This window comes from Sphingobacterium psychroaquaticum (genome assembly GCF_900177625.1).
GTDB classification, from domain to species: domain Bacteria; phylum Bacteroidota; class Bacteroidia; order Sphingobacteriales; family Sphingobacteriaceae; genus Sphingobacterium; species Sphingobacterium psychroaquaticum.
The window spans coordinates 173,015-385,300 of sequence record NZ_FXAU01000005.1; the positions used below are offsets into that span (position 1 = coordinate 173,015).

Sequence of the window (212,286 nt, forward strand, 5' to 3'; positions counted from 1 at the left end):
GCTGGTAGTAATAAAGGGCCTTCGAATGAAGATTATCTGGCGGAAGTGAAAACACGAATCGATACGTTTTTGATCCATAACCCCGACGTTCCTGAGGCGCATATTCCGGTAGAAATGGTGACTGCGAGCGGTAGTGGTCTCGATCCGGATATATCACCTCAAGGGGCTGCAGCACAGGTATCGCGAGTGGCGAAAGCGCGTGGTTTAGATGTGGAGCACGTACAGGCGCTGGTGAAAAAGCATACGCAGAAACCGTTATGGGGATTGTTCGGCCCCGAAAAAATCAATGTTTTGGAACTAAATATTGCATTGGACAAAGAAAGCAAGAACTAAGTGGTAACGTTTGCTGACCTGGCTGGCGCGAGCCTTTGGCTCGTGTCCTTGGCAGGTTCGTCGGCATGACGTTTTGATACGCTGTCTTCAATGGATATTTTCGTCAACACTTGCTGGCTCTGCTAACCTTGCTGGCGCGAGCCTTTGGCTCGTACCTTTGACAACTTCCATGAAATTTCATTTCAATCACATCATCAAACATTTTTATGAAAAATACAACAATTTTGACCGGGCTTATGCTCGGTGGAATAGGCAGCCTTTTTGCGCAAGAAAATACAACGACCAAAGCGTTGAACTTTAGTGGTTATGCGGAAGCATACTACCTCTACGACTTTAATAATCCGATCGGAAATACGCGCCCGAATTTTATATATAGTCACAATCGGAATAATGAAGTGAATGTGAACCTGGCCTTTTTTAAAGCAGCTTATGGTACGACCAACACGCGGGCCAACCTGGCACTCGCTACAGGAACCTATATGAATGCGAATTATTCGGCTGAACCAGGTGTCGCAAAGAACATCTACGAAGCTAATGTCGGCATCAAGATCTCCAAAAAGCATGATCTCTGGATCGATGCGGGCGTCTTTTCATCTCACTTAGGGTTTGAAAGTGCTGTTGGGAAAGACAACTGGACGCTGACACGAAGTTTGTTTGCGGAGAATTCTCCTTATTTCGAAACAGGGGCAAAAGTTTCGTACACCTCTCCTTCTGGGCGATGGTTCCTTAGCGGATTGGTGCTTAACGGTTGGCAACGCATTCAGCGTGTTGAGGGCAATAGCCTTCCGGCATTTGGCCATCAGGTAACGTTTAAACCGACCGATAAATTAACCTTGAATAGTGGTTCCTTTATCGGAAGTGATAAGGCCGATAGCGTTCGACAGATGCGGTATTTTCATAATTTTTATGCTATTTATCAAGCAAGTCGTCAGTTTGGCATTACGGTAGGATTTGATATCGGTGCGGAACAAAAAGCAAAAGGAAGTAGTCGTTATAACACGTGGTATACGCCGGTGTTGATTGCGCGATATTCGCCCACGGATAAGGTCGCGATTGCGGCTAGAGGAGAGTATTATAACGATAAAAATGGCGTGATTATCGCGACGGAAACAGCTTATGGATTCCGTACATTTGGGTATTCGATGAATGTGGATTATGCGATTTTGCCCAATGTGGTATGGCGTACCGAGCTACGGAATTTTAGCAGTAAGGGGGCGTTGTTTGGTGATCGAAAGGGAGAACTGGAGAAAAGTAGTCCGATGGCGGTAACGGCTTTGGCGGTTAGTTTTTAAACGACGATTGTAGGAATGGAGCCACACAACAAAAGAATCAACAAGAAGGATAATATATGGAAGCAGAAGATAGAAAAAGTGCGGAACACTTTTTGGATTTAATCCGACGCTCCAAACGGGGGCGCTTCAAGCTCTACATCGGGATGAGTGCCGGGGTCGGTAAAACGTACCGGATGCTTCAGGAGGGACACGATCTGCTGGCTAGTGGCGTAGATGTGCGGATCGGGTATATTGAAACGCACTTTCGAAAAGATACACATGCCCTGCTCGAAGGGCTCCCGTTGATCCCACGGCGAACGCTGTTCTACAAAGGGAAGGAGCTTGAGGAGATGGACGTACAAGCGATCCTGAACATTCGACCGGAGATCGTAATTGTGGATGAGCTGGCGCATACTAATATTGAAGGGAGCAAAAACGAGAAACGTTGGCAGGATGTCATGGATATTCTGGATGCGGGCATCAACGTGATCAGCGCAGTCAATATACAACATATCGAAAGCCTGAACGAAGCGGTGAAAGCGGTTACTGGGATTGAAGTGCAGGAACGGATACCAGACAGTGTGGTTGATAGCGCGGATGAAGTTGTGAACATTGACCTGACGGCAGAAGAGCTTATTGCGCGATTGAAGGCGGGTAAAATATATGATGCGACAAAAATAGAACAAGCGCTTCAGAACTTTTTTAAGAACGAATACATTTTACAATTACGGGAAATGGCGCTTAAGGAGGTTGCGGCGCAGGTGCAAAGAAAGGTGGAGGCGGAGGTTGTCCCGGAGCGGAAAAGTCGTCCGGAGCGCTTCTTGGCTTGCATCAGTTCCAATGAAGTAAAAGCAAAAAATGTGATCCGTAAAACAGCAAGGCTCGCCAGTTACTACAACAGCAGTTGGTATGTTTTATATGTGCAGGTACCGCGTGAGCGTGCCGACAGAATCGCGTTGGATAAACAACGGTATTTAATAAATAACTTTAAGCTCGCAACAGAGCTTGGTGCGGAGATTATAAAGGTCGAGGGGCGCAGTGTGGCCTCAGAAATTATGGCGCAATGTGCGCTGCGACGAATTACGACGGTGTGTATAGGAAAGCCTCGGTTAACTTTCGGTAGGGTGCTCTTGGCAACGGATGCCTTTCGGAAGCTACTTCGACAGCTTTCTAAGGCGGATATTGATTTGGTGATATTGTCCTAAGCGGGACATGAAAAACGGTAGAATCATGAAAATAAAAGCAAAATTAAACGTTGGCGTTGGCCTCCTTTTTTTGATGATATTTCTTCTCGCAGCACTTGGCGGTTGGTATATCAATGTGTTAAAAAAAGATACCGGAAACATCTTAACAGCAAATTATAACACGTTGTTATATGCTAAAAATATGTTGCGTGCACTCGAGGAATTGCCTCAAGACCCAAGTGCTTTGGGGCGCTTGTCTATCAACTTGGATAAGCAACGAGAGAATGTGACGGAGCAAGGTGAACAGATGACCACAAATGCCATTGTGTCGCATTATGAGGCTTTACAGAAGGAACCCGGTAATAGCACGATAATATCAGCCATTCGTATGGATTTAACGCAGCTGATGGAGCAGAATATGCACGCGATATCCTTGAAAAGTAAGGTTGCCGAGCAGACAGCGGAACAAGCGGTTATTGTAATCTCGATTGCAGGAACCCTATGTTTTGTTATTGCGTTTACTTTATTGATTAATCTCCCATCCAATATTGCGGATCCGATTCGTAAGCTAACCGAAAGTATTCGTCAGATTGCAGGTCAAAACTACCGCGAGCGGGTGCATTTTGCGGGAACGAGTGAGTTTGCGGAGTTGGCTCAGTCCTTTAATACGATGGCCGAGAAATTAGAGGAATATTCGGAGAGCAAATTGGATAAAATACTGAAAGCGAAGCAACGTATTGAGGCGCTTATAGATAATATGCATGATCCTGTTATTGGGGTTGATGAAAATAGACAGATTATTTTCGTCAATGAGGAGATGTTAAAAGTTACGGCGCTGGATAAGAAGAACCTCTTGGATTTGCCGGTTGATCAGGTCGCACAGCAGAACGATTTGATACGGGATATATTTAAAAATACGGTAACCGCATCAAGTGAACGTGAGGATAAATTACCGATAAAAATCTTTGCTGATGGACGTGAAAGTTATTTTGAGAAGGACGTGATCCCGATTAATGTCACGCCCACAGGTGAACTGCAAGATCAGTTTATTGGCCAAGTGGTTATCCTTAAAAATATTACACCATTTAAGGAGCTGGATCTGGCTAAAACAAATTTTATCGGAACAATCTCGCATGAGTTTAAGACGCCGATTGCGTCGATTCAGATGGGGGTTCAATTGTTGGAAAATGAACGGGTTGGTTTATTAAATCCAGAGCAGAGAAATCTAGTCGGTGGTGTTAAAGAAGATCTAGAACGGCTCTTGAATATTACGGGAGAGCTCTTGAATATGACACAGGTTGAAAGCGGATCGATCCAGATTAATTTGCATCCTGCCGAGGTGGAGCCAATGATCGAGTATGCAGTTAAGGCGAATAGGTCGGCGGCGGAGCAAAAAGGAATTGGTTTTAAGATTGATGTTGATCCGCAAGTACAGACAGTGTTTGCAGATAACGAAAAAACGGCTTGGGTGCTGACTAATTTTCTGTCGAATGCGGTGCGGTATTCGCATGAACATTCAATGGTTCATATACAGGTTGAAGCAGCGGATCAGCGCGTTCGTTTTTCGGTAAAAGACAGCGGACAAGGGGTTGAACCAAAATATCTTGATCGCATTTTTGAACGTTATTTTCGCGTGCCGGGAGCTAAAAAAGGAGGAACCGGATTGGGGCTCAGTATCAGTAAGGAATTTATTGAAGCCCAAGGAGGAGAGATTGGTGTGACCAGTGAGTATGGCGCAGGAAGTTCATTCTATTTTTATTTGAGGAAGGGAGACTAAGTGTTTCGTGCTTTTGTTGTGTTTACCAAACTGTACTTTTGCGATTATTACCGCTTGGAGCGTGAGACGCAGGTAATGCCGAGGACAATCATCCTCGGCATTGGGTATAAGTTATAAGATGCAGATTTTAACCCGCCATTAGTGGATCCGTAATGCTCGGCAGTCCGTTTTCTAGGCGGCCGGCAAAGCGGCGCTTAAATGCGGTGTCTTTTGTGTTTACGATCGTGATATCGTACCAACGCTGCTGTTGTTTTGTCGCAATTCGAAGCTGTCTTTCTTTTTTTGCGCCCACCTCTACCCTATTCTCTGTGTGCGAGCGATAGCCATCCTTAATTTCCAGCGCGATAGATTTTGTTGAAGGGTTGCGCAGGATCAATATGAGCTCCTCCTTTTTCGGATCGTACTGCATATCTACCGAAAGTCCATTATCGCCTTTGCCCCCTTGGAACTCGCGGTAAAACCCATTCGGGCCATGCAAAGCTAAATGGTACAAGCCATTTTCAAAATCATCAACATGCCAGTCGTAGCTTACCGTATCACCAGGAGAGCAGGCAAAAGACCAGTTGGAGCGTTCGCTCCTATGGTTATAGGCGTACACATTGAACGCTGCACCGAGTGCTGCCTTACCAAAGAGTTGCTGACTACTTTCCATGCGGAGCGTCAGTGTATTTCCATGTAAACGATCTTGTGTATAAAGCTCATACTTCAAGGCATTAGATGGCTTCGTCCCCGGTTCTTGATGCGGAGAACTACTAACCCTTCCTCCTGCTATCACCTGGTTTATCTCTGCAGGACTAAGTTTCTTGAATCCATCGGGTACCGGTTTCTCCCTCGCTTTGTTAATCTGGGCAACCTGCGTATTTCGGTCTAAAAACGCCGGCATGACTTGTTCCTCCTTTTGGAAGGGTCTGAACACCGATGTTAAATCCCCTGTAATTGCACGGCGCCAGCTGCTAATGTTCTCTTCCGTTATGCGTTTACCATATTTTTTGGAAAGAAAATGCTCCATAAATTGAATGGTGGAGGTAATGTCACAAACCTCCGAGTTAACCCAGCCTCCTTTGCTCCATGGCGACGCTATGATGAGTGGCACGCGGTAGCCCAAGCCAACAGGCCCTTCCGTTGCATAAGCTTCTTCAATGCCGTAGTCCAGCTCCTGCTGTTTGGTGACATATTCGCTGCTGTAATCTAAACTAGCGGAAGTTATTCCCGTGCTAGTATCGCCTGGTTTTGGAGCTACAAATGGTGGTACGTGATCAAAATAACCGTCGTTTTCATCGTAGTTGAGGATAAAGATAGTCTTCTTCCAAACCTCGGGATTTTCGGTTAAAATATTCAATACCTCGGATACATACCAAGCACCATACATCGGTGCACTTGGATGATCGGAGAAGTGTTGCGGAGCAACAAGCCAGGATACCGTCGGAAGTTGTCCGTTGCGAACATCCGATCGAAACTGGTGGAGAATATCTCCCTTTGGCACTGTAATCTCGATTCCATCAACCGCAACATTTTCTGTTTCGTGGTAATGCGGATCGTTTTCATTGGTTTGGAAAGCACGTTCATGCAATGCTTTACTTACCGCATCCAGTTGCGCAAACTGCTTGGCATTAAATTTATTGTATTCTGTCTCATAGCTTTCAAGCTGCTGTTGTTTTTGTTGCAGCTTTTGCTGTAGTTTTTGGTCATGCTTGCCCGCGAGCTCCTTCGTTAGAGCGGCGATCTCTTCCGGCAGTTCTTTAATCCGCCTTTCATAGTGGTCAATATGGCTCTTCTTGTAGCGGATTTGGTATTGCTCGAACCATTCCAGATTGTTGTCGGTGAAGTTTCCAAGCAAGCTTTCTGGTGGACCTTCGAGATCATTTTTGATGCTCACTTCATTTTGATATACTTTCCAGCTGATATCTGCTTCCTCTAAGCGCTCAGGGAACGTTTTCCAATGACGCATCCGGTTAAAATACGTGTCTGAGTTGCGTACAAGCGGCTTCGCCCCTTTCTCTGGCACGCAAGTACCTGTCCAAAAGAAGTGACGATTCGTCGTGGTTCCCGTAATAGACGAACAGAAATGCTGATCACAGATTGTAAAAGCATCTGCAAAAGCATAATAAAATGGAATATCTTCTCGTGTATAGTAACCCAGCGTCAAAGGAAGGTCCCGGTAATTCTTATTGCCGGATCGTTTCCATTCAAGCCAGTTGTTGAACTTCCCTTTATTCCAAGCACCAATTTGGTTTTCCCAGGAATGTGGCAAGTCCTGCATCCAGGCTGCCCGGGAGTTCTTGATGTCCAAACGAAATGGCATGTAAGTGTCTCCATTTTTGTACGACTGTAACCATACTGGACGACGATCTGGAGAAACAACGGTGCGACTATCGTGAAATCCGCGTACTCCTTTAAGGCTTCCAAAGCTATGGTCGAATGAACGATTTTCTTGCATTAACAATACAATATGTTCGGCGTCCATATAGGTGGATCCAAGTGCGGGGTTTATGGCTAAGGCGGCTTGGATAGACTGTGGCAAGCTGTTAAACAGTCCAAAAGTACCGGCAAGCATTCCTGCTTTTTTTAAAAAATCTCTTCTACTTTCCATCATTAAAAATAGGTTGTGGTTGAACCCTACTAATATCTGTTATTTTTATTTTATTTACCAGAGGAGCGCCAACGGATTTCCATTAAACTAGTATATTATTACAATTACAAAGGCTGCACCCACTTTTGTGGGGCAGCCTTGTTTCACATATGGAGGAGGAAATGTGTCTATTAAAAAGCGTAACGAACCCCAAGCTGTACTTGAAACGGATTTCCAGAGAAACCAGCCACTCCAGCACTATTTACTTGGTAGTTGTATTCTTGTTTGGCTGCATCAAATCCCGTCACCCGGTAAAGTGATTGGTTTCCTAATGATTTGTTTACGCCACGTTCTTTGTTCAGCATGTTGGCGAAGTTGAAGATATCAGCGGAAACCTCAATAGAGTGCGTTCTGTAGAAACGAACTTTCTTCGCTACGCGCAAGTCAATGGTACCAAAGAAATCATTGACACCGCCATTACGTTTTGCCACTTGTCCGGCCGAAGAGGAAACAAAGTCCTTCATACTTTGGCTGGCATCAGGGTTATCTAAGATCGCTTGTAAACCTTTGCGAAGATGTTCTGGCGTGTTCGTGTTGTTGTAATCAAAGATGTAAGCCAGGTCGTTGCTTGAAGTAACAAAGTCGCCGTTGGTATTACCCCCCGATAAAATGCTGTAGCGCGTACCGCCAAGACCTGTGTATCGGAAGCCAATTTGTACTCCATAAAATGTAGGAAGATTACCGTACACAACGACTTTGTGTCTAAACTGATTATCAGAATAAGTAATTGTACTCAAGTTACGTGGGTCATCAACAACGGGCTGTGATAAGGTCGCTGTGTTGGCCACATTACCATTGAATGACGTGTTATCTTTTGTATCGTTCCACGTGTAGCTTACCGTGATCGCCCCATCTTTAAAGTAGTTGTAGGTACCGTCAAGAACTACTGCAAACTGGTTGATTTTACCCATGCTGGTCAATTCCATAACACGTCCCAATTTGTTTGAAATACGCCCCGCTTTCCAATCGGGTTGTCCATTGTCTACCGGAATGCTGTTTGCCGGAACAAATACACCTCTGTTTCCTTCATTTGCTAAGCGGAAGAAAGGATCGTTCACCATGTTGCGGTCTACATATGTATAGTTATTTCGGGCTAACGTCATAAAGCCTGTAACCCCAACTTTTAACTTATCGGTCAGTAACTTGGAGTATGAGATATTTGCTTTGTAGACCGTTGGCACTTTTGCGTCCTTACCCGTGTAGTTTATCATCGGAAGTTGATGTTGAGCTAAGGATGGTATGCTATTGACATCGTTCCGGTATGCGTTGAAATCAGGTGTTGGCACATCTGCTCCACGCACGTCCACTGTTGCAAAGTTGGACCCATCGAAGGTAAGGTTATTGATAATCATGTAGTTGTTGATGTCTGAAGCAAACACCCCTGCACCGAAGCGAAGATAGTCGGTTTGATTTTCATTAATATCCCAACTAAATTGTAAACGCGGTTGCAGGATAAAAGACTTGATCTTATTATCTGTACGAATGCCGAGCTCATCAAAAACCAGTTTATTGAAATTTGCTGTCGGATATGCGGCATAGTCCGCACGTAAACCCGCTGTCATTTCTAGTCCGTCAGCAAGGTTGGTTTTCATTTGACCATAAAGGCCGAAATTCATAATTGTTCCACGTACAGCGACATCATCCTTCAGTGGAACTTCACGATAATATCGGTACGGTTTTAAATTCTCAAAATTCTGCAGAGCCGTTGTGGAAGGGATTGCCGGATCTTTACTTGTTGTACTTGTGAAGTGGAAACGACCATTAACTTCTGATCCGTATATCGAAGTGGAACGTGTTGCCATCACGTCTACACCAAATGTATACTTTGCCAGATCTGTGTCGTAATATAAGTTGTTCGTAAATTGAAAGACATGATTCTTAAAGCTCTCTTGTGCGAAACGGTGTCCCCCAAGTTGTATTGCTGTAGAAAGGTCTTTACCGTCAATTTTAGAAACAATATTCTCTACAATTGCACGTGGAATATAGCTATTGCCAATCTGATCGTTTTGCGTACTGTTTTGGTAAACATAAAGGTGCTGTAGTTTCATTTCGTTGGTAATCCGCGGCGATATTGACGTGCGTAGGGTCGCTAACAGACTGTTGTCAAAGTTTTTGTCGTTACCGTAAGACTCTAAGATATTGATGCTGGTGTTGTCGCCTAGGCCTAACGGATTGTAATCGTACGTCATATTGTTACGGATGGTCAATAAGTTTTTCTCATTGATCTGCCAATCCAAACGAAGGAATCCGGCATCTGATGTTCTTTTCTTGTCAATAGAGCCTGTTTGCGATTGAGCCGATACGCCATATTTGCGCCGAGCAATATCCAGGTACTCGTCTAATGTAGACTGATTAATACGGTATAACACCTCATCTGCTGGAGACTGGATATTCGCAATCAATAAAGACCGGTTATCTTGTTGTCTGTCCCATACCGCAAAGAAGTGAAGTTTATCTTTGATAATCGGACCGCCTAACGAGAAACCATACTGGTATGTGGAGTAGTTCCCGACACGTTTGTTGCCGCGAATATCATATTTACTGGTTAACCAATCGGCTCGACCGAAACCGAATACCGATCCTGTTACCGTATTTGTTCCTGCTTTTGTTGCCGCACTGATGGTACCACCTCCACTGCGACCAAAAGTAACATCATATTGATTGGTTACGACCTTGAACTCACGTACCGCTTCCATAGAAACAGAATACGGCGCGCCACTGCGGCTGGTTGTAGAGCCCGCTGAGGTCGGGTTTTTTGCATTCATACCGTCGATTGTAAAGTTCGTAGACGAACCTAGCTGTCCGGAGATACTACCTCCGCGTGCCAAAGGTGAAAGGTCGGTCAAGGAGGTGAAGTTACGACCATTGACAGGCAACGAGCTTATATCCTTTGAAGAGAAAGCCGTAGCCGCTCCAAAATAATCTTTACTATTCTTGAGGCCGGAAGCTTTTACCTCAATGGCGTCAAGCGATACTGTTTTAGAAAGTATTTGGATGTTTACACGAGCAACATCCCCTTGGTTAATAAAGACATTGGTTATTTGGCCTTCACCATCAGCGATATGGTTGGCCGTTACGGTATACGGTCCACCCAAGGGCAGCTGTTTGAAATCATAATTTCCTCGATCGTTGGTTACGGTCGTTGTGGTGAATCCGGTAGATTCATTTTTGATCCGTACGGTGACACCACTAACCGTGGCATTTTTTTCATTTGAAATCGTTCCCGAAATTGATGCTTGTGTACCTTGCCCGGCGGCTGAAAGGTGCAACAGGAAGCTCAATACGGTAAAAAGTAAATAAGTTAAACTGTTTTTTCGTAGTAGTAAAATCATGCTTATTTGTTTTCGATTTAGTGTATTACAAATCTATTTCAGCTATGTTAACTGTGGACAAAGTTCATTTTAACCCTGTGTTATATTTTTATGAAGGACGATCATGTTTACTCGTTGTGCGTTTGGAGATTGAGTGTAGTAAGATCGGATTGGTATTGTAAGCAAAAGGTTATAATTGGGGCGTACTTGATATAGTGTATTTTATGTATTTTTGTTTTAGAACGAATTAACCGCGAGAGTATTAAGCGTATCCTTTGTGGTTTAACCTATTACAATATTTATGATCAAAAATCTGATTTGGGCTTTGGCTCTCTCGTGGCCTGCTGCGCTGCTACATGCGCAGACCACTACGCCATCTTTCCTATCCTATCCTACGTTGAGCCCGGATGGAAGTACAATGGTATTTGCATATAACGGTGATCTTTGGCGTGTTCCTACCGATGGAGGGCTGGCGTTACGACTGACAGCAATGACGGGCAATGAACTCGCCCCACGTATCTCTCCTGATGGCAAGTGGTTGGCTTTTTCTGCCGATCAAAACGGGAATATGGATGTTTATCTTATGCCGTTAGAAGGCGGAGATATCAAGCAATTGACGTTCCATGAGGCAGGTGATGTGGTTGATAGCTGGAGCTGGGATAGTAAGTCCATTTATTTCACGTCCAGTCGTTATAATAATTTCAGCAGTTATCAGGTCAATATCGAAGGAGGCACGGCAACGCGTGTTTTTGGACATTATTTCAATACGATCCATAATGTGGTGGAAACCCCGCAAGGCGAGTTGTTGTTCAACGATTCGTGGGAGAGTTATTCGGCCGCAAATCGGAAACGTTACAAAGGCGCTTTTAATCCGGATATCTTCTCCTACAATCCTAAGAACAAGAGTTTTAAGCAGCTTACTGATTACGCAGGGAAAGATTTTTGGGGTAGCGTTGATCGTAAGGGAACCATCTATTTTGCTTCTGATGAAGGAAATGATGAATTTAATCTCTATACCTTCGTTAACGGGAAAAAGACCGAATTAACGAATTTCCCTACGTCCATTAAGCGACCGAATGTATCTGCAAATGGAAATAAAGTCGCCTTCGAAAAAGACTATCAACTGTTTGTGTATGATGTTGCGTCAAAAAAGACGGTAAAACCGCAGGTGACATTGAGCCGAAATGTAGTACTCGATAAGAAACAGGAGTTTGATGTCAAGGATAATATTTCCAATATGGACGTCTCGCCTGATGGAAAGAAGTTAGCATTTGTTTCTCGCGGGGAGCTCTTTGTGAGTGATGTAGAGGGGAAATTTGTACGCCAGATGCCCAGTTTAGGGGAGCGTATTATGGAAGTCAAGTGGTTAAAGGATAATCGTACATTGCTTATCAATCAAACATTTGAGGGGTATTTAAACTGGTATACGATTGCCGCTGACGGAACAGGTGCTGCGAAGCAACTTACATCAGATAAGCGTAATAACCGAGATATTGCATTCAACAAAGATCGTAGTCAGGCCGTTTATTTGAGTGGACGTGATGAGGTCCGCATTATGGATCTTAAAGATTTACAGAGTAAGACGGTGGTGAAGGATGAGATATGGGCTTTCCAGAACTCGACACCATCTTTCTCTCCTGATGATGCGTATGTTCTCTTTACAGCGTATCGCAACTTCGAGCAAGATATCTTTGTACATGAACTAAAGACAAACAAAACAATTAACCTTACGAATACCGGCGTTTCTGAAACGAGTCCGGCTTGGTCTCCAGATGGGAAGTACATTTATTTTGCGAGCAATCGTATTAAGCCTTCCTATCCCATGGGCATGCAGAATGCAAGTATCTATCGTATGGCATTAGATAATTTCGATGAAGAGTACCGTACGAGTAAGTTTGATGAGCTATTCAAAGAAGCGCCAAAGATGACTCCAGACTCCGTTAAAAAGGGAGCGGATGTTGCGAAAAAAGAACCTGTAAGTGCAGGGAGCACTACAAAAGGTAAAACCGTGGTAACCATCAATACGCAAGGATTGCTAGATCGCATCACGCAGGTAAGTCCTGGTTTTGGAACACAATATAACCCCGAGTTGCTTAAGAAAGGCGATAAAGATTATGTGTTCTACTATTCTAACCACAGCGAAGGGAAAGGCGCGGTTTATCGCACCATTATGGAGCCTTTTACGCCAAACAAAACAGAGAAAGTGATTGATGGTGGGTGGGGTGGCCTACTGGAAGTGGGAGGAAAATATTTTGTGTTGAGCCGTGGTTCGGTGCAGAAATACAACCTAGAGGCGAATAAATTAGATAAGATTGAGATTTCGCAGAAATTTCAACGGAATCTAGAGCAAGAGTTTAACCAGATGTTCTACGAAACATGGGCGGGAATAGAAGAGAATTTCTATGATGGTACATTTCATGGTGTTGATTGGCAGGCCATGAAAAAGCGGTATGCGTCGTATCTTCCTCATATCAGTAACCGTATGGATCTACGTGTGTTGCTCAATGATATGTTGGGCGAGTTGAACGCTTCGCATTTAGGATTTAATTCATCAGGTCCAGAAGAGCGTAAGGATTTCAGAACAGCCAGCAATGAAGTGGGCTTGGAGTTTCGTACGGATCAACCGTTTACGGTAGCGCGCATTATTGCGAACAGTCCGGCTAGTCGCGTGGGAGTGGATATACAACCTGGGGATGAATTGGTTGCCGTAAATGGTGTGGAGGTTGATAAAACGCGCGATCGGGATGCTTACTTTATGCAGCCGTCGTTATTGCAGGAGATGACGTTGCGGTTAAAGCGTAACGGTAAGGACATGAATATCAATATCCGTCCCCAAACATCGGGCGCACAAAAGGAACAGCTGTACAATGAGTGGATTAAAGGAAATCGTAAAAAAGTTGACGAATGGGGTAAAAATCGTATAGCATATTCGCACATGAAGAATATGGGGGGCGATCAGCTGAACCAGTTCTTGCTGGATATGGCCGAGCAGGAAAATAATAAAGAGGGTATTATTCTCGATTTACGTTTTAATACAGGTGGAAATGTACATGATGAGGTATTACGTTTCTTAGCACAACGACCTTATTTGCAATGGCAATATCGCGGCGGGAAGAAGTCGCCTCAGAGTAATTTCGCGCCCGGAGCGAAGCCAATTGTGCTCTTAATCAATGAACAATCATTGAGCGATGCGGAGATGACTGCTGCGGGATTTAAAGCTTTGAAGCTTGGGAAAATTATTGGAACCGAGACATACAGATGGATTATCTTTACTTCGGCCAAAGGCTTGGTGGATGGTTCGATGTATCGGGTACCGGCTTGGGGATGTTACACATTGGACGGTCAAGATTTAGAGCTGACAGGTGTTGCACCAGATATCTACGTTAAAAATACCGTAGAAGACCGGGTGAACGATAAAGATCCGCAGTTAGAACGAGCTGTACAGGAAATTTTGAAAGATTTGAAATAGAGGAAACGGGGCCACGATAAATGGCCCCGTTTTTTTATCGGCCCATCCAACCGCCATCGACGGTTAAGATCGTGCCGTGTACGTAATCCGATGCAGAAGAAGCAAGGAATACGGCGGGCCCTTTAAAGTCTTGTGGTTCGCCCCAGCGACCGGCCGGAATACGACCTAAGATCGAAGCTGAGCGTTCCGGATCGTCGCGTAGCGCTTCGGTATTGTCGGTTGCAATGTAGCCAGGAGCGATCGCATTTACATTCACTCCTTTGCTGGCCCATTCGTTAGCAAATGCTTTTGTTAAGGAACCGATCGCCCCCTTGGAAGCGGCATACCCAGGAACGTTTATTCCCCCTTGGAAGGTTAACAGCGATGCGGTGAATACGATCTTTCCCGATCCACGTGAAATCATCTCCTTCCCTAGCTCTCTGGTAAGGATAAATTGAGCATTTTGGTTTATTTCGATTATCTCGTCCCAGTAGCTGTCCGGATGCTCGGCTGCCGGAGCACGTAGGATATTGCCCGCATTGTTAAAGAGGATATCTATTGTAGGGTGATCTTTTTTTACCTGTTCAATAAAACCGTAGAGCGCTGATCGATTAGAAAAATCACATTGGTAAGGGTAAAAGTTTCGACCTTGGGCGTTAACAGCTTGCTCAACTTTGGAGCCGGACGATTCCAGACTTGCTGACACACCGATAACATCCGCACCCGCCTCGGCCAAAGCTTCCGCAATAGCAAGGCCAATACCTCGCTTACAGCCTGTTACTAAGGCGATTTTACCGGTTAAATCAAAGGAAGATAAGATTGACATTATTTGTTGTATTTAATAGTTAAAGGATGGTGTAGATGTTCTGCTTTTGTCAGGAGATACATATGCCATTGCTCGTCAGAAGTAATAGCACCAGCTTTATTGAATGCCGCGCCCATGTAGTACTCCAGCGGCTGATTGTTTTGCTGTGTTATTTTAAACAGGAATTGTGTCGGACTTTGGATTAATGCAGCTCGATCATCAGGCAAAATTAAGCCTGTTCCCGTTATATTGCCATTCTGAGCGGGTTCCCAGTAGCTGAAAACTCCGTCGTCAGAAGCCCATTGAAAATCAGGCCTTTCCTCCTTTCGTTTGGCTATACCCACGACCAATGGGGTACGTTCGGCATTGGTATTTTTTACCGAGAGTGATACTTTGCTTAGTTGGCTTCCGGCGTCCAAGGAAATCGTCTTTTCCAATACGATAGTCTCGCCGGCAATAGCTTGCGGTTCGAAAATCAATTTGAATGTGGAACGTAGCGGGCCATTGTCTAGTATTTCAAAATGGCGATAATGTTTGGTGTAGTGTACTTTGTCACCAAAATATAAGGCCACATCTCCCACCCCCAATGTTTGCCCTACGCTATAATAATCAAGTCCTTTTCCATGGTCTGCATGGTAGTCGCCTGTCGCATACCATTCGTTGATAATGAGGTCGCTGGTGCGTTTTGCCCAGAAGTCAAAACCTTGTGCATCTTCAGATGTTCCTTCCAGCGCTTTTCCGTAGGCACGAAAAGCCACAACATTATTCTCCCAGGCAAAGTCATCTTTTCTTTCCGGAACGTAGCGCGCATATGTTTTTTGTATAGCGACAGGTGCTTTTTCTTGCACAACAACAAGCTCTAGCTTTCCCTTTCCCGCGATAGAAGCTTCGATCAAGACATTTTGAACATGCTGTTTTCCTAGTCTTTCAAACTGGATGGGTAACACCTCTCCGCTCTTTTTATTCTTAATTACAAAAACGGTGTCTTTCAGTCCAAACTGTTGTTTTAATGTTTGGAAAGGAATAGTTACCAGTTCCTGTCGATCGGCTGCACTTGGGTTTGAGATGGTAATTGTTTTCTTCTGTTGTGCATGCAGCGACATCGCAACGGCTAACGTGACTGCTGTTATCCCTAATTTTCGCATGAGCATTAACGCAATTCGGTGATAGGCGATTTATCCATATCATCATAGTCGAGGTTCTCTCCTGCCATGCCCCAAATAAAGGTATAGTTGCTTGTACCTGCGCCCGCATGTATTGACCAAGGGGGAGAGATTACAGCCTGTTCATTCTGCATCCAAATGTGTCGGGTTTCGTCGGTCGGCCCCATAAAGTGAGAAACAGATTGACCCTCAGGGACCTCAAAATAGAAGTAAACCTCCATACGGCGGTCGTGTGTATGCGCTGGCATGGTGTTCCATACCGATCCTGGCTTCAGCTCGGTCATCCCCATTTGTAACTGACAGGTGTCGATCACTTTATTCAACAACATCTGATTGATCGTGCGATGGTTAGCCGTTTCTAAAGCTCCCAGTTCAATTTTATTAGCTTCATCTTTGGTTACTCGTTTGGTTGGATAGCTGTGATGAGCCGGAGTAGAGTTTAAATAAAATTTTGCAGGATTGTTTTTATCATTGCTTGAAAAGTAAACCTCCTGTGCTCCCTTTCCAATGTATAGTGCTTCTTTATGGCCAATTTCATAACTTGTTCCATCAACATCAACTAAACCAGCACCTCCGACATTGATAATGCCTAATTCACGACGAGAAAGGAAGAAAGGCTCCTTTAGAAGTGGTTCGATGGTTTCTAGCTTTATTGGTCCTGATACAGGCATGGCACCGCCTGCCATATATCGATCGTAGTGTGAATAAACAAAATGAATTTTATCGGCGGTGAAGATCTTTTCTATCAGGAAGTTTTTGCGTAGTCCTTGTGTATCTAAAGTTTTGGCTTCGTTGGGGCCAATGGCATATCTGCTTTCAAAAATTGTCGTACTCATAAACGTAAAAAAAATAAGGTTGGTTTATGTCTAAGGTACTGTTTAAAATGCGCTTATGATAATGGAATCTACGAAAACGTTATCAGAGAAACAAAGTATTCTCCTCAGGCGACACCCTGGGTTGTTAAGGAACGCGAGAGGCTTTGTGCGGGGAACATGTGATGATTTCCGTCCAGTGCTGTCTCTACAGATTAAAGATTACTCGGGCGACAAGCATACGTCCACGCAGGTCGTAACTGTTTTGATTTTGTTGATTGGCCGATATACTGTAGGTGTTAAACGTCTTGATATTAGCTAGATTACTCATGTTCAATTCAAAATCTGTTTTCCATTTTACATGACGGTAACGGGCAAAAGCATCGATAAAAAAGTAATTTATATCCTGTTGACCTGGTTGTTTGCTATAGAGATGTCTACCACTGACGCGGACATAGGTGCGTTTAATGGTATAGAATGGAAGTCCAATATTCTGCGATGCGCTGAAGACGTTGTTATTTAAGGTCGAGTTATCTTTTTGTTTGGATGTGGACCAGGACAAGGAGCTTTGGTAAGACAATTTGAGATCTTTCCAAAGCTTTATCTCCGCATCCGGTTGTACAGAAAAACTTGTGTTCTGAAATGGTAGTAATGTGCCATTAAAGAGCTGATTGAAATCGCTATAAGACCAAGATGCTCGTAGTTTTACGGTGCTGGCAAGGGCAAAGATATACTTGTCGAATCCGGCACTGACCTGAAAACTGTTCACTTTGTTTTTAATGGGTACAAGGATCGTTTGCGATATATCGTTTGAAATGACTTGTGAGAATAAGGCGTTACGTATGGTCTGCGAATAGTTGATCCCTCCATGGGCATAAAGCAGCTTTAAGGTACGACTCAGCCTATAATTCAGGCCGGCACTATGTGATGAGCTTTCATTGATAGAGGCGTTGTTTTGGGATATATTTCGATAGCTGCGGATAATTGTTCCACGATAAATATCTTGGATGTTACCAAAGGTATTACTATAGTTGTAAGTAAAATCCATTTCGTCCTCCATTCCTATGCGTTGCTTCAGTCGAAATGAAGGATTGAATAAAAGATCATTTTCTTTATTGTTCAGAGCATAACCCGCATCTTTAAATGTGGTTTGCTGCAAGGCTACTGGCAGCATCAAGGATGCTTCTACTCGGTTGATTTTCCAACTGTACTCACCCGTGATGTTATAGAGAATGCGGCGCCAATGTAGATCATTAACTGTAGAATCAATCTGTGGTACAACAAGTGTTCCGTTCTCGATATTGAGTGCAATATCGGAGGATAAGCGTTGATCTTCCAAGCTTATACCGACGCCGTAATATTGGTTTATTTTCCCTTTAGGAATACGGTATCCTGTTGTTAAACGGGTAAATAGGTTGGGAACATTAACATGTTGTCTTGTTTCTTCATACGGTTGACCTTGGTTTAAAAGGGATGCATACACGCCGGGACGGATCATCAAATCTTGTGGCTTTTCCCCGTAATTGAAGATCCAGTTAAATTGGATAACATCCCCATTTTTTAGTTGAGGGACATATTCCAACTTGTTACTGATGCCTGAAATACGATGGTTACGATTTACAGAAATAGGATTGTTGTTGCTTTCGATAGTCGCTTGTCCATTCTCTTTTTCATACTCAAAGGAAAGGGCATTGCTGATAAACTTGGTGTCCATGTTTTTAGATGCCGTTAACCGGATCGCTGCCAGCCACTCTTTTATTTCGCTACGCTGCTGCTCAATAAATGAAATGGTTTCGTCCTGCGTAAAGTAGTCTGTTCGTCCACTAAAACTTTGGCTGTTTTTATCAAAAAGAGCCTGTACGTTGGATTTAAGTTGCCATTTGTTCGCTAGATTAAACAGGTTATTCGTGTTGATAGCCGCGGTGTTGTTCATAAAGTAATAGGGCTTGGCAATGGGTGGAGCGCCGACTGTTCCGAGGGATAATAGGTTATTTATGGGCGACGTACCTAGCCGACTCAAGGTGTTCTCTCTATTGTATCCGACCAAATCACCCGTTAAATCTTTACCGGTGTTATTCCCATTCAACACATTCAACATTTTGTACTTCTTGTTAAACAGAATGTTGTTGAGTTCACTATCATATTGTTCGGGTAGCCCCGCCCCTATTTTTGCTTCACCTGTCATCTTTAGCTTAGCATCTTCTTTTATGACTAGGTTGATTGCGACTTGATCGCTAAATCGCTTGTTTTTCAACACTTTTAGATGTTCGTGGTTGTTCAATACCTGGATGTCCTGGACCATTTTGTGTGGTATGGTCCGTGTTCCAATGTTGTAACGGTCATCTAAGAGATCGTCGCCATCGATGTAAAAATTAGAAATAGCTTTACCTTGGTATTTGATCTGTCCCGATTCTGTGACTTCCATCCCAGGCATGCGTTTTAGAACATCGCCAATACTGCGGTCTTCTTCCTGTGCGAAACTTCCTACATTATAAGCGAGTGTATCCCCGAGTCGGCGTACTTGCGGTCTGCTTTTAACATGGATATCATCTAATACAATTTTCTTCTGTTTCAGTTCAATGAAAAGTCCGGTGAGCTTGCTGGTCAATACTTCCTTATGTTTGTTGTAACCGAGGTGGTTAATTTCAAGAAAGCAGCTTTCTAGACTTTTATCGGTTGTAATAGAGAAATTTCCCTCCTTATCTGTTGCTTTGAAAGCAATGATTTTTTGATCATTGTTTTTCACCATGACGCTGGCAGAGGCGATTGGTTTTTGGGTCGACTGATCCACCAATCGACCTACTATTTGTTTGTTCTGTGCCAGCGCGTACAACTGGATCAACATAAAAAAAGAAAAGAGGGAAGCGCGCATCATGCTTATGGAGTTAATTCAATAGGATTGTTTGTGTCGCGGGAAGGTTTGTAGCTCTCTGCATTTTGAACGGAAAATGATTTTATTCTACTCATATCGAGTGCTCCCTTTGCGGCAGGACCATTTGATTTAGATCCTGTTGCGATGACTGTTGTTCCGCCGGTTCCGCTAATATTTATACTTCCTCCCGAACGAGCGGCTTTCGATTGCATATAGGCTTGTGGGTTTGCCTTGAATGCTTCCAGGAGTTTAAGCGCTTCTTTTTTCGTTGATTTCACTGCATTTGGAGCTATTTGAATCGCCGTTTCACCATCCTCGATCTTGTCAAACCCTGCGTAACTAAAGGTTACATCCCCTTTTGCGTCAGATGCCTCTAGAATCAATCCCGGAAGACCTTGTAACTTCCATGGTCCGCTGGAAAAAGGAAGTTCGGTTGTAAACCAAGCGGTATATTGCCTTCCCTTGAAGGAGGTCGTAGCTTTCTGACAGCTGTAACCACCAATCTCTTTGGTTTCATCGGAAACGGACCAGTCTTGCTCCGGAAATGTACTGGCGATCACCAGCTGGTCCCCGGCAACAGTCATTACTTCTTGCATGTCTTTTTTTGTCTTGTCGATGAGGTAGAACTCACCGATAGCCGTTACATCACGCGAAATTTTAACGTTCCCATCGAAGGCAGGGTCATCCATCTGCTTTTTTAAGCTTTCCTGCGCCCGATTGGTAGAATTGCTGGTATAGTAACTACTGTTTGCCCCAAGATACGTAACGACCTCATCGCGCAAAAATTTATCACGCTGTGTACTATCATTGATATGTTTAAAGATGTAGTGGACCTTTGCCACAGCTTTTTCGGCCTCTTGTGCTCTTGTGTTTGCGCTTATAGCCAAGGCGATAAGCGATACATATAATACTCTTTTCATGGTAATTAGATTTTTCTATGATTTAATCAAAGATATACGAAAAAATCGTAATTCAAAATAATTTACGTCATGAAGCTAGATTTTGTGATGATTTCCCTGCTATTTTTTATTCTTTTCCTCGATCCATAGCGACATGTATTTCAGGCTATTATGAGCTTGGGTATTTAAGATCTGTCCCATAAAATTTTTTTGACGATGGGTTGAGATTTTTGACTGTAATGTTGTTATAGTTTGGAGAAAGTCCCTGGTGTGCTGTGTCTTGCTAAATAGACGGTTGTGGATCGTCTGTCCACGTTTTTGCGCTGCATTCCAAGCCTGCGGATCGCTATAAAGATGTTTAGCGTAGGCAACAAATTCGTCTGTGGCATCCGTGATAAAGCCGTTCCATTGGTCATCAAGCGTCATATCTTCTGCCCCAACCCTGCTGGTTATGCTTGGGGTCCCACTTTGCATGGCATCGATGAATTTTCCCTTTATGCCCGCACCAAATGGAATTGGAGCAAGCAACACCCGATATTTCGCCATCGTTTCTTGCGCATCTTCTGCCCTATCCATAATAAAGAAGTTTTCCTTAGGCTGATGCAGCTGATAGACTTTTTCGGAAGCATATGCTCCATAGATATGCAATGCCACTCCGGGCAGTTCTTTTCGTAATATAGGCCAAATCGTTGTTTTCAGGTATTGGATCGTACGCCAGTTCGGTTCATGGATAAAATTACCAATAAACATGAAGTCTTTTCGGGTCTCGTATGAATTCCAGCGACCTAGATGCATTTCCTCTAGCGTTTCTTCCAAAAAAGGTAAATAATACAGAATTGACCCATCAATATTGAATGTATCGGTCAAGATCCGAATTTCTTCTTGTGAAATTATTAGCGACAGGTCTGTCCTCAAAATAGATGCAATCTCCCGTTTGGCAGTATCATTGTAGTAGTCTGGGGCCTCTCCTGTTTTCCATGCTTCTTGCCGGGCTTTTCGTAAGAAATGAAGATCTTCCGTGTCTAATATAGTGAGGGCCTTCGGACATTGTTCGCGTATGCGCCAACCGTATTGTTCCTCCACCATAAATCGATCAAAGATGACAATATCGGGATTCTCCGCTTTGAACTGTGCGTCAACTTTGCTGTCGTTCAGCGCAATAGGTAGTTCGCGTACCGCAAGTGTTTCCAAGGGAAAGCTGTAGTCCGATTTACTGGCTGCGCAGGCGAAAACAACAGATGCTCCGGAGTCTAAAAACGTTTGGATCAGTTGTCGAATTCGAGACCCTGCGGCGGAAGATTGCGGTTCGGGCCATACCAAACCAATGAAAAGCACTTTTTGCATGTCTCAAAAATAGGAATTATCTTTACCTATAATGTATCAAAAATAATACTATTGATCTTGATGCCGTTTTCAAGGTAATACCTATATTTACTTTGCTAAATGGTATTAGTATCTATTTAGCCTTTGCAATTTAAACCTTAGAAGAGATAGATTTTTTATGATGACCAATTACCAAATCAAAGAAAGTCCAGAAGTTTATGACGCTATTGTGGTGGGATCAGGTGCTGGGGGTGGTATGGCTGGCTATATTCTGGCACATGCAGGCTTAAAAGTATTGATGCTGGAGGCTGGGCCGTTTTTCGATCCCGCAAAAGATGCCTTGCAGCTACGTATGCCCTGGGAATCTCCACGACGAGGTGCCTCTACAACACGTCCTTTTGGAGATTTTGATGCGGCTTTTGGTGGTTGGCAGCTGGAAGGGGAGCCGTATACGACAGTGAAGGGGACTGAATTTGAATGGTTTCGCGCTCGTATGTTGGGCGGACGTACAAACCATTGGGGACGGATATCGCTACGGATGGGGCCAGATGATTTTAAACCGACCGATGGGGAAACGGAAGCATGGCCGATAACGTATGATGAGGTGAAGCCTTTTTATGATCGTGTGGATCGTATGATTGGAATTTATGGTACGGTTGAGGGGATTCGTAATGAGCCGGATGGAATTTTTATGAAGCCGCCTAAGCCGAGGCTTAATGAATTGTATATCGCAAAAGGCGCGCGTAAAGCAGGAGTGCCTGTCATCCCAGGCCGGGGATCTGTATTAACAGAAGCTTCGCCAGAGATTAAGGGGCGAGGAGTCTGTTTTTACTGTGGACAGTGCGGGCGAGCATGTAAAGTGTATGGTGATTTCTCATCTTCTTCCTGTTTGGTTATTCCAGCAATGAAAACCGGAAACCTAAAAGTTATCGACAATGCGATGGTACGTGAAGTCTTGACTAATGAGGAGGGAATTGCTATTGGTGTTTCCTATGTGAGCACGACAGATATGCAAGAATATGCGGTGAAAGGAAAAACAGTTATTCTTGGTGCTAGTGCGTGTGAGAGTGCGCGTATTATGCTGAATTCGAAGTCGAAAGCGCATCCGGGCGGCGTTGGGAATAGTAGTGGGTTAGTGGGGAAATATTTGCATGACTCAACGGGAGCGAGCTTATCGGGTTTTTTACCGCAGCTCTTGGATCGTAAACGTTATAATGAGGATGGGGTAGGATCGGTACATATTTATTCGCCTTGGTGGGAAGACAATAAAAAGGTCGGGTTCCCAAGAGGCTATCACATTGAATATGGCGGTGGTATGCGGATGCCTTCTTATGGTTTTACAAATTGGATACCATCGGTTAACGATAAAGTTAAAGGGCCAGATGGGCAGGCGCGTGATAAAGGAGGGTACGGCGCATCATTAAAGCAAGATTATCGTCGTTTCTATGGTGCAAATGTTGGGATGGCAGGTCGTGGTACGGCTTTGGCAAGGAAGGACAATTATTGTGAAATAGATCCGAATAAGGTAGATAAATTTGGTATTCCCGTATTGCGTTTCCACTACAAATGGGCGAATGAAGAAATTGCACAAGCGAAGCATATGCAAGAGACTTTTCAATCGATCATGCATGAGATGGGAGCGATCATTACCTCTACGATTCCTGGAGCGGATACATTATACGGACTAGAAGCACCCGGAAAAATCATCCATGAGGGTGGGACAACTCGGATGGGCAATGATCCGAAATCGTCGGTACTCAATAAGTGGGGGCAGGCACACGATTGTAAGAATTTGTATGTGGTGGATGCCGGACCTTTTGTGCAACAAGGAGATAAAAACTTGACATGGACCATTTTGGCGCTTTCTATGCGTACGGCAGAGTATATTTTGGAAGAAAAGAAAAAGTTGAACGGCTAAATATTATTTAGATATGAACAGAAGAGATTCCCTTAAAGCATTGGGATTAATGGCTGCTGGATCTGGTATACTGGCCAGTTCATGCCAAACAGGAGATACGAACAAAGAGGGGGCGAAGGCTGTCTCAGATAAGCTGCCTGGTGTTCAGGACTTTGAACATGAACGGAACCTGGCGCTTGCGGAAGAGAAATTTTTCGATGCCCATGAAATGGCGACTATAACGGTATTGGCGGATATTATAATTCCGAAAGATGAAACCTCGGGCAGTGCTTCGGATGCGGGCGTACCAGCCTTTATTGAGTTTATGGTGAAGGACTTGCCCGACAATAAGCTTCCAATGCGTGGGGGGTTGAAATGGTTGGATATACAAATGCAAAAAAGACACGGCAAGTCTTTTGTCGACTGTCAGGCAGAGCAACAATTGGCGCTCGTGGATGAGATTGCATATCCCGATAAAGCGAAACCGGAAATGCAGCAAGGTGTAGCATTCTTTTCGCTGATGCGGAATTTTACGGCATCTGGTTTTTTTACCAGTGAGATAGGCGTGAAGGATATTGGTTATGCTGGTAATAAACCGGGGGTATGGAACGGTGTACCGGAGGATGTGCTGAAGGCACATGGCTTTGAGGTCGGGCCTTTCTTTGGATAGCTTTTTAGTCGTTCATAGTTCGTAGTCTGTAGATCGTAGTTTAGTAGTTGGTAGATTGTAGTTCATGGTCTGTAGTTCATAGTTTCTACGAACTAACCACTATGAACAACCAACTACGAACTAACCACTACGAACTAAAAAACCACTATCTTTGTGGCTCAGAAAGGAAATGATATGTTAGGATTAAAACTATTGACGGACCCTCGCTGGGCGAATATTGCGGAAGCCAATTTGGACGAAATTTTAACGGACCATGCGTGGTGTGAGCAGAAGGCCGCTTCGAACGCTATTATGTTAATTACGCAAAATCCGGAATACGAAGATTTAGTGCATGAGCTGACAGCGATCGCGATCGAGGAGATGGAGCATTTTAAGATGGTTATCGAGATTATTAAGGAACGCGGTTATACCTTAGGGCGTGAGCGTAAAGATGATTATGTGGGGCAGTTGATGAAGTTTTTGCGTAAGGATGGTTCCCGTAATATGGCTTTTGTTGATCGCCTGTTATTTGCGGCGATGATTGAAGCACGCAGCTGTGAGCGCTTCCGGGTCTTAACACAAAATATCAAAGATAAGGATCTTGCTAAATTTTATTACGACCTCATGGTTTCGGAAGCAAACCATTATACAACTTTTTTGAATTTTGCGCGTAAATACAGCACAGACGTGGATGTCGATAAACGATGGAAGGAGTGGTTGGATTTTGAGGGTGAGTTGATCCAAAGTTACGGAACAAAGGAATATATCCACGGATAAGCGACACTTCTTAACCTACATCAATGCGAGCAAACATACAGGGGGCTATCTTTGTATTATAAAAGGAGAACAAAAACAATGATAGAATTAGGTATTGGTATGTTTGGCGACCTACAGGTCGACTCAGCAACAGGAAAAATTCAGCCGGCAGCACAACGCATGCGGGAGATAATCGAGGAAGTTAAATTGATGGATCAGGTTGGTTTAGATTTCTTTGGTATGGGTGAACACCACCGGGAAGACTATGCGGTGGCATCTCCCGAGATTATCCTTGCGGCGGCAGCGACAGTAACTAAAAACATTAAATTGGGAAGTGCGGTTTCTGTTATTAGCTCGGCGGATCCAGTCAAATTATTTCAGGATTTTGCATCCGTTGACATTATATCGAATGGTCGCGCCGAAATTATGGCTGGTAGAGGTTCGTTTATCGAGTCCTTTCCACTATATGGCTATGATCTTAAAGATTATGCCGACCTGTTCGACGAAAAACTCGAGCTTTTATTGCGCCTAAACAAGCAAGATACGATTACATGGTCAGGTCGGTTCCGTAAACCATTGATTAATCAGCAGATCTACCCGAGACCGGTAAACAATAGTATGCCAATTTGGGTTGCAGTGGGAGGAACAACTTCTTCTGTCATCCGTGCGGGACGCTTAGGTTTGCCAGTAATGTTTGCGATAATTGGTGGTGCACCGGAAAACTTCAAACCCTTATTTGAGGTATATGAACAAGCGTGGGTTGATAATGGGCACGATATGAAAGATTTCCAGGTTGGGGTGCATATGCATTCTTTCTTTGGCGATAACAGCAAAGCAATTGCGGATAAATACTACCCGTTTTATGCCTCACAGATGAATCGGATCGGAGCTTCTCGCGGATGGCCTCCATATCAACGGTCTCAATATGATTTCGGACGTTCGATACATGGACATTTAATTGTTGGTGACGTAAACGAGTCGATTGATAAAATATTACATGTTATTGAGATGTTCGGATTAACCCGTTTTTCTGCTCATATGGATGTGGGAAGCCCGGATCATGCGGATATGATGCGTGCGATTGAATTGTACGGAACGCAGATTGCACCAAAAGTTCGTGAAGCCCTGAAAAAGGCAGAATAGGAATATGATATTGAGTTAATATTTTTTGCCGTATCTTTGCACCGTGGTAGAGCAGAACAAATTAATCGATATAAGAAGTCTTTCCTTGGCACAACTCAAGGACAAGCTCGTGGAAATGGGCGAACAAGGATTTCGCGCAAAGCAAATTTACGAATGGCTTTGGGCGAAATCTTGCACTGACTTTGATGAAATGAGTAATTTAAGTAAGCCACTCCGTGAAAACTTAAAAGCACATTTTACTATACATGCTGTAAAAGTTCGAAACGCACAGATCAGTGCCGATAAGACGATTAAGAACAGTTTTACCCTGTATGATGGCAATGTGATTGAAGGGGTATTGATTCCTGCTCCTGAGCGCATGACCGCTTGTGTCAGCTCGCAGGTGGGCTGTAGTTTGACGTGTAAATTCTGTGCGACAGGTTACATGGATCGTAAGCGTAACCTCAATGCCGATGAGATTTATGATCAGGTCGTTTTAATTGCAAAGCAGGCGGAAGAGCATTATCAACAACCCTTGACGAATATCGTGTATATGGGAATGGGGGAGCCTTTATTGAATTATAGCGGAATGATGAAGTCTGTAGAGCGTATTACATCACCTGATGGTTTGAATATGGCTGCTAAGCGTATTACCGTATCTACGGCAGGGATTGCAAAAATGATCAAAAAGCTTGGCGATGATGAGGTTCGTTTTAATTTGGCGCTCTCGTTACATGCGGCCAACGATAAAAAGCGGAATGAGATCATGCCGATCAATGAGCAAAACTCCTTGAAAGCATTGGCAGAGGCGCTGAAATACTTTTATGCCAAAACAAAAAATCCGGTAACCTTTGAATATATTGTCTTCCATAATTTTAATGACGAATTGGAAGATGCCAAAGAATTGGCGCGTTTTTGTAAGCATGTACCATGCAAAGTAAACATCATTGAATATAACCCGATTTCTCTAGCTGATTTTGTCAATGCAGAAGCGGATAAAATAGAGCAATTTGCTACCTACTTGCGGTCGCAAGGTGTGGTCACCAATGTTCGACGAAGCCGCGGTAAAGATATTGATGCTGCTTGCGGTCAACTTGCTATTAAAGAAAAAGAATCTGAAACCGCATAAGGGGCTGATATACATCTGTTTGATTTTTTAATGCGCTGTAATATGTGTATCTTGTAGAGATCCACATATTATAGACCCCCATGCCAATTACAAACTACTGGAAAAGCTTTCTAGCTATTCTATTTCCTCCACTGTGTATTGCTTGTGAAGATGTGTTGCTTTATCAGGAACGCTTACTCTGCATTACTTGTCTTTTTCATCTCCCTGTAAATGATCATTATTTGTTTCAGGAAAATGAAATAACACGTCGCCTATTGGGTAAGATGGAGTTACACAGCGGCATGGCATATTTTTCATTTGCAAAATCATCCTTTGTTCAGGAGATTGTTCATAAAATGAAATACCGGGGCGACAGGATATCGGTCTTCATTTTGGACAGCTGATAGGTAAGCAACTGCAGCAATCAACGTCCTTGCCTCCGGTGGATCTTATTGTCCCGATTCCTTTACATCGAAAAAAAATGAAAGCCAGAGGCTACAATCAGTCAGATGCACTGGCAGATGGAATTGCCAAGGTATTGTCCGTGGATGTTGATAAACTCCTTTTAGAGCGTGTGCGAAATAGTCCTAGCCAAACGAAGATGAAACGGATTGATCGGGATGAGAACGTCGAGGGGGCATTTATTTGTCGGTCGACAAATAAACTAACAGGAAAGCACATTCTGTTAGTGGATGATGTCGTTACAACAGGAGCGACGATTGCCGCAGCAGCACAAGCGATTCAGGATGTCGCTGATTGTAAGCTTTCTGTAGCAGTCTTGGCACAGGCATAACCGCCTATTTTCGTTTGCCGCTCGTTGCCGAAGGACAACCACAGTCCTTTTTGAATACGGCGCAAGATTGTAACGTGAGTACGGTTAGGGCGAGGAAAGCGATCCAATAACGTAGATGTTTTGTTCTCATATTATTTGTAAGAAACACGTGTGCGATAAAGTAATAAATAACTGAATAAAGCCATGCCTATACCAACAAAATCAGCGAAAATATCCCACCAATCTGCCATCCGATCTACCGAATAATAGAATTGAATTCCTTCCGTTAAAAAGGCAAAAAAAGCCGCTACAAAGAAAACAACCAAAGCAGATACAATTTTGTTTGCCCGTCTTTTAGAGTTGGCACTTGTTGCCTTTAATAAGAGCGTGGTGAAGACAAAGAAAAAGCCGCAATGAGCAAGTTTATCAAAACCTTCAAAGTAATTTGTGTTTGGTAAATCGTTCGAAGGCATAGACATCAAGGCCAACATAATTATGGACCATATGATTGCCCAAGCGTAACTATAGATAAAGCGAAGCATTGCTTATAAAAGTCGGATAAATTATGCAGACTTCAAAGGAAAGAGGGTTGAAATTTACTTTATAGGAAAATTTGCAACGGTTCGTTATTCTTTTGATTAAAATTATTCGCCTGTAAATCAGCGTGTTGCGACATTGTTTTGTATTTTTATAGTACTATGTATTGCATAGTACAATATAAAGCCTATATCTTTGTATTGTTATGATAGCTGAAAACACACAAACCCAGATGAGGAAGGGGATACTAGAGTACTGTATCCTTTCTATAATTTCCCGAGGGGAAATCTATGCCTCAGATATTATCAGCGAGCTGAAAAAGGCACAGCTCCTGGTGGTGGAGGGTACGTTATATCCTTTGTTGACACGGTTAAAAAATAATGGTTTGCTGAGTTATAATTGGCAAGAGTCCAGTTCGGGGCCACCACGAAAATATTACCAGATCACCAATGAGGGACGCGACGTTCTCCAGAAACTAGATGTCACATGGAAAGAATTGGTATTTGCCGTTCAAATCTCTTTGCAAGGACGGATTTAACTTGATAACTAACAAATTATAAAAATACGGTCATGAATAAGACAATCATAATAAACATTAACAGTATCGTTTTCCATATAGAGGAAGATGCGTATGAGACATTGCGCGCCTATATGATCGATATTAAGAAGCATTTTGGAAATACGACTGAAAGCAAGGAAATCTTAGAAGATATTGAAAACCGCATTGCTGAAATGTTCAATGAACGCATCCAGTCGGGACGTAAGGAAGTCATTAACTTAGAAGATGTACAACAAGTCATCTTACAAATGGGTCAGGTGAGCGATTTTGAGGATCGCGGAGAGGCGGCGGATGATTTTCAGTATGAGCGTTCAAGAGATGAAAACCCATCGGACCATTTTGGGAAAAAGCTGATGCGTGACCCGGATGATAAGATCATGGGCGGTGTATGTAGCGGTTTAGCACACTATTTCGGTATGGAGCCTCGTTGGGTACGTATTTTATTGGTGTTATTTGTGCTAATTGGGGGATCAGGTTTTCTGATATATGTTATTCTGTGGATCGTGATGCCAGAGGCTGAAACGAGAGCCGATAAGATGGCTATGCGCGGTAAGGAGCCTAATTTACAGAATTTCAAAGAGTCCTTTGATGAGGAAGTAAAAAGCTTCTCAGACAATTTTGCTGGAGCAGGAGAACAGATTAGTCGTGGTGCCCGTTCGGCCGGCAGTGCGATGGGAGGCTGTCTAGGTTTTATCGGTAAAATGATTGCTTGGTTGTTGCTGATAAACACAGCGCTAAGTGTGCTCGGCTTGTTTATATTCTATGTATTCAATTTAATGAACTTGTTTGGCTTGGAGAACCCGATGTTCTTCCCTCCATTACGGGTATTGGCGGTCGACGATGCGCTTATTGCCATTACATTAGGTTTCTTAGCTATTGTTATTCCCTTATTTGCGTTTGCTTTGTTACTTATTCGTATTCTTTTCAAAACAGAGAAACTCAATAATTACCTTTCGCTTTCTTTATTTGCGGCATGGGTTGTATCCATTGTCGGTGTCATCTACTACTGTGTTTATGCTTCTCAGGATTTTAGAGAAAAAAGCACGATCAGCATTCAGAAAAGTATTTCGGAGCAGGATGTGTATCATTTTACAGAGAAAGATGTTCGTGTTTTGGATGCGAATGAGAAAGATTCGATCCGATCAAAATTTAATATACAAATGGACGGGGAGGACTTACGAAACTTCTTGAATGGCAATATCGATATTTCGTTTGAGAGCATAGATTCGTTAAGCAAGCCTTATATTCAATATAACTATTCGGCCAAAGGAAAGTCCTACCAGTTGGCCTCGGAAAGAGCTCGTAACATTGTGTATGAGGCTATTCAGGAAAAAGGAACGGTTCTATTTCCGAGTCACTTTTTGCTGAAGAAAAATGCGCTAGATCGTGATCAATATGTTCGTGTGGTCGTCTTTCTACCGGTAGGAGCAAAAGTTGCGATACACAAAGAGATGGAGTGGAAGTTAAGAGGAATATCGTATGGAGATTGCCTGATTAATTACGCCGATCCGGATCACCAAAAATTAACAGACTGGAAGATGACGAAGGCGGGTCTGGTATGCCTGGAGCTTCCTAAGGAGGAAGATGACAAACGTGAAGAAGTCGAAGAGGAAGCAAAAGAATCTGCTGAGGTTATCACGAAGAAAGATTCGGTCATTAAAATTGATGGTGGAAATGTAACCATCGAGGTAAAGGACAACAATGTAAAAATCAATAAGAAATCAACATAGTCTGTCGTGTACAGTTATAGTAAATAAAAAAATGGAGCATAATGCTCCATTTTTTTATTTATATAGACGCAACCATTCGTACGAATCTCTCGTCCCTAGTATAGCTATCGGTAAAATGCGTGAAAATGGTTTCACCGACTATATTTCGGGTTTCACCGAAAAAACAGAAATACTGGTCTAAAGATCGTTTTACGAGACCTTATACACCTGTATTTTTGTATTGTTCCTTCTAGGAATAACTTACAATAAACAAAACAACTAAACAAGAAACTACTAAACAAAGCTTAACAAGAAACTATGAACAAAGTCTACATTTATATCGTATTGACCCTGAGTACACTTATCCAGTCGTTGGCCGCTTTCGCCCAACAGGCAGAAGTAAAAGGGAAGGTACTCGCGGAGGATACGAAACCGCAAGCAAGCGTTTCTGTGTATTTGATGACACCCAAAACAAATGCAATAATTAAAACATCGGTTACCGATGATAAAGGTCAATATATTTTCACAAATGTTCCGAATGGAGAGTTTGTTGTACAAGCATCCTCGGTCGGTTTTGAGGCGGCTCGCTCAAACAATTTACAACTTAATAATGCTCCCGTATTGGTGAGTGACCTGGTGCTCAAGGTGTCCTCCAACACGATTGGCGCCGTTACTGTGGAAGGAAAAGTTCCTCTTGTACAGCAACGGGATGGTAAATTGGTTCTGAATGTTGAAAATTCAACGTTAGCTGCCGGAAATACAGCGTTAGATATTATTCAGCGTGCACCCGGTGTAAGTGTCGATAAAGATAACAATCTACAGTTGATGGGGCAGGCGGGAGTAAATGTAACGATCGATGGACGCCAGACTTATATGAGTAGTGAACAGCTTGCTACGTACTTGAAATCGATGGATGGCGGACAGATTAAAAGTGTAGAAGTAAGTACCACTCGGAGTGCTAAAGAGGATGCTGAAGGTGCGGTGGGAACAATTAATATTGTCCTTAAAAAGAATCGTCTGGAGGGATTTAACGGAACATTTTTGGCAAGTGGCGGGTACGGGAAATATGAACGAGCAAACAGCTCTCTCAGCCTAAATTACAAAAAGAATAATACGACATTGTTTGGCTCATATGGATTTACACATAATAAGCGAGGCATCGATTTAATGGTGGACAGGGCAATGGTGGATGCAGGTAAGCAGCGTGTTTTTCATCAAGAAGCAAACTTGATTGAAAAAACGAATTCACATAACTATAAGTTTGGAATTGAGCAACGGACGTCTCCACGCAACACCATGTTATTACAGTTTTCAGGAGATAACTATGCGGAAAACCCCGAAAATAACAGTGTGACAAATATGGGTTCTAGCCTAACGTCAATTGATTCGATCTTATATTCGGAATCCAGAAGTAAGACGCCTGTCAATCGTTATTCTGCAAATTTTAACAACGAGTTTAAAGTGGATACGATAGGCGGAAAGCTGGTGTTGGATCTTGACTGGAGTATGTTCCGTAATGATGCGCGGGTAGACTATACATACAATACCTATTTCCCCGACGGAAGTCTTGTTCGTCCAACGGAGCTGGAACGTAGTTATATGCCGGTAGACATCGATATTTATGTTGCTAAGTTAGACTTTCTGAAAACTATCGGTAAAGGAAAGTTGGAACTTGGAGCGAAGTATAGTAATGTAAAATCGGACAACAATTTAGGTTTTGAGCATTTTGTGAATGGACAATGGCAGGAGTTTGAGGGCCGTCCGAACCATTTCATCTATACGGAGCAAATCGCGGCGGCATACGCTGATTATAGCCGCGTGTATGGAAAGATGAGCATTAAGGCTGGATTACGTGGAGAGTATACATTTTCTGATGGAAATTCAATAACGATGAACAATCATGTGAAACGGGATTATTTAGATCTTTTTCCATCTGCAAATATTGGCTATACGGTTAATGAGAACAATATTCTTTCATTGGGATATGCACGGAAGGTGGCGCGTCCAAATTACCGGAACTTAAATCCTTTTGAATACTATATAGATAAGTTTACTTCACAACGAGGAAATCCGTATCTTAAACCCCAATATACAGATGGCTTTACATTGAACTACACGGTGAGGAAAATGTATAACATCACGCTTGGTGCTGATATTACTAACGACGCGATGGTTGAAAGTATGGGACAGAACACAGAAACAGGGCAGGCTTGGATCACAAAAGATAACTTAGGGAAATCGTGGACCAGCTACCTGAATGTTAATGTACCAGTACGCATCGGCAAAATTTGGACCATGAATAATAACCTAACAGGAATATATATGCACTTTAAAGGACCAATTGTAGGGTCGTATGTGGATGACGGTTCATTCTTCTTCCAAGGTAGAAGTATGAATAACTTTAGAATGTCAAAAGCGTTATCGGCGGAGCTTTCGGTGAACTACAACAGTGCCTTTTTGTATAATGTATACCAGATTGGGGCGCGTTGGGGAACGGATGTGGGAATAAATTATAACTTTAAAGACCAGCGAAGTTCATTGAAGCTAGCAGGTACTGATATTTTTAAAACGCAGAAAAATAATATTACAACGAATTTTGCGGAGTTCGATTCGAAGATTCGCCAATACAATGACAACCGTACAGTGCGCTTAACATACACCTATAAGTTTGGAAATCTTAAGCAACAGCTGAAAAGAAATAATACAGACTCGGATGAGAAAAACCGGGCGCAATAAAAATCTTTGTTTCAATGTTTAGTTTATAGTGGAAAGCCGTAGGCAGCCATGCCTGCGGTCTTTCTCTAAAGGAGTACTACGTTGCTAGACGTACGTACTCCTTTTTTATATATTACCTTTTGAAATTGAAATAATTCTTTGCGTTGGAGTAGCAAATATCCTGTATTATTTTTCCGATCCATTCCAGGTCATGAGGAAGTTCTCCATTGACGATATCTTCCGCAAAGAGATTACACAGCAAACGCCGGAAATATTCGTGTCTAGGGAAAGAAAGGAAGCTTCGGGAGTCTGTTAACATACCGACCAGGCGACTGAGGAGCCCCATGTTGGAAAGCGTGTTAATTTGTTTCGTCATCCCATCTTTTTGATCCAGAAACCACCACGCGGATCCAAACTGAACCTTGCCGGCGACGGAGCCGTCATTGAAGTTTCCAATCATAGCTGCAATTAGCTCATTATCCGCTGGGTTGAGGTTGTATATAATGGTTTTTGCGAGTTTGTTTGTGCTATCCAGTTTGTTCAAGAATTTTGACAGCGCTTGAGCTTGGGTAAAATCACCGATAGAGTCCCATCCCGTGTCGGGTCCTAAGAGCGATAACATACGCGTATTGTTATTGCGTAAGGCACCGAGGTGATACTGTTGTACCCAACCTTTTTCATGATCCCATTCTGCAAAGTATATCAACAAAGCGGATTTGAATTTGAGGCGTTCCGATAGCGCCAGAGGTTGGTTGTTTCTTATTTTGCCAAATATAGCCGTAATTTCTGCCTCGGTGTAGTCTTCCGCATAGATATGTTCTAAGCCATGGTCCGAAACCGAACAGCCATGCGCCGCAAAGTAATCATGTCTCGATTTTAAAGCTGATAGGAAATCGTTTAAGGTCGTGATCGATTGATTGGTAATTTGCTCTAATTTATTGATGTAGGCATTAAAAGTCTCTAAATTATCACAAGCCATAGCCTTGTCCGGGCGGAAAGCAGGGAGCATGATAAAGGTATCATTTTCTTTTGCAAATGCTTGATGATGTTCTAGGCTGTCCAAGGGGTCATCTGTTGTGCAGATAGCTTCGACATTCATTTTTCGAAGCAAACTGCGGACACTATAATCTTGCGTTTGCAGCAGCTCTGAACATTGATTATAGATCTTTTCAGCAGACTTAGGTGTCAGTAGCTCATGTATGTTAAAATAGCGCTGGAGCTCCAAGTGTGTCCAATGATAAAGCGGATTACGCATGGTATAGGGAACCGTTTCTGCCCATTTTTGAAATTTCTCTAAGTCACTCGCATGCCCCGTGACGTAGCGCTCATCCACCCCATTGGTGCGCATCGCTCTCCACTTATAGTGATCACCGTATAGCCAAATTTGTGTGAGGTTTTCGAAGTTTATATCGTGTGCAACCTGCTCCGGAATTAAATGGTTGTGATAATCAATGATCGGTTGCTCTTTTGCATAATTATGGTATAGCTCCTGTGCAGGTTTACTATGTAACAAAAAATTCTCGTCTAAAAATGGTTTCATTTATTTCTTTAAAGGGGTTTAAATTTAAAGTAGCGAATGCGGTCTTCTATGTTACAATGGTACTACGATTTTGTCACATATGGAACCTTAAAATACGCAAACGTTATCGTTTCGTGAAAGCTTCTATATCATAAGTTACCTAATTAATCGTTTTCGAACGAGAATCTGTCTTCGGATTAAAATTGCATTTCAAGGCAATATTATTTAAGTTTATCCATACGAAGTAAAAATAGTAAGGTATGAAAAAAATATTCATGTTACTTGCCATGTGCAGCCTGGTTGGCAGCAGCTTTGGGCAGAAGAAGCTTGTTGAGCTGTGGGAGACAAAAGATTTGCCGACTCCGGAGTCTGTTTTGTTCTCTGCAAAGAACAAGGTGCTGTATGTGTCGCTTATTGATGGAGGCGGAGCGGATAAAGATGGCCAAGGTGGTATCGCGATCCTTAACATGGATGGCTCTGTAAAAAATAAGAATTGGATTACAGGGATGGATGCACCAAAGGGATTGGCTATTCATAAGGACTTGCTTTATGTCGCGGATATCAATTCCGTTTCTATTATCGATATTATTACCGGTAATGAAGTCGATCGTGTTGCAGTACCTGGGTCGGTATTCTTGAATGATGTTGCGGTAGATGACAATGGTGTTGTTTATGTATCGGATACACGAGAGAGTAAGATATACGAATTAAGGGATCATAAACCTACTGTTTTTATGGAAAACACGACAAGTGTCAACGGCTTGAAGTTTATAAACGGATATCTATATGCTTTGGTCGGACCGGAGTTATGGAAAATAGATCGGAATAAGAAGTCTACAGTAGTTGCAAAAGGATTTGAGCTTGATGGCGATGGTGTAGAGCCTGTTGGTAATGGTGATTTTTTAGTTACCTGTTGGGGCGGACTCGTATACTATGTGAAAGCAAATGGAGAGATCCAACAGCTGTTGGATGTGCGTGGGACGATGAATACCGCTGACTTAGGGTTTCATCCCGAAACGAATACCGTTTATATCCCAACGTTTAATAATGATAGCGTAAAGGCATATAAGCTTCAGTAAGCTGGTGAGGCGGTTCGTCGCTGTAGCACGAAAATATAAGAGATAAGCATTGTTTATATAAAATAAACAATGCTTATTTTTGTTTAAAATAATCAACATGGACATTCACGCGCTTTACAAGTTGTATCAGGAAAATCCTGTTATCTCGACTGACACCCGTACGATCCCGGAAGGCTCTATCTTTTTTGCGCTTCGCGGAGAAAAATTTAATGCCAACACTTTTGCCGCACAGGCATTAGCAACGGGAGCAAGTTATGTCGTCGTTGATGAAGCGAATTATGTTGTGGATGATCGTTGCATTTTAGTAGATGATGTGTTGTCGACGTTGCAGCAGCTTGCGAACTTTCATCGGCAGCAGCTGACGATTCCAGTGATTGGTGTAACGGGAACAAACGGTAAAACCACAACAAAGGAGTTGTTGTATGCTGTCCTATCGCAAAAATTTAAGACCTATGCGACAAAGGGCAATCTCAACAACCATATTGGTGTTCCTTTGACGCTTTTGGCGATTCAGGACGATGTGGAGGTTGCTATTATAGAAATGGGGGCTAATCATCTTGGTGAGATTGGCTTTCTATGTAGTATTGCCGAACCGACCTGCGGTTTGATTACCAATGTTGGCAAAGCACATCTCGAGGGGTTTGGTTCATTTGAAGGAGTGAAAAAGACCAAAGGCGAATTGTACGATTTCTTGAAAAGGACAGATGGCCTTTTATTCTTGCAAGGGGATAATGAGCACCTGACAGAAATGGAGAAACAGCGCGGCATAAACCACGTCGTACGCTATGGTTTTTCTTCTGCCAATGATATTATTGGGAAACTTGAAACGGCTAATCCACTGCTGACAATTTCCTGGAGAACACATAAAGAAGGCGAAGCTGCTCTGTCCATTGTAAAGACAAACCTTACGGGGTCTTACAATACAGAGAATATATTAGCAGCTGTTGCGGTAGGGTTGCATTTTGGTTTAACAAAAGAAGAGGTAAATGTGGGGCTGGAATCGTATACCCCAACCAATAATAGGTCGCAAATTACTAAAACGGCAAACAATGTGGTGATTGCGGATTATTACAATGCCAATGCGAGCAGTATGGCTGCGGCTTTAGATAATATTGCGGTAATCGAGGCATCCAAAAAAGCGATTATTCTTGGCGATATGTTTGAGATGGGGGAAGAGTCCTTTGTCGAACACCAGAAGGTAATTGCCAAAGCACAGTCTATTGGGGTAGATCGGTTGATTTTTGTGGGCAAGGCCTTTTATGAGCAACGAGAGGTTGCCGATGAATTTTACCAAACAACAGAAGAGGCAATAGAGGCTATATTAAGGAATCCTGTCTCGGGGTGTACCATTTTGCTCAAAGCATCTCGTGGAATGGCTTTTGAAAAGCTAATGGAAGTATTATAACAGAAGAGCCGGTTTTAAACCGGCTCTTCTGTTATTTAGTCTAATGAAAGTTCTTTTTCTTTATTGATAAGGTTCGCGACACTTGTATCGTTAAGAATTTGCAGCATGGCATTTCGAACCTCGATAAAGGTATCGCGGATTCCGCAAGCATGCTCTTCTGTACACTCTTCGCACGAACGATAAAAGTTTAAGCTTACACAAGGTAGAAGAGCAATGGGGCCATCTATTAAACGCATTACTTGCGAGAGATAGATATCCTCCGGTGCTTTATTGAGGCTATAGCCACCACCAGCACCTTTCTTAGAATACAACATCCCTGCATTTCGCATTTCTAAGAGAATCTGCTCTAGGAATTTTTTTGGAATACGTTCCTCTTCTGCAATCTTGACAATTTGCATGGGTTCTTTTCCATAATTACGTCCCAGCACCATCAACGCTTTAATTGCGTACTTCGTTTTCTTAGAAAGCATAAATTACCTTTAACTGTATATTCACCAACGACAAAGATACGGAATTTCCTTAGCTATTAAAACTATTGTCCAAGGACCTCTACGATCGGTTTACCGATAGATCCATTTGGTTCCATGACATGCAATAAGGACGCAATCGTCGGTGCAATATCAACAATGTGTACCTCTTTATTGCTGACGCCTTTCTTCACGCCCCAGCCCATAAAGATTAATGGAATGTGTGAGTCGTAGGCCGACCATACGCCGTGCGTAGTACCTGTTCCACGTGGCGTTCCGGAATACCATTGTGGCTCCGGAATGATTTGGATCGCACCACTGTTTTTGCGGTTGTAACCATTGATGATTTTCTCCCGAATTGGTGCCGGAATAAACATGTTTTGGTTTCCTTCCATATCGACTACATAGGCTATGCCTTCTTCTTTGTTAAGCTTCGTGATGATGCTTTGTTTTACCTTATCAAGATCAAGCTGTAGAGAATCGATCAACTGGTAGTTCAAGTGAACCTGATAGTTCATCAGGCTGCGCACAATTTTGTCGGATCCGAATTTTTTTGCAAGATCATTGTTCAAGTCGCGCTGAATCTGTCTGGTAAAGAGGTAGCCACCATTTCCTTTTTGATCGGTATAATACATCGGGTTATACGATGCGGCGTGATCTGCTGTTAAGAAAAAGGTATAGTTTCCTTTTCCGACGGTTTCGTCCAAGTACGTAATAAAGTTGGCAATATCGCGATCTAGACGAAGATACGTATCCTCGATTTCAACAGCAGATAAAGAATACCGATGGCCTACGTAGTCGGTCGCCGATAAGCTAACACAAAGGAAATCTGTGCTGTTCGTAGGGTTGTGACCTAGTTTTTCATTTTGTATCGCTGATTTGGCAAAATCTAACGTTAGGGTATTTCCCTGTGGCGTTGTTTTGATCAACTCATACCCGGCATCCTTCATGAGTTCAGACGTCTTTCTTGGAAAAGTAGGGCTCGCTTCGCCGGGCCATTTTCCTTCGTAAGGGTTGTTGTCTGCGATACTATTGGTGTAGGTTTCGATTGGATAGAGGGTGTTCCAGTCTTGTTTTAGGTATTTTTCAGCGAGTTTTTGTTTATTAAAGCCCTTGACCCAGTTTGGTAGGTCTTTCATGTAAAAGGTGCTGGAAATCCAATCACCTGATTTACTCTCAAACCAGTAGGCCGCATCCGCAAAATGACCCGCAGGCAAAATGCCTCCTCTATCCTTAATGGATATACCTATAACTTTCGACTGGAAATTGGTTGCAAGCTTTAGTTGGTCCGTGATCGTGGAGGTCAGCAAGTTGCGCGGCGATTGCTTGCCTTCTTTTTCTGTTGTGCCGACACCTTGAACATTATCATCTTGTGTACAATACATCGCTTCGCCGGTCGACTGAATGATCCAGTCATTGGCCGCAACGCCATGAATCGAAGGAACAGAACCTGTATATACAGAGCTATGCCCAATGGCCGTGTATGTTGGAATATAGTTGATAATGGTGTTCTCGCACGAAAAGCCATCGTTCAGTAAACGCTTAAAACCATCGTTGCCATAACGATCGGCAAAGCGGTATAAATAATCCCATCGCATTTGGTCTACCATGAGGCCAACGACGAGTTTCGGTCTGGCAGGTTGTTGAGCTGACGCTTGAAAGGCAAGCGCTAAGCTACATACACCTGTTATAAATGATTTCCACATATTATCTCTTGGTTTAAGAATGAGCTGATAAATGTAGGTGATTTTTTAAAAACTTCCCTGTATAAGATTCGTTACAGAGGGTAAGATCCTCTGGTGTTCCGGCAAATACCAGCTTGCCACCATGGTTTCCACCTTCCGGACCGATATCGATCACCCAGTCAGCCGTTTTTATCATTTCCATATTATGCTCAATAACAAGAATACTATTCCCTAATGCAATTAAGGCGTCGAAAGCTTTGATCAGCTTTTGAATATCATGAAAGTGCAGTCCCGTTGTCGGTTCGTCGAAGATAAATAAGGTTCGTTTGCTGTTGTTTCCTTTAATTAAGAAAGAGGCCAATTTAATACGTTGCGCTTCACCGCCGGAGAGCGTGCTAGACGGTTGCCCTAGCTTTACGTAACCCAGACCTACATCTTGGAGCGGTTGAATCTTTCCTAATATTTTCGGTTGATCGGCAAAGAAAACAATGGCTTCATCAACACTTAGCTCTAAAATATCGGATACAGATTTCTCCTTGTATGTAACATCAAGCACATGCTGTTTAAAGCGTTTTCCGCCACAAGCCTCACAAGGAAGCACAATATCAGCCATAAACTGCATTTCTATTTTCACTTCTCCATCACCCTGGCAAACATCGCAGCGTCCACCTTCCACATTAAAAGAGAAAGCAGCAGGTTTGAGTCCACCAGCTTTAGCCGCAGGAAGTGCTGCATAGACCGCTCGGATCTCATCCCATCCCTTGACATATGTTACAGGATTAGACCGCGAAGAGCGTCCAATCGGATTCTGATCGATCATCTCAATTTGTTGGATATGATCAATAGCGCCCTCAATTCCATCAAATAAACCCGTTTGTTCGCCCGAATAGTTTCCTATAGCCTTTTGTAGTGCAGGATAGAGAATGCGTTTAACGAGTGATGTTTTACCCGAACCCGAAACACCGGTTACAACGGTAAAGACATTTAAAGGAAAAGAAGCGTCAATACCTTGGAGATTGTTTTCGCGGGCACCTTTCACGGTAATGCTCTCTGTCCAACGACGACGGCTCGCCGGAGTGGGAATGCTTTTCGCACCACTCAAGTATTGTCCGGTTAAACTTGTTTTGCTTTGTATTATTTCGTTATAGTTACCCGCAAATACCAGCTGACCACCATGAATACCAGCCTCGGGGCCAATATCGATAATATAGTCGGCAGCCTCCATCATTTCTTGCTCATGCTCAACCACAACGACGGTATTACCAACATCCCGTAGTGATTTCAATACACCGATTAAGCGTTGTGTGTCGCGCGGGTGAAGACCAATGCTTGGTTCGTCAAGCACATAGATAGAGCCTACCAAGGAGCTTCCCAGCGATGTGGCTAGATTAATACGTTGCGACTCTCCGCCAGAAAGGGTATTGCTTAACCGGTTTAATGTCAGATAGCTTAAACCAACATCACATAAGAATTGCAATCTGTTCTCAATCTCTGCCAACAAACGTTTTGCAATAATCTTTTCGTTTTTGTCGAGGTCAAGACTTGTGAAAAAGGTAAGTGCTTCATCGAGCGGAAGCAATACAATATCGGTGATCGATTTTTCTCTTATCTTGACGTAAGTCGCATCTTTTCGTAGGCGTGAGCCCTTACACTCGGGACAATCTGTCTTACCGCGATATCTGGATAGCATCACACGGTACTGTATTTTATAGGTCTGCTGTTCTAGCTCTTCAAAAAACTGGTTCAGCCCCGTGAAATATTTATTACCTGTCCAAAGCAGTTCTTGTTGTGCTGCGGTCAGGTCACCATAAGCACGGTGAACCGGAAAGTCGAATTTTATCGCCGTCCGTGTTAATTTATCCAACCATTCGCCCATCTTCTCTCCGCGCCATGGGGCAATAGCACCATCGTACACAGATTTACTCTTATCAGGAATAACAAGGTCCGGATCGATACCAATAACCTTACCATAACCTTCACACTTTTTACAAGCGCCATACGGGTTGTTAAAGCTGAAAAAATTAGGGGATGGTTCTTCAAAAGTTAAGCCGTCTAATTCAAACTTATCTGAATAGTGTCTCAATTCACCATTTGTCTCGACAAAACACTCTCCTTTTCCTTCGAAAAGTGCGGTTTGCAGCGAGTCTGCTAAACGGCTGTATGTCTCCTCTTCGCTATCCAACACGATACGGTCGACCACAATTTGTATGTCGCCCGGTTGGAAGGTGTTGTTTTTGATGCCTTTGTCCTCAATAATGTTTTCGATCTTTTGGATGCTATCCATATACTTGATCCGCACGAAACCTTTCTGCAACTGGAGGGAAAGCTCTTCCTTCAGTTTTCGGTCATTATAGGGATGCAATGGCGCGAAGATCGTTGCTGTCGTATCGTTCGGTAGCGTCATCATCTCTCCAACAATGGAGGACACCGAGTCCTTGGTTACTTCGCGGCCCGATATCGGGGAGATTGTTTTGCCGATCCGCGCAAAAAGCAGCTTTAGATAGTCATAGATCTCTGTTGATGTACCGACTGTAGAGCGGGGATTCGATGTGATTACTTTTTGCTCGATGGCAATGGCGGGAGCAATACCTTTGATATAGTCTACTTCAGGCTTGTTCATCCGTCCCATAAACTGGCGCGCATAAGAAGATAAGCTTTCTACATATCGCCTCTGCCCTTCGGCATAAAGGGTGTCAAAAGCTAACGATGATTTTCCTGAACCGGACATTCCCGTGATTACGACAAGCTTGTTCTTTGGAATATCAACATCAATGTTTTTCAGGTTGTTGACACGTGCACCTTTGATTTCGATGTATGATTTGGAGTTTTCTGTTGACTTTTTCGACATAACTTACAAAGGTAAGCATTTCTCGCGGGTAGTTCATGGTGGTAGTTGATAGTCTTTACTGGATAGTTCGTCGTTTTAGAATTTTAGTTGGTCGGGGATTCTTAGCGTTATGGAGTTAGGGTGTTCCCGCCTTTGTAGTCTTAGTCGTGGTATGCGCGGCTCTCTCGCTGGAGATAAGATGCTGTAAATTTCTTTTTGCTGTCACAACATATGTTTTTGTGCATGTTTTAAAAATAAATCGGTAAAAATGAGGTGCATTATTTAGATTTTGTCTAAATAGAATTATATTTGTAGCCAATCTTCGTTGAAAATGAATAGAATATTAGTGGTCATTGCGATCGGTACAGGGTTGTACTTGCCTTTTTCGGCTGCGGCAAAAGGACGTTCTTTAGAATATATTACCGTACAACAACAAGAGCAGCAAAAAGTATCGGGTAAGGTTATACACCAGGGGAAGCCTGTTCGTGGTGCAACCGTTCGATTAAAAGAATTAGAACTCTTTGCGATGACGGATGCTGAAGGAACTTTTGTGTTTCCTAATGTGCCTGTAGGAAATTATACTTTACAGGTACAATATACGGGCATGAAACCGATCGAGGTGAAGGCAATAACGGGTGCTAAGCCGGTAGAAATTGCGCTAATCGAAAATTCTATTGCCCTCGAAGATATCCAGGTTGTGGGGCAGGTATCCAACGTAAAAGGGGCTACTTCAACTTATATCTCACGACAGGCTATTGAACACCTTCAGGCGACCAACCTCGGGGAGCTTTTGCAACTGTTGCCTGGGCAAAAAATTGGGAATCCATCTTTTTCGGGTGTCAATAAACCGCTGATCCGTCAGATGGGGGATGTCAATGGCGACAATGTTGCTGCAATGGGAACTGCGGTCATTATTAATGGTGCTCAACTGTCCAATAATGCCGATCTCCAGGCGGCAAATACCGCTCGAGGGGGTGTGCTCTCTAACTTTTCCAATTCAACGGGGATGGGAACAGATCTACGTCAACTCTCGGCGGATAATGTGGAGTCAGTAGAGGTGATCCGAGGAATTCCTTCGGTTGAATACGGTGACCTTACATCGGGAATATTGGATGTGAAGACTAAAGCTGCTGTGGAACCCTTGCAAGCAAAATTCAGATTGAATCCGACCATGCGCCAGGCTTGGTTGGGTCAGGGCTTTAGTACCGGAAAGAACGGAGGTGCTTTGTTCGTGGATGTGGACTATACGCATGCGTCTGACAAGCAAATCCAAACTTCAGAATCTTATCAGCGAATAAACACATCCTTGCAATATACCCATACTGTAGGCCGGAATAAAAATCTATATACGAATACGAATCTGAGCTTTGGGGGGTATTTTGATAACAGCCGAATTGATCAGGATTTAATTATACAACAAGAGCTAAAGCGGGCGGAGAATTATGATTTACGCTTTTCGACGAACGGTCGGTGGAATATTGATAAACGTTTTGCGCGAAACATAAACTATGTGCTTTCTGCACAATATGGAATACAGCATGGATTCCAGCAGGGGATGACGAACGGACAGATTTCTGCCGTTTCCAGTGCGCTGGAGAATGGAACCAATGAAGTTCCCTATTTGCCATCTAATTATTTGGCCAAACTGTGGATCGATGGTAAGCCGCTTAATGTGCAGGCTAAAGTTTCGGATAATTTTTATTTCTCAACGGGCGCTGTGCGTCACGGGATTGTTGTCGGTGGACAGTATAGTTTGGATAAGAATTTCGGCGTTGGTAAGACTTTTGATCCGATGGCTCCTCCAGCAGCGCTGGGTAATATCGCGACAAGGCCACGTTCTTTTAATGATATTCCAGCGATGCAGCAGTTGTCTTTTTACTTGGAAGATAAGGTGTCTGCCAATTTATTCAACAGAGAATTGAGTATTGTGGCCGGACTTCGTTATGATAATATTCAGCCTTTTGCCGATAATAGTAAATATGCTTTTTCACCACGGATCAATGCTTCGTATACCTTGATTGATGGTTTAAATATTCGTGGGGGCTACGGACATAGTGCGAAAGCTCCAGGACTGATTTACTTGTATCCTGAAAATGCTTATGCCGATATTTTTAGCTTAAACTACTACAAAGAAAACCCGGCAGAGAGTCTCGCTTTGATGACTACACGTGTGTTTTCTACCGAAAATAGGGACCTCCAAATTGCAAAATCTAAGAAAGCGGAAGTCGGGTTGGACTACCGATTCTTGAAGAACAAACGGGTCTATTTAACGTATTACAACGAGCATACGAAGAACGGTTATAGCATGTTCGATCAATACAATTTTGCAACCGTGCCTATGTATACGGTATTATCACAAGAGGCGGGTAAGAAACCGGAACTGAGCCCTGTAGTCAAAGACTCTTTGTATGTAACGGATTACAAGCGCCCGGGCAATAATGTTAACATTACGAACAGAGGTTTTGAGTTTGATGTAGATTTTGGTCGTGTGGAAGCTATTCGTACCTCATTTACGGTGAATGGCGCCTACATGTATACCAAACGTATGGATAATACGCCTTTAGTGTATGCACGTCGTGTCGCAGGTGAAGCGTATAACAGACTTGGTGTCTTCGAAAATCGAGGTAAGGAGTATGAACAGTTTGTAAGTACAATCCGTGCCATCCATCATATCCCTGAGTTACGTTTGATTGTGAGTTTGACGGCACAGACAGTATGGATGGATAAAAATAGATACTTGAATTACACGAGCCGTCCCTATGCAGTTATCCCAATGGTAGAGGGTGGTGCTGGTAATATTGTTGAATTGACACCCGCTGAGATTGCTGCCATTCCAGAAACATCAGGTATTTATCTCAGCATTGCGGATAACTATTACAAAGAAGAGTCCTGGAAACCGCTGTGGCTATTTAATATGAAGTTGACGAAAGAGTTCGGCAAAAACTATGGTTTTTCATTTTATGTGAATAATATCACCAACAGTCGGCCATTGAGAAACAGTACACGTTATCCGGATCAATATGAGAAGAGAAATATTCCGATCTTTTTTGGTAGCGAGTTAACCTTTAAGTTTTAATCAGACGATACACTGCCGAATGGCAAGTAGAAAAATAAGAAATAGATGAAAAAGATATGTTTTATACTTCTGGGACTGTCGCAGCTGATGCTGGCCAGTTGTAGAAAGGAATTTGAAGTGGTGGATAGCGTGCCGGTTGTTTTTCAATTGGTTTTTCCGGAGAGTTTTAAGGAAGGCGCTGTGCCGGAAAAGGTAAATATTCAACTTAAGAATAATGTGACCGGCGAAGTGCGCCAGTTGGTTTCTGATGTGGAGGGTAAGTTGGCGTTGAATCTGATTCCGGGAACCTATTCTCTTGCCGCGTCTCGTAGCTATACGGCGGCGGAATCAGAAGAACTGATTGGACACGCACAAGAATCTTTTGTGAATGCGAGCATAGCCCCACTATTGGTGGAAACAAGTACGCGGGCGGTCAGTGTACCCTTGAAAGTGAGCCAAGCCGGTAGTTTGGTTATACGGGAGTACTATTATAGTGGTGTACCGAGTGTTTATTTCTATGATTTGTTTTTGGAGATATACAACAACTCGAACGAAACGGTTTACCTTGATAGTATGTATATGGGGAATACGAAGGCAGGAAGCACGTCTGCTCATGGTTTTCTGTCCAAGACAGACTCGGTTTATTTGGCACAAGTATGGATGATTCCGGGTTCAGGCAAAGACCACGCTTTAGCACCAGGAGAGTCGTTTATTATATCGATGAATGCGATCAATCACAGGGACGATCCAAAAGGGAATCCGAACTCACCGGTTAATTTAGGGAAAGGTATTTCCAATTTTGAGACCTATTGGCCGTACACGAATCGAGATACCGATAACCCGGATGTACCAAATCTGTTTCACGCATACGCAAGTACTACAGCTGGGTTTGATTGGTTGCCAGGTTCTAATGGTGGAGGAATTGTGATTTTCGAGGGTAAGGATTTTGCAAAATGGCCAGTTGCCCGGGAGCCGAACGCTACAGGTAACACACAATATAAGTCTGTTCCTGTGGGAGTCATTATTGATGGGGTCGACTGTGTGCCAAATGCTAACGTTGCTGCCGATAAGAAGCGTCTACCTATTTCGGTAGATGCCGGGATGACGACTACGGGAGCGATCTATAGTGGAAAATCAGTACGCCGGAAAGTAAAGCAGGTGATTGGCGGACAGACGATCTTCCAAGATACCAATAACTCGTCTCTGGATTTTGAAATTAACAATACCCCTTCACCACGTAAATGGAATTAACAGCAATGAACAGAAGAATAGTATTAGGCTTGCTCTTAACTGGGGTAACAGGGGCCGCTATGGCGCAAGAGGGAAAGCAGGTGTTGGATAAGATGGTGCTCCAAGAAGTAAGTATAGATAGCCGTAATTCGGCTTTACTACAGACGGTGCGCACTTCGAATATTGGTGAATCAACGGTGAGTTATATGGTCGAGGATGGTGATTTCAAGCATCCTTTATTGGCGGCACAAAGTCATTACTTCGACTTCAGCTCTAAACGGTACCAGGAATTTAAAGGCTGGAAGTTGTATGGTCGATTTGACCTGCGTACAGGTATAGAAAAGGATGTGCCACATACCAGTCAGTTGGATCCTTTACGATTGAATCCGTATATCTTGATGGATTCTCTGCAGGGTGATTGGAATAAACAACGTTATGGACTAGAGGTAAAAGTCGCATCTCCGTTTTTTAAAGATCGTGTTGCCGTGGGGTTGGGCTTGAAATATGCGGTAAATACAGGTGCAAGACAACGTGACCCACGTCCAGAAAATACACAAAATGATCTGGAATTGATCCCTTCTGTTGCCTACAAGATTAACGATCGAAATATCCTTGGGCTTTTTGGTAGTTATAATTATTTGGGTGAAGATGTGAAAATCACCAATGTAAATTATAATGTTGCTCACAACTTATATAAGCTGTTAGGGCTCGGAGAGTATGAAGGAAGTTCACCGATCTTTTTGTCGAGTGCAGACATTATTCGTCGTTACGCGGGGAATCGTTTTGGTGGAGGATTAAATTACAGTTACGCAAACGGAGGGTTTCGTAGTCATCTAGAAGGCTTTTTTCAGCAGCATACCGAAAAAGCAACGGACGGATCGACTTATCCTAAAAATGCAGGGGAACATCGGTATAAGAGATATGGCTTCCAAGCGGATTTAAGCCAAACGACAACATCCGGAATTCATCAACTGCGTGCAGAATGGATTCAGACCGATATAGAAAATGAAGAGTTTCATCAATATCAGGATCCGATTACACGAAACTATGTGACCTTGTTCTCGGCAGTACTGAATACCAATTTGGTAACCCAGGCAGCATTACGGTATCAGTTTGGCCGGTTAAAAGGGGATAAGCTGTCGTGGAAAGCGGGAGCAAAAGCACAATATCATGGATGGGACAACCGGTATGCCAGCAACCGAAGTCAGCAAACTGTAGACCGGATGCAGTATGAGGTCGATTTTGATAAATATTTCACCTCAGCGGATCAGTCCGGCCTTGTGTTGCATGCTGGCGTGGGCTATTCAGATGCTTTTAAAACGATTTTCAACTATGAAGAGAAAGCCTATTCGACAAATTTTATAGCGAAGGAAATTCTTTATCCTACGAATGCCTTTATGTCAACTGATTTTTGGCAGATCAATGCTGCGGTCCAATATGTGTTTAAGCCGACGGCTAAATCGGGAACCCAGTTTTATATTAAAGCTAGCGGTGGATATTTAAAACCGACCGAAGGGAATGCGTATTTTGCAAAAAGTATGTCACGAATGAACGGACAGCTCGCAATTGGCATTTTTTCCTTTTAACTTTGTCGCAGCTGAAAAGCTACGCTACTTAGATAACATGTACTCATGAGAAACAAAAAAATGTGGTCACTGGCCTTCGCAATTTTCGCTTTTGGCAAAGTGACCGTACAAGCGCAGGAGATTCAGAAGCCTGGTATTAAATCGGCGACGAGTTTTGCTATTGTAATTGATAAAGGAACGTATCAATATGCAAAGGCGGAGGTGGATGCCTATAAAAAGGCGGTTGAAAAAGAAGGGTTAGGGACGTATATTTTGGTGGAGCAATGGCGTTCCCCGGATCAGGTTAAGGCGGAGTTGTCTAAGTTGTATACACAAAAAGAGGCAAAACTCGAAGGTGCTGTGTTTATTGGAGAAATTCCAATCCCTATGATTCGTGATGCGCAGTTTTTAACTTCGGCATTCAAGATGAACCAAAAGATTCGTTGGGACAAGTCGTCTGTGCCATCTGACCGTTTTTATGATGACTTTGACCTTAATTTTGATTTCATCCGTCAGGATACGGCAAAAGGAAGGGAACAATATTTTTACTACAGCTTGAATGCTGCTTCGCAACAGTTTATCGAGATGGATATCTATTCCGCTCGTATCAAACCACCTGTTTTGGCGGGAGAGGACCCGAAAGTAAAAATCAAAGATTACCTGCATAAGGTGGTACGTCTTCGTGGTGAGGATAATCCGTTAACGGATATGATTGCCTCCACGGGACATGGCTATAACTCGAATGCTATTAATGCTGTTTCTGGGGAAGCACTGGCTTTGAAATCTCAGTTTCCAGACTTATTTAAGCCGGGAAACTCCATGAAGTTTTTAAACTACAGGAATTCAGAGTTTATGAAGTTCAATTTGTTGACGGAGTTGAAACGCCCAGGAATTGACTTTGCCTATATGACGGGACATGGGACGCCTACATTACAGTTGTTGAATGGTTATCCAGATGTATCGTCGCCCCAACCGTCAATGCAAAACGTTGCACGTTATTTACGCTCTAAAATGCGGTCGGCTAAGGAAGATGGACGGGACTTAGAGAAGGTTAAGTCTGATTTTCAAGCGTCATTAGGCGTCAATGATAAATGGTTTGAAGCGGCATTTTCGGAAGCTTCTATTGCCAGCGATTCGATCTATAATGATAATATGGATATGCAGATCCATGATATAAAAGATGGTGGAATCCAGGCGCGTTTGGTGTATCTAAATTCCTGTTTGACGGGCTCTTTTCAACTGGAGAATTATATCGCCGGTTATTATCCTTTCTCCACAAATGAGAATATTGTTGCCGTGGCTAATTCGGTCGGGGTGTTGCAAGATTTGTGGCCAGCGGAATTGATGGGGATTTTGCAGCATGGCGCACGCGTTGGGCATTGGGTAAAGCAGATTGCTTATTTGGAGACACATATCTTAGGTGATCCGACCTTCGCATTCAGTTCAACACGTAAGGCGGCATTGAATGAAGCGCTTGCTACTAAAACGAATGATGCAGGTTATTGGAAGACCTTATTAAAGACGAATGATGCCGATTTACAAGCGTTATCTTTGGTGTACTTAAGTCGTTTGTTACCGAAGGACGAGGCTTCGAATCTGCTAAAAACCTATTACTTTGACTCTTCTTATGAGACCGTGCGGATGGAAGCTTTTCAGCTTTTACGTAATTTTGAGGACAAGAATTATTTTGAAGTTTTGCATGCAGCAAAAGGAGATTCATACGAGTATATCCGTCGTCGGGTCGCGTACGATTTAGCTGATTTTGGAGGAGACGATTTTGTGAAAGATCAAATTTCTTTCTATGTTTCTGATCCGCATTCAGAACGCGTAAGCTATCGTACTCGTTGGAATTTACAGTTCTTGAATCCGGCGTTGGCACACGATGCGGTAAATGAATTGATTCGTAATAATAAAGCCTTGGTACACGGTGATACGGTGGCCAATAAATTGGATCAGGATATAGATTACCACGCGAAGAAGACGGCAGCGGCTTTAGCTATTATCACGGATGTAACTAAATTGGACAAGGACCGTTTGAGTGAAATCAATTCCTTGCGTTTATATAGAAATCATGCAATGATTCCTGCCTTGACCGCAATCGCTATTAATGAAGCCGATTCGGAAGAGGTACGTAAAACAGCATTGGAGGTCATGGGGTGGTTTAGCATTTCTGTACGAAGACCAGAGATTATCGCTGCTTGCGATACGATCTTGAGTCGTGCAAACGATATAGAAGCTGTTAAGAAAGAAGCGCTGAAGACAAAGAAGCGTGTTTCTTCTAAAAAGCATTCCTAATAAAAAAGCCGAATCGTTAAGATTCGGCTTTTTTATTTTAATGACCGCCGTGATTATGCTCCAATGGAGGGGTAATCATGATGTGTGCTTTATATCCTCCTTCATCCATTAACCAAGGCATACCGATGTTGTTATGCTTGCTGGATAAGCCAATATCTTCCGCTTTAGCGAAAGGCATGTAGATTACATAACGACGTTTCGCATCTTTTATCTCACCGGTCTCTGTATTGACATTCGATGCTTCTCCCCAATAACCATATAGAATTGTTGGTGTTTGTGGGATTTTTAACTTACCAGCTTTAAACTCTTGTTCCCGGATTTCATCCCGTTGTTTGCGTTTACCCTCTGCTATCAGTTGACGCCCTCTTTCCATAAACTCATCCATAGATTGTGGGTAGGCATAGGAATAATAGGTTGCCATTTTATAGTCGGGAGCAAGGCAAACCATTTTGCTGTTGTTCGTCGGTTCTTGCAAGACAACAAACTTGCCATTTTCGTCGTAGCCGTATACTTTGGCCCCAGGGCGTAAATCTTCAGGAGCAGCCTGTAAGGCTAGTTTGATCTGTACATCTTTTGGTAGAGGCTTACGCTCTACTTTTTGTGCGGAAACAGTGGAAAACGAAATTACTGTTAGCGCTATTGCGATAATTTTTTTCATGGTCTCTATTTTAATGCAAAAATACGGAATAGTAGGTGGAAGAATAGGACAGAAGAGTCATAAATTCAACTTTTTAAATAAAAAACTAGATGTTGTCTCTTTTACTCCGCATCCGAAGAAGGTGTCTCCTCCTCCAGCTTTGCAAGGAGCTTCTCTACTTCTTCTTCGGAGGCTGTGAGTTTTGCTTTACAAACGGTGATTAGCTCCGACGCCCGGCGTATTTTTTCGCCTAATGCATCAACATTAATATCTCCGTTTTCAATATCTGAAACAATCTGTTGCAGCTCTGTGAATGCGTCGTTATAGGTTATTTTAGCGCTCATCTTGTCTATTTATATTGTTTTACGTTTTAGATTGGGTCGTACTGTGAATTGTACCATGGAGCAATTCGGTTTCTATTGTCGCGCCATCGGGCACTTCGTTGACATCGGTTATGGCTTTCCCAGCGACGCGGGTGATACTAAATCCACGGCGTAAGATTTGTTTTGGGCTAGCCAGATTAACCAGCCGACTGGCATTTTCAATTTCTGCATAATGCTCCTTGAGGAGTTGACGGCTGAAGAGTTGTAGGTGACTTTGTATATTATCTATTTTGTTGCGTTGGGTCATGAAAATTGATTTTCCGGACCACGATATTTGTTGACTGAAGTGCTGCAGCTGCGCTTCCTGTTGGGTAAATATAGCCTGGCAGGCGCGCACCATGCGTCGTTGTGCTTCATCCACAGGAATAGCAAAATTATGAAATTTTTGAATCAGAAAGTCGGCCAGCTCACTGGGGGTGATCGCATTTTTGTAGGCGACCATTTCGCTTACTGTTTCGTTGGTGGAATGACCAATTCCGGTTAAAACCGGGATTGGAAAAATAGCAATAGCACGTGCCAGCAGGTAATTGTTGTACGAGGAAAGACCAACCTCGCCACCTCCGCCCCTAATAATGGCGACAGCATCGAATGCTTCGGTTTGCTCTGCTATCACGGCGAGCTGCTTGATGATGGAAGGAACAGACTTGTCGCCCTGCAGTAGAGCCGGGAATAAGGTGCTTTCAAACCGATAGCCCCAGGGATTAGCCTGTATAATCTTAAAAAAATCGGATAAACCTTTACTGGTTTCTACCGAGACAATGGCGAGTCGCTTTGGTACTGTCGGAAAGGGCAGCTTTTTATTGGCATCATAGATTCCTTCTTCCTGTAGCCTTCGGATGCTTTCTATTTTCTCTTTTTCGAGTTCTCCCAATACAAAGGTCGGGTCAATATCTACAATCTTAAGGCTTAAACCATAAAGGGGATCATAAGAAATGCCAGCCTGAAAGAGTATTGTAATACCCTCGCGCAAGGGTTCGTTCAGGAGCTTTAAAAATTGTTGATTGATGCGTTGATAATCTGCTTTCCATAAAACGGAACGAATCTCGGCAACAACCTTACCCTCTTTCTTTTCAACAAGTTCCGGATAGCAATGGCCCGAGTGCGTATAATGATTGAGCTTGTTCATTTCCGCTTTAATCCAATATAGACTCTGATAGCGATCGGCAAGCGTTTTTTGAATGCTGCGCGTTACTTCCAGCAGGGAAAATATTGTTCTATCTTGTATTTGCTCCGGCATACGTCAAACTTAATGAAATTTCTCCGCTCTACCGTTAGTTTTCTGCTTTTACAGCGTGTCATTACACAAGGTACGTCGTTATACTGAAGAGTGGTTACACTGGCTTGTCGTGACACTGGTGCGAGCCTGCCTACCGCAGGTAGGCCTGTGGCTCGTATCCCGCTATGTCGGCTCGTATTCATTGATACCAGTCAGCACCCTCCTTTGGCCTCCAATCCATAGAAAATCTAGGTCGATGAAAATTAGATCAACCATGCGTTTTGTTGCATTATATCAGATTCTTTACGATAAAAAACAACCTCTTTGATCTGTAACACATTGGATTTGCGTATTACTTTACCTAAGTTTACAGAAGCAAACTGTCACAAATTATGAAATTCAATTCGATATGCCTTCAAGCAGTGCTTTTAAGTAGTGTGATCACCGGTAACTCGTTGTATGCGCAACAGAAATCTATACCTACCAATCACACGGTTTTAGTGAGTAATCAAAATAGCCTGCTTCCTTTCAAGCGGTTAGATAACCTTCGGATAGCGGTAGTAACCCCATTCCCAGCACGCTATCAATCCCTTATTGAGACACTGCAACAATATGCAGAGGTGGCTAGTTTTGATTTTAATGGGTATGATGAACACACAAAATACTACAACACGATTATAGTAGCCGGTAGTTCGGATGAGTTGCGCAATGACCTTTTGCTTATGGCGCAGCAATCGGCGGTAAACAAAAAGAACGTCATTTTACTTCGCTTTGCCGATAAGTCGACGGGTAATATGCTTGCTAAAACAGATCATAATCCACGCGTAACCGAAATGTGGTCGGGAGCACCAACAACAGCCAACCAACGGGAGGCGGCGATGTCAATTTTCGGGGGAGCGGCAATTACGGAAGGTAAGAATCGCACGAGTCAAACACGGATAGGTTATGCTGATGCTTCCCAGCGTGGTCTTCAGATTGATAAGATGACCGCAAAGATTGATGCAATTGCTGCGGAGGCGATGGCAAAGAAAGCTACGCCAGGGATGGTCGTGATGGCTGTGAAAGATGGAGAGGTCATTTTTAACAAAGCATATGGTTCACATACTTATGCGCAAACAACGCCAACGAAAACAACTGATATTTTTGATTTGGCGTCGGTGAGTAAGATTGTGGGAACAACTCCTGTTATCATGCATTTGCAAGAAGAGAAAGTCATTGACCTAGACAAGACGATGGGGGATTATCTATGGCAAGCAAAAAACACCAACAAAAAAGACATTCCACTGCGAACGGTGTTACTGCATGAGGCTGGATTTACCCCCTATATTCCTTTCTATAAAAGTTTGAAGGCTGGGGATATCCAATCGACTGAAGATGCGCAGCACCAAGTAAAAGTCGCCGACAATGCATACCTGGTCAATAACTATTATCGGGATGTAATGTGGCCAGAGATGCTTAATTCCCCGGTTAAGCCCGCTGGAAATTATGTCTACAGTGATATCAGCATGTATGTAATGAAGGAGGTTGCAGAGCATGAAACAGCCACCCCTATGGATGAATATATTCAAGAGTTTTTGTATCGACCAATTGGCATGAAGACTGCGGGGTATAACCCGAGAAAACGTTTCGATAAAGAACAGATCGTGCCGACGGAGTATGATAGTACTTTTCGTAAAGGATTGTTGGAAGGTTATGTACACGATCAAGGGGCTGCTATGGCAGGTGGGGTTGCAGGACATGCTGGATTATTTGCTACGGCGAACGATTTGGCAATCTATGGACAATTGCTATTGAACCGAGGTACATACGGTGGCGTTCGGTATTTCAAGCCTGAAACTGTCGATCTTTTTACATCGAAACAGTCGAAGACAAGTCGTCGGGGGCTAGGTTTTGATCGCGCGGATGCTGACGTAACGAAGGAATATCCATCAAAGCTGGCAAATAGTAGTGTGTATGGTCATACCGGTTATACGGGTACCTGTTTATGGGTTGACCCTAAAAATCAATTGGTTTATATCTTTTTATCGAATAGAGTACACCCGGAGGTATCGACCCGGTTGTTAGAATTAAATGTACGTAGCCGTATTCAAGATGCTATTTATGAAACAATCAATGAGAGCAAACGGTAAAGGAGTCTTATTATTAGCTGCGCTGGCCTTTTGTGGGGGCTATGGGCATGGACAGACCAACATGGATTTCCACAAAAGCTTGATTGTGGTCGATGGGCATAACGATGTGATTTATGAATCGATCCTCCCGGGGCGCGATATTGGGAAACGCATGAAAGTTGGACATACGGACTTGCCACGTTTACGCGAAGGAGGCGTTGATGTACAGGTGTTTGCGGTGTGGTCCGATGATAAAAAATTTCCAAAAGGAAAGGCTTTCAAGCATGCAAATGCGCAGATCGATGCACTGGAAAAGATGGTTAAGCAAAATGAAGGAGAGATCGCGATCGCGAAGTCAGCAGATGATGTCCAGCAGATTTTGAAGACTGGTAAAATCGTGGCGCTTATTGGGGTGGAAGGCGGCAATATGATTGAGAGCTCATTAGAAAACCTAGAGACATTGTATCGCCGTGGTGCACGTTATTTAACCTTGACCTGGAATTATAACTTGCCGTGGGCTACGGCCGCAGCGATTGAAGTAAAAACGAAATCGGATCAGGGAAAAGGATTGACGGAGCACGGTAAAGAAATTATTCGGAAGATGAATGAATTGGGGATGATGGTCGATCTTTCTCACGGTGGGGAGCGAACTTTTTATGATGTGTTGGCGGTAACGTCCAAACCTATTTTGGTGTCACACAGTAATGCGTATGCGCTGATGCCGCACTATCGTAACTTAAAAGATGCGCAGCTGGAGGCCTTAAAGAAAAATGGTGGGGTTGTGGGGGTTAATTTCTACTCTGGTTTCCTGGATCCGGGATTCAATGCTAGGGTTGAAAAGCTATATCGTCAGCATTTCGGGGCGAAAGGAAATTACAAACTATCTGGTACACGGCAATATGAGAAACTGCCAGCGAGCATAAAACAGCAGGCAGATGCGCCGCTAGAAAAGCTACTGGAACATATAGACTATTTAGTTCAGAAGGTTGGGATAGATCATGTGGCTGTTGGCTCCGATTATGACGGCATCGAATCCGCTCCACAGCAGCTGAATGATGTTTCTAAATTTCCTGTATTAACGGATGCTCTGTTGAAGCGAGGATACAGTAAAGAAGATGTTGCCAAGATTATGGGACTTAATTTTCTACGTATACTGCGCGAAAACGAAGTCCATTAATCTAATCTTCCCAACGTCTTTTGGGCACACATGTAATATCTTGGGTCTTGCGGAGGACCAATGGGCGCTGATCATAGCGGCTTTCCAACACGAGGGAATCCTTGCTGTGATAGGCTACGCGATAGCGCGGAAGATACGTTCCGGTCTTGTAGCAACCTGAAGCTTTATATTTCCCATTTGGTTTAGTGTAAATCCCTTCACCAATTAAACTATCACCGCGCATTACATAAACCCCTTTGGCATATTCTGTCCAATTCCCATCCTTGTAACAACTGTCGGGGATACGTTGGGTTTTGGCATGAACTTTCATCACGGTATACATGGAGTCACAAGTGAATTTAAATTCATGAAGCGTATAGTCCATCATCTGCGCTTGGTGTGGGATACTGTCTTGTACCCATACGCCCTGTAAGAAGTCGGCACCCTCGGTCTGCATTTCCGAGTGGCGAACACAGGCAGACGTAGTAAAAAGCATGCCTAGCAACAGTGCTAAGCATGCCTTTTGAAAGATATTTTTCTTTGATAAATTGATCACTTATTTATTTTAAGCTTCCTACCATTTCTTCTGGTTTCACCCATTCATCAAATTGTTCAGCTGTGACATAGCCCAATGCTATAGCTGTTTCTTTTAATGTCGAATTATTTTTGTGTGCCGTTTGTGCTATTTCTGCTGCTTTGTAATAACCAATTTTAGTGTTAAGCGCAGTAACGAGCATCAAGGAGTTGTCAACCAGCTCTTTAATGCGTTGGTAGTTTGGCTCAATCCCGATCGCACAGTGCTCCTCAAAAGAGACACAAGCATCCCCGATCAAACGGGCCGACTGTAAGAAGTTTGCTGCCATTACTGGTTTGAAAACATTCAGCTCATAATGACCTTGTGTGCCACCAATGGTGATAGCAACATCATTTCCCATTACCTGCGCAGCAACCATTGTTAAAGCTTCGCACTGTGTTGGGTTTACTTTTCCTGGCATGATCGATGAGCCCGGTTCATTTTCAGGAATTAAAATTTCGCCAATTCCAGAACGAGGGCCAGAGGCCATCATGCGGATATCGTTTGAAATTTTATTTAAAGCTACCGCAAGTTGTTTTAATGCACCATGTGTTTCTACGATAGCGTCATGCGCTGCTAATGCTTCAAATTTATTTTCTGCCGTCACGAACGGAAGACCTGTGAATTCGGCAATATATTTGGCCACGACAACATCATATCCCTTTGGGGTATTCAATCCCGTACCTACTGCTGTACCTCCCAATGCCACTTCGGATAAGTGGGACAAGGTGTTTTTAACAGCCCTAATTCCATGATTTAATTGTGCAACGTAACCAGAAAGCTCTTGACCTAATGTCAGTGGAGTTGCATCCATAAGGTGGGTACGACCAATCTTAACGACTTGCATAAATTCCTCTGATTTACGCTTGAGCGTATCGCGTAGTTTTTCTACACCAGGGATGGTTACTTCAACCACCGCTTTATAGGCCGCGATGTGCATCCCTGTAGGGAATGTATCATTGGATGATTGCGATTTGTTGACATCATCGTTTGCTTTCAATACAGGCTCACCTTCGCCAATTTTGCCTCCAGCAAGAACTTGAGCACGGTTGGCTACAACTTCGTTCACATTCATGTTAGACTGTGTCCCGGAGCCTGTTTGCCAAATAACCAATGGGAATTGATCGTCCAACTTACCCGCTAGAATCTCATCGCATACTGCTGCAATAGCGTCGCGCTTTTCAATCGGTAAAACACCAAGCTCATGATTTGCGTAAGCTGCTGCTTTTTTCAAATAAGCAAAACCTTCAATAATTTCTTTTGGCATGGACGCCGCAGGGCCAATCTTAAAGTTGTTGCGTGAACGTTCTGTCTGTGCTCCCCAGTATTTATCTGCAGGCACTTGAACTTCGCCCATCGTGTCTTTTTCTATTCTGAATGACATAATTAAACGTTTTAATGTGGAAACAAAGTTAGTGAAAATATAGAAAAGCAAGGACTATTTTACGGCCTTTCCGCTTATCCGCCTAAACGTTTGTTGATTCGTTCTTGAATATGGTGATAAAGCTGTTTGGGTTTTAAGGTGCGCCACGGAAAGGTGTCCAATTCCCCTCCAAAATGAATGTAATAGTCAACGCCAATGGTTTTGAATTCCTGGATTACATGGTCTCTGAAATTGAGGGCCACAATCCAGCCATCTTCAATATCTTCATACCACTCTTCGTAGTAAGAGTCGTCAGAACCATGAAAATTTAGCACGTTTTCACCGATCAACAGGAATTTCTGAATACCTTCACCGATAAGGACGTCTATAATTTCTCTTTTAAGAACCATGATGTCGTTGTAAATTGCATCATTCCATTCCCCAATAAGTTCAATGATGGAAAAGCCTTTATCATAGTCAACATAGAGAATTTTCAGGTATAAAGTGGTGGATCCAAATTCGTCCCATTGCGGGTGCAGCAGGTAGTTATAGACCTTTTTATCGAATTCAAATTCGCTATATACCGTCCCGTAAAATGGGGAGCGCTCATCGTCGGCGGCGATGTAGTCGTCGCGCCAATTATAGTATGGTTCTAGATCGTGCACCTGTTCTTCTTTGTTTGTTGATCAAACATAATTAAACTTGCTTACCTGTGCAAAAAAATCAGTTTTGATGGATATTTTTTTGTTTTTCACGGATGTAAATGCCGTGCTGGATAAAATTTTACGTAAAAATTATATAGCAATGACACTATTATAGTCTTTGGACTACATTTTGCTACTTATGGTGTTAATTAACCCCATATTATTTGAAAAAACAATAGTAATTTTGCACCGAAAGATTGACCATGCAGAAAGGTACCAAACGTAGTTTATTTGTCGCAGCGACTTATGCTGCCGTATTGCTTTTGGGTATTCTTTTAGGACAGAATTATGTGGACGAAGAAGGAAGTAAGCCCGGGAGCAGTTTGGTGCCTATTGGCCTTTCGGATAATACCTGGAAAATCCAGCAACTCATCGATCTGATATCCAATTCATATGTCGACAGTGTCAACGTTGATTCCGTGCAGAACGGTGCCATTAACCATATCATATCACATTTAGATCCTTATTCCAGCTACCTGGTGCCTAACGAAGCACAGCGGCAGACCGAAATTTTAGATGGTACTTTCGAGGGGATTGGTATGGAGTATTTTAATTTAAAGGATACGCTGTTGGTCGTTTCGTTGATCAATAATGGTCCAGCGGATAAAGCGGGCTTTCGGGTTGGGGATCGTTTGTTGCGGGTGAATAACCGGACGGTGGCGGGGGTTAGTGTGTCGCAGGAAGAGATGGAGAAGCTAATTCGTGGGAAGCGTGGAACGGCGGTTAATGTGTTTGTGCAACGAAATGGTGTTGAACTGCCGAATGCAATCAAGGTTATTCGAAATCAGGTCACCGTTAGTTCATTGGATGTGGTGTATATGATTGAACCTACGGTGGGTTATATCAAGGTTCGCCGCTTTGGCATGAATACCGGTGAAGAATTTCAGGCTGCTATTGTTGCTTTAAAAAAGCAGGGGGCTAAACGATTAATCTTAGATCTACGCGATAATGGTGGTGGATATTTTCATATTGCGATTAAGATGGCGAGTGAGTTTTTTAAAGACCGTCGTTTGATCGTATATACAGAGGGGGCACATGAATTGCGTCAAGATTATTTCTCGGATGAGAGTGGGGGCTTTGCGGATGGCAGCCTGGCTGTATTAATAAATGAAGAAACGGCTTCCGCGAGTGAGATTGTGACGGGAGCGATACAGGATTGGGATCGCGGTGTTGTGATTGGCCGACGTTCGTATGGGAAAGGGATTGTGCAAGAGCAGTATGATTTTTCGGACGGTTCGACAGTAAACTTGAGTATAGCGCGGTACTTTACTCCCTTAGGGCGTAGTATACAGAAAAAGTATACCCCGAACTGGTCCAATATGATGGACTTTAATACGATGTATAAAGGCTTATGGGCGCTTGATACCTTGTATAATCATGGACAAACTTATACGACGAAAGCAGGGAAAGCGGTCTATAGTGGTGGTGGTATCCTCCCGGATATTCAGATGCCTCGAGATTCTAATATTAACGAGTCGCCGTATCAAGATCTGGTTCGGTACGGCTTTATTGATCAGTTTGTATATGGTCGATTCACAAAAAAGTTGCCGGCCTATTCCATTGAAAACTTCCTGTCGGGATATAACTTGCCAGACAATGAATATCATGCTTTTATTGATTTTGTTCGTAAGGCTGGCATCGCTATTTCCGATAAAAAGAAGAATGAATTAAGAAATACGATCGAAAGTGATATTGAGGCTTTGGTTGGACGTTATTACTTTGGTCGAGAGGCTTATTTCAAAGTAAAGAATAGAAGAGATCTTTTTGTGAAGCAGGCTTTACAACATTTTAGCGCGCTACCCTAGCGGCTTGTAAGCAAGATATCAGCATATACCGGATAGTGATCGGATAGTTTTTTCTTAATAATCTTATAATTATTTACCTGGAATTGTTTACTGCATAAAATGTAATCGATTTGGAAAAACGGTAACATCTCATAGTGTGTAACACCCCATCCCTGTCCTTTTTCTTGAAACGTATTCCGTAGGTTTTTACGGATATGGTTGACACTATATGACATTGGCGTATCGTTGAAATCGCCCATAACGATGATAGGATGCTGTGTAGAATCGATATGGTTTTTCAAGGCGGTAGCCTGTTGACTACGTTTCGCAAATGCATACTTTAGCTTACGTCCTAAACGACGGGAAGCGCCCTCATTTTGTTCCGAGTTGGCGGATAGATTCTGAATAAACTCTTTGTCCTCATTTTGTAAAGCGAAGGAGCGAAGGTGAACATTGTATACCCGTATGGTATCCTCGGCCTTGACAATATCGGCAAAGATAATGCGGTTAATACCGTACTCGTTGTGTGCAATAATCCCTGAATTTACAATGGGAAACTTCGAGTATATTATTTGACCATAACCTTCGGAGTTACTCTTCATCGCAGGTTCAAAATAAAAGCTTCTGAAGCCGATCTGATCATTAATTTTGTCACTCAATTTTTTGGAGCCCTTTATTTTCGTGAAAAATTCCTGAAAACAGAGGACATCGGGATTGGTTTCTTTAATAATCTCCAGCACTTCTTTTTTGATATCACTGCCCGGGGTCTCTTTAACATCCTTGAATAAATGTGCGTTGAAAGTCATGACCCGCATGGCATCCTGATCCTTTTTCGGCTCTTGTTCTATTTTGCTACGGAAGCCGACATGCTGGGTCAAAAGGTTCCATCCCAACAAGATAGGTATCAACGTAAATAATGCATATTTAGGGCGACGTAAAAACCAATAGGCAACAAAGCCAAGGTTAAGGAGCAAGATAGGAAGGTAGCCTAAGCCAAAGAAAGCAATTGGCCATATCGTTTCGGGGTTGATAAATGCGGCCGAATAGCTTAGTAATAGCAGTATAACTGCAATAATATTGCAGATAAAGACTGTTTTACTGAAAAAACCAAGATTCTTTTTGAAGAAAGTTTTTTTTGCCATTTGCTACGACTCGCTCTTACTTGCTTTAAATAGTACTTCTTTTTCGTGTGAAGTTAAGCTTTCGTAGCCTCCTATCGAAATTTTATCTAATATTTCATCGATCTCCACTTGATTGGGCATATCGGAGGGGTGACGATTGCCCCGTGCAGTATTGGTTTGTTTATTGTGATGTACCACACGTAGTTTGCTACGCTTTTGTTTACGTTGGAATAGTTGACTGAAGTCACGACCTGCTTGAAGCTGGTTGAGATACAGGGCGCCCCACGCGGCAGTCACTAAAACAGCAATGGCTCCCGCTTTGTTGACCAAAGCGTAGAATATTATGGATAATGCGATATAGAAAAAGGCGATATACCGAAGCTGCACATTTCCGAAAAGAAAGAGGCGTACCTCCATCTTGGGTACGAGCATGGTCGTTGCGGCAACAAGGGCTACGATCCCGAAGGTTGAGGTATGGAACGATTGCTGTACGCTACGCTGTAAGGCCGGGATACCTCCGAGCAATAGGAATGTAACGGCTCCAACCATAATGGCCGAAAAATATAGATAGAGCATTTGCCGTTTATTCAGAAAAACGAGAAACGTATTACCGATCCAAAATAGCCAAAGGCAGTCAAACAGGAGTTGAAAGATACCCGTGTATAAAAACGGGAAGGTCAGTAATGACCAGGGTTGTGTCAGGAACTTGTCAAAGGATAATGGAAGGCTTAGGAAGCTTACACTGTAGTCGTAGTATGGTGTTTGAGTGAGTCCAACTTCGCGGAGTAAGTCAAAAATATGAATCAGCACAAAGAGTAAGACCTGGATGGTAATAATAACAGGTATAGGGGATGCTCCCTTATATGTATTTTGCCAAAAAGTCTTTAAACTACTTTGTTTCATATGTTAGATTCCTCTCCTTATGCCCCATATTTTTATCAAGATATAACCAAATAAAGCGCCGCCTACATGTGCTAAATGGGCAATAGAACCGCCAGCATCTGCAAAACCTAAATATATCTCTATGAGTATCAATATAGGTATAAAAATCTTTGCTTTGATAGGGACAGGTATAAAAAAGAGATAAAGTGACATGTTTGGGAATAAGTATGCAAAAGCAAGCAGTAGACCATAGATCGCTCCCGATGCGCCCACTAATGGGGTTCCATAGATGGACGTTAATGTGGAGAAATCTGCTTCGGATACTTTAAGGTTGGACGACACCTGATTGTTCAACATATCAAAGTGTAAAAATTGTGCTGCCCGTACGGTTCCCGCAATATTGTATACCTCATAGGCTTGAACGCCATATTGTAGCACCAAGGCGCCAATTCCACAGATAAAATAGAAATTCAAAAATCTTTTCGACCCCAGTACCTGCTCAATGATAGAGCCGAACATAACCAACGAGAACATATTGAAGAAAATATGCCCCATGCTACCGTGCATAAACATGTAGGTAATGACTTGCCAAATATGAAAGAAAGGGGAGTCTGGATAGAAAACACCAAAAAGCCGTACCGAAAGCGGGAAAATAGCAGATCCTATAAAAAAGAGGACATTAATGATCAACAAATTCTTGACGACCGGAGTCATATTTGAAAAGAGATTATTCATATATCGTTCGTATCATTAGTTTTTGCCGAATCTCTCCATGAGTTCCTGCAGTGTTATGGTTATTATTACAGGTTTTCCATGTAGCGATACATTCGGAGACTCTGTCGCAAAAAGCTTATCGATAAGCTCTGCCATCTCCTGGTTATCTAAGGACTGTCCTGCTTTGATTGATGCATTTTTTGCCAAGCTGCGTGCGAGATTCTCTCGTTTGCTTAGTTTCAACGCATCTTTATTGTTCTTAAAATCTTCTAACAGCTGTTCTAGTATTTTTGTTTCATTAACATTGCTTCCCAAGTCCGCCGGAATCCCGTCTACAATATAAGTTGTTTTTCCGAAAGGGCGCAATTGAAAGCCTAAGGACTGGAGCTCTGGAAGAATATCATCCATAAGGGTAAAGTCTGCTGCATTGAGTTCAATGGTTTGTGGAAACAAGCTTTGTTGACTAATACCTTTATTGTTCTCGAGTTGTTCTTTGTAGTGCTCAAAAAGGATACGCTCGTGTCCAGCCTGCTGATCAATAAGCATTAAACCGGAATGTATCTGAGAAACTATAAAACGGTTATGAAGTTGAAAAAATTGTTTCGGAGCTTCGCTACTGCTTGTGGTTGCTGTCGATTTATCTTCTTCACTTTCTATTGGGAGCAATGGCAGTTGCTCGGCATCGTCACGCTCGGTAATTTTATATAAGGTATCCCAGTTTTGGGGTATCCCGGCTTTCTTTTCAAAGCCTTCCGCATAAGCGGTAGATCGTGCCGAAGCATTGGACTTGATATCCTCAAAAGGATTGAAATCTGGGTTGAACGTGATGGTTGGCGCCTGTATCTCGTCCAGCGGCTTCGTCGATATAAAACTACTGAAGCTGGTATCTTGATCAAAGTCCAGGGTTGGCGTGATATTATAGCGACCTAAAGATCGTTTGATGGCAGAACGTATAATGGCATAGATGGCCTTATCGTCCTCGTACTTAATTTCCGTTTTCGTAGGGTGTACGTTGATATCAATCTTTGCGGGGTCGATATCGATGAACAGGACATAAAGCGGAAATGTTTCAGCCGGAAGAATTTCTTCGTAGGCATTCATCACGGCGTGATTTAAGTACGGATCTTTGACAAAGCGCTTGTTTACGAAGAAAAATTGCTCTCCGCGTGTCTTTTTTGCGAACTCTGGCTTTCCTATAAACCCATTGATCGTAATGATGGATGTATCCTCTTCTACGGGGACAAGTCGTTGGTTATAGGTGTTTCCAAAGAGGTGTACAATGCGTTGTTTCAATGTCTCTGCCGGCAGGTGAAACAGCTCGTTCCCATCACTGTGCAGACTAAAAAAGATTGCTGGATTTGCTAATGCAATGCGTTGAAATTCATCAATAATATGACGGAGCTCGACAGAGTTGCTTTTTAGGAAATTGCGTCGCGCAGGGATGTTGTAGAATAAATTTTTTACTGATATGCTGGTACCTGCCGGTAGTGCTTCTGGGCGTTGATCGATAATCTTAGAACCCTCGATTTCAATGATGGTCCCGAGCTCATCTTCTACACGTCTCGTTTTTAGCTCTACTTGCGCAATGGCGGCGATAGAGGCCATAGCTTCGCCACGGAAGCCCATGGTGCGGATTGCAAATAGATCTTCGGCCTTACGGATTTTTGAGGTCGCATGCCGCTCAAAACAAAGTCGTGCATCGGTGATGCTCATACCACAACCATTATCGATGATTTGGATCAACGTCTTTCCGGCATCTTTTACAATAAGTTTTATTTTGTCTGCTCCAGCATCGATTGCATTTTCTACAAGTTCTTTAACGGCTGAGGCTGGGCGTTGCACCACTTCCCCTGCGGCAATTTGATTGGCTACCGAATCTGGCAATAACTGAATGATATCCGACATACAAGAACAAAGTTACGAAAATGATTGCATCTCTAATTTTAAAAACCGTGCGGTTTCATTTTTCTTTTCCTTGATTAGATCTTCAGGAACGCCGGCAAACATTAACTGACCACCATTTCTACCTCCTTCTGGTCCCATGTCGATAACCCAGTCGGCAGTTTTTACCACATCCAAGTTATGCTCAATAATCAGTACGGTGTTGCCGCGGTCTACTAATCGGTTGATTACCCCAAGCAAGACATTGACATCTTCAAAGTGCAGTCCTGTAGTTGGTTCATCCAAGATATAGAAGGTGTTTCCGGTATCTTTCTTGGAAAGCTCTGTCGCAAGTTTAACCCGTTGTGCCTCTCCACCAGACAAGGTTGTAGATGATTGCCCTAAGGTCAGGTATCCCAGGCCTACATCTTGCAAGGTTTTTATCTTGCGGTAGATGGAAGGGATATTTTCAAAGAATGGTACCGCCTCATCGATACTCATGTCGAGCACGTCCGAGATAGATTTTCCACGGTAGCGCACTTCCAATGTTTCGCGGTTATAACGCTTGCCCTGGCATGTTTCGCATGGAACTTGCACATCGGGCAAGAAGTTCATCTCGATAATCTTTAGTCCGGCTCCCTGACAAGTTTCACAGCGTCCCCCTTTTACGTTAAAAGAGAACCGCCCTGGTTTGTATCCTCTGATTTTTGCTTCAGGGAGTTGTACAAAAAGGGTACGAATATCGGAAAAGACTCCCGTATAAGTCGATGGGTTAGAGCGTGGTGTGCGGCCAATCGGACTTTGGTCTATTTCGATGACTTTGTCAATATGTTCTAATCCTTCAATGCTTTTATATGGCATTGGCGTTGCTTTCGCGCGGAAAAAGTGCTTGTTTAAAATAGGGTATAATGTGCCTGTGATCAAACTCGATTTACCAGATCCCGATACCCCCGTTACTAAGGTTAAGGTACCTAGCGGAAAGTCCACATTGACATTCTTGAGGTTGTTACCTGTCGCACCTTGGAGGGAGAGCTTCAGCCCACTTCCTTTTCGGCGTGTGGTAGGAATGGCGACTTCTTTTGAACCATTGAGATAGCTCGTCGTTAATGTATTGGCCGCTAAAATTTCTTTTGGTGTGCCTTGTGCCACGACTTCCCCGCCGTTTACACCTGCAGCAGGTCCCATATCGATTACATAATCGGCATGTAGGATCATGTCCTTGTCGTGTTCGACAACCAGAACAGAGTTGCCGATATCGCGTAGGTTCTTCAATGAATTAATTAACCGTTCGTTGTCCCGCTGGTGTAGACCGATACTCGGCTCATCTAAAATGTAGAGTACATTTACCAGTTGTGATCCGATCTGTGTGGCTAAGCGGATACGCTGTGCTTCACCTCCAGATAATGTCTTAGAGGAGCGGTCCAGGCTGAGGTAGCTCAAGCCTACATCCAAAAGGAAGCCAATGCGTGCTCTAATTTCTTTTAAGATTTCCGCGGCGATGGTATTCTGTCGATCATTAAGTCTTGTTTCGATATTTTCGAACCAAGCGCTCAACGTCGTCATATCCATGCTGGCAAGTTCAGAAATGTTTTTGTTGTCGACTTTAAAGTGCAGGGATTCTTCCTTAAGTCGGGCGCCTTGGCAAGAAGGGCACATCACCTTTGTCCGGAAATCATCCAGTACCGGGGCGTCGTCTGATCCGCGACCATTGAGTTCTTCCAGCAGCTTGAAAATACCGGAAAAAACAACATTGTACTCGCGAGAACCATAGCTCCCATACGAAACGGTTAGGGATATATCTTCTTCGCCTCCAAATAACAATAAGTCGATGTGTTCATCACTTAATGTGCTCGCTGGTGCTGTAAGAGAGATGTCAAATTTCTTGGCGACAGCTTTTACGACTTGAAACGTCCATGATTCACGGGCTGGTCCCAAAGGTAATATTGCACCTTTCTGAATGCTTAGCTTCTTGTCCGGAATTACACTGTCTTTATCAATTTCAAAAATATAGCCCAGTCCGTCGCATTTCGCACACGCGCCGTAGGGTGAATTAAATGAAAAGGTGTTAGGTTGAGGCTCATCGTAAGAGATGCCGGACTCCGGATCCATTAAATAACGGCTAAAGAAGTGCTCTCTGCCCTCTTTGTTGGCAATTTTGATAATGCCTTTGGCACTCTTCATGGCCTGCATGACCGAGGTGTATAATCTTTTGCTATCGCCCTCCGTTGCATAAAGACGATCGATAACAATTTCTATGTCGTGGATCTTATAACGATCTACTTGCATCTTTGGTGCGATATCTAAAATCTCGCCATCCACGCGTACTTTTGAGTAGCCTTGTTTACGAATTTGCTCAAATAGCTCCCGGTAATGTCCTTTCCGCCCTTTCACGGCTGGTGCAAGAATATAGATCGGTTCGTCTTTAAACTCCGTTAGGATTTTCTCGACAATTTGTTCTTCCGACATGCGCTGCATCAGCTTGCCGGTTGCGTAGGAATATGCTTCGCTGGCGCGGGCATAAAGAAGACGCAGAAAATCGTAGATCTCTGTAATCGTGCCTACAGTCGATCGCGGGTTTTTGTTTGTTGTTTTCTGTTCGATAGAGATCACGGGACTCAGTCCAGAGATTTTATCGACATCAGGGCGCTCCATACCGCCCAAGAATTGTCGGCTATAGGCCGAAAAGGTTTCCATATAGCGACGCTGTCCTTCGGCATAGATGGTGTCAAAGGCTAATGACGACTTCCCACTACCGCTCAATCCGGTGATGACTACCAGTTCATTTCTTGGAAAGGTAACATCGATGTTTTTTAGGTTGTGTACGCGGGCACCAAATACCTCAATTTCATTTTGTTCGCCTAAATCTATGTGGTCTTCTTGTTTGGAGGCACTCATTTGTTTCTTGATTTTGTTTCTTTTTTGCAAATAAAACGCGCTTGAACCGTAGCTACGGCCACTTAAGTTTGACCGTGAGAACGGAAATCACTATAGCGTTGAGCAGACCTTATTGTCGTTCGGCTACGGTGTCAACCTACTGAATACGAGGTTTTCATCGTTCGGTTTTTTGCAAGATACAAAGGTACAGTTTTTTGAGCGTAGTGCAGCGGTTACGGAAGGAGGAAATAGCCATTTTTGATTTTTAGATGATGCTTAACGTTTTATTATTGTTAATTTGTAAGTTGATTCTGTAATATACACATATACCTTGAAAAAATTAGATTTAAGTAAGCAAGAGAAAGAGGTTGTCGAAACAGCGTTGTCCTATTGGCAGGAGGCGGATCGCCTGTCATCTGAAAAAGTGGAGGAGTTACGCGGCACAATCGATGAGAAAAGCTTTGAGTGGAAAGTATTGGCACGTTATGCCTTCTGGATAGCTTTAGTATCCTTGATTTTCGCTGTTTTTTCACTCTTTGCCGATAATACGCTCGTTCGTTTTATCGAAGGATTCTACGAGACACCCAATATTGTTTTCTGCTTGTTTTTTGGGGTCGTGGCGGTTGTGTTCTACTTCTTAGGCTTTAGGAATAAGAGCAAGTATCCGGAGAAAACCTTTTCCAACGAAACCCTGATGTTGGCAGGCGCTTTTTCTACAGCAGCGTGTATAGGCTTCTTAGGCCAGATTTTGGACCGTGGAACGAGTAATTATACATTGTGTTTCTTGCTGTCAATAGTCATTTATGCGGTGCTTTCTGTGAAGTTGGATTCGAAATTAATCTGGGTTTTTACGTTGGTTGCCTTGGGGATTTGGTTTGCTACTGAGACGGCCTATCGCAGTAATTGGGGCTTTAAATTCTGGGGGATGAATTATCCCTTGCGTTTTACGATATTCGGGTTCCTGTTGACTGCTTTTGCCGTATGGGGACAACCTCGCATCAATGCCTTGCGACCATTTCAGTCTACAAGCTATGTGATTGGACTTTTATATACCATGATTGCGCTGTGGTGCTTGTCGATCTTTGGGAATTATTCCAGTTTTGATGACTGGTCGCAAGTGCGTCAATATCACATTCTTTACTGGGGCATTTTAGCGGTGGTACTTTCTTTGGCGTTGGCCTTATACGGAATGAAGACCAAGGATAACGCTTCCCGTGATATTGGTTTTGTGTTCTTTATATTAAACTTGTATACCCGATTTGTGGAATACCTCTGGGATAATATTAACCGGACCATCTTCTTCTTGGTGTTGGCTGTTTCTTTTTGGTTTGTGGGAAGATGGGCCGAGAAAATATGGCGTAAAGACGATGCTAGTTGATCTTAATGCTATAGGTGATGTCAACGCCTCCCGCAGCAAGCATGTCGTGAACAGAGCAGTATTTTTTTACCGCTAATTCTGCTGCTTTCTGTGCTTTTTCAACATCAATATCTCCTTTTAGAGAGAACGAGATGTGAATCTTTGTGAAGATATTTGGTATTTCTTCGCGACGATCTCCGGCGACCTCTACGTGTATGTCTTGTACGTCCTGGCGTTGTTTTTTCAGGATCGTGCTGAGATCGAAGACACTGCAGGAACCAAGTGCCATCAGGACCAGTTCCATCGGGCGAACACCTTTTCCTTCACCACCAATGGCTTCTGAACCGTCAATATTTACTTTCACTGTCGACGATTCACTCGACGCTTCAAAGTGAACCGCATTATTTTTTCTCGCTAATTGAACTTTCATTATAAACAAATTTAATTATCAAATTTAACCAAAAGAAAGGACTTTGTCTAGCGGCTTTGCTGCATATATAACAAAACCCTGTTGCTATGCTTCTGCTAGCGACAGGGTTTTGTCTTGTTGGGTATCTTATACGGTGCTAATTTTCTTATGGGAATTTTACACCCCTGTATTGCGTCGCATCAATTTTTGTAATGCTGCTGTTGTATGTTGCATTAATGGCATCGATAAACAAGTTTGCGATTAATGCGTTGCCCATTGGCGTCAGGTGAATGCCATCTAAGGAGAACGCATTACCGGTAATGAAATTTGCGTTGACGCTGAGTCCGTTATAAACAATGCCTGGGCTCTTAACGCGGTTCAGGTATGCATGTGCATCAGCGATAGCAAGCCCTTTTCTTTCGGCAGCCTTCTTGATGATATCGTTAAATTCCGTTGTCCGTTGTTTGATGACCGCTATTTCATCCGTGTCGAGCACATATTTGCTTTCAACAGGGTTCGAAGGGTGGAGGCCGTATGGAGCAGGGTTGCCCGGCGATGGTTTACCCAAAAGTCCGGCGGACGAGAATGGAAGGACAAACATATCGTTGTCCGTTGCTGGGCGCATGCCTTTCGACGATGTGATGTAGATGTCCTTTAATTCCGAGCCTGCGGCCGCGCTGGCAGCAGCAAGAAGCGCTTTACGGGTGACGGTTGTAAAATAAGGTACCGCGGTTACATCCGGAATCGTTGCCACAATACCCTTTTGTTGTTTAAGCGTTAATGCATCGATAAAGCTATTATATAGCTGGTTGAAAGTCGCCGTTGATGTTAAGACCGTTGTTCCATCACCAGGTACGGTAACAGCACCATTTGTCGCATAACCCAGGATGTCGTTATTCCCTAGCCAAAAGCTAAAGAAAGTGTGGTCCTTTGTTGTTGCAAAGTCGAAGTAGCGATAGGTTCCTGGTGTATTATCCGCCAGCAAGCGTTCAAAGAATGGATTGCCTTGAACTGTTCCAATACCCGGAGCAAAAGCCATGTCTAAGCGCATGCCTGGTACGCCAAGGTTATTTATCTCCTCGGTATATTTGGTGTATAAGGGTTTTCCCGCTGGGTTGGCTCCTCGAATAGCAAGCTCTGTGGTTACATTTTCCATGACTGGCTGCCCGTTAACGAGGTCTTTGAGACGCAAATAGCCTGATCCGTTGCGCTGTGCTTCTGTGAAAAAAGGAGACTTAAAGTCGCTACCGCCCGTATGCTTCAGTTGGGCGGCAATTAAGTTGGGATAAGCCACTTGCTGTCCTTCTAGGTAAAGTCCGCCATCGGCAAAACCTGCCGTTAAGGAGTTTCCAATAGAAATATATTTAGAGAAGTTAGCTTCTCCAGCACTTGGTTTTACGGCATCTAGCTCCGGCTTGCATGAAAACAGAAAGGCGGTAGAGGCTGCGGCAAGCAGTAAAAACTTGTTGTAGTTGAATATCTTCTTCATCGTGATTACCATTTATAAGTTAACGAAATACCTGGGGCGTGGATGTTTGTCACATATGTTCCAGAAAGATTGGTAACAGCACTGGTGACAGAACGTTTCAATAAGTGTTGAAAAACATAGGCGCCCGTCAGCGACCACTTGTCATTCACCTCGTAGGTAAATCCGGCCGAAGCCATCACCCGGTTGTTGTCTGGGGTTTCTGGAGAAACATAATTCGCCTGAACAGGAGTAAACACATAACCTGCTCCGGCGCGAAGAGCTAGTTTATCCGTTGTTTTATAATTTACGCCCACTTTACCGGAGAATGCATTTTCGTATTTTTTAGGTTGTTCGGTGTCTTGTAAGACCGCCGTATTGTCCTTATAATCGAATACCAGCTCCTTGTAGATATCGTACCCTAAGAAAGTTCCGTCGGCAGCAATATCTACACGTTCACTAACCGGGAAGCTCACTCCAATATTAAAGGAGGCTGGCAAAGGCAGTTCCGCACTGAATGTAGTGTTTGGGAAAGAGGCAGCCAAGGCGGGAGGTACCGTGAATTCCGCATCGCCGTCTTTCAGTTTGGTGTTAATTTTTGAACGGTAGCTCAAGGATATGGCTATCGTGTTTTCTAAATGATAGTGCACGCCTACGTTATAGCCCATTCCTGTTCCTACGCCAGAGAGCTCTGCTTTTCCTGAAGCAGCGTCTGCGGAAGCTAAAGGAATAGAGCGTCCAAGATCGACAAGGCCAATATTATAGATGAAGCCACCACCGATACCGAAGTTTTCTGTTAATTTGAAACTGATGGTTGGTTGTATGTAGATGGCGCGCATCTGCAAATAATTTAGTTCATATTTGCCGGGCCATTGATCCCCCCAGTCTACGGATCCCCCAAATGGGGTGTATATACCTAAGCCGGCTTTCCACCACGTGTCTTTAGGGCCAAATGTGGCAAACACAGAAAAAGGTGGAGTAATCTTAAATTTGGTGTGGTGTACATCCATACTGTTTGCCTCCCGGAAGGCCGAACGGTACATAATACCACTAACACCTGCCGAAATTGCATTGTGATCCATCTTTGACAGGGCTCCAGGACTGTAAAAAATTGAAGATTCGTCAATGAAGAGAGCTGATCCAGCGCCAGACATACCGACAGCTTTCAAGCTTTGCGTGTTTACTTGTGACCCCTGTGCAAACAGTAGTGTTGGGCTGGCAAGTAATAATCCGAGTAGTAATCTTTTCATACGTTTATAATCTTTCTGTTCAATAGTCGTAAAGCTTGTTCTTGCTGTACGCTTCTTTCTTTGGTTACTGATGTTGTCCACCTTTGGCGGGTGGATGTCCCTCTTTAAATATATTATGCTAACATAGCTTTTTTTTATTTCATAAACAAATTTTAACCGCAGTTAAATAGTAACAAATTTTAGGCCATGGATTTTTAAGAAGATCTTCGTATCTTAACAGCATATATTCATTTAACATTCTAAACAAATGGCTAAAATTTCATTTAAAGGAAATAGTATAAATACACAGGGTGATTTACCTCAGGTTGGGTCGAAAGCACCAGATTTTAAGCTTACTGCGGGAGATCTTTCGGAGAAAACATTGTCAGATTTTGCCGGAAAGAAAGTGATTTTAAATATTTTTCCAAGTATAGATACCGGTACATGTGCGGCCTCAGTACGTACATTCAATGTGGAGGCTGCGGGGTTGTCAAACACTGTGGTGCTTTGTATCTCTAAGGATTTACCTTTTGCACAAGGTCGCTTCTGCGCGGCAGAGGGTATTGATAATGTTATTACACTTTCTGAATATAAGGATTCAAACTTTTCAGATGCATATCAGCTGAAGATCGTAGACGGGCCATTGGCCGGTTTGTTGAGCCGTTCGGTGGTGGTCATTGATGAAAATGGCGTGGTAACGTATACAGAACAGGTCGCGGAGACGACCGAAGAACCAAATTACAAACAAGCGCTAGCGGCATTGTAATTGGTAAGATATTCTAAATAAAAAAGGGGTTGCGTTTTGCGCAACCCCTTTTTTATTTAGAAGCTTCTAATGCCTGGAGTATGTCTCCAATAATGTCTTCTTGGTCTTCAATACCAACGGAGAGACGTATTGTACCCGGTGTGATGCCCAGTGACAAACGTTCTTCTTCACTTAGTTTAGAGTGCGTTGTTGACCCTGGGTGTGTTGCGATTGAGCGTGCATCCCCTAGGTTGGATGTGTAAAGAATCATCTCTAGAGCATCCAAGAAGCTGTAGGCGCGTTCTTTTCCACCTTTTACTTCAAATGTTACAATTCCGCCACCAGCTTTCATTTGTTTTCTTGCCAATTCATATTGTGGGTGAGAAGGCAAGAATGGGTAGTTTACTTTGGTGATTTCGGTGTGCTGTTCTAAGGCTTCTGCCAGCGCTAGTGCATTGGAGCAATGTTTATCCATGCGGAGTCCCAGTGTATCCAAGCTCTTGGATATGGTCCAAGCATTGAATGCGGACATTGCAGGACCGGTATGACGGATAAAGAACATCAGCTCATTAATAAGCTGTTGCTTTCCTACAGCGACACCTCCCAAAACACGCCCTTGACCATCCATATATTTTGTTGCGGAATGAATCGATAGGTCGAACCCATAGCGTAACGGCTTTTGTAGGTATGGCGTCGCAAAGCAGTTGTCAATGATGAAAATAATCTGTGGGTATTTTTTCTTCAGCTCGCCCAGGAAACTTAAATCAGCTAGCTCTAGCCCCGGGTTGGATGGTGACTCGAGGAAAAGAATCTTTGTATTGGGTTGTATTGCTTTTTCCCAGGCCTGATTATCCACGGCATCGACGTAGGTCGTTGTTACTCCCCAACGCGGCAATAATTGGGTAAACAACTGGTGGGTTGATCCAAAAATTGCTTTTGCAGAAACGATATGATCGCCGCTTCGTACAAATCCAGCAAAGGAAGCAAAAATAGCCGCCATGCCCGATGCGAAAGCTAGACCTGCTTCGGCTTCTTCTAGGATGCAAACTTTGTTGATAAATTCCGTTGTATTCGGGTTTGCATAACGAGAATAAACCATGCCTTCTTCTTCATCGGCAAAAATGGCACGCCCTTGTTCTGCGCTATCAAAAATAAAGCTGGAAGTAAGGTATAGTGGAACCGAATGCTCTCGTGTAGCAGAGCGAGGAGCCTGTTCTCTAATGATTTTAGATTGATCTTTCTTCATGATGAACAAATTTAATTTTTTTTGGTCTACTACTTTAGTATATTTTCTTTTTTTTCTTCCACTATTCTCGAGATGCTCCTTTTAGGTATCGGAATAGAGCGATATTTCATTAGGTTTTTCCTAAATTCGCATTATGGCAAAGAAGAATGTAAATATCTTGGTCGTTAATGACGATGGTATTACGGCTCCAGGAATCAAGGTTCTGTTGGAGGAGATGAAAAAGTTGGGAAATGTCGTTGTTGTTGCGCCCGATAGTCCACAATCTGGGATGGGGCATGCAATTACCATTGGACGACCACTGCGCCTGGATAAGATAGATCTTTATGAAGGTGTGGAGATGTATAAGTGTTCGGGAACACCCGTGGACTGTGTGAAGCTAGCGATTCATAAAATATATAAAGGTAAGAAGCCTGACATCTGTGTTTCTGGAATTAATCATGGACTAAATTACTCCATTAATGTGCTTTATTCGGGCACAATGTCGGCGGCTGTCGAAGGGGCGATTGAAGGAATCCCTTCGATTGGATTTTCGTTGGATGATTTCTCCCATCAGGCCGATTTTTCCTTCTGTCGCCCATACGTGTTAGGGATTACGGAACAAGTACTGAAAAATGGACTGCCGAAAAACACCCTGCTTAATGTAAACTTCCCACGAGGAGAGGAAATTAAAGGAATTAAAATCTGTCGTCAAGCGAATGGCAGTTGGGTGGAGGAGTTTGAGGAGCGTACGGATCCACATAATAGAGATTACTTCTGGATGACGGGTAAGTTTGAGCTCAACGACCGAGGGGAGGAGACCGATGTATTTGCCTTGCATAATGGTTATGCTGCGGTTGTGCCGACCCAGTTTGATATGACGGCTCACCATGCTATTCCGGAAATAAATTCATGGAGCTTTGATATAAAGGATGAAAAATAATTTTTGGCTCGGCCTGTTGATCGGAAGTGTCTTTCCGGGGATTGCTTATTTATTAACACAATATAGTACGGTGGCGACCTCGCTTTTTGAGGGTAAGGAAATCGGATTCTATGTACTAGCTGTCGCTATTAATCTGTTTTTGGTGCGGCTGTTTTATCGACGTGACACGCAGCAGGATAAGGTTGCAAAAGGGATTGTTTTCGTGACTTTTATCGCCCTAATCCTTTTCCTATATACACATAAAATTATAGCCTAATGCGTGTTCGGCTTATTTGTTAGATAATGACTATGAAAACAATTACCTTGGGGTTCTCCCCATGTCCAAATGATACGTTTATTTTTGATGCGTTGATACATGGTAAGATCGATACAGGGGGATTAACCTTTGCGGTGGAGTATCATGATGTGGAAACGTTGAATCACCAAGCTTTTGCTGGCGCTTTGGATGTAACAAAGCTAAGCTATCATGCTTTTGCCTATGCTGCGGATACCTATGAACTACTTGATGCAGGGAGTGCTTTAGGATTTGGGGTAGGACCTTTGTTGATCGCAAAAGACGTGGCTTTGGTTGAGCAGCTGCAACAGGTCTTGGATGACACGACGGGGAGCAGTCTGGATCAAAGTAAAATTCGGGTCGGTATCCCTGGAAAGTTTACGACGGCCAATTTCTTGTTGGGTCTTGCTTTTCCACAATTAGTAAACAAAGTTGAGTTGGTGTTTTCGGATATTGAAGAAGCTTTGCTTGATGGGCGGATTGATGTAGGTTTAATAATTCACGAGAATAGGTTTACTTATCAAGATAAGGGGTTACTAAAGGTGGTTGATCTGGGGGATTACTGGGAGCGTACGACCGGTTTTCCGATTCCTTTGGGTGGGATTGTAGTGAAGCGGAGCCTGGATGCTGATCTGAAGTTAAAAATCAATACATTGGTGCGGCAAAGTGTGCAGTTTGCTTTTGAAAACCCGAAGTCGGGTCTTGCCTATATCAAACAGCATGCGCAAGCGATGGAGGAAGAAGTGATGTATAAACATATTGAGCTGTATGTGAATCGTTTTTCGGAAGATTTGGGCGAAGAAGGGAGAGCTGCGATCCAATATATGTTTGATGAAGCACAACAGTTAAATATTGTTCCGGAGTCACGTCAAAAATTGTTTTTGACAAACCGGGAGGAAAGCGAAAAAAAAACAGTGTAAAAGCCTGTTAGTTATCACATGTAATAATTAAATTTGCCCGATTAGTGCCAAAATGTCTGCCAAATGCAATTGGAGTCATTATTGCACAGCGGAAAACGGAGAATTAAAAAAATATTATGTTAAAATTTTTAAGTAAATTATTTGGCAGTAAGTCTGAGCGAGATATTAAATCAATCCAACCTATTGTAAACAAGATTAAGGACGAGTACGAAAAGCTGTCGGCGTTGTCGAATGATGAGCTTAGGGGAAAGACATTAGATTTTAAGGAACGGATCAAAAATTACCTTGCTGATATCGATAGTGAGGTAGCGGAATTAAAAACGGAAGCCGACAAGGACGATGTTGATATGGGCAAGAAGACCGAGCTCTATGAGAAGGTCGATAAGCTTGCAAAAGACCGAGATAAGAAGTTAGAGGAAATATTAGCGGATATTCTTCCGGAAGCATTTGCTGTCGTGAAAGAAACCTCACGCCGTTTAACGGAGAATGCACAACTTGAAGTAACAGCAACGGATTTTGACCGCGAGTTAGCGGCTCGTAAGCCGAATGTGGTTGTTCAAGGCGATAAGGCTATTTGGAAAAACACATGGACAGCCGCAGGTACGGAGGTGACATGGAACATGGTGCATTACGATGTGCAGTTGATCGGTGGTATCGTATTACATCAAGGTAAGATTTCCGAGATGTCGACGGGTGAGGGTAAAACACTCGTAGGTACCTTGCCTACCTATTTGAACGCATTGAGCGGACAAGGTGTACACATTGTAACAGTGAATGACTACTTGGCACGTCGTGACTCCGAGTGGAATGGTCCTTTATTTGAGTTCCATGGCTTAAGTGTTGATTGTATCGATAAACACCAACCGAATTCACCACAGCGTAGAAAAGCGTATTTGTCGGATATCGTATACGGAACCAACAATGAGTTTGGTTTTGACTACTTACGTGACAATATGACGCAAACGCCGGATGCGATGGTGCAACGTAAGCTTCATTTTGCGATGATCGATGAGGTCGATTCGGTATTAATTGATGATGCTCGTACACCATTGATTATCTCCGGCCCAATTCCTCGTGGTGATGAACATGAGTTCTATCAGTTGAAACCACGGATCGAACGTTTGGTAAATGCGCAGAAAGCATATATCAACACGGTCTTCAATGAAGCGAAGAAAGCAATTGCTGCGGGTGATGCAGATGTTGAACGTGGTGGTATGGCTTTGTTGAGAGCCTTCCGCGGTTTACCAAAAAATAAGGCTTTAATTAAGTTCTTATCAGAAGGAAACCATAGACAAATCTTACAGAAAGTAGAAAACTACTATATGCAAGAGCAAAACCGTAATATGCCGAAGGTGGATGCGGAATTGTTCTTCGTTATCGATGAGAAAAATAATCAGGTTGAATTAACCGAGAAGGGTATTGAGTTGATTACGGCTTCAGGTGAGGATCCTTCATTCTTCATCCTTCCAGATGTTGGTTCTGAGATTGCTGATATTGAAAGAGCTGATATTTCTTTAGAAGAGAAAGCACAACGTAAAGAAGAGTTATTACGTGACTATTCGATTAAGTCGGAGCGTATCCACTCGATCAACCAATTGTTAAAGGCATATACCTTATTTGAGATTGATGATCAGTATATCGTTGATGAAGGTAAAGTAAAAATCGTAGATGAGCAGACAGGTCGTATTATGGACGGTCGTCGTTATTCCGATGGTTTGCACCAAGCGATTGAGGCTAAAGAAAACGTGAAAGTCGAAGATGCGACACAGACGTATGCGACGATTACATTACAGAATTATTTCCGGATGTACCATAAGTTGTCAGGGATGACGGGTACCGCTTCAACGGAAGCGGGTGAGTTGTGGGAAATCTACAAATTGGATGTGGTTGAAATACCTACTAATCGTCCAATCCAGCGTGATGACCGTCAGGACTTTATTTACCGTACGGCGCGTGAGAAATACAATGCGGTAGCGCAAGAAATTCAGCAGCTTACGGAGCAAGGTCGCCCTGTATTGGTGGGTACTACTTCCGTAGAGATTTCGGAGTTGTTAAGTCGTATGTTGAAGTTGCGCGGTATTAAACACAATGTGTTAAATGCGAAGCTTCACCAAAAAGAGGCAGATATCGTTGCAGAAGCAGGCCGTCCAGGCCAGGTAACGATTGCGACCAACATGGCAGGTCGTGGTACGGATATTAAGCTTACCGAAGAGGTGAAAAATGCTGGTGGTTTAGCGATCATTGGTACAGAGCGTCACGAGTCTCGTCGCGTTGACCGTCAGTTACGTGGTCGTGCGGGTCGTCAAGGAGATCCGGGTTCGTCTCAGTTCTTCGTTTCCTTAGAGGATAACTTGATGCGCTTATTTGCATCAGAACGTATCTCTAATATCATGGTGAAGATGGGTGTTGAGGAAGGCGAAGTGATGCAGCATAGTATGTTGACTAAATCTATTGAGCGTGCACAACGTAAAGTAGAGGAGAATAACTTTGGTATCCGTAAGCGTCTATTGGAGTACGATGATGTGATGAACTCGCAACGTACGGTAATCTATACAAAACGTAAAAATGCCCTTTTTGGAGAACGTTTGGACGTTGATTTGAACAATACAATTTTTGATGTTGTTGAGGATGTTGTTGCTGAAGCAAAAGAAGGCGGAACATACGAAGATTTTCAAATTGAGATTATCCGTTTGTTTGCTGTAAATCCGGAGATTTCTGCGGAGCAATTTGCACAAGGTAATGTGGAAGGATTAACGGATACATTATTCCAACAGATTATTACACACTACCACAACAAAGCAACGCATATTGCGAACCAAACACTTCCTGTATTAACAAATGTACTGGCGGAGCGTGGAGCGATGATTGAAAATGTGGTTGTTCCATTTACAGATGGAATTCGTGGCATACAAGTTGCGACGAATTTGCAAAAAGCAGTTGAAACCGAAGGTAAAGAAGTCTTCAAATCTTTTGAAAAAGGCGTGGTTCTTGCTTTGATTGATGAGGCTTGGAAAGAGCATTTGCGTGAAATGGATGACTTGAAGCAGTCGGTTCAAAATGCGGTTTATGAGCAGAAAGATCCGATTATCATTTATAAAATGGAAGCGTACAACTTGTTTAAATCCATGTTGGCAACCATGAATAAAGATATCGTGAGTTTCTTGTTTAAAGGTGATATTCCAGGACAACAAGAATCGGAAAATGTACAGGCGGCACGCCCGGCTCCGGCACCATCTGCACAAATAAAAGCAACGAAACAAGAACTTTCTTCGCCAACGGGTGTTTCTGAAGAAGATAGAGACACAAGAGAACAACAAGTTACGCAGCCTGTTAAGAAAGAACAGACCGTAGGTCGTAATGACGAATGTCCTTGTGGATCAGGTCTTAAGTATAAGAACTGCCACGGAAAGAATAGTTAAGAAAATAGTAAATAAAGATGTTAAGAAAAGGGTTGGTATTATTTTTTGTTTGTGTAGGCGTGTCGCATTTTGCTAAAGCACAGACAGGACTAGTAGAGGTAAATAAGGATTCGTTGATCACTTTACTTCAGGCATTTAGAGCAGATAATAATATCAACCCTACAAATACCAAGACCGTTGTTAAGCTGGGTGCAGCAAAGGAGGCTCCTGTGGAGAAGAAGGTTGCCCGTCGCGTCAAAGTACGTGGATTTAGGGTTCAGATTTTTTCGGGGGGTAACCGAAACGATGCTTCGGCTGTACAGTCTCGATTTCAAAGTGTCTACAGTGATGTAGGCAGTTATATGACGTACGATGAACCTAATTATCGGGTGAAGGTGGGCGACTTTAGAAATCGTGCTGAAGCGACCAAGTTTATGCGTGAGTTGCGTGGTCAGTATAACAATGTATTTGTCTTCACTGAAGATATCTGGGTTTATGTCTACGAGTAACCTATCCTAAAGCCTATGTCCACAATAAAGGATCAAGTCCAGCAACTGGCGGCCCGTTTTTTTGATCAAACGGTAGCAGAACGTCGTCACCTGCACCAAAATCCCGAGCTTTCTTTTGAAGAGTACAACACGTCGGCTTTTGTCGCGGAACAGTTGACAGCTTTGGGCATTCCTTTTGAGGTAATGGCCGGCACAGGAATCGTTGGACTTATTCGGGGAGATAAGAGTTCGGAACAAGTTATTGCGCTCCGTGCAGATATGGATGCGTTACCTATTCAGGAAGTGGAAGGACGTGTTTATGGGTCGAATAAAGAGGGGGTTATGCATGCTTGTGGGCATGATGTTCATACCGCATCCTTACTCGGTGTAGCCCGTATCTTGCATGCTTTGCGCGCCTCATTCGGCGGCACAATAAAACTGATTTTTCAACCGGGAGAAGAACGTCTTCCAGGCGGGGCTTCTCTTCTGATTAAAGAGGGGGTTTTGGAAAACCCGAGTCCGCAAGGAATAATCGGGCAGCATGTGATGCCTTTTATTGAAACGGGAAAAGTGGGATTCCGAGCCGGAAAGTATATGGCTTCATGCGATGAACTCTTTATGACCGTTAAGGGAAAAGGAGGGCATGGCGCACACCCACATCAGAATATTGATCCAATTGCCATCACGGCACAGATAATTACGGCATTGCAGCAAGTTGTTAGTCGGAATGCCGACCCACGTACCCCAACGGTACTTTCTTGGGGAAAGATTGTGGGCAATGGAGCAACAAATATTATTCCGGATGAAGTGTACTTGGAAGGAACATTCCGAACATTCGATGAAGCTTGGCGGGCTGATGCTCACCAGAAGATGGTCAAAATGGCGACCAGCATCGCAGAAGGAATGGGTGCGGTTTGTGATTTTGAAGTACGCAAGGGATATCCTTACCTCATCAATGAAGAGGTGATAACGAACGCGTCGCGAGCATATGCGGTGGAGTATTTAGGGAAAGAGAATGTTTTAGACTTAGATATTTGGCCTGCGGCGGAGGATTTCTCGTACTATTCACAAGAGATTGATGCTTGTTTTTATCGCTTAGGAACCGGGAATAAGGCGTTGGGTATCGAGTCGGCGGTACATACACCGACATTTGATATCGATGAACGCGCATTAGAAATAAGTATCGGCCTTATGGCTTATATCGCCCTACGCCAACTGGGTGAATAGAATATGAAAGAAGTATGTCGTCACATCACATTGTTCGAGAAAACCAGGAGCCGGCTTTATTGGTGGCTTCCTTATCGGCGCTAGATCGTGAATATCTCGGTCAGCTCCTAGAATGGAGCCCTACTATTTTTGCAGATGACTATACCATAGATTTCTTACAAGCGGATGGAATTAAGGTCGATTTTATCGTTTCTAACCGTGTTTTGTCAAACCTTGACCTTCAAGAACAAACACAGGTTATTCCGCTCTTACATGATTTTATTACGGATGGTTTAAATTATCTGAACCAGAAGCAGTATAAAGCTGTTAATATCTTGTGCGATACAATTCCCGCTGCGATAACCGATTTTTGTAACGATATTAATATTGTTCTTTTTATGTCTGGTCGGCGGTATGTGTTGGTGCAGGAACAATATGAGAAATGGAAACGTGCGGGTGATTTGATTTTTGTACACGAAAATCAATTAAAGTCACTGGTGGGAATTCGCAAAGAAGCGGAAGATACTTTTGTGGTGGAGCAAGACGGATTTATTTATTTGGGGTTTAATACACCTGATTTTGTTTTGATAGGAGAAGATATCTAATGGAGATAGTGACGGCTACGGCAGAGCATTGGACGACGATTGCACAGATTGCGACGCTAAGTTGGCAGACGGGATATGCTGGTATTCTTTCGGATCAGCAGATTGATTTTATGTTGAATAAAGCATATTTCGAGCAGGATTTTGAAGGTGCTACGGCTTTGGGAAATACTTTCTTCCTTATCAAAGACGAAGAAAAGGAGGCGGGTTTTATCACGTTGTTATCCCAGGAAGATAGGCTTCGCATTGAAAAGCTCTACCTCTTGCCTAGCGTGCAGGGAAAAGGATTGGGAAAAGCTTTAATAGACTTTGCTGCAGAGCACGCGTTAAATAATGGGATTGACGTTTTAGAGCTGAATGTAAATCGCGGAAATAAGCATGCTTATGCTTTCTATATAAAGCAGGGTTTTGTGGTGACAGAAACGGTAGATATTCCTTATTTCGATTACGTGCTGGATGATTATGTGATGCAGAAAAGACTGCGTAAATAATTAAGAAAAAGAAAAGAACACATGGGAAAAACGAAAATATATGATACGGCGGTAAAACCAGAAGTTGCTGTTTTGGTGTCTGTTATTACACCTGACGTAACGGAGGCTAAAGCGCATGAGTATCTGGAGGAGCTAGCCTTTTTGGTGGAGACTGCCGGAGGTATCGTTAATGGAATCTATACACAAAAATTGCAATATCCCGATAAAGCAACCTTCGTGGGAAGCGGGAAGTTGGAAGAGATTAAAGCCTATATCAAGGCTGAAAATATTGATATGGTTGTCTTTGACGATGAACTATCGCCTTCGCAGCTTCGTAATATAGAGAAGGAGTTTCAGGTAAAGGTTTTGGATCGTTCGAACTTGATCTTGGATATCTTTGCGAAACATGCAAAGACTGCTCAAGCGAAAACACAAGTGGAGCTTGCGCAACTTCAATATTTATTGCCGCGCTTAACACGGATGTGGACCCACTTGGAGCGTCAGCGTGGTGGTATTGGTATGCGTGGTCCCGGAGAGAGCCAGATCGAGTCGGATAGACGGATGATCTTAAACAAGATTTCCTTGCTGAAAGAACGTTTAAAAGCAATTGATAAGCAGAATGAGACACAACGGAAGAGCCGCGGCGAGCTTATTCGTGTGGCTTTAGTGGGATATACGAATGTGGGGAAATCCACCATTATGAATATGATCTCCAAGTCGGATGTACTTATTGAGAACAAACTGTTCGCTACACTTGATACCACGGTGCGAAAGGTGGTTATTGATAACCTTCCCTTCCTTTTATCTGATACCGTAGGTTTTATCCGGAAGTTACCTCACCATTTAGTGGAGTGCTTTAAGTCTACGTTGGATGAGGTACGTGAAGCAGATGTATTGATCCATGTGGTTGATATCTCACACCCGAATTTTGAGGATCATATTATTGCGGTGAATGAAACACTAAAAGATCTTGACGCACTGGATAAACCGGTGATTACGGTGTTTAATAAAATTGATGCCTATAAGCCCCCGGTAGAAGAAAATGATGAAGGAGAAGAGGTTAAGGTAACCTTGGATGATTTTAAAAACTCTTGGATGGCGAAGAATGCGGATCCAGCGATTTTTATTTCGGCAACGGATAGGCTGAATGTAGAAGAATTTAAAGAGAAACTATATGAAATTATCGTGAAGATGCACAACGAACGTTATCCATATAACAATCTATTGTACTAATAGAACGATCTTTCATTAGGATATCTTATCCCAGGAAATCCCCGGCGTGCGCTGCATCAAGAATTGTCTTAAGAGGCTGTTTTTGTCGAGCGCGAGTTGGGGGTCTTCTTTAAATAGGGTGATAACACTATTTCGTGCTGTTGTTAAAATGGCTTGGTCGGATGCGAGGTTTGCAATCTTCATATCAAGGACACCAGACTGTTGCGTGCCGGAGATATCCCCTGGGCCACGCAGCTGCAAGTCGACTTCTGCAATTTCAAAGCCATCGCTGGTCCGCACCATTGTTTCTAAGCGGGTGCGACCTTCCTTGCTCAGCTTATTACTAGACATCAGAATACAGTACGATTGTTCGGCTCCCCGACCGACACGTCCCCGAAGCTGGTGCAGCTGTGATAAGCCAAAACGTTCCGCATTTTCAATAATCATAACGGAGGCATTTGGGACGTTGACCCCAACCTCAATAACAGTGGTCGCCACCATAATTTGTGTCTCACCTTTGATGAAGCGTTGCATTTCAAAATCTTTCTCTTTGACCGACATTTTACCATGTACGATGCTAATTCGGTAGTTTGGTAGCGGGAATTCACGCTGTAGGTTTTCTAAGCCTGCTTCGAGATAAAGGAGGTCCATTTTTTCACTTTCTTTGATGAGCGGATATACGACGTATATCTGCCTGCCTTTGGCGATCTCGTCGCGCATAAATCCAAAAGCTCGAAGGCGTTGGTTTTCAAAAAAGTGAACTGTTTTTATTGGTTTACGGCCCGCAGGAAGCTCGTCGATTACCGAAATATCAAGGTCGCCGTACATGGTCATCGCCAGTGTGCGAGGGATGGGGGTGGCGGTCATGACCAGCATATGTGGAGGGATGACATTCTTACGCCAAAGTTTAGCGCGTTGTTCTACCCCAAAACGATGTTGCTCATCGATGACAACAAAACCAATGTTCTTGAATTTCACTTTGTCTTCGATTAATGCATGGGTACCGATAAGAATATCAAGCGTACCCTCTTCTAGTTCCTGATGGATAATACGGCGCTCTTTTGCGCCCGTGGATCCGGTCAGGAGTTTGACCCGGGCAATATCCTCGCCCAGTAGTTCACTAATGCCGGCAAAATGTTGTTGTGCCAATATCTCCGTTGGTGCCATCATGCAGGCTTGGTAGCCATTATCGATTGCGAGGAGCATGGCCATTAAGGCAACCACCGTTTTTCCAGACCCCACATCACCTTGAACCAGCCGGTTCATCTGTGCCCCCGTATTGGTGTCTAGTCGGATTTCTTTAATAACCCTTTTTTGTGCGTTGGTGAGCGGGAACGGTAGGCGCTCGTTGAAAAAAAGGTTGAATTTGTTGCCTACTTTGTCAAAACGATGCCCTTTATACTTGCTGGTATTTAATTGTTTGTTGTGCAGTAAGCGCAGCTGTATGAAAAATAGTTCTTCAAATTTTAAGCGTTGTATAGCCGCGTTGAGTTCATGTACATCCTGTGGGAAATGAATGGATAACATCGCTTTTTGGTAGCTTACAAGCTTATGTTGTGCTATGATATACAGGGGTAATGTTTCTTGTAACTGTTGGTATACGGCTTCCAGTGCGGTCTGTTGGAGGCGTTGTATTCCCTTACTTTCCAAACTAAATTTCTTCAATTTTTCTGTTGAAGAATAGACGGGTTGCATCGTTTGGTTGCCAATCTTTTTCTCTTGTGCCTGAAAGAGTTCCATTTCAGGGTGAGTGATCGAAAGTTGCCCATTAAAGACAGTAGGCTTACCATATGCAATATATGCAGCTCCTTCTTTCAAGCTCTTTTTCAACCAAGAAGCACCTTGGAACCAAACTAACTCCATACTGCCGGTATCATCTTTGAACTGCGCTACTAGGCGTTTGCCTCGTCTTTCACCAACCTCTTGGATATGCGTCAAACGGCCAATGACCTGTGCACCGACCATGTCGGCATGGAGATCTTTGATTTTATGAAACTTAGTGCGATCAATATACCGGAACGGATAGTATTGCAGGAGGTCTCCAATAGTGAAAATTTGCAACTCTTTTTTGAGTACATCGGCCTTTTGTGGGCCTACCCCTTTGAGGTATTCGATTGGAGTTATTGTCGTGAGATTAGCCATTCCTAAGAACGGCTAATCTACGAAAATTTGCCTAAAATTTATAGTTTTGCCATCTCTATAACCGGCTTGCCATCGACGCATTGTATCGATTTTATACTGCTTGCACAGGGAGGGATACCGGCACAGCCCACCTTCTCCAGTGTCATTTTTTGCTCCATAATACGGTTGTAAAGGTCTATTTTTTGTATAAACTCAACGGTTTTGATGGTCTTATGTATTGCTATTGCCTCTATGCAGCAGCCTGTTCGGATACCGTATACACTCCAGTCGTTCGCATTGGTGCAGGTCACGTCGTTATAGAACGCTTTAATCTCCGCAAGTCGTGTCGATAACTCCGAACGAGCTTCCTCCAGGGTGAGGTTCTGTGCAAAGATCAATGTTGGTTTGCCATTCTGGCACTGCTTTCTTACCGGAGGGTTCGGTGGTGCGAAAATATCATTTAGAATCCCTTCTCGACCGGCCGCCTTTCCAGCTTGTGTTTGAAGATATTCATACTCCTGCATTAATTTGCCATATTGTCCTTTGATCGAAGGGTGCAATAAAAGATAGTTATGACCGATTTGAACGGTTTCAAAATCATTTATTTCTGTACAATGAACGGACTGTGTCAATGCAACAATTTCCTTATATTTCTCGGAAGCAAGTTTAGACCAATGTTCGTACGATTTCTCTTCTTTGCTGCAACCGAGCAAAAAAAGAAAAAGGAGGTAAGGTAAAATTCTTTTCATTTTTAACATTTAGGGGTTTACGTAATTAGTTTTTAGTTACCTATCCCTAAACGAAAGAGATTTCTTTTTCGCTACAGCAGGAAATTTATTGTTCCTTTTTGGAGAAGAGTCTCTGTAGTACGTTTCCATTAAAGAGCATAATCGCAATTAGCAAAAGCGCATAGGCTATATATTTTCGCGGGTCGATCTCCTCTTTAAAGTAAAAAATGGCGATGAGAAATGCGATTATAGGGTTGATATACAATAGAATCCCAGTCGTACTAGAGGATATCTTGATGAGCGCGTACATACTTAGGAAGAGGGGGATAATGGTAAAAACCACCGCTATAATAACGATTACAACCCAGAAAAGTACGCTCTGCGGGATTTCATGTCCCTGAAACAGTAATATGGGTATAATAAACAAACTACAAAGCAGCAGCTGTACTGCTAGGAGGTTCAGTTTGTCAAATCCTTGGATTACACGCTGGATAATTAAATAAAATGTGTAAAGTGCGGCAATTGCGACGGACCAGAGGACCTGGGTCACTGACCCTGTTGCCAACAGGCATACACTGATAAATGCGATTGTTAAAGCGACCCATTTTTGCTTGGTAAGCTCTTCTTTTAAGATAAAGTAGGCCGCAAACGTAGTAATCAAAGGGCAGAGCATATAAGCAAAAGCTGCCGATTGGATACTGATATTATTGATTGCATAGATATAGGTAAACCAGTTTCCAAAAATAAAGATCGCCGCCATAAAGGTCAGTACCATAATCTTCTTGCGCTCCTTGGGAGGCATACTCCGCAGGCGTGCGATATCTTGACGTAACACGGGTCTTCGGAATAAGAAGATAAATGCCCATAGAATCACCAATGCCGATAAAATTCGGTAGTTCAGAATGTCATCAGCCGGCCAACCTTTGATGAGGCGAACAGGAATAGACATGAAGCCCCAGATCAAAGGCGCTAAAAAAGCCGCTAGAAAATAACTTCTGCGGCTTTCGGTTATCTCTTTTTTATTATCCACAGCTTAGTCTTTCCAAGCAATTACTGAAATTTCTACATTTACATTCTTCGGTAAAGTCTTGACTGCGACGCACTCGCGTGCGGGTTGGTTTGCCGTGAAATACTGTGCATATACTTCGTTTATAGCGGCAAAGTCACCCATATCGCTAATAAAGATGGTTGCTTTTACCACATCATTAAAGCTATAACCGGCATTGTCAAGAATGGCCTGTACATTTTTTAGGACTTGATGCGTCTCATCGACAACACCAGTTGTAATTAACTCCATGGTTTCTGGGATCAAAGGTATTTGCCCCGATACATATAGTGTATTTCCTGCTTTAATAGATTGGTTGTAAGGACCGATCGCTGCAGGAGCTTTGTCCGTATTTAATATTTGCTTCTGTGACATATGTTTTATTTCGAAAAGAATACTTTGTAAATAATAGCCAACAAAAAGATGGTAATCGCCATGATATTCATGATGCGCATGGCTTTTCGGTTGAACTGTGATGATTTAGAAAGTTCCGGTTTCTCTTCCTGTGGCTTCATAAAGCTAATGTACGATGCTTAATCCGTATTATCAATACTTACTATCTAATCAGGCTTCGATTTCTAAGCGCGTCAACTCCTCATAATTTACATCCAGCTTTTTGATTAAACGACGATACAGAATCTTGTAATAATATTTTACGATACGTACCATGAGTAGGTAAACCAATGTACTTGCAATGGTGAAAGTCACACTATAGAATAGAATTTCTCCCCAACCGTGCCGTTCTTCGATATAACTGTAAATCTTCTCTACGCAGACAATAAACATCGAAAAAAGAATACAGTATATATTAAATTTGATATACTTGTTTACTTGTTCCCTCGTGTTAAGAATGGTCTGGAGTAGACTTTTTGTATTCTTTGTGTTTTTGATTGTCTTATAATTTCTGAAAAAGAGGAAGATAAAATAACCTACAATAACGTAGAACACTACGGTATAGATGTTATTTATGAGGTGTAAAAGAGGCTTTTCGTTTATTTCTTCTATATTGATTAAGAAACCCAATGCGATTCCAACAAAGAGCTCAATGACACTGATAATGAAGATCCATTTCACCAACGATGAGGAGCTCTTATGAAGCATAGTACGTAATGATTCTTTATCGACTTTTGGAAAATTCTCATCCGTATTCCAGTGTTGTTTTAATAAATCTAACCCATCCATTCTGCTGTTCCTTTCTTATTTAGTATGTTTTTCAGTTTTGTTTTGATACGGTTCATCTTAACCCGGGCGTTGACTTCCGAAATTCCTAATGTTTCGGCAATTTCCACGTAATCTTTGTCCTCTAGATACATATATACCAACGCTTTTTCGATATCGGTGAGTTGCCGCACCGCAGTATAGAGAAAACGGAGTTGTTCTTCTTGCTGTGTGTCATAATCTTCGCATCGGATATTTAAGATATGGTTGTCCCATGGAACCATTTCAATCTTTCGTTTTTTGGTGCGAAATAAAGAGATTGCCGTGTTTAATGCAACACGGTAAGCCCAAGTGGAGAATTTCGCATCTCCCTTGAAGCTCGGATAGGCACGCCATAATTGAATCACCATCTCCTGAAATAGATCGTTGTGAGAATCCATATCCGCGGTGTATAGCTTACATATCTTATGTAGGATATTTTGATGCTGCTCGAGGAGTGTTACAAATTCTATTTCTAGTTCTTTGTTCATATAGGTTATAAGTCGAAGATAGGCATAAGATGTTACACTTTTTGTGCATGTTTTTACTAACTTCGTTCGATGGCTAAGTCTAAATCTTCTTTTTTTTGTCAACATTGCGGATACGAATCACCGAAATGGTTGGGGCAATGCCCTTCTTGTAAACAATGGAACGCTTTCGTGGAGGAAGTGGTGGAGAAAGGGAGCTCTAAGGTTCCCGAATGGCGAAGTAGCACGACGCAGGTTGCCGGGAAGAAGGCGAATAGGGCAGCTATCATCAATGAGATTGTTTATCAGGATGAGCAAAGGTTAGCGACGCCAGATCGCGAGTTTAATCGTGTGTTAGGCGGAGGAATCGTTCCGGGGTCATTGGTGCTGATCGGTGGTGAGCCTGGTATTGGAAAGTCGACCCTGATGTTGCAATTGGCACTTGGTATCCCTAAAGTAAAAACCTTATATATTTCCGGAGAGGAAAGTGAGCAGCAGATTAAGATGCGTGCCGAACGGTTATCACAACAGTCAACAGCCAATTGTTATATTCTGACGGAGACGTCTACACAAAATATTTTTAAGCAGATAGAGGTTGTTCAGCCTGATATTGTTGTCATTGATTCCATTCAGACCTTACATTCCTCGCAGATAGAGTCTGCGCCAGGGTCTGTTTCTCAGGTGCGAGAGTGTACTGCCGAGCTATTACGCTTTGCGAAAGAAACGAGTACACCTGTCTTTATTGTGGGACATATCACGAAGGATGGTTCGATTGCCGGACCGAAAGTTTTGGAGCATATGGTCGATACGGTTTTACAATTTGAAGGCGACCGTCATCATGTATATCGGATTTTAAGGGCGGTTAAAAACAGATTTGGTTCCTCTTCGGAGTTGGGTATTTATGAGATGCAGGGAGCCGGTTTGCGTGAGGTATCCAATCCATCGGAAATTATGCTGTCGCAGCGCGAAGAACCCGTTAGTGGGGTTGCTATTGCAGCGATGCTGGAAGGGGCACGCCCTCTCCTGATTGAGGTGCAGGCATTGGTTAGTACTTCCGCTTTTGGAAATGCACAACGTACATCGACCGGTTTTGATACCAAACGGCTGAGCATGTTGCTGGCGGTGTTGGAAAAACGATTTGGTTTTCGTTTGAGTGCACAGGATGTGTTTTTGAATATCGCAGGCGGACTTCGAGTCGAAGATCCGGCGATTGACTTGGCGGTTGTTGCGGCGATCATTTCCTCTCAACAAGATATTCCATTGCCGCCACAAGTTACCTTTGCGGGAGAGGTGGGCCTTTCCGGTGAAATTCGTGCTGTGAATCGTATCGAACAGCGAATTGCGGAGGCGGAGAAGCTTGGGTTCGATGGAATCTTTATTTCCAAATATAACACCAAAGGGCTCGACGCGAAAAAGTTTAATATTGCTATCCGTCCGATGGCAAAGTTAGAAGATCTGTTTAGCGCCTTGTTTGGGTGATGAGAGTTAGAGAGGTAGGGAGAGTAAAGTTTTGAAGAAGTTAGCGGACGAAAATCTTCGTGAAAAACAAAAGTAGAGACACAAACCCCGAAGGGCTCAGCGTAGCTAAGTTTTGTGTCTCCCCTTATTTACGGCAACAGCTCGCGTAATTTTTTCTTGAGATCTTCACCGTGTAAATTGCGGGCAATAATAACGCCTTGACGGTCGACCAATATATTCTGTGGAATAGCGCGAACGCCGTACAAGGTTCCTGCCGCATTCCCCCAACCCTGTAGGTCAGATACATGCTTCCAGGTCAGCTTATCATCTTGAATCCCTTTGATCCAGTCTTCTAATTTACGGTCAAAAGAAACGCCTAAAATCTCAAAGCCTTTATCTTTAAATTCCGCGTATGTGGCTACGAGGTTTGGGTTCTCTGCACGACATGGCGGGCACCAAGAAGCCCAAAAATCAACCAAGACATATTTCCCTTTTAGGTCCGTTAATGAAAAAGGTTCACCCTCCGGGGTAAGTTGTGTAATGGCAGGCGCTTTCTTTCCAACCGAAGCGCCTTCTAAGCGTTTCAGGTAGTAGTCGAATAACTGCCCATCTTTAGATTTGCGAACCGACTTGTCGAGCGTATTGAACAAGTCTCTCATTTCTTTATAATCCGGATAGTAACCACCTACCTTTTGGATGATTTTTAAGGTTTCGGCATCCTTTGGATTTGCTTTTACCTGTGCTATTAGTTCTTCCTTACTAATGGTTTGAGCAAAGAGGAAAAATGGAAGCGCTAAAAGGGCCGTTAGTATTATTTTTTTCATGATGTTTTCTTCGTGGGTATTTGTAATGTTTTAAAAATTTAATGCCTGTTTAAAAGATACGCTATATGGAGGTTCTCTTTATACATTTTGATCGTTGAACGCAGCTCATTCCTTTTGTATGTGTTGCGCCTTTCGAATGACCATCGGCGGATAATCAAATATAAAGATTAGAAAGGAAAGTTGTGTAGTCTATTGTTTTGGTAGATTATTTTTTTTGAATTATGACAAAAACATTTCAATATTCCACGTCGTTATATACTCAATAAAGGCTTTGATCCTCTGTGTAATAGACGTTCACAACCGATTGCAATGTTAAATATGCATTTTTTTGCATGATTTCGCATGATTTTTTCGGTTTACACTAGTTTTATTTTTAAATTTGTTACTCACGTTGTAAACATTATTAATATTTCTTACTAAATGGCAAGATTAAATTTACTAGAGGAGACACGTTTTGAGCGCGTACCGGTTAAGGTATATCCAAATCAAAACGTTGCCTCGGTTGATGTTGCTAATCGCATAGCTACCATCATTAAAGAAAAACAGGCAAAGGGTGAGACTGCAGTATTGGGATTGGCGACAGGAGCTACCCCGGTTAAAGTCTACAAGGAACTCGTGCGCCAGCACAAAGAAGAGGGACTAAGCTTTAAAAATGTTGTAACGTTCAACTTGGATGAATATTTTCCAATGAAGCCGGATGCTGATCAGAGCTACGTGACTTTCATGAAGAAAAATTTGTTCGACCATATCGATATTCCGAAAGAGAACATTAATATCCCTGATGGTACTTTGGCGGAGAGCGAAATTGCTGCTTTCTGTGAAGCGTACGAACAGAAAATTTCTAGTCTTGGTGGATTGGATATTCAGCTTTTAGGTATTGGTCGTACCGGGCACATCGGTTTTAACGAGCCAGGTTCAGCGCCAAATTCGGGAACGCGTTTGGTTATCTTAGATGACTTGACTCGTCGCGATGCTTCTCGTGATTTTGGAGGGAAAGAAAATGTACCGACAAAAGCGATTACGATGGGGGTAGGTACAATCTTCAAAGCGAAAGAGATTATCCTAATGGCATGGAATGAGAAGAAGGCTGATATCGTTAAAAAAGCGGTTGAAGGCGAAATTTCTTCGGAGATTCCTGCAACTTTCTTGCAGCTGTCTGATCATGTCGAATTTATTTTAGATGAGGATGCTGCTTCACAATTGACACGTTTTTATTTACCATGGTTAGCCCATGAGGTGACATGGACCGATACGTTGATTAAGAAAGCTGTTGTTTGGTTGTCTTTGAAATTGAATAAAGCGATTTTGAAATTGACAGATGACGATTACAATAACAACGGCATGGCGCAATTGGTTACTGAAAAAGGACCTGCGTATAATATCAATATTAAAATCTTTAATGAGCTGCAACGTACGATCACAGGATGGCCAGGTGGTAAGCCTGGGGTAGATGATACCAACCGCCCAGAAAGAGCGGAACCTGCGAAGAAAAATGTATTGTTGTTCTCGCCGCATCCGGATGACGATGTTATCTCTATGGGAGGTACGTTCATTCGTTTAGCTGATCAAGGGCATAATGTTCATGTGGCGTATCAAACATCAGGAAATACGGCAGTATGGGATGATGATGTATTACGTTACTTAGAATTTGTGCAAGATTTCGCTGTAGCTATTGATGATGATCAAGGGGTAACCAAGAAAATCTATGATGATGCACGTGCTTTCTTTGAGACGAAACAACCAAACCAAGTAGATCCTGAAATTATCCGTACGATCAAGGCTTTGATTCGTAAAGGAGAGGCTATTGCCGGGGCACGTTTCACAGGTTTGCCAGATGAAAATATCCACTTCCAAGATCTTCCTTTTTACGACCGAGGTAAATTTTCTAAAGAAGTTTCCTACGAAGATGATATCCAGCAAACGATCGAACTTTTACGTAAAGTAAAACCACATCAAGTATTTGCTGCCGGAGATTTCGCTGATCCACATGGAACGCACAAAGTATGTTTCGATATTCTTTTTGAAGCACTAAAGCGTTTGTCAAAAACAGATGAATGGACGAAAGACTGTTGGTTATGGTTATACCGCGGTGCATGGCATGAATATCCAATCCACGAGATTGAGATGGCTATCCCACTTTCGCCACAAGAGGTTAAGCGCAAGCGTTTAGCGATTTTCAAACACCAGTCGCAAAAAGATGTTCCTGTTTTCCCTGGAGATGATCCACGTGAATTCTGGGTGCGTGCTGAAGATCGTACAAGTGAAACGGCTGACCTGTACCACAGATTAGGCCTTGCAGACTACGAAGCAATCGAAGCTTTTGTACGTTGGAAATTTGATGCGTAATAAGTTCGCTTATGATAAAAAAGAAGGGTGCCAATTGGTACCCTTCTTTTTTATTATAAAATCTGTATTTGTTGAATAATAGTCTCAAACTCTGCCAACACATTGATGCCCTGGTGGAGAAGAAATGTATATTTCAACGAATTTGGGATAAAACCAAAATGCTTTTTAAATGCCGTGGTAAAATGTGTAGAATGTTTGTAACCCGTCATACGCGCGACATCGGAAACACGATACTGTCCTGTCAGGATTAACTCTTTGGCATATTCCATCTTCTTTTCCGTAATGTAGGTCATTACAGTCTTTCCTAGATATTCTTTAAAGTATTTCTTTAGATATTGCACATTCGTGCCCACAAGCTTTGCCAGTTCGGGTATGCTATAACTCTGGGAGAGATCCTCTTCGATGATTTGTTTTGCCAACATGATTTTGTCATAATGGCTTTTTAAAGCAATGATCTGATGATTTTCGTTTTCGACGGCCAAAGCCTCTGCTTGGCGCAATATAATTTCTAACAAGACGACTTCCTGTCGTAACTGATATAGATGATCTTGTTCTAAAGGGAGGCAAAGTTGGTCAAACAAAAGACGTAAACGATGATCACTTTTGGTGATATATCCATCTATAAACCTGGTTTTTTCTTGTTGATATTTTTCGTGAAAGATCGGGAGATTATCCGGTGAGAAGCGAATGATAATATAACTGTTCCCTTCATCTACACTGTTGAGATCGATGGATTCTCCGGCATTTATATAATGAATGGTATTACAGCCTCTTTCTAGAAGGTGATCTTGCTGATCTATTGAATAGGTGACCTCATTGGACTCTTCTCCTAAAATGATGTTCAGATAATGTGCTTCCTCCGCTAAATAACTCATATTATTCACGCCACGAACAATACGGTGTTGAAAACTGTAATTAGCAGAAGTAAAACGGGTATCTAAAAGCATTTTTATTTAGACTTATTCTAATTTTACAAACTTAGGTATTTTTCTAGATATTTCCATCAAATGCCAGGAGATAGCGCGAGGTTAGAATGAAATGCTTGGCCAATTATTATATTCCCAGAGGGATTATTTCCGAATCTTAAGTATATTTTTCTCGTCACGTCATCTTCTTGTTTAGATTAATTCTAATTTTGCCAACAATAGTTATTTAGACTATTTCTAAATATTTATTAATCTCAAAACACTTAAATATATATGAAGTTTGTACTGTACCGTATTTTTCTCTCCATTAGTTTTATATGTATAATAGGGCTTTCTTTTGGACAACAGCATATCGTTGTTAAAGGAAAAGTGATAGATCAAGAAACGGGCGTTCCATTGGAAGGGGCGTCTATTACGATCGTTGAAAACCCACGCTCAGGCTCCGCTGTTACTGGAAGTCAAGGTGGATTTTTGATGAAAGGCCATGTGGGTCAAACCATGCGTGTGAGTATGGTCGGGTACCATGCGAGTAGCCTTGCTTTAAGTCTCGATAATAAGGATCTACTTATTAAATTGGAACGCAATATTAATGCGCTTTCAGAGATTGTTGTTACGGGAGCCTTGGGAATTCGTCGTTCATCACGTGAGATGGGTACCTCAGCTCAGGCGGTTGACAACGAGGCGTTAAATCTGGGAAAGGTTGTAAATCCATTATTGGCGCTGTCAAGTAAAGTGGCAGGATTACGGATCAACGCGACAGATTTGACGACAGGTAAGACAGATCCCGGAATACAAATCAGGATGCGCGGCACGCGTTCTTTAAATAGAGGTAAGAACGATCCAATTTATGTAGTTGATGGGGTTCCATTGCCTGATATTACCCGCATTAATCCGAATGATATTGCGGAGATTACGGTCTTAAAAGGTGCGAACGCAGCAGCTCTATATGGCTCGGAGGGGGTGAATGGCGCAATTATGGTGACCACTAAAGGAGGTCGTTCTGACGCGGGAGAAGTTAATTTCTCGAATAGTACCACTTTTGCGAATGTCTATTTGTTGCCACCTGCTCAAACGCTGTATGGTCAAGGACAAAACGGAAAGTATAGCCCCGTGGCCAATGAATCTTGGGGAGATCTATTTGATGGTTCGGAACGCGACTTTGGATTGCCGATCAATGGTGTACAGCCGAGAAAGGTATATGCTGCGCCGAGTAAAGACAATCGGTTAGGTTTTTTCGATACCGGAATTACGATGCAAAATGACTTGTCATTCTCGGGCGGCGATGCGAAGAGTACTTATTTTATGTCGCTACAGGATGTGCGCATTAAAGGCGTTATTCCAGGGGATAAATCGAGCCGCACGGGAGCTCGTTTCAATGGTTCACGTAGCTTTAATAAGTTAACCACATCGTACAATGTAAACTATGTATTCTTTAAGAATAACACCACAAGTGATGGCCCTTGGTTGTCTGTATATACACAACCTGCTAACATCGATTATAAAGAAGCCCGTAATTGGGAAGACCCGACTTCACCAAACCACCCGTTGAACTGGTATACACCAACGGCACAGACACGGAATCCGATCTTTATGGCGGATAATAATAGAAATACATACGATCAGCATACGTTAAATTCGAAGGTAGAGTTTACGTATGATTTCGCCGATTGGTTTTCGGCGACAAATAGAACGGGTTATTACCTGCAAACACAGGATGGCCGTGTTACCAACAAGAAGCTTGTTTCCAATATTTCTACACGAAATATCAATGGAACTGTCAATGATACGGGCGGGACATTTAATCGATTGAACAATGACTTAATTTTGAACTTTCGTAAGGAGTTCGGAGATTTCTCGACCAAACTATTATTGGGGTATAATATCCGCATGGATAACCGCAAAGACATTGGTATCGGCGCAAATAACCTCCTGCTAGAGGATATCTTTAATCCCGGGTCCCGGACGGGTGAATTAAGCGGTACTGCTAAAATTACAAAATATCGTTCTATGTCGGGCTATGGTGAATTTACAGTGGGATATCGCAATTATTTGTTTTTGACTTTGGTAGGACGTAGCGATAAGGTTTCCACACTAGATCCACAGAACAACACCTATTTTACACCCGGCGTAAGCACGTCTTTCGTATTTACCGACGCGATTGCATCCTTGAAAGACTCAAATATTCTTAACTATGGGCGTATTTATGCATCCTATAACCGCACCGGGAATGTGACGCTAGATCCATATAGTCTAAACTTGACGTATAGCCAGACGAATGGCTTTCCGTATGGTGGATTATTTGGATTTCTACCAAACCTAACGGAAGCCAATCGACTGTTGAAACCTGAATTTGTCACTTCTTATGAAGTTGGGACACAATTAAGCTTCTTAAATAGTCGCTTAAATGCTGACATTGCTTATGCTTATTCTGATTCTGATGGACAGATTTTTACGGCTGGTATGTCGCGCGCTACGGGATACAATGCGACGCTTGTTAATGCCGGTCGTCTGGTAAATCAAACATTAGAAGTGATGCTGAACGGTACGGCTATTCGTAAACCGGACGTGGAGTTGAGTTTTGGGGTGAATTTTACCTATACCCATACACAGGCGAAAGACCTTTACGCGGGTGATAGTTTCCAGATTTTCCGCCAGGCATATGCGATTAAAGGAGAGCCTTACCCAACGTTGCAGATGAGCGACTTTTTGCGTCACAATGGACAAATTGTGCTGGACAAAAATGGTAATGTCCTGTTGGATGAGAAAGAACAATTACTGGGTACTATGGTGCCTCCTTATATGTTTGGTTTTAACACCAATTTCCGATATAAAGCTTTTAGCATTGGACTACAAATAGACTCGCGTCTGGGAAGCTGGATGTACTCTGAGGTGGTACCACGGATGTATGCGGCTGGAACGCATCCGGAGACGGTGAAATATGGCCGTGAACCATTTATTCTGCCGAACTCCATGGTGAAGTTAGACGATGGTTCTATCGTTGAAAATACAAGTGTCTACTCGAAGGGCGATAAAGACTGGTGGACAAAATATAGTAATGTTCAGACAATTACAGCGGCGAAAGCTGACTTTTTGAAATTACGTGAGCTTTACGTTGGATATACATTACCCGCAAAATTCTTAGCGAAGCAAAATTTCCTAAAGAAAGCAAGTGTTGGGGTGGTGGCGAATAACCTATTTATCATTCGACATTCGTCGAACGAGATTGGGGATCCGGAAGCACTTTATAACCAAACGGATGGCTATGCCAGCTTTAGACAGATTCCAACGTCACGATCTATCGGTTTTAATATTAACATGACTTTTTAAAGATTACGGAAATGATAAAAACACTATATAAGATAAGTTTATTGGCCTTGTTAGCGTGCACTACCGTGTCGTGTGATGATTTCTTTGATGTTAACGTTGACCCGAACTCACCGGTTGAAGAAACGTTAGAATTAAATGCGAAATTGCCTGCAGCGTTGGTTGTTTCGGCCAATTATGAGGCGACTATGTTGAATCAGATTGGTGGTCTGTGGGGAGGTTATTGGGGGACATCAAACGAAGGGATTAATGCTTTTTCTATACTGAAGATGTACAATGGTCCAGGTATCCGGGATACGCGGGATGGTATCCAATTATGGGAGTCCAACTACAACAATCTGCTTTACTACAATAAGATTTTAGATCAAGCGGTTGCTGAAGATGCACGCTTCTATATCGGTATTGCCAAGATTATGATGGCGTACCATTATTTTACATTGGTTGACTTTTATAATAATGTTCCTTTTGATGATGCGTTGCATGGTTCTGTGGTTCTGCACCCCAAATATGAGCCTGGTAAGGTCGTTTATGAGAAATCGATTAACCTAATCAATGAAGGAATTGAGGCGATTAAAGTTGCTTCATTGTTGCCAACCAATGATGATGTGCTATTTAAAGGGGATAAGGTGAAGTGGACACGCTTTGCCAACACATTGAAACTTCGGGCTTTGCTCGCTCAATCTGAGGTGCCCGGTCAAGCAGCGTATATCGCGCAGGAAATCAGTAAAATAAAAGCGGAGGGTTCTGGTTTTATTACAGAGGATGCGGTAGTGAATCCGGGTTACTTAAACACCGCGGCGAAGATGAATCCGTTTTATGAAACATATTATAGAAATAATGCGGGTGTTGCGGTGGCAAATCATACGAATATTCGTCCTACACAGCATTTAATTGCAAAATATAAAGAGTACAATGACCCGCGTTTGGCGCAAAATTTTGTGGAAGTAAAGGGTGATTTCAAAGGAGTGTTATTCGGAGAAAATACGATTAGCGATGCGTATGCAGCTGTCAATACCTCTGCTTTTAAAGGCCCGACAGAAAACGGAAATAAACCTGCTGGGTTTGTGAAAGCATTTAATCAGGCAACAGTTATTATTTCCTTAGCGGAAGCGCATTTTATGCTTGCGGAGGCTGCTGCCCGTGGTTGGGTGGATGGAACCGCAGAAACGCATTATAAAAATGCAATCCAGGCCTCATTTAACTATTTGTTCAATGTCACTAATTATGATATCTCTGCTTATATCGGGCAGGACAAAGTGAAGCTTGAGGTAGCACCGAATAAGATTGAACGTATTGTTACGCAAAAGTGGTTGGCATTAACAGGTATTAATAATATCCGTGCTTGGCATGACTTCAGACGATTGGGATATCCGTATTTCCCAAATTCGGCAACAGCAACGAGCCCGGATATTTATCCACTGCGCTTTATGTATCCGGAAACAGAAATGAATACCAACAGTGCGAATGTGCAGAAGGAAGGGGATAACGGCGTGTTGACGGCTCGTGTTTGGTGGGATGTGAAGTAGAAAAAGAGAATAAAAAATGAGCTGTAGGGTGTTAAGCTTTACAGCTCATTTATGGTATAAAACGAATTAACTATCTTTGATTTAAACTAAATAACAATTGCATGGCACAAAGCGGAACGTGGCCGAAGGTTCGGAAATTTTTTAACGATATCCATTTATGGGGCGGCCTTATATCAGGCCTTGTTGTTTTTGTAGTCTGTTTAACCGGTACCATTTATGTGTACAATACTGAAATTCGAGAAGCGTCATTGTCTTCTTATTATAAAGTAGCAGATAAAGGCGACCGCTTACCGGCAGACGTGCTGCTTGAAAAAACAGAACCCCATATAAAAGGTAAAGTTGTAGGAATAAAGATTCCCGCTGCTGCAGATGCTACGGTTGCGGTTCTTTTCAATAAGCCGGAGAAAGATAAAGGAGGGAAACCTGATGGAGCGAAAGATAAGGGAGAAGGGGTGAAAGAAGGAAATACATTGATGAAACGCGATGTGGTTCCCGTTGAAAAAGAAAAGCGTGGTCCGGAGGAAGGTGCTACGAAGCCAGCTAACGAGCAAGATGGTGCGACAAAAGGAGCCGGTAAGAAAGGGGAATCTGTAGGGAAAGCGCAGGGTGGAGGTCCACAAGGCGGCGGCGGGCGTCGTCGTTCAAATCAAATGATGGTTAATCCATATACAGGTGTCGCCATCGGTGATGCTTCCGAGGAGAAGAACAAAACGGCGTCTTTTATGCAAGTAATGTTTGGTTTGCATCGCTGGTTGTTGTTAAATGAAATTGAAGAGCCAATTTTTGAAGGCGTAGAAAATCGTAAACTAGGCTCCTGGATCACTGGCTCCGCGACGTTACTGTTTCTGGTGGGTGTGTTAAGTGGTTTGGTTATTTGGTTTCCACAGAAAATGCGTGCTTGGAAAAACGGCTTAACTGTAAAGTGGTCTGCAAATTGGAAGCGCATCAATCATGATCTCCATAATACATTGGGTCTGTATACCTGGATTTTTTTGTTTTTGATGTCTGTTACGGGGCCTTTCTGGTCGTTTGACTGGTATCGTGAGGGCTGGCAGAAAACATGGGGAACATATCAAAAACCAAGTGAAGGAAAAGAAGAAAAAGCAAAGCCGGAATCACAGGTCATTCTTGGTAAAACGGCAATGAATGTGGAAGAGACCCTCGCTGTGGTGAATAAAATTCTGCCATATAAAGGCGATGTGACGATCAACTTTGCGAAAGATAGCACCGGAACATTGACGGTAACAAAAAATAAGGTGGGCTTCTTTGCGCCATCGGCTGGAGATAAGCTGGTCTTGGATCAGTATTCGGGTGCCATTCTCGAGAAAGATATTTTTACAGAGAAAAGCTTACGTAATCGCATTGGGGCTTCGGTCAAAGCATTACATATTGGGGATGTCTATGGACCTTTTACTAAACTTCTTTATTTTATCAGTTGTCTTGTTGCCACTTCACTGCCTGTAACAGGCGTTTTGATTTGGGTCAATAAAATGAAAAAGAAGCCGAAAAGAGGAAAAGTTTCTCGCGCATAAAAAAAGGTCCTGCAGTATTAATTGCAGGACCTTTTTTTACTATATCTCCATGCCGAATAAGTCGGCGATATGTCGTTTTACTTTATCTTTCACTTCGTCCAGATCTAACTTTTGACCAAGCTCCTTTTCTAGCGAGGTTACCGCTTTATCTTCAATTCCACAAGGGATAATATTGCCGAAATACGCCAAGTTGGCGTTGACATTAAAGGCGAATCCATGCATGGTTACCCAGCGTGATGCGCGAACACCCATAGCGCAGATTTTACGTGCGTTTTCTTTGTCGGCGTCAATCCAAACACCTGTATAACCATCGTAACGGCCCGCAGCAATGCCATAGTCTGCACAAACCCGAATGATAGCTTCTTCCAAGGTACGTAGGTAGAGGTGGATATCCGTAAAAAAATTGTCGAGATCTAAGATTGGATAACCTACAATCTGGCCAGGACCGTGGTAGGTGATGTCGCCTCCGCGATTGATTTTATAGAAGGTGGCTTCTTTTTCTTTGAGCCCCTCTTCATCTAATAATAAATATTCTTCATGACCGCTTTTCCCCAATGTGTACACATGTGGGTGTTCCGTGAAGATAAGATAGTTCGGTGTGGGGTTTTGCTGATCGAGGGTTCTGTTTTCTTGCTTTAACGCTAGGGTTTTCGCAAAGATATCTTCTTGCCGATTCCAGGCGTCTTGGTAGTCAACCAATCCCCAGTCTATAAATTGAACCTTTTTATTTTGCATGATCTCTTCTTCTTTGTTGAAGACACAATATCTTATGTCTCTATTTTTGGGCTATTATGCCTGTTCAGATCGCCATTCTTCAGGTCGTTTCCTTTCCTGTAATGCGACGGACGATTTGCTGGGCTGTTAGAGGTAAGCTTTTACTCCAGCCTTTCCGCTCTAGCGCAAAAACAATACAAATTTAATGATTTCCACTCGAACGGAAGCACGTGATTAATTTTCTACGGGGGCGTGACACATATCACGTTAATTAATTAACTTTGTAAGATGTTAAATGAAGAAAAATCACTGAACTTTATTGAGGAGATTATCGAAAGCGATATTCAATCCGGGAAGCATGACGGCCGTGTTTTAACGCGTTTTCCGCCAGAGCCAAATGGTTATCTCCACATTGGTCATGCCAAGTCTATTTGCTTGAACTTCGGGCTAGGCTTAAAGTATAACGGCAAGACCAACCTGCGTTTTGATGACACAAACCCGGTGACGGAAGATACCGAGTATGTAGAAAGTATTAAACAGGATATCCAGTGGTTAGGTTTTCAATGGGCGGAGGAGCTTTATACTTCGGACTACTTTGAGACGCTTTATGGATACGCTGTGGAGCTGATCAAAAAGGGACTTGCTTATGTTGACGATAGCACGGCCGAGGAAATCGCTGCGGCAAAAGGCACGCCAACAGAACCCGGGGTACCAACCCCTTATCGGAGCCGCTCTATCGAAGAAAATTTAACGTTGTTCGAAGAGATGCGTAACGGGAAGTATAACGATGGAGAAAAGGTTTTACGGGCAAAGATTGATTTGGCCAGCCCGAATATGCACTTGCGCGACCCATTATTGTATCGTATAAAACATGCACATCACCACCGCACAGGTGATAAGTGGTGCATCTATCCGATGTATGATTTTGCACATGGGCAATCGGATTCCATTGAGAAAATTACGCACTCTATCTGTACCTTGGAGTTCATACCCCACCGTCCATTATACGATTGGTGTATTGATAAATTGGAAATATTCCCGTCAAAGCAATATGAGTTTGCGCGTTTAAACATGACATATACGGTGATGAGTAAACGCAAGCTGCTGCAATTGGTGAATGAAGGCTTTGTTGAAAGTTGGGATGATCCGCGGATGCCGACTATTTCGGGTTTACGTCGTCGTGGTTATACTCCGGCGTCTATTCGTAATTTCTGTGACCGTATTGGTGTGCAGAAACGCGAAAACATGATTGACATGAGTTTGTTGGAGTTCTGTATTCGTGAGGATTTAAACCAAACAGCTTGGCGAAGAATGGCAGTCTTGGATCCGATTAAACTTGTCATCACGAACTATCCTGAAGGACAAGTGGAGGAGCTGATCGGGGAAAATAATCCTGAAGTTGAAGGGGGTGAGGGAACGCGTGTTATTCCATTCTCGAAGGAGCTGTGGATTGAGCGTGATGACTTTATGGAAGATGCACCGAAGAAATTTTTCCGTTTAGGTCCGGGCTTATCTGTGCGATTAAAGCATGGCTATATCGTGACGTGTCATGACTTCGTGAAAGATGAGCATGGTCAGGTGACAGAAGTACATTGTACATATGTGCCAAATTCAAAGTCGGGTGAAGATACTTCAGGACTTAAAGTTAAAGGAACAATCCACTGGGTTTCGGTCGCGCATGCGAAGGAAGCTGAAGTGCGCCAATACGATCGCTTGTTCCACGATGAAAATCCAGCGGCAGCCGAGGATTTTAAAGCGTCAATCAACAATGATAGCTTACAAATCATTGAGAAAGCGTATGTGGAGCCTGATTTAATTCATGCCGTACCGGGTAAAGGTTATCAGTTTATTCGCTTAGGCTATTTTACCTTGGATACGAAATCCACGCCAGAACATGTTGTTTTCAACCGAACAGTGACTTTGAAAGACTCATGGGCTAAAGAAGTTAAGAAAGGCTAATTTATAGCAATTACTATAATAAAGTAAAGGGGAGCATAAATCATGCTCCCCTTTACTTTTATTCCGCTATTTGGTATCGTTGTTTGTAGTTGTTGTACACCGTGTTAACGGCAGCATACATTTCCTTTTGATCTGTCCCTTGCAGGATCGCGTCATAAACCTCCAAGGTTGCTAATGCTATCTGTATAGTTCGATAATCCAGTGTTGCTGGTTTATCTCGCGCCAATGTTTCCACATGTTCAACTTGTTCCTGAATAAATTCAATATTACGCTTTGTCAATTTGTTGGCCAGCGCTATTTCTTTTGTTTTGTATAACGTATCGACGATATCACTATAGTAGTAAGCTTCGCGTATACTATATGGTTTTTTTGATAAAACCTCCATCGATTTGAGGGCGACTTCGCGTGCCTTATCCAGCTGGCCGGCATGTTTTAGGGACGCGGAGGCTCGTGTATAGACATCTGGATATACAAAACCTTCCATAAATCGGCGTGCGTCTACGTCGATATGATCCAGCGTGTTAAACTTACCCCAACGGAAATTATGTATGGCATTTTCGTATAATTTCTGAGTGTTTACTAACATCTGTTGCGACTCTCCTTGGGGACGGGCGATGGGCAAGAGTTTCTTAACTAAACCTTCCTGGACTACGTACTTCTCTAGGCCTGCCAGATTTTCCGTTGGCAGGTAGTTGGTGAAATATATCGGCCGCTTCCAGTTGTTTTGCAGGATAATAGCCATTAAACTTAGCTCCGAACGCGTGATGTAATTCTGTGGATAATCCCATTGCATTTTATCTACAATAAGATTTTGCCATTCGGTCGGTACTGTATGATGTGCAAGGACAGCTTTTTTGTCAACCGGCATTTCAATCTTTTTCGCCGGTAAATAGTTTAATGGAGCTCCTTGTTGTGTTTGCACCTGATTCTTTGGGTTATCGGACGTTAAGAATGCCAGTAAGGTGTCTAAGTCGACATGGTTAGTGATCCCTTGGTCAATATAAGGGAGATAATCACGTACCCCTTCTCTTAATTTGTTAGTCTCGAAGCCCAGTTTTACAGGTTCTGCATCGTTTACCTTATTATCAAGTTGACGTACATACCAGTGCGATTGCAGATAGCTGAGGTTTACAATGCGTACATCTTTTCGTACCCCTTCCACCTCTTGTATATACCACAACGGGAAAGTGTCGTTATCAGCGTATGTAAACAAAATGGCGTTTGGTTCACATGATACCAGGTAATTGTATGCTACATCACGCGCTAAAGAACGCCCCGTTCTATCATGGTCTTTCCAGTTTTCACTAATCAGCAATACTGGAGCCGCCAGAAAACAGAGTACTCCAGCAGATATCGTCGCCGTTCGTAGAGACATTTTTCGTTGAAGAAATTCCGTTAAACCTACCGCGCCAAGTCCGATCCAAATGGAAAAGGCATAGAAGGAGCCGGCGTAAGCGTAATCGCGTTCACGAGGCTGCATCGGCGTTTGATTGAGATAAATAACGATAGCGAGACCTGTGAAAAAGAAGAGGAGTGCAACAATGCCTGCGAATCGACGGTCTTTGCGGATATGCCATAATAGACCTAAAATACCTACGAATAGGGGGAGCGCGAAATATACATTGCGGCTTGGGTCTGCTGTAATCGTTTCCGAAGGAGATTCACTAGGTGTACCGAGCGCATTGTCGAGCGGTTTTATGCCGCTTATCCAATTTCCATCTTTTGTGTTTCCATAATTTTGTTCATCGTTCTGCCGTCCAACAAAATTCCACAAGAAATAACGCGTATACATATTATTTACTTGATAGTTCAAGAAGAACTTTACATTATCGGAAAAGGAGGGCGACTGCCCTTCGGGTATCCCTAAATAGCTGCGGTAGTAATCGCTGTGTTTATCACTATACAGCCGAGGGAAAAACATTTCTTTGGTATAGCGATACGTAGGTCTTCCTTCCTTCTTTTCATATGTGTTCGTTCCTTTCTTATAGGTTTCTGAATAGGTCGCATCAGCGACTTGGGCATCAAAAGTTTGCCCTTTAAACAGGGGTTCTGTTTGGTATTGTTCACGAGAGATATATCCTAAAAAAGAAAAGATATTATCCGGCGCATTATTATTTAGGGACGGATCGGCTGCTGCACGTATGATCAGCATACTGTAGGACGTATATCCGAATAGTACAAAGCTGAATGCTAAGAGCGCCGTATTTAGAATCTGTTTTTGTTTACGAACACTATAAATCAGGGACCACACAATTGATCCAACAAGTAAGAACGCAAAAAATAAAACACCCGAACCAAATCCCATGCCCAGTTTGTTTACAAAGAAAACATCAAACCCTGCTGCTATTCGAACGGTGTATTGTATTACTCCCCAAAGAATGAACGCTAAAATTATGACGCCTATTCCTAGCGCTTTAGTGATTCCTTTTGCCGTAATACTCTCTTTTTGTTTAAAGTAAACGATAAGCGCAATAGCAGGGATAGTAAGCAGGTTGAGTAGGTGGACGCCAATAGATAGCCCCATGATGTAGGCAATTAAGATCAACCATTTGCTGGCGTCCTTTTCATGCGCACGCCGCTCCCACTTTAAGGCTAACCAAAATACGGCAGCGGTACATAGGGAGGACATAGCATACACTTCGGATTCGACTGCGGAATACCAGAAGCTATCGGTAAAGCTATACGCTAAAGCACCAATTGTGCCCGCTAGCATCACCAATGTCGTTTGTCCATTTGTTAGTGATGTCTGTTCTTTGAGGTATACTTTACGGGTTAGTGCGGTAATGGTCCAAAATAGAAAGAGGATAGTTAGTCCACTACAGATCGCGGAACCAATATTCATCGCATAAGCAATCTTAGTCGGGTCACCAAGTGCTAGGTTTGAAAATACATTTTGGATCATTAGAAAAAGCGGCGCACCTGGTTGATGAACAACTTGTAGCCTGTAGGCTGACGCAATAAATTCACCGGTATCCCACCAACTGGTATAACGGTCAGCGGTAAGGATGTACGTAAGTGTCGCTAAGATGGCACATAGCCACCCCGTAATGTTGTTGATCTTATTGTAATTCATACTAAAAATAATAATTGCGTTATGCCTTAATAGGATTGCCCATTTCTTGTTTTTGGACTATAGTGACAACCATCATATTAAATTAACTAAAAGAGAATAACCCAACAGGTTGATTAACATTATTTAACGTTTTTTATCCCGTTTAGGGGAAAGTTTAAGGTTGTTTTATACGGTTTAAAATGTCTTTAGACTTATTTTTATTACTGATGACAATCATATTTTTTCGTGGTGTTTGCGGTTACTTTTGAGTAGTAAATAAAAATCAAACACTATGAAAAAATTACTATTATCAATTATTGCTTTGGCTTTCATTGGGGGAACGGCAGTACATGCGCAAGGATTTAAAGGCAAGTGGTTTATTATGGGTGAGGCTGGTTACGGAACGCAGTCGGATGGAAATGTAAAAAATTACAGTGTGCTTCCTGTAGTGGGAACGTTTGTCGCACCGACTACGGTTGTGGGTTTAGGTGTAGGATACTTAGGGTCAGAAGATAAAACAGGAGTTTTGGCAGATGTGGTAAAATCGAATGCTTTTATTGCGCAACCATTGGTGCGTAAGTACTGGGGTGTTGCCGACAACTTCTTTATTTTTGGTCAGGCTGCAGTGCCGGTTACATTTGGTAAGGGTACCACGGAAGATAATGGAACAAAAGTAGAGCAGAAATTTACGGGATACGGTATTCAATTGTCTCCAGGTATTGATTATTTCTTGAGCAGTAAATTCTCTATTGAGGCTTCCTTTGGTTTAGCAGGGTGGACAGCCGTAAAACCAAAAGACGGTGAAACTTCAAACGACTTCAATATTGGAATCAACTCTGGCTTCCAGAATGGTTTGAAGTTTGGTCTTAAATACATTTTCTAGATTTTTAATCCTATTTAGTGCGTAAAAGCCAGCTCTCTGACAAAGAGGCTGGCTTTTGTTTATTATTCGATAATCGATAACAGTCGATCTCGTAGGATAAGACTTGCTCCGACCGCTGCATTTTTTTCGCTGTAAGGCGCCATCATAATTTTGGTGTCCTTGTTGACAATAGATAACGAATACTTATTGACAGCATTTTTAAGCGGCAGTGATAAATACTCTTCTGAATTAGCGAGTACGCCACCTATAATAATAAGCTCTGGGTTGAAGATGTTGATTAGAGAGGCGATTCCGCGACCTAGTTTTTCACCAATATCGTTAATCGCTTCAATAGCCAGGTTGTCATCCTTTTTTGCTGCTTGGATAATATCATTAAGTCGGATATCCTGTATGTTCTTGAATTTTTTGGTTAAGATACTGGTTCCGCCATTGTTTATCTCTTCAATAACTTTGTTGCGAAGTGCATAACCCGATGCCTCGGTTTCCAGACATCCTTTTTTACCACATTTACATATTTTTTCGTTATCAAAAATAGGAATATGGCCAAATTCACCGGAGAATCCTGATTTTCCATAATAAAGCTGTCCATTGATCATAATCCCGAGTCCGATACCGTTATCTACATTGACAAACAAAGTGTCCTTTTCCGTGGTAACCACACCATTGGAAAATTCGGCATATGCCAATGCCTTCGTGTCGTTTTCTAAGAAAGTCGGAATTCCTAACTCCTGCTCGAAGTAATTCGATAAGGGATCTTCATAGAAGTTAAAGTAACTGTATGAATAACCCGTCCGATAGTTAATACGGCCGGACAGGTTGATGCCTACACCCAGTATCTTCTCTGGTTTTATCGTTAACTTATTTATAAACTCTTTGATCTCTTTGCAAATACTTTGAAGCGATTGTTCATTATTCTCTAAGCGGAACGGGATTTCTTCTTTATAACCGATCAACTCTTTTTTGATATTGATCATGGCGATACTGATTTGGTCAGAGCCAACTTGTACGCCAATAAAAAAGGCGGCATTGCTTTCCAGTCCATAGGTACTCGCTTTCCGACCGATCCCGGAACTCGATTTACCATAATCTTTAACGAGCTTTTCAGCAATAAGCTCATTAATAGATTCATTGATCTTTGGGATACTTATGTTAAATTCTTTGCTTAATTCAGCAATGGTTGCTTGCTCATGAAGGGCAAAATGAGCAAGGATCTTTTTCTTGAGAATAACATTTTTATACGCTACCCCAGCTAAAGAAGCTTTATGTAAATCTGATAGAAAATTCGAACTCATCTTTGTTTAATAATTCAATTTAACTTTGTTTGGGAATAAATATAATAAAAAAGTTACTTAAGCGGTCAAATGTGCAAGTAAATTGTTTTTGCAACCTTAATTATTAAATTATTTTAATAATAAATTGGTTGTTACATTTATTTTTAATAAAATTGGCTTTTAATTCTGTTTCACCTATGAGAAAGTAGACAGAAGGGGAATCGGGCAACATCTAGGCTACTTGTTGTCCGAATTAACAATTTTTCAAACCTAATAAATAATAGATATAGTGGCAGATAATAAAGCAAAAGCGCTACATCCAATGTACTGGATTCCGACTACGTGGTTTGCGATGGGTTTACCCTTTGTAGCCCTTTCGGGAGCAAGCTCCATCATGTATAAGAACATGGGGATTTCGGATACCCAAATTGCATTTTGGACCTCTTTAATTATGCTTCCGTGGACATTAAAGCCTCTTTGGGGACCCTTTTTAGAGCTTTATAAAACGAAGAAATTTTTCGTATATATTACGCAGATTTTTACGGGCATTCTTTTTGGTCTCCTTGGGTTGACCCTTCAACTGGATCATTTCTTTAGTTTTTCTATTGCGATTCTGACGATTATTGCGATTAGTGGAGCTACACATGATACAGCTGCTGATGGCGTTTATTTGAATGAGCTGTCTCCCAAACTACAAGCTAAATATGTCGGCTGGCAGGGTGCCTTTTATAATGTGGCTAAAGTATTCTCTGGTGGAGCATTGGTTTATCTGGCAGGACAATTGGAACAAGAGATCGGCATAACCAATGCCTGGATGGTCGTGATGTTTGCCTACGGAATTATTATGCTCCTACTTGGCATTTATAATATGCGTGTTTTGCCTTCGAGCCAAGGTGTTGCTAAGGCCGGGAGTGTTCGGGAAGGGTTTGCGACGTTAAAAGATGTGATTATCAGCTTCTTTCAGAAGAAAAACATTTGGTACAGTCTCTGTTTTATTGTTTTTTATCGTTTTGCGGAAGGGCAGGCAATTAAGATTATCCCCCTGTTCTTTAAGTCAACACGAGCAGAAGGCGGCTTGGAGCTGACGACATCACAGATTGGTTTATTGTACGGTGTGTTCGGTGCGATTGCTTTTGTATTAGGGTCTATTGTTGCCGGAAACTTTATTGCCAAGCGGGGGCTGGATCGTAAGACACTTCTAGTTTTATGTGCCTTTTTTAACCTCCCATTTGCTGCTTATGCCTTTTTGGCGATTACCATGCCGACTGATTTGTACGTAATCGGAACGGCTGTTGTGGTGGAATATTTTGGCTATGGTTTTGGTTTTGTTGGATTGATTTTATTTATGATGCAGAATATTGCGCCAGGGAAGTATAAGATGGCGCATTATGCCTTCGGAAGTGGATTGATGAATCTAGGCTTTATGATTCCATCTATGATCAGTGGCTGGTTGAGCGATTTGCTTGGGTATAAGGAGTTCTTTATTTGGGTGTTAATCGCTACGATTCCAGCGTTCGTTGTTACCTGGTTGGTGCCGCTTCGGAAACCCGAGGAGATTGTGGGGGAAGAGGAAATTGCGGAGTAACTAACGTAAGTCGGTGTAAAAAAAGGCTGTATCTCATTTAGATATAGCCTTTTTTTATTTCAAAATATTATTTCTAATTGAGAATTAATATTTTGAAATAAAAAACTATCAACACATCTATTTTGAAAAAAAATTAAAATTAAATTGGATGTTTGACATTTTTTTTCTTATTTAGTCCTCATAAACACCTGATAACCCTTTTATTATGATAAGAAAAGTCCCCCATGTGCATGCATGTCTACACGGTTGTCGTGTATATTCTTGGCATGAAAAACATGTTCACCGATGTTTTAGCGGTAATAAATAATAGAAAAATTAAGAGAACATTATCTGTTTTTTCCTAGAAAGGGAGATTCAGATGAATATTTAACTACAAGATACCCGACTAACCAATGGGTAGTAAAAAAGCCAAATTATCGAAACAATTATTTACTAATTTTTTATAAACAATCATTTATGAAGTATTTAAACAGTATAGGTTCCTGTTGCTTACGGGCCTGTTTCTTACTTGTATTGTTGGTGCAAGGGTTTATGGTTCATGCGCAGGTATCCGTTAGTGGTACCGTTTTGGACGAACAGAATAGACCGTTGGCTGGCGTTACAGTAAAGGTTCGGAATGCGACGCAAACTGCATTGACGGATGCAAAAGGAACGTTCCAACTTCAATCAGAGAAATATCCAGCGGTTTTGGATTTTACCTATGTAGGCTATGAGGCAGCTAATGTGAGTGTGTCCAGCAGTCAGGCTATAGTGCTGCGTATGCAAACGAAAGGTTCAGACATCGATGAGGTCGTTGTAGTTGCTTACGGGACGCAGAAAAAGCGTAATGTTATTGGGTCGGTAGCGCAGATCTCTGGGGAAGAGTTGAGTAAAGCGCCCGCAATGAACATCACCAATGCTTTGGCTGGGCGAGTTCCGGGATTAACAACTTTGCAACAGTCAGGACGTCCCGGAGCTGATGATGCAACTTTGCGGATTCGTGGTATGTCAACGTATGGAAACAGTGCTCCCTTGATTATTATCGATGGAGTTGAGCGTTCTTCCTTCAGTTATTTGGATCCTACCGAGATTGCATCGATGAGTTTCTTAAAAGATGCGATATCTACAGCGCCTTACGGGGTGCGTGGATCTAGTGGTATTATCATGATTACCACGAAGAAAGGTAAAAGTGGAGCGCCTAAATTTTCTTATAATGGGGCGTTTAGCATTGGGCAAAATACGCGCTTCCCAGAGTTTATGAATGGTCCGGATTATATGGAATGGTATAATAAAGCGACTGATGTTGATAACGATTACTTGATTAACAACGGATTTGATCCTGTTCCGCAATTATATGCACAAGAATGGATTGATGCTTTACGTAATGGAACGAATACAAATCCTTTATTTGGGGATACCGACTGGATTGGATTGTTGTTGGGTAAGAATAGTACTTCTCAAAACCATAGCTTAACGATGACTGGCGGGGGTGAACATGTAAACTATTTTACCTCGGTATCGCATATGCTCCAAGATGGGGTGGTCGAGAATACGAATTTCAAACGGTATAATGTTCGCTCCAATGTGGAGGCAAAAATCAATCAATATTTGACGGCAGGCATCAACATTGGTTTACGCCAAGAGTTGGGGAATACACCAGGTATATCGCCGGATAATACGGCTTATATGAACCCTTTTTACCAAGCGGTTCGTATGCTGCCGAATATGCCTATGTATGCCCCTAATGGATTGCCTGTGAGTTATAACTCCAATGCAGGATATGTAAATCCAATCGCTTCTGTCCAGCAGTCTGGTTATCAGAAAGGCATTCGGAATGTGTTGGAAGGTACGGCAAACATTAATTTTAAAGTACCGGGAGTAGAGGGGCTGGAGATGCGTTTAATCACTTCCTTCGATTGGGCTGGTAGAGAAACAAAGAACTGGTTGACTCCCTATGAGACGATGGGACGTGCGCGGGAACAAGTAACGGGCGACTTCGTTTACATGACTACTGTACCCGGAATTTCGAAAAACTCTTTACGTCAGAGTTATAGCACATCACAACGTAAAACATTCCAACCAGCGATTTCTTATAATAGAACATTTAATGAAGATCATACGGTGGGATTGTTGGCGGTATATGATTATTCCAGGTCTCAAGGAAATATTTTCTCTGCAGGAGCTAGTAATCTGCCCATAACAATTCTTCAGGAAATTGATTTGGGAAGTTCGGATGAGCAGGATCGTGTGGCACCTACAGGGAGTAGCAATACACCTGAATCTAAAGCGGGTTATATTTTCCGCGGTACGTATGGTTACAAGTCACGTTACTTGCTAGAAGTAGCCAATCGTTGGGATGCTTCAGTATGGTTCCCAAAAAATAACCGTTGGCAGATGTTTCCAGCTGTTGGTTTAGGTTGGGTTGCGAGTGATGAGTCTTTCTTCAAGGAAAATGTTCCATTTATTGACTTCTTTAAAGTAAAAGCATCGTACGGAAAAACGGGTAATGACAGAGGGGTTCAACCTTTTCTATACTTATCTACATTTTCAATGACATCATCACCTGTGACGGTTATCAATGGGCAACCAGCAAAGGCTCTCTTTACAGGGGCTCCGCCTAATAGCGGGCTAAGGTGGGAAACGACTTTTACACGTAATATTGGTTTCGAGTCTAATTTCCTAAATGGGATGTTTGGTTTTGATTTTGAATGGTATTATAAGCATACCAAGGGTATTCTTGGGTCTGTGGGATCGCTATTTCCTCCATCAATAGGCGGTTATTTTCCTGAAACGGCTAATATTGGTGAAGTGGATAACAGAGGATTTGATGCACAGCTACGCTTTAATAAAAGCTTTGGTGAATTCCAAATGCGCCTAACCGGAAATCTGAACTGGGCAAAAAATCAGTACTTGAAGTTGAATGAAGGAGATAATATTCCATCATGGCAGAGTCTGATTGGCAAACCAATTGGAACCAAAATTGGATTTATTGTAGATGGGATGGTTCAATCATGGGAGGAAGCACGCAACACACCTTCACCTTCAGCAGGAATTGTGGCACCAGGTTTCTTTAAATACCGTGATTTGAATGGAGATGGACGTATTACGCGAAGCGATGATATGACCTATATGGGACGTCCAAACTTCCCGGAACTGATGTATGGTTTAAATATTGACCTGGCCTACAAAGGGTTTGATTTCTCTGCACTATTGCAGGGGGCTGGTCGTGCAAGTGTGAATTTAGCGGGTACCTATGAGGGTTCTTCAGGCACATCTGGTGTAGATGATAACTCGCCATTTACGCGTACATTTTATGGCTACGGGAACTCGCCATACTTCCTGATGGAAAACTCTTGGAGCCCTACAAATACCGACGCCGAATTTCCACGTATGACCGCGTATAAAGCACAGCTTTCACCGCATAATGCACATAAAAATTCAGGATGGGTTCGTAAAGGTGACTATCTAAGATTAAAATCGGTTCAGATTGGTTATACCTTACCAAAGCACTGGATCGGCGGGGCTAAGTTGCAACAGGTGCGTTTGTATGCCACAGGATCCAACTCATTAACGTTTGATTATCTCAAGTATTTGGATCCGGAAATGCCAAATGTAAACAATGGTTTCTATCCGCAACAACGGATTTATTCATTTGGTCTTAATGTCACCTTCTAACACGTTTGAAACATGAAAAATATAAAACAAATAAGAGCTTTACTTGCTGGGACGATGTTGTTGTCAAGTGTGGGTTTTTTCCAGGCATGTAAAATAGACATTCCGATGGTCGATCGCTATGTGGAGGAGGATATATGGAATGATCCTACTTCGGCAGAATTTTATGTAAATGGCTTATATGCCGAGTTTAAGAATTTTCAATTCGGACTATTCCCGGGTTTGGGCTATGATAATGCGACAGATGCGATGTCTGACATTATGAAGTATACGTCGACTACGGCAGGGAATGGTACGGTAAATATTTTAGTGTCTAACGCAAACCAATTCAGTGCAGGGAGTGTGGGTTTAAACTACTGGACCACCGGTTATGCGCGTATTAGACGTATTAATGAGTTTATGGATGGTTTAGTTAAAAAATCTAAACTGAGCGATGAACAAAAAATTAAATATGAAGCGGAGGCACGTTTTGTAAGAGGGTACACGTATTTCTGGTTAATGCGTATCCATGGAAGTGTTATTCTACGAGAGAATCTCGAGCAATATGCGAATAAGGATCAGGCACGTGCTAGCGAAGACGAGTGTTGGAATTTTATAGCAAAGGACTTTGCTTTTGCTGCCGAAAATTTAGGAAAAACAAATCTGGCCGGTCGTGCCACCAAAGGGGCTGCATATGGAATGTTGGCACGTACCTGGATTTATGCCGCTTCCATTGCGGAGAATGATCGTAAACAGTTCAATTCAGATCCGTTGACGGGGATTTCACAGGAAAAGGCCGTTACCTACTATACGAATGCGATGAATGCTGCAAATCAGGTGGTTTCTTTGGCCAATGAGGGTTTGTATGATTTGGATGCTGATTTTGCGTCGATCTTTACCAACAAGAATACCAAAGAGGCGATATTTCGCGTCGATTTTGTTGCACCGCAGATGACGCACCAATATGATTTGGGGTTTGCGCCTCCTGCTGATGCACCAGGGAATACTCTTGTTTATGGAGTGCCGACTGCGGAGCTTGTGAATGAGTTTGAGATGGCCGATGGAACAAAGTTCTCGTGGACTAATCCAGTACATAGTGCCAATCCATATGCAAATAGAGAACCACGTTTTTATGCTACCGTATTGCATCATGGTGCTACCTGGAAAGGACGTACGTTAAATCTCGCCGAGTCTAATTCGGAGGGTTTTATGCAATATGCTTCTATGGGAGATCCGAAAAGGACTGTTACGGGGTATTACGCTAAAAAGATGTTGGATCCCAAAAACACGAATTTTGTGGTTAACAAAAGCACCCAAAGTTGGATCGAACTGCGCTATGCCGAAGTGTTGTTGATCTTGGCAGAAGCACAGGCGGGCACCAATCAGCTTACAGAAGCTGTGGGAACGATCAATAAACTACGAAGCAAACGGGGCTTACCGGAAGTATTTTCGAACACTAAAGGAGGCGTTATGGCTTTAGTTGAACATGAGCGTAAAGTGGAGTTGGCTTTTGAAGGGCATCGGTTTTGGGACCTTAGAAGATGGCGTAAAGCGCACTTGGTGTTGAACGGCGTTCGTTTTACAGGACATAAATTTACAGGCAGTAGTTATCAGGTAGTTTCGGCCGATAATATCGATCGGAGTTTTACTGGTGCATTATACTATTTGCCGATTCCAGAAGCAGAGGTACAACGTAATAATGCTTTAGAACAAATCAAGGGATGGTAAATAAATTTAAAAGGCTAGAAATGAAAAATATATATAAAAATCCAGTGGCCTGTTTCATGGCCCTGGGTGTACTTTTGATTGCCTCCTGTCAAAAGGTGGAATACCGGGCACGTTATGAAGGAAACACAATTAGTGACGTGTATGCAACCTATGAGGGTAGAGGTAGAGATCGGGTTTTTGAAGGCCGTATCAGTAATGATACTGTTTATTTGGATATCGATTACTATTACCCGATTGATAGCGATAATGAGATGGATATTTCCAAAGTGTTGATTCGCGCAACCGTGCCATCGGACGCGATGGTGTCACCGTCATTAAGTGATTTTTGGGATTTGAGAACGCCCAAACCACTAACGGTTACTTCGGGGTCAGGTGTAGTAAAAAATTATGTTGTTGTCGCTAATAAGGCTGGAAACACGGTTGTTTCAAATGCTGTTTTGAATTATACCGACGAAGGGGGGAATGCGCAGGAGGTTCAGGCGATCATCATTGGGGATCGCATTAACTTCTCCGTGGTACCGGGGACGATCTTAAACAATGCTAAATTGTCTTATACCATCAACAAGCATTCCAGTGGTTCTATTGCGAATGGCGGGGCTGTTGACCTAAGTAGTCCAAAACCTTTTGTGGTATCGTCCGTAGGCAATGCGCAACGTAAGTATACCCTTCAATTGGTACAAGCGGTGAAGCTGGCTAAAGGTATTCGTCCGGGAAGTGCCAAAGTGCTTTTTGCAAAACGCTTGAAAGGTGATCTTGGTATTATGGTGGATGATGTTACGGGAGGTATCGCCGCTACAGGTAAATATGTGGTGTTGAATACACGTAACCAAAATAGTGTCTATATCAATGCGTTGACAGGTGAGAAAGTTGGTGAAATCGACTTAGGAGCCATTAAAGGAAACCTGAAGAATTTCTACACGACGGCGGATGATGGTGGAAATATATTCGTATGTAACCTCGCACCAAATGATGGGGCTGTTTTCAATATCTGGAAATTATCTTCAGTTACAGGTACGCCGCAACCATTTATTCAATGGAATACAGGAGGAAGAGGATTCGGTCGTAAGTTCTCCGTCATCGGTGATGTGAATAAAGATGCTATTATTACGGCTCCAGTGGTGGGTGTTTTATCAAGTAGTTTTGCGCGTTGGAGAGTGGTGAATGGCGCTTTGGTCTCCCAAACACCGGAGATGGTTACGATGACAGATTATTCATGGAGTAACAATAATATTGATATGATCCATACGTCGCCAACAAATGTTGCGAGTGATTATTTTGCTGCTGGCTACTCTAATAACAGATTGGTGAAGGTTAGCGGATCCACCAATGCAATTATGAGTTCATTGGCACAATTACCGACTAACTTTATTGCGAATGCGGTGGATTATATTGAATTCAACAATGCAAAATTTGTGGCATATAACCATGTGAACAGCTTCTCATGGGGATCGGCAGATCAAGTCTTCCTTATTGATACAGAAGGAGGTTTCTCCGGTGATCCTTCAGCGAACACTACACCAGGTTTAGTTTGGGCGCCGGAAAAAGGTAAGTACGGTCCAAGCGGTGCAGGCGGTAATGTCAATGGCAATGCAACAGGTGATGTTGCGATGACACTATCAGAGAACGGTTATTATATGTACCTGTATTTTATGTTTACCAATGGTTATGTCGTTGGTGTCCAGTTTGACTGTGTGGACATAAAATAAAAGGTGTATTAAAAGGTAAAACAAGGTGGCACGACTATGTCGTGCTGCCTTTAACATCAAGATATTATGAATTGTAAAATGATTATTTGGGCGTTGGTCTTTGTGTTGTTTTCTTCATGTAAGAAAGATAGTAAAGCTCCCGAACCTACTGATCCTGGAACGGAAACGCCGGAACCTGGCACACAGAAAAGAGAGGTCCTCGTTTGGGTGGATGCTAATTCCAATGTCTTTGGTACATATGGCCGTTTTAGTGATAAAAAAGAAATATCGGCTGTTTTAGATACCTTGAAGGACGCTGGCGTAACAGCGCTAGTTGTGGATGTGAAAGGAAGTTCAGGATACACCATGTATCCGAGTAACTATACGCGGGAGATGACGACGCGGGACGGAAAAACAAGGTTATCAGATTATGTGCCGTTTGTAATCTCCGAAGCGAAAAAAAGAGGGTTAAAGGTGTATCTTTCTATGGTTACTTTTGTGGATGGTGATCGTCGCGGGTTTGGGTATGTATACGATAATCCAGAGTACAGGAGTAAATACGAATCTATTGTTGTTAAAAATACGACAGGAACATTGGGTCCTATTTCAGAAACAGGAAAAAATGTTTTTGTTAACCCGGCAGCCGCCGAGGTGCAAGAGAAGGCGCTGAATATTATTAAAGAGATTGTTGGGAAATTTGACCTGGATGGAATGATCCTTGACTATGGTAGATATACAGATATATCGGCAGATTTTTCGCCCCTGAGTAAACAGCAGTTTATTACTTTTCTAGAGACGAAGTATAACGATGCACAAGCGAAGAACATGCGTTTTCCAGAGGATATCGTTGCTACATGGAGAGAGAGTTCCGGGCAGATTCTACCAGCCACAACAGGTAAATACTATAAGCAATGGCTAATTTATCGCGCACAAGTAATTAAGGATTTTATGGGTAAAGCACGAGCTGCAACCAAGAGTGTTAAACCAAATGTAGAATTTGGCGTTTATGTGGGAGCGTGGTATACGACGTATTATCAAGTGGGGGTAAACTGGGCGAGTAAAGAATACGATCCTTTCCAGGATTTCGAGGTTCGTTTTGATTGGGCATCACCAGGTTACGGTGCGACAGGTTATGCAGAAGAGTTAGATATCTTGATGACAGGTAACTATTTTACCCAAATCAAATTAGCTGATAATCCGGTTACCGCGGGATTGAAGTATCATTGGTGGAGTATTGAAGGTTCTCTAAATGGCATTTCTCACATTACAAAAAATAAAGTTCCAGTGTATGGTAGTATTGATGTTGGAAATGTAAGCTATGCTAATAAGGGTGAAATAACAAAAGCGATCAAGTACATCCTTTCCCGAACATCAGGGGGAATTATGCTATTCGATGTGGTTCACATGTATGCACCGCAGTACAATCAATTGAAACAACCGCTTTTTGATGCGGTTAAGGCTGGTATTAAAAACTAAACTTAAATGGTACGTTTACTTTCTTTATGTTTTATTAGTGTTTTTCTGTCCTGTACATCTTCAAAAGATACTGCGGGTGGGAACGATTATTTTGTAGAGCGCAATATCCTTTGGTTTGATGCAACGGCTAATTTCGATCGTTTTTGTAATAAGGATTCGATTACATACTATCTTCAAAAATCCAAAGAGGTCGGGATTACAGATGTGGTTGTCGATGTTAAACCGATTACAGGAGAAGTGCTTTATCCGAGCGCTATTGCTCCAGTGATGAAAAGCTGGGGGGAGGGAAAGATGGTTAAAGACACCACCTGGGATATGTTGAGCTACTTTCTTACCGAAGGGCATAAGCTTGGACTTAAGGTTCATGCATCAACCAATGTTTTTGTAGCAGGGCATAATTTCTTTGATCGCGGGGTTGTATACAGTGACTCCACAAAAGCAGCCTGGCAGACGATTTCCTATTTACCCGAAGGGTTTAAGCCAATTACAGAGCAGAAAAGTAAGTATTCGGCAATGATTAACCCTGCACTAAAAGAGGTTCGCGATTATGAGTTATCTATTCTAAAAGAACTTGTAACAATGTATCCGACGTTAGATGGGATTATCTTGGATAGGGTTCGTTTTGATAATTTGAATGCGGATTTCTCTTCGGAAAGTCGAGCGCTTTTTGAAACACATATGGGACAGAAGGTTGAAAATTTTCCGGCGGATATTTTCTCTTTTGAAAACAAAGAAAGAAAGGAAGGAAAGCTGTTTAAACCGTGGTTAGAATGGCGCGCCAAGATAATCCATGATTTTATTTATGAAACAAGAGATGCGCTTAAAAAAATAAATCCTAAGCTTATCTTTGGCGATTATACGGGTTCTTGGTATCCTTTGTATTTTGATGTCGGCGTGAATTTTGCAAGTAAATCCTATGATCCAAGTACTGAATTTGAGTGGGCAACGCCGAACTACAAAAACTACGGTTATGCCGAAGCTTTGGATTTGTTCACCACCGGTAATTACTATTTTGAGGTGGAGAAAACGGAATTGCTAACGCAAAAAGATACAACGAAAAAAACGTTGGAGTCCGGGTTGGTGGTGAAGAAAGAGGATTGGTATACCGTCGAAGGATCTGCGGAGCTTGTCAATAAAGTTACTATGGGGAAAACGCCTGTATATGCTGGGTTGTATGTCGAGCAATATAAAGATAACCCTGAGCAGTTTATTAAAGCATTGCAAATGTGTCGTGCCAAATCGAAAGGAGCGATGGTTTTTGATATTGTTCACATTATAAATTATGGCTGGTGGAATCACCTAGCCACGGGACTAAAAAAATAAAACACACGTTAAATATGTTAAAAGCGGAACCACCTGGTTTCGCTTTTTTTATTTCTTATCTCCCCACATACGGAAAGAAGTTAATTAATAAATTAACCTAACCATAACTCTATTTTTAAAAAAAATTAAAATTAAATTGATTGTTTGGTATTTTTTTTCTTATTTAGCGTCAGTGTAAACCATAATTGCCTCTATCATGATACGTAAACTTTCTAAAGTATTCTTTCTTCTCGGCTTGGTCGCCCTAGTCGGCTGTCAGAAAAAGAATGAAGTTGGCCTTTACTCCATCTATCAACTTGATAAATATAAACAGGAAAAACCGCTGATAAAATTGCCTGCTGAATGGGAAAAGCAGGCCGGTTTGATGACGGCATTTCCAAAAGGAATCGAAGTCTATCGCAGTACGAAGAACATCAATAGCAAAGGTACAAATCTCTTCCTCGTCGTTTTTAATCCACGATTGGGGATCGATCTTAAGCCTGTATTATCAACAAGTGCTAAGACGCCATCGACTTTCTTTTCGGAGGAAACCGGCGATGTATACGCCGCCATTAACGCTGGATTTTTTACTTCGACAACGAGCTTAAGTCATGTGCAGTTTAATAATACAGTTAGTTCGGTCAATGTACGTAGTTTAACCCGGGCCTTGAGTGGGGTCAATACCACATACTATCCTACGCGTGCCGCATTCGGTTTAAGTAAAGATTTTAAGCCACAAGTTTCATGGGTGTATAGTGTTGGTACCGGCAATGGTGTGTTATACAGTTATCCTACGCCAAGTCCAAATGAAGAAGGAAAACCTGCTCAAGCGGTGCCGAGTGCTACATTTCCACAAGGAGGTGCTATATGGGATGTAGCTACTGTAATTGGTGGTTCACCCATGTTGGTAAAGGATTCTGTCATAAATATCAGCGCGACAAATGAAATGATAGCGGTGGATAATACCTCATCGAGAGCACGTTCTGCTATTGGCTATTTATCGAATGGAAATATTGTTTTGCTCGCGGCGGAAGGAGGAAATGCTCCAACAGCACCAGGTTTAACCCTGAAGGAAGTGGCTGACATTATGTTGGAAGCTGGCTGTAAAGGGGCTATCAATCTCGACGGCGGAGGCTCCTCGGCCATGACCGTAAATGGAGCGCAAACCATTAAACCATCAGATACGGCGGGTGAGCGTCGTGTAATAAGCGCATTGATCGTAAAGAAAAGATAAAACATGAAATATATTTTAGGCTTATTAGTACTATTTTCTAGTTTCCATGCTGCGACAGCACAACTAAAGACAGATGTCGTTATTGTTGGTGGAGGTGCTAGTGGAACAACGGCGGCGATCCAGGTCGCAAGATTAGGGGTAAAGACAGTTGTTTTAGAAGAAACCTCCTGGCTCGGTGGTATGTTGACCGCGGCTGGAGTTTCTGCTATCGATGGCAACCACAGGTTGCCGGCAGGTTTGTGGGGAGAATTTCGTGCACATCTTTACAAACATTACGGTGGAGCCAAAGCGGTGGAAACAGGTTGGGTAAGTAACACGCTCTTTGAGCCCGCGGTCGGCAACAGGATCTTAAAGGAGATGGTTGCGGCCGAAAGTAATATTCAGGTTATTTATGAGACGGCTTGGCAGAAAGTCCAAAAAACAGCGGATGGCTGGTTGGTGGAAACAAAGAATAAGAATGGAAAATCTACGACCGTAGCAGCCAAAGTTCTTATTGATGCGACAGAGCTTGGTGATGTTATGGCTTATCTTCAGGTTCCCTATTATTTAGGAATGGACAGTAAGTCATTGACCAATGAGCCTTTTGCATTGGCGCAGGGTAATGATATTGTGCAGGATTTGACTTATGTCGTAACATTGAAAGATTTTGGTAAAGGAGCGGATAAGACTATTGCGAAGCCAGCTAATTATAATAAAGATGAGTTTGCCGGCTCTTGTGATGTTGCCGACCCGGCAACCTTTGATAAAGACAACAACGATTGCTTCAGGATGCTGACTTATGGACGTCTTCCGAACAATAAGTTTATGATCAACTGGCCAAAAAAGGGGAATGATATTTATTTAAATATTGTCGAGAAAAGTAGGGAAGAGCGTCAAAAAATGCTGGTTGATGCCAAGCAAATGACACTTCGTTTTGTCTATTACATTCAGAATGAGTTAGGTTTCAAAAACCTCGGTATAGATTATGATGAGTACCCGACAAAAGATGGTTTTCCGATGATTCCATATCACCGTGAATCGCGTCGGTTAAAAGCGAAATCATTATTTGCTTTGCAACATGTGATGACGCCTTATGACACACCGGAAGCTTACTACCGGACAGGGGTTGTTGTGGGCGATTATACCATTGATCATCACCACTACAAGTATGGAAATGCACCTGAAATCGATTTTGTGAAGATTCGTGTACCATCGTACAATGTGCCAATGGGTTCATTGATTCCTGCTGACTTTGAAGGATTAATCGTTTCGGAAAAGAGTATTGGGGTAACCAATATTGTAAATGGTGCAACGCGACTTCAGCCCGTGGTGCTGGGTATTGGTCAGGCGGTAGGGACTATTGCTGGAATCGCGGTGAAAAAAGGAAAACTACCTTCACAAGTTTCTATTCGTGAAGTGCAAGAGAGTTTGCTAGATAACAAAGCATTGATTATGCCTTTTATTGATGTGCTTCCCGGAGATTCACACTTTAAGGCGATGCAAAAAATAGGTGCTACAGGTATTCTGAGGGGCACTGGTATTCCCTATAGATGGGCTAATCAAACATGGTTTTATCCTGAACGCGAAGTGAGTCAATATGAACTGATGCAGGGACTTCGTACCTACTATCCGGTATTGAATACCAATTGGAATGCCTCTGGCGAAGCATTGACTGTAAAAGGGCTTCAAGATATTTTGAAAGCGATTCAAAAGGAAGTTTCTCTCGCAGAAATCCGTGCCATATTGACAACGGCTGGTTTCAAACCTACGATAGAGGAGCAGACAGTGATCAATCGAAGATGGACCTCGGTTCTTCTGGATCAGCTTGTTAAACCATTTGAAAGAGAAGTTGATTATGACGGTTCGTTAAAAACGAATTAATACGATACAATTATTACACACCTAAATTAAATACAGCGATGCTTAGATTTACACCTTGGATTTATCTAAACTTATGCATTCTTTTTGTAGCTTTTTCTATTCCGGCAGCCTACGCACAACAGCTTGAGGTAAGTGGAAAAGTTACCAATTTGCGAGGTGAGCCTCTCGAAGCGGTAACGGTAAAAGTTGTGGGGATAGGAACTGCAGCACAAACCAGTAAGACGGGAACATTTAAAATTAATGTGAAGTCTCTAAATGAAAAATTATCCTTTGTTTACCTCGGACATGAGGCGACTGAAATTAGCCTGAATGGACAGTCAAAAATTGATGTGCGACTGAAAGAATCAAGCTCTTCCTTGGAAGATGTGGTTGTTATCGGCTATGGGGAACAAAAGCGGTCGGACTTGACCGGTGCTGTGGGGAGCGTGAAAATGGGGGATCTACAAAAAGCACCTGTAAAATCATTCGACGAAGCACTAGCTGGCCGGGTGGCCGGGGTTCAGGTAACCTCTTCAGAGGGACAGCCAGGCTCTAATATCGATATTGTAATTCGTGGTGTCGGATCGATCACCCAAAATACGGGTCCTTTGTATGTCATTGATGGTATGCCCGTTGAAAATCCAAACGATGGAAATGCTGCTGCAAACCCAATAAATGCACTGGATCCAGCAGATATTGAATCTATTGATATCTTAAAGGATGCTTCAGCGACAGCAATCTATGGTGCACGAGGCGGAAATGGTGTGGTTATTATACAAACTAAACGCGGTGCTTTGTCGGCTCCTCGGATTGGCTATAATACCTATTATGGGTTTCAAAATAGTGCGAAGAGACAGAAGGTGTTGAATCCATATGAGTTTGTGAAGTTACAGTGGGATATTGATCCCATCCGTACTAAAGGTCTTTACCTGCAAGGTGGAGAGGTAGATATGGAAGACTATAAACTACTGGACGGTATAAACTGGGAAGATCAGGTTATGCGTGTAGCACCCATGTCTAATCACCACCTTTCTTTAACAGGTGGAACAGCACAGACTAAATATAGCGCTTCCTTATCCCGTATTAATCAAGAAGGTATTATTCTAAATTCTGGATTTAATAGAACACAAGGTCGTATGACCTTAGATCAGCAAGTCAATAAGAAGCTGAAATTAGGGCTTGATGCGAACTACTCAAATTATAAAAACTACGGTACGCCTACCTCAGCGTCTGGTTACAACCATGAGCTGAACTTGTTATTTAGTGTATGGGCTTTTAGACCGGTCTCGGTAACGAATGTAAACCTGTTGGAAGAAGGTTTAGATCCTGAAATTGAGCAATCCCAAGAGCATCGTTTTAATCCGATTATGACCACACAGAATGAGTTGCGTGAGAATTATGGAACAACCTTTACAGTGAATGGATACGGTGAATATGAGATTATTAAAAATTTAAAATACAAACTTTCCGGAACCTATTATAAAGGAAACAGACGCTACGATACGTACAATGGATCGAACTCCAGAACGGGGCATGAATTTACGAATTCACAGTTAAATGGTTCCCGGAGCTTTATCGAATCGGATCGTTGGTATGTATCGAACCAATTGACATACGTAAAGACCATTGCGAAGAAACATTATATCAATGCGATGGCTGCTTTTACAGCGGAGCGTGCAACCAGCATGACTTTTGGTGCTTCGGCTATCCGTTTGCAAAACGAGAATTTAGGTTTATCCGGATTGGATGAAGGGGAACCGAGCAGTATTACTTCCGCAACTTCCGCGGCTAGTATGGCGAGTTTCATGGCGCGTGCGATGTATTCTTACGACTCTCGCTATTTAATTACGTTGACCAATCGCGTAGATGGTTCATCACGTCTATTGGGCGATAATATTTATGGATTTTTCCCGTCTGTTGCCGGTGCATGGCGCATCAACAACGAGCCGTTTATGAAAGATGTAACATGGCTATCGAACGCGAAGTTGCGTACCTCTTGGGGACGTACAGGTAATAACGCGGTCGGTAATTTTGCCGCACATGCCGCGCTAAACAGTTTAAATACCTCGGGATATACTTTCGGCGGTAGTTTGATTCGCGGTGTTATCCCTACGTCGCTCGGAAACGCAGCCTTGAAATGGGAAGCGTCAGAACAGATCGACCTTGGATTGGATCTCGGGTTCTTCAATGAACGATTAACTTTAGTGCTAGATCTATACCGTAAGAAAAGTCATGACTTATTGATGAACGCAGGACTATCTCCTTCGACAGGGTACTCTTCTGCGATCAAGAATATTGGTAAAATCCAAAACGACGGATTAGAGATCACCCTTGGTTTTGTGCCGATCAAAAAGGCGTTTACTTGGACATCAGATTTTAACATCTCTTTCAACAAAAATAAGGTATTAGCACTCGTTGACAACCAGACGTCACGCCTGACAGCGATGGGATGGGGTGATGATTGGAGAACCATACCTGGATACGTCGCGAAAATTGGTAGTCCAGTGTCGCAGTTTTATGGTTTGTTGTGGGATGGGGTGTACCAGTACGACGATTTCGACTTTGACGGCTCAACCTATACCTTGAAGCCGACTATTACGACCAACGGAACGACGACTGTACAACCAGGACATATCAAATATAAAGACCTAAACGGTGACCGTCAGATCAACGACGATGATAAGGTGGTTATCGGGAATCCATTGCCGAAGCATTTTGGTGGTTGGTCGAATAATTTTATGTACAAGAACTTTGATTTAAACGTGTTCTTGCAGTGGTCTTACGGGAATGAAGTAATGAACGCAAACCGGATTATTATGGAATCGGGTTATAAATATAATACGAACCAGTTTGCGAGTTACCAAGACCGTTGGTCGCCAACAAATACAACGGGTACACTTCCGGCGGCAAAAGGAGTAATCTATAAAACCTATTCGGATCGTGTTATTGAAGATGCTTCTTTCTTGCGTTTGAAGACCGTTGCTTTTGGTTATAATGTTCCTACAGAGTACTTGAGTAAATTGAAGATTGCAAAAGTTCGTGTTTATTTCTCGGCACAAAACTTACACACCTGGACAAACTACTCGGGTTATGATCCAGAAGTATCCGTGCGGAACTCTGCATTAACAACTGGTTTTGACTACTCAGCGTATCCGAGAGCGAAGACCTATACGTTTGGTTTAAATGTTACATTTTAACATCTGAAAGAAGGAACAATGAAAAAAATACTTATAAATAGCCTCTTAGGAACCATGCTTTTGTTTGGCTCTTGTGATAAATTTTTAAAAGAAAACCCGACTGATTTTGTCGCTCCATCAAACTATTACCGTAACGAGAAAGAAGTCCTTTCTGCTCTTTCTGGAGTGTATGATGTATTGGGCAAGTCGGCTACCTATGGTCGCTATCTATTCTTTGAAATGGATATGAGTGACCAGGGCTTCTTTGCCCTGTCGAGTAACACCCAAGATATCGCATTGTACAACTACGATATTGGTGATACTAAATTATTAAATACCTGGTCGACCCTGTACGACGGTATTAACCGTGCGAACATGTTGTTGGAAAATATCGATAAAGCCGATATGCCTGCAGCGACAAAAGAAGTATGTCGCGGTGAAGCACTGTTTTTACGTGCTTACTATTATTTTGTGTTGACTTCAAATTGGGGATCTGTGCCGTTGCGATTACAGTCAACCAAAACTCCAAGTGAAGTGGATATGGCACCTGCTCCCTTAACGGATATTTATAAACAGATTGTGTCCGATATGGAAACGGCTTCGGAAAAGGTGGCGGCTATCGGAACATATACGCATGCCGGACGCATCACTAAATCTGCGGTATGGGGCGTGTTGGCACGTGTTAACCTGAAAATGGCTGGCGCACCATTAAAAGATGCTTCTCGCTTTGCGGAAGCCAAAAGATGGGCAGGTATGGTGATTGATTTAGGCTATCACCGCTTGAACGCAGACTATAGTCAAGTGTTTAAGAATCATGCGCAAAAGGTTTATGATGTAAAAGAGTCGATCTGGGAAGTAGAGTTTTCTTATATCTCAGGTTCGCAGTATGAGGAAGGAAGTGTCGGGTCGATCAACGGTATTGGTACCGCAAATACAGCGATCGGTTACAGCTATGGGGCACAAAAAATCATGAAATCTTATTATGATCTTTTCCAGACAGGCGATGAGCGTCGTGATTGGAATATTAATGATTACTATTATGAAAACAGCCCAAGCACAGGTAAGATTTTCTATACCGGTAGCGCTGCTGCTATTTATTATAACCGTTGTGCAGCGAAATGGCGTCGCGAGTTTGAAAACTCGCCCGTAAAAAGTACCAATACATCGATTATTAACTTTCCGTTGTTGCGTTATGCTGATGTATTGTTGATGTATGCTGAAGCGGATAATGCCATGCCAGGAAATCGTAGCAGCCAGGCAGATGAGTATATTAATCAAGTTCGTAGAAGAGGATATGGTAAATTAAAGCCTGGTGCTACAAATATAAATGCAGCAGATTTACCAGCCGGTTTAGACGAGGTCGAGTTTCAGCAGGCGGTACAAGACGAGCGTTCCAAAGAGCTCGGTTTTGAAGGTATTCGGAGACATGATTTGGTTCGCTGGGGTATTTTCACGCAGACGATGAAGGGCTTGCTGGCGTATAAATCTTCTGCTAATGCAAGTTATCAATATGGTTTCCGAACGGCCGAAAATATTACGGATCGTGATACGGTGTATGCAATACCTAGGGACGAGATGACAGTCAACAAACTTATGAAACAGAATCCAGGATGGTAATAAAGTCTGTTATGATGATAAAAATATTTAAAAAAATCTTACCTGCTGCGCTATGTGTAGCAATGATAAGCGCGTCATGTCAACGCGATGAAGTGATTCTCCCTCAAGCGGACGTGAAGCCTGATAAAGCGGTGTATAAAGTTAATGATTCGGTCCGCTTTCAGTTTACGGGCGATGCAGACATGATCACCTTTTATTCGGGAGAGAAAGGTAAAGAATATAAACATCGTGAACGTGTGGAGCTGGAGGGGGGTGACCTTCGGGTAAATATTGAATCGCAGGTTCTTTATGGTATACAAAACGACAACTTAAAGCTTTTAGTGTCCACGGACTTCAATGGGAAGTATACGAAAGAAGATGTGGAGTCGGCAGCATGGACAGATATCAGCAATAGACTGACCTGGTGCGTTGCTGCAGGTGGAGCTGTTGGGGTACGTACGGTATCCGACTATGCGAGTATTAAAGATTTAGTGAAATCAGGACAACCTTTATACTTCGGTTTCAAATATAAAGGGTTGAAATCGACTTCGACGGCAGCACAACAGCGAACGTGGCGGATTTACCAGTTCAACGTACAGAATAAATTTTCTGAAACAGAAACTGTTCCTGTGACCAATAGAGTTGGTGCTGGTTGGACAACAGTAACGACACAGGCTTCTCCAAAAGGTATTTGGGTGTTTAATAACGCCGATATGATTTACTACAATCCGGAGAGTAACCTCGAAGAGGTCGAGAAATGGGCAATTTCCAAGCGTTTTGATCCCAATAAGGTAGCTCCTGATAACGGCCAGTCTATTAAGAAGTATCCCGATAACCGCATGAAAAGTTATGCTTATGCCTTTTCTAAACCGGGAGTATATGAAGTCACTTTCGTTTTCGTGAATGGAAACTATAAGGATGTAAAAGAAACAGTTAAGACCATACAAGTAACCGTAGAATAAGATGATAAAGAACGTTATAAAGGCAGCACTGTTGTGTGCTGTAATGGGATACACCCAAGAGTCGATGGCGCAATCTGTCGCTAATTACGCAAACACGCAGATACAACAGATTATTAAGCAAGGAAAGATAGGAAGCATTATTAAATTGGACGGCTTCTTACGGACTGATTTTCCTAAGATCGGCTTTACGCAACGCGTGATGCCTGGGCCACAATTTATTATTTCGGATGATCCGGAGTATATCCGAGTACCTGAAGCTATTGCTTTGCAAGAGGATGTTGTTCCCGGTGCTGTTCGCTTGTATGTGTACAACGTGAACGGAGTGAAGGAGCCACAAAAAATTACGCGTAAGATTACCGCTGTTATTAAGAACACGGGGAAAGAGGTAATGAGCATTCGTATGTTGAAATATTCTTCACAGAAGCCAAGTACTAATTATTTTGAAATCGGAAAGAAAGGATTAGAGGATTATTTTTCTTCGATTGTACAAAATGATGTGCGTAAAGTGCAACCGGGAGAAGTTATCGCTATCGATGAGCAGCTAGAAAAGAATGTTGTAGGATACGACGAGTTGGTACATGGTTTTTACGAATTTGTTGTAGATCAACCTGCACAGATTTCGGTATTGCAAACAGCTCCGGAAAACAGTGGGCCGAAAGCATTTGCGAACATCAAAAATATTATTCCACATAGCCATGGAAATGCAGGCAGAGGCTTGTTTGGTGTGTCCAATTATGCGGTGGCATCAAAAGATACATTGGATACCAAGAATGGAATTTCACAGCTAATTATTGCAGATGGTAACGATGATCCTTGGATCACTGGAACAATCGGCGCCGATAAGGCATATGCACGTAATGCAGGAAACTACGGCGTGCTATATAACACGAAGATAAAATGGAAAAGCACGGATGGTAAAGGATTGGCTTTGATTACGTGGAACTCACGTTCTGCGGATAACCAATGGTGTGGCGGTATGGGCTTAACGATGGAGCTTTTTGATAATAAAGGTAATAAAGTCGTTCGCCAATTGCCGAATAATGCCTTGATCACTAAGGCTGCGCCAGAAGCAATTCTTGTTGAAATCTATAAACCGGATCCAACCAAAGCTGTACAGGAGATTAATTTCACTTATTCGCCTCCGGGAGCATCCTGTTTGCCGACACCATTGATTCTTGTTCCAGTAGACTTGAAATAAGAACATGAAGTTAACCTATTTCTATTGTCTTGCTTTCCCGCTGTTGGGAATATTGGGTTGTGCGAAGCAACATAATGTGTCGCAAAAAGAGACCAAAGTGGAAGTGATTGGCGACTTCTTTCCGAATGAAGTTCGTCCGGTAGCCAGTAAGCCATGCTTTGCGGGGGCGTACTATAGGAAGCTTGTTTCGAGTGTCGATAACTGGGTTGGCATCAGTGGGACAGTGGTTTTACCACAGATAACATTTGATGAATCCCGGAAGAACCCGAAGAATACGAAGCAATATCTGGATAACCCTTCTGTTTACTTAGGCGGACTAATGGACGGTCAGGAGACGGATATCGGTTTAAGCTGGGAAGTGATCAAGGATAAGGATGGAAAAGTTTCCGAATCTAGGGTTGCATTTCGTCCTTTTTTGCGCCGTACGGGACATAAGTCGGGTCAGCAAGCTGTTTTTGTCAATGGTCCGGCGACGGCAGATTACTACTGGTATCCGGGAGAAGAGGTATTTATGCAGCTCGAAACAATCGGAGATGGTCTGGTGAAGTTTGTGATTAAAGGTGCAGGCAAGCGCTTTGAAACAACCTTCGAATGTGCGGGTTATTCTCTAAAAAATAAAGGGGAGTTTAAGCGTGTCAACGCTATTGACCAGATGGGAAATGAGGGGAAGCCTGTACAAGCGACTAAGACTGTGGTATCAAAAGGAAAGTGGTTACATACAGACTTACTACGTGTTCAGGACGGACAGGTGGTTAAGGCGCCTTTCCATGAAGGACGTTATACACCGATGAGCTGTCCGCAGCCACAGTTTTTCGCTATAGAGGCGGCTGCGAAAGAGAAACATAAAGGTGCCGAAACAATCAATATCAATGGAGCTGGTTACTAAAGAAACAACGATGGTTATCAAAAGAAACTACAGTATAGATTTGCTTCGCGGATTGGCTATTATTGGGATGGTACTTGCCGCTGTGGTGCCCTGGTTGGCCGACTGGCCGGGCTGGATGTACCATGCACAGGTAGGGCCGCCTGATTTTAAATTCAATCCCAATAATCCAGGAATTACTTGGGTCGACTTGGTATTTCCTTTCTTCCTTTTTGCAATGGGAGCTGCATTTCCGTTAGCGCTTCGCAATAAGTTGGAAAGCAAGCAGTACAAAGTAATGGTGACGGGCTTATTGAGACGGGGGCTGTTGTTGGTGTTTTTTGCGATTACGTTAGCATATTTTACGCCAGATAATCTAAAAGCAAATCCGCTTGTTAATTATATGACAGCGCTTGCTGTTTTTGCGAGCTATTTTTTGATTTTTTTACGCTTTGATGGCACACCGCTTAGACGTTACGGTCTTCAGGCGCTGGGATTCATATTGATTATCCTTCTCGGATACTATCACAGCGAAGTTCTTGGTCATACGTTTGATAAAGCGAAGAATAACATCATCATTCTTGTTTTGGCGAATATGGCTGTTTTCGGTTCTATTTGTTGGTTGCTCACTGCAAATAATTTTTTGTTGCGAACAGGTATCATTGTCGCCTTTATTGGAATTTGGTTTACGAAAGATATAGCAGGTAGTTGGACGGGAGCCTTATGGAACTTTCATCCCGAAATAAAATGGTTCTATAATTTTGCCTTTCTAAAATACTTATGTATTGTGTTGCCCGGGTCTATCCTAGGCGATCTTCTTATTACGCATCGCAGTGTAACCAATAATGCATTTACCGATGAAGAAAGGCCACGAGTCAGGCTCTTAGCGTTAATGGGTCTGGCATTCGTGTGCTTTCATGTGGTGACGCTCTATATGCGACTTTTAGAGGTTAATCTTATTGGTCATACCCTGTTCGGTGTTTTGTTCTTTTTGTTTTTTAGAAATAATGATAAAGGGCAATTTGGCTTCTATAAACTGTTGATCGCTTGGGGCTATACTTTGGCTACTATTGCTTTGTTCTTTGAACCACTGGATGGAGGTATTAAAAAGGATCCTTCGTCGTTCAGTTACTGGTTCTTGACAAGTGGTTTGGCTTTTGTTTTTTATATCGTATGCGATTACCTAACGAAGGTCTTTCCTAATAATTTACTTGTGTCTAGTATCGTGAAGAATGGTCAGAATCCGATGATTGCGTATTGTGTATCTGCTTTTTGCATCACACCAATCTTAGGTTTATTGCATATTCTTCCTGTGTTTGATTATTTATCAGGAATAGACCCTGCGCTCGGTTTAGTGCGTACCGTGGTGTATATGCTCCTGATGATTATTATTACGAATTACGCTACAACCAAACGGTGGTTTTGGCGCTCCTAATGACCGGATTCTGTTAATTAATTAAGCAAATAAATGAGAATTAAATATGTTGTTTTAGCATTGATCTCCTTTGCTTTTGGGCATACCAAAGCACAGCAAACGAGTGTGGTGGATAGTAATTACATCTTCTCCGGTTATACCGAGAAGATGGAGCTTTTTAATAAGATGCCCGTTTTGAAAGGCGCCGTCGTGTTCTTGGGAAACAGCTTGACAGATGCAGGGCGGTGGAATGATATTATCCCCAATCAACCTGTTTTAAACCGAGGTATTAGTGGCGACATCTCTTTTGGTGTTTTAGCAAGACTGGATGAAGTTTTGCGTCATCAGCCGAAAAAAATATTCCTGATGATCGGCGTGAATGACTTGAAACGTGGGGTGCCAACGGCAGTGATTGCTAAGAATTATCAACGGATAGCAGCAAGGATCCATCAGCAATCGCCAAAGACGAAGCTCTATTTGAATAGTATTATGCCAATAAATCCGAATAAGCTTATCGAGTCATTTAAAGCGGTAACCAATGCGGATATAGCCACTTTGAATGTTGCTCTAAGAGCAATGGCGGGAGAAAATAAGTGGATTCATTTTGTCGATCTGCATGAGGTCGTGGCAGATAAGGACGGCAATCTAAGGGCGGAGATTACACCAGATGGGATACATCTGGAAGTTGCTGCTTATGTAGAGTTGGTGGATTATCTAAAAAAAGTAAAAGCGTTGTAAGATGAGAAAGCTGTTGGTTTTATGTGCTTTATTATCCTTTATTGGAACAAGGGCACAAGATAAATTGAAGTTGTCGGCAGATAGTGGTTACCATAATTGGTATTATGAATCGCGAGAGAAGTTGTATCAAGGATTAAAAGACAGAAGCTATGATGTGGTGTTTTTTGGTAACAGTATTACCGAACGTGGGCCGTGGCAAGAATTGATCGGTCGAAAATATAAGGTTGGAAACCGCGGTATCGGTGGGGATAATACATTTGGTATGAAAGCGCGGATCGCTGATGTTGCGAAATTAAAACCCAAAAAGATATTCTTAATGATGGGGATTAACGATGTCGGCCGCGGTTTACCTACGGCGTGGAGTTTAAAAAATTATGAGGAGGTGATCCAAACGATTCAACAGATTAGCCCTCGGACAAAAATATATGTGCAGAGTACGTTGCCCTTAAACGAGAAGGTATTGAAATATGACTACCTGTTCCATAAGGAAGCAATGGTACGCGCCTTGAATGATGGTGTTTTGAAATTAGCACAACGCTATAAGTTAACATATGTGGACGTAAAAGAAGTGTTGGCCGACGACCATGTGCTAAAAGCAGACTATACGATGGATGGTATTCATATCAATACAGATGGATACTTGGTTTGGGTTAAATATCTAAAAGACAAAAAATATTTATAAATGAAGATTACGGGAACTTTTTTGGATGAGATAAGTCACGATATCCCACATCAAAACTGGGGACGTGCGGAATGGGATCGTGATTTTGGGTATATGAAGGCTGTTGGTATTGATACCGTGATTCTTATCCGGAGTGGATATCGCCGCTTTATTACATATCCTTCGCCGTGGTTACAGGATAATTTAGGCTGTTACGAGCCACCGGCAGACTTGGTGGAGATGTTTTTGCAATTGGCTGAGAAGCATGGCATGAAGTTCTTCTTCGGCCTATATGATAGCGGGAAGTATTGGGATACCGGTGATATGCAACACGAGATTGATGCCAATCGTTATGTGATTGATGAGGTATGGCAGAAGTATGGTAAATACAGCAGCTTTGGGGGGTGGTACTTGAGTATGGAAATTAGCCGACAAACCAAAGGTGCGGCTAGTGCTTTTCGGATCTTAGGTGAGCAATGTAAGGCGGTGAGCAACAACTTGCCTACTTTTATTTCCCCATGGATCGATGGTAAGAAAGCCGTGATGGCAGCCAATGCGAGCCTGACAAAAACGGATGTCGTTTCTATACAGGAACATGAGCGTGAGTGGAATGAGATTTTCCACGAGATTCATCATGCCATTGATGCGGTAGCCTTTCAAGATGGGCATATTGATTACCATGAATTAGAAGATTTCTTTACCGTCAATAAGAAGCTTGCGGATACTTATGGGCTGCAATGTTGGACCAACGCAGAGTCTTTTGATCGCGATATGCCGATTAAGTTCCTTCCGATAAAATTTGAAAAATTAAGGCTGAAGCTAGAAGCGGCACGAAAAGCAGGATATGATAAAGCGATTACATTTGAATTTTCGCATTTCATGAGCCCACAGTCGGCCTACTTACAAGCAGGCCATTTATATAATCGATATAAAGAATATTTAGAAACGTTGATTTAAAATTGAAGATGACGGAATTTGTTGATAAATACAGAAATGAGCTGTTGCTTAACGTGATGCCCTTTTGGGAGAAGAATTCGGTTGACCACCAATTTGGTGGTTTTTTCTCATGCCTAGACCGTGATGGAACTGTATTTGATACCGATAAATTTATGTGGTTACAGGGTCGTCAGATATGGACATTGTCGACGCTATATAACCAAGTGGAGGAGAATCCTGTATGGCGTGATATGGCTGAGCAGGGGGCTAAATTTATCCTAAAGAACGGTCGTGATGCAGAAGGAGATTGGTATTTCTCCTTAGATAGGGCGGGAAATCCTTTGGTGCAACCGTATAACATTTTTTCGGATTGCTTTGCCAGTATGGGGCTTGCTGCGTTGTATAAAGCGACAGGTAAAGAGGAGTATGGCAAGGTTGCGGAAGATACATTTAACCGCATTTTGGAGCGGCAGCATAATCCGAAAGGAAAATATAGCAAAGCTTACCCTGGCACAAGAAATCTGAAAGGTTTCGCTTTGCCGATGATCCTGAGCAACCTTTCGTTAGAATTGGAGCATATTGTAGGTAGCGCCACGGTAGAAACGCTAATCGACGAGGTTATTCATGAAGTAATGGAGGTATTTTACCAACCAGAAACCGGTTTGATTATGGAAAGCGTAAACCTTGATGGATCTTTTTCTGATACGTTTGACGGACGCTTGGTGAACCCGGGGCACACGATTGAAGCCATGTGGTTTATGATGGATTTGGCTGAAAGAAGATCGGATAAGGCATTGATGACGAAATGCGTCGATATTGCATTGCGTGCACTGGAGTATGGTTGGGATGAGCAATATGGCGGTATCTTCTATTTTAAAGATATCTTAAACAAACCCTTATTACAGTTGGAGTGGGATCAGAAACTATGGTGGGTTCATTTGGAGGCTTTAGTCTGTATGGCAAAAGGATGGGCATATACGGGCGACCCCCGTTGCAAAGAATGGTTTGAGAAGTTGGATAGCTATAGCTTCCAGCACTTCGCTGATCCAGAGTTTGGAGAATGGTATGGATACTTGAACCGTCAAGGAGAACCTTTGTTGACACTTAAAGGTGGTAAGTGGAAGGGATGCTTCCATGTACCACGTGCTTTGCTGAAGGTTTATAAAACAATGGAAACGATCCCGGTTTATAAATAGCAAATAAAAAACTCCTGATGAACATCGGGAGTTTTTTATTTGTATTACGCTAAGCGCTCTACAATTTTTTTCGTTGGTCCGGGATTACTCATGGTATAAAAGTGCAATACCGGTGCGCCAAATTCAATCAATTCTTTACACTGTTGTACCAACCAGTCCTCACCTACTTGACGAACATCAGCGTTTGTTTTGCAGCTTTCCACCGCTTCACTCAGTTCTTCTGGGATATCCAAGTGAAAGATTTTCGGTAAAGCAATCAATTGTTTTTTTGTGGTGAGTGGTTTTAGTCCCGGAATGATGGGTACATGAATATCATTATCACGACATTTCGTCACAAACTCTTTGTATTTATCTACGTTGTAGAACATTTGGGTTACGATGAACTCTGCCCCCATCTCTACTTTCTTCTTCAGCCATTTGAAATCGGTATTGAAGTTCGGCGCTTCAAAGTGTTTCTCCGGGTAGCCGGCAACGCCAATACAAAAGTCTGTTTTCGCAGAGCTTTCGATATCTTCGTGTAAATATTTTCCTTCGTTCATATCGACAACCTGCTGTAGGAGGTCCGTAGCAAAGGCATGTCCACCCGGGGTTGGAATAAAATCGGCATCCCCTTTACGGGCATCACCACGTAGGACCAATACATTGTCTATCCCCAAAAAGTTGAGGTCGATCAGGGCATTTTCAGTTTCTTCTTTGGTAAATCCTCCGCAGATTAAGTGCGGCACAGCATCTACCTTATACTTACTCATAATAGCCGCGCAAATAGCCACCGTTCCTGGTCGCTTTCTGTAGGCTACACGCTCCAGAAGGCCACTGTCATGTTGTTTGTACAGGTAATCTTCCCGATGGTAGGTAACATCAATAAAAGGAGGTTTGAATTCCATAAGTTCATCCATCGTCTTAAAAATGCTTTGTATTCCCTGCCCTTTTGCGGGAGGCAATAGCTCAAAAGAAAAGGATGTCTTGCCCTTGGCGTTCTTGATATGATCAACAATCTTCATAGTAATCGATTTAGGCTTAGGAGAAAACGCACAGGGATATTGTGTTTCTTCAGCTTATCTTTCCCGGGCTAAACCGAGTAGAATGTAGCACCTTGACCAGTGTCAGGTTGCTAAGGCTTCAGCGGGTCTATTCCCTCTGCCTTTCTCTATAAGCGGTTGCTAATATCGGTAATAGAAGTGAGAACTAAAAATAAAAAGGCCGTTATTCTTCCCCGCGATATAAATCGACTAGCCCTTCCGGTAATTCTACTTCCAGAACTTGCTCTTCGGCATCGATACCTAAGATTAGATCGTCATTCAATGGAAAAAGCAATTCCTGTCCGTTGAAATCTACAGAGGCCATAAACTGTTGAGGAAGCTCTTGTACCTGTGTAATTTCACCAAGTTCTCCTTCATTTTCGTCAATGACAAGATACCCGATCAAGTCGGTATAGCGGAAATCATCCGGGTCACGCTCTGGCATCTTGTCGTTTGGGAGGTATACTTTCTTTTTGACAATGGCCTGCGCCTTATCAATATGGTCTACATCCTCAAGGTTTAGGTATGCGGTACTATTTTTTTGTAGTTTGATGGTGTCGACAAAATAAGGAACCAATTTTTTATTGACTTCTACGAAAAGTACATCAAACTCCAAATCCATGTAATCTTCAAATTCAAAAAAAAGTTGTACTTCACCCTTTAATCCACGGGTTTTCGTGATATAGCCGATATAAAAACTCTGTTCAATTGTCATAATGCAAAGGTACGTAGATAAAATAAAAAAAAGCCGATTCCTTGCGGATTCGGCCTTCTTGAATCTGTATGAATAGTGAATTATCCTTCAGTTTCTTCTGTGTTTTCAGCACCTTCAGTTACCTCAGGAGCTTCTACAACTTCTTCTTCTGCTACTTCTTCAGCAACAGGCGCGTTTTTAGCAGCGATTGCCGCAGCTCTGTCCGCTTTTTTCTTTGCTTCAGCAGCTAAAGCAGCTTTCTTAGTTTCTTCTTTAGAAGATGCTAAACCAGCTTTTTTACCAGCTACTTGTGCGTTTTTGCCTTCTACCCAAGCAGCGAATAATTCTTCTGCTTTAGCTTCGTCAAAAGCACCTTTTTTCACACCACCTTGTAAGTGTTTCTTGTAAAGAACACCTTCCTCAGAAAGGAGCGTACGTGCTGTGTCAGTTGGCTGTGCACCTGTGTTTAACCAGTTCAAAGCTTTCTCGAAATCCAAGATAATTGTCGCTGGGTTTGTGTTTGGGTTGTAAGAACCGATACGCTCGATAAACTTACCATCACGTGGTGCACGTGAATCTGCTACTACTACGTGGTAAAAAGGTTTTCCTTTTTTACCGTGTCTTTGCAATCTGATTTTAGTTGCCATGTTTTATTTAATTTATGTATTCAACATATCCCCCGTGCTTTATTGCAAGAGGGGACACAAAGATAAGAATATTTTTTTCCTTTTCCTTTTTTAATTTTTACTTTCATCTTGATACCCTGATACTTTCCTGCCTCGCTTTCTACGAACGACCTTCTCTTTTCTATATTTTTAATTTTGCCCCATCCATGTAATCTGGTCCTCATTCTACTCGTTACTCGCTACTTTGTACGTTTTCCTTTCTACTTTTTCCTTTTTAATCTTTACTTTCATCACATGAACGCTGTTGCTCCACTCAAAATATTAAAAGCTTCGGCAGGCTCCGGGAAAACCTTTAGTCTGACCCTGCATTATATCACGTTGTTATTGATGCAGGAAAATAGCTACAGAGAGATTTTAGCGGTAACCTTTACGAATAAGGCGACAGCCGAGATGAAGGAGCGCGTGCTATCGGTGTTACAAGGGTTGGCTACAGGTGACCAGCGTCGTAAGGTGGATGCCTTTCGGATGCTTCTGCTGGAGCAACAACCCACGTGGACTCCACAGTTAATACAAGAAAAGGCCTATCGGGTGTTTCGAAAAATCATACATGATTACGGGCATTTTACGATTAGTACCATTGATGGCTTCTCCCAGAAGGTGATCCGTAGCTTTACGTACGAGCTGAATCTTGATGCGGGGTATAAGATTGAGATGAACAGTAATAAGGTAAAACAGGATCTTACTGTTATGTTGAACCAGTTACTGGATGAGCGCCCTGATCTGTTGGAGTGGATTATCGCTTATGCGGAGAAGAAAATTGATAGCAATGAAAATTGGAATTATCGTCAACAACTACTCAGTCTAGCGGGATTAATATTTACCGAAAATTTCCAGGAGTTCAATGCACATTTGAGTACGGCCGATGCCCGACACGTGTTCAATCTGCTCAATACGGAGGTGCACGAGAAAACACAAACCTTTCTAGAAGCTCTGCGGTCAGCCATTCTCCTGTTTTCGGCGACGATCAAAACTTCAGGTGTTGTGGCGGATGATTTGAAAGGTAAATCGCGCAACAAGCTGTTTTCGGCAAGCAAGACCGATCCAGAGGTGAGCAAACTATCGGCGACTGAACTGGCAAAAATATTTGATAAATACTTAAAGTTATCCGATGACGAGGATGCCTTTACTGGAGCGGATAAAAGTGTGCGGTATGATCTACAGCAGCTGCTAGCGCCCGTGTTGCGGCAATTTGAAGAACTGTATCAGTTCTTTCCAACCTTTATTGCTTATCAGTCTGTACAAGGAAACCTCTATTACTTGCGTTTGCTGAAGGAGATGAGCGACCTCCTCACGCAGTGGCGTAGAGAAAATGGGGCGCAACTGATTTCAGATGCGCAGATGTTACTGAGTAAGCTGGGACTCGATGAAAATAACGACCCCACCTTTATCTGGGAAAAGATCGGCAACCGATACAACTATTTCCTGTTTGATGAGTTTCAGGACACCTCACGAATCCAGTGGAAAAATTACAGTCCGTTGCTCATCAATGCCCTCGGTAATGCACGTCAGGAGTTCCACGAACACCTTATCGTAGGCGATGTAAAGCAAAGTATTTACCGGTGGCGGAATGGTGATTGGCGCATCCTCCTGCAGCAAGTAGAACAACAGGTTTCGGATGCTTTTCATCTGAATGAAACGAATCGGAGTACTTTCATCGAAAATGGTACCCTAGACACCAATTACAGAAGTCTGCCTCGAATTATTGCACTGAATAATTATTTGTTTAGCGCCATGCCGCAACGTCTTCAAGAGGTGCTGAATGAAAAAGTTCGGGAGAGTCTTCCCCCGGAGGAATGGGATTGGTGGGAAACATCGGGTAACGATCGGATGCTAATCAAAGCATATGAAAATAGTCAGCAGGAAGTGCCAGCGCATAAACAAGGCGCTGATCACCCGCAAGGTGCGATTGAAATTCAATATTTACCAGTTGAAGATGGCCGATATCGTCGTAACCAGGTGATGGAAGAATCCTTACGTTTGATGTCCGAAAAAGTAGGCGAGTGGATATCTACGGGGCGCTATGAACCGCGGCAAATTGGGATATTAGTTCGCAGTAATACACAAGCGAAACAAGTGATCCAACAGCTGATGGCTTACAAAAATGAGAGTGGGATAGCTTTTGAGGTGATTTCGGGCGATGCGTTGTCTCTGGTTGGTAATGATGCTGTTTTATTGCTGATTGAGACGCTTAAGGCGCTAGTTTACCAGTCGGATAAACACATTATTCACCGTGCCCGAATGGTCTATCTCTATCAACTCATTCAATCGGGGCATACATTTGATACCTCCTTTTGGTTGGAATTTAAAACGAACAACCTCCAAGATGTAGCGTCTCTCTTGCCAGCAGGATTGTTAGCTCAATGGTCTGTGTTGCAAAAGCTACCGTTGATCCATTTGGTAGAGAAGCTGATTGAGGCTTACGGGTTGATCGGCGAGGGGAGTTTGCATCTGCCTTATATTTTGGCTTTTAAAGATATGGTGAGCACTTTCTCCCAAAGTGGTGAACGTGGGATATCTCAGTTTTTGACCTTTTGGGAAGAGGATGGTGTGCATGTGAGCCTTCCTGCAGATGGCAAAGTCAATGCGATAGAGGTGACGACGATCCATAAATCTAAAGGATTGGCATACGAGGTGGTGATGATTCCTTTTTGTGCCTGGGATCTGGATGGAATGATAAATGGTGACTTTTGGATCGATGTGCAAGGGAGCCCCTTTGAGCAGTTGGGGAAAATACCGTTAAAGTATACAGGAAGCGTCGGACAGTCTATCTTTTATAAGCAGTATTTTGAAGAGATGTTGTTTAATTACATGGATGCATTAAATACATTTTATGTTGCGATGACACGTGCTGTAGCACACCTATATATCACGGCGCCACTATTTAAGGAAACTGTCGATAAGAAAACCGGTATAGTATCAGGCTATGATATCAAGAACGATTATATAAGCGACCTGTTGTACCAGGTGCTAGATAATAATGGGCAGGGAGAGTTTAGTTTGTCGGAGGGACAGTTGCTCTTGGAAGAGGTTGTCCCCCAAGAAAAGGATGTAAAGTTGGATGAACAGGCCGAAACAGGAGAATCCCGTATCCATCACTACCCGGTTAGTTTAAAGGATTATCCGATTTCGGTGGAGTTACAAAAGGCTTTTGATAAATCAACGAAGCGTACGATCAATAATATTCTGCAATTAGAAAAAGCGGCGCAGTATGGTATACTGGCGCATGAGATTATGTCGGAGGTGAGTAGACAGGAAGAGGTCCTTGGTTTGGTTGATCGCTATATTGAGGAAGGGGTGCTGGCGCTAGAGGATCGTCCTTTTATATTGCATGAGATCCAGCAGATCTGGGAACATCCTGTTGTGAGTAATTGGCTAGGTGGAGATTATAAGATATGGAACGAGGCCAGTATTATTTTGGAGAATGGGGAGACTATACGTCCGGATAAGGTTTTTACATCGGCGAGAGAGACTATTGTCCTCGATTTTAAATTTACTCAGGGCGATTATGCGGAACACAAATGGCAGGTCGATAATTATATGAAGGCGTTAAAGAATCTCGGTTATATGAATGTGAAGGGATTTTTGTACTACGCAAAGAGCAATCAGTTGGTGGAGGTCATTTAAGTATGGGAACAATGGAAGAAAGGAAACCGTTTTTACGTCAGGTAGCCGAAGATATACAGGCACGATTTGGAAATGACCTAGCGGACATCGCTATTGTCTTTAATAATAAACGACCTATTACATACTTGAAAAAGCATCTCTCTGAGGTGTATGGTAAAGCAATATGGTCTCCACAATTTTTTACAATCCAAGAATTTGTCGGACAATCTTCTTCCTCAGCTGATGCATCGGCCTTGAGTCAGTTTTTTTACTTGTATGAACTGCATAATGAGCTGCTCGTAAAAGAAGGGGCGGAGCCTGAAACCTTAGAAGAGTTTTATCCGATTGCGGAAATTATTCTGGCCGATTTTGGTCAACTAGATTATGAACTGGTGGACATTGATCAGATCTATATGGAGCTGTATGATACCACAAAGATCGATATTGCATTTCAGCATTTGACGGAACAGCAACAGGTATTCATTCGTCAGTTTTGGCAGTCATTTAGTATAGGAGGACATACCGGTATCCAGGAGCGGTTCTTAAAACTATGGCGACGGATGCCGCTTCTATATCGTGCGTTGAAGGAGAAACTAAAAGAGCTGGGGCAGCGCAATTACCCAACCTTATACCGTAATCTCGCAGAGGGGAAAGCAGAGAATGGGCGTTTTGTCGAGCGATATAAAAAACTTGTTTTTGTAGGCTTCAATGCCTTGAGTAAAGCGGAAGCACGATTATTTAAGCAGTGGCAAGAGGAAGGCCGAGCACTTTTTTATTTTGATGCGGACGCCTATTATATGACGGATACGCAGCAGGAAGCCGGTCTTTTTATTCGAAGAAATGTACAGGGAATTGGCTTACAACATGCGCTTGGTGAGTTTTCGGATACTATTGGAAAGCGTAAAGATACAATTGCTGTGTATGCCGCTTCCGGAAACATTAGTCAAACAAAGTTGTTGCACGATGTTCTTCAGGATTGTGAAAAAGAGGATAAAACCTCCGCTATTCTGCTTGCTGATGAAAGTCTATTGGTGCCGTTGTTGCAAAGTTTGCCGGCTGTGGTTCCGAACATTACAACCGGATACCCGTTAACGCAATCCCCTATCTTTGGTCTAATCGATTTATGGCTCGATGTGCAAAAAGATATTGCGCATCTGAAAAGAACAAAGGTTCCTTTTCAGTATGTGGAGACGTTTATCAGCCACCCTTTGACACGGTTAGATCCCGAAGAGCGAGCCGGATTGTTTAAGGATCTAACGGATAAGCAGCTTTTTGAAGTGAGCTTGGAGCATATTACGATTAAAAGCAGCGTGCTGCCAAACTTTTTTAAACCGGTAAGGAGTGCGGTGGAGTTATTGCCGGCTTTGGTACACGTTTTGGATACATTATTGGTGGCTATTGCAGCGCAGGACCGAATGAGCCAAATCGATAGTAATCTGTTGGTCGAAACCAAGAAAGTGCTTAACCAGTTACGGCTTGGGTTAGATAAAATTGCAGCAACGTCGATCAGTTTTCAAATTGGGTTAATCCGCAAAGCGATTGCCCCCGTTAATTCGGCCATTGAGGGAGATCCTTTGCAAGGTTTACAAATTATGGGGCTTTTGGAAAGTCGATGTCTAAATTTTGATAAGGTGTATATCCTCGGGGCCAATGAAGGGGTGTTACCAAAGACATCTAATGCAGCGACGTTTTTACCCAATAATTTAAGGCGAGCATACGATCTACCGATCTTGGAAAATCAAGACGCATTATCCGCCTATCTTTTTTATCGTCATTTCCAGTTTAGTGAAGATATCCATATTTTTTATAATGGCTTAGTCAACGAAAGTAGTTCCGGGGAGGAGAGTCGTTTTGTTAAACAGTTGATGTTTGAAAGTCAGCTGCAGTTTGACATCTTTCGACAGCAACAACCGATTGGTTTTCAGGAACCGAACGAGCCGCTCGTTATTCCAAAGGAAGGAGCTGTTTGGATGCAGCTATATGATGCTTTTATCACAAAGAAGAAAAGCATATCGGCAACGGCGTTGACCACTTATTTGCAATCACCTTTGCAGTTTTTTCTAAAGCATGTTGCGGAGATAAAAGAACCACCAACACTAACGCAAGAGTTTGAGATGAACAAGCTGGGGACTGTTATCCATAATGTGATGGAAACAATCTTTACGCCATATAAGGGAACCGACAAGTTTGTATCTACCACGATCCTTTCGAGTAAGCTTCCGGAGGTAGATGCTTTGGTGATACGTGAGATTTCAGCGCTTTATCAAACGGAATTTACGGCTTTAACTGACCTCAATAGTATGCAGCACTTGATGTATAAAATTGCTACAGCATATGTGAGGATGTATCTGCAATATGATATGGATAAATATCAGGCCTTTCGAATTGTGGAGCTGGAAAATGATACAGATTATACGTTGGAGTTTCCGATTCAGGTTAATGGGAAAGAAGAGCGGGTGAAGCTGTATGGTATTATTGACCGTGTGGATGAGGTATTGACGGCCGATGGCGAGGTGATTACACGGATTGTGGATTATAAAACGGGAGGCGATACAGTTTCTTTTAAAGATTTGGAAAAGGTGTTTGCGGCGAACACGGAGAATAAGGCATTGGTGCAAACGTTGTTTTATGCGTATGTATTCGAGGAAAAGACAGGCCGTAAAGGCTTGGAGCCTCACTTGTATGTGGCGCGTAAAATGCGGGAGGAAGGAACATTGTTTAATGGTAAAGGGATGGTGTTAACGGATGCCTATCTAGCGGAGGTGAAGACTATGTTTGTTTCGTTCTTGCAGCAAACGCTCGAGGAGATTTTTGATCCGGAAGTGCCGTTTCAACATAATCCAGATGCTGTTGTCTATCCGTCGGATCCGTATACGTTGTTTTATCGGTAATAGGTTTGAAGAGAGCTTGTAGCTCGTGCCTTACCCATCTTGTTACTTCCCAAAATTCCGCAAGTTATAATTCAGCGACAACATAAAATAGCGGGCTAACGTATTCGACATGACATTGGTAACGGCGATATCCGTAACGCGGCGATTAATATTCTGCGCATTATTGAAAATATCAAAAGCTTTGAGTGCGATCTCGGCATTTTGGCGCTTGAAGAGCTTTTTACCCAAGGATGCATTCCATAACAATGTTTTGGTGCCTGGAGCATTCAACACCCCACTGTTGTAAATATAGAGCAAGCTCGAGTTGAAGACAATAGATTTCAAGAACTCATAGTTTAACGTATGGTTCAATGTGTGCGAATAAACTTTGTAGGTTGGCGTTGTCGCAATCGGGTTATTGGTAAATGTTAAGTTTATCCGATAGTTGACTCCTGAGACAAAGCGCTTGTTGATATTCGTGCTTAGTCCAACGCGCTGTTGCAATCCGTAACTATAACCATTTAAGAAGTCGCCATTCAACACGGCAAAGTTACTGTTGTAGTACATGCTGTTGTTCAGGTTTAGGTTCAGCTTCCACTTTTTGATCGGTACCCCAAAGCTGTTGGTCAGACGCACACTGTAGGCCCCATCTACATTAACCGGTACTGTATACTGCCCCCCAGCACCCAGTACGACGTCGTCAAATAAAACCATAGCTGTATCTGTCATCAGAACCGAATTTACAATTTTATCATTGGTGTAATTGAAATCCAAGCTGCTGTTAAAGCTCTGTCCGGTAGTGCGTTTTACATCTTTGTATTGCACTTTCACGCTGTGGTTGTATTCCTGCTCCAAGTTCGGATTGCCATTGCTGATACGAAGCTCGTTTTGGTTGTTCACATAATCCTGAAGTTGATTAATCGTTGGCGTATTGGTGTTGGTGTTGTAATTAAATTCCAGGCGTCTTTCTTTATTGAAATTATACGTTACCGATAGTTCTGGATGGAAGCTTCCAAAATCAGCCTTTGTGACCAAGTTGATTGGGAATGTCCGATCATTATTTCGGATACCGTGTTGGTAGCTCAATCCCACCTGTATGCGGAGCGAATCTTTTTTGTTATAAGAAAGCGAGAGACCTCCTTTATGGTAGTTGTAATCATTGCGAAACTCATTGGACAGCCGTTCACTCAGTTCCCCCAGCTGACCTGTTTCCGCGAGAAACTCAAAGGTCTGTCGATCCGAGTAATTGGTTGTGTTTCGGAAGCTGTAGTTCAGCTGTAGGCGCGTCCGTTGGGAAAGATTTTCCGTTAATGCCAAGCGGCTACTAAACCCTGAACCGTAGCCATTGGTTACACTCTGGTTGTTGTTCGTGTCGATGCGGCTTACAAGCCCCTCTTTATAATATTGTGTTAATGCTAAATTCTTTCCCAATGCATCATTTGTACTTTTATTTCCAGAAACATTGACCGAAACCGTTCGTCCCGATTTCCGAAAACGATACATGTAGGTCAGGTCACCGCCAAAATTAAAGTTAGAGTTGTCGTTATTATTGCTGCGGTTAGACTGGTTGATCAAGTCATTCACCTTTCTGAAGCTTGAACTTGCGCTTTGCCCAGAGCGTCCCTGGCTGGTGTAGCTTAGGTTCGGGGAAAAGTCGATACGCTGTGCGGAGTCCAATGTCCAACGAATTCGTGCGTTGGCGCGGTGTTCAATATCCTTATTGCTATTAGTTTGTGCTGCCTGCTGCAATTGATTGGCGCGTGTTCCCAAGATATATTCGGTCTCCGAATTAGAGATAATGTCAGTTGCTGAGGATCGGAAGTTATAGTCGCCACTGACATCCATTTTCTTATTCAGGAATAGATTGTTGTAGTTTATTGCCGCAGCATAGGTGTCTGATAAACCTCGCTCGGTGTTGTTGTTTCCTCGTCGGGATCCACCACGCCCTTGTTCTGCAAAATTTGTTTCATTGACATTATTTCCCATCAGATTGACGGCAATTTTTTGATCGTCTTGAAAACGATTAATGGAGGAGTTCAGCTGGAATTTGTTATGGTCACCATACCCGGATGCTGCTTTCCCGAAGAGCCCCCGTTTTTTGTCTGGTTTGGTGACGATATTGATTACCTTGCGCCGCTGCCCGTCATCAAATCCCGAAAATTTTGCTTGTTCAGATTTTTCATCAATAATCTGAACTTTGTCTATAATTTCTGCGGGTAGGGTTTTTAATGCAATCCGTGGATCTGTACTGAAAAACTCTTTTCCATCCACGATAATCTTCGTTACATTCTCGCCATGTGCTTTTACATTTCCTTCCTCATCCAATTCTACACCTGGAATCTGTGCGATTAGTTCATCGGCATCTGCAAACTCTCGGGTAGAAAATTTCTTGGCATCAAATTCCATGGTGTCCCCCTTTAGTGCGACAGCTGCACCGGCCGTAATTTCAATCTCTTCCAGAACTACCTCGGATGGATCTAGCAGAAAGATAGTCTGCACGTTCTTGTCGGTAATCGTGACCTGCTTATCTACCGGTTGGTGCCCTATATTTGAAAGTTTGATGAGGTATTTGCCAGCAGATACCTGGAAGGCAAAAGATCCTTGTTTATCACTTGAGGTGCTTTTTATTACACTGTCCTTTTCATTCAGCAGTTTTAGTGTAGCCCCACCGACTGGTGCTGATGATATCTTATCCAGAATCTTTCCCGTAATCGATTGTTGGCCGAAGGCAACGAAGGAGAAAAGGATCATCAGAAAAAAAAGACCGATACGACGACGGAAAAAGCGATTCATGGTTGTAGTTTAATCAAAACCAAAGATAATGTCGCCAATGTAAATTACTGTTAATGTGTTAAAAAAATTACAGGACTTAATCAGATGATAACAAGTGGGTGACGTAAGAGGACAGTGGGCTCAAAAAAAATAAATATCTTTGTGAAATTTGTTTGGAATGAGAGACAGTACGTTAAGTCGAAAAGAGAAAATCATGCGGGTAGCCCTATCGTTGTTTGCAACGAATGGGTATATTGATACATCCACAAAGGAAATCTCGATCGAAGCAGGGGTGTCCGAAGCCTTGATTTTTAAGCATTTTGGGAATAAGGATGCTTTATTGGCACATATTATTAAGGCAGGCTATCGTCGGGTTTTATCACATCATCGTGGTATGATGACCTATAAAGACCCAAAGGAGTTTTTAAAAAATATGATATTTCTCCCGAGCCAACTCGTCGCAGAAGAACCTTTGTTTTGGAAGTTACAAGAACGGTTGTGGCACAATACGTTCTCCAAACAACAGCATGAGCAGTTCATGAAACCTGTACAGCCTATTTTGCAGAAGGCATTCTCGGAATTGGGCTATAAAGAACCGGAATTGGAGACGCAATATTTATTATTGATAATCGATATGCTCTGGAAAAGAGAAGTTAGTGGTGATGTGACCAATGGCTTAGAACTTGCCGGCTTGTTGGAGCAAAAATACAATCTTCTGTAGTGCGATTTTGTGCATGTTTTGTTTTAAAAGACGCATAAAATTTTGATGATATTGTTTTTTTCGCTTATTTCGAAGATGCATAACAAACTAAATATGATAAAAAAACTGTTCGTCTTATTCGGGCTATGTGCTGCGATTGGAAGTGCACAAGCACAGAAAAGGCCAGATTTTGTTAATTTTATTAATACAAAAAACACATGGGTCGATTCGGTATTTAATTCTTTGACACCGAAGGAGCGTATCGCACAACTATTCTTGGTTCGTGCACATACCAATTTAGGTCAAAAGTATATTGATTCTGTTGCTCAGGTTGTTCAGAAAGAGCAGTTGGGTGGTCTTGTTGTTTTTCAAGGTGGGCCAGTTCGTCATGCCGAAATGTTCAATAGATATCAGAAGTTAACAAAAGTTCCACTATTGATAACTTTTGATGGGGAGTGGGGATTAGGGATGCGGTTGCCAGATTCCACTATTTCTTTCCCATATCAGATGACTTTGGGTGCTATTCAGAATGATAAACTCATTTATGAAATGGGGCGCCAAGTGGCCAAGGACTTCTTACGCATTGGTATGCAGTTTAACTTTGCACCGGTTGTAGATATTAATAATAACCCTAAAAATCCGGTGATCAATTTCCGTTCTTTTGGTGATAACAAGCAAAATGTGACGCGTAAAGCAAAAGCATATATGGATGGCATGGTGGACGGTGGAATCATCGCGTCACTGAAACATTTTCCTGGACACGGCGATACAGATGTGGATTCGCACTATGATTTACCCCAATTAACATTCTCGAAAGGTCGTCTCGATACATTGGAAATTTTTCCTTTTCGGGAGTTGATCAAAGCGGGCGCTCCTGCCGTTATGGTTGCACATATGAATATCCCTACCTTAGACGCCACACCAAATATTCCTTCTTCGATCTCTCGTAAGGTAGTGACCGATTTATTACGTAAGGAGCTCGGATTTAAAGGGCTTACTGTGACGGATGCTATGGATATGAAAGGTGTTAAAAAGCACTTCCCGAATGGTGAAGCAGATGTTATGGCCATTGAGGCCGGTCATGATTTATTAGAGATTTCTGAGAATAGTGCACGTGCGATCGATTTGGTTGAAAAAGCAGTGAAGAGCGGACGCATAAAGCAGGCTGAGTTGGACGAGCGTGTGAAGCGAGTTTTGGCATCGAAGTATTGGGTAGGTCTGAATCAGTATCGTCCGGTGAACCTGATAAACCTAAATAGCGATTTGAACAGCCCCTCTGCGCAATCATTGGTGCAGCGCCTTGCAGATGCAGCCGTAACGGTGCTGAAGTCAGATAAGGGGATAAAGTCATTTAATAAAAATACACAAACAGCCATTGTCTCGGTTGGTATTAAGGAAGCGCAAGATTTTGAAAAGGGATTAGGTGTTCAGTTAAACAACAAGAAAGAATACCTTATTACAGGGCAGGAAACGGAAGAGCAGTTGAAAGACCTGTTAAAAGATATACGTAAAAATCGTCAGATTATCTTAGCAATTCACGACAATAGATCGCGTCCAAGAAGCGAATCTGATTTAAATGCGGTGACTAAAGATTTTATTGATAAGTTGGCTGGTAGAAGAACGGTAACAGCGATGTTTACCAATCCATACGCAATCGATAACCTGCCTGTTGGTCGTAGTAATAGCATTATTGTGGGATATCAAAATGATGCTTTTATGCAAAAAGCTGTGTTAAAGGTGCTTTTGGGACAAATCAAATCGCAAGGAAAACTATCTGTCACAATTAATAAAGATTTTAAAACGGGAAGCGGATTATAAGAAATCTGCTTCCATCGAGGTACTAAAAGCACGGGACGACAACCCCGTGCTTTTTTATTTGTTGCTCGCCCTTCCTCTTTTAATTACTTACCTTTGTTTAGGTATACGGTTGTAAACCAATAGCATTTCCAAAGGAAATGTGATTTTCCTAATTAATAGCCTCAAAGCTTATCATATTGCTAAGTTTATTCTTTAAAAATTAGCATATAAAATGAAGTAAATTACACTTTAAACGATATTTTTGTTCGGCTTAAATTTTGAGTAAATGGCAAAAGAACAAATCTCTATATTTGACATGTTTAAGATAGGTATTGGACCCTCTAGTTCACATACCTTAGGACCTTGGCGTGCGGCACAACGTTTTGTCGATGTGTTGCGGAATCGACAGGTGTTAGATAAGGTCAAAGAGATCAAGATCTTACTTTATGGATCACTAGCGAAAACAGGTGTGGGGCACGGAACCGATATTGCGGTTCTATTGGGATTAAGTGGCGATGATCCCGTAACTTTTGATGTATATCAGGTTATGCCTAAAGTAGATCACATAAAAACCTCGCACAAGATTATTCTAGGTGCGGAGAAAGAGGTTACCTTTAGTTATACCGAGGATTTATTGTTTCTATTTGCCGAGAGTCTGCCCTATCATCCGAATGCAGTAACTTTTCAAGCGTTCCTGGAAGATGGGACTGCTATCAGTGAGACTTACTATTCTATTGGTGGTGGTTTTGTGGTGCAAGAAAATGATGCAGAGGGTTTTTTGAGTGAGGTTGATATGTCTTTTCCTGTTGAAAATGCACAAGAACTGATGGTGTGGTGTATGAAGACTGGGTTGAAAATCTCTGAGCTCGTGATGGAAAATGAATTGGCGTGGCGTCCGGAGGAGGAAACTCGTCGGGGTGTGATGCAGATTTTCCACACCATTAAAGATTGTATTTATAAGGGTTGCCACACCGCCGGTGTATTGCCGGGTGGCTTGAATGTCGAAAGACGAGCTGCAAAAATGAATAAGCGTCTTCTTAAAGGACGAGAATATAATGATTTTGATAGTTGGGTAGAGGCTATCCGCGGGGGAGGTAAGGACTTTGGTTATATCCTGGATTGGGTCAGTTGTTTTGCTTTGTCGGTAAATGAGGAGAATGCTTCCTTTGGACGTGTTGTTACCGCTCCGACGAATGGAGCCTCAGGTGTGATTCCAGCGGTTTTACAATACTATATAACATTTCACGATTGTTATAAAGAGGATAAGATTCTTCAATTTATAGCGACTGCATCAGAGATTGGATCTATTTTCAAAAAAGGAGCAACGATATCGGCTGCCATGGGCGGGTGTCAAGCAGAGATTGGTGTTTCTTCGGCGATGGCAGCCGGCGCTTTAACCGAATGTCTGGGTGGTTCTCAGCGCCAGGTATTGATGGCCGCAGAGATTGCGATGGAGCACCATTTGGGCTTAACCTGTGACCCGATTGGCGGATTAGTGCAGATTCCATGTATTGAGCGGAATACCATGGGCGCAATCAAGGCAATTACGGCGGCACAATTAGCGTTGACTTCAAATCCAGATAAAGCGAAAGTAAGTTTGGATGCTGTTGTGAGCACGATGTGGGAGACGGCCCAAGATATGAATGTAAAGTATAAAGAAACGGCTGACGGTGGTTTAGCTATTAAAGTTCCATTAAGCTTACCTGAGTGTTAAGATGAAGTATTGTGCGCTGGCCTCGGGAAGTAATGGGAACTGTTATTATATAGCGGATGGGGACGATGCAATCTTGGTCGATGTGGGTATCAATACGAAACATGTGCTCTTGCGTATGGCAGCAATCGGCGTTGATCCGGCATCTGTTAAAGCAATTTTTATTACGCACGAGCACACGGATCATATCCGTGGTCTTTCTGTTTTCTGTAAGCGCTATGCAATTCCGGTGTATATCACGGCCGGTTCTTATAAAGGGAGCCGATTGCACCTGCCGGAAGACCTTGTACATATTATAGCGCCTAATGCTCAAGTCGTGATTGGAAAACTAACCGTTTATGGTGTGCCTAAATACCACGACGCGAAGGAGCCGTGTAGTTTTCTAATCTCTAATGGTGTCCTGAATATTGGTGTTCTTACCGATATTGGTCGTGCTTGCGACAATGTAAAACAAGTTATTCAGCATTCGGATATCTTATTGCTTGAAGCCAATTATGATGAGAATATGTTGAATTATGGTCGTTATTCCTATTATTTAAAAAACCGAATTAAAAGTGGTTGGGGCCATATTTCTAATACAGAAGCATTGGAAGCTTTCATGGCTAGTCGGAGCCCAAGGTTACGGCACCTGATGCTTACGCATCTTTCCGGGGAAAACAATGAGGTCGAATTGGTGCGTGAGACTTTTGCACCATATTGTGAAGATATTCAACTTTCTGTTGCAACGAGATACCAAGAGACCCCGTTATTTGATACCGAAGGTGCTGTAGACGAGACTTCCAGCGTAACAATAGAAACAGAGATTGTTGTTCTGGAGACCGTTTTTTCCTTTTCTTTTATAACGACAGACCTATCTTCTTAATCCCTGTTTTTATGGGGAAGGTCGTAACTTTGTGTTATAGAATTTAATTTACAATAACTTCATTTGCTGTATGGAAAACTTTTAGTTAGTTTTGTCGCTAATCGGCGACAAGCCACTACAGACATCTACTTAAATGTTTACGATTAACCCTACGATTAACCGATCTATCTTGATCGTTTTAAAAGTCTTATTTTTCACATTCGGGGTGAATAGCATTGTTATGGCTAATTCCGAAAGGTCACCGTTGCAAGAAACCTTTATTCCTATTTTCAAAAAAAGCTATGAGCGGGTACGTGCGGGGCATTTTGAAATTTCGCGACTACCGGCGGGTGGGAATTCCCAAGAAGAAAAGTTGCTCTTTATTGCGAATCAGATTAATCTGGCGAAGTATTACGTAAATAATGATGGGGAGACAACGTTGCTAAGTAGTGATTTGCTGGACGAGGCGATTGTAACGACCAGAACGTTAAATGATAACGGACTTCTTGTTTTTTCATTGGTGCAGCGGGGCTATCATTTCTATCGTAATCGTAAAATTACTTTGGCTATGCCTGATTTTTTGGAGGCTATGTTTTTATTGGAACGTGACAAGAAGCTACATCCTCCTTTTGCCGAAGAAGTTTACAAAGAGATCGGTTTTTTTATGGGAACGATAGGTGATTTTCAAACCGGTATAAATTACTTGTTAAAATCCATGAAGTATACGACCGATGGGAAAGAATTGGCGGGGTTGTTTGATAACCTGGGTTATTACAGTGTGCAGCAGGGTAATATGTCGGCTGCGCGCGAATACTTTGATAAAGCTTGGGCACAGGCGGTGAAGGAGAAAGATGAGGTTCGACAAGCCAAGATTATGGGAAATCAAGCTTTGGTAGAGTTACATGAAAAAAACGAAACTAAAGCTGTTGAATTACTTCAAGCGGATATTCATATCTCCAATAAACATGATGCGCAGCTTAATACCTTATATGCCACGAATATATTGGCAGATATTTTGATCACACAGGGTCGATTCGAGGAGGCTAAGAGCGACCTCTTAAAAGTGAAGGGCTTCGCAGATAAACATGAAAACTTAATTGTCCGCCGACATAAGCTGAATGAGCATCTTCTTGCTATTGCGGTGGGACAGAAGGATGAAAACACCGAAATTAGATTACGACGTTTACTCGCAAAGATGCAGGATACGCTGGATTTGTTTGATGGAGAGAATGTGACCAAACAAGCGATGTGGCTTGCAGATAAAGAATTGATAAATGAGCGATTGCGTTTGACAAACACCGCTTATAGTGTTGAGAAAAAGAAATACATAAGTTTTCTTGGGGCAGCTGGGGTTGGTGTCGTGGCCTTGTTGATCGCGGTCTATTATCTTTCTAAAAAGCGTAAAAAAGAAGCACCTCTTAGTCAGCTGTCTTTTTTGAATCAAAACGATCATGTGGATGACGAGAGTGGAGAGCCTGTTTCTACGGAAGTGGTTGGTGGGGTTGATTCGGCGACATTGCTGTCAGAAAGTATATTGAATTCACACCTCTTAACGGAGGAAAAATGGAACCAGTTTAAGCATGGTTTCGCATTGAAATATCCAAATAGCTATCAGTCTTTACGTCGTGATTTTCCAGAGCTTTCCGAAAGTAATTTACGTATAGTCTTGCTGTGGCGATTGAACCTGACAACCAAGGAGATCGGCTCTTTGCTTGGGGTGAGTGCCGATGCGGTGAAAAAGTCGAAACAGCGGTTGCGTAAAAAGATGGGCGAAGAAAAGTACAGCCAATTTTTGACATTTATTGAAGGGCCAGAACAGTAGGTTTTACCCTTCCGGCCCTTTGACTTGTTTCGCAAACCTTCTTTCGGTCTATTTACTTCGACCTGTTAATTGATTCATGATCATTTCGATAACGGCTACTGCAATTGCAAAAAGTGCCGTCGTCCAAAAACCATCTACCTCAAATTTAGACCCCATTATTTTGTCTGTTAACATAATCATCAATACGGTGATGATAAAAGACACGAGACCAAAAGTAAGCCAGTTTAAGGGGAATGTAAATAGGCGGAGGATACTTCCAAAGATGCCGTTCACAACACCAATCATTAATCCGGTCGCTATAGCCCACCAAAAACTTGTGACATGTGCTCCAGGTACAATATATGCCGCGAGAGCGATGACGATACCTGTGATAAATACGCTGATAATAAATTTCATAGTGATATCTTTTTAATTCTGTAGACGTTTAAGTAGCATTGCTACGTTGCGCTCCGGTTCTCCTTTTGCGCCTAAACGATAAAGGTCAAAAAAAATGCCAAACCTATTCGGGGAGCAATTTTGATAACCGAAATAGAAATCCTTTATTTTATTATGCTGACATAGAAATAAATAGTAACTTTAAGAAACAGTTATAAACAACGAATGATATGAAAAAGATTTTATTGACCTTTTTTGGGCTTTTGGCAACGGTTTGTCTTTTTGCACAAACCAATGATGCGATTGTTGGTAAATGGAAAACCATAGATGATGAAAGCGGTCAGGCGAAGTCCATCGTGGAGATATTTAAAAAATCGGATGGTAAGTATTACGGAAAAATTTCGCAGCTACTCTTGAAGCCAGAAAATGATAAATGTGTGAACTGCAAAGACGATCGTAAAGATAAACCATTGATCGGTATGGAGGTTATTCGCGGATTATCAAAAAGTAAGAGTGAGTATACGGGGGGCAGTATTGTGGATCCAAAAAATGGAAAAACATATAAATGTACGGTAACCCGAGACGGAGATAAGCTGAATGTACGCGGTTATGTTGGTTTTTCGCTTATCGGAAGAACACAAACGTGGCATCTGGTGAAGTAGGGACGATTTGCTTTTTAATAATATTTCGATTAATTTACTCTATTAAAAGTTTTGAATTTTTTCTAAGTTTGGTAATAAGAATTAATCGATGTCGGTAAACATGTCCTATACAGAGAATGTGAAGCTTGCGTTGCAATCTATTGTGAGCAATAAACTTCGTACATTCTTAACTGCTTTAATTATTGCTATTGGTATAATGGCGCTCATAGGTGTGTTGACTTCTATTGACGCGATACAAAGCTCGTTGACGAATTCGTTTTCATCGATGGGCTCTAATTCATTCAATATTCGAAACAGAGGCGTCAATGTACAAATTGGTGGGTCTGGTAATAAAGCAAAAGTTTTCCGGTCAATTACCTATCAAGAAGCTTTGGCATTCAAAGATAATTTCGATTATGGGGCGCTGGTTTCTTTAAATGTAAATGTAACTTGGGGGGCGACGGCAAAATATATGGCCGAAAAAACAAACCCCAATATCGGTGTCTTAGGTTCCGATGAGAACTACTTGGAGACATCCGGTTATAAGCTTGAAGATGGACGAAACTTTACGGCCCAGGATATCGAGAATGCAAATCCCGTTGTGATCATTGGCCAGGAGGTCAAAACCAAGCTATTTAAGAATAACAAAAAGGCAGTGGGGGAGTACATCACGATTGGGGGGGCACGCTTTACGGTGATTGGTGTGCTGGAAAGTAAAGGGTCAAGTGCCGGATTTGGATCTGATAAAGCTTGTTTTATTCCGATATCACGGGGGAGAGCAATGATATCCAATGCCAATCCTTCATTTGTGATTACAGTCATGACGAGCGATCCCTTTAAGATGGATGGCGCGGAAGGTGAGGCGATAGCGACGTTCCGAAAAATTAGAGCTTTAAATGCGAAACAAAGCAATGATTTCGAAATAATAAAATCTGATGCCGTTGCGCAGATGTTAATGCAGAATTTAACATATGTGACCATGGGTGCAATTGTTATCGCATTTATTACGCTGGTTGGTGCCTCAATTGGATTAATGAACATCATGTTAGTCTCAGTAACGGAGCGTACTCGGGAGATTGGTGTGCGAAAAGCGATTGGCGCCACGCCAAGTGTGATTCGCAAGCAGTTCCTAATGGAGGCTGTTGTCATCTGTGTTTTGGGGGGGATTGCAGGCATTGTGTTGGGTATCCTAATTGGTAATGTATTGGCCTTGGCTTTGGGTGCCGATTTTATAATTCCATGGAAATGGATGATGCTTGGACTGACGGTTTGTATTGGTGTAGGAATGCTTTCAGGCTATTATCCAGCGTCCAAAGCTTCAAAATTAGACCCTGTAGAAGCGTTACGCTACGAATAAAATTTAAACAATCGATTTCTTGTCAGGAAGCGAAGCTATTGCAACGCGAAATTGTACCTTTGTATAGGAGTGTTGTATTGTGGCTGTCTAGCGTGATCTGTTAAGACAGAGCAACCTCACGGCTCACAATTTTACGAGTTAACTATTTCACGATGTCTGGAAGTAGGCATTTTTTAGAATAAAGGATATGTACAAAACATTAAAACCCGCATTAGAGAAAGAACTAGCAGCAATTAAAGAGGCTGGCTTGTATAAAGAAGAACGTATTATCATCACGCCGCAAGGTGCTGATATTAAAGTTAGCACAGGCCAAGAGGTGGTTAATTTTTGTGCGAATAACTATTTAGGCCTTTCCTCCAATCCAAAAGTTATTGAAGCCGCAAAAAAGGCGATCGATACCCATGGTTATGGTATGTCCTCGGTACGTTTTATTTGTGGTACACAAGATATTCACAAAACGTTAGAAGCAAAGCTATCGACTTTCTTAGGGACAGAAGATACGATCCTATATGCGGCGGCATTCGATGCAAATGGTGGTGTATTTGAGCCCCTTTTCGGAGCGGAGGATGCCATTATCTCGGATGAGCTGAACCATGCTTCAATCATTGATGGGGTGCGCTTATGTAAAGCCCAACGCTTCCGCTATAAAAACTGTGATATGGCGGATTTGGAAGCACAATTGATTGCTGCTTCTGGTGCACGTCACAAAATAATTGTTACAGACGGCGCTTTCTCTATGGATGGGTCGGTTGCTCCTTTGGACAAAATTTGTGACTTAGCAGATAAGTATGAAGCGTTGGTGATGATCGATGAATCACACTGTTCTGGATTCATTGGTAAGACAGGTCGTGGTACGCATGAGTTGTTTGATGTTATCGAACGTGTGGATATTATCACGGGTACATTAGGTAAGGCTTTAGGCGGTGCGTCTGGTGGTTTTACTTCCGGAAAGAAAGAAATTATCGATATGCTACGTCAGCGTTCACGTCCATATTTATTTTCAAACACGCTTGCTCCTGCTATCGCTGGCGCTTCGGTTGCCGTATTGGATATGTTGAGCGAGACGACAGAATTACGCGATAAGTTAGAAAGTAACACGCTCTATTTCCGTGAAAAGATGACAGAGGCAGGTTTCGATATCAAGCCAGGTTTTCATCCGATCGTCCCTGTGATGTTGTATGATGCTAAGTTGGCACAAGAGTTTGCGGCGCGTATGCTCGAAGAAGGAATATATGTAATTGGGTTTTATTATCCTGTTGTACCGCAAGGAAAAGCACGTATTCGCGTTCAAATCTCTGCTGGCCACGATGTGGAACACTTAGATAAAGCTATTCAGGCGTTTACGAAAGTGGGTCGAGAATTAGAGGTAATAAAATAATAATATAAAAAATAAAAATAAGAGGTGCAAAATTATTATCTTTGCACCTCTTATTTTTTATAATACATTATCGCTCAATGCAAAACATCAGAAATATCGCGATTATCGCACACGTTGACCACGGTAAGACAACTCTTGTCGACAAAATCTTATACTTCACTAATCAGTTTAGAGAAAATGAAAATGCTGGTGAGTTAATTTTGGATAATAACGACCTGGAAAGAGAGCGTGGTATCACTATTGTATCTAAAAACGTTGCTGTAAAGTATAAAGACGTTAAAATCAATATTATCGACACCCCTGGTCACGCCGATTTCGGTGGTGAGGTAGAGCGTGTTTTGAAAATGGCTGATGGTGTTGTTTTGTTGGTGGATGCCTTCGAAGGGCCAATGCCACAAACACGTTTTGTTACAGGAAAGGCTTTAGGTCTTGGTATCAAGCCTATCGTCGTAGTAAACAAAGTGGACAAAGAAAACTGTCGTCCAGAAGAGGTTTACGAAAATGTATTTGACTTGTTCTTCAACTTAGGTGCGAACGAAGATCAATTGGATTTCCCAGTATTGTACGGTTCATCGAAACAAGGATGGATGTCTAAAGACTGGAAAAAACCAACAGAGGACTTCACGGAACTCCTAGATGCTATCATCGAGCATATCCCTGCTCCTAAAGTGTCTGAAGGTACATTACAAATGCAAATCACTTCCCTTGATTATTCTACTTTCGTAGGTCGTATCGCGATTGGCCGTGTTGCCCGTGGAACGATCAAAGAAAACCAACCCGTTTCTTTAGTGAAACGCGATGGTAAAATAGTGAAATCTCGTGTTAAAGAATTACAGGTTTTTGAAGGACTAGGACGTATTAAAGTTCCAGAAGTTCATGCCGGTGATATCTGTGCTGTTGTCGGTATCGAAGGTTTCGATATTGGTGATACAATTGCTGATTTTGAAAATCCAGAGCAATTAGAGGTAATCAGCATTGATGAGCCTACAATGAACATGCTTTTCACGATCAATAACTCTCCATTCTTCGGTAAAGAAGGTAAATTGGTTACTTCACGTAACATCTATGACCGTTTACAGAAAGAATTAGAGAAAAACTTAGCATTACGCGTTGTGCCTACAGAGTCTCCGGACGCTTGGTTGGTATACGGTCGTGGTATTCTTCACTTGTCTGTTCTTATCGAGACGATGCGTCGCGAAGGTTACGAATTGCAAGTAGGACAACCTCAGGTAATTGTAAAAGAAATTGACGGTGTTAAATGTGAGCCTATTGAAGAGCTTGTAGTTGACGTACCGGGTGATGTAGCTGGTAAAGTAATCGAATTGGTAACACAGCGTAAAGGTGAGTTGTTGATTATGGAAGCTAAAGGTGATATGCAACACTTGGAATTCTCTATCCCTTCCCGTGGTATCATTGGTTTGCGTAACAACGTATTGACAGCTACAGCTGGAGAGGCTGTAATGGCACACCGTTTGAAAGGATATGAGCCTTGGAAAGGAACAATCCCTGGTCGTTTGGCGGGTGTATTGATCTCATTGGATACAGGTTCGACTACAGCATACTCTATCGATAAATTACAAGATCGTGGTCGTTTCTTTGTTGATCCAGGAGTAGAGGTTTATGAAGGACAAATCTTGGGTGAGCACATCCGTGATAACGATCTAACAATCAACGTAACAAAAGGTAAGCAGTTGACAAATATGCGTGCATCAGGTTCTGATGACAATACACGTATTGCTCCTGCAATCAAGTTCTCTTTAGAGGAGTGTATGGAATACATCCAAGCTGATGAGTACATTGAAGTAACACCACAATCTATGCGTCTACGTAAAATCTATTTAACGGAAAATGAGCGTAAAGTAAACGCGAAAAAATTCCAATAATAGCATAAGCAATAAAAAAAGCCTTCGAAATTTCGAAGGCTTTTTTTATTGCTGTTATTTTTATTTCTTTTGTCTTACTTCTGCAGCCCGGTAGATATCGTCTTCGGCTTTGAAAATTCTGAACTGTACGTCGTATCCCTCAGGTACATAAATAACGATCGGTAACCGTCCATTGTAGTTCGTCACGGTTGGACCTGCAGAAACAAATTTGAGTACCCGCTCATTATCGGGACACGCCATTAATGTGCTTGCTGCTCCTCCGTTGGACTTGAAAACATAGTAGTTATACCCCCAACCCTCTAATGGTTTCTCTTCCAAAGAACCTTGTAAACGGTGCGTGTTGCACTTGTCTACTTCCATCATTTTACCAATCGTAAATTCAATTTTCTTGTTATTGTCATTATCCGAATGTGGAACTTCAATAACCATTTGCTTATAACCTGCTTCAGGCTTAGGGAAAATAGATGGATCTTGTTTGATAATTGTGCTTTGCGCCATAGTAACGTTGTTAAAACCAATAAAGGCAAGTAATAATCCTACACCTAAACCTTTCACTATTTTCTTTTTCATGTGCATATATTTTTCTTATTAATCGAAACTCGATATGTAATCGCTACAATCAGCCCGTTTTTATGTAAGACTGCAGTTCTCGGGTTGGGTTTAATTCTAATCGTGCAACTTGCTTGGATCGATCTCCCGAATCAGCGCACGAGCCAAGATCCGGTTTGGATCAATGACCGGTAGGCCTGAGTTTTCTTTTTCTGGAATTGCCAAAGGCAATTCAGTGCACCCTAAAACAATTGCTTTAGCTCCCAATTTCTTAAGTTCCATGATCGAGGCAATAATTTCCTGTCGTGCACGATTGCTGACTGGTGAAGAAATAGCCTTTATGCCGTATGTTTTGTCATAAATACTTGCATGAATTTTTTCTTGGAGCGCATCATCGGGTTCCACTGTTTCCAATCCATTTTGGGATAGAATGTTTTTATACAAGCCCGTGTTTTTAGTTCCAGTGGTACTGAGTACCCCCACATCAATACCTCCAAAGTTCTGCTGTATAAACGAAGCCGTCTCTTCCACCAAATGCAAGAGTTTGACTCGACTTCCTGCGTGTGCTAACTCTTCTTTAATGACATCAAAGATACGTGGAGCATGCGCCGTATTACAAGGTATAGCGACCACGGTAGCACCTGTTTTTTCAAGCTCTTGAATAATTTCTGCAATGGCATAGGCCGGGTTTTCACTTTCTTGTCCTAAGAGATATGCCGTGCGGTCTGCAATTCTATGTGGTTGCGAAGAAAGTAATACCGGCAAGTGCTCTTGATCTGTCGTGGCTATGGTTTCTTCAATAATTTTAGTTACGATGTCTAGTCCGGCAAGCGGACCTACACCTCCAATAATTCCGATCATATCTATAATCCTAATTAATCCAATTCGCCCTGACGCCATTCATACGCCCAGAACGTTTGTTCATCATTCAAAAATAAAGCCAACAAATCCCCCATTGCTTGAAAGCCATCTTCCGTATTCATAAAGACAGCTAAACTTTGCTTGCGCTCCGGGTAGGCTATAAAGAAACAGCGAAAACCTGGATTGGAGCCTGTGTGCCAAAGTGCGGTACCGACCTCATTGAGCTGTAGACGGAGCCCCAGTGCACACGGCACGTATGTATCACGTGTTGTTTGCGTATTGCCAACCTGTGCTTCACCTTGTTTCGTTAGCAGAAGCTGGTGTGTTTCTTTTTTCAGTCCCTCGCCCCCGAGTAAAGCCCGTTGTACAAATTTCGTATAATCTTCGGACGTCGTATAGAGTGTATATGCTGCATTTGCTTTTCGATACTGTCCCAACGATCTAGGTTTTTGCCCTGTAAGATGGCCGAAGGCCGCATCCTGTAGGAGTCTATCCTTCCAAATAATTTCGGAGTGCGTCATCGCTAGCGGTGTAAGAACTTCTTCTTCCACGAGTTGTTGAAAGCTTTTCTTGGTGATATGTTCCATCGTCTCCTGTAAGAAGTAGAAGCCTTCACCGGAATAAGCATATTGCGTTCCTGGTGTAAAGAGTAATGTTAGTGGTGTTGCACGCCAGGCAGGCGAGGGTACATCTCCCTCCCAGTTATGGAGACCGCTGCGATGCGTAAGTACCATACGCGCTGTAATCCTTTCCTTACCGGGTGTTTGGCTTAACCGATCGTAGGGATAATAATCCCAAAGTGGTTTATCAAGAGAAATCAGTCCTTGGTCCAGAAGGCGAAGGAATACATAAGCAGTGACGACTTTTGTCAAAGAGGCCGCTTGAAAAGCTGTCTGTCGGGAAATAGTTTCGTGAGCTCCCATGCGTTTAACCCCCAAGGCGTAGTGTGTGGTTATTCCCTTATCGACGAAGGTAACCTGCATTCCCGGAATGCCTACTTTAGTAGACAATGCCTGTAGTTTTGCATACATATCTCGTTGGCCTTGTACAGCGAAGGAGCAAAAGAGAAGAAACAGGAGAATAATCGTTTTATTGCTGTTCTGCTTTAGGTAAGCGATCATGATGTAATGCATTATATTTCTTTAATATTTCTATTGTTTTCTGAATAGGAAGAGCTTTCAACGTGTTGCCGGCAACACCCTGGCTATCCTGTGCCATAAACATGGAGTTTAAAATTGCTTCTTCTGTCGCTTCCCAAACCGCCATAAAAAGAGGTGACATGGCGTCGTTCGTTAATTCTTCGGTGACACGTACTATCGTGTTGCTGTTGTGCGGAATTCGATTCTGAGGTGTAGTAGAGAAAGCAATAGAGTAGTCGCCACTGCCGTTCGAAGAGAAGGAACCTACATTTCCAAAAGCAATGTAAGAACGTTTCGCCAACCGCTTTAAGTTACGAGCAGACAAAGGAGCGTCGGTCGCAATGATAATCATACAAGAGCCATCCGCTTTGTAGTTTCCTTTTGGGTCCTTCATATAAAAGTTTTGCAACTCCCGCCCAACGGGGGCTCCGTTGATGTCAAGTACGCCACCAAAATTGGTTTGAACCAAGACACCTACAGTGTATCCTCCTTTGCTGGCCGGCAATTTACGCGATGCGGTGCCGATACCTCCTTTGTAACCCAGGCACTCTGTTCCCGTTCCTGCGCCCACATTTCCTTCGGTAACAGGGCCGGAAGCCGCAGTGGCGAGTGCCTGTTGTACATGCTCGGCGTGCACATGTCGCCCGCGAATATCATTTAAACCGCCGTCATTCGTCTCCCCAACAACGGAGTTCACCGACCGTACTTGCTCGTTTCCGGGTAAAGCGAGCATGTAATCAATAAGTGCGTCAGCAACCTTTGGGGCGTTCAGCGTGTTCGTTAAAAGGATAGGTGTTTCTATATTGCCGAGTTCTTCAATCTGTGAGATTCCCATCATTTTGCCAAACCCGTTACCGACATAGACTGCCGCGGGAACTTTTTCTTGAAAGAGATTGCCCGCATGTGGAAAGATGGCGGTAACACCAGTTCGAATGTTTTGGCCTTCGTTTATGGTGGTATGACCTACTTTTACACCGGCGACATCCGTTATAGCATTGTTCGACCCGGTCGGCAGAATGCCTATCGTTACACCAAAGTCGCGCGCGCGGCCACGTTTCTCTTGTCCATACGCAAAGCTCGTGATCAACAGCGTGCAGAAGACTGTTGCTTTTAAGGTTCTCATACCTTGCTTATAGTAGGGGATTACTTTTAAAAAAGTAGAATCTGTAACATACATATATTTGTGTTTTTAAGGTCGATTTTCGATAAAGCAATAATAATGATTTTTCGATTGATTATGTAATCTGCCGCATAAATGCGGACTAACCTATGCTACAGGGCGATTCTCCCCTTTGTTCCTGTGTTTTGGTCATTAATTCCTATCTTTGCCAAGAATAACAAATCTAAAAGCAGTAATGAATAAAAGAAGATTCTTACCATTTTGTTTGGTTGTTGCAGCTGTGGTGGTAGGCTGCCAAAGCCAAAATAAAACACAAACAACAGACAACCCATTGCTAATGGCGTATGAGACGCCTTTTCAAGTTCCACCTTTCGATAAGATTAAGTTAACGCACTACCGTCCGGCTTTTGACGAGGCGTTAAAGCAGCATAATCTGGAGATCGACTCGATTGTGGCAAATAGCGAAGAACCTAGTTTTTCTAACACCATTGTTGCTTTAGAAAATGCAGGTAGTTTGTTAAGTAACGTTTCTTCGGTGTTTTTTAACATTAATTCCGCCAATACAAGTGATTCAATCCAAGCTATTGCCAAAGACTTAGCTCCAATCCTTTCTGCGCATAGCGATGAAATATCATTAAACAAACAACTTTTTGATAAGGTTAAAGCTGTGTACGCGAAGAAAGCGGAATTGAGTCTGGATGCGGAAGATGCAAAATTGTTGGAAGAGACATATAAGGGCTTTGTTCGTTCTGGAGCAAACCTATCCGATGCGGACAAAGAGAAATTGAAAAAAATCAATTCTGAACTTTCTGTTCTAACAACACAGTTTGGACAAAATCTATTGGCAGAGACCAATGCATATGAATTAGTTGTTGATAAAGAAGCTGATCTAGCAGGCTTACCTGATGGGTTGAAGAAAGCTGCTGCGGATGAGGCAAAAGCCAAGGGTAAAGAAGGAAAATGGGTTTTTACATTACAAAATCCTTCGGTTATGCCTTTCTTGCAATATGCTGATAACCGTGAGTTGCGTAAGCAAATTTGGAATGCTTATCAAATGCGTGGCAATAACGGGAATGACTTTGATAATAAAGAACCATTAAAGAAAATTGCAAACCTACGTTTGGAGAAAGCAAAGTTGCTAGGCTATACATCTCATGCCGCTTATGTTTTGGAAGAATCAATGGCAGCAAACCCAACGAATGTATACGCGTTACTAAATAAAATTTGGACGCCTGCTCTAGCAAAAGCTAAAACAGAAGCGGCGGACATCCAAAAGGAAATTGCTGCAGAAAAGGGAGACTTTACCGTTGCTCCATATGATTGGCGCTACTACCAAGAGAAAATCCGCAAAGCAAAGTATGCCTTAAACGAAGAGGAGATTAAACCTTACTTCAGCTTAGCTGCGGTACGTGAAGGAGCTTTTGCGACAGCAACAAAACTATACGGTTTAACCTTTATCGCCTTAAATAATGTGCCGACTTACCATGAAGAGGTTGAAGTGTACGAAGTAAAAGATAAAGACGGATCACACTTGGGATTATTGTATGCTGACTTTTTCCCACGCGCTTCGAAAAGAGGTGGTGCTTGGATGACGTCATACCGTTCACAAGGAACGAAAGATGGCAAGCGTGTTGCTCCGGTTATCTCGATCGTATGTAATTTCACCAAACCAGTAGGTGACCAACCTGCTCTTCTAACTTTTGATGAAGCAACGACTTTATTCCATGAGTTTGGTCATGCTTTGCACGGTTTGCTTTCGAATGTTCGCTATAAAAGTTTAGCGGGAACGTCTGTTCCACGTGACTTCGTTGAGCTACCTTCTCAAATTATGGAAAACTGGGCTGGTGATTCTGAGGTATTGAAAACCTACGCTAGACATTTTCAAACGAAGGAGGCAATTCCTGATTCATTGATCGCTAAATTAGAAAAAGCGGGTACTTTTGGCCAAGGTTTTGCAACGGTTGAGTATGTATCGGCTTCATTGCTTGATTTGGATTATCACGCGCGTACAACGCCAATCACTGAGGATGTTAATACATTTGAAGCTGCTTCATTGAAAAAAATCGGTTTGATTGATGCGATTATCCCACGTTACAGAAGTACATACTTCCAACACATCTTCTCGGGTGGATATTCTGCAGGATACTACAGTTACATTTGGGCTGAAGTGTTAGATTCAGATGCGTTTGCTGCATTTAAAGAGAAATCGTTATACGATGAAGGTACAGCAACGTCATTCCGTAAGAATATCCTGGAACGTGGCGGAACGGGTAACCCAGCGGAAATGTATCGCAAATTCCGTGGTGCAGATCCTAATCCTGTACACTTAATGAAGAAAAGAGGATTGAACTAATCCTGGTTTTTAAATAATATCTAAAAGGCAAGCTGAAAAGTTTGCCTTTTATTTTTGTTTCTTAAATCATTTATTTAGATTTGTTCTAAATAAAAATAAGAACATGTGTAAAGCGATTATATTAAGTACAAATGGTGCGACGACAGTGTCTTACTGCAAAACTTGCCGCACGCACTATGTGTGGCAGAACACATACTTATTAACATTCAGCCTGGAGCAATACAATCGCTTTAAGTCCCGAGTCAATGATCGTGTGGGTAAGGAAGATTATTATGTGTTTCCCGACGGGGAATGGCGGACGGTTTTAAAGACGCCTATGGACGAACTATTGTTCACTTTTACACAATTGGAATGGCAAGATTTCTGTAGAACGTTGCAGGAAGCCTCCTATATGCAAGAAGTTTATCAACTATTAAACTAGTTAACATCATATTAAGCCCTAGCGACTTATTTTCTTCCCCCTTGAAAATAGGTCGGCTAGGCACAAATTTCACTTAAATTCCCACGGAATTGAACTGTAAATCATACAGTTTTTTATAGTACCCGTCAAAAGAAAGCAATTCCGCATGGGTTCCCATTTCTTTAATCTCACCTTTATCGAACACTATAATTTTGTCCGCTTTTTGAATGGTTGACAAACGGTGTGCGATAACAATTGAAGTACGGTCTGCCATAATATTTTCGATCGCTTGTTGGATTAGAAGTTCTGTTTCTGTATCAATAGAAGATGTGGCCTCGTCTAAAATCAAGATACTTGGGTTGTGCACCAAAGCGCGAATAAAAGAAATTAGTTGCGCTTGTCCCGAGGACAATGTGGCACCGCGTTCCTGGACCTGAAAGTCGAAACCACCTGGTAACCTCATGATAAAATCGTATGCACCTACACGCTTGGCGGCCTCCACGACCTGATCAAAAGTGATCGCAGGATTATTTAGCGTAATATTGTTTAAGATGCTATCAGCAAATAGAAAAACATCTTGCAGTACCACTCCAATGTGGTGGCGAAGGGCTGTTAATTCGTAATCACGAATATCGACACCGTCAAGTGAAATTTTACCTTTTTGAATCTCATAAAAACGTGTCAAGATATTGATGGTTGATGACTTCCCGGCACCCGTTGCGCCAACGAGGGCTAGGGTCTCGCCTGGATTGACGGTGAAGTTTACGTCTTTGAGCACCCATTTTTCTTCATTGTAGGCAAACCAAACCTTTTCAAAATCAATCTTTCCGGCAATTGTTTCTGGAGCATATGTTCCATGGTTTGGTGTGAACTCATCGGTATCCAATACATCGAATATTCGCTCGGCGGAAACCATCCCCATTTGTAGAGTATTAAATTTATCGATAAGCTCTCGAATCGGACGGAAAATCATATTGATGTACATCAGGAAGGCCACCACAACGCCCGGTGAAATAGAGTTCGCAAGGATCTGCTTCGATCCATACCAAACCAGAAGACCGGTGGAAATTGCAAGAATAATCTCTAAGACGGGGAAGAAAATAGAAAAATACCAGTTTGCACGAATATTTGCGTCTCTATGTTTTTTATTGATAACATCAAACTTTGACATCTCCTGGTCCTCGCGCGAGAAATACTGAATAATGGCCATCCCACTGATATGTTCTTGTAAAAACGTGTTGAGGTTGGATACCCAGGTGCGTACCTCGACAAAAGCAGATTTCATGGCTTCTTTGAAGATATACGTAGCCCACAACATCAGTGGCATTGGGATTAAAACGATCAAGGTGAGCTTCCAGTCGGTATAAAGCATAACACCTAAGATAACCACGAGCTGTAAGAGGTCGCCTATAATTTGTATCAGTCCTTGGGAGAAGATGTTTGAAATCGTTTCTAAGTCGGATATCGTGCGTGTAATGAGCTTTCCTAAGGCGGTATTATCAAAATACTTTAACCGTAGATTAATGATATGATTAAAAACCTGAATACGAATATCACGAATAACATTTTGCCCCAAAACGTTAGTCGTTAAGGTGTGATAATAACGAATAATGGTTTGTCCGATGAGGAGTGTGACCATGGCAATAAGCATCCATGTAAGTCCAGAGGAATCCGACTTCAGGATATACTTATCGAGGGTGTACTCGATTAACATTGGGAGGGCAGGAGCTACCGCTGCCAAAAGAATCGTCAGTATTACAGATGCCCAGAATACGCCTTGATATGGACGCATATACAAGGCCATTCTTTTGAGTAGTTTACTGTCGTATGTTTTACCAGTTACCTTTTGTTCGCTCAACTTCTTTTAATATAGGGATAAATAACCTCTGTTAAATACAATCCATGTGCTGGTACCGATGTGCCAGCTTGTGCTCTGTCCTGACTGTTAATAACATCAACGATAGATGCTGCGTTTTTGTTTTTTAAACCGATGTCCAATAAGGTGCCCACAATCGCACGTACCATATTTCGTAAAAAACGATCTGCTGTGATATGAAAGACTAACCTATCGTTCTGTAAAACCCATTCAGCGCGCACTACGGTGCATATATTGGTGAACACCTGCGTATGTGCTTTAGAAAAAGCACCAAAATCCTGTTTACCTAACAAAAATTGAGCCGCCCTATTCATCAATGTAACATCGGGTACGTCTCGCAGTTGCCAAGACTTGTTTATTAGAAATGGGTCTTTACGAAAATGGATATGATACTCATAGGACCGTTGCGTAGCGTCGAAACGAGCATGCGCATCGGGCTCCACAGCCTGTAAATCTAAAGCACTGATGTCGTGTGGTAGTAAAGCATTCAAAGAATGTAAAAATTTCGAGACGGTAGGGATATGGTCTGCCGGATAGTCAAAATGGACAAAGAGCTGCTTTGCATGTACACCTGTGTCTGTCCTGCCCGCACCAATGGTTTCTATAGGAGAACGGAGTATTTTATGTAAAGCTTCATTGAGCTTTTGTTGTACCGAAACGGCATTGTTCTGTACCTGCCAGCCATGATAGGCTGTGCCGTCGTAAGCAATTTCTAAGAAATAACGTTGCTGTTTGTCTTCCACCGAACAAAGGTAAGTAATTTGTGTTTTGAAGATAGCCATAAAATTGTCGATTTCGTCGTCGGCTATTCAATTTTTATTGCCGCCACTATGGCAGGTGGTGGTATGTAGAAAAGACCGAAGGTCCATTTGTTTGCATCTGCGGCTATATTTAATTAAGTTTGTGATATACATTTTAAATTGTACTTATGATTCAAAGGATTCAGACTATTTGGCTTTTAGCTGCCGCAGTGGTGCTCTTGGGCTTATTTATTTTCCCATACCTCAATTTTATCGATCTTGTAGGCTTGGGTAAAAAAGTATCTGTAACAGGGGTTTATTCGTCGGTTAATAATGCGAGCGTACAGGAAAGTAGTAGTTTATTGTTGACGATTTTTGCAGCTTTTGTTGCTCTTTTTCCTGTGTTTATTATTTTTTTATTTAAAAATAGAAAGCTTCAGCTGTTATGCATATATGCAGAGATTGTTTTGATCGCCGTTTTAGCCATTTGGATGTATAGCAATGCAAATAGTGTATTGTCGGGTATTTCGCAAGGGTTGCAGGCTAATAATATAGGAGTTGGGTTCTTCTTGCTCCCTGTTGCTGTTATCCTGTTGTCGTTTGCTATACGTGGCATTAGACACGATTCGAAGCTGATTAAATCTGCGGATAGACTGCGCTAGTATATGAAGAGGTTTTATCGTTATTTTTTCTTGCTATTAACGTTGAGCGGGGCTATGTTTACATTGCGGGCGCAAGAAAATACAGGTGCAGAGTTGACCGATGATTTGCAGATAGATATAAAGGGGACTGTTTGGGATGCTAAAAGTGATACCCTCACGGTGGATCTTTTCTTGATCTCCTACCAGAGGCAACCACGAGAATTCAAACTTAATACGTATGCCAGTCAAGTGATCGATAGCCAAGGGAAAGCTACGATGTACAGTATGATGAAGATGGGGCGGGTCGTGGTTCGTTTAGCAGATAGGCAGAATTATATACACTACCTGCTGGAAGAGGATACGCCAGTGCCGCTAACAATAAAGATTGGGAACTGGGGAAAACGAAAAGCAGCGAAGGTGTTGTTGGTATTTGAAGATAGTGCAGAAGAAGGTCATTTTATACAAAAAGAGGTTAATTTATAAATTAACCTCTTTTTGTTTTATCTTGAATATCTAAACTGCTGTTTGTCCATCATAGACATTTGATCTTTCATCATCTTGATTTGATCGGCTAGCAATTTGTTTTTATCTGCTTTCTTTGCTTCAGCTAGAAGTTTCTCTGCTTCCCGCTTATTACGTTTTGCCATTGCGACGCCGGCTAGGCTGAGTTTGGCCATGGCAACATTATGATCCATGTGCAAGCCCAAAGCCAATGCTTTCTTAAAGAATTTTTCTGACTGTAAAGGAGCTCTTTGTGACTCCATAATCCCTAAAAGCATGTGGTAGTAGCCATGTTGCGCAGAAATTAACTGCGTTTCATAGTTCGTGATACGTTTTAGCCACTGTTCTGCTTTCGCCATGTTCTCTTTGCGAAGAAACCATTGGGCCAACAGCATGTTTTCATTAAAAAATACGGTTACCCATGCTAGAATAGTAATTAGAATCCCAAGGATTCCCCAACCCCAATGACCAAACCAAAACAAAAGCACTGTACCTATTAACAGTAAACTACTTAAAACTATTCGAACAATATTTGACATAAATTTTATTTTCTAACTTGTACTGCAACTTGTCTTCACACACGTTGCAAAATTAGCGAAATTTGCTTTCAGATGCAAAACAATTAGTTTCTGGTCAGTGAGATAATTCTTTACTAGGCAAGCGAACTGTAGTTTTGTGGTTCAGAGAACGGGTTTTTATGGATCAGCGAAGACCTGCGTCCACGGAGAAAAATCGTAGCTTTGTATCATGGTAAACAAATATGACCCGAGTTGGGAACCTATCCTTCGCCCGCTTATGCAGCAGGATTATATGAAACAATTGTCTGCTTTTGTACAAAAAGAACGACAGTCGCATCTTGTGTTTCCTCCCGAAGATCTGGTCTTTAATGCTTTTCGGTTGACGCCCTTGCCTGATGTAAAGGTTGTTATCTTAGGTCAGGATCCTTACCATAATGATGGGCAGGCGCATGGATTATCCTTTTCTGTTCCACCTGGCATAGGTTTGCCTCCATCACTTAAGAACATCTATAGTGAGTTGACGACCGACATGGAAGGAATGGGGTATCCCTCTTCAGGCGATCTCAGCAGCTGGGCGACACAGGGTGTACTTTTATTGAATGCGACATTGACAGTACGTGCGCATGAAGCCGGATCACACCAAGGCCAGGGATGGGAAAGATTTACGGACCACGTGATCCAAGCGATCTCCAATACGTTAGAGCATGTTGTTTTTGTTCTTTGGGGCAGCTATGCGCAGAGAAAAAGTGTACTCATTGATCAAAAGAAGCATCTGATTTTGAAGTCCGTTCATCCTTCGCCGCTGTCGGTTTACCGCGGGTTTTATGGAAGTAAGCCTTTTTCGCAAAGCAATGCTTATCTTGAAGAAAATGGACGTGAAGCAATTGATTGGTCAAGGGTAGTGGGCTAGATCGTAGTTAGTAGGGAGTTGTTTTTAGAAAGGAGTTGGTAGAAAATAGTTTTTAGGAAATTAGACTTTCAAGATCTGCGCCCTGAAATCTGTTCAAAAATGACAATCTATAAACCAGCAACCAAAAACTATGAACTACAAACTATGAACTACAAACTACCAACTACATGCTACGCATAAAGTTCCTTTAAGTCTTTGTATTGGTGATCTGTAATCGGTAGTCGACTTACGTGATTGACCCTAATTTTACGACCATTTTGTCGGATGTGGGTAAACAAGAGATGACTATCATAGGCTATTTCATATTTTTGATTCAGATCGATCGGTTCAATCGGTTCACCAAGGGTAACATATTCCAACTGTCCTTTTGTCGTAAAACGTTTAATAAGTAGTTGGTTGTTTTCAGCCGGAGAAATACAAAACCAAGCGCCGTCACCGACGCCCCCTAAGTAGTGTGCTTCTTTGGGTACCGTTATTGGTTTCGAGCCAAAGCTCATGCAGCCAATCGAAAGATCTTCGGGTAGCAAACATGCTTTTTTCGACCATACATTATCCCCTAATTTCTTAACCAGGAACATAAATGATTGCCAACGATCCATCCGGAAGTGTTTTAGTCCTTGCTCGGGACTATAAGAAAAGACCATGCGGTCAGAGACAGCGTTCACTACATTACTGATAGGGCTTGCCTTTATGGTTTCTGGCAGATTGATGCTATGACGCCAGGTGTACTTTTGTGAAGCACGCATTAACATACGCGTAATAAAACGAGAGCAATTGTTATTGTTTCGAGCTACAGCGCCATAGGGAAAAGTGCCTTGGTATACGCAGTCATCCCCATAGGCTTTTGCGAGCTCGAAATTAATGTTATTTGCGACCGAGAAATAGAGTATCCCTTCCCCATACATGGCTTCTTTGAGGTCTTCAAAGTGCGTGATAATTTCGGGGAGGTTGTTTATTTTGCCTTTCTGGATGCAGGCCTTCATTAAAATATCTAACCGAGGGTCAGAGTATTTAGAGCGGGCGCGTCCATAACCTCTTGGCGTAATGTAGCGACCGAAGTCATAAAAGAGCATCTCTCCCGTTTGTTTTTTTATAATCACAATACCGGTATGCCCAACTTTGAAATTTAGATTTTTGACAATGCCAATCTTTTTGAAAAACATCATCCATTTCTCATCGCCTCTTATTGTTGCGTCGGGCCAGGTCAGTATAATGGCCAAATCATCATATAGTAGTTGGTTTTCTTTCATTCAGTGCCCTGGTTTTCATTAGTATTCCAACGGTACGATCGGTTCCTTTTTACTTGTCGACATGATCATCATGGTCTGGAATGTTTTTACGAATGGAATCTTGGCGATTTTTTCCATGATTACCGCTTCGTAAGCTTTAATATCTTTAACGTATACTTTCAACATAAAGTCACAGTTTCCAGTCACGTGGTGACATTCAGTAACCTCTGGGATCGCTTTTACAGCTTCCACGAACTCCGGTATAGCGTTGTGTGTGTGAAAATCAAGTGATATCTGGATAAAGGATTTGATCCCTAGTCCTAATTTTTCTTCGTCTACAAAAGCATGATAGCTCTTGATAAAGCCAGAATTTTCAAGCTTCCGCACGCGCTCTAAAGTAGGAGCAGGTGAAAGCCCAATGTTGGAAGCTAGTTGCAGGTTCGTAATACGCCCGTTTTCTTGCAAAAGCTTCAGAATTTTTAAGTCGGTTTTGTCAGGTTGATACGGCATTGTTTCTAAAGATTTTATTTTAAAAGACGTAAATATACAAAATAATATTTGGCGAACACAATTAAGATAATATTATCTTAATCTATAGTTTTTGTTTATGTATAACGGATTCACTTATTGATTGTTTTTATAGCAATCATGTTATTGTCATAATATTTTTCCAGAAACCGCTCTGTTTTCAAATAAGTGACCTCTGTCACATTTTTTTAGTAAAGTCATGCTAAATCATTAAAGATTTGCCGTTTTATTGGGCTTTATGTCGTATCTTTGTTGTCCAAATTAAAGGTAGGAATCGCCGATAAATTTAAGGGGAAGAGAAATGAGTACCAAAGACGACGAATTACTAAAGGAGCTAGAGCTCGAAGAATATAAGTACGGTTTTACAACCGACATTGAGATGGATATTGCCCCAAAAGGGCTTAGTGAAGATACGGTTCGTTTAATTTCTGCAAAGAAAAATGAACCGGAGTGGCTATTGGAGTGGAGATTGAAAGCATTTCGTCATTTCTTGACGATGAAAATGCCTACTTGGCAAAATTTTGAAAATCCAGAGGTTGATTTTCAAGATATCTCCTATTACGCAGCACCGAAGCCAAAAAAACAGTTGGAGAGTATGGATGAGGTGGATCCAGAGCTGTTGGCTACGTTTGCTAAACTTGGAATCCCATTGGATGAACAGAAGATCTTGGCTGGTGTAGTGGCCGTAGATGCTGTTTTTGACTCGGTTTCCGTAAAAACGACTTTCCGCGAGAAGTTGAAAGAGCAAGGTGTAATTTTTTGTTCTTTTGGAGAGGCTGTACAAGAATATCCTGAATTAATCAAGAAATACCTAGGAACGGTCGTTCCACAAACAGATAATATTTATGCCGCATTAAATTCGGCAGTTTTCTCGGATGGTTCTTTTGTTTACATTCCGAAAGGGGTGAAATGTCCTATGGAACTTTCTACTTATTTCCGTATCAATGCCGAAAATACAGGGCAATTCGAACGTACATTGATTGTAGCAGATGAAGGCTCTTATGTTTCGTATCTGGAAGGTTGTACGGCGCCGATGCGTGATGAGAATCAGTTGCATGCGGCGGTGGTAGAGTTGATCGCAGAGACAGATGCTGAAATCAAGTATTCTACGGTTCAAAACTGGTATCCGGGCGATAAAGATGGTAAGGGTGGTATTTATAACTTTGTAACGAAAAGAGGTATCTGTAAAGGAGACCGTGCTAAGATTTCGTGGACACAAGTGGAGACCGGCTCGGCCATTACATGGAAATATCCAGGTGTGATCCTTAAAGGAGACCATTCTGTAGGGGAGTTTTATTCTGTGGCATTGACGCGTAACAGACAGGTTGCTGATACTGGAACGAAGATGATTCACTTGGGTAAGAATACCCGTTCGAAGATCGTATCAAAAGGAATCTCGGCCGGCTTTAGCCATAACAGCTATAGAGGCTTGGTGAAGATCGGCCCGAATGCGGATAAAGCACGGAACTTTACACAGTGTGACTCGCTATTGATCGGTGATCGTTGTGGCGCACATACGTTCCCTTATATTGAAAGCAAGAACCGGACGGCGATGTTGGAGCATGAAGCAACGACATCTAAGATTGGTGAAGATCAAGTTTTCTATTTGAACCAACGAGGTATCGATTCGGAGAAGGCGGTAGGGCTAATTGTGAATGGTTACGCGAAAGAAGTGTTGAACCAATTGCCAATGGAGTTTGCTGTTGAAGCACAGAAGTTATTAGCGATTTCCTTAGAAGGATCGGTAGGGTAATTTTATTTGAATATTGAAAAGTATATGTTAAGTATTAAGAATTTACATGCGTCTGTTGAAGACAAACAAATATTAAAGGGATTAAACCTAGAGGTTAAGGCTGGCGAGGTTCATGCCATCATGGGACCTAATGGTGCTGGAAAAAGTACGCTAGGTAATGTATTGGCTGGTCGTGATTCCTATGAGGTAAACGACGGACAAGCGCTATTGGATGGTGTGGATCTATTGGATCTTTCACCCGAAGACCGCGCACGTGAGGGTTTGTTTTTAGCATTCCAATACCCAGTAGAAATTCCAGGTGTTTCTAATATTAACTTCCTGAAGACGGCAGTAAACGATATTCGTGAATATAAAGGTTTGCCACCGATGGAGGCGAAAGAGTTTTTGCAAATGGTGAAAGATAAGCAGAAGTTAGTTGAATTCTCAGCGAGCCTTGCGAATCGTTCATTGAACGAAGGTTTCTCCGGTGGAGAGAAAAAGCGTAACGAGATCTTTCAGTTGGCGATGTTGAATCCTAAATTATCGATTTTGGACGAAACGGATTCAGGTTTAGATATTGATGCCTTGCGTATTGTGGCGAATGGTGTGAACCAATTGCGCTCTAAAGACAATGCTTTTGTTGTGATTACGCACTACCAACGTTTATTGGATTATATCGTGCCTGATTTTGTGCACGTACTTTACAATGGTCGTATCGTGAAAACGGGACCCAAAGAGTTGGCACTCGAGTTAGAGGAAAAAGGATATGATTGGTTAAAAGAATATGATACGCAAACCGTTTAATGAATTTATCGATGGATAAATTGAATGACGGATTGATAAAAAATAATATGAGTACAATAGTTGCAGATTCATTATACCAACAGTTGGTTTCTACTTTCCAGGAATTGGAAACAGTACAAGAGCCGGCGGCGCTAAAGGCGCTTCGTCACACTGCTTTTGAGCGTTTTCAGCAAGAAGGTTTTCCAACGGTGAAGAATGAAGAATGGAAATATACCAATCTACATACGCTGGTCAATAAGCCTTATGTATTGAATAGTGATGTAGAGGTGGATCATGTGGATGTACGTAAAGCGGATATCGCAGGATTGGATGCACATCGCATTGTTTTGGTTAATGGTCAGTATGTATTGGCTTTTTCTTCCTTGGAGGATGAAATAGGTTTGACAGTAAAGCCTATTGAAGAGGCGCATGACGAACCGAACTTTCAAAAGTATTATGCACAGCATGCCGATAAATCGGATAATGTATTGGTACAGTTGAATACCGCATTACAAACGGCTGGTGTTTATATTAGTGTAGGCAAGAATAAAGTCGTTTCTAAGCCGATTCATCTCATACACTTGTCGATTGGTCAGGAGCCATTTTTCGTGCAGACACGAAATTTGATTGTTCTTGAGCCGCATGCAGAGTTAGAGCTTATCGAATCGTTTATTACCGCAGATGGCGCTGCCCAAAATCTCAATAATAAAGTCTCAGAGATCGTTGTTGAAGAAGAGGCTAAGATGCAACACTATTACTTGCAAGTAGCAGATGCGGCAAGTAGTTATATTCAGCATACAGAAGTATATCAGGAGAAACAGAGTTTATATAATAACTATAACTGTAACCTGCCGGGAGCTTCTTTTGTGCGTAACAACATTAACGTACGCCTGGATGCCGAGAATGTAGAGTCACACCTGTACGGAATCAATTTAACCGCTGGTTCACAGTTCGTAGACAATCATACTGTCGTGGATCATATGAAGCCTCACTGTGAGTCTTATGAATGGTATAAAAACATTCCGCAGGACGAATCTATTGCCGTGTTCAACGGAAAGATCTTTGTACGTGAAGACGCGCAGAAGACAAATGCATTCCAACAGAACAACAATATGTTGATCGGTGAAAAGTCTACGGTTTACACAAAGCCGCAGTTGGAGATTTTCGCAGATGATGTGAAATGTTCACACGGTTGTACAATGGGGCAATTTGATGATGACGCTTTGTTTTACTTGCGCGCGCGCGGTATCGGCGAGGAGTCTGCTCGCGTCCTTTTGGTACATGCCTTTGCTTTTGATGTAACATCTCGCTTCTCGAATGAGCTCGTGCGTAGCTACGTTGAAGCTTTGGTCGAAAAGGGCCTTGATAAATAAGCATTAGTTTTCCATTTTATATAGAAAAGGCGTCTGGGATTTCTCAGACGTTTTTTTGTACCTTGTTCCCTATATTCGAATCACTTATTTGTTATCTTATGAGCTCGGTTTATGATAGATAAGTTCTATCGCTGGGTTTATTTCCTGTATCGAACGGACAAAATCATCATTGTTCTCCGGGCTGATATAAATCTCATCGTACTTATTATAGTAGATTATAACTCCATTTCGGCCTGTAGCTGGTTTCGTGCCGACCCACAGCGTGCGGCCAATTTCCAGTTTGTGAATCTTATTGATATCGATAGTCCCAAAGAGAAACAAGCAGCGGTACTTGAAATCCGTTCCCGTTATTTTATAAGAAGTGGTTGTAAACGTCAGGAAGAAGAGCACATTAAAGAATAGAAAAATACCACCAATGGCGATCCAAAAACCTGCGTCCGGAACGGCACTGATGTACTGAATCCCGATTAACAGAGCAAGGACTAAACCAGTGGTAAGGTACCAAGGTGTGAAATCTTTTTTAGGCTTGAAAAGCTTGGACATTCCCCAAAATAGAAAAAAGCCCTTGGAATTCCAAGAGCTTCTTTTGAGCGAAAGACGAGATTCGAACTCGCGACCCCAACCTTGGCAAGGTTGTGCTCTACCAACTGAGCTACTTTCGCTGATTGTGCAACAAAGGTAGCAAATCAACTGATATTTGTCAACTAGTTTCTGAAAAAAATCAACCAGATCCACGCATCCCTTTGGTGCTCACCTTTATATTTTTATCGCATCAATGCAGTTTATGCCATCAATAGCGGCCGATACAATCCCACCCGCATATCCAGCTCCTTCGCCACAAGGATATAAGCCTTCAATATCCGGATGCTGTAATGTATCCTTATCTCTAGGAATGCGTACAGGAGAGGAGGTGCGAGATTCTACGCCCACCAAAATAGCTTCATTCGTGTAATATCCTTTCATCTTCTTCCCGAAAATGGGCAGCGCTCCGCGTAGAGCCCGATGGACAAAATCAGGTAGTACTTCACCGAGGTCTACACTGCGTGTTCCTGGTTTGTACGAATTTTCGGGAAGCGAATTAGAAACGCGTCGTTCCACAAAGTCCACCATCCGTTGCGCCGGAGCGACTAGCTGACCGCCGCCCATGATAAAGGCTTTCTGTTCGATAGCCTGTTGAAAAGCTAGTAAAGCAAAAGGATCCGTTGCTGCGTTCGGTACATCTTCCATATTGATCTGAATCACGGTACCAGAGTTGGCGTGCGGGTTATTCCGCTTGGAAGGAGACCAACCGTTCACCACAATCTCCTCGTGATCCGTTGCACAAGGGGCTATAATTCCACCCGGACACATACAGAAAGAAAACACCCCACGGCCGTCCACCTGTTCCACAAGGCTGTAATAGGCTGGTGGTAGGTTTTCATGGCGTGTACTGCAATGGTATTGTGCCTGATCAATAATTTCTTGTGGATGTTCAATACGTACACCTAATGCAAAAGGTTTCGCTTCGATAAGCCAGCCTTTGTTCTTGAATAAGTGAAAAATATCCCGCGCAGAGTGACCTGTTGCTAGGATAATATGGTCTCCCTTGATGGTTTCGCCGGTTGATGTTTTTACCCCCTCGACTTTACCAAATTGAACCAAGATATCATCCACGCGGCAATCAAAATGGATTTCTCCGCCGCAGTTCAATATTGTGTTACGCATATCTTCAATGATATGCGGTAATTTATTTGTTCCAATATGTGGACGTGCATCTACCAGAATATCCTCGGTTGCGCCGTGTTGTACAAAAATTTGTAATACTTTTTGTACGTTTCCTCGTTTGTCAGAGCGCGTGTATAGCTTTCCATCGGAATACGTTCCGGCTCCGCCTTCCCCGAAGCAATAATTGGACTCTGGATTCACAAAACCCTCCTTATTGATACGAGCTAGATCGCGGCGGCGATCCCGAACGGCTTTACCTCGTTCAATTACAATAGGCTTTAATCCACGCTCCAAGCATCGGTAGGCTGCAAATAAACCCGCTGGACCGGCACCGATAATAATCACCGGTTTAGCATCGTGCACCTGTTGCACATCTGCATGGTAGCTTGGCGCTATATAGGGTTCATCGATAAAAGCAACCACCCGCATGCGATATACCACCTGTCTGCTTCGCGCATCGATAGAACGTTTACGAACGTATAGACCTGTGATTCGGTTTTCAGCAACCTTAAGCTGCTTTGCCGTGAGGGAGCGTATATATTTTTCATCCTGTATAAAATCAGGAGATACGGCTATTTCAATTTCTTTCTGCATAATGTTGTGGCTGGGTTTTTATCCCAAAACAGCACAAAGGTACATAAATAGTAATAAATGACGATATCATGCAGGATTGGTATGTCGTTTGATAAGGCTATATAGACGTCGCTTTTTTTATGCCATGAAATTTGACCTTCTTGCATATAAAAGCATTTTTTTATAAGTTTATAGAAATAATAAAGAAAATAAATTTTAAATCATTTATATGAAAAGATTATTAATTGCTGTTGTCGGTTTGTTTACCGCTTTATCGTTCAGTTCTTGTGGATACAACACGATGGTTTCGAAAGATGAAAACGTAAAGGGCAAATGGGCGCAAGTGGAAAACGCATACCAGCGTCGCGCAGATTTAATACCGAACTTAGTTTCGACAGTAAAGGGAGCTGCGCAACATGAGGAAAATACGTTGACAGCTGTTGTTGAAGCACGTGCTAAAGCAACATCGGTTACAGTTGATCCTTCGAACTTAACGGAAGAAGCAATAGCGAACTATCAGCAGACGCAAGATGCATTGTCGCAATCAATCGGACGGTTGTTAGTAAGCGTAGAGGCATATCCTGATTTGAAAGCGAATTCTAACTTCCAGGAACTACAAGCACAATTAGAGGGGACGGAAAATCGTATTTCTGTGGAACGGAAAGCATATAACGATGCCGTTCAGGATTACAATACGACGGTACGTAGCTTCCCGAATAATATAATGGCCGGCATATTTGGCTTTAAGGCTAAAGGAACATTCAAGGCGGCTGAAGGTGCAGATAAGGCACCAACGGTAACGTTCTAGAAGGATGATATTATAGTAATTAAAGATGAATGCTGGTCCCTTTATTGCGGATGCATTCATCTTTTTTGCTACTATAGCAGGGGCTACGCCCCATTACATTACCTAAGTTAGACAACAACAGGTCCGGTTATTAGGTGCATTTTTAAGGATGTACTTCCTCGATGCAGAGACATGTTTTTCAACGCATTTTATTTTTTAAAAAATGGATATTTTTTCAATAGCGGAGCAAGATAGAATTGTGCAGGCGATCAGTGTTGCGGAAGGAAAGACTTCGGGAGAGATCAGGCTTGTGGTGGAGCGTAAATTAAAGCATAAGGCAGCGATTGAGGCGGCGGTGAAATATTTCCGAAAGCTCGATATGCACAAGACGATCCTAAAAAATGGCGTTTTGATCTATATAGCTGTCGACGACCATGAGTTTGCGATTATAGGAGATACGGCTATTCATGATCGGGTAGGAGAAGATTTCTGGGGGGCGACGCAGGAGGAAATGGTTTCGTTTTTTAGACAAGATATGTTGGTTGATGGATTAATTGCAGGGATTCAACAGATCGGTGAACAATTGCAGTATTTTTTTCCACGTAAGGCGGATGATATTAATGAGCTTCCAGATGACATATATTATGGAGAAAACTAATGATTAAGCGGAAAATAAAAAAACTAGGGTGTAAAGTGGGACGGTTCGGTTTGGCGTTTTGCGCTTTGCTTATGACCTTTTCACTTGTTTCTGCACAGAACATACCCGATGCACCAAATCGTTTGGTCTCGGATTATACAGGTACACTAAACCAGGCCGAGGTAACTGCATTGGAAAATAAACTATTGGCATTTGAAGATAGCACCTCCAATCAGATTGCTGTGGTACTGGTGAAAACCACCGATGGGTATGATGTGGCCGACTATGCGGTTCGATTAGCTAAAAAATGGGGTGTCGGAGGGAAAAAATACAACAACGGTATCGTTTTATTGGCAGCCATCGATGATCGTGCTGTAACGATACAGACAGGATACGGTATGGAAGGGGCACTTCCTGATGTCATTGCATATCGAATTATTCAAAATGAAATTAAGCCATATTTTGGACAGCAAGCGTATTATGCTGGTTTGGATAAGGCTACTGATGCAATTATCTCCTATACGAAAGGGGAGTATAAAGCAGATCCAAAAGCGAAGGGTGAAGGAGAGGGTAGTGGCTTTTCTATCCTGATCTTTATTATTGTGGTCGTAATCTTAATCTCCCTTTTTTCACGCGGTGGTGGCGGTGGTAAAGGTGGTGGCCGTGTGATGACTGGAAGAGGAGCTTCTGATTTATTCTGGTGGACATTGCTGAACAATATGGGACGTGGAGGTAGCTCTCGGGACGATGATGGTTTTGGTGGTGGCTTTGGCGGCGGTTTCGGCGGTGGAGGCGGAGGCTTTGGTGGTTTCGGTGGCGGTGGTTTCGGCGGTGGTGGTGCCAGTGGGCGTTGGTAATATGTTTGTTATGATAGTTTATATACGCATTTAAGATTAAATTTAGATTATTTTTGTCCTATGAAAAGATTAGTATTATTCGGTTTAGGTGTGCTTCCTAGCATGTTATTTGCGCAAGAAGCGTTTACTCTAAATGGCAAAGTGGGCAAGACAAACCCCGAGGCCAAGGTTTTTATCCAATATCGCGAAAATGGGCAATCCGTCTTGGATTCTGCTAAGATAACGAATGGTGTTTTTAAATATCAAGGAACGGTTGCAGAGCCTACTCAGGCTTCGTTAACGCTTTCGGCAGACGGTAAGTCGATGAAAGATCTACGTGCTGCAGGTGTGCGTCCAGAGATGAATACTGTGTACCTTTCTAAAGGTGTAATCACGTTGGAAGGCGCGGATTTTGGATCGGCTACCGTTAGTGGAAACAGTATCAACAACGACTTTACGAAGTACAAAAATGAACTTAAAGTTGTTAATGAGGGAATGGCTGCCATCGATGCGGAGTACCAAGCTGCTCCGGATGAGAAAAAGAAAGATGAAGCATTTATTAATGGTTTGCGTGAGAAAGCATCCTTAATCTATGATAAGCAAAATGAAGTAAATGAGAACTTCGTGAAAGCTAATCCGAGTAGTTATGTTTCCTTGACTATCTTGAATGAATTAGCGTCACCAGAAAATCTAACGGACTTTGTAAAGCCTGCGTACAATGCATTAGCGGCAAATTTAAAATCCACGGCGTTAGGTAAGGCTCTTGGTGCGAAAATTACAAACATGGAAAAACTTGCGGTAGGTGCAGTCGCTCCAGATTTTACATTACCAGATACTGCGGGTAACAACTTAGCACTTTCCTCTTTACGTGGAAAATATGTTTTGGTAGACTTTTGGGCAAGCTGGTGTGGTCCTTGTAGACAAGAAAATCCACATGTTGTTGCTGCATTCAATAAGTTTAAAGATAAGAACTTCACCGTACTAGGCGTGTCATTGGACAGACCTGGTAAGAAAGATGATTGGATGAAAGCGATCGAAAAAGATCAATTAGGTCAATGGCCGCATGTATCTGATTTGCAATTCTGGCAATCACCAGTGGTAGAGTTGTACTCTATTCGTGGTATTCCGCAGAACTACCTGTTAGATCCAGCTGGTAAGATCATTGGCTCGAACCTTCGTGGAGATAATCTGGAGAAGAAACTTGCAGAAGTATTGAACTAAAGAAGATAGAATACATAAAAAAACGCGCTTTTCTCAAAGCGCGTTTTTTTATGCAGTATAAGACAGATTATAAAGATAGTATCTCTACGATCCGCGTTAGATTCTCGTTGATGTCGTCCAAGTGTTTGATCGCTTTCTTGAACGGTGTGAATTGTACTTCTCCACAGATTAATCCAGCCATCTCACCTCTGCGACCGGCGATTAATCCTTCTACAGATGCTACGCCTAAGCGGCTCGCAAGAACACGATCCATGCAAGTTGGACGCCCACCGCGCTGAATATGGCCTAAGATTGATAGGCGTACATCATAGTGCGGGAAATTTTCCTTGATCTTATCCGCAACGACAATCCCTCCTTCTTTATCCCCTTCAGCAACAATAATAATCCGGGAAGCTTTGTTCTTCCGGGTTTTATCCAGGCGCTTCATGATAGCATCATAGTCCACTTTAATCTCCGGAATCAATACCGCTTCAGCACCCGTACTAATTCCCGAGCGTAAAGCAATTAATCCAGAGTCGCGCCCCATCACTTCGACAACGAAGAGACGATCGTGCGATTCTGCGGTATCACGGATTTTATCCACCGCGTCTACTACCGTATTAATCGCGGTGTCGTATCCGATGGTAAAATCTGTTCCGGCCAGATCGTTATCGATGGTGCCCGGCATCCCGATAATTGGAATATCAAACTCTTCGATAAACTTAGATGCTCCTGTGAACGTTCCATCGCCACCAATTACCACCAGGGCATCGATTTCTAGTTTCTGTATATTTTCAAAAGCCTTTTTACGACCTTCGTAGGTGCGGAATTCATCGCTACGTGCCGTTTTAAGAATGGTACCTCCACGTTGGATAATGTTTGCAACAGATTTAGCATCCATTGGCACAATCTCTCCATTTACCAGACCATCATAGCCACGTTTCACACCAAAGACATTTAATCCGTTGTAGATACCCGCACGAACCACAGCGCGAATACCGGCATTCATTCCGGGTGCATCACCACCAGAGGTAAGTACAGCAATATTTTTTATTGTTTTCATTCCTGTTAGATTGGTTGATTATTTTTTATTTTTTTGCTTTAAAAGCATCAATGCCACTTTGTAGAAACGCGATATAGCTATCGATGTTGTAATTGGCGCCACTTTGTGGCACCAGCACATTGCCATCCGTATCCACAATCACATAGAGTGGTTGTGAGTTGCTGTTGAACGTTGCCGCTTGGAAATCACTGTTCATTTTACCAATAGTGGTGATTTTCTTGCCGGAGTAGGTGGATACATATTGCTCCTCGGGCTGTAGGGTCGTTTTATCGTCCACAAAAAGTTCGATCATCACAAATTCATTTCTTAATAATGCTGCAACTTTTGGATCGGTCCAAACATTGGCTTCCATTTGTCTACAGTTTACACAGTTCCATCCTGTAAAGTCAATAAGCACTGGCTTATTCAGATCCTTAGCGGCAGCTAACCCTTCTTTGTAATCGTAGTATGGGTCAAAGCCTTTGGGGGTGCCTCGTGCATGGAATATTTCGTAATATTTCTTCGTTTTTGGCGTTCCGGTTGATGTCGGTGGAGTACCGAAATTCATGACGGAGAGGTCAAAATCCTGCGTTGCCGATGGTGGAAGAAAAGCCGAGATCGATTTCAATGGCGCCCCCCACATCCCAGGCACCATGTAGATAACAAAGGAGAAGGTAACAATGGCAAAGATGGTCCGTGGTACCGACAGATACGCTAAGGGACTATCGTGTGCAAAGCTGATCTTTCCGATCAGGTACAGTCCCATTAAACTGAAGATCGCAATCCAGAGCGCTAAGAAGACCTCCCGATCGAGCCAGTTCCAATGGTAAGCCAAATCCACATTGGAAAGGAATTTTAAGGCTAAAGCCAACTCTAAGAATCCTAAAACCACTTTTACGCTGTTTAACCATCCGCCTGATTTTGGCATGGCTTTTAGCATGGATGGGAACATCGCGAAAATAACGAAAGGAATAGCGAGTGCTATGGAAAAACCGAGCATTCCGACGGCGGGGCCTAAGCGTTCCCCCTTGGAGGCAGCTTCTACGAGTAACGTTCCAATAATGGGACCGGTACACGAGAAGGATACCAACGCGAGGCTGAATGCCATGAAGAATAAGCCTAGTAAGCCTCCTTTATCGGACTTGGCGTCAATTTTGTTTACAAAAGAGCTGGGTAAAGTAATCTCGAAAGCGCCTAAGAAAGAAGCTGCAAAAAGAACCAAAATCAAGAAGAATAGAAAGTTGAATACCCCATTCGTGGAGAGTGCATTCAGCGCGTCTGAACCAAAGGTGATGGTAATTAACATGCCCAGTGCAACATAGATTACGATAATGAACAAGCCGTAAAGTAGTGCTTGGGATACGGCTTTAGCACGTGAACCGGCTTTTTTGGTAAAGAAGCTTACCGTTAGCGGTACCATCGGGAAGATACAAGGCATGATGAAGGCTGCGAAGCCGCCTAACAGCCCGGCTATAAAGATACCCCATAGGGATTGTTTTCCTGCATCGGCCGTTGTTGCTCCAGCAATTGGCGCCGTGGCGCTGCTGTCTTGCGAAACAGAATCTATCGGCTCACTATCCGAGAAAACTAAGTCTTCGGGTACGGCGATAAGTTCTTCTTCACTGCCTTCCGGGGAGGTGCTTTCCGAGAACTCAATCCCCTCGGTGGATATCAAAGTATCTTGTGTGGAAGCGGCGATCCCAAAGAAAGGCATCGCTATAATTTGTATAAAGAGAAAATACTGAATGAATTTGCGCATAACTAATCTTGCTAATACGCTAAAATAGAAAAAAGGCAGTAAACTACTGCCTTTTTCATGCTTTATAATAACAAATACTACTTAATTGTGACGTTGAAAGTGTATTCGTCTGGAGGAAGACATTGTGTTTTATCACAAGCCATAAACTCAACAACACCTTTTACTGTTGCTTGTTTTCCAGTAAGTTTTACTTTTTGTTGAAAAACAACTTCATTCGGGTAGTAAGGTACGTTCATGTTGAAGTCCTTCTCGAATTTTGATTTTGGAGCAGGTGATGCCGCTACTTTACCGTTCAACGAGAATTCTTTCGAAGGCGAAAACGTAAAAGATGTCGATATTGGTCCACCGTCAGGCACGTTTAAGCCATAGATGTGCCAACCATCCTGAATTGTTGCTTTGATGAAAACAACGCCTTCTTTACTGTTTAATTTTTTTGCTGCTACTGTCCATTTTACTGGGTTGTGGATCTGTGCGACAACGCCTGTTATCGTGAATAACACAACCGCCACTAATAAGCCTAACTTCTTCATGCTATATACTGTTGTTTAAATTAAAGACTCTGTAATGTACCCTAAGGTTTAATTAGTTTTTGTTTTTAGTCCGTTGTTGTTCGTTTTTCAATAGCCAAATCTTGTAGCTCTTTCAGCACGTAGGTACTAATCACGAAGCAAATGTATAAAGTCTGCAAACACGATGCAAGTAATTTTACTGTTATAAATTTGTAGGGGGGATGAAAGAAATCTCTTTGAGATCAAAGGACCGTTCTTCGCCATCCATCTCCAGCAGGAGTAGTCCGTTATCGGTCACGCGGCGGATAGTTCCCGTTTTACGTTGTCCTTGGATCTCGTATTGTGCTTCCATGTCTTTCTGGTAAAGCAATTCGTTGTATTGTTGTAACAATAAATCTGTATCCGCTACGTTTACAGATGCGTATATGTCAAAAAAGGTTTCCAGGATATCCAGACAGGTATCTTGAAGTTCTCTTGGGAGGCCCGTTTCGCGCGCTAAAGAAGTGGCTTTATGGTTGATGTCCTCGGAAAAATTGGCTTGGTTGACATTGATGCCGATCCCGATTACTGATGATTTGATATTTCTGCCCGACAATTGGTTTTCTATTAAAACCCCACCGACCTTTTTGTTGTTAATGTAAATGTCGTTTGGCCATTTCACTTTCACCTGTTCTACCGACTTATGGAGGTATTTGTGGATGGCTAAGGAAACCATCATGTTGATATTGAAAGCGGCTGTTGCCGGGAGGTTTTGCGGAAAGAGAGCGAAGCTAAATGTTAGGTTTTTTCCGGCTTGTGTTATCCATTGGCTGCCGCGTTGCCCTTTACCTTGTGTTTGGTGGATTGCCATAATGGCAGTTCCTTGGGGGCTTGGCGTAATATTTGACAATAATTGCTTGAGGTAATCATTTGTGGATGTAACCTGATCCAGGACAATTAAATTTTGTCTAAGGTAAAGTCGGGAAAATGTGTTATTTTGCAAGAGAAAAATATTTAAAACGATAGATTTTATTCAAAATTAATGTTTTTTAATGAGTAAAGATACGAAAACACCAATGTCGGGAAAGCTTGCAGAGGCTGTTGTTTTAGGAATGCAAGAGAAAAAAGGAAACGATATTGTACGATTGGATATGCGAAAGGTGAATGAAACCTTGTCAGATTATTTTGTTATCTGTCACGCAGACTCCACGATGCAAGTCAGTGCGATAGCGAAAAGTGTGGAAGATGAGGTTTTTAAAGCTTTTGGACAAGAACCTTGGCGGAAAGAGGGACAGGGAAATGGCGAATGGGTTTTATTGGATTTTGTAGACGTAGTAGTACACATCTTTAAAACGGAGAAAAGAAGCCATTATGGCATCGAAGATCTATGGGGCGATGCCCATGTTGATACCTTTCAGAGTGCCTAAATTGTAGAGTATAAAAAGATATAAAAGATTGTAATGAAGAAAATCCCAAGTAAGAAGGTGACACCTATACCGCCCAAATTTAACATGATGTGGCTTTGGATATTGATTATCCTCGGTTTTTTTGGGTTACAATATTTTTTCAGCAGCGGTACGGCAAAGAAAATTACCTATGCCGAGTTTGAGCAAAAAATGTTGTTACCGGGTGATGTTGAGAAGTTGGTGGCGATTAAGAATAATGACCTTATTGATGTAGAGGTATATATTAAGAAAGATAAGCTGTCGGACGAGAAATATAAGGACGCTACACCAGCGCCCAATTCATTGGCACTGAGTCCAGCAACGGGACCGCAGTATGTATTTACGGAGCCCTCAGCAGATATTTTAGAGAAGAAATTGCATAACTCGCAAGATAGCTTAGCTGCTGGTCAAGCGAAGGTATCGGTAAATTACGAAGATCGCTCAAATCCATGGGCGGGTTGGTTTATTTCCTTTATGCTTCCGTTATTGATTATTGTTGGTATATGGATGCTGTTAATGCGACGTATGGGCGGTGGTGCCGGCGGAGGCGGTGGCGCGATCTTCAATATTGGCAAGTCTAAAGCGCAGCTTTTCGATAAAGAATCGCAGATTAACATCACATTTAATGATGTGGCTGGATTAGAAGAAGCGAAGACAGAAGTAATGGAAATCGTTGACTTCTTGAAAAATCCTAAAAAATATACCGACTTAGGAGGTAAGATTCCAAAAGGAGCACTTTTAGTAGGCCCTCCGGGAACCGGTAAAACGTTATTGGCGAAAGCGGTGGCAGGAGAAGCACAAGTGCCTTTCTTCTCGTTATCCGGATCTGATTTCGTGGAGATGTTTGTGGGTGTTGGAGCTTCGCGGGTGCGTGACTTGTTCAAACAAGCGAAAGAAAAAGCACCATGTATCATCTTTATTGATGAGATCGATGCCATTGGTCGTGCACGGGGTAAGAACTCCATTATGGGGGGGAACGATGAGCGTGAGAATACATTAAACCAATTGTTGGTCGAGATGGACGGTTTTGGAACGAACGTTGGTGTTATTATTTTAGCAGCAACCAACCGTTTGGATGTATTAGACTCCGCTTTGTTACGTCCGGGACGTTTTGATAGACAGATTTCTATTGATAAGCCAGATTTGATTGGTCGTGAACAGATCTTCAATGTCCATTTGAAGCCATTGAAATTGGCGGAAGAGGTGGATGCGAAGAAACTTTCTGCTCAGACACCTGGATTTGCGGGTGCTGAAATTGCAAACGTATGTAACGAAGCAGCCTTGATTGCTGCACGTAAAAATAAGACAGCAATTACGATGCAGGATTTCCAGGATGCGATCGATAGAGTTATTGGAGGACTGGAGAAGAAAAATAAAATTATCTCCCCAGAAGAGAAGAAAATTGTGGCATACCACGAAGCGGGACACGCTATTGCTGGTTGGTTCTTGGAGTATGCAGATCCGTTGGTTAAGGTGTCTATCGTACCACGTGGTGTGGCAGCGCTAGGTTACGCCCAGTATTTGCCGAAAGAGCAGTTCTTATATACGACGGAACAATTGTTGGATAGCATGTCCATGACAATGGGAGGCCGTGTAGCAGAAGATATTACTTTTGGTCGTATCAGTACTGGTGCGCAGAATGACTTGGAACGTATTACTAAGCTTGCTTATGCGATGGTTTCGGTATATGGTATGAATGATAAGGTTGGAAATGTGTCGTTCCGCGATAGCGCTTCTGACTCGCAGTTCCAGAAACCATACTCGGATCAAACAGCAGAGTTGATTGATGAAGAGGTTCGTGTATTGATTGCCGCTATTTATGAGCGTACAAGACAGTTATTGCTGGATAAGCAAGAAGGACTAATTAAGATTGCGGAGAAGTTGTTGGAAAAAGAGATTTTGTTCCAGAGCGACTTGGAAGAGATCTTAGGTAAGCGTCCGTTTGAAAACAGAACAACCTACGACGAGTTTGTCAATGGTGGTGCTGATGGTGGTGGTGTTCCACAAACAGAATTAACGATTGAAGCTCCGCAAGAAAGCAAGGCAAAGAATGATGCTGAGCAAGATGAAAACGGAGACTTGACGCTTAAAAATTAAATAGAATAAGAAGAGAGAAGTTGTCATGTTTAGGCTGTGAGCTGAAACATGGCAACTTTTTATTTTTCGGCACTTGGGCACATGAATACAAGGAATACTACAGCAAAGGAGCGAATGCTCAAAAAAATACGACAGGCTTTATTGCAAAAGAGGGATAATCCGCATGCCGATTTTGAAGACAGTCCATTGTATAAGGATGAGGAGGAGTCGTTGGATGTAACCTTTGCTCGTACGTTTACGGAGGTATCGGGTAAGTTTGTGTATTGCGATGGGGAGATATCGGTTATCGAGAACCTTATTCTGCTGGCAGAAGAATTAAAGATTACTAAGATCCATGTATGGGAGCCGTCACTCCAGAAGTTTTTGGATCAGTATGGTTTTCCTGTGTATAAAACGCCGTATCATCTCGAATCGATGGAGGCTAGTATTACGACCTGTGAGGCACTGATTGCGCGCAATGGCAGTGTGATGGTGTCGAACGGCAATGCCGCGGGCAGAACGCTTAGTATTTATCCACCTGTGCATATTGTGATGGCAAAGGCTTCGCAGCTGGTGATGGATGTGAAACATGCGCTAAAGAAAGTGTCGGAGAAGTATAACGGTGAATTGCCGTCGATGTTGAGCACCATTACAGGACCGAGCCGAACAGCAGATATTGAGAAAAAATTGGTGTTGGGCGCACATGGCCCTAAAGAATTATATGTTTTTTTGGTAGAAGATAGATTTTAGTATACTGTTTATGATGTTGGATTCCCTTTATAATACGCCTGTTGCATCGGTCATATTTGCACTCACAATTGGGCTGAGCCTTTTTGTATTTTCTAATCCGCAATGGTATGGTCGACTGATGCTTCACCCGTACAGTATACATCAAGATAAATCGAAAGCATATACCATCTTAACGAGTGGTTTGATTCATAAGGATTGGATGCATTTGTTGTTTAATATGATGACGTTTTATTACTTCGGGTTTAGCTTGGAGCTGATGTTCGTACAGTTTAGTGGTCCCTTAGGGCATTTATTGTTTGCATTTTTGTATGTGGTTAGCTTGATTCTAAGTGATATCCCAACGCTGTTGCAACAGAAAAATAATCCGGGTTACTACAGTCTAGGCGCTTCAGGAGCAATCTGTGCCGTGCTTTTTAGCTTTATCTTGTTTCAGCCAAAGGCGATGCTAGGATTGTTTATGGTGATTCCGATCCCGGCTTACCTATTTGCTTTTTTGTTTTTGGGGTATTGTATATGGGCTTCCAAAAAAGCACATGACGGAATCAATCACGATGCGCACCTTTTCGGCGCTTTATCCGGTTTGGTGTTAACGTTGTTGATGTATCCTTGGGCATTTCGCCATTTATTAAGTCAATTTTAAGGATAGCAGTTAGTTTATAGTTCATCGTCTGTAGTTCATCGTTGGTGGTTCATAGCGGGGGGGGGTAGCTTGTCGTGCTATATATATATTCTTAGCTGTTTTTATTTTTTAAATAGGAAAGTAGTCCTGTAATCATTTTTCCTATTTCATCAAGGCCTTGAGTCGTTTCTGTTAAGGCACTTTGCTTTAAATATCCAAGATTTGTTGCTATTATTAGCTGGGTTTCAACTTCTTTGACACTCCCCCGTGCAATATAAAGGAACTGTATAAATTCTTTGTGCGACTGTCTCCCTGCGCCTTCGGCAATATTGCTGGGGATGGATACAGAGGCACGTCTTATTTGGTTTGTAATACCGTATATTTCCGACCTGGGAAAACGATCCGTGAGCTTATATATTAGTGTAACAAAATCCACACTTTTCTTCCAAACTTCAAGATCTTTAAATGTATTCATGTTTATTTTTGTTAACTACCAACTACCAACTACCAACTACCAACTACCAACTACCAACTACCAGTTACCAATTATCCCTATCTAAACTTCTAAAATGGATGGCTTCCGCAATGTGTTCCGCTTGTATGTGATCGCTATCACCCATATCAGCAATCGTTCGGGCGACCTTTAGAATGCGGTCATAGGCACGTGCTGAAAGGCCGAGTCTATCCATGGCACTTTTGATAAGCTGTTTACTATTCTCATCAATAATACAGACCTCACGCAGCATTTTGGCATCGATTTGCGCATTACTGTAGACTGAATCGATGTTTTCAAATCGTTTTTCCTGTCTACTTCTGGCGTGCATAACACGTTCACGGATCACAACACTCTTTTCGGCCATTCGAGGTTCAGAGAGCTCCTTGAAGTTAACGGGCGTTACCTCGACGTGAAGATCGATTCGATCCATCAGCGGGCCTGATATTTTGCTTAAGTACCGTTGTACAACGGAGGAGCCACAGGTACACTCTTTCTCGGGGTGATTGTAGTAACCACAAGGGCAAGGGTTCATGGCCGCAATAAGCATAAAGCTTGCTGGGTAATCAATGGAGAAACGCGCGCGTGATATGGTGATGCTACGCGATTCTAATGGTTGTCGCATGACTTCTAATACGGAGCGTTTAAACTCGGGCAATTCGTCTAAAAAGAGCACGCCATTATGGGCGAGTGATATCTCACCGGGCTGCGGGTTTGTTCCACCGCCAACAAGAGCAACATCAGAAGTCGTGTGGTGAGGAGCGCGGAAGGGGCGCGACGTCATGAGTGATATATTGCGGTTCAGCTGTCCCGCTACGGAGTGTATTTTTGTTGTTTCGAGTGATTCTCCCAGTGTCAACGGAGGGAGAATCGTTGCCAGTCGCTTTGCTAGCATGGTTTTTCCGGCACCGGGAGGCCCAATTAAGATGACATTATGACCGCCTGCTGCCGCGATTTCCAGTGCACGCTTAATATTTTCCTGTCCTTTTACATCTGCAAAATCTGTTTCATGTTTATGGAGATTCTGTCTAAATTCCTGTTCTATATCTATGATTAAAGGAGCTATTGTTACACGGTCTTCGCAAAAGTCTACGATTTCACGGAGGCTCCTCGCGGGGATGACCTCAAGCTGTTGTACAACAGCGGCTTCGCGAGCATTGGCCTCTGGTAGGATCAGACCTTTAAAGCCGTCAATTTTCGCTTGAACAGCCGTTGGTAGTGCTCCTTTTATGGACTGTGTCTTGCCGTCCAGGGATAGCTCGCCCATGATGAGGTAATCGCTGAGTTTCTCTGAACTTATCTGTCCGGAGGCGGCTAGGATCCCCAGCGCAATAGATAGGTCGTAGGCCGATCCTTCTTTACGAATGTTTGCCGGTGCCAGATTGACTACAATCTTCTGTCTTGGCATCCGGTAACCAATCGTCATTATGGCACTTTCAATACGTTGTAAGCTTTCTTTGACGGCATTATCGGGGAGTCCTACTATATAATATCGAGTGCCAGCGGAGATATTTACTTCTACAGTGATCGTAGTGGCTTCGATACCATAAACAGAACTGCTGTAAGTTTTTACTAACATAGTTCGTTTTCAATGGGTTGTCTTAAAGCTACCGTTATTTGATGACATATCAAAAAGGTATGACGTGGCACTGACTTGCTTTGGAAAGGTTTTTGTTGTATATTGAAGTAGAGCCGTCGGGCTAATAAGGAAATTACAAAAACAAACCGCGTGGTAACGCGCACAAAAGTAAATTAAGATGAATGAAAACGGTAAAATTGTAACCGCACTATTAGTTGGTGTTGCGGTAGGTGCAGTATTAGGGTTGTTATTTGCCCCAGAAAAAGGATCTGAAACCAGAGACAAGATTAACGATTCATTAGCCGATTTAGGTGACGCAATTAAAGAGCGTGCTGAAGAGCAATTGGATCAAATTAACGAGTTGAAAGAGCGGTTGGTAGCGACAGTGAAAGGAAAAGTTTCTAAAATAGAAGCTGCCATTGATGACGAAATCGAAGAGCATGCATAATTGCTGCTCCATAAGTTTTACGGTTATTGGAATGATGTAAAGATGGGGTTGTTGGGTATTAAAAGCAGCCTCATCTCTATTTAAAGAAAATCGCATGGAAGAAGAAAAATTCTCATTTAACAATTCCTTTTTAAAAGGGAAGGAATATGTGGACACGCAAATTAGACTGGCACAGTTAAAAGCAATAGATAAAGGATCGCGTGTCTTTGGATCTGTTGTTGTCGATATTACAAAGCTTATTTTTGCTTTGCTTGTTCTTTTCTTTTTTTCCTTGGCTTTAGGTTTTTTTCTCGGCGAATTACTAAATAGCTATGCGTTGGGATTTTTCTTAACAGGCTGTATATTCCTGGTGGTTATATTCATTCTCAATCTATTGGAACCGAAGTTAGAAGCCCGATTTAGGGATGCTATTATTCGTAAGCTGACTAAAAAATGGGACGATGAAGAAAAAAACGAAACAATAAATTCGAGCCAACATGAAGAATACACACAAAATAAGTAACCTACAAGAACTCAAAGAAGAGATTGCACGTGTCGAACAGCTCAAGTTCGAACAGGAAACGTATTTGTTGAGTCAGTATGATTTGTTGAAGCTGAAAATGGGGGCACCTCGACGCTTCTTTAACGCAATAACATCTGCTATCCCGGGAGGTAACTTAGTGAAAGGCCTTGTCTCATCGGTCGGAAAAGCGACGAAAGGTGAGGATGCGGACTGGCTTACACGAGCTCTTCAATTGGGTGCACCCTTGTTGTTAAACTCGACATTACTACGAAATTCCGGTTGGTTGAAGAAGGCGTTGGTACTTTTAGCTTCGGAGACAGCAGTTGGCCAGGTGAATCAATCGAAGGTAAGTGGGATTATTAATAAAGTGACAGGTTTTATTCGTCCTAAAAAAAGAAAAGGAAGAAAGAGAAAAGAAGGCGATCTTCCTCCTGCCATGGAGGATGAAACACCAGATTTCGGTTTGCCTCCAAACAGCGAAACCTATTAGTATGCAATTTACTCGTTTGAAAGGATCGCCGACGAGTAAATCGACAGGACTGCTGTGTCTTTCTTAAGCTTATTTACTTCTTCTGTAAAAAATCTTGGTAAGCTAAAGCGATGCCATCACGAAGGTTGGTGCGGTGGTGCCAGCCTAGATCATGTAGTTTTTGTACATCCATTAGCTTGCGTGGTGTGCCATTTGGTTTTGAGGTATCAAAAGAAATCGTTCCTTCGTATCCGATTACTTCTTTGATCAATAAAGCCAAATCTTTGATAGATAAGTCGTCTCCCACACCGATGTTTATAAATTGCTCTTCGCTGTAGTTATCCATCAGAAAGACACATGCTTCTCCCAAATCATCGGCAAACATAAACTCACGTAGTGGTTCGCCTGTTCCCCAAATAATAACTTCGGGTGTGTTATTAACTTTCGCTTCATGAAAACGACGAATCAAGGCTGGTAGCACATGCGAATTTTCGGGGTGATAGTTATCATTGATGCCATACAGGTTGGTAGGCATAACCGAGATAAAATCACAGCCATACTGCGTACGATATGCTTCACACATTTTTATTCCTGCAATCTTAGCAATGGCGTAAGGCTCGTTGGTTGGCTCTAATGTACCGGTCAAAAGATAATCCTCCTTTAAGGGCTGTGGTGCCATCTTTGGATAGATACAGCTGGAGCCTAAAAACAGAAGTTTCTTGACCTGTTGGACATAGCTCTGATGGATTACATTGTTCTGAATCGCTAAATTTTCGTAGATAAAGTCAGCGCGATAGGTATTGTTGGCCACGATACCGCCTACTTTTGCAGCCGCTAGAAAAACATATTCAGGCTTTTCTTGTGCAAAGAAATCGGCTACAGCCTGTTGGTTCCGCAGGTCCAGTTCTTTGGAAGTGCGTACCACAATATTGCTGTATCCTTCTTTCTCTAAAGTGCGAACGATAGCGGATCCGACCATCCCACGGTGTCCTGCGACATATATTTTAGCTTCTTTTTCCACGTCAAACGATTGATTATGCAAAGGTAGATAAAATTGCTTTTGTACGCAATTTTAATCGTCAGGCCTCCGTCAGCAATGCGCCAAAAAGAGAGGCTGTTATAATTATTTTTTTAAGAGAAAATATAAGGCTATTTTTGCGGACTAAAAAGTGAAAAATGGGTAAAGATAAATTACGGAAATTTGCTGAGATAGCCACATTCGAAAATGTAGTCGAACTGGAAGCAGGGCAGGTATATAAGGGAAAATGGGCGTCAGATTTTTTTAAAAATGATAAGCCTGTTATCTTGGAACTGGCATGTGGTAAAGGGGAGTATACGGTGAACTTAGCGAAGCTTTTTCCGGAGAAGAACTTTATCGGTATAGATTATAAAGGAAACCGGATCTGGCGTGGTGCAAAAACCGCGTTGGAGGATGGTACGCGTAATGTCGGCTTTCTGCGTATTCAAATCGAGACGATTTTGGAATACTTTGAAGCAGGAGAGATATCGGAAATATGGATTACTTTCCCGGACCCGCAGCCGCAGGAGAGTCGCGAGAAGAAACGTCTTACCAATCCAAAATTTTTGGAACGCTATAAGTTGATCCTTCGGGAAAATGGTATTATGCACCTAAAGACAGATAATGATGGTTTCTATGCCTATACATTAGAGCAGATTGAAGCGCTAAACTTAACCAAGCATAAGGAGACGACGGATCTATATAAGTCGGATCTAGTGGATGAGGTGTTGTCGATTAAAACATATTATGAACGGAAGTACTTAGCTGATAATAAGAATATCAACTATGTGCAGTTTGAGTTTTAGATCGTAGAATTTAGTTGGTAGTTCATAGGGGTTAGTTGGTAGTTTTAACTACGAACTATCAACTACCAACCACAAACCACCCAACCACAAACCACCCAACCACCAACTACACTTACGAATTGCGGTACAAATAGTAGTAATCCTTTACGACCACATCGATAAACTCTTCCGGTGGCATTTGCGGCTTAACCTCCAGTAGCTCCACCAGCTTGTTGCTGAGGGCAATAATGATGTTATAATCTTTTCGTTCGTACCCTTTTTTATATAATTCTTTAATTGTATTTGCGTCTTGATCGGATAATCTGATAGCCTGTGGGAAAGTTACCGTATACTCTCGGGTGATCTCTTCGAACAGTGTTTCCTGCAAGGCGGTATCGGTTCGTGTACTGATTACCGCGGTATCTGCCGCAATATCACCGATACGCTGCGCCTTTGCCGTTGCGATAATACTACTAATTCCCAATGCTCCAAAGCACAAGAATACATCGATGATTGTACATACCCAGCGGATAAAATACTGATAGATGGTAGCCCTGGTGCCATCAATTTTAACCACTTTTATCTTCATTAACATTTTACCCACCGTTTGCCCCTGAAAGAAGGTTTCCATCAAAAAGAAATAGAAAAAACAGGGCAGCAGAAGGAGCATGTAAATGCCATAACTCAGCCAAAAGTCACTGTGCTTGAAAACTCCCATCCATTGCAACAAGTAATACACAAAGAGAGAGTAACAGATAATCAAGAAATAATCGATGGCAAAAGCAATCATTCGAGCCCCCAGTGTCGCTAGTTTATAGTCGAACCGAACATTTTGTGGCGTATTGATAGACAGTGTATTCATAGCATTGCATATCCAAGTAAAAATTTTTATGTTTGGGACTAGCAGTTTATAAATTTAAAACATGAGGGAAGTCTCCTTTATTGAACGAAATAAAGAAAAATGGGTCTCAATTGAAAATAATTTGAGAAATAAAATCAATGTAGAGCCCGATGTCCTTGCTTCGAATTATATCGAGCTGACCAACGATTTGGCCTATGCTCAAACATTTTATCCGAAATCCAAGACAAAAGACTATCTCAATGAGTTGGCTATTGTAGCGCATCAACAACTTTACAAAGATCAACGTTCTTCGGAAAGTCAGTTACGTCATTTTATCAATTATGAGATTCCTGAAGCAATCTGGAGCATCCGTCGTCCACTCATTTATTCATTATTGATATTCAGCTTATCGATTGTCATTGGCGTCATTTCTGCGTATTACGATGTGGACTTTGTACGTCTTATTTTGGGTAATCACTACGTCGATATGAGCATTAAGAATATCGAGGAGGGAAACCCTGCCGGTGTTTACCAAGGAGGCAGCGAGATTGGCTCTGCACTTCTTATTACGATCAATAATGTCCGGGTTGCCTTTTTAGCCTTTGCTTTCGGCATATTCTACAGTGTTGGTGCTGGTTTTATTTTATTTCAGAACGGTGTTATGGTGGGCGCTTTTCACCAGATGTTTGCTACATACGGGGTTCTTGGAAAAGCCATGTCTGCCATTTGGATACATGGAGCTATCGAGCTTTCCGTTATCGTTATCGCTGGAGGTTGTGGGCTGGCTGTGGGTAATAGTATGCTCTTTCCTAAATCATATACACGTTTAGAGTCTTTCAAACGCAGTATGAAAACGGCGTCTAAGGTCCTGATCAGTACGGTACCCTTTTTTATAGTCGCGGGGTTTCTGGAAGGATTTGTAACGCGGCATTACCAATTGTCGCTTGGAATGTGCTTAACAATCATTGTTTTATCGTTTACGGCTATCCTATATTTTTATGTAGCCAAACCCATTCAACTAGCTAAACGTAACGGATGGGTATAAATTTTAACTTTAAAAGAGAGCGTAAGCTCGGAGATATCGTACAGGATTTTATTAACCTACTGCGCTTGGTGTTAGGCCATTTCTTACGCACTATTATTAGGCTTTCGATTATCCCTCTTTGTGGGATGTTGCTTCTTATTTATTATGGGACAACAAAAATTAATCTGACCGCAAAGGAGAGCTGGACTTCACAGCTTGATATTCTGTTTGTTGGAATTGGGATCTTAATCGTGCTCTTGGTCGTTAGTATGGTGTTTTTTGGTCTGGCTATTGAATACTTTATCCTACTGAAAAATAGAAAAGCGCTTGATTTTGGTTCACGTGATGTCCTGTCGGCTTTTAAGGGAGCTATTGGTAAATACCTCCGCTTTTTGCCAATAGCTATCATTGCATTGATTATTCTGGCGATTCCCTTGTTTATTGCGATGGGCTTACTTGTATTTATTCCTTTAGTTGGGAGTTTCGCTGCGGGTATATTAGCTTCGTTTGTTGGTGTTTGGTTTTTTTGTGCGTTTATGTTCTACCGAGAAGGGTATATGACGGGAACAGGGGCTATACCACAGACTTTTCCTATCTTAAAGAAGAAAATATTTGACTACAGTGTAGCCTCCTATTTGGTCAGTTTTGTGTTTCAGATCCTCTTGATGATGCTGATGCTGATGCCTTCTATTCTGTTGGCTGTAATAGCTTACAATACTATTGGTTTTGAACAAACTTTTTTTGATAGCTTGTTTGGACGTATGCTGGTTTCTGTGGGCGGAACAATCGTCATATTATTATATATCGTATATTATATGTTCTCCGTATTGGTTTCCGGTATTATCTACGAAACCGCTAAAGAGATACGGTATGGGGAGGATATTTATGAACAAATAGCCAATCTCGGAAAGGAGGAACATGCGCATTAAAGGTCTCTTTTTTGTTTGCAGTTATTTTCTGTTCTTGCAGGTCACGGCGCAATCGCGTGATACGGTGGTGCAAGCCTCACCTGTAAAGGAAGTGGCTACGAGTAATGATAGTCATAGTTATTTGAAGAAGGGTTATTATGACAGGATCGCTACCATGACGGAACTACCGAAGGTAGATAGTGCAGCCTTCAGCACCATGGAAGCGAAATATCAAGGTGAAGACTTTCAATATGACACAGCCAATCCAGATGAGGAAAGTCTATTTCAGCGCGCTATGCGCCGGATAAAAAACTGGTTATCCAGTCTAATGCCTGATATGGGTTATTTTGAAGCATCCGATGCCTTCTATAAACTACTTGGGGTGGTCGCTATTGTGGTGTTTGTTTTGATCCTCTATAGAGCTTTGTTTTCTGGGAAGCGTTTGTTGGCGCCGGATGAGGAAGAGAATGATCCTGAAAGTACAATTCGGTTTATTGAGAAAAACTTGTTGGATGTGAATCTGGAGCATTATATCCAACAGGCGGATAAAGAGGGTGATTATGCATTAGCGATACGTTATCTTAATTTGTTGAATATCCAGTTGCTAGCGCGGAAAGAGTATATAAACTGGCGGCCATCGAAAACAAATATGGAGTTAATTTTAGAAATCAAAGATCTTGAAATGAGGAAGGATTTTGAAAGTAACACCCGCATTTTTGATACCGTTTGGTTTGGAGGAGAACCAACCAGCGAAGAACAATATACGGCGTATCGGCCTTATTTTTCACAGTTTCAAACGAGATGGAAATGAGAAATTCAACGCGATTTGGACTGATACTTCTAGGACTCACCCTGCTGGTCATTACGTTGATTGATGTGACTCGAGATCGGCAAGTGGATTGGACACGTACGTATAATCAGTACGATAAGATACCTTACGGACTCTTTGTGACGCGTAGTGAGTTGCCAACCATATTAGATAAAAGGCCGATTTCTAATTTCACAAATACAAGCTATCCTTTTATAAAGACTTTCCTCAAGGGAAAGGAGGCCAGTAGTGTCGTGTATGTGGTGGACCGTTTTACAGAAGGGAAAGAAGTGGTGGATGAGCTTCTAAATTATGTAGGACGAGGCGGCGAAGTTTTTATCTCTTCTAACGTGATTCCTTATCGATTACTTGATACATTGGGAATTAAACAAGACTACTACTATGAGCAAGATCCTTCGGTATTGTTGGATTTTGAAGATCGTCCTTTTAGCTTGAGTAATGGAAAAAAGGCTTTCTATAAGGATCTGGAGTATCCTGGTTTGTTTTATGATTTAGATTCGAGTACGGTCCGAATTATCGGATCTTTTGAAGCAGGAAAGAATAAGCAGAAATATCCGAATTTTATTGAGGCGAAGTATCACAAAGGTCGGTTCATATTCCATTTGGAACCATTGATGTTTACGAACTACTATATGTTACAGTCGGATAACTATCAATATGGAGCAACAGCTTTGAAGTTGTTATCTCGAAAGGAGGTGTATTGGTATGACGCATGGAACAATAATGAGAAGGAAGCGCGAACACCGCTCCGTTTTTTGTTGTTGAATGACGGTTTGCGACAAGGCTGGTATATCTTGTTGTTTGCATTGATCCTATTGCTTTTGTTTAAGAGCAAGCGTGAACAGGCAGCAGTGAAAGTGGTTTTGCCGGAACCAAACCTGTCTAAGGAGTTTGCGAAGACCATTGCTTCAATGTATTTTGAGAATGGAACACCGGGTAATCTGGGGCAGAAGAAGATTGAGTACTTTTTGTATGATCTTCGTACACAGTTTCAGTTGGATATCCAGCAACTGGAGGAACCTGATTTTGTGCCACAGCTGGCGATGAAATCAGGAGTTTCGGTCGATATTTGTCGCAATTTAATTCGTATTTTAATTGCCAATAGGAATAACAAGTCGATGACAGATAAAGGGCTTTTAGCCTTAAATGAATTAATAGAAGATTTTAAACATAAAGCAAATATGCTATGAGCGAAACAGAAAATAGATTTGAACCTAATTTCGAAAATCGTATAGATCTTTCGGCTTTACGCACCCAAATGGAAGCCGTAAAGCAGGAAGTAAAAAAAGTTATTATTGGACAGGATGATGTCATTCACAAGTTGTTAATGGCTATTCTGGCAGGTGGACATTCGCTAATCGAAGGTATGCCGGGGGTGGGGAAAACATTAACGGCAAAGTTGATCGCGAAAAGCATTAAAGGCGACTTTAAACGGATTCAGTTTACACCAGATTTAATGCCGTCAGATGTGACGGGATCGTCGATCCTGGATCTTAAAACAAATGAATTTGACTTTAAGAAGGGACCTATCTTTGGAAACATCGTGTTGATTGATGAAATTAACCGTGCGCCGGCAAAAACACAATCTTCTTTATTCGAGTGTATGTCGGAGCGACAAGTAACAGCTGATGGAGAAAGTTATGCAGTACCTAGTCCTTTTGTGGTTTTTGCAACGCAAAATCCGATTGAACATGAAGGGACATACCGTTTACCAGAAGCACAGTTGGATCGTTTCTTGTTCAAAATCAATGTTGATTATCCGGCTTTAGCCGAAGAGATTCAGATTTTACGGGAACACCACGAACAAAAGGCTGCCGATAAGGAAGATTTGGTGGAAGAGGTGGTTGCGGTGGCAGATATTGTTCGTTTTCAACAGTTGGTTAAGCAGGTGTTTGTACATGAGGATGTGTTGAATTATATCGGACAGATTATCTATCACACGCGTTCTAATCCGAATCTTACTTTAGGGGCATCACCACGGGCATCTATTGCATTGATGGAGGCTGCTAAAGCGAATGCCGCACTCCAGGGGCGTGATTTTATTACACCGGATGATGTGAAATATGTAGCCCCTGCGATCTTAGGGCACCGGGTGTTGTTGACACCGGAAAAGGAGATGGAGGGCTTTACCAGTGACTTTATTATTAAACAGATTGTAGAAAGTATTGAAATTCCGCGTTAATGCGTTTTATCCGTAGCTTTTATATCCGTAACCTTTTTTTCTATTGCCTACTGGCTTTAGCGACCTTGTTTGTGTTATCATTTTTTATGAAGGCACTTTTTATCCCGGTCATCGTGTTGTTTTGGGGCTTTGTGGCTGCTTGTACCTGGGATTTGGTGTTTTTATATGTTGGAAGGGGGCGTATGGAAATAAGGCGTCGTTATCCAGAGAAGCTTTCTAATGGAGATGAGAATGAACTGGAAATTGAGCTGTCAAATCATTATCCATTGGCTATGCAGGTGCGGGTGCTTGAAGAGTTTCCGATGCAATTGCAGGTGAGAGATTGGGAATTGAAAACTAAATTGCAGTCCAAAGAGGTGAAGGTATTGACTTTTGCAGTACGACCGACGAGCCGAGGAAGGTATGTATTTGGTCGTTGTCATGCATTAGTGCGGCATATCGGTTTGTTTGAGCGTAAATTTCGACTGGATGAATCACTGACATTAGCTTGCTACCCATCGTTTATTCAGATGCGTAAATATCAACTGATGGCAACGACGGATCGCTTAGTGGAAATGGGGGTAAAGCGTATTCGCAAGATTGGTGCTACGTTGGAGTTTGATCATATCCGAGAGTATGTGCGGGGCGATGATTATCGACACCTTAATTGGCGGGCGACAGCAAAGCATAAAAAATTGCTGGTGAATCAATATCAAGAGGAGAAATCGCAGCCTATTTATGCGCTGATAGATACAGGGCGAGTAATGCGGATGCCATTTCAAGGACTAACCTTACTGGACTATGCCATTAACTCGGCCTTGGTGCTTACAAATGCGGCAATCCTGAAGCAAGATCGAGCCGGAATGTTAACCTTCTCCAAGGAGGTGGGGAATTATGTCGCAGCAGAGAAGCGGAATAATCAGATGCAGCGAATCGCAGATAAGTTATACGCCGTACAGACAGAATTTGAAGAGACTGAGTTTGGTCAGTTGTACGCGTATTGTAATAAGCATATTAATAAGCGGTCGCTTTTGTTGCTGTATACTAATTTTGAAACAATTGATGCCCTGTCACGGCAGATGCCTTATCTGCGGATGTTAGCTAAATCTCACATTTTGGTGGTGGTGGTCTTTAAAAATACGGAGCTGGTGGATATGTCACACGAAGCCGGCAAGAAAGTAATCGATGTGTATAACCAGATTATTGCAGAGAAATTTGTTTATGAGAAACATCTAATCGTCCAAGAGTTACATCGACAAGGAATCCAAACCATTTATACCGCACCGGAAAACTTGACGATTCAAGCAATAAATAAATACCTGGAAATTAAAGCTAGAGGGCTGTTGTAATGCGTTGTTGTTCGTAAGGAGTTTTGTGGTTGGGTGAAAGTCTACTTTGCCACTTTCTCCTTTCTGAAACAATTCCCGATGTCCCCTAAATGTCCTCCTCCTCTCTTTTTTTTATCTAAAAAAAATTCCCTTAAAGGATAAATAAAGCCTGCTTCGGTTAACCCTATCGTTTTTTTTTAGAAATTTCTTCTAAAAAATATTCAAATGTAAAGATTTGTCTACAAGAATGTTGTTTCTTTTTTGGTTGTCTCATTTTGTTAAAATGAACAACATTGTTGTGAAATGAGACATGTATTGTGCCCCCTTTTTCTACTTTTGCGCCCGAAAATGGGGGTAAGAGCGCCAGGGCTAATCGCCTATATTATTAACTAAATAATTACAGTTTTTAAGGTCTCTTTTCTTTTGTGTTTTGACGCAGAAGGGGTGTTTGTTTATACCTGTTATTTAGCATGAACATGAAAAAACTATACATATTAATTTTTCTTTTAACCGCGCTTGGCTGGAGCAATTCGAACGCTCAATGTGTGTCTGGGTGTAACGATAATACGTTTGTGCGTAGCCACGCCCCGAATACTATTGAGTACGATAATATTGTGTCGACATTCCATGCAAGTATGGTTAGAGAAGCTGATGGTAAACTTATGGTATGGGGACAGGGCATTAGTCCGACAGCGACGAATGTGTTGAGCCCACAAGAGGTCAGCGTAAACAATGGTTATAATTTTACAGGTTCAATTTTACGCTTTACTGGTGCTAGTAGTGCCACCAGTCAACAATTTGCGCTCTTGACAACGACAGGTCTATATGTCTGGGGAACACGTACAAATTTAGTGGCTAATGGGAATTTGGTTAATGCAAATAATAGTTTCCAAAAAATGACGGTTGATGGGAAGGCGGATGGTTTACCTGTAGGTGTTATTCCTAGTGATGTTAAAATGTTGTTCGGAACATATCGAACCCTAGTTGTTGTTACTTGTACAGGGGATGCTTGGGTCTTATCGTCTACGGGGGCAAAGAACGGAGATGGGAGTACAGATAATAATGGTACAAAATGGACCCGCGTTAAGAAAGATGCAACAACGAATTTAACTGGTGTTGTGGCGGTTCGGGGTATCAATAATGGGTTAGTAGCTTTAACTTCTAATGGTGAGCTTTATACTTGGGGGACCGGTGTTTATCTCGGAGATGGGAATGCGGCGGTAAATTCTTCTTATGCTAAAAAGATGACTGTTCCAACCGGTGTTCAGCCTAAGATGATAGGGATGACAGTTGCGAATGCTTATTATTTATTGGCGAGAGACGGTCGCTTATTTTCGTTAGGGGGAAATACCAGGAGACAGCTGGGTATTTATTCTGATGTGGCTAGCTTATCTTGGGCTCAACCAAGAAAAAATAACAGCACTGGGCCTGTGTTTGATGATGTGGCATGGATTAGTCCGCAAGAACACGAAAATGGCGCAACCTACGCAGCTATTAACATATTAACCAAAGCGGGAAAACTGTACGCTTGGGGTTCTAATGATGGTAATATGATTGGGGGGACTAGTAATGGAACAAATTATGATCCGCTTTTAATGCCGGGTGGATTAGACGCTAACGATGTGCTCATGGCTGTCGAAACTGGTGGACATACTACCGTTGCGATAAAGCAGTGTAGTAAAAAGTATGGTTATGTGGGGCATAAAACGGCAGGTAGTATGGGAGATGGTTCGGGTGACTCCGGAAACCCAAATACATTCAGTTTTGCGACCAGTGAATTAACTGTTTGTGGTGCGCCAGCGGCTCCTCCTGTTCAAAATATAAAGATTTGTCCAAATACCACCGGCGATTTAGGCACAGCTCACCTTGCTGCAATCCCGGATGGTGTTGCACTAGAGTGGTGGACTACCACGAATCGTGCAACAGGAACAAAAGTGTCAAATCCGGGAGCTGTTGGGGTAGGTACATATTATGCTTTTTATATTCCTAATACAGGAAACTGTGAAACGCCACCTGCTTCACAAGCCGTGCAAATCACTATAGACAATATGTGTCCCACAGATTTAGATATAAAGAAATCCGTTAATAACAACTATCCGAAAGAGGGAGAAATAGTAACCTTTACGATTACCTTGAAAAATCTAGGGCCATATGATGCGACGAATGTGGAGGCAACGGAAGCACTGCCTAACGGTTATCAATTTGTTATTGCAGCACCTTCGCACGGAACATTCAATTCAGGCACGGGTAAATGGATGGTAGGTGGTCTGGCAAATCAAGCTACCGTGACACTTGCGGTTCAAGCAAGGGTGTTAGCCACTGGATTGTACAATAATACGGTAACAGTACGTGCGGATCAGTCAGATCCAGTCCCGGCTAACAATACTTTTATGTTGCCGGTAACATTGTGTAAATCTGGTTCCGGTCAGGTTCAGTTGAGTAGGAATGCACTGAAAAATTAACCCAAAATTTTATTTAATTCTTCTGTGTAAAAAATATTTCAAAGAATATTCTTCGGAATAATTCTACAAACGAAAACTTTTTGTGGTCATGGCGCTACATTTAGTTTTTACAAAGTGTAATTACTACACAAAGCGTAAGTTATAATTGTCATTTTATTGAATATTTGGATATAAGTAGTTATACATAGTATTGGTTGAGGGCGTCTTTTTATTTCGTTTGTTTTCAGTTTGTTATGCTCTTGTTTTTGTGTCTCAAAATTTTAAATGAACAACTGAGAAATAAAATTGAGACATATTTTGGGGCTTGCGTTTTTATATTTGCCACCTGAAAAAAAGAGGGGTGTCTCTCAACTATATTATCTATTAACTTTTAATTATGGATAACTGTAAACCATTAAGACAACGAAACAAGTTGTTTTTACATGTACTAACAATTTTCATACTTTCATTTTTTGGAAGCCAGTCGGCGTATGCTGATGGTTCAAAAGATTTGTATCCGACAGGTTCATCAAACTTAGGCGCTAGAGCTTGGCTGCGTGTAAGTACGACCGCAAACGAAAATTATCCTTTTGCAAACTTAGGTACGCACTATGTATATGCAAAGGCAGGGGAAACTATTGCTATTGCTTCTAGTGCCCAGGGAATTAGTAATAGCGCTCGATTACGCCTTTATAATACAAGTAATGCCTTAATTGTTGATCATCAAACGCCAACTTCTGGCACGGGGTCAAATGTGGGAAAGATTGCTTCGCGAGCGGAAGAAGTTGCTGGTCCTCGATTACCCGGAGTAACCACAGGGAGTGGGTATACGGCAGTATATCATACAGTTACGGTAACAGGTATTTATAAAGTTGAATTTGTTTCTACAGGTGGTGAGACAAGTACTGGAACGGGCGGGCCTACAGCTAATAGATCGCATGATGATTTGTGGTCCCAAAATAGTAATACATCGTTGATTGCCGCTTGGGACGTCTCTGTTGCCAATGCTGCCAAGACTCAATGGATTCCTGGTCGTGCATTTGCAATGGCGCATAATCTGTTTATAACAAGTAATGCCAGTTCAGATTTGGGGTATCACGGAAAGGTTAAGATTTTAACCAACGATGGATACTTGTATAATGTGAATAATAACGGTAGTAATGGAATCGCTTTTACTTTTTTTGTAAATAATAAGGGGTTTTATGAGAATAATATACCGGTGTATAAAAGTTTAGATGAATCAACGGTTGCTTTTTTGACAGGGAAGGTTCATAATCCGAATAGTGCAGATACAAATTCAGATTTTACACAAAAAATATTCTATACACTTCCAAATACAGACTTGCCAACATCTGCTTCTGGTGCTTTTCCTGGTGGAAATACTTGGTTGTTAAATAATCGGATTCCACCGACAGTGTCTAATGTTAGTATTCAAGGTGTAGATGGTACGGTGGGGCAGGTTAGTAATAAGGGGGGCGATATTCATTTTACCACAAATTTATCTGGGACATATACCATTGAGATTAAGAGCACGAATAATTCATTTCCATCCAGAAAGCTCACGGGGACGGCAATTGCAGGTGCGAATACCAAGTTTTGGGATGGAAAGGACGGAGCAGGAATGTCTTTGCCTAAAGGAAATTTTCCGGCGGAAATAAAGGTCGTTTTGCAGGGAGCCGAGGTTCATTTTCCGTTTTTTGATATGGAGGTTAACCCGAATGGTACTATCATTCAACTTTTGAAGAGTGACAGAACGACCGTTGAGTCTGACATTGTATATTGGAATGATTCTCCGGTAACAACTATTACAGGAAACGCTGAGAGATCTAACAGTTATGGTAGCAAGCCAAATCCACTAGACGGAAGTCAATTTATTATACCTCAGGGGACGTCTTCTAATGGAGGGCATACTTGGGGTAAAAGTTTAGGTGGCAATTCCTTGAGTTACGCCTTTGGAAATAGACGATCTATTGATACATGGACTTTCATTACAGGTGATGAGGAGAAAATTCAGACAAATATAGATGTAAAAATCACAGACCTTTCAGTAACAGTATCCCAGAGTAAAAATAGCGTTAAAGCCGGTGAGGAACTAACCTATACGGTGGTGGTGAAAAACTCATTTCACCCGAACGATCCTGCCCAGAATGTTTCAGCAGTGCAAGGCGCGCCATTTGGATTTACTGTACCTGTTGGCTTTGTGCCAAAAGCTAATGGAATCACTTTTACGGCGACTTCTTCTTGTGGTTCACAAGCGACAGCTCTAGCATTTAATACTTCGGAAAATAAGTACAAATCAACGCTAAATATGGGGGCTGGTTGCGTAATCACCTATACGATGACGGGTACGATTACGGCTGCGATGAGTGCAAATCCGACTGGTTCTGCTGAAGCAACAATCTTACGCCCGAATGATGTAACAGATTACGATGCGACAAATCCGGATGTCAATACACCGCCGACTGATCCGCATTACGAATGTGATGAAGCCGATAATGGAGGGGTATGTAATAATATTAAACCGATTGGACTCACATATATCCCTACTGTTGATCTTGTGGTAACAAAAACAGCGAATAATGCACAGGTTGCAATAAACGAAGATGTAATTTTTACGATAACGGTAAAGAATATTGGTCCCGATGGTGCAACAAATGTTTCGGTAACGGATGCATTGCCTGCAGGTTTGACTTTTAAACTTGCAAGTCCATCAATTGGAACTTTTGCGAGCGGGGTATGGAGTGTAGGAAGTTTGGCCAAAGATGCATCCGCAACGCTAACAATGACGGCGACCGCTACAACGGAGGGCACAAAGACGAATACGGCAGTAGCAACATCGTCGCAAGAGGAGTTAACACCACTCGATAATACAGCGTCAGCTTCGGTGGTAATCTGTAAAGCGGGTTCAGCGCAGGTTGGACTGAGTAGCGGAACACTTAAAAATTAAAGATAAAAAGGATTAGTAATTCCTTTTATCTACGATATATAAATAAACTGGATTTAAATGAAGTGTTTGATTTTATTTAAATCCAGATGATTTCAACCTAAAATGGCTGAAATCATTAGACCGTAATATGAAATTAGTTTCGTGCAAATGAATATGTTTACAATACGCGATATACAAAAGACCACCGTCAAACCGAGATTCCGACAGTGGCTAACATCACTGGCTTTCCTGGGTAGCATGCTGCTCGGCTTAGCCGTGCAGGGGCAAGGAACGGGTTCTCCTGCTACACTGAGGCAGGGAGTGCTGTTTCATGAAACGTTTGGTACAGGTACCGTACGGTATAAATCACCGTATACTGTGACCGGTGCAAACAGTTTTAATTTTGCACATCCGGATGCTCCCAATGTGGGCAATCAGAGTTACTCCGAAGCAAAAGCGATCGAGAATAATTTCTATGCCGTCGTTGCACCTCGTGCGATTAATTCCAGTGTAGCAGCAGATTACAATGGTCCTTCATGGGGTCAGATTTGGGGTAAACTGCTGGATATGAACGACGCTACAGGTGGTACGAATGGAGCCGCGATGATTGTAAATGCAGGAACGACGGCGAACTCTTTTTATAAAAGAGGGGTGAGCCTAAAATCTGGAAGGTATTACAAAGTTTCATATAGGATACATGTTCAAAATGGACCTGTAAATGTAAAGACAGTAATCTATGCGAAAGGTAAAAATACACCGCTAGCTTCTATCGCTGCAGATAAACCAAATGGTACTGCAAAAGGGACGTGGGAGTTGGTGGAAAATCAATTTTTCTTGCTTCCTGACGGGTGTTCCGCTACGGAGTTTGAGGTCTCTTTAGAGAATAATAAGTTAGAACCTGCAGGGAACGACTTTGCTGTAGATGAAATTATTCTCACTGAATTGGGCGTAGGTACTGTTCCTCCAACGTATGAAACTATTGCTTGTCGGGCGAGCGAACCAGTTGCTTCCAATGATAATGGTGTCGGTACTGTTACTAATGGACGTATTCAAGCGGTTACTTTATCGGTTTTGAACAATGATAAATTGGGCGATAATAGTGCGGCGACATCAAGTAATGTGACGATTACAGTTGATGTTCCAGCAAATGGTATAAAGAATCAATGGGCGAACGAGATAACTGTAGCAGGTGAAGGCGTTTGGACATGGAATACTAATTCGGTTACATTTACCCCTGCTAATGGTTTTAATGGGAATCCTTCGCCGATAACATATACGATTAAAGAGAATAGCAGTGGTGCTATTTCAAATCACGCAACAGTGACGGTGACCTATCCGGGACTTCCAATTGTTGCGGATGATATTAAGGCGATGACTGCAGGTCAGCCTGTTAATGTAAGCATATTAGGTAATGATAAGCTAGCTAATGGAAGCGTACCATCAGCGGCAAATGTTACTGTTAAATTATATAATACGTTCGGAACAGCTGTTAACGGAAATGAAATTGTTGTTGCTGGTGAAGGTAAATGGACTTACATCGCGAGTACGGGTATTCTTACTTTTGCTCCGGCGAGTGGTTTCACAGGAAACCCTACACCAATTTCATACGAGATTGTAGAAGGAAATGTCTCTTCAAATAAAGCGAAAGTAATACTAACTACAGGAGGTGAAGAGTGTTCTCCAACGGGAGCAACAAGTGTTGACCTGACAACGTTAATTACTTCGACAATCCCTAATGGTGTTGAGGTGGTGTGGTATAGTTCGCCAGACCGCGCTCCGGGAACAAAGGTTGGCGATCCAAAGAATGTAACTGTAAGTGGTACATATTGGGCTTTCTTCCGTGATATTGCAAATGATTGTTATAATACGGATGTTTCTGATGCGAAAGTTGATGTAACTATTTTACCGATGTGTCCACCAGAAATAAAACTGGAGAAACACGGTACATACGTTGATACCGATGGAAATGGTAAAGTTAACGTTGGTGATAAGATTACGTATGTATTTACGGTTAGAAATACAGGTAAAGTAAAATTAACTAATGTTACGGTTACTGACCCTAGGGTTACTGTTACAGGTGGACCTTTGGCAGAATTACTCCCGGGAGCTGTAGATAATACGACATTTAAAGCGACATATACAATTACACAAACGGATATTAATAATCGTGGTGTGTATAACCTTGCGACTGTTACTGGTACAGATCCAAAAGGAGATCCAGTTACGGAGACATCGACAGATCCTAATCCATTGGATCCTAACGATCCGAACCACCCAGGCGTTGACCCAGGTTGTCCTACCTGTACGATCACGGTATTGCCAAAAGATCCATCGATGAGCTTGGAGAAAGATGGTACATACGTTGATGCGAACGGAGACAGCAAAGTAAACGTTGGAGATAAGATTACCTACACGTTCAAAGTAACGAACACGGGTAACGTTACCTTGACCAATGTTACGATCACGGATGACAACGCTACCGTTGTCGGCGGTCCTATCGCTACGTTGGC

At 42.4% G+C, this 212,286-nt stretch carries 164 protein-coding genes, 1 tRNA gene and 1 riboswitch (1 of these 166 running past the window's edge); of the genes, 100 read left to right on the forward strand and 65 right to left on the reverse strand.

What is annotated here, in order from left to right:
- The 4 genes from B9Y69_RS13730 to B9Y69_RS13745 form a co-directional block, all read left to right on the forward strand.
- A protein-coding gene (locus tag B9Y69_RS13730; RefSeq protein ID WP_085473550.1) for a K(+)-transporting ATPase subunit C crosses the window boundary here: on the forward strand, nucleotides 1–333 show its 3' portion. 234 nt of this gene lie to the left of the window's left edge; the window shows 333 of its 567 coding nt (coding positions 235–567); the start codon falls outside the window, past its left edge; its stop codon occupies nucleotides 331–333.
- Nucleotides 334–539: 206 nt separating this feature from the next.
- Entirely contained in the window at nucleotides 540–1,625 is a 1,086-nt protein-coding gene (locus B9Y69_RS13735) for a porin (protein WP_085473551.1), read from the forward strand.
- Nucleotides 1,626–1,681: 56 nt separating this feature from the next.
- Nucleotides 1,682–2,809, forward strand: a complete 1,128-nt coding sequence (locus B9Y69_RS13740) for a histidine kinase (RefSeq protein WP_085473552.1) — start codon at nucleotides 1,682–1,684, stop codon at nucleotides 2,807–2,809.
- A 25-nt stretch (nucleotides 2,810–2,834) separates the two neighbouring features.
- Nucleotides 2,835–4,565 (forward strand): HAMP domain-containing sensor histidine kinase, encoded by a 1,731-nt coding sequence (locus tag B9Y69_RS13745; RefSeq protein WP_085473705.1) that lies wholly within the window; start codon nucleotides 2,835–2,837, stop codon nucleotides 4,563–4,565.
- Nucleotides 4,566–4,692: 127 nt separating this feature from the next.
- Here the strand turns inward: B9Y69_RS13745 and B9Y69_RS13750 are convergent, their stop codons facing one another.
- Together B9Y69_RS13750 and B9Y69_RS13755 are read right to left on the reverse strand one after the other, a co-directional pair.
- The gene (locus B9Y69_RS13750) at nucleotides 4,693–7,158 is read right to left on the reverse strand and encodes a phosphocholine-specific phospholipase C (protein ID WP_234991246.1); all 2,466 of its coding nucleotides are present in this window, start codon (nucleotides 7,156–7,158) and stop codon (nucleotides 4,693–4,695) included.
- A gap of 167 nt (nucleotides 7,159–7,325) precedes the next feature.
- Complete coding sequence (locus B9Y69_RS13755; RefSeq protein ID WP_085473554.1) at nucleotides 7,326–10,526, reverse strand: TonB-dependent receptor; 3,201 nt, start codon at nucleotides 10,524–10,526, stop codon at nucleotides 7,326–7,328.
- A gap of 280 nt (nucleotides 10,527–10,806) precedes the next feature.
- On the opposite strand from B9Y69_RS13755, the gene B9Y69_RS13760 reads away from it, so the two are divergent.
- On the forward strand, nucleotides 10,807–13,974 hold the full coding sequence (locus B9Y69_RS13760) for a S41 family peptidase (protein ID WP_085473555.1): 3,168 nt from the start codon (nucleotides 10,807–10,809) through the stop codon (nucleotides 13,972–13,974).
- 34 nt (nucleotides 13,975–14,008) lie between these two features.
- Here B9Y69_RS13760 and B9Y69_RS13765 read toward each other — a convergent pair whose 3' ends face one another.
- From B9Y69_RS13765 to B9Y69_RS13790, 6 genes are all read right to left on the reverse strand, one after another.
- Nucleotides 14,009–14,773, reverse strand: a complete 765-nt coding sequence (locus B9Y69_RS13765) for an SDR family NAD(P)-dependent oxidoreductase (protein WP_200811814.1) — start codon at nucleotides 14,771–14,773, stop codon at nucleotides 14,009–14,011.
- 5 nt (nucleotides 14,774–14,778) lie between these two features.
- A complete protein-coding gene (locus B9Y69_RS13770) occupies nucleotides 14,779–15,903 on the reverse strand; it encodes a DUF4861 family protein (protein WP_085473706.1) in 1,125 nt (374 codons plus the stop codon).
- Nucleotides 15,904–15,908: 5 nt separating this feature from the next.
- Nucleotides 15,909–16,757: a 5-dehydro-4-deoxy-D-glucuronate isomerase gene (gene kduI, locus B9Y69_RS13775; protein ID WP_085473557.1), complete on the reverse strand. Its 849-nt coding sequence runs from the start codon at nucleotides 16,755–16,757 to the stop codon at nucleotides 15,909–15,911.
- A 184-nt stretch (nucleotides 16,758–16,941) separates the two neighbouring features.
- Nucleotides 16,942–19,608, reverse strand: a complete 2,667-nt coding sequence (locus B9Y69_RS13780; protein WP_085473558.1) for a carboxypeptidase-like regulatory domain-containing protein — start codon at nucleotides 19,606–19,608, stop codon at nucleotides 16,942–16,944.
- Between the two features lie 2 nt (nucleotides 19,609–19,610).
- The gene (locus B9Y69_RS13785; RefSeq protein ID WP_085473559.1) at nucleotides 19,611–20,525 is read right to left on the reverse strand and encodes a GLPGLI family protein; all 915 of its coding nucleotides are present in this window, start codon (nucleotides 20,523–20,525) and stop codon (nucleotides 19,611–19,613) included.
- A gap of 99 nt (nucleotides 20,526–20,624) precedes the next feature.
- Nucleotides 20,625–21,848 (reverse strand): glycosyltransferase, encoded by a 1,224-nt coding sequence (locus B9Y69_RS13790; protein ID WP_085473560.1) that lies wholly within the window; start codon nucleotides 21,846–21,848, stop codon nucleotides 20,625–20,627.
- A gap of 157 nt (nucleotides 21,849–22,005) precedes the next feature.
- On the opposite strand from B9Y69_RS13790, the gene B9Y69_RS13795 reads away from it, so the two are divergent.
- The 7 genes from B9Y69_RS13795 to B9Y69_RS13820 all read left to right on the forward strand — a co-directional run bounded on the left by B9Y69_RS13795 (nucleotide 22,006) and on the right by B9Y69_RS13820 (nucleotide 28,152).
- Nucleotides 22,006–23,745, forward strand: a complete 1,740-nt coding sequence (locus B9Y69_RS13795; RefSeq protein ID WP_234991248.1) for a GMC oxidoreductase — start codon at nucleotides 22,006–22,008, stop codon at nucleotides 23,743–23,745.
- Nucleotides 23,746–23,758: 13 nt separating this feature from the next.
- Entirely contained in the window at nucleotides 23,759–24,394 is a 636-nt protein-coding gene (locus B9Y69_RS13800) for a gluconate 2-dehydrogenase subunit 3 family protein (protein ID WP_085473562.1), read from the forward strand.
- Nucleotides 24,395–24,568: 174 nt separating this feature from the next.
- A complete protein-coding gene (gene miaE / locus B9Y69_RS13805; protein ID WP_085473563.1) occupies nucleotides 24,569–25,150 on the forward strand; it encodes a MiaE family protein in 582 nt (193 codons plus the stop codon).
- Between the two features lie 78 nt (nucleotides 25,151–25,228).
- Entirely contained in the window at nucleotides 25,229–26,272 is a 1,044-nt protein-coding gene (locus B9Y69_RS13810) for an LLM class flavin-dependent oxidoreductase (protein WP_317042144.1), read from the forward strand.
- A 43-nt stretch (nucleotides 26,273–26,315) separates the two neighbouring features.
- Complete coding sequence (gene rlmN, locus B9Y69_RS13815) at nucleotides 26,316–27,380, forward strand: dual-specificity RNA methyltransferase RlmN (RefSeq protein ID WP_085473564.1); 1,065 nt, start codon at nucleotides 26,316–26,318, stop codon at nucleotides 27,378–27,380.
- Between the two features lie 80 nt (nucleotides 27,381–27,460).
- A complete protein-coding gene (locus tag B9Y69_RS19110) occupies nucleotides 27,461–27,763 on the forward strand; it encodes a hypothetical protein (RefSeq protein WP_144036584.1) in 303 nt (100 codons plus the stop codon).
- A 77-nt stretch (nucleotides 27,764–27,840) separates the two neighbouring features.
- Entirely contained in the window at nucleotides 27,841–28,152 is a 312-nt protein-coding gene (locus B9Y69_RS13820) for a ComF family protein (RefSeq protein ID WP_085473565.1), read from the forward strand.
- Between the two features lie 131 nt (nucleotides 28,153–28,283).
- On the opposite strand, the gene B9Y69_RS13825 is transcribed toward B9Y69_RS13820, so the two are convergent.
- A complete protein-coding gene (locus tag B9Y69_RS13825) occupies nucleotides 28,284–28,673 on the reverse strand; it encodes a VanZ family protein (RefSeq protein WP_085473566.1) in 390 nt (129 codons plus the stop codon).
- A gap of 200 nt (nucleotides 28,674–28,873) precedes the next feature.
- On the opposite strand from B9Y69_RS13825, the gene B9Y69_RS13830 reads away from it, so the two are divergent.
- The 3 genes from B9Y69_RS13830 to B9Y69_RS13840 all read left to right on the forward strand — a co-directional run bounded on the left by B9Y69_RS13830 (nucleotide 28,874) and on the right by B9Y69_RS13840 (nucleotide 33,672).
- Nucleotides 28,874–29,206 carry a PadR family transcriptional regulator gene (locus tag B9Y69_RS13830; RefSeq protein ID WP_085473567.1) on the forward strand — a complete coding sequence of 111 codons (333 nt, stop codon included), beginning with the start codon at nucleotides 28,874–28,876 and terminating at the stop codon, nucleotides 29,204–29,206.
- A 32-nt stretch (nucleotides 29,207–29,238) separates the two neighbouring features.
- Nucleotides 29,239–30,957: a PspC domain-containing protein gene (locus B9Y69_RS13835; protein ID WP_085473568.1), complete on the forward strand. Its 1,719-nt coding sequence runs from the start codon at nucleotides 29,239–29,241 to the stop codon at nucleotides 30,955–30,957.
- 297 nt (nucleotides 30,958–31,254) lie between these two features.
- Complete coding sequence (locus B9Y69_RS13840; RefSeq protein WP_085473569.1) at nucleotides 31,255–33,672, forward strand: outer membrane beta-barrel family protein; 2,418 nt, start codon at nucleotides 31,255–31,257, stop codon at nucleotides 33,670–33,672.
- Nucleotides 33,673–33,784: 112 nt separating this feature from the next.
- On the opposite strand, the gene uxaC is transcribed toward B9Y69_RS13840, so the two are convergent.
- Entirely contained in the window at nucleotides 33,785–35,191 is a 1,407-nt protein-coding gene (uxaC, locus tag B9Y69_RS13845) for a glucuronate isomerase (RefSeq protein ID WP_085473570.1), read from the reverse strand.
- A 239-nt stretch (nucleotides 35,192–35,430) separates the two neighbouring features.
- Between uxaC and B9Y69_RS13850 the strand changes: the two genes are divergently transcribed.
- Nucleotides 35,431–36,249 carry an SMP-30/gluconolactonase/LRE family protein gene (locus B9Y69_RS13850; RefSeq protein WP_085473571.1) on the forward strand — a complete coding sequence of 273 codons (819 nt, stop codon included), beginning with the start codon at nucleotides 35,431–35,433 and terminating at the stop codon, nucleotides 36,247–36,249.
- Nucleotides 36,250–36,346: 97 nt separating this feature from the next.
- A complete protein-coding gene (locus B9Y69_RS13855) occupies nucleotides 36,347–37,654 on the forward strand; it encodes a UDP-N-acetylmuramoyl-tripeptide--D-alanyl-D-alanine ligase (protein ID WP_085473572.1) in 1,308 nt (435 codons plus the stop codon).
- 35 nt (nucleotides 37,655–37,689) lie between these two features.
- Here the strand turns inward: B9Y69_RS13855 and B9Y69_RS13860 are convergent, their stop codons facing one another.
- From B9Y69_RS13860 to uvrA (B9Y69_RS13870), 3 genes are all read right to left on the reverse strand, one after another.
- Entirely contained in the window at nucleotides 37,690–38,124 is a 435-nt protein-coding gene (locus B9Y69_RS13860) for an RrF2 family transcriptional regulator (protein WP_085473573.1), read from the reverse strand.
- A 62-nt stretch (nucleotides 38,125–38,186) separates the two neighbouring features.
- The gene (gene pafA, locus B9Y69_RS13865) at nucleotides 38,187–39,827 is read right to left on the reverse strand and encodes an alkaline phosphatase PafA (RefSeq protein WP_085473574.1); all 1,641 of its coding nucleotides are present in this window, start codon (nucleotides 39,825–39,827) and stop codon (nucleotides 38,187–38,189) included.
- Between the two features lie 13 nt (nucleotides 39,828–39,840).
- Nucleotides 39,841–42,654, reverse strand: coding sequence for an excinuclease ABC subunit UvrA (gene uvrA / locus B9Y69_RS13870; RefSeq protein WP_085473575.1), 2,814 nt, complete (start codon nucleotides 42,652–42,654; stop codon nucleotides 39,841–39,843).
- Nucleotides 42,655–42,964: 310 nt separating this feature from the next.
- Here uvrA (B9Y69_RS13870) and B9Y69_RS13875 point away from each other — a divergent pair, with 310 nt between their 5' ends.
- From B9Y69_RS13875 to B9Y69_RS13890, 4 genes are read left to right on the forward strand one after another with little or no spacing between them, the layout of a single operon-like run.
- Nucleotides 42,965–45,709 carry a TonB-dependent receptor gene (locus tag B9Y69_RS13875; protein WP_085473576.1) on the forward strand — a complete coding sequence of 915 codons (2,745 nt, stop codon included), beginning with the start codon at nucleotides 42,965–42,967 and terminating at the stop codon, nucleotides 45,707–45,709.
- 45 nt (nucleotides 45,710–45,754) lie between these two features.
- Nucleotides 45,755–46,939, forward strand: coding sequence for a DUF4876 domain-containing protein (locus B9Y69_RS13880; protein WP_085473577.1), 1,185 nt, complete (start codon nucleotides 45,755–45,757; stop codon nucleotides 46,937–46,939).
- 5 nt (nucleotides 46,940–46,944) lie between these two features.
- On the forward strand, nucleotides 46,945–48,504 hold the full coding sequence (locus B9Y69_RS13885) for a DUF6850 family outer membrane beta-barrel protein (protein WP_144036585.1): 1,560 nt from the start codon (nucleotides 46,945–46,947) through the stop codon (nucleotides 48,502–48,504).
- Between the two features lie 45 nt (nucleotides 48,505–48,549).
- Nucleotides 48,550–50,778 (forward strand): hypothetical protein, encoded by a 2,229-nt coding sequence (locus tag B9Y69_RS13890; RefSeq protein WP_144036586.1) that lies wholly within the window; start codon nucleotides 48,550–48,552, stop codon nucleotides 50,776–50,778.
- A gap of 37 nt (nucleotides 50,779–50,815) precedes the next feature.
- Here the strand turns inward: B9Y69_RS13890 and B9Y69_RS13895 are convergent, their stop codons facing one another.
- The 3 genes from B9Y69_RS13895 to xseA all read right to left on the reverse strand — a co-directional run bounded on the left by B9Y69_RS13895 (nucleotide 50,816) and on the right by xseA (nucleotide 53,035).
- A complete protein-coding gene (locus B9Y69_RS13895; RefSeq protein ID WP_085473580.1) occupies nucleotides 50,816–51,436 on the reverse strand; it encodes a hypothetical protein in 621 nt (206 codons plus the stop codon).
- Nucleotides 51,437–51,537: 101 nt separating this feature from the next.
- Complete coding sequence (xseB, locus tag B9Y69_RS13900; protein ID WP_085473581.1) at nucleotides 51,538–51,759, reverse strand: exodeoxyribonuclease VII small subunit; 222 nt, start codon at nucleotides 51,757–51,759, stop codon at nucleotides 51,538–51,540.
- Between the two features lie 19 nt (nucleotides 51,760–51,778).
- A complete protein-coding gene (gene xseA / locus B9Y69_RS13905) occupies nucleotides 51,779–53,035 on the reverse strand; it encodes an exodeoxyribonuclease VII large subunit (RefSeq protein WP_085473582.1) in 1,257 nt (418 codons plus the stop codon).
- A 371-nt stretch (nucleotides 53,036–53,406) separates the two neighbouring features.
- On the opposite strand from xseA, the gene B9Y69_RS13910 reads away from it, so the two are divergent.
- Nucleotides 53,407–55,143, forward strand: coding sequence for a serine hydrolase domain-containing protein (locus B9Y69_RS13910; protein ID WP_085473583.1), 1,737 nt, complete (start codon nucleotides 53,407–53,409; stop codon nucleotides 55,141–55,143).
- Complete coding sequence (locus tag B9Y69_RS13915) at nucleotides 55,115–56,299, forward strand: dipeptidase (protein WP_085473708.1); 1,185 nt, start codon at nucleotides 55,115–55,117, stop codon at nucleotides 56,297–56,299. Before B9Y69_RS13910 ends, B9Y69_RS13915 begins: the two co-directional genes overlap by 29 nt.
- A 1-nt stretch (nucleotide 56,300) precedes the next feature.
- Here B9Y69_RS13915 and B9Y69_RS13920 read toward each other — a convergent pair whose 3' ends face one another.
- From B9Y69_RS13920 to B9Y69_RS13930, 3 genes are all read right to left on the reverse strand, one after another.
- Entirely contained in the window at nucleotides 56,301–56,834 is a 534-nt protein-coding gene (locus B9Y69_RS13920) for a fumarate hydratase (RefSeq protein ID WP_085473584.1), read from the reverse strand.
- 4 nt (nucleotides 56,835–56,838) lie between these two features.
- Nucleotides 56,839–58,236, reverse strand: a complete 1,398-nt coding sequence (gene fumC, locus B9Y69_RS13925) for a class II fumarate hydratase (RefSeq protein WP_085473585.1) — start codon at nucleotides 58,234–58,236, stop codon at nucleotides 56,839–56,841.
- Nucleotides 58,237–58,310: 74 nt separating this feature from the next.
- The gene (locus B9Y69_RS13930; protein WP_085473586.1) at nucleotides 58,311–58,880 is read right to left on the reverse strand and encodes a hypothetical protein; all 570 of its coding nucleotides are present in this window, start codon (nucleotides 58,878–58,880) and stop codon (nucleotides 58,311–58,313) included.
- Nucleotides 58,881–59,122: 242 nt separating this feature from the next.
- Between B9Y69_RS13930 and B9Y69_RS13935 the strand changes: the two genes are divergently transcribed.
- Nucleotides 59,123–60,724 carry a S41 family peptidase gene (locus B9Y69_RS13935; RefSeq protein ID WP_085473587.1) on the forward strand — a complete coding sequence of 534 codons (1,602 nt, stop codon included), beginning with the start codon at nucleotides 59,123–59,125 and terminating at the stop codon, nucleotides 60,722–60,724.
- On the opposite strand, the gene B9Y69_RS13940 is transcribed toward B9Y69_RS13935, so the two are convergent.
- Genes B9Y69_RS13940 through uvrA (B9Y69_RS13960) form a run of 5 tightly spaced genes read right to left on the reverse strand, consistent with a single transcriptional unit; the run spans nucleotide 60,721 to nucleotide 68,196 of the window.
- Nucleotides 60,721–61,845 (reverse strand): endonuclease/exonuclease/phosphatase family protein, encoded by a 1,125-nt coding sequence (locus B9Y69_RS13940; RefSeq protein ID WP_085473588.1) that lies wholly within the window; start codon nucleotides 61,843–61,845, stop codon nucleotides 60,721–60,723. The genes B9Y69_RS13935 and B9Y69_RS13940 overlap by 4 nt on opposite strands.
- Nucleotides 61,846–61,848: 3 nt before the next feature.
- Complete coding sequence (locus tag B9Y69_RS13945) at nucleotides 61,849–62,727, reverse strand: rhomboid family intramembrane serine protease (RefSeq protein WP_085473589.1); 879 nt, start codon at nucleotides 62,725–62,727, stop codon at nucleotides 61,849–61,851.
- Nucleotides 62,728–62,730: 3 nt separating this feature from the next.
- Nucleotides 62,731–63,441 carry a rhomboid family intramembrane serine protease gene (locus B9Y69_RS13950; protein ID WP_085473590.1) on the reverse strand — a complete coding sequence of 237 codons (711 nt, stop codon included), beginning with the start codon at nucleotides 63,439–63,441 and terminating at the stop codon, nucleotides 62,731–62,733.
- A 15-nt stretch (nucleotides 63,442–63,456) separates the two neighbouring features.
- The gene (gene mutL, locus B9Y69_RS13955; protein WP_085473591.1) at nucleotides 63,457–65,325 is read right to left on the reverse strand and encodes a DNA mismatch repair endonuclease MutL; all 1,869 of its coding nucleotides are present in this window, start codon (nucleotides 65,323–65,325) and stop codon (nucleotides 63,457–63,459) included.
- A gap of 12 nt (nucleotides 65,326–65,337) precedes the next feature.
- On the reverse strand, nucleotides 65,338–68,196 hold the full coding sequence (gene uvrA, locus B9Y69_RS13960) for an excinuclease ABC subunit UvrA (RefSeq protein ID WP_085473592.1): 2,859 nt from the start codon (nucleotides 68,194–68,196) through the stop codon (nucleotides 65,338–65,340).
- A gap of 310 nt (nucleotides 68,197–68,506) precedes the next feature.
- On the opposite strand from uvrA (B9Y69_RS13960), the gene B9Y69_RS13965 reads away from it, so the two are divergent.
- The gene (locus B9Y69_RS13965) at nucleotides 68,507–69,553 is read left to right on the forward strand and encodes a DUF2157 domain-containing protein (protein ID WP_085473593.1); all 1,047 of its coding nucleotides are present in this window, start codon (nucleotides 68,507–68,509) and stop codon (nucleotides 69,551–69,553) included.
- On the opposite strand, the gene B9Y69_RS13970 is transcribed toward B9Y69_RS13965, so the two are convergent.
- The 3 genes from B9Y69_RS13970 to B9Y69_RS13980 form a co-directional block, all read right to left on the reverse strand.
- Entirely contained in the window at nucleotides 69,546–69,962 is a 417-nt protein-coding gene (locus B9Y69_RS13970) for an OsmC family protein (protein WP_085473594.1), read from the reverse strand. The two genes, B9Y69_RS13965 and B9Y69_RS13970, sit on opposite strands and share 8 nt — an antisense overlap.
- Before the next feature lie 145 nt (nucleotides 69,963–70,107).
- Nucleotides 70,108–71,430, reverse strand: coding sequence for an SGNH/GDSL hydrolase family protein (locus tag B9Y69_RS13975; protein ID WP_085473710.1), 1,323 nt, complete (start codon nucleotides 71,428–71,430; stop codon nucleotides 70,108–70,110).
- A gap of 5 nt (nucleotides 71,431–71,435) precedes the next feature.
- Complete coding sequence (locus tag B9Y69_RS13980; RefSeq protein WP_085473709.1) at nucleotides 71,436–72,656, reverse strand: OmpP1/FadL family transporter; 1,221 nt, start codon at nucleotides 72,654–72,656, stop codon at nucleotides 71,436–71,438.
- A 247-nt stretch (nucleotides 72,657–72,903) separates the two neighbouring features.
- On the opposite strand from B9Y69_RS13980, the gene tpx reads away from it, so the two are divergent.
- Nucleotides 72,904–73,401 carry a thiol peroxidase gene (gene tpx / locus B9Y69_RS13985; RefSeq protein WP_085473595.1) on the forward strand — a complete coding sequence of 166 codons (498 nt, stop codon included), beginning with the start codon at nucleotides 72,904–72,906 and terminating at the stop codon, nucleotides 73,399–73,401.
- Between the two features lie 52 nt (nucleotides 73,402–73,453).
- Here tpx and B9Y69_RS13990 read toward each other — a convergent pair whose 3' ends face one another.
- Nucleotides 73,454–74,626, reverse strand: coding sequence for a trans-sulfuration enzyme family protein (locus tag B9Y69_RS13990; RefSeq protein ID WP_085473596.1), 1,173 nt, complete (start codon nucleotides 74,624–74,626; stop codon nucleotides 73,454–73,456).
- Nucleotides 74,627–74,759: 133 nt separating this feature from the next.
- Here B9Y69_RS13990 and surE point away from each other — a divergent pair, with 133 nt between their 5' ends.
- From surE to hflX, 9 genes are all read left to right on the forward strand, one after another.
- A complete protein-coding gene (gene surE / locus B9Y69_RS13995) occupies nucleotides 74,760–75,545 on the forward strand; it encodes a 5'/3'-nucleotidase SurE (protein ID WP_085473597.1) in 786 nt (261 codons plus the stop codon).
- On the forward strand, nucleotides 75,535–75,801 hold the full coding sequence (locus B9Y69_RS14000) for a hypothetical protein (RefSeq protein WP_085473598.1): 267 nt from the start codon (nucleotides 75,535–75,537) through the stop codon (nucleotides 75,799–75,801). Before surE ends, B9Y69_RS14000 begins: the two co-directional genes overlap by 11 nt.
- Nucleotides 75,802–75,833: 32 nt before the next feature.
- Nucleotides 75,834–76,739: a menaquinone biosynthesis family protein gene (locus B9Y69_RS14005; RefSeq protein ID WP_085473599.1), complete on the forward strand. Its 906-nt coding sequence runs from the start codon at nucleotides 75,834–75,836 to the stop codon at nucleotides 76,737–76,739.
- A gap of 116 nt (nucleotides 76,740–76,855) precedes the next feature.
- Entirely contained in the window at nucleotides 76,856–80,158 is a 3,303-nt protein-coding gene (gene secA / locus B9Y69_RS14010; protein WP_085473600.1) for a preprotein translocase subunit SecA, read from the forward strand.
- A gap of 17 nt (nucleotides 80,159–80,175) precedes the next feature.
- Entirely contained in the window at nucleotides 80,176–80,646 is a 471-nt protein-coding gene (locus B9Y69_RS14015) for an SPOR domain-containing protein (RefSeq protein WP_085473601.1), read from the forward strand.
- A 15-nt stretch (nucleotides 80,647–80,661) separates the two neighbouring features.
- A complete protein-coding gene (locus B9Y69_RS14020; protein WP_085473602.1) occupies nucleotides 80,662–81,852 on the forward strand; it encodes a M20 metallopeptidase family protein in 1,191 nt (396 codons plus the stop codon).
- 14 nt (nucleotides 81,853–81,866) lie between these two features.
- Entirely contained in the window at nucleotides 81,867–82,436 is a 570-nt protein-coding gene (locus B9Y69_RS14025) for a hypothetical protein (RefSeq protein WP_144036587.1), read from the forward strand.
- Complete coding sequence (locus tag B9Y69_RS14030) at nucleotides 82,436–82,924, forward strand: GNAT family N-acetyltransferase (RefSeq protein ID WP_085473604.1); 489 nt, start codon at nucleotides 82,436–82,438, stop codon at nucleotides 82,922–82,924. The genes B9Y69_RS14025 and B9Y69_RS14030 overlap by 1 nt, the downstream gene beginning before the upstream one ends.
- A gap of 21 nt (nucleotides 82,925–82,945) precedes the next feature.
- Entirely contained in the window at nucleotides 82,946–84,136 is a 1,191-nt protein-coding gene (gene hflX / locus B9Y69_RS14035; protein ID WP_085473605.1) for a GTPase HflX, read from the forward strand.
- Nucleotides 84,137–84,151: 15 nt separating this feature from the next.
- Here the strand turns inward: hflX and recG are convergent, their stop codons facing one another.
- From recG to B9Y69_RS14065, 7 genes are all read right to left on the reverse strand, one after another.
- On the reverse strand, nucleotides 84,152–86,257 hold the full coding sequence (recG, locus tag B9Y69_RS14040) for an ATP-dependent DNA helicase RecG (RefSeq protein WP_085473606.1): 2,106 nt from the start codon (nucleotides 86,255–86,257) through the stop codon (nucleotides 84,152–84,154).
- Nucleotides 86,258–86,295: 38 nt separating this feature from the next.
- Nucleotides 86,296–86,985: a hypothetical protein gene (locus B9Y69_RS14045; protein WP_085473607.1), complete on the reverse strand. Its 690-nt coding sequence runs from the start codon at nucleotides 86,983–86,985 to the stop codon at nucleotides 86,296–86,298.
- A gap of 85 nt (nucleotides 86,986–87,070) precedes the next feature.
- On the reverse strand, nucleotides 87,071–87,994 hold the full coding sequence (locus B9Y69_RS14050) for an EamA family transporter (protein ID WP_085473608.1): 924 nt from the start codon (nucleotides 87,992–87,994) through the stop codon (nucleotides 87,071–87,073).
- 3 nt (nucleotides 87,995–87,997) lie between these two features.
- The gene (locus tag B9Y69_RS14055; protein WP_085473609.1) at nucleotides 87,998–88,384 is read right to left on the reverse strand and encodes a RidA family protein; all 387 of its coding nucleotides are present in this window, start codon (nucleotides 88,382–88,384) and stop codon (nucleotides 87,998–88,000) included.
- 5 nt (nucleotides 88,385–88,389) lie between these two features.
- Nucleotides 88,390–88,524 carry a hypothetical protein gene (locus B9Y69_RS19375; RefSeq protein ID WP_262507880.1) on the reverse strand — a complete coding sequence of 45 codons (135 nt, stop codon included), beginning with the start codon at nucleotides 88,522–88,524 and terminating at the stop codon, nucleotides 88,390–88,392.
- Between the two features lie 49 nt (nucleotides 88,525–88,573).
- On the reverse strand, nucleotides 88,574–89,191 hold the full coding sequence (locus B9Y69_RS14060) for a hypothetical protein (protein ID WP_085473610.1): 618 nt from the start codon (nucleotides 89,189–89,191) through the stop codon (nucleotides 88,574–88,576).
- On the reverse strand, nucleotides 89,179–89,697 hold the full coding sequence (locus tag B9Y69_RS14065; RefSeq protein WP_085473611.1) for an RNA polymerase sigma factor: 519 nt from the start codon (nucleotides 89,695–89,697) through the stop codon (nucleotides 89,179–89,181). The genes B9Y69_RS14060 and B9Y69_RS14065 overlap by 13 nt, the downstream gene beginning before the upstream one ends.
- Before the next feature lie 69 nt (nucleotides 89,698–89,766).
- Here B9Y69_RS14065 and radA point away from each other — a divergent pair, with 69 nt between their 5' ends.
- The gene (gene radA / locus B9Y69_RS14070) at nucleotides 89,767–91,152 is read left to right on the forward strand and encodes a DNA repair protein RadA (protein ID WP_085473612.1); all 1,386 of its coding nucleotides are present in this window, start codon (nucleotides 89,767–89,769) and stop codon (nucleotides 91,150–91,152) included.
- A gap of 128 nt (nucleotides 91,153–91,280) precedes the next feature.
- Here radA and B9Y69_RS14075 read toward each other — a convergent pair whose 3' ends face one another.
- Complete coding sequence (locus tag B9Y69_RS14075) at nucleotides 91,281–91,955, reverse strand: TlpA family protein disulfide reductase (RefSeq protein ID WP_085473613.1); 675 nt, start codon at nucleotides 91,953–91,955, stop codon at nucleotides 91,281–91,283.
- A 420-nt stretch (nucleotides 91,956–92,375) separates the two neighbouring features.
- Here B9Y69_RS14075 and nagB point away from each other — a divergent pair, with 420 nt between their 5' ends.
- Nucleotides 92,376–94,301, forward strand: coding sequence for a glucosamine-6-phosphate deaminase (gene nagB, locus B9Y69_RS14080; protein WP_085473614.1), 1,926 nt, complete (start codon nucleotides 92,376–92,378; stop codon nucleotides 94,299–94,301).
- A 53-nt stretch (nucleotides 94,302–94,354) separates the two neighbouring features.
- On the opposite strand, the gene B9Y69_RS14085 is transcribed toward nagB, so the two are convergent.
- Nucleotides 94,355–95,248 (reverse strand): helix-turn-helix transcriptional regulator, encoded by an 894-nt coding sequence (locus B9Y69_RS14085; RefSeq protein WP_085473615.1) that lies wholly within the window; start codon nucleotides 95,246–95,248, stop codon nucleotides 94,355–94,357.
- Nucleotides 95,249–95,500: 252 nt separating this feature from the next.
- On the opposite strand from B9Y69_RS14085, the gene B9Y69_RS14090 reads away from it, so the two are divergent.
- The 3 genes from B9Y69_RS14090 (at nucleotide 95,501) to B9Y69_RS14100 (ending at nucleotide 101,609) form a co-directional block, all read left to right on the forward strand.
- Entirely contained in the window at nucleotides 95,501–98,554 is a 3,054-nt protein-coding gene (locus tag B9Y69_RS14090; RefSeq protein ID WP_085473616.1) for a SusC/RagA family TonB-linked outer membrane protein, read from the forward strand.
- Between the two features lie 11 nt (nucleotides 98,555–98,565).
- On the forward strand, nucleotides 98,566–100,077 hold the full coding sequence (locus B9Y69_RS14095; RefSeq protein WP_085473617.1) for a SusD/RagB family nutrient-binding outer membrane lipoprotein: 1,512 nt from the start codon (nucleotides 98,566–98,568) through the stop codon (nucleotides 100,075–100,077).
- A 101-nt stretch (nucleotides 100,078–100,178) separates the two neighbouring features.
- Entirely contained in the window at nucleotides 100,179–101,609 is a 1,431-nt protein-coding gene (locus B9Y69_RS14100; protein ID WP_085473618.1) for a PepSY-associated TM helix domain-containing protein, read from the forward strand.
- Nucleotides 101,610–101,648: 39 nt separating this feature from the next.
- Here the strand turns inward: B9Y69_RS14100 and lipB are convergent, their stop codons facing one another.
- Nucleotides 101,649–102,344, reverse strand: a complete 696-nt coding sequence (gene lipB, locus B9Y69_RS14105; protein WP_085473619.1) for a lipoyl(octanoyl) transferase LipB — start codon at nucleotides 102,342–102,344, stop codon at nucleotides 101,649–101,651.
- A gap of 267 nt (nucleotides 102,345–102,611) precedes the next feature.
- On the opposite strand from lipB, the gene B9Y69_RS14110 reads away from it, so the two are divergent.
- Nucleotides 102,612–104,282 (forward strand): glutamine--tRNA ligase/YqeY domain fusion protein, encoded by a 1,671-nt coding sequence (locus B9Y69_RS14110; protein ID WP_085473620.1) that lies wholly within the window; start codon nucleotides 102,612–102,614, stop codon nucleotides 104,280–104,282.
- A gap of 58 nt (nucleotides 104,283–104,340) precedes the next feature.
- On the opposite strand, the gene B9Y69_RS14115 is transcribed toward B9Y69_RS14110, so the two are convergent.
- Nucleotides 104,341–107,355, reverse strand: a complete 3,015-nt coding sequence (locus tag B9Y69_RS14115) for a glycosyltransferase family 117 protein (protein ID WP_085473621.1) — start codon at nucleotides 107,353–107,355, stop codon at nucleotides 104,341–104,343.
- Between the two features lie 271 nt (nucleotides 107,356–107,626).
- Between B9Y69_RS14115 and B9Y69_RS14120 the strand changes: the two genes are divergently transcribed.
- Entirely contained in the window at nucleotides 107,627–108,217 is a 591-nt protein-coding gene (locus tag B9Y69_RS14120; protein ID WP_085473622.1) for a hypothetical protein, read from the forward strand.
- Nucleotides 108,218–108,279: 62 nt separating this feature from the next.
- Here the strand turns inward: B9Y69_RS14120 and B9Y69_RS14125 are convergent, their stop codons facing one another.
- Entirely contained in the window at nucleotides 108,280–109,509 is a 1,230-nt protein-coding gene (locus B9Y69_RS14125) for an ROK family transcriptional regulator (RefSeq protein ID WP_085473623.1), read from the reverse strand.
- A 268-nt stretch (nucleotides 109,510–109,777) separates the two neighbouring features.
- On the opposite strand from B9Y69_RS14125, the gene B9Y69_RS14130 reads away from it, so the two are divergent.
- From B9Y69_RS14130 to B9Y69_RS14215, 18 genes are all read left to right on the forward strand, one after another.
- A complete protein-coding gene (locus B9Y69_RS14130; RefSeq protein ID WP_234991250.1) occupies nucleotides 109,778–111,073 on the forward strand; it encodes an MFS transporter in 1,296 nt (431 codons plus the stop codon).
- Between the two features lie 456 nt (nucleotides 111,074–111,529).
- Nucleotides 111,530–114,727, forward strand: coding sequence for a SusC/RagA family TonB-linked outer membrane protein (locus tag B9Y69_RS14135; RefSeq protein ID WP_085473624.1), 3,198 nt, complete (start codon nucleotides 111,530–111,532; stop codon nucleotides 114,725–114,727).
- Between the two features lie 12 nt (nucleotides 114,728–114,739).
- Nucleotides 114,740–116,431 (forward strand): RagB/SusD family nutrient uptake outer membrane protein, encoded by a 1,692-nt coding sequence (locus B9Y69_RS14140; protein WP_085473625.1) that lies wholly within the window; start codon nucleotides 114,740–114,742, stop codon nucleotides 116,429–116,431.
- Between the two features lie 20 nt (nucleotides 116,432–116,451).
- The gene (locus tag B9Y69_RS14145) at nucleotides 116,452–118,137 is read left to right on the forward strand and encodes a DUF5018 domain-containing protein (RefSeq protein ID WP_159451852.1); all 1,686 of its coding nucleotides are present in this window, start codon (nucleotides 116,452–116,454) and stop codon (nucleotides 118,135–118,137) included.
- 66 nt (nucleotides 118,138–118,203) lie between these two features.
- Nucleotides 118,204–119,592 carry a family 10 glycosylhydrolase gene (locus B9Y69_RS14150; RefSeq protein WP_085473627.1) on the forward strand — a complete coding sequence of 463 codons (1,389 nt, stop codon included), beginning with the start codon at nucleotides 118,204–118,206 and terminating at the stop codon, nucleotides 119,590–119,592.
- Nucleotides 119,593–119,598: 6 nt separating this feature from the next.
- Nucleotides 119,599–120,915, forward strand: a complete 1,317-nt coding sequence (locus tag B9Y69_RS14155; RefSeq protein WP_085473628.1) for an alpha amylase family protein — start codon at nucleotides 119,599–119,601, stop codon at nucleotides 120,913–120,915.
- 196 nt (nucleotides 120,916–121,111) lie between these two features.
- Nucleotides 121,112–122,128 carry a phosphodiester glycosidase family protein gene (locus B9Y69_RS14160; protein WP_085473629.1) on the forward strand — a complete coding sequence of 339 codons (1,017 nt, stop codon included), beginning with the start codon at nucleotides 121,112–121,114 and terminating at the stop codon, nucleotides 122,126–122,128.
- A 3-nt stretch (nucleotides 122,129–122,131) separates the two neighbouring features.
- Entirely contained in the window at nucleotides 122,132–123,988 is a 1,857-nt protein-coding gene (locus B9Y69_RS14165; RefSeq protein WP_085473630.1) for an FAD-dependent oxidoreductase, read from the forward strand.
- Between the two features lie 38 nt (nucleotides 123,989–124,026).
- The gene (locus tag B9Y69_RS14170; RefSeq protein WP_085473631.1) at nucleotides 124,027–127,164 is read left to right on the forward strand and encodes a SusC/RagA family TonB-linked outer membrane protein; all 3,138 of its coding nucleotides are present in this window, start codon (nucleotides 124,027–124,029) and stop codon (nucleotides 127,162–127,164) included.
- Nucleotides 127,165–127,182: 18 nt separating this feature from the next.
- Nucleotides 127,183–128,760, forward strand: a complete 1,578-nt coding sequence (locus B9Y69_RS14175) for a RagB/SusD family nutrient uptake outer membrane protein (RefSeq protein ID WP_085473632.1) — start codon at nucleotides 127,183–127,185, stop codon at nucleotides 128,758–128,760.
- An 11-nt stretch (nucleotides 128,761–128,771) separates the two neighbouring features.
- Complete coding sequence (locus B9Y69_RS14180; protein ID WP_159451853.1) at nucleotides 128,772–129,701, forward strand: DUF5017 domain-containing protein; 930 nt, start codon at nucleotides 128,772–128,774, stop codon at nucleotides 129,699–129,701.
- Between the two features lies 1 nt (nucleotide 129,702).
- Nucleotides 129,703–130,899 carry a copper amine oxidase gene (locus tag B9Y69_RS14185; RefSeq protein WP_085473634.1) on the forward strand — a complete coding sequence of 399 codons (1,197 nt, stop codon included), beginning with the start codon at nucleotides 129,703–129,705 and terminating at the stop codon, nucleotides 130,897–130,899.
- A gap of 4 nt (nucleotides 130,900–130,903) precedes the next feature.
- Entirely contained in the window at nucleotides 130,904–131,785 is an 882-nt protein-coding gene (locus tag B9Y69_RS14190; protein ID WP_085473635.1) for a hypothetical protein, read from the forward strand.
- A complete protein-coding gene (locus tag B9Y69_RS14195) occupies nucleotides 131,769–133,196 on the forward strand; it encodes a DUF5009 domain-containing protein (RefSeq protein ID WP_085473636.1) in 1,428 nt (475 codons plus the stop codon). The genes B9Y69_RS14190 and B9Y69_RS14195 overlap by 17 nt, the downstream gene beginning before the upstream one ends.
- A gap of 33 nt (nucleotides 133,197–133,229) precedes the next feature.
- Nucleotides 133,230–133,913, forward strand: a complete 684-nt coding sequence (locus tag B9Y69_RS14200; RefSeq protein ID WP_085473637.1) for a GDSL-type esterase/lipase family protein — start codon at nucleotides 133,230–133,232, stop codon at nucleotides 133,911–133,913.
- Nucleotide 133,914: 1 nt separating this feature from the next.
- Nucleotides 133,915–134,595, forward strand: a complete 681-nt coding sequence (locus B9Y69_RS14205) for a GDSL-type esterase/lipase family protein (protein ID WP_085473638.1) — start codon at nucleotides 133,915–133,917, stop codon at nucleotides 134,593–134,595.
- A complete protein-coding gene (locus B9Y69_RS14210) occupies nucleotides 134,596–135,531 on the forward strand; it encodes a DUF4434 domain-containing protein (protein WP_085473639.1) in 936 nt (311 codons plus the stop codon).
- An 8-nt stretch (nucleotides 135,532–135,539) separates the two neighbouring features.
- Nucleotides 135,540–136,706, forward strand: a complete 1,167-nt coding sequence (locus B9Y69_RS14215) for a n-acyl-d-glucosamine 2-epimerase (protein ID WP_085473640.1) — start codon at nucleotides 135,540–135,542, stop codon at nucleotides 136,704–136,706.
- Nucleotides 136,707–136,750: 44 nt separating this feature from the next.
- Here the strand turns inward: B9Y69_RS14215 and B9Y69_RS14220 are convergent, their stop codons facing one another.
- The 3 genes from B9Y69_RS14220 to B9Y69_RS14230 form a co-directional block, all read right to left on the reverse strand.
- A complete protein-coding gene (locus tag B9Y69_RS14220) occupies nucleotides 136,751–137,707 on the reverse strand; it encodes a methylenetetrahydrofolate reductase (protein WP_085473641.1) in 957 nt (318 codons plus the stop codon).
- A 51-nt stretch (nucleotides 137,708–137,758) separates the two neighbouring features.
- Nucleotides 137,759–137,862, reverse strand: a riboswitch (SAM riboswitch).
- A 47-nt stretch (nucleotides 137,863–137,909) separates the two neighbouring features.
- Nucleotides 137,910–138,440 (reverse strand): ribosome maturation factor RimM, encoded by a 531-nt coding sequence (gene rimM / locus B9Y69_RS14225; protein ID WP_085473642.1) that lies wholly within the window; start codon nucleotides 138,438–138,440, stop codon nucleotides 137,910–137,912.
- 80 nt (nucleotides 138,441–138,520) lie between these two features.
- Nucleotides 138,521–139,066: a 30S ribosomal protein S16 gene (locus B9Y69_RS14230; protein WP_085473643.1), complete on the reverse strand. Its 546-nt coding sequence runs from the start codon at nucleotides 139,064–139,066 to the stop codon at nucleotides 138,521–138,523.
- A gap of 273 nt (nucleotides 139,067–139,339) precedes the next feature.
- On the opposite strand from B9Y69_RS14230, the gene B9Y69_RS14235 reads away from it, so the two are divergent.
- Entirely contained in the window at nucleotides 139,340–142,729 is a 3,390-nt protein-coding gene (locus B9Y69_RS14235; protein ID WP_085473644.1) for a UvrD-helicase domain-containing protein, read from the forward strand.
- Nucleotides 142,730–142,740: 11 nt separating this feature from the next.
- A complete protein-coding gene (locus tag B9Y69_RS14240) occupies nucleotides 142,741–145,599 on the forward strand; it encodes a PD-(D/E)XK nuclease family protein (protein ID WP_159451854.1) in 2,859 nt (952 codons plus the stop codon).
- Between the two features lie 42 nt (nucleotides 145,600–145,641).
- Here B9Y69_RS14240 and B9Y69_RS14245 read toward each other — a convergent pair whose 3' ends face one another.
- Nucleotides 145,642–148,371 carry an outer membrane beta-barrel protein gene (locus B9Y69_RS14245; RefSeq protein WP_085473646.1) on the reverse strand — a complete coding sequence of 910 codons (2,730 nt, stop codon included), beginning with the start codon at nucleotides 148,369–148,371 and terminating at the stop codon, nucleotides 145,642–145,644.
- 157 nt (nucleotides 148,372–148,528) lie between these two features.
- Between B9Y69_RS14245 and B9Y69_RS14250 the strand changes: the two genes are divergently transcribed.
- From B9Y69_RS14250 to B9Y69_RS14270, 5 genes are all read left to right on the forward strand, one after another.
- Entirely contained in the window at nucleotides 148,529–149,071 is a 543-nt protein-coding gene (locus B9Y69_RS14250; protein WP_085473647.1) for a TetR/AcrR family transcriptional regulator, read from the forward strand.
- A gap of 93 nt (nucleotides 149,072–149,164) precedes the next feature.
- Nucleotides 149,165–150,868, forward strand: coding sequence for a glycoside hydrolase family 3 protein (locus B9Y69_RS14255; RefSeq protein ID WP_085473712.1), 1,704 nt, complete (start codon nucleotides 149,165–149,167; stop codon nucleotides 150,866–150,868).
- A 265-nt stretch (nucleotides 150,869–151,133) separates the two neighbouring features.
- Nucleotides 151,134–152,561 (forward strand): L-serine ammonia-lyase, encoded by a 1,428-nt coding sequence (locus B9Y69_RS14260; protein WP_085473648.1) that lies wholly within the window; start codon nucleotides 151,134–151,136, stop codon nucleotides 152,559–152,561.
- A 1-nt stretch (nucleotide 152,562) separates the two neighbouring features.
- On the forward strand, nucleotides 152,563–153,420 hold the full coding sequence (locus tag B9Y69_RS14265; RefSeq protein WP_085473649.1) for an MBL fold metallo-hydrolase: 858 nt from the start codon (nucleotides 152,563–152,565) through the stop codon (nucleotides 153,418–153,420).
- 220 nt (nucleotides 153,421–153,640) lie between these two features.
- A complete protein-coding gene (locus B9Y69_RS14270; RefSeq protein WP_085473650.1) occupies nucleotides 153,641–155,221 on the forward strand; it encodes a sigma-70 RNA polymerase sigma factor region 4 domain-containing protein in 1,581 nt (526 codons plus the stop codon).
- Between the two features lie 48 nt (nucleotides 155,222–155,269).
- Here B9Y69_RS14270 and B9Y69_RS14275 read toward each other — a convergent pair whose 3' ends face one another.
- Nucleotides 155,270–155,617, reverse strand: coding sequence for a phage holin family protein (locus B9Y69_RS14275; protein ID WP_085473651.1), 348 nt, complete (start codon nucleotides 155,615–155,617; stop codon nucleotides 155,270–155,272).
- 209 nt (nucleotides 155,618–155,826) lie between these two features.
- Between B9Y69_RS14275 and B9Y69_RS14280 the strand changes: the two genes are divergently transcribed.
- From B9Y69_RS14280 to typA, 4 genes are all read left to right on the forward strand, one after another.
- On the forward strand, nucleotides 155,827–156,258 hold the full coding sequence (locus B9Y69_RS14280; protein ID WP_085473652.1) for a DUF2147 domain-containing protein: 432 nt from the start codon (nucleotides 155,827–155,829) through the stop codon (nucleotides 156,256–156,258).
- 88 nt (nucleotides 156,259–156,346) lie between these two features.
- Complete coding sequence (locus B9Y69_RS14285) at nucleotides 156,347–157,594, forward strand: ABC transporter permease (protein ID WP_085473653.1); 1,248 nt, start codon at nucleotides 156,347–156,349, stop codon at nucleotides 157,592–157,594.
- Nucleotides 157,595–157,781: 187 nt separating this feature from the next.
- Nucleotides 157,782–158,972 carry a glycine C-acetyltransferase gene (gene kbl, locus B9Y69_RS14290; RefSeq protein WP_085473654.1) on the forward strand — a complete coding sequence of 397 codons (1,191 nt, stop codon included), beginning with the start codon at nucleotides 157,782–157,784 and terminating at the stop codon, nucleotides 158,970–158,972.
- Nucleotides 158,973–159,049: 77 nt separating this feature from the next.
- Entirely contained in the window at nucleotides 159,050–160,855 is a 1,806-nt protein-coding gene (typA, locus tag B9Y69_RS14295; RefSeq protein WP_085473655.1) for a translational GTPase TypA, read from the forward strand.
- A 60-nt stretch (nucleotides 160,856–160,915) separates the two neighbouring features.
- Here the strand turns inward: typA and B9Y69_RS14300 are convergent, their stop codons facing one another.
- The 4 genes from B9Y69_RS14300 to B9Y69_RS14315 all read right to left on the reverse strand — a co-directional run bounded on the left by B9Y69_RS14300 (nucleotide 160,916) and on the right by B9Y69_RS14315 (nucleotide 164,527).
- A complete protein-coding gene (locus B9Y69_RS14300) occupies nucleotides 160,916–161,425 on the reverse strand; it encodes an ecotin (protein WP_085473713.1) in 510 nt (169 codons plus the stop codon).
- Between the two features lie 96 nt (nucleotides 161,426–161,521).
- Nucleotides 161,522–162,265 carry an aspartate/glutamate racemase family protein gene (locus B9Y69_RS14305; protein ID WP_200811810.1) on the reverse strand — a complete coding sequence of 248 codons (744 nt, stop codon included), beginning with the start codon at nucleotides 162,263–162,265 and terminating at the stop codon, nucleotides 161,522–161,524.
- A 14-nt stretch (nucleotides 162,266–162,279) separates the two neighbouring features.
- Nucleotides 162,280–163,398 carry a serine hydrolase domain-containing protein gene (locus B9Y69_RS14310; RefSeq protein ID WP_085473656.1) on the reverse strand — a complete coding sequence of 373 codons (1,119 nt, stop codon included), beginning with the start codon at nucleotides 163,396–163,398 and terminating at the stop codon, nucleotides 162,280–162,282.
- Nucleotides 163,355–164,527 carry a DmpA family aminopeptidase gene (locus B9Y69_RS14315; RefSeq protein ID WP_085473715.1) on the reverse strand — a complete coding sequence of 391 codons (1,173 nt, stop codon included), beginning with the start codon at nucleotides 164,525–164,527 and terminating at the stop codon, nucleotides 163,355–163,357. Before B9Y69_RS14315 ends, B9Y69_RS14310 begins: the two co-directional genes overlap by 44 nt.
- A 232-nt stretch (nucleotides 164,528–164,759) precedes the next feature.
- On the opposite strand from B9Y69_RS14315, the gene B9Y69_RS14320 reads away from it, so the two are divergent.
- Both B9Y69_RS14320 and B9Y69_RS14325 read left to right on the forward strand, forming a co-directional pair.
- The gene (locus B9Y69_RS14320) at nucleotides 164,760–166,877 is read left to right on the forward strand and encodes a M3 family metallopeptidase (RefSeq protein WP_085473657.1); all 2,118 of its coding nucleotides are present in this window, start codon (nucleotides 164,760–164,762) and stop codon (nucleotides 166,875–166,877) included.
- Nucleotides 166,878–166,980: 103 nt separating this feature from the next.
- Nucleotides 166,981–167,298 (forward strand): hypothetical protein, encoded by a 318-nt coding sequence (locus B9Y69_RS14325; RefSeq protein WP_085473658.1) that lies wholly within the window; start codon nucleotides 166,981–166,983, stop codon nucleotides 167,296–167,298.
- A gap of 73 nt (nucleotides 167,299–167,371) precedes the next feature.
- Here B9Y69_RS14325 and B9Y69_RS14330 read toward each other — a convergent pair whose 3' ends face one another.
- Together B9Y69_RS14330 and truA are read right to left on the reverse strand one after the other, a co-directional pair.
- Nucleotides 167,372–169,135, reverse strand: coding sequence for an ABC transporter ATP-binding protein (locus B9Y69_RS14330; RefSeq protein WP_085473659.1), 1,764 nt, complete (start codon nucleotides 169,133–169,135; stop codon nucleotides 167,372–167,374).
- Nucleotides 169,132–169,935: a tRNA pseudouridine(38-40) synthase TruA gene (gene truA, locus B9Y69_RS14335; protein WP_200811811.1), complete on the reverse strand. Its 804-nt coding sequence runs from the start codon at nucleotides 169,933–169,935 to the stop codon at nucleotides 169,132–169,134. Before truA ends, B9Y69_RS14330 begins: the two co-directional genes overlap by 4 nt.
- 146 nt (nucleotides 169,936–170,081) lie before the next feature.
- On the opposite strand from truA, the gene B9Y69_RS14340 reads away from it, so the two are divergent.
- Together B9Y69_RS14340 and B9Y69_RS14345 are read left to right on the forward strand one after the other, a co-directional pair.
- Entirely contained in the window at nucleotides 170,082–170,555 is a 474-nt protein-coding gene (locus tag B9Y69_RS14340; RefSeq protein ID WP_085473660.1) for a DUF4293 domain-containing protein, read from the forward strand.
- Between the two features lie 3 nt (nucleotides 170,556–170,558).
- Nucleotides 170,559–171,017, forward strand: coding sequence for a hypothetical protein (locus B9Y69_RS14345; RefSeq protein WP_234991252.1), 459 nt, complete (start codon nucleotides 170,559–170,561; stop codon nucleotides 171,015–171,017).
- Between the two features lie 17 nt (nucleotides 171,018–171,034).
- Here the strand turns inward: B9Y69_RS14345 and B9Y69_RS14350 are convergent, their stop codons facing one another.
- On the reverse strand, nucleotides 171,035–171,574 hold the full coding sequence (locus tag B9Y69_RS14350) for a tetratricopeptide repeat protein (RefSeq protein WP_085473662.1): 540 nt from the start codon (nucleotides 171,572–171,574) through the stop codon (nucleotides 171,035–171,037).
- Between the two features lie 208 nt (nucleotides 171,575–171,782).
- On the opposite strand from B9Y69_RS14350, the gene ung reads away from it, so the two are divergent.
- Entirely contained in the window at nucleotides 171,783–172,463 is a 681-nt protein-coding gene (gene ung / locus B9Y69_RS14355) for a uracil-DNA glycosylase (protein WP_085473663.1), read from the forward strand.
- A 170-nt stretch (nucleotides 172,464–172,633) separates the two neighbouring features.
- Here ung and B9Y69_RS14360 read toward each other — a convergent pair whose 3' ends face one another.
- Together B9Y69_RS14360 and B9Y69_RS14365 are read right to left on the reverse strand one after the other, a co-directional pair.
- Nucleotides 172,634–173,713: a DUF6695 family protein gene (locus tag B9Y69_RS14360; RefSeq protein ID WP_085473664.1), complete on the reverse strand. Its 1,080-nt coding sequence runs from the start codon at nucleotides 173,711–173,713 to the stop codon at nucleotides 172,634–172,636.
- Between the two features lie 18 nt (nucleotides 173,714–173,731).
- Entirely contained in the window at nucleotides 173,732–174,202 is a 471-nt protein-coding gene (locus tag B9Y69_RS14365) for an Lrp/AsnC family transcriptional regulator (RefSeq protein ID WP_085473665.1), read from the reverse strand.
- 319 nt (nucleotides 174,203–174,521) lie between these two features.
- Here B9Y69_RS14365 and sufB point away from each other — a divergent pair, with 319 nt between their 5' ends.
- Genes sufB through sufD form a run of 3 tightly spaced genes read left to right on the forward strand, consistent with a single transcriptional unit; the run spans nucleotide 174,522 to nucleotide 178,108 of the window.
- Nucleotides 174,522–175,973: a Fe-S cluster assembly protein SufB gene (gene sufB / locus B9Y69_RS14370; RefSeq protein WP_085473666.1), complete on the forward strand. Its 1,452-nt coding sequence runs from the start codon at nucleotides 174,522–174,524 to the stop codon at nucleotides 175,971–175,973.
- 24 nt (nucleotides 175,974–175,997) lie between these two features.
- Complete coding sequence (sufC, locus tag B9Y69_RS14375) at nucleotides 175,998–176,756, forward strand: Fe-S cluster assembly ATPase SufC (RefSeq protein WP_085473667.1); 759 nt, start codon at nucleotides 175,998–176,000, stop codon at nucleotides 176,754–176,756.
- A 47-nt stretch (nucleotides 176,757–176,803) separates the two neighbouring features.
- Nucleotides 176,804–178,108: a Fe-S cluster assembly protein SufD gene (gene sufD, locus B9Y69_RS14380; RefSeq protein WP_234991254.1), complete on the forward strand. Its 1,305-nt coding sequence runs from the start codon at nucleotides 176,804–176,806 to the stop codon at nucleotides 178,106–178,108.
- 96 nt (nucleotides 178,109–178,204) lie between these two features.
- On the opposite strand, the gene B9Y69_RS14385 is transcribed toward sufD, so the two are convergent.
- The 3 genes from B9Y69_RS14385 to B9Y69_RS14395 form a co-directional block, all read right to left on the reverse strand.
- Nucleotides 178,205–178,651 carry a PH domain-containing protein gene (locus B9Y69_RS14385; RefSeq protein ID WP_085473669.1) on the reverse strand — a complete coding sequence of 149 codons (447 nt, stop codon included), beginning with the start codon at nucleotides 178,649–178,651 and terminating at the stop codon, nucleotides 178,205–178,207.
- Between the two features lie 46 nt (nucleotides 178,652–178,697).
- Nucleotides 178,698–178,770, reverse strand: a tRNA-Gly gene (locus B9Y69_RS14390).
- 94 nt (nucleotides 178,771–178,864) lie between these two features.
- Complete coding sequence (locus tag B9Y69_RS14395) at nucleotides 178,865–180,406, reverse strand: NAD(P)/FAD-dependent oxidoreductase (RefSeq protein WP_085473670.1); 1,542 nt, start codon at nucleotides 180,404–180,406, stop codon at nucleotides 178,865–178,867.
- Between the two features lie 208 nt (nucleotides 180,407–180,614).
- Between B9Y69_RS14395 and B9Y69_RS14400 the strand changes: the two genes are divergently transcribed.
- The 4 genes from B9Y69_RS14400 (at nucleotide 180,615) to B9Y69_RS14415 (ending at nucleotide 183,866) form a co-directional block, all read left to right on the forward strand.
- The gene (locus B9Y69_RS14400) at nucleotides 180,615–181,193 is read left to right on the forward strand and encodes a LemA family protein (RefSeq protein ID WP_085473671.1); all 579 of its coding nucleotides are present in this window, start codon (nucleotides 180,615–180,617) and stop codon (nucleotides 181,191–181,193) included.
- Nucleotides 181,194–181,395: 202 nt separating this feature from the next.
- On the forward strand, nucleotides 181,396–181,830 hold the full coding sequence (locus tag B9Y69_RS14405; RefSeq protein WP_085473672.1) for a TPM domain-containing protein: 435 nt from the start codon (nucleotides 181,396–181,398) through the stop codon (nucleotides 181,828–181,830).
- A 71-nt stretch (nucleotides 181,831–181,901) separates the two neighbouring features.
- Nucleotides 181,902–182,666, forward strand: coding sequence for a TPM domain-containing protein (locus tag B9Y69_RS14410; protein WP_166785215.1), 765 nt, complete (start codon nucleotides 181,902–181,904; stop codon nucleotides 182,664–182,666).
- 60 nt (nucleotides 182,667–182,726) lie between these two features.
- Complete coding sequence (locus B9Y69_RS14415) at nucleotides 182,727–183,866, forward strand: TlpA disulfide reductase family protein (protein WP_085473674.1); 1,140 nt, start codon at nucleotides 182,727–182,729, stop codon at nucleotides 183,864–183,866.
- Between the two features lie 67 nt (nucleotides 183,867–183,933).
- Here the strand turns inward: B9Y69_RS14415 and pfkA are convergent, their stop codons facing one another.
- From pfkA to B9Y69_RS14435, 4 genes are all read right to left on the reverse strand, one after another.
- Complete coding sequence (gene pfkA / locus B9Y69_RS14420) at nucleotides 183,934–184,908, reverse strand: 6-phosphofructokinase (protein WP_085473675.1); 975 nt, start codon at nucleotides 184,906–184,908, stop codon at nucleotides 183,934–183,936.
- Nucleotides 184,909–184,933: 25 nt separating this feature from the next.
- Nucleotides 184,934–186,646, reverse strand: a complete 1,713-nt coding sequence (locus B9Y69_RS14425) for a protein-disulfide reductase DsbD family protein (protein ID WP_085473676.1) — start codon at nucleotides 186,644–186,646, stop codon at nucleotides 184,934–184,936.
- Between the two features lie 77 nt (nucleotides 186,647–186,723).
- Entirely contained in the window at nucleotides 186,724–187,176 is a 453-nt protein-coding gene (locus tag B9Y69_RS14430) for a protein-disulfide reductase DsbD domain-containing protein (RefSeq protein ID WP_085473677.1), read from the reverse strand.
- A 181-nt stretch (nucleotides 187,177–187,357) separates the two neighbouring features.
- Nucleotides 187,358–188,137: a biotin--[acetyl-CoA-carboxylase] ligase gene (locus B9Y69_RS14435; protein WP_159451855.1), complete on the reverse strand. Its 780-nt coding sequence runs from the start codon at nucleotides 188,135–188,137 to the stop codon at nucleotides 187,358–187,360.
- 49 nt (nucleotides 188,138–188,186) lie between these two features.
- On the opposite strand from B9Y69_RS14435, the gene rsfS reads away from it, so the two are divergent.
- From rsfS to B9Y69_RS14455, 4 genes are read left to right on the forward strand one after another with little or no spacing between them, the layout of a single operon-like run.
- Nucleotides 188,187–188,561 (forward strand): ribosome silencing factor, encoded by a 375-nt coding sequence (gene rsfS / locus B9Y69_RS14440; protein WP_085473679.1) that lies wholly within the window; start codon nucleotides 188,187–188,189, stop codon nucleotides 188,559–188,561.
- Between the two features lie 33 nt (nucleotides 188,562–188,594).
- Nucleotides 188,595–190,676: an ATP-dependent zinc metalloprotease FtsH gene (ftsH, locus tag B9Y69_RS14445; RefSeq protein ID WP_085473680.1), complete on the forward strand. Its 2,082-nt coding sequence runs from the start codon at nucleotides 188,595–188,597 to the stop codon at nucleotides 190,674–190,676.
- A 48-nt stretch (nucleotides 190,677–190,724) separates the two neighbouring features.
- Nucleotides 190,725–191,405, forward strand: coding sequence for a LutC/YkgG family protein (locus B9Y69_RS14450; protein WP_234991256.1), 681 nt, complete (start codon nucleotides 190,725–190,727; stop codon nucleotides 191,403–191,405).
- Between the two features lie 13 nt (nucleotides 191,406–191,418).
- The gene (locus tag B9Y69_RS14455; protein WP_085473682.1) at nucleotides 191,419–192,045 is read left to right on the forward strand and encodes a rhomboid family intramembrane serine protease; all 627 of its coding nucleotides are present in this window, start codon (nucleotides 191,419–191,421) and stop codon (nucleotides 192,043–192,045) included.
- 91 nt (nucleotides 192,046–192,136) lie between these two features.
- Here the strand turns inward: B9Y69_RS14455 and B9Y69_RS14460 are convergent, their stop codons facing one another.
- Entirely contained in the window at nucleotides 192,137–192,499 is a 363-nt protein-coding gene (locus B9Y69_RS14460) for a four helix bundle protein (protein ID WP_085473683.1), read from the reverse strand.
- A gap of 64 nt (nucleotides 192,500–192,563) precedes the next feature.
- The gene (locus tag B9Y69_RS14465) at nucleotides 192,564–194,096 is read right to left on the reverse strand and encodes a YifB family Mg chelatase-like AAA ATPase (RefSeq protein WP_085473684.1); all 1,533 of its coding nucleotides are present in this window, start codon (nucleotides 194,094–194,096) and stop codon (nucleotides 192,564–192,566) included.
- Between the two features lie 178 nt (nucleotides 194,097–194,274).
- Between B9Y69_RS14465 and B9Y69_RS14470 the strand changes: the two genes are divergently transcribed.
- The 3 genes from B9Y69_RS14470 (at nucleotide 194,275) to B9Y69_RS14480 (ending at nucleotide 195,536) form a co-directional block, all read left to right on the forward strand.
- Nucleotides 194,275–194,544 carry a YtxH domain-containing protein gene (locus tag B9Y69_RS14470; protein ID WP_085473685.1) on the forward strand — a complete coding sequence of 90 codons (270 nt, stop codon included), beginning with the start codon at nucleotides 194,275–194,277 and terminating at the stop codon, nucleotides 194,542–194,544.
- 94 nt (nucleotides 194,545–194,638) lie between these two features.
- Nucleotides 194,639–195,046: a phage holin family protein gene (locus B9Y69_RS14475; RefSeq protein ID WP_085473686.1), complete on the forward strand. Its 408-nt coding sequence runs from the start codon at nucleotides 194,639–194,641 to the stop codon at nucleotides 195,044–195,046.
- Nucleotides 195,021–195,536, forward strand: coding sequence for a hypothetical protein (locus B9Y69_RS14480; RefSeq protein WP_085473687.1), 516 nt, complete (start codon nucleotides 195,021–195,023; stop codon nucleotides 195,534–195,536). Before B9Y69_RS14475 ends, B9Y69_RS14480 begins: the two co-directional genes overlap by 26 nt.
- 73 nt (nucleotides 195,537–195,609) lie before the next feature.
- Here B9Y69_RS14480 and fcl read toward each other — a convergent pair whose 3' ends face one another.
- Nucleotides 195,610–196,536, reverse strand: a complete 927-nt coding sequence (gene fcl, locus B9Y69_RS14485; protein WP_085473688.1) for a GDP-L-fucose synthase — start codon at nucleotides 196,534–196,536, stop codon at nucleotides 195,610–195,612.
- A gap of 155 nt (nucleotides 196,537–196,691) precedes the next feature.
- On the opposite strand from fcl, the gene trmB reads away from it, so the two are divergent.
- Entirely contained in the window at nucleotides 196,692–197,339 is a 648-nt protein-coding gene (gene trmB, locus B9Y69_RS14490) for a tRNA (guanosine(46)-N7)-methyltransferase TrmB (protein WP_085473689.1), read from the forward strand.
- Nucleotides 197,340–197,451: 112 nt separating this feature from the next.
- Here the strand turns inward: trmB and B9Y69_RS14495 are convergent, their stop codons facing one another.
- Nucleotides 197,452–198,180: an RDD family protein gene (locus B9Y69_RS14495; protein ID WP_085473690.1), complete on the reverse strand. Its 729-nt coding sequence runs from the start codon at nucleotides 198,178–198,180 to the stop codon at nucleotides 197,452–197,454.
- A 61-nt stretch (nucleotides 198,181–198,241) separates the two neighbouring features.
- Between B9Y69_RS14495 and B9Y69_RS14500 the strand changes: the two genes are divergently transcribed.
- The 9 genes from B9Y69_RS14500 to B9Y69_RS14540 form a co-directional block, all read left to right on the forward strand.
- Nucleotides 198,242–199,204, forward strand: a complete 963-nt coding sequence (locus B9Y69_RS14500) for a stage II sporulation protein M (protein WP_085473691.1) — start codon at nucleotides 198,242–198,244, stop codon at nucleotides 199,202–199,204.
- Entirely contained in the window at nucleotides 199,195–200,112 is a 918-nt protein-coding gene (locus B9Y69_RS14505; protein ID WP_085473692.1) for an ABC transporter permease, read from the forward strand. Before B9Y69_RS14500 ends, B9Y69_RS14505 begins: the two co-directional genes overlap by 10 nt.
- Complete coding sequence (locus B9Y69_RS14510) at nucleotides 200,102–200,902, forward strand: DUF4129 domain-containing protein (RefSeq protein ID WP_085473693.1); 801 nt, start codon at nucleotides 200,102–200,104, stop codon at nucleotides 200,900–200,902. The genes B9Y69_RS14505 and B9Y69_RS14510 overlap by 11 nt, the downstream gene beginning before the upstream one ends.
- Nucleotides 200,899–202,110, forward strand: a complete 1,212-nt coding sequence (locus B9Y69_RS14515) for a DUF4350 domain-containing protein (protein ID WP_144036590.1) — start codon at nucleotides 200,899–200,901, stop codon at nucleotides 202,108–202,110. The genes B9Y69_RS14510 and B9Y69_RS14515 overlap by 4 nt, the downstream gene beginning before the upstream one ends.
- Nucleotides 202,107–203,102 (forward strand): AAA family ATPase, encoded by a 996-nt coding sequence (locus tag B9Y69_RS14520; protein ID WP_085473695.1) that lies wholly within the window; start codon nucleotides 202,107–202,109, stop codon nucleotides 203,100–203,102. Before B9Y69_RS14515 ends, B9Y69_RS14520 begins: the two co-directional genes overlap by 4 nt.
- A gap of 86 nt (nucleotides 203,103–203,188) precedes the next feature.
- Nucleotides 203,189–204,430 carry a DUF58 domain-containing protein gene (locus tag B9Y69_RS14525; RefSeq protein WP_234991258.1) on the forward strand — a complete coding sequence of 414 codons (1,242 nt, stop codon included), beginning with the start codon at nucleotides 203,189–203,191 and terminating at the stop codon, nucleotides 204,428–204,430.
- A 455-nt stretch (nucleotides 204,431–204,885) separates the two neighbouring features.
- A complete protein-coding gene (locus tag B9Y69_RS14530; RefSeq protein ID WP_159451856.1) occupies nucleotides 204,886–206,871 on the forward strand; it encodes a DUF11 domain-containing protein in 1,986 nt (661 codons plus the stop codon).
- 376 nt (nucleotides 206,872–207,247) lie between these two features.
- A complete protein-coding gene (locus B9Y69_RS14535; protein ID WP_085473697.1) occupies nucleotides 207,248–209,797 on the forward strand; it encodes a DUF11 domain-containing protein in 2,550 nt (849 codons plus the stop codon).
- A gap of 147 nt (nucleotides 209,798–209,944) precedes the next feature.
- Nucleotides 209,945–212,286 (forward strand): DUF7507 domain-containing protein (locus B9Y69_RS14540; protein ID WP_200811812.1); only part of this gene is annotated, 2,342 nt, incomplete at its 3' end.

Bases quoted from the DNA above. Each gene is read 5' to 3' on its own strand.
- B9Y69_RS13735 (WP_085473551.1), top strand. From the start codon at position 540: ATGAAAAATACAACAATTTTGACCGGGCTTATGCTCGGTGGAATAGGC.
- B9Y69_RS13740 (WP_085473552.1), top strand. From the start codon at position 1,682: ATGGAAGCAGAAGATAGAAAAAGTGCGGAACACTTTTTGGATTTAATC.
- B9Y69_RS13745 (WP_085473705.1), top strand. From the start codon at position 2,835: ATGAAAATAAAAGCAAAATTAAACGTTGGCGTTGGCCTCCTTTTTTTG.
- B9Y69_RS13750 (WP_234991246.1), bottom strand. From the start codon at position 7,158: ATGATGGAAAGTAGAAGAGATTTTTTAAAAAAAGCAGGAATGCTTGCC.
- B9Y69_RS13755 (WP_085473554.1), bottom strand. From the start codon at position 10,526: ATGATTTTACTACTACGAAAAAACAGTTTAACTTATTTACTTTTTACC.
- B9Y69_RS13760 (WP_085473555.1), top strand. From the start codon at position 10,807: ATGATCAAAAATCTGATTTGGGCTTTGGCTCTCTCGTGGCCTGCTGCG.
- B9Y69_RS13770 (WP_085473706.1), bottom strand. From the start codon at position 15,903: ATGCGAAAATTAGGGATAACAGCAGTCACGTTAGCCGTTGCGATGTCG.
- kduI (WP_085473557.1), bottom strand. From the start codon at position 16,757: ATGAGTACGACAATTTTTGAAAGCAGATATGCCATTGGCCCCAACGAA.
- B9Y69_RS13780 (WP_085473558.1), bottom strand. From the start codon at position 19,608: ATGATGCGCGCTTCCCTCTTTTCTTTTTTTATGTTGATCCAGTTGTAC.
- B9Y69_RS13785 (WP_085473559.1), bottom strand. From the start codon at position 20,525: ATGAAAAGAGTATTATATGTATCGCTTATCGCCTTGGCTATAAGCGCA.
- B9Y69_RS13790 (WP_085473560.1), bottom strand. From the start codon at position 21,848: ATGCAAAAAGTGCTTTTCATTGGTTTGGTATGGCCCGAACCGCAATCT.
- B9Y69_RS13795 (WP_234991248.1), top strand. From the start codon at position 22,006: ATGATGACCAATTACCAAATCAAAGAAAGTCCAGAAGTTTATGACGCT.
- B9Y69_RS13800 (WP_085473562.1), top strand. From the start codon at position 23,759: ATGAACAGAAGAGATTCCCTTAAAGCATTGGGATTAATGGCTGCTGGA.
- miaE (WP_085473563.1), top strand. From the start codon at position 24,569: ATGTTAGGATTAAAACTATTGACGGACCCTCGCTGGGCGAATATTGCG.
- B9Y69_RS13810 (WP_317042144.1), top strand. From the start codon at position 25,229: ATGATAGAATTAGGTATTGGTATGTTTGGCGACCTACAGGTCGACTCA.
- B9Y69_RS19110 (WP_144036584.1), top strand. From the start codon at position 27,461: ATGCCAATTACAAACTACTGGAAAAGCTTTCTAGCTATTCTATTTCCT.
- B9Y69_RS13820 (WP_085473565.1), top strand. From the start codon at position 27,841: ATGAAAGCCAGAGGCTACAATCAGTCAGATGCACTGGCAGATGGAATT.
- B9Y69_RS13825 (WP_085473566.1), bottom strand. From the start codon at position 28,673: ATGCTTCGCTTTATCTATAGTTACGCTTGGGCAATCATATGGTCCATA.
- B9Y69_RS13830 (WP_085473567.1), top strand. From the start codon at position 28,874: ATGATAGCTGAAAACACACAAACCCAGATGAGGAAGGGGATACTAGAG.
- B9Y69_RS13835 (WP_085473568.1), top strand. From the start codon at position 29,239: ATGAATAAGACAATCATAATAAACATTAACAGTATCGTTTTCCATATA.
- B9Y69_RS13840 (WP_085473569.1), top strand. From the start codon at position 31,255: ATGAACAAAGTCTACATTTATATCGTATTGACCCTGAGTACACTTATC.
- uxaC (WP_085473570.1), bottom strand. From the start codon at position 35,191: ATGAAACCATTTTTAGACGAGAATTTTTTGTTACATAGTAAACCTGCA.
- B9Y69_RS13850 (WP_085473571.1), top strand. From the start codon at position 35,431: ATGAAAAAAATATTCATGTTACTTGCCATGTGCAGCCTGGTTGGCAGC.
- B9Y69_RS13855 (WP_085473572.1), top strand. From the start codon at position 36,347: ATGGACATTCACGCGCTTTACAAGTTGTATCAGGAAAATCCTGTTATC.
- B9Y69_RS13860 (WP_085473573.1), bottom strand. From the start codon at position 38,124: ATGCTTTCTAAGAAAACGAAGTACGCAATTAAAGCGTTGATGGTGCTG.
- pafA (WP_085473574.1), bottom strand. From the start codon at position 39,827: ATGTGGAAATCATTTATAACAGGTGTATGTAGCTTAGCGCTTGCCTTT.
- uvrA (WP_085473575.1), bottom strand. From the start codon at position 42,654: ATGTCGAAAAAGTCAACAGAAAACTCCAAATCATACATCGAAATCAAA.
- B9Y69_RS13875 (WP_085473576.1), top strand. From the start codon at position 42,965: ATGAATAGAATATTAGTGGTCATTGCGATCGGTACAGGGTTGTACTTG.
- B9Y69_RS13880 (WP_085473577.1), top strand. From the start codon at position 45,755: ATGAAAAAGATATGTTTTATACTTCTGGGACTGTCGCAGCTGATGCTG.
- B9Y69_RS13885 (WP_144036585.1), top strand. From the start codon at position 46,945: ATGAACAGAAGAATAGTATTAGGCTTGCTCTTAACTGGGGTAACAGGG.
- B9Y69_RS13890 (WP_144036586.1), top strand. From the start codon at position 48,550: ATGAGAAACAAAAAAATGTGGTCACTGGCCTTCGCAATTTTCGCTTTT.
- B9Y69_RS13895 (WP_085473580.1), bottom strand. From the start codon at position 51,436: ATGAAAAAAATTATCGCAATAGCGCTAACAGTAATTTCGTTTTCCACT.
- xseB (WP_085473581.1), bottom strand. From the start codon at position 51,759: ATGAGCGCTAAAATAACCTATAACGACGCATTCACAGAGCTGCAACAG.
- xseA (WP_085473582.1), bottom strand. From the start codon at position 53,035: ATGCCGGAGCAAATACAAGATAGAACAATATTTTCCCTGCTGGAAGTA.
- B9Y69_RS13910 (WP_085473583.1), top strand. From the start codon at position 53,407: ATGAAATTCAATTCGATATGCCTTCAAGCAGTGCTTTTAAGTAGTGTG.
- B9Y69_RS13915 (WP_085473708.1), top strand. From the start codon at position 55,115: ATGAAACAATCAATGAGAGCAAACGGTAAAGGAGTCTTATTATTAGCT.
- fumC (WP_085473585.1), bottom strand. From the start codon at position 58,236: ATGTCATTCAGAATAGAAAAAGACACGATGGGCGAAGTTCAAGTGCCT.
- B9Y69_RS13935 (WP_085473587.1), top strand. From the start codon at position 59,123: ATGCAGAAAGGTACCAAACGTAGTTTATTTGTCGCAGCGACTTATGCT.
- B9Y69_RS13940 (WP_085473588.1), bottom strand. From the start codon at position 61,845: ATGGCAAAAAAAACTTTCTTCAAAAAGAATCTTGGTTTTTTCAGTAAA.
- B9Y69_RS13945 (WP_085473589.1), bottom strand. From the start codon at position 62,727: ATGAAACAAAGTAGTTTAAAGACTTTTTGGCAAAATACATATAAGGGA.
- B9Y69_RS13950 (WP_085473590.1), bottom strand. From the start codon at position 63,441: ATGAATAATCTCTTTTCAAATATGACTCCGGTCGTCAAGAATTTGTTG.
- mutL (WP_085473591.1), bottom strand. From the start codon at position 65,325: ATGTCGGATATCATTCAGTTATTGCCAGATTCGGTAGCCAATCAAATT.
- uvrA (WP_085473592.1), bottom strand. From the start codon at position 68,196: ATGAGTGCCTCCAAACAAGAAGACCACATAGATTTAGGCGAACAAAAT.
- B9Y69_RS13970 (WP_085473594.1), bottom strand. From the start codon at position 69,962: ATGAAAGTTCAATTAGCGAGAAAAAATAATGCGGTTCACTTTGAAGCG.
- B9Y69_RS13975 (WP_085473710.1), bottom strand. From the start codon at position 71,430: ATGAAGAAGATATTCAACTACAACAAGTTTTTACTGCTTGCCGCAGCC.
- B9Y69_RS13980 (WP_085473709.1), bottom strand. From the start codon at position 72,656: ATGAAAAGATTACTACTCGGATTATTACTTGCCAGCCCAACACTACTG.
- tpx (WP_085473595.1), top strand. From the start codon at position 72,904: ATGGCTAAAATTTCATTTAAAGGAAATAGTATAAATACACAGGGTGAT.
- B9Y69_RS13990 (WP_085473596.1), bottom strand. From the start codon at position 74,626: ATGAAGAAAGATCAATCTAAAATCATTAGAGAACAGGCTCCTCGCTCT.
- surE (WP_085473597.1), top strand. From the start codon at position 74,760: ATGGCAAAGAAGAATGTAAATATCTTGGTCGTTAATGACGATGGTATT.
- B9Y69_RS14000 (WP_085473598.1), top strand. From the start codon at position 75,535: ATGAAAAATAATTTTTGGCTCGGCCTGTTGATCGGAAGTGTCTTTCCG.
- B9Y69_RS14005 (WP_085473599.1), top strand. From the start codon at position 75,834: ATGAAAACAATTACCTTGGGGTTCTCCCCATGTCCAAATGATACGTTT.
- secA (WP_085473600.1), top strand. From the start codon at position 76,856: ATGTTAAAATTTTTAAGTAAATTATTTGGCAGTAAGTCTGAGCGAGAT.
- B9Y69_RS14015 (WP_085473601.1), top strand. From the start codon at position 80,176: ATGTTAAGAAAAGGGTTGGTATTATTTTTTGTTTGTGTAGGCGTGTCG.
- B9Y69_RS14020 (WP_085473602.1), top strand. From the start codon at position 80,662: ATGTCCACAATAAAGGATCAAGTCCAGCAACTGGCGGCCCGTTTTTTT.
- B9Y69_RS14025 (WP_144036587.1), top strand. From the start codon at position 81,867: ATGTCGTCACATCACATTGTTCGAGAAAACCAGGAGCCGGCTTTATTG.
- B9Y69_RS14030 (WP_085473604.1), top strand. From the start codon at position 82,436: ATGGAGATAGTGACGGCTACGGCAGAGCATTGGACGACGATTGCACAG.
- hflX (WP_085473605.1), top strand. From the start codon at position 82,946: ATGGGAAAAACGAAAATATATGATACGGCGGTAAAACCAGAAGTTGCT.
- recG (WP_085473606.1), bottom strand. From the start codon at position 86,257: ATGGCTAATCTCACGACAATAACTCCAATCGAATACCTCAAAGGGGTA.
- B9Y69_RS14045 (WP_085473607.1), bottom strand. From the start codon at position 86,985: ATGAAAAGAATTTTACCTTACCTCCTTTTTCTTTTTTTGCTCGGTTGC.
- B9Y69_RS14055 (WP_085473609.1), bottom strand. From the start codon at position 88,384: ATGTCACAGAAGCAAATATTAAATACGGACAAAGCTCCTGCAGCGATC.
- B9Y69_RS19375 (WP_262507880.1), bottom strand. From the start codon at position 88,524: ATGAAGCCACAGGAAGAGAAACCGGAACTTTCTAAATCATCACAGTTC.
- B9Y69_RS14060 (WP_085473610.1), bottom strand. From the start codon at position 89,191: ATGGATGGGTTAGATTTATTAAAACAACACTGGAATACGGATGAGAAT.
- B9Y69_RS14065 (WP_085473611.1), bottom strand. From the start codon at position 89,697: ATGAACAAAGAACTAGAAATAGAATTTGTAACACTCCTCGAGCAGCAT.
- radA (WP_085473612.1), top strand. From the start codon at position 89,767: ATGGCTAAGTCTAAATCTTCTTTTTTTTGTCAACATTGCGGATACGAA.
- B9Y69_RS14075 (WP_085473613.1), bottom strand. From the start codon at position 91,955: ATGAAAAAAATAATACTAACGGCCCTTTTAGCGCTTCCATTTTTCCTC.
- nagB (WP_085473614.1), top strand. From the start codon at position 92,376: ATGGCAAGATTAAATTTACTAGAGGAGACACGTTTTGAGCGCGTACCG.
- B9Y69_RS14085 (WP_085473615.1), bottom strand. From the start codon at position 95,248: ATGCTTTTAGATACCCGTTTTACTTCTGCTAATTACAGTTTTCAACAC.
- B9Y69_RS14090 (WP_085473616.1), top strand. From the start codon at position 95,501: ATGAAGTTTGTACTGTACCGTATTTTTCTCTCCATTAGTTTTATATGT.
- B9Y69_RS14095 (WP_085473617.1), top strand. From the start codon at position 98,566: ATGATAAAAACACTATATAAGATAAGTTTATTGGCCTTGTTAGCGTGC.
- B9Y69_RS14100 (WP_085473618.1), top strand. From the start codon at position 100,179: ATGGCACAAAGCGGAACGTGGCCGAAGGTTCGGAAATTTTTTAACGAT.
- lipB (WP_085473619.1), bottom strand. From the start codon at position 102,344: ATGCAAAATAAAAAGGTTCAATTTATAGACTGGGGATTGGTTGACTAC.
- B9Y69_RS14110 (WP_085473620.1), top strand. From the start codon at position 102,612: ATGTTAAATGAAGAAAAATCACTGAACTTTATTGAGGAGATTATCGAA.
- B9Y69_RS14115 (WP_085473621.1), bottom strand. From the start codon at position 107,355: ATGAATTACAATAAGATCAACAACATTACGGGGTGGCTATGTGCCATC.
- B9Y69_RS14120 (WP_085473622.1), top strand. From the start codon at position 107,627: ATGAAAAAATTACTATTATCAATTATTGCTTTGGCTTTCATTGGGGGA.
- B9Y69_RS14125 (WP_085473623.1), bottom strand. From the start codon at position 109,509: ATGAGTTCGAATTTTCTATCAGATTTACATAAAGCTTCTTTAGCTGGG.
- B9Y69_RS14135 (WP_085473624.1), top strand. From the start codon at position 111,530: ATGAAGTATTTAAACAGTATAGGTTCCTGTTGCTTACGGGCCTGTTTC.
- B9Y69_RS14140 (WP_085473625.1), top strand. From the start codon at position 114,740: ATGAAAAATATAAAACAAATAAGAGCTTTACTTGCTGGGACGATGTTG.
- B9Y69_RS14145 (WP_159451852.1), top strand. From the start codon at position 116,452: ATGAAAAATATATATAAAAATCCAGTGGCCTGTTTCATGGCCCTGGGT.
- B9Y69_RS14150 (WP_085473627.1), top strand. From the start codon at position 118,204: ATGAATTGTAAAATGATTATTTGGGCGTTGGTCTTTGTGTTGTTTTCT.
- B9Y69_RS14155 (WP_085473628.1), top strand. From the start codon at position 119,599: ATGGTACGTTTACTTTCTTTATGTTTTATTAGTGTTTTTCTGTCCTGT.
- B9Y69_RS14160 (WP_085473629.1), top strand. From the start codon at position 121,112: ATGATACGTAAACTTTCTAAAGTATTCTTTCTTCTCGGCTTGGTCGCC.
- B9Y69_RS14165 (WP_085473630.1), top strand. From the start codon at position 122,132: ATGAAATATATTTTAGGCTTATTAGTACTATTTTCTAGTTTCCATGCT.
- B9Y69_RS14170 (WP_085473631.1), top strand. From the start codon at position 124,027: ATGCTTAGATTTACACCTTGGATTTATCTAAACTTATGCATTCTTTTT.
- B9Y69_RS14175 (WP_085473632.1), top strand. From the start codon at position 127,183: ATGAAAAAAATACTTATAAATAGCCTCTTAGGAACCATGCTTTTGTTT.
- B9Y69_RS14180 (WP_159451853.1), top strand. From the start codon at position 128,772: ATGATGATAAAAATATTTAAAAAAATCTTACCTGCTGCGCTATGTGTA.
- B9Y69_RS14185 (WP_085473634.1), top strand. From the start codon at position 129,703: ATGATAAAGAACGTTATAAAGGCAGCACTGTTGTGTGCTGTAATGGGA.
- B9Y69_RS14190 (WP_085473635.1), top strand. From the start codon at position 130,904: ATGAAGTTAACCTATTTCTATTGTCTTGCTTTCCCGCTGTTGGGAATA.
- B9Y69_RS14195 (WP_085473636.1), top strand. From the start codon at position 131,769: ATGGAGCTGGTTACTAAAGAAACAACGATGGTTATCAAAAGAAACTAC.
- B9Y69_RS14200 (WP_085473637.1), top strand. From the start codon at position 133,230: ATGAGAATTAAATATGTTGTTTTAGCATTGATCTCCTTTGCTTTTGGG.
- B9Y69_RS14205 (WP_085473638.1), top strand. From the start codon at position 133,915: ATGAGAAAGCTGTTGGTTTTATGTGCTTTATTATCCTTTATTGGAACA.
- B9Y69_RS14210 (WP_085473639.1), top strand. From the start codon at position 134,596: ATGAAGATTACGGGAACTTTTTTGGATGAGATAAGTCACGATATCCCA.
- B9Y69_RS14215 (WP_085473640.1), top strand. From the start codon at position 135,540: ATGACGGAATTTGTTGATAAATACAGAAATGAGCTGTTGCTTAACGTG.
- B9Y69_RS14220 (WP_085473641.1), bottom strand. From the start codon at position 137,707: ATGAAGATTGTTGATCATATCAAGAACGCCAAGGGCAAGACATCCTTT.
- rimM (WP_085473642.1), bottom strand. From the start codon at position 138,440: ATGACAATTGAACAGAGTTTTTATATCGGCTATATCACGAAAACCCGT.
- B9Y69_RS14230 (WP_085473643.1), bottom strand. From the start codon at position 139,066: ATGGCAACTAAAATCAGATTGCAAAGACACGGTAAAAAAGGAAAACCT.
- B9Y69_RS14235 (WP_085473644.1), top strand. From the start codon at position 139,340: ATGAACGCTGTTGCTCCACTCAAAATATTAAAAGCTTCGGCAGGCTCC.
- B9Y69_RS14240 (WP_159451854.1), top strand. From the start codon at position 142,741: ATGGAAGAAAGGAAACCGTTTTTACGTCAGGTAGCCGAAGATATACAG.
- B9Y69_RS14245 (WP_085473646.1), bottom strand. From the start codon at position 148,371: ATGAATCGCTTTTTCCGTCGTCGTATCGGTCTTTTTTTTCTGATGATC.
- B9Y69_RS14250 (WP_085473647.1), top strand. From the start codon at position 148,529: ATGAGAGACAGTACGTTAAGTCGAAAAGAGAAAATCATGCGGGTAGCC.
- B9Y69_RS14255 (WP_085473712.1), top strand. From the start codon at position 149,165: ATGATAAAAAAACTGTTCGTCTTATTCGGGCTATGTGCTGCGATTGGA.
- B9Y69_RS14260 (WP_085473648.1), top strand. From the start codon at position 151,134: ATGGCAAAAGAACAAATCTCTATATTTGACATGTTTAAGATAGGTATT.
- B9Y69_RS14265 (WP_085473649.1), top strand. From the start codon at position 152,563: ATGAAGTATTGTGCGCTGGCCTCGGGAAGTAATGGGAACTGTTATTAT.
- B9Y69_RS14270 (WP_085473650.1), top strand. From the start codon at position 153,641: ATGGCTAATTCCGAAAGGTCACCGTTGCAAGAAACCTTTATTCCTATT.
- B9Y69_RS14275 (WP_085473651.1), bottom strand. From the start codon at position 155,617: ATGAAATTTATTATCAGCGTATTTATCACAGGTATCGTCATCGCTCTC.
- B9Y69_RS14280 (WP_085473652.1), top strand. From the start codon at position 155,827: ATGAAAAAGATTTTATTGACCTTTTTTGGGCTTTTGGCAACGGTTTGT.
- B9Y69_RS14285 (WP_085473653.1), top strand. From the start codon at position 156,347: ATGTCGGTAAACATGTCCTATACAGAGAATGTGAAGCTTGCGTTGCAA.
- kbl (WP_085473654.1), top strand. From the start codon at position 157,782: ATGTACAAAACATTAAAACCCGCATTAGAGAAAGAACTAGCAGCAATT.
- typA (WP_085473655.1), top strand. From the start codon at position 159,050: ATGCAAAACATCAGAAATATCGCGATTATCGCACACGTTGACCACGGT.
- B9Y69_RS14300 (WP_085473713.1), bottom strand. From the start codon at position 161,425: ATGAAAAAGAAAATAGTGAAAGGTTTAGGTGTAGGATTATTACTTGCC.
- B9Y69_RS14305 (WP_200811810.1), bottom strand. From the start codon at position 162,265: ATGATCGGAATTATTGGAGGTGTAGGTCCGCTTGCCGGACTAGACATC.
- B9Y69_RS14310 (WP_085473656.1), bottom strand. From the start codon at position 163,398: ATGCATTACATCATGATCGCTTACCTAAAGCAGAACAGCAATAAAACG.
- B9Y69_RS14315 (WP_085473715.1), bottom strand. From the start codon at position 164,527: ATGAGAACCTTAAAAGCAACAGTCTTCTGCACGCTGTTGATCACGAGC.
- B9Y69_RS14320 (WP_085473657.1), top strand. From the start codon at position 164,760: ATGAATAAAAGAAGATTCTTACCATTTTGTTTGGTTGTTGCAGCTGTG.
- B9Y69_RS14325 (WP_085473658.1), top strand. From the start codon at position 166,981: ATGTGTAAAGCGATTATATTAAGTACAAATGGTGCGACGACAGTGTCT.
- truA (WP_200811811.1), bottom strand. From the start codon at position 169,935: ATGGCTATCTTCAAAACACAAATTACTTACCTTTGTTCGGTGGAAGAC.
- B9Y69_RS14340 (WP_085473660.1), top strand. From the start codon at position 170,082: ATGATTCAAAGGATTCAGACTATTTGGCTTTTAGCTGCCGCAGTGGTG.
- B9Y69_RS14345 (WP_234991252.1), top strand. From the start codon at position 170,559: ATGAAGAGGTTTTATCGTTATTTTTTCTTGCTATTAACGTTGAGCGGG.
- B9Y69_RS14350 (WP_085473662.1), bottom strand. From the start codon at position 171,574: ATGTCAAATATTGTTCGAATAGTTTTAAGTAGTTTACTGTTAATAGGT.
- ung (WP_085473663.1), top strand. From the start codon at position 171,783: ATGGTAAACAAATATGACCCGAGTTGGGAACCTATCCTTCGCCCGCTT.
- B9Y69_RS14360 (WP_085473664.1), bottom strand. From the start codon at position 173,713: ATGAAAGAAAACCAACTACTATATGATGATTTGGCCATTATACTGACC.
- B9Y69_RS14365 (WP_085473665.1), bottom strand. From the start codon at position 174,202: ATGCCGTATCAACCTGACAAAACCGACTTAAAAATTCTGAAGCTTTTG.
- sufB (WP_085473666.1), top strand. From the start codon at position 174,522: ATGAGTACCAAAGACGACGAATTACTAAAGGAGCTAGAGCTCGAAGAA.
- sufC (WP_085473667.1), top strand. From the start codon at position 175,998: ATGTTAAGTATTAAGAATTTACATGCGTCTGTTGAAGACAAACAAATA.
- sufD (WP_234991254.1), top strand. From the start codon at position 176,804: ATGAGTACAATAGTTGCAGATTCATTATACCAACAGTTGGTTTCTACT.
- B9Y69_RS14385 (WP_085473669.1), bottom strand. From the start codon at position 178,651: ATGTCCAAGCTTTTCAAGCCTAAAAAAGATTTCACACCTTGGTACCTT.
- B9Y69_RS14395 (WP_085473670.1), bottom strand. From the start codon at position 180,406: ATGCAGAAAGAAATTGAAATAGCCGTATCTCCTGATTTTATACAGGAT.
- B9Y69_RS14400 (WP_085473671.1), top strand. From the start codon at position 180,615: ATGAAAAGATTATTAATTGCTGTTGTCGGTTTGTTTACCGCTTTATCG.
- B9Y69_RS14405 (WP_085473672.1), top strand. From the start codon at position 181,396: ATGGATATTTTTTCAATAGCGGAGCAAGATAGAATTGTGCAGGCGATC.
- B9Y69_RS14410 (WP_166785215.1), top strand. From the start codon at position 181,902: ATGACCTTTTCACTTGTTTCTGCACAGAACATACCCGATGCACCAAAT.
- B9Y69_RS14415 (WP_085473674.1), top strand. From the start codon at position 182,727: ATGAAAAGATTAGTATTATTCGGTTTAGGTGTGCTTCCTAGCATGTTA.
- pfkA (WP_085473675.1), bottom strand. From the start codon at position 184,908: ATGAAAACAATAAAAAATATTGCTGTACTTACCTCTGGTGGTGATGCA.
- B9Y69_RS14425 (WP_085473676.1), bottom strand. From the start codon at position 186,646: ATGCGCAAATTCATTCAGTATTTTCTCTTTATACAAATTATAGCGATG.
- B9Y69_RS14430 (WP_085473677.1), bottom strand. From the start codon at position 187,176: ATGAAGAAGTTAGGCTTATTAGTGGCGGTTGTGTTATTCACGATAACA.
- rsfS (WP_085473679.1), top strand. From the start codon at position 188,187: ATGAGTAAAGATACGAAAACACCAATGTCGGGAAAGCTTGCAGAGGCT.
- ftsH (WP_085473680.1), top strand. From the start codon at position 188,595: ATGAAGAAAATCCCAAGTAAGAAGGTGACACCTATACCGCCCAAATTT.
- B9Y69_RS14450 (WP_234991256.1), top strand. From the start codon at position 190,725: ATGGCAACTTTTTATTTTTCGGCACTTGGGCACATGAATACAAGGAAT.
- B9Y69_RS14455 (WP_085473682.1), top strand. From the start codon at position 191,419: ATGTTGGATTCCCTTTATAATACGCCTGTTGCATCGGTCATATTTGCA.
- B9Y69_RS14460 (WP_085473683.1), bottom strand. From the start codon at position 192,499: ATGAATACATTTAAAGATCTTGAAGTTTGGAAGAAAAGTGTGGATTTT.
- B9Y69_RS14465 (WP_085473684.1), bottom strand. From the start codon at position 194,096: ATGTTAGTAAAAACTTACAGCAGTTCTGTTTATGGTATCGAAGCCACT.
- B9Y69_RS14470 (WP_085473685.1), top strand. From the start codon at position 194,275: ATGAATGAAAACGGTAAAATTGTAACCGCACTATTAGTTGGTGTTGCG.
- B9Y69_RS14475 (WP_085473686.1), top strand. From the start codon at position 194,639: ATGGAAGAAGAAAAATTCTCATTTAACAATTCCTTTTTAAAAGGGAAG.
- B9Y69_RS14480 (WP_085473687.1), top strand. From the start codon at position 195,021: ATGAAGAATACACACAAAATAAGTAACCTACAAGAACTCAAAGAAGAG.
- trmB (WP_085473689.1), top strand. From the start codon at position 196,692: ATGGGTAAAGATAAATTACGGAAATTTGCTGAGATAGCCACATTCGAA.
- B9Y69_RS14495 (WP_085473690.1), bottom strand. From the start codon at position 198,180: ATGAATACACTGTCTATCAATACGCCACAAAATGTTCGGTTCGACTAT.
- B9Y69_RS14500 (WP_085473691.1), top strand. From the start codon at position 198,242: ATGAGGGAAGTCTCCTTTATTGAACGAAATAAAGAAAAATGGGTCTCA.
- B9Y69_RS14505 (WP_085473692.1), top strand. From the start codon at position 199,195: ATGGGTATAAATTTTAACTTTAAAAGAGAGCGTAAGCTCGGAGATATC.
- B9Y69_RS14510 (WP_085473693.1), top strand. From the start codon at position 200,102: ATGCGCATTAAAGGTCTCTTTTTTGTTTGCAGTTATTTTCTGTTCTTG.
- B9Y69_RS14515 (WP_144036590.1), top strand. From the start codon at position 200,899: ATGAGAAATTCAACGCGATTTGGACTGATACTTCTAGGACTCACCCTG.
- B9Y69_RS14520 (WP_085473695.1), top strand. From the start codon at position 202,107: ATGAGCGAAACAGAAAATAGATTTGAACCTAATTTCGAAAATCGTATA.
- B9Y69_RS14525 (WP_234991258.1), top strand. From the start codon at position 203,189: ATGAAGGCACTTTTTATCCCGGTCATCGTGTTGTTTTGGGGCTTTGTG.
- B9Y69_RS14530 (WP_159451856.1), top strand. From the start codon at position 204,886: ATGAAAAAACTATACATATTAATTTTTCTTTTAACCGCGCTTGGCTGG.
- B9Y69_RS14535 (WP_085473697.1), top strand. From the start codon at position 207,248: ATGGATAACTGTAAACCATTAAGACAACGAAACAAGTTGTTTTTACAT.